The sequence below is a fragment of the Chryseobacterium tagetis genome (assembly GCF_016735585.2).
In the GTDB taxonomy this organism is placed as follows: domain Bacteria; phylum Bacteroidota; class Bacteroidia; order Flavobacteriales; family Weeksellaceae; genus Chryseobacterium; species Chryseobacterium tagetis.
The window spans coordinates 518,003-748,688 of record NZ_JAERSE020000002.1 but is presented as its reverse complement, the minus strand read 5'-3'; the positions used below and the strand labels follow the sequence as shown (position 1 = coordinate 748,688).

Genomic DNA, 230,686 nt, shown 5'->3' with positions numbered 1-230,686 from the left:
TACTCCACTTTCGGATCAAAGTATGCAGCAATCGATATTTCTACACAGCCACAATGGCAAAATCTCGGAAACTGGTATCTTCATCAATACACCAATGCAGATACATTTCCTGTTGTAATGGGAAGTTTCTGGTATCTTAAAGTCTATTTTATATTAACCGTTTTCGGGGTTTTAATTTTAAAATTTTTCCCAAAACATATCAATTGGTCTATCGGAATCTGTATTGCACTGACCTTACTTTTCAATATCTTCCCGGAATATTATCCGTCCGGACAGGTAGGATACGTGGCTTTTTATATGACCGTTTTTCTGATCGCCCATCAGATGAGAGGTAAAAAAATCCCGACCAAACTGATTCCTGTACTCTATAGTGTCGTTGCTTTAGCTTTAGTATGGCTGTTTTCTTATTACGGAAAAGACGTTTTCTACAAGATCAATAAAAATAAATTTCCACCTACTACTATTTATATTATTTGGACGTTATTCTCTCTTACCACATTATTTGTTTTTTACAACAGACTTAAAATTTCAAAAGAAAGCTTCATTACTCACATCGGTAAAAATGCTATATTCTTTTATTTTGCCCAAGGAATCAGCTCTTCTTTGGTCTATTTCTTAGTCGTTCCGCTAAAAGAGAATATGCCATGGTGGGTTTTAATGATCCTTATTTATGTCGTAAATGTCATTTTAGCATTCATTATTGCAGCTGGATTAAAGAAATTTGACAGTTTCGGATGGAAAATACTGGAGTTTTTGAGAAAGAAAACCGCTTCTACATCTGCATAAAAGCCAATTTGAAATAAAATAATATTCTTATTGCAAATTATTTTAATTTTACAAAAATTTTTCAAGTCATGTTTAAGCTGAAACTTCCTACCGACCCAAGGTGGGCAAATATTGCAGAAGGAAACCTTCAGGAAATTTTAACCGATCATGCCTGGTGCGAGCAAAAAGCAGCAACCAACGCGATCGGGCTTATTACTATGCTTCCGGAATATCCGGAAATTGTAACGGAACTTTTGGCAATTGCTCAGGAAGAGCTGGATCATTTTAATCAGGTTCATGAGATCATAAAAAAACGTGGCTATACTTTCGGGCGTACCAGAAAAGACGATTACGTGAATGAACTTGTTAATTTCATTCAGAAAGGAGGCAACAGAGACGATTTGATCGTTGATAAAATGCTTTTTGCAGCTATGATTGAAGCAAGAAGTTGTGAAAGATTTAAAGTCTTAACAGAAAACATCAAAGACGAAGAACTGAAAACATTCTATAAAGAATTAATGATTTCGGAAGCCAATCATTACACCACTTTTATCGGATTTGCAAGACAGCTTGGCGATCCTGAAAAAGTAAACCAGCGTTGGGAAGAATGGCTGGAATATGAAGCTAAAATCATTCAGTCGTATGGAAACAAAGAAAGCATCCACGGATAAAAATATACATTTTGAAAAAACCGGCTTTTGAAAATATTATGAGTTACTTCCTGAAGAATTTTTTTCAGGGTTTACTTATTATCGGTCCAATTGGTCTTACGGTTTTTGTCATCTGGTATATTGTCACTTCCATAGATAATATCATTCCTTCGATTTCTAAAGAAGCTCCGGGAATAGTTTTCGTTTCCTTATTATTGGGTACCGCATTGCTCGGCTACCTGGGAAACAAATTTGTAGTGGGAAGATTTTTTGTTGATGCGATCGATCGACTTTTAGAAAAAACTCCGGGTATAAAACATATTTATTCCCCTACAAAAGACGTAATGTCTTCGTTTGTGGGAGACACCAAAAAATTCAACGATCCGGTTTGGGTAAAGACCAACGAAAATCCTGAAATATGGAGAATCGGTTTTTTAACACAGAAAGAAATGTCAGATGTGGGTAAAGACAACTATATTGCGGTCTATCTTCCCCATTCTTATGCGATTTCCGGTTGGGTCATCGTCACTGAAGAGAAAAATATAAAGCCTGTAGTAGGTATGACGGCTGCTTCTGCAATGAAATTTGCGGTAAGTGGTGGTGTTGCAGGATTCCATTCTGACGATAATATTTTCAAAGCACCGGAATAATCTTTTCTATTTAAATAATATCACATCAGATATTATACAATTTTCACGATTCAATTTTTCAACCACAAAAGAGACAAAAGCAGACTTTACATCTTTAAAGTTTCTCATTTTGAAAATAAAAGTTCACAAACGAATGGGTACTTATCCATTTGAGTTATGAATTTTAAATTCATACATCTTAAACACTTTTGTGTCTTCTTGGTTAAAAATTACCGATTTTTACAAATAAAAACTAACAATACGATTTAAATTAATAGGATGAGCAAAGTTGCAATCATAGGCGCCGGAGTTTCCGGATTGAGTATGGCCAATTATTTGGAAAAAAATAATATTGACTACCACATCTATGAAAGAAGAACCCCAAACGACCTGAAAGGACACGGTTTTATTCTTCCAAAAGAGGGAATAGAGCATCTTTCAAGCATTATTAATATTGACGATCTTTATACAAAAGGAAGTTTTCTGAAAAAATACCTTCATTACAGCCAGGACGGAGAATTGATCTCACAAAAAGATCTTGATGATGTATTTGTGGTTTCCAGAAGTGCATTGATAGAAATTCTGGCAAAAGGAATCCCTGCAGAAAAGATTTCTTACGAAACAACAGTTGCCCTAAACGGATTTTCCAATGGAAAAGCAGATATTACCCTTGATGAAACAACTCCACTGGAAGCTGACATTGTAGTAGCTTCTGACGGATCAAGAAGCAGAATCAGAAGAACCATTTTCGAGCACGAAACGATGAAAGCCGTTCTTGAAAATGAGGTGGTAAACATTATCGAAAACGAAGAACTAGCCAGTCAAATTGAAAGCAACTTCCTGAAATTCCATCATGAAAACGGAGGTCTTACTTTTGGAGTTTTAAAACTTTCTCCTTCAAAAATCCTTTGGTATTGCCAGTTTGATATCAGCAAATTCTTTATCAATGAAGATTATACTCCGGATTGCATTAAACAATTCATGCAGGATCATTTCGGAGACTGGAATCCGTTGATTTCATCTATTATTGAAGGTTCCAGCTATGAAAACGCTCACATTTGGAGAGTCTATGAATTGGAAGAATTAAATCCTTTCTATCATGAAAATGTAGTGTTCATTGGCGATTCTGCACATCCATTGATTCCTTTTACAAGCCAGGGCGTAACTTCTGCTTTAAAAGATTCTTACACATTGACTCAACTTTTACTGGAAGAAAACGATCTTCAGGAAACATTCAAAAAGTATGAAGAAGAAAGAAAGCCTGAAATTGAGATCCACATCAAAAACGGAAGAGCATTGTTGAATCAATTCCTTTTACCGCTAAGCGAACAACCTAAAAATACATTACCCATTTCATATAAATAATATGTTTACAAACAACGATATTAATTTCGAAGCCCTGAAAAGAAAAGCCTATAACGGAAGATGGGCAACACTAGAAGACGGAATCATTCCTCTTACAGCAGCAGATCCGGATTTCAGAATGTCAAAGGAAATCGAAAACGGAATTATTGAATACATCAAAGACGGCTACCTTAGCTACGGTCCTTTTTCAGGAATTCCTGAGTTCAAAAAAAGCGTTGCAGAACATTTTAATACCGGAAAAAACGGGAACTTTACCTCAGAAAATGTTTTAGCGGTAAACAGCGCTGCCATGGGAATGTTTATGGTAGCTAAATATGTTCTTAATCCCGGAGATGAAGCCATTATTTTTGATCCGGTTGATTTCTTATTCAAAAAAACAGTGGATGCTGTTGGCGGAAATATCAAACTATGTGCTGTTGATTCCAAAACAGGAGATATCGACTTTGAAATGCTGGTTTCTTTAATCGGTCCGAAAACAAAACTTATCAGTATTTGTAACCCGCACAATCCGGTGGGAAGAGTTTATTCCAAAGAAGTTTTAAAGAAAATTTCTGAGATTGCCGCTGCTCATGATCTTTGGGTAATGAGTGATGAAATCTGGAGTGATATTGTGTATGATAAAAGAGAGTTTAATACCTACTCTTCAGTCTCTGAAGAAGCTAAAAAGAAAAGTTTTACGGTATTCGGGTTCTCAAAGTCTTTTGGGATTGCTGGATTAAGAATTGGAGCTGTTTTGTGTAATGATCAAGATCTTTTGGATGATTTTACAGAAAAATCAAACTTTAATTCTACCATTGAAGGGGTTTCTACGCTTTCACAAATTGCAGCCAGTGTAGCCATCGACAAAGCAAAACCTTGGTTCAATGATTTTCTGACGCATTTACAGCACAACAGAGATCTTGCACACAGTATGCTAAGCAATTCAGGAATTTTAACGCCTAATTTACCTGAAGCAACATTCGTAATTTTCCCTAAGATTGAAAACGGAATGTCGAGTGAAGCATTCGCACAGCATGTTTTACAGCAAGGAAAAGTGGCTATTGTTCCCGGTTCGGAAAGATGGTTTGGGAAAGGAGCGGAAGGACACGTTAGAATCTGCTTCTCAACGTCTCAGGAAATTCTTACGGAAGGATTGAATAGATTGATTAATAGTTTCTAAATATATTTTCCCACAGATTTCACGAATTGCACAGATTTTTAATTTGTATAGTTTACAAAGTCTGTGGGAAATTTTCATCATTATTTTTTCGAAATTTTATATAATTTTCCGCTGTCGGTTACTGCGTACAGATTTCCATCCATTCCGTTCAATACATCCCGGAATCTTTCTTTCTGATCTGAAAGCAATCGCTCTTCACCTACGACTTTATTATTATTCATCACAATCCTGTTAATATGTTCCCCACTCAAACAGCCGATGAATAAATTGTTTTTCCATTCTTCAATATTACCTGTATAGAACGTGATTCCACTTGGTGATACGACAGGATCCCAATAGTAAACAGGTTGTTCCGTTCCTGCTTTCTGAGTTGTTCCGCCATTTATTTTTTCACCAGAGTATTCAATTCCGTACGTGACATCACCCCAACCATAATTTTTTCCGGGTTGAATTAAATTAATTTCATCTCCACCTCTCGGTCCCATTTCCACATCCCAAAGATTTCCGTTTGGATCTATTGCTAAGCCTTGCGGATTTCTGATTCCATAAGCATAAATTTCAGGTTTATATCCTGCTTTACCAATGAATGGATTTCCGGGTGCAGGTTTGCCGTCTTTCGTTATTTTTAAAACTTTTCCTAAATAATTATCTGTTTTCTGAGCATACACTCTTGTTTGCTTATCTGATCGTTCTCCAGTACTTACAAACAGATTTCCATCCTTATCAAAAACTAGTCTGCTTCCGTAATGTTTATCACCATCATACGAAGGTTCTGCACGGAAAATCACCTGTGTTTCAGAAATAGACTTCAAATCCTGAGATAGTTTTCCTTTGGCAACAGAAGTTAGATTTCCCTTACCAAAAGGCTCTGAAAAGCTGAAATAAATAATATTATTTGATTGGAAATCGGGATCAAGCGCAACATCCAGCATTCCGCCCTGTCCTTTTGAATCCACTTTAGGAAAACCTTCAATTTTTGAAATCTGCTTTCCGTCTGTAGAAACCACATTCATAAACCCTGTTTTTTCGGTAATTAAAAATCTTCCATCGGGTAAATTAATAATTCCCCACGGTCTACCTAAACCTTTAGTTAAGACCTCAACTTTATATGGGGTTTTAGTTTTTACAGCCTTAATTCTTGTTTGTCCCACAAAAGCGGGTTTGTAAGAAGTATTGGGTTCGAGGGTTTCAGCACTTCCGTCAGACCGTGTTTGCTGAGCCGTTGTCTTTTTGCACGAGGAGAAAAAAATGACAATACAAAGGATTCCTGAAAGATAATTGTGGATTTTCATAATTGATATTTAAGTGGTTATAAAGATGAGAGGAAAAATAATGCCATAAAAAATTTGCGTAATTAAAATTTAATTCTACATTTGTAGAGCTAAATATCAAAACGTAGAAACATGAAAGAAATAAAACTTACAGCTTCTGAAAAAATACTCATGGAAATCTTATGGGAAAAAGAAAAGGTTTTCATGAAAGAGATCTTAGAGTCTTACTCCGAACCAAAACCCGCTCCTACTACAGTGGCTACGTTACTGAAACGCATGCAGAATAAAGATTTAATAGGTTTTACCCTTTACGGCAATTCCCGTGAGTATTATCCTAAAGTGGCAAAAGGAGAATATTTCAAAGAAGAAATGACCTCGATGATCGACCGCTTTTTTAACAGCTCGGTTACACAGTTTGCTTCGTTCTTTACGTCAAATTCAAAACTGACCCAGAAAGAGCTTAAAGAACTCCGTGATATTATAGATCAACAGATAAAAGAATAAAAATGGAAACGATTGTTTTAAAAATCATTATCTGTTCAGGAATTCTGCTGGGATGTTATCATCTGTTTCTGGCAAAGGAAAAAACATTTGTGTTTAACCGGTTTTTCCTGATATTCGCTCTTGTATTTTCTTATGGTGTTCCTTTTATAACAATAAAAACACAACAAAAAGCACCTGCAGAAAAAATATTTTTTCAAAACGAGGAAGCTCTTCAGACGGTTTCTTATTCACAGATTCCTGCATCACAGGAAGCGTTTGACTATACTTCTTTAATTCTTCCGATCTATCTTTTAGTAGCCGGAATTTTACTCTGCAAGCTTCTGTTTTCAATCTATAAGATCAAAAGCCTGAAAGGTAAAAAAATTACCTACAAAAGCAGAACAATTAAGATCCTTGAAGACAATACCCCTCCTTTTAGTTTTATGAATACGATTTATATTTCTAAGGATTATTTTAAAGAAGGCAGTATAGAAAACAGTATTTTTCTTCACGAAGAGATTCATGTAAAGCAAAAACATACTGCAGATGTTTTAGTTACAGAAATTCTGAAAATATTAGTTTGGTTTAATCCGTTTGTGTACTTCTACAAAAAAGCAATCGTTACCAATCACGAATTCATTGCTGATGAAGAAGTTATTCATGTGAATAAAAACATCAAAAATTATCAGGAACTTATTTTACAAGAAATTCTTAAGCAGCAGAATTTAAGCCTGATTCACCAATTCAATTTTAACAACACCAAAAAACGATTTATTATGATGACAAGAAAAAATTCAAAATTCGCGAAAGCAAAAAAGTATCTTACAATCCCTGCGTTTGCAGCTTTAGCTGTATTTTTTGTTGACAAAGCGTATGCAAAAGAAAATTCAGAAAATTTGATGCAGGAAAATAAAAATACTTTTTCTGCAACTCCTTCAAACGATCCTTATTCAGATTTCAAACTGATCCTGGAGAAATATTCTGATCTTTTAAATAAAAAAGAATATGCAAAATTTGAAAGGGAAATTTCTTCATCTGACAGAAAAAAACTGACGGAGCTTTATAACGAACTGACGGATCAGCAAAAAAAAGAAACTTTTATTGTATTTATCAATCCCAAAAAGTTTGAAAAGAATCCGCCATCAGCTAAAGATTTACAGGATTTTACCAATCAGAATAAATATGGATTATGGATTGATGGAAAGAAAACAAATAATCAGGATTTAAAAAATTACACTCCAACGGACTTTTCCCATAAATTCATCAGTAAAAGATATCCGAACGCTATCAGCAAAAAAAATCCTCAGCCTTATCAAGTCGATCTAATGACAAATGAATATTTTAAAAAATATCAACAGGAGGACAGTAAAATCATAATGGGTTTTAAAGCGGAAATCAATTCGGTAAAAAAAGATACAACTACTCCTAAGACAAAAATAAGTGCAAAACTTGAAAAAATTAAAAATACAAATGATGATAATACAGTCACAGATTTAGCAATTGCACCACCGCCTCCCCCTCCAGCTCCTGCTGAGAATTTAGTTCAAGCAGAATTCCCGGGAGGTATTCATGAGCTAAGAAAACAGTTTGCCAACAAATTTGACACTTCTGCTTTCGGAAAAGATGAAAAAGGAATGATGAAAGCAGATATTTATATATCCATAGACGAAAACGGAAAAGCGACCAATATAAAAGCTGATGGAAAAACACCCAGCTTCAATTCTGAAGCGACACGTGCCATAAAAGAAGTCCTTGCCAATAAAACCTGGACACCCGCAACAGCAGATGGGAAACCTATTCAAACGGTTTTCAAATTACCTCTTACCCTGAATTTTCAATAAATACAAATGATGATGATTAAAAACCGTTCTGAAGTTTCAGAACGGTTTTATTTTGTAATTTTGTTAGATGCAATTCAAACTTCAGTCAGAATATCAGCCAACCGGAGATCAGCCAAAAGCGATTGAAAAGCTTACCGGCGGAATAGAAATCGGTGAGAAATATCAAACGTTGTTAGGGGTAACCGGATCCGGGAAAACCTTTACCATTGCCAATGTCGTGAACAATGTTCAAAGACCTACTCTGGTTTTAGCGCATAATAAAACTTTGGCAGCCCAGCTTTTTATGGAGTTCAAAGAATTTTTCCCTGAAAATGCTGTGGAATATTTTGTAAGTTATTACGATTATTATCAGCCTGAAGCTTATATTGCCAGTTCAGGAACTTATATTGAAAAAGATCTAAGCATTAACGAGGAAGTAGAAAAGCTCCGTCTGTCTGCAACTGCAAGCTTGCTTTCCGGGAGAAGAGATGTTTTGATTGTTGCTTCCGTTTCCTGTATTTATGGTATCGGAAACCCAAATGAATTTCACAAATCGCTTATTTCTCTTGAATTAGGAGAAAAAACAACAAGAACTGCATTACTTCACTCACTTGTTAATGCATTATACGCAAGAACTTTAAGTGAGTTTCAAAGAGGAACATTCCGTGTAAAAGGGGATGTGGTTGATGTATTCCCGGCTTATGCAGATAACGCCATCAGAATTCAGTTTTTCGGGGATGAGATTGAAAAAATACAAAGTTTTGATCCCGTTTCCGGAAATGTAACGGCCAATTTTGAGCAGATACAAATTTATCCTGCCAATTTATTCGTAACTTCAAAGGAAACCCTGAATGGAGCCATCCGGGAAATTCAGGATGATATGGTAAAACAGGTTGATTTCTTTAATTCTGTTGAAAAACCTTTGGAAGCTAAAAGGCTACAGGAAAGAACAGAGCTTGATTTAGAAATGATCAAAGAACTTGGGTATTGCTCAGGAATTGAGAATTATTCGAGATATTTAGATGGAAGAGAACCGGGAACCCGACCTTTCTGTCTGATTGATTATTTCCCGAAAGATTTTTTAATGGTGATTGATGAAAGCCACGTTACCGTTCCACAGGTTCATGCGATGTACGGAGGAGACCGAAGCAGAAAAGAATCTTTGGTGGAATACGGTTTCAGACTTCCTGCAGCAATGGATAACCGTCCGTTAAAATTTCAGGAGTTCGAAACGATGCAAAATCAGGTGATCTATGTTTCTGCAACACCAGCAGATTATGAACTTGAAAAAACAGGTGGGGAATATATTGAGCAAATCATTCGTCCCACAGGACTTCTAGATCCCATTATCGAAGTAAGGCCTTCATTAAATCAAATTGATGATTTGATGGAAGAAATTCAGAAAAGAGCAGATGTTGATGAAAGAGTTTTGGTCACGACGTTGACTAAAAAAATGGCGGAAGAGCTCACTAAATATTTTACAAAATTCGGAATACGAACAAGATATATTCATTCTGACGTAGAAACATTAGAGCGTATTCAGATTATGCATGATTTACGTATTGGTCTTTTTGATGTTTTAATTGGGGTAAATTTACTTCGAGAAGGGTTAGATTTACCCGAAGTTTCATTGGTTGCTATTCTTGATGCTGATAAGGAGGGAATGTTACGAAGCAGAAGATCTATGATTCAAACTGTAGGTCGTGCCGCAAGAAACGTCAATGGAAAAGCCATTATGTATGCTGATAAAATTACAAAATCGATGCAGGCAACTCTTGATGAAACTGAATATCGTCGTGCCAAACAAATACAATATAACGAAGAACACGGAAAAGTACCGCAAGCTCTAAACAAAAAAATATCTGAAAATTTAGTCGGTCGAAGCAAGGATTTCCCTGACGAAAAATATACCCAAAAGGAAATTTTACAAAAAGTTGCGGAAACAAAAGCTTCTTATACTTCTGAAGATGTAGAAAAAATTATCGTTCAAAAGCAAAAAGAAATGGAAGCTGCAGCAAAAAGCCTTGATTTTATAAAAGCTGCGAAATTAAGAGATGAAATTGCGGCTTTACGGGATTAAAAGAACCTTATTTAAAGATTTCGGCGGCATCTTCGATGCCGCCGAAACTTATTTTTAAAATTTAAACGTTTTTGGATTTAGTTTTTGATAGTTTACAGATCCTCCACGAAGGGGAATTAACAGATCCATCAAACCATTCAATTTAATTTCATAAATCGTTGAGAGCTGCATTCCCAACTTTCCTTTTGGCATTCCTTTACGGTAAAACCATTCGAGATAACTTATGGGCAAATCTGCCAGAATTGTTCCTTCGTATTTTCCGAAAGGCATTTTAACGACACAGATCTCTTTTAATATTTCAGGGTTTATTCCTTCCACTTTTATACTATTATATCAATTTTATTATCTTTTTCCTCATCATCACCCGGAAGTTTGAGTTCGGGAATACCTTCCTCTGAAAATTCGTCTCTGTATACCTGAATTAAAAGTAATGTTAAAGAGATTAAAATGGGTCCAAAAATAAGCCCCATAAAGCCAAATAGGTTCATCCCCATAATAATTCCGAAAACGGTATTTAAAGGATGAATATCTTCCAGTTTTTTTAATAATGTAAATCTCAGGAGATTGTCTGTTAATCCAACCACCACAATACAGTAAATAGCCAGTCCGATTCCCGGTCCTGTATTTCCTTCAGCGATCATAAAGATACAAATCGGGACGTACACAATGGCGGCTCCGACAACCGGAATCATGGATGCTGCCGCAGTAAGGGCAAAAAGCAGAACAGGACTTGGAGCTCCAAAGATGAAATATCCCACCAAAGCAACAAGACCTTGTCCCATTGCAACTACAGGAATTCCAATGGCATTGGCGATAATGAGTTTTCTCATTTTTTCTCCGATCAATGAGACATTTGCCTTTTTAAGAGGCGCCGAAGAAGATATGATCCTTTCGAAAAACCTCGGTCTTTCAAGCATGAAATAAAGAATAAAATACATGGACATGATCACTGTAAGCGTATTGAAAGTCCCGCTCAACGCTTTTGTTGAAAACTGACCTACATTACTCTTCAGCTTATCCATATTTTCTTTGCTTAAAATATCAAAACCTGTTTTTGAATAAATATAGGTATGTATCTTTTCCAGAAACACATTAAACTTATCCATATAAGCTTGTGCGTTTCCTAATTTCTGGATCAAAAGATCGGCGATAAAATAGACCGGAAGAATAAGAATAATTAAACTCGCAAGCATTAAAACAAATGAAGAAAGCCACGGTTTCCATTTTTTCTCTTCCTGAAGATAGAAATTGTACTTCCTGCAAACTACATAGATCGTAATCGCTCCCAAAACAGAAGGAATAAACAAAGAAAGATTAAAACAGACCAACCCCGTTAAAATTAAAATAATAGCCAGCAAAGAAACTTGCTTAATGGCAACGCTGCTGATTTGTTTATCTTTATTCATCATTATTTATTATATGTTATTTGCCTTGGTTTTCCTAAATAAGCACAGTACGTGGAATACATTACCGTGGTCATAAACGCTCCCGTTAAAAGCACTCCGATGCAACAGGCAAGAAGTCCACAAAAGCTCAATATTAATCCTAAAAGTGACACAACAAAGAACGTTCCGTAATTGTCTTTTGCAATATTATATGCTTTTCCCATGGCTTCTGTAGCCGTAGCATTTTCGAAAAGTAAAATAGGATACCCCAGCAAAAAGAAAGGAAAAACCAGGAAGAAAGGAATTCCGCACATTGCCAATGCAATTCTTAATACAACATGAGTAATAAGACTGTAAATAAGGATATTGACAAAGTTTTGTCTGTAGCCGATAAACAAATCCGAAAATTCTATAGCCCCTTTATTATTATACTTATTCGTCATGTAAATCAATCCCACATATATTGGAGACAATAAGGCCCCTAAAACTCCGGAAAAAGAATAATACAGAGAAAATCCCGGCGAATAATGGTAGCTGTAATTAGAAAAATCCCCATCGGTATCTCTAATAGTTTCTCCAAAGCTCCAAAGATTAAATCCTACAATAGATTCCAGAATTGAATCTGCGATCACATAAATAATCATGCTTACAATGGCATAGAGAAAAATGCCTTTATACATTTCAAAAGCATGGGAAATAATAGATCCGGTATCCCGATTAGGTACGGAGCCTTGTTGGTCAAATTCGTTAAATTCAGACATGGTTAATATTTTATGGTTTATCAAATTTAAATTTTTTTTGATAAAACAAATGGTAAGTATCTGGAAATTTAACTTTTATCCGAAAAAACTGCTTTATAAAGTGAATAGATCATTGCATTCCAGAATGGAAATGTAAAAAGACCTCCGACAAGGAATACTGCAAAACCGACATATTTAAAGAGAAAAGCCACAAGAACGCACACTAAAATTTCTACGAAATGACTTTTCAGCACTTTGAAATTTAAAGATATAGCTTCAAAACTTCTTCTGTTGTTAAAGAACATAAGCGGTGCTACAAGAACCGTTATTAATACCCATATAAACGGCAAAATAATAGTTTGGGCGATCATAAAATAGATTAAGACCCAAAATAAAAAATAGCCTACATATTTAAAGAAATTAAGCCCATTGTACCCTATGAATAAATCGGAAATCTCTATCTTCTCTTTCAAATCTATTTTTCCGAAAATCTGGAAGAAACCAATATTTAAAGGATACAAAAAAACAAGAGTCCCTAAAAACGCATAGCTGAAATATCTGGAATTCTCTGTAGCTCCCAATTCTGCTGCTTTTTGAATATATGCTTCCGTACTTATTTTAAAAGCATCCATCAATTCTTTTTGTTGATCCCAAATTCCGTATTTGGAAGCAAAGAAAAAAAGCGACGTAAAAAAAACGGCAAAATAAATAATTGAAAACATCAGCTGGAAAACCAATGTCTTGTTCCAATAGAAAAAAGCCTGCTTCAAGATAAAATCAATTCCCGGTTTCTGTGGATATTTGTTCTGCATCAAAAAAATTTTGTGCAAAAGTAAACATCAATAATTACTTTTGTCGAATGTTTTCAATGAATCATCAAAAATTTATGGAAATGGATGAACTTTCTCTTCAGAAGGTTCCCTATTTCTTCATCGTCGATTTTCTTGGAGAGAATGTGGAAGTCTTCAAAGAAAGCGACATCAAAGAATCAGGCTTACTTATTGATTTTCAAAATTTTTCAAACACCGAAAGCTCTTCAGAATTAAATAAAAAAGTAGAATGGACTTCTTTTCCGGAAACGCAGGAAAGCTTTGAAAAAGGATTTAATGAAGTTCAGAAAAATATTCGTTTCGGAAACTCATATCTTGTTAATTATACAAGAAAAACCAAGATTGAAACAAATTTAACACTGGAAGAGATTTTTTATCATTCAACTGCAAAATACAAGGTTTTTTATAAAGATTTTTTCGTATTTTTTTCTCCTGAAACTTTCGTAAAGATTGTTGATGGCAAAATTCTGACTTACCCCATGAAAGGAACTATTGATGCTTCTTTGGATAATGCTGCAGAAATTTTAAAGAATGATAAAAAAGAAAAGGCAGAACATTATACAGTAGTCGATTTGCTTAGAAATGATCTGAGCATGGTAGCAGATGATGTAAAAGTAGACAAGTTCCAATACATCGATTTTATAAAAACACAACAAAAAGATTTATTTGCGATGAGCTCTGAGATTTCAGGATCTTTAAAACCTGAATTCGATGGAAAAGTAGGCAGCATTATGAAAAAACTGCTTCCTGCCGGTTCTATTTTAGGGGCTCCAAAACCTAAGACACTTGAAATCATCCTTAATGCGGAAGGATACGAAAGAGGATATTACACAGGAGTTTGCGGTTGGTTTGACGGTGAAAATCTGGACAGCTGTGTAATGATACGTTTTATAGAAAAAGAAGGAGAAGACCTTTATTTCAAAAGCGGAGGCGGAATAACGCATATGAGTAAATTAGAAGACGAATATCAGGAAATGAAAAACAAAATATATGTCCCAATTCATTGAGAGCATTAAAGTAGAGGATCAGAAAGTTTTCCTTTTGGAACTTCACCAAAAACGGATCAATCAGACTTTTTCACATTTTGGAAAAGAAGGTTCTATTGACTTAAAAAAAATATATGAAAAACTGGAACATGATGAAGACGGTCTTTTCAAGCTTAGACTCGTGTATGATCTTGATAAAAAAGTGCGTACCCAGATGATTCCTTATGCTATTCCAGAAATAGCCGATTTTCAGTTAGTAGAAAACAACAGCTTCGATTATTCTTTTAAGTTTGAAGACCGAAAAGAGCTTGATAAAATGAAGATGAAAGCGAAGACCGAGGAAATCATTATTGTAAAAAACAATCATATTACAGATACTTCTTTCTCCAATCTTTTATTTCTAAAAGGGAAAGACTGGTTTACCCCCTCTACGTATCTTCTAGACGGAGTACAAAGGCAAAATCTGTTGAAGCAGAAAAAAATTAAAGAAACAGAAATCACTTTGCAAAACATTAAACAGTTTTCACACTTTCAGTTGATTAATGCTTTAAATGATTTTGATGATATGTTTATTTATCCAATTGACAGAATTATCAACCTTCCGGATAATGAAGAATATTTAGATATCTAGCTAAAAGCAATTTATAATATAATAAAAAAGCATCCATATTTTAAAATACGGATGCTTTTTGTGTATCAATGGAATTTTAATTTTCTTTCATGAAATCAAAATAAGCTTTCAGAACATCTGCACTGTTTTTTCCATATGTATTTACTTCTAAAATTTTCGGCTGTGTATCTGCCTTGAAGAAATTCTCCATTACTCTGTCCAATGTTGGTTCATCCTCAACTTTTATGTAAGAAAAGCCAAAGTGTTTTGCCAGATGCTCCGCATTCTTATGATGTTTTGTAGCAATAAATTCATCTAATGTATTCGGATTCGCATTTCCTGGTCCCGGAATAATTTTGAAAATATTTCCTTCTCCATTATTAAAAATAATCACCCTTACAAATGGCGGAATATATTGATTCCAAAGTCCGTTGATATCGTAGAAGAAACTCAGATCTCCGGTAATTAACAAAGTCGGATTCGCATTTTTAATAGCAAATCCCATTGCCGTAGAAGTAGAACCATCTATTCCGCTTGTTCCTCTGTTACAGTAAATCTTACTTTTTCCAAAATCAAATAACTGTGCATATCTGATCGCCGAACTGTTACTGAAATGAATATTATAATTCTCAGGAATGGTCTGAGAAGCTTTATTGAAGAAATAAAAATCTGAAAAATCAATCTTGTTCAGGAACGATTCATGTTTCGCATCTTTTTTATCTCTTAAAACATCCCAAAGATTGAAATAAGGCTTAGGCTCGAGATTGATAAATTTCAACAGCTTGGCAAAGAAAACTTCCGGTTTTACTTCAACTTTCTCTGTTAACGAAAAATAGGTATCTGGTTGCCAAACCTCATCCAGATGCCAATGTTGCTTTGGATGCGCTTTTCTTAAAAACTGTTTTACTTTTTTTGATACTACATTCTGGCCTACCGTAATCAATAAATCCGGAGCGTAAGTTTTATAATCTTCTTCCGTGAAATTATAAATATAACGGTCAATATGTTTAAAGAATTTTTCGTGGTGTAGATTGGAGTTCGCCTCACTCAATACCACTACAGAATGATTTTTTACCAGTTGTGTAAGCTGGCTTTCCAATTCCGGACTATAATCTCTTGTTCCTACCAAAAGCAGAATTCTTTGAGAAGTATTCCAGTCTGCAATCAGATTAGACGGAATTTCATAGTCTTTTTGCTTGATGGTCTTTTCCACCGTCGGGAAAGTCGGAAGCTCGGAAACCAATTCATATAAAGGTTCTTCCAATGGAATATTGATATGAACCGGACCTTGCTTTTCAAAACAAAGCTCAATGGCTTTTTTAATAGTTTCAAAATTCAGATCTTCTGCATTTTCTTTACTGTCTTCCAAAAGCTGGAAATCTCCGTAAGAATGCTGATGAAAAACATTATTCTGTCTGATTGTCTGTCCGTCAAAAAGATCTACAAAATCCGTAGGTCTGTCTGCTGTTAAGATCAACAAAGGAATATTCTGATAAAAAGCTTCTGCAATTGCCGGATAATAATTTAACGCAGCAGATCCGCTTGTACACGTAATAGCAACCGGTTTTTTCTCACTTCTTGCCATTCCCATTCCTACAAAAGCTGCACTTCTCTCATCTACAATGCTATAGCAATGAAAATTATCTATTTCTGAAAAATGAATTGCCAAGGGAGCATTTCTTGATCCCGGTGAAATAACAATGTCCGAAATTCCGTACTGTTGAAGAAGATGTGCGAGTATCTGAATACTTCTTTTAGAAGAATATTTTTTCATAATACAAATTTAATTTATAAATGTTTAACTCTAAAAAGATTAATTTAAAAAATGTAATTTAGCACCACGAAAAATTTCTAAAATGGATAAAATACCTAGTGTAGACCTGCGTGATTTCCTTTCGGGTGAACCGGAACGCAAACAGAAATTTGTAAATGAAATCGGAAAAGCTTATGAAGAAATCGGATTTGTTGCTTTAAAAGGACATTTCTTGGATGATAAGCTTGTGAGTGAATTGTATGGAGAGGTAAAAAACTTTTTTGAATTACCAACGGAAACGAAACAGAAGTATGAAATTCCGGGAATTGGTGGACAAAGAGGCTATGTAGGATTCGGTAAGGAGACTGCAAAAGGCTTCAAAAAAGGAGACTTGAAAGAATTTTGGCATTTTGGACAGTATGTGTCTGATGATTCAAAATACAAAAGCGAGTATCCCGACAATGTAATCGTTGATGAACTTCCGGAATTCAACGAGGTAGGTAAGGAAGCTTACCAAATGCTTGAAAAAACAGGACAGTATGTTCTGAGAGCACTGGCTCTGTATCTTGGTCTTGATGAATTTTATTTTGATGATAAAATTGCAGAAGGAAACTCTATTCTAAGACCTATTCATTATCCACCTATCACAGAAGAACCAAATGATGCAGTAAGAGCTGCAGCACACGGAGACATCAACTTGATTACTCTTTTAATGGGTTCTCAGGGGAAAGGTCTTCAGGTTCAGAATCACAATGGAGACTGGATTGATGCGATTGCAGAACCGGACGAATTGATGATTAATGTTGGAGATATGTTATCGAGACATACCAACAACAAATTGAAATCTACGATTCACAGAGTGGTAAACCCACCTAGAGAATTGTGGGGAACTTCAAGATATTCTATTCCTTTCTTTATGCATCCTGTAAGCGGAATGTCTTTAAATGCTCTTGAAAATTGTGTAGACGAAAACAATCCTAAATTGTATGAAGATACAACCGCAGGAGAATTTTTACATGAAAGATTAATTGAATTAGGCTTAATAAAGAAATAAAAACAATGAAACCGGGTATTTTTACCCGGTTTTTTATTTGAATTGAAGTTTTATGTAATTTTTTTCCCTTAACATATTTTGTATTTTTCAGCTCTTCCCAGCTCTTTTTTAATTATTGAACTAAATTTAATTATAAAAATATTCCACATAGGTTTGAGTTATTAGTTTTTTGATTATCTTTACGTTAGTATCAAATTTCAAAACTAAAACAACATGAAAAATTTAAAAAAACTAAACAAAAGCCAATTAAAAACTATTACTGGAGCAGGAGGAGTAAAACCACTTCCAGAACCTGAGCTTTGCATGTATGCATGTCCAGATGGAACAATTGTTTGCGCAACATGTAGTGACGACTTCAAATGTCCGGACAATTCAATCTAATTGAAATTCAATACGCTTCATAAAAGAAACCGCTCCCAAAGGAACGGTTTCTTTTATTTAATGTTTCGTCCTGAAAAAGTATGACTAGCTTTTATCGTTCGGTAGTCTCCCTTTTTCAAGACTAGTCGGATCTACTTTTTAGCTTTGATAGCCTAATAATTTTCTTATCTGATAGAATACTCTTTCGATTAATCTTAAATCTTTCGTTACGATTTCAGCATTCCCTCTTAATTCTTTATCAAATTTTAAGGTTTTGTTGTATGAGGTTTTTAGCCCTTTAGAAAGAATAACATCTACATAATAATTTCCCTGTGAATCAGGAATAAGTGAAATATTCTGGACTTTTCCTTCAATAATACCAAATTCCTGATAAGGATAATTATCCAGCTTTATTAAAACTTTTTCTCCTGTTATAATTTTCCCTGAATTCACTGTTGGTACAGACATTCTTCCTACCACAGCTTCCTTTTCATCCGGTAAAATAGAAACAATAGGATCTCCCGCTTTTACAAACTGATTAACACCAAAAAACTGCTGAAAGCTTGCCACACCATCAGTAGATGAAGAAATAATATAGGTTTGTTCCCATTGCTTTAATGACTTTCTAAGCTGTTCAAATAATTGTAATGTCTGTGAAGAATAATTTATTTTGTCTTTTTCAGTATTAATAGCTGTTCCGCTCTTTGTCTTAGTCAGGTTAGAAATACTTTCCTCCATTTGCGATAAGGAAATATTGATGTTTTCTAAGTTTTGCTGAGCCTGAAGGTATTTTATTTTTTCATTTTCCAACTCTACAGCAGCAATAACACCCTGTGCAAATAATTTTTGAGATCTCTGATAATTTTTCTTGGTAAGTGTATATTTTAAAGCTTCTAAGTTTTTTTGCTGTTTTAAAGTCGAAATTCGTCCTCTATATTCTGCAAGACTTTGGTTTGCCGCCAAATTTTCCGGAGCATACGGCTGAAGCTTGGTAAATAAATGCTCATCCTGAAGCGCTTTTGCAAAACTGTTATAATCTCCCTGAAGTTCCCCTAACTTAAAGTAAGAGCTTTCATGCACCGGAAAAGACGATAAATGGTTGGATGCAATTGTATCAACAATTTTTTTAAGCTTTAAAACATCCTCATAATTTCCTGCTGATTGCAATACCATAAGAACATCTCCATTTTTAACTTTCTGATGATCTCTGATAAATATTTTCTCAATTTTTGAATTATTTCTTGCTTCAATTTTTTCCGGAGGATTTTGAGAGGTCACAATAATAGGAGCCGGTACAAATTCCGGATATTTGACCATATAGCTCATTAATACGATCATTATCAATATAATGAGAAACATCGTATTTCCCCAACGGATCATCCAATGAGGAGGTTGGGTAAGAATATCCTGAACGCTTTCTGAGCGTAGTTCTATGTTATCTAAAACGTCTTGTGCTGGCATCTTTATCATAAATTAAATCCCCATATAAGGGGATTTAACAGTATTTAATTTAAATAAATTTTCCTTTTAATAGAAACTTAAAGGGTTCCAACACATGTATCTTCGTCATACATATTTTCCCAGATACAAGATCCTTTATTTGGACACCACATTAAGTTACAAGGACAAGCATACCCTCCACCATCTTCAGGGATTTGATCTCCAGGAATGATTTGTGCAAAACAATCATCTCCAATTCCACCTCCTTTAATTGACTTAAGATCATTTCTTGAGATTTTTTTTAGATTTTTCATAATAAATTTAGATTAATTTGTTTCCTACTCTATTAGCTTTTCGGATTCCGCTTTATTTGGATTTTAAATTTAAAAAATAATTCTTACTTATTTGATTTATTTTTTAAATTTAATTTCCTAATTCCAGCTGGTTCTTTACAAGCCTGTAATATTCTCCTTTTAAAGTTACCAGTTCGGCATGATTTCCTTCTTCCACTACTTTTCCTTTATCTAATACAATAATTTTATCGGCATGCTTCACCGTAGATAATCTATGAGCAATAACAACCGCAGTTTTTCCTTCGAAAAATCGTTCAAGGTTTTCCATGATTATCTTCTCATTATTTGCATCCAGGGCGCTTGTAGCTTCATCAAAGAAAATATATTCCGGAGATTTGTAGACCGCTCTGGCAATAAATAATCGCTGTCTTTGTCCACCGCTAACTCCGATTCCTTCGTTTCCTATCTTTGTATTATAGCTTAGTGGCAATCCTTCAATAAATTCTTTAATATTCGCAATTTCAACTGCTTTTCTCAACTTTGCTTTGTCCACATAATCTTCACCAACTGCAATATTATTGGAAATTGTATCATTAAAGACATATCCTTCCTGCATTACCACTCCACACTGATCTCTCCAAAATCTCGGAGAAATACTTTTCATTTGGGTATTCCCTATTTTTATTTCTCCTTCATTAGGTTCATAGAACTTCATTAATAATTTTAACAGAGTGGTTTTACCACTTCCACTTGCTCCAACAATAGCTGTCGTTTTCCGGTAGGGAATTGAAAGATTTAAATTTTCAAAAACATTCTGTTCTGTCCCAATATACCTGAATGACATATCAGTGATCTCAATATCCTGATGAGGAATATCCGTTACATATTGCTCATCTTTGCTTTCTTCATCATCTTTATCATGAATTTCTCCCAATCTTTCAAGTGAAATTTTGGCATCCTGTGTTTGTCTGATAAAATCGATCAGCTGCATTAGAGGACTGTTAAGTTGCCCTATAATATATTGTACGGAAAGCATCATCCCCAATGTAAGATTTCCGGTTAATACCAGCTTGGCAGATAAAAAACTGATCAGAATATCTTTCATCTGATTGATAAAATTACCTCCCACAGATTGCCATTGTTCTAATGATAAAGATTTTATCCTTAGCTTAAATAGCTTTACCTGCAAAAATTCCCAATCCCAGCGTTTTTGCTTTTCAGCATTATGCATTTTTATCTCCTGCATTCCGTTGATAAGCTCAATCACCTTACTTTGCTCCTGAGAAACCTGAGAAAACCTTTTATAATCAAGTTCTTTCCTTTTTTTCAGGAAGAACGTTATCCAGCCTACATAAAGTGCCGCTCCAATAAAGTATACAATAAACAGTCTGTAATCATAGAATAGCAGGACTATACTGAAGATGATAAGATTGACCAATGAAAACAATGTATTCAGCGAAGAACTCGTAAGAAGCTGCTCAATTCTGTGATGATCATTGATTCTCTGCATGATATCCCCTGTCATTCTGGTATCAAAGAAACTGATTGGAAGTTTCATTAATTTGATAAAGAAATCTGAAATGATGGAAATATTTATTCTTGTTGAAAGATGAAGCAAAATCCAACTCCTGATAATCTCAATACCCATTCTTCCCAGGAAAAGCATGATCTGGGCTAAAAGTATAATGTAAATGAAATTCAAATCCTGATTCTGAATCCCAACATCTACAATACTCTGGGTAAGGAACGGAAGAATAAGAGAAAGTAAACTTCCCGCCAAGAGCCCCATCGCCAATTGTATAATAAGCGATTTATATTTCAGAAGATATTTTGAAAGAAATGAAAAACTGGCCTTACTTTCCTCATCATCAAATTCGGTTTGAAAAAAAGCAGGTGTTGTTTCAAGAATAAGCGCTATCCCTTCTTCTGTTTTTTCATTCGCATTTTCTCCGATCCAGCGTCTGATAAACTCATCCTTTGTATAAGAAATAAGTCCATAACTGGGATCAGAAATATAAACCTGATTGTTTTTATCAATTTTATAAACAACTACAAAATGGTTTTTATTCCAGTGAACAATACAGGGAAACGGAACTTCTACAGCAAGTGTTTCAAAATCAACCTGAACTCCTAAAGATCGGTATCCCATATCTTCAGCAGCATCACTTAATCCTAATAAACTACTGCCATCTCGTGTTGTTTCTGATAAATTACGGATCTGTTGCAAAGAAATACTTTTGCCGTAATGCTTACTAATAATTCTGAGACAGGTCGGACCGCAATCTTTAGAATCCGGTTGAAGGTAAAAAGGAAATTTTTTCATTATCCGTTAAAATTAGAGACTGTTATTAACAGTCTCTTAAATAAAGTTTTTCTTAGCAGCCTGCCGGAGCTGGTATTATAGCACTCCACCCACATACTCTTATATTAGTAGCTCCTTCAGGAACATTATAATCATAGTGATTTATAGGAACACCGATCCCATTAACATCATTTGGCATGCTATAGCAGTATCCAACATTATAGCATTGAACCCATTCTGGATTATTAGGATTTCGGTACCCTCCTGCAATTTTAGACAAATCTGCTCTAGAAATTTTCTTTAAATTTTTCATAAAAATATTGATTTAATCTCCTACTCTATCAGCTTTTCAGATTCCGCTATTAATTTTCCTAATGTAGTGAATTTTATATAACGGATACTATTTGATTATAAATTTCTTCATCTTCTATCAATTCACCAATAAAATAGTGAATATCTTCACGATCATATTTATTCGGAAACTGATACCCATTGATTAAAATGATAGGTGTAAAATTAATTCCCGCATTTTTATTTTCTATCGACATATTGACAACCGGAGTAAGATTTTCATCGCTAGAAGTAATTCCTACTTTTTGCCTTACTTTGCTTTCATCTCTTGTTTCAAACCAATACTCCACAAGATTGACAAACTCTTTCTCAGGTTTATTTTTGTATACGTGCATGAAATCGGAAATCAACTGAGTATATTTTTCATTTTGCTGCTCCGGAGAATAATTAAACCTCATCTGAACAGAAATATCGTTAGGATATTGATGCAATAAATTTTCTACTATTTCATGAGCTCCTTTACAAAATCCGCAATAAGGATTGGAAACAACAGAAAGATGAAGCTTAGCCTCTTTATTTCCAACGAAAAAAGTATTCTCATCTGAAAATTCAACTTTTTCCTTATCTAAAAGTTCTCTTTTGAAAAGATCATAGTTTCTTTTAAACCTAAGATTTTTAGCATTCGATTTCTTAAGTTCTTCTTTTTGATTCAACAAATTATTGAAAAAAGCAGTCGTAAAAAACAATGACGCAAATACAATAGTACTTACAAAAACAATGGCCAAAGAAGCCCCCCAACTAAAATACACCGTACTTATTGCAATCTGGGACAATAAAATAAATATGATCAGAAAACAAACCCTACAGAAAGATTTTTCAACAAAAAACTGAACATATAAAGAATACAAAATGACCACCGAAGAAGTCAAAGCCGTAATTCGTAAGACAAACTGAGCATCAGGGAAAATAAGTCCCAAAAAGGTAATTCCTAAAAAGTAGATCAAACTAAAGTCTGATAATTTAAGTCCCAAAACATTGGTTTTATCAGAAGAAAAGATCTTTGAACAAGAACTTTGGGTAGCATTATTTGTTCCTACTCCACAAATATTATTAACAACAGTAGAAACCTGCCCAAATTTCTGATTAAAAAGCTCTAAAGAAATATAAACTCCGGCTAAAGACAATATATTAAAAACGCTTTCATACCAGCTAAACTGAAGCAAAGAATATAGAATAATTAATCCGAAAATTGCATAAATAACCGGCTTAAAATTGAAAGAAGAAGCTGTTTTTGTCCCTTCAATCTTTTCAAAAAGAAGCACAAATTCACTTGATTTCTGATAAAGCTCTTCTTTCGTTACATTTTTTACTTTATCCGAATACACCGTAAACTGATCTCCCTTTTTTTTCACCAAAGAAAAAGAATTGTCAACTACAGCAATATATTCTTCCGGAAGTTCATCCCAATATTCCTTATCCAATTCATAAGCATCATTTCTTAGTCCTAAAAAATTGAGGGTGTCACTGAAAGCCAAAGCAGATGGATAATTAGGATGAGAACTAAACTGGAAATAAAACTCCTGCTTATCAAGCTTAAAATAGTCTATTAGTTTTTCAAAATTCATAAATAATTCTGTGATTTCATGATGGTATACTATTACTTCTGTTTCATATCTTTTCAAAAGTAAGTCGGATAAATATACTGCTTTCATTCAGAATATTTCTAATATACAGGAATTATTATGTATTAATTTTAAGAAATTTAAGTAAATTATTGATTTAGAATAAATTTCAGAATAATCTCACCTGCTGCTCCTTTGTTCCCGTAAAGTTTTCAGTAGACAATTTGGGGAACTCTTTTCCGTCGAAAAATTTCTTTCTTCCTATTTTAAAGGTGTTGTGAATCATTTCGGCAATATTTCCATCACCTTTTTGCCTGTCAAAATATCTTTTTTCGCCCAGATTCCCTCCTCTCATCGAGCGAATCAGGTTTAAAACTTTCTGTGCGCGGTCCGGAAAACAGGTTTCGATCCAGCGTACAAAAACGGGTTCTACAGTATCATTTAATCTTACTAAAGTGTAACCAAAACTTTGTGCTCCTGCCTCCGAAATAGCTTTTAAAATATTTAAAGGCTCATCACTATTCAACCCCGGAATAATCGGAGCCACCATTACATTTACAGGAATATGGTTTTCAGAAAGAATTTCTATCGCTTTCAGTTTATTTTTTGAAGAGCTCGTTCTGGGTTCCATTTTTCTGCGCAAGTCTTCATTTATTGTGGGAATGCTCAATGAAACGGAAACCAGGTTTTGTTGAGCCAAAGGCTTTAGAATGTCCAGATCTCTTAAGACCAGAGCATTTTTTGTCAGAATATTTACAGGATGTCTGTAATCCAAACATACCTGCAGCATTTTTCTTGTAATCTCAAATTGTCTTTCCGCAGGCTGATAACAATCTGTATTTCCAGAAAGCAGAATAGGTGCGGGTTGGTAACCTCTTTTCCGGAAAAATTTTTCTAATAATTCCGGAGCATTTTTTTTCACCATGATCTTTCTTTCAAAATCAATTCCGGCGCTATATCCCCAATATTCATGAGTCGGTCTTGCAAAACAGTAAGAACAGCCATGCTCACAACCCTGATAAGGATTCATAGAATATTCCATCGGCAAATCTTCACTTTTCACCTGATTGACAATGGTTTTCGGAAACACTTCGGTAAAAGAAGTCTTTACCGTTTCAAAATCCTCATCATCTGGCTCAAAAGTATATCTGTCGAAACGGTTAATAACATTTCGTTGCGCACCCTGACCTTTTATATTATTTTCGTTCTGCATTTCAGATGCAAAATTAGAATGGAACTTTTTGAAAATAATGAGTTTTAACACTAAAGTTTTCCACAAAAAAACCGATCCTTTCAAAAGGACCGGTTTTAAACATAATTTAAATATATTTTTTTACTACTTCAGTGCATAAAATTCTACTCCGTGATGATCTTCATCGTGGTTTTTTCCATCAAAATGTCTGTGATAATCTGAGTAGATATCATTGTATTTTTTATCCTTTTTAGTCAATATTTTTTTAATTCCTATAAAACTTAATACCGCCAAGAAACCAACTCCTCCTGCCAGTAATACTCCAACTTCTTTTTTCATGTTTTGTTTATTTTATTTCTAGTAATTCTTACAAAAAGCATACCTATTCGTATTTTATAAATTATAAATTTTGTTAACATTGGTTTTCTCTTAAAATATACTTTACTAATATTTTACAGAACCAAATGGTTTAATTATTGTAGTAAGTAAACAGAGATAATTGTGAAAAAATAAAAGTATATGAGCCAAATGACAACATTAAGCCAAGTAATGGAAACGTTAAGAGAAAGAGGAATAGATCAGGAACTCAGAATGAATGAACAGGGGGAAATGAGATTTGAAAATTCTGACAAGATTTATTTACCCTCAGAACTGATAATACTAAAAACCTATCGTTTTGAAGGCGACAGTAGTCCCGATGACAATGTGGCACTGTATGTCATAAAAGACAGCATCGGAAATCGCGGAATGATTATAGATTCTTACGGAGCCGAAAGTAACTATCCCGGTGATCAATTTGACACTTTCCTAAGAGATATTCCTGTAGAAGAAATTGATGATGATAGTTTTTAAAATATAAAAACTCCCGAACTTATTCTGTTTCGGGAGTTTCTTTTTTCTTAAATATATTCTTTAAAAATCCTTTTTTCTTCTCTTTGGGCGGAGTGTTTTCCTGTTGTTTTTGCTCTTTTGTATTTTTAACTTCCTGTTTTAATTCATTTACAGAACTTTTCATATCCTTAACCGCAGAAACTGCCTTCTTTACTTTTGTTTCTGTTTTATCAGCGTTTACTCCTATTAAAGTTTTCTTCAGCCCGTTTTCAATTCCTTTCCAGAAAAGATTAAAGAATGATTTCGTAGGATCCCGTTCTATATTTTCTACAGTCACTTCTTCAGGAAACTTTCCGGAGTCGGACTTTATAAATAAATTGGCAACCGCTGTAAGAACTCCTTTTTTCTCATGGTTCTTTTTATCTAAAATAGCAATCTTAAGATCTTTATGTTTTAAATTGAAAGTTCCGCTTAATCCTTTAGGATTTCCTTTGAAATTAAATAACATCTCCTGAATCGTTCCCGAAGTTGCGGTTACGTGCAGATAAGGTCTTATGAAAGGATTTATTCCCTGAACAGGAAGATTGGTCGTTCTTCCGGAAATAGCAAAAGCATCATTCGAATTCGCCACATCAAAATTCCAGTTTACCGCCAATGGAGAAAGATTCATAAATGAACAGTTGATCTTAATATCTACTCTTGTCGGTTTTCCTTTTAATTTTGCAGAATTCAGGTTTTTAGTATTCATATTAAAATTACTGAACGTCAGTTTTCCTGGCCCCGCACTTTCAGGAGTATCCTCTTCATATACCAGCACTGAGTTTTTCACATCCAGATTATGTATCTGAAACGGAAATTTTATACTTCGGAGCATTTTGGAATATAATGCCTTTTCTTTTGGATCGTCTTTTGGTATTTTGCTTCGGAAAATATTGGCATCCGCAGACTGAATGGTCACATTAGAAGCATTGACAGATTTATTACGAGAAAATAAATCCCAGCTTCCTACAGCAGTAATCTGTTTTGCGGTGATATCATACAAGTCTCTCTCAACCGGAATCATTTTAATAAACTGAGCTCTGGAAACAAGTGGCTTCATGGCAAAATGATCTATTTTAACTTTATCATTTCCAAATTCAATATTCGCTACAGACATATTATAAAATTTGGTTTTGTAGGTAAAGTTTTTAGTTGAAAACAAATAATTTTTCACATCAAATCCTAATCCTGTTCCGTCAGACTTTTGTTTGATCTCCAAATGGTTTAAAGATGCATTTAAATCATTGAACTTTAAAGGCTGATTTCCTTTTTCGTACACAATATTTGAATTTTTCACCGTCACTTTTCTGATCACAAGAGGAAACTGAATTCCTTTTATTTGCACCTTTTTAGGAGGATCTATTTTATTTTTTTCCTCAGTTTTAAAGATACCATTTACACGGTCAACCAAAATCTCATTGATTTCAAGATTGAGTTTTTTATCTATAGTTTCCCACTTATTTACTGTAAAGGCAAGTTGATTTAATTTCAAATCTGTAGCCGTTCGAGAAGAGGTGATGGCAATATTTCTGAATTCTCCTTTTTTAGGATTTAATCCAAAACTTTCACAAACAATATTTTCAGCATTAGAATAAGCAATATCTCTTCCTGTAATACTAAAATCCTTATATCGCACAGGAATCATTTCGTCTGAAGTTTCTTTACTGAATTCTAATTCATTGATATTCAGATTTAGCTCTTTGGCAGAAAAAAGCTTATTGCCATCCGGTTTTATAATCTGAACGGTTGCCTTATCCATTTTAATTCCATTTAGATTAATTTCAAAATTGGCAGCCTTTTTATTATTTTTTTTAACCGCCTGAGTGGTATAAACAGTCAGATTAGGCTGATGAAAAAAAGCTTGGGTAAGCGAAATTCTATTATTTTTAAAAATAACATCTTTAAAGTCCATTCTCGGAATACTGAACTGGAAGAGTTGTTTTTTTTGCGGATACTTTTGCTTAAACTGATCAAAGGTAACAAGCGGATCTAACCTGAAATTATCTACAGACATTTGTCCGTTCGAAGTTGTTATTTTATCAATTTTCAGGGCATAGATATCATCCGGCTGAAAGAAAAAATTCATTCCTTTGATACGATAGCTGTCAAATACTACCGGAAGTTTGTCTTCAACAGACTCTTCTGTCATCTGCAAATTTTCAACGTACAGATCCAGCTGTTCTATTTTCAGAAACATCTGCTTTGTATATTTGAAAATCGTAATTTCCCCTTTATTAATTCTGATATTCTCAAACATTACCGGATTTTTCTTTTTTCCGGTCTTTTCATCAACGGGTTTAGCAAGAACAATATTCAGATTAGGTTTGCTCAGTAGAAGATCTGTAGAGCTTATCCTTTTATTAAGTAGTGCATCAAAAATTCCGAAGCGACTTATTTTTAACGTATCAACAGTTCCCTGAAGTCCAATAACTTCAGTATTTTGAGGATTTTTATTGTTAATTGTAATTCCGGTTACAAGAATATTTCCGGTCGTAAGATCTACATCTAATATTTTATACGAAATTTTGTAAGCCGTATTTTTTTTAATGAAATCGGGAAGTTTGTTTTTAAGCCAAAAATTAAACCCGAAATTACCCAACAAAACAATCCCAAGCAAAATTGCAGTTGCGATCAGAAACTTTTTTACCCAGGATTTTTTCATAGTTGTGATTTGGTTACTTTCTTTTAAATTAACTTCAATTCCTCACGCTCAATTCTATTACATACCCTTCATGACCTCTTACATTAATAAAATTCCCACCTTCAAAGCCAAGATACTGACCTTTAATTCCGGTTAATTTTCCCGTAAATTCAGGCTTTTTATCTAATGTGAATGAACTTACTTTTTCAGGTTTTTCAAAAGGATAATCAAATTTCCACATATTCTCTCCTTCACTATAGAACTGTTGAAAATCTTCAGGGAAATACTCTTTAATCTTTTGCTGAAAATCGGCTAGATCTATCTCATCCTCAAAATCATCCTGAAGCATTTTTCTCCAGTTGGTTTTGTCCGGAAGATGTTCTTTCAATGCGACCTCAATCATTCCTGCTTCATAGCGATTTTCCGTTCTTGCAATAGGCAATGCAAAAGTCGCACCCTGATCAATCCATCGGGTAGGAATTTGAGTATTTCGGGTTACCCCTACTTTCACATCGCCTGTATACGCCAAATATACAGTGTGCGGTTGCAGCTGGATTTCTTTTTCAATTTCCAAATCGCGCTCTGCAATTCCTAAATGCGCGGTAGAAAGCTCTGGTCGAATGATCGTATCACTTGCGTAAGGACTTTCAAAAAAACAGCTTTTACAAAACCCCATTCTGTAGATTGGCTTATTCTCACCACAATTAACACACTGAAAACCGACATGCTTTATCGTTAATTCTTTACCAAACAATTCGTTCATATGAATTAAATCTCCGGAAAGATTAAGATAGTATTGAATCGGCTCATCATTGAAGCTCGTCATTTTTAAAATTTGCCCTTTAAACTGCATAATATTTAATAGTATTACTTTTTTAAGTAAATTTAATGAATTAAAAATTGAAAACTTAATTTTATAGTTTTTGTAAAAGTAAAAAACGCAGATGAATTATCTTGTTACAGGAGGAAGTGGATTTATTGGTTCACATTTGGTTGAACAATTATTGAAAAATGGACATTCTGTCATAAACATTGACAACTTCGATGATTTTTATGATTATAAAATAAAAATCAGGAATACTTTAGAATCTATTGGTAATAATTCTGATTTTGAATTTTCAGAAAAAGAAGGTGATTTAACAAAACTTTTATCCATTACCCAATCCTCAAACTACAAATTATACACTGAAGATATCCGGGACAAAAACGCCTTAAAAACCATATTTGAGAAGCATTCTGCTGATGTTGTGATTCATTTAGCTGCTTTGGCAGGTGTTCGTCCTTCAATAGAAAGACCTTTAGAGTATGAAGAAGTAAATATAAAAGGGACTATGAACCTTTGGGAACTCTGTAAAGAATTTCATATTAAAAAATTCATTAATGCGTCCTCATCAAGTGTTTATGGAAACAATGAAAAAATACCTTTTTCCGAAACCGACAATGTAGACCAGCCTATTTCTCCTTATGCTGCTACCAAAAGATGTGTAGAGGTTCTTGGACATGTCTATCATACTTTGTACAATATAGATAGTATTCACCTCCGGTTTTTTACAGTGTACGGACCAAGACAAAGACCTGATCTTGCCATTCATAAATTTACAAAACTCATCACGGAAGAAAAGGAAATACCATTTTATGGAGAAGGAAATACTTCCAGAGATTATACTTATATAGACGATATTGTTGACGGAATTATTAAATCTATTATTTATTTAGAAAGCAATTCGGGGGTATATGAGATTATCAATCTTGGCGAAAGTGAAGTTGTCAGTTTAAATGAAATGCTTTCGTATTTAGAGGCTGCTTTAAAAAAATCTGCCACTAAAAAAAATCTGCCAATGCAGCCCGGAGATGTCCTTAAAACCAACGCCGATATTACAAAAGCCAAGACATTAATTGGCTATAAACCTGCCACCAACTTCCAAAATGGCATAAAAAAATTTGTGGAATGGTTTTTGAGAAATGACATTCAGAATCCTCAATAACGATTGTAAAGCAGTCTGTACAAAGGAAAATGAACAAAAATTAATAAAAAGAGTTGAAAATCAAGTATAAAAAAGCATATAATATAAGCTATTTTTATACTTTTGCAAAAAATTAGAAAATTATGTACTGGACATTAGAATTAGCTTCTTACTTAAGTGACGCACCTTGGCCGATGACAAAGGCAGAGCTTATCGACTACGCAATCAGAACTGGTGCACCGATGGAAGTAGTGGAAAATCTTCAAGCGATCGAAGATGAAGGAGAAATTTATGACGCAATCGACGAGATCTGGAGTGATTATCCTACAGACGAGGATTATCTTTGGAACGAAGACGAATATTAATTAAAGCATTAAGCTTTAAGCGATAGCTTAGAGCTTTTTTGCCCTTTTTAAATATCAATTTTGCACGATAAGTGTTATTAAAAACGCTTAAAGTATATCGCTTTAGGCATAAAGTAAAAAATTTATGAGTTTTTTAAACAAAGTTCTTAAGGGGTTTTTGGGAGACAAGAAAGCGCAGGACCTAAAAGAAGTAAAAAAAGTTGTAACAAAAATCAAAGCTGTTGAGCCAGGAATTCAGCAATTGTCTGATGATGGTTTAAGAGAGAAAACTGCTGAGTTTAAAGAAAATATTAAATCTGCAACCAGCAACATCACAGCTCAAATAGAACAGATTCAAGAGCAGATAAAAAATTCAACAAACGTTGACGAAAAAGAAGCTCTTTTTTCAAAGATTGAGACTCTAAAGAAAGAATCATACGAAATTGAAGAAAAAGTTCTAGGCCAAATTCTTCCTGAAGTTTTCGCTTTGGTAAAAGAAACTGCAAGGAGATGGGCTCAGAATGGAGAAATCCGTGTAACAGCTTCTGACTGGGACAGACAGTTGGCTGCTATGGGAAAAGATTTCGTAGAAATTCAGGGAGATCAAGCTGTTTGGAAAAACTCATGGGATGCTGCCGGAACACCTGTAAACTGGGATATGGTACATTACGATGTTCAGTTTATCGGAGGGGTTATTCTTCACAGTGGTAAAATTGCCGAAATGGCAACCGGTGAAGGTAAAACGTTGGTAGGTACGCTTCCTATTTTCTTAAATGCACTTCCTGCAAGAGGAGTTCACGTGGTAACAGTGAACGACTATCTTGCCAAAAGAGACTCGGCGTGGATGGGACCATTGTACCAATTCCACGGAATGAGCATCGATTGTATCGATAACCACCAACCGAACTCAGACGGAAGAAGAAAAGCATACAATTCTGATATCACTTACGGAACCAATAACGAATTCGGTTTCGATTATTTGAGAGATAACATGGTAACTTCACCTTCAGAACTGGTACAAAGAGAATTAAACTTTGCTATCGTGGATGAGGTTGACTCTGTATTGGTAGATGATGCAAGAACACCGTTAATTATTTCAGGTCCGGTTCCTCAAGGAGACAGACAGGAATTTGATGTTCTGAAACCTTCTATCGACAGAATCGTTGAAGTTCAGAAAAAAACGGTTTCTACCATCTTTAATGAAGCGAAAAAATTAATCGCTGCAGGAAAAACAAAAGAAGGAGGATTCAAATTGCTTCAGGCATACAGGGGTCTTCCTAAAAACAGACAATTAATTAAATTCTTATCGGAAAGCGGAAACCGTGCATTGCTTCAGAAAGTTGAGGCTCAGTATATGCAGGACAACAACCGTGATATGCCGATCGTAGATAAAGATCTTTACTTCGTAATCGAAGAAAAGAACAATCAGGTTGACTTGACAGACAAAGGTGTTGAATACATGTCTCAAGGAAACTCTGATCCCAACTTCTTCGTTCTTCCGGATATCGGAACTGAAATTGCCGAAGTGGAAGCTAAAAATTTATCTAAAGAAGATGAATTTGAAGCTAAAGAAAGACTTTTCTCTGATTTTGCTGAAAAATCTGAAAGAGTTCACACCATGAGCCAATTATTGAAAGCCTATACATTATTCGAAAAGGATGATGAGTATGTAGTCATTGATGGTGAAGTAAAAATCGTTGACGAGCAGACCGGTCGTATCATGGAAGGAAGACGTTATTCTGACGGTCTTCACCAAGCGATCGAAGCTAAAGAAAACGTAAAAATCGAAGCAGCAACCCAAACTTTTGCAACCGTTACCCTTCAGAACTATTTCCGTATGTACAACAAACTTGCGGGGATGACTGGTACTGCTGAAACGGAAGCGGGTGAGCTTTGGGAAATCTATAAATTAGACGTTGTGGTAATTCCTACCAACCGTCCGATTTTAAGACATGACAGACAGGATTTAGTTTTCAAAACTAACAGAGAAAAATATAACGCTGTAATTGAAGAAATCGAAAGATTAACAGCTGCAAAAAGACCTGTATTGGTAGGTACAACTTCGGTTGAAATCTCTCAATTACTTTCTAAAGCGCTTCAATTAAGAAAAATTCCTCATCAGGTTCTTAACGCGAAACTTCACAAAAAAGAAGCGGAAATCGTTGCAGGAGCAGGTCAACCGGGAGTTGTGACAATTGCAACGAACATGGCGGGTCGTGGTACCGACATTAAGCTTTCTAAAGAAGTAAAAGAAGCCGGAGGTTTGGCAATTATCGGTACTGAAAGACACGACTCAAGACGTGTTGACAGACAGCTGAGAGGTAGAGCTGGACGTCAGGGAGATCCGGGAAGTTCACAGTTCTATGTGTCTTTGGAAGACAACTTGATGCGTCTATTCGGTTCTGAAAGAATTGCTAAAATGATGGACAGAATGGGTCACAAAGATGGTGAAGTTATTCAGCATTCTATGATCTCTAAATCTATTGAAAGAGCTCAGAAAAAAGTAGAGGAAAATAACTTCGGAACAAGAAAAAGACTTCTTGAGTATGATGACGTGATGAACAAACAACGTGACGTTATCTACAAGAGAAGAAAGAATGCTCTATTCGGGGATCACTTAAAGTATGATATCACCAATATGATTTTCGATGTTGCTAATTCTATCGTTGCGAAAGGAAAGGCTACAGGAAATTATAAAGATTTCGAATATGAAATCATCAAAACGTTCACCATGGAATCTCCTGTTTCTGAGAATGATTTCAAGAATAAAAATGTTCAGGATTTAACGAATATTTTATTCAAAGCAGCTCAGGAAGATTATCAAATGAAACTGAACTTATTGAAAGAGAAATCATTCCCTATTATTGAGAATGTGTACCAAAATCAAGGTTCTATGTTCAAAATGATTCAGGTTCCATTTACAGACGGTCACAAAACCATGACCATCGTTGCAGATCTTAAAGAAGCTTACGATACTCACTGTGAAAGTTTAGTGAATGATTTTGAAAAGAATATTACTTTATCTATCATTGATGAAAACTGGAAACTTCACCTTCGTGAAATGGATGATTTAAGAAGATCTTCTCAAGGTGCTGTTTACGAGCAGAAAGATCCGTTGGTAATTTACAAACAAGAATCTTTCCACTTATTCAGTGAAATGATTGACAAATTGAACAAAGAAATTATTTCATTCTTGTACAAAGGAGAAATTCCTGCATAAGAAAAATAATTAATTCATCATATAAAACCCGCATCAATAAATATTGTTGCGGGTTTTTGTTATTCACTGTATAATATTTTTATGATAAATATCAATGTGATCTCTTATTTAGAATAATTAAAAACAATATCTTTGCAAAAATTTTTGTTTCATGAAAAATGTACTGATCTGTGCCTCATTGTTGGGTTCTGTGCTAAGTTTTGCCCAGGAAAAAAAAGATTCTACAAATACTAAAAAAATAGAAGAAGTAATTGTAAATGCCATTCTGAAAAAAGATTCAGAATACACCAACAAAATGCCCTTAAAGGCTATTGAAAATCCGCAGCTATTTTCTACAGTTGACAAGATATTTTTCGAAAATCAAATGATTTATTCAGTAGATGATGCGTACAGAAATGTAACAGGGATTCAAAAAATGTGGAGTGCTACAAACAGAGCCGGAGATGGAGGAGCTTATATTGCCTTAAGAGGTTTTGTATCTAATAATTCTTTAAGAGATGGTATGGTTGCTCCGGTTACAACATCAATTGATGCAGTAAACGTAGAAAAGCTTGAAGTCTTGAAAGGTCCTTCTGCAACTTTATATGGGAGTAATGTCACATCTTATGGAGGGGCGGTTAACAGAATTACGAAAAAGCCCTATGATACATTTGGTGGAAATGTTTCTTTGATTGGAGGAAGTTATAATTATTATAGAGCACAGGCAGACATTAATGCACCTCTTACCAAAAATAATAAACTCATGTTCCGTGTAAATACAGCATATACGAACACCGGAACTTTTCAAAAAACAGATGCAAAAAATACTTACACAGCATTTACGCCATCATTACTATATAAGGTAAATGATAAATTAAGTTTAAGCTTAGAGTATGAAATGTTCGATACAAAAGCAACCCCTGAACAGTCATTTTTCTATTTATCAAAAGCCACAACAGGAGTTGATAATGCCAAAGACCTGGAAAAATTAGGATTGGATTACAAACAATCTTACTATGGCGATGGAATGTACACGACGGCTAGAGTGAGAAACCTTTTTGGACAGGTTAATTACAAGATTAATAACAATATCCGTTCAACGACTAATGTAAGTTCTGCCTATACTTTTTCAAATGGATATAATCCGTACTTCACGGCATACTTAAATCCGGCAGATAATCAATTATATGTAAGCAGAGCCGACCAATCCACCGATCACAGTAAAAAAACATATTTCCAGGTTCAGCAGAATTTCAATTTTGATTATAAATTTGGAAACGGTATGCGTAACAGAACTGTTGTTGGATTCGATTTCCAGAACATCAAGAATACTTTACGCTACAAATATCTTACACAAGGATTTATCACGCCTGATGTTCCGGCAAACGGTTATGATTATGCTGGTACTTTTAATTCTGAAACATTAGCAGCAGCTTATCAAAATCTGCCTGTAAGTACATACGATCAATTAGATGAACAAAATACTTACAGCGGATATATTGCCAACGTATTTACCCCAGTTACTGGGCTTAATATTATGGCAGCAGTACGATATGAAAGCAACGAATTTAAAGGGGGAACTTTATGGATCAACGAAGTGAAACCTTTTAATCAATCTGCTTTTTCTCCAAAATTCGGGGTAGTCTATGAGATTATTAAAGATAAGTTCTCTGTTTTTGGAAATTATCAAAATAGTTTCAAGAGTTATGGCTATTATTTCACCGATGCAGCAGCAAATACTGCATTATCAGATCCTGAAAGAGCCAATCAGTTCGAAGGAGGTTTCAAAGGAAGCTTATTGAGAGGAAAAGTAAATGCAACTTTAAGTTATTATAACATTAAAGTGAAAAACTCATTATACACATTAGGATATATCCCAGGAACATTCAATGCGTATCAAAACCCAGCTGGAAAAGTAGAAAGTAAAGGAGTAGAATTAGAAGTTAATGCTTATTTAGTAAAAGGATTATCTTTAGTTGGAGGCGTAAGTTATAATGACTCTAAATATATCTCTTCCGATCCTGTAACACAAGGAAGAAGACCCGGTACAGCTGGTTCACCATGGTTAGCAAGTTTATATGCAAGTTATCAGATTCTTGATGGTAACTTAAAAGGGTTAGGCTTCGGGATTGGCGGAAACTACGCCAACGATCATAGAGAAATTAACAATAATATTTTAGATTCAAATAACAATGTTATTGGCGAAAGTATCTTCATTCTTCCAAAATATCTTGTGTTAAATGCCAGTGCATTCTACGATACAAAGAAATTCAGAATTGGTGTAAAAGTTGACAACTTTACCAATCAGCATTATTGGGTAGGTTTCACCACTGCAAATCCACAGCAATTGATAAACGCCTTAGGAAGCATTACTTATAAATTTTAATCTTTAAAATACAATGACTATTCCTGAGCTTTCAGGAATAGTTTTCTTTTAAATGAAAAAGAAACATCATCATAAGAAGAATCCTTCGCTGATAAAAAAATGGTCTGCCAAACTGCATTTGTGGTTTGGCTTATCCGTTGGCCTCATTGTTTTTATTGTTTCTCTAACGGGTACAATGTATGTTTTCAAAGACGAAATACAGGGTGTTCTCAGAAAAGACGTTATATACGTTAAACCGGAAACTGTTACTCAGAAACCGATGCCCATTGAACTTCTTAAAGAAAAGATCTCTTTGGAAGTCAATGAAAAATATCCTGTCAGTTCGGTGGAGATTCCTTTAGATAAAAACAAATCTTACGAATTTCTCATTTACGAAAAAAATAAGAAGGGCTGGAATTATTTTAATGAAGTAAAGATCAACAAACTAATTTACGTCAATCAGTATACAGGAGAAATCTTGGGAATTTACGACGAAAAATATGACCTCTTCCCTATTCTGAAATCGATCCACTGGAGTTTACTTCTGAAATCTGATTGGGGAGCATATGTAGTAGGAATTCCGGTCGTATTGTTCATTATCATGCTGATTACGGGAATTATTCTTTGGTGGCCTAAAAATAAAAAAGCAAGAAAAAGCCGTCTTTCATTTGACTGGAAAAACGTAAAAACATGGAAGCGAAAAAATTATGACCTTCACAATGTTTTAGGTTTCTATGTATCATTCATTGCTTTACTCATAAGTCTTACCGGAATCTATTTTTCCTATCCTTGGGTCAAAAATGTATTTAATCTTACTTTGTCAGGTGCTTTGGAACTTCCAAAAGAAAGAGAGATCAAATCACAGGATTCCCTATTAGCAAAAAACAGTTCAGTATATGATTTAGCTGTACAGCAGACAAAACAATTATATCCCGAATCATCAAGCTTCAGAATTCCGCTAAACGGAAAGAACAAAAAAGGGAAAAAATTAAAAAGCATCCCTGTCACGGTTTATCAGAAAGACGGAAGATTCAGTGAAAGAAGCTTTATTGCTTTTGATAAATATTCGGGAAAACTATTATCAAATAAACCTCATCAAAAACTGTCGAACGCCGAAAAATATTCCAATGCCAATTATGACATTCATACAGGTTCATATTTTGGATTGTTTGGAAAGATCATTTGGTTTCTGGCTGGATTGATCTGCACCTCATTACCTGCTACAGGATTTTTGATCTGGTGGGGGAAATATAAAAAACAAGGAAAGAAAACATCATGAAAAAGGCTCTTTTGTCAGTTGCTTGCTTAGGATCTGTCACTATTTTTGCACAGAAAACAGACAGTTTAAAAACCTCTAATGTAGAAGAAGTGGTACTTACCGCTTCAAGAAAAAAAGAGAATATCAAAGAAATACCGAGTTCTGTTACCATTGTCAATCAAAAGCTGATTCAGTCACAACTGACCGTAAACTCAGATATTACAAGTATTTTACAATATACCGTTCCCAGTTTGGCAACAAGCTCAGGACAGACTTCCAATACCGGACAAACATTGAGAGGGCGCCAGGTTTTAGTCCTAATTGATGGAATTCCACAATCGACACCTCTTCGAAACGGAGCCAGAGATTTAAGATCAATCGACCCTTCTGTTATTGAAAGAATTGAAGTCATTAAAGGAGCCTCATCAATCTACGGAAACGGTGCAGACGGAGGGATCATCAATTATATTACAAGAAAAAGCAGTTCTGATAAAAAGATTTCGGGAATTTCTCAGGTTGGTATTACAGGACAGCCTTATGGCGGAACACTAGGTTACAGAGCGAGCCAACTGCTCACAGGAAGCTTTGCCAAAAAGTTTGATTATGTTGCTTCATTCGCTTATGAAAGAACAGGTTACATGAAAGATGCCGATGGTGTGAATTTAAGCCCGACGTACAGCCCTGCAAAAATGAACAACTACAACGGAATGTTGAAGTTAGGCTACAACATCGATGATAATCAAAGAATTGAAGCCTCTTATATTGGATATGCTTCAAAATCTGACTTAAATTTAGGCTTAAAGACCGGAAAATACGGCATCACTCCGACTATTGGTGAAGGAGAAGGCAAAAATCTGGAAACCACTCCACAAGGAACGCCCAGAAACCACAACCTTAAACTAAGCTACGACAATAAAAACATATGGAAAGGAACTTCTTTGAACGTAAACCTTTACATGCAGGATTTCAGAACTGTGTATGGGTACAGTGATACCTTCTTAAATGGCGGACAGTCTAACGTTATTTCCAAAAAATACGGAGCAAGAGCCAATTTTGATACGCAACTTTGGAATGCACAGAATTCCCAGGCAGAAGTTATTTATGGAGTTGATATCCTGAACGATCAGACCGTTCAGAAACTGGAAGACGGCCGTTACTGGACTCCAGACATGAACATGACAAACATTGCCCCTTTTGCTTTGGTTAAAATAGATTTATTAAAGAAAATTACAATCAAAGGAGGGCTTAGATATGAAAATATGAAAGTGAAAGTTGGAGATTTCAGCACCCTTTCAACTGTAAAATCAGACGGAACTTTCACAAAAAGTATTTTCGTAACCGGAGGTAACCTTGAGTACAATGCATTGGTTGGAAACATCGGAATCCGTTACAACATCAATCCAATGATTAATGTTTTCGGAAGTTTTTCTCAGGCCTATTCCATCAACGAATTAGGAAGAATTTTGAGAACTTCAACTGCAGATACGATCACCAATCTTGAAACCAAGCCTATTATCGTTAATAATTACGAATTGGGAGCCACCGGACAAATTACAAAATGGCTGAATTATGAAGTTACTTCTTATGTAAGTACTTCAAAATTGGGAGCATCTTTTATTCAAAGTCCGGACAGAGCCTTGACCATTCAGAGAGCTCCGGAAGTTGTGTATGGAGTTGAAGGTTTCTTACATTTCAATCCTACCGGCTGGATCAATTTCGGAGGAAGCTACAGCTGGATGGAAGGGATTACTTCCCCTAAAGATGATGGAGATTATTCAACAAAAATTAATAACAGCAGAATATCTGCTCCTAAAGTTTTAGCGTATGCACAGGTAAAGCCATTGCAGAAACTTTCTGTCGGATTAGATATGCTTCATGCTTTCGGACAAGACAGATTTGAACCTAATGCAAAAACAGGTTTATATGTATATGGGGAAGGAAAAGTTCCTGAATACACCGTGTTCAACTTTAAATCAAGCTATGATGTCAATAAAAGCTGGAAAGTTTCTTTAGGAATCGAAAACGTATTCAATAAAATGTATCAGCCTGCTATTGCATGGTGGAGTGCAAGAGATGCCGATTTCACCAACTCTTTAGGAATGAGAGGGACTTTCATGGTTGAATATAGATTTTAATGAAATCGAAAGACTTGCAATTTATAAGCATTCTAAATAAAAATTAAAAGACTTATCTTTACCGAACTTAAGGAAAATATGCAGAAAAAACATCATCATAAAAAAAAGCCTAGCTTATTTAAAAAATGGACAGGAAAACTGCATTTGTGGCTGGGTCTTGGAGTTGGATTTCTAATCTTTATTATCTCTATTACAGGAGCTTTATATGTTTTTAAAGATGAGATTGAAAACTTTACCCGTAAAGATGTCATCTATCATAACGAACAAAATATAGAGCATAAACAAGTTCTTCCGATCCGGGTGCTGGAACGCGCAGTGGTAGATCAGGTGAAAGAAAAATATCCTGTTCACTGGGTGAATATTCCGATCGATAAAAAGATGTCTTATCTTTTTTACTGGTATGAACACAATCCGAAAGGCTGGAATTATTTTGATGAATTTCCCATCTATAAAGCAGCTTATGTAAACCCATACAACGGAAAAGTTTTAAGAACATACGACGAGAAAAACGGATTCTTCCAGATCGTAAAAATGATCCACTGGAGCTATCTTTTGAAACAGGAATGGGGAACTTATCTTGTAGGAATTCCGGTGATTATTTTCGTAATCATGCTGATTTCCGGGATTATCCTTTGGTGGCCCAAAAATAAAGCTGCCAGAAAACAGCGTTTCTCTTTCAAATGGCAGAATGTGAAAAGTTGGAAAAGGAAAAACTATGACCTTCATAATATTCTAGGATTTTATGCTTCTATTTTTGCTTTAATTTTTTCATTAACCGGACTATTCTATGCATTTTTTGTCGTTCAGGCTGCATTTTACTTCATCTTTTCAGGAGGAAAAACGACTTACCCGGACTTTTCATCCATTAAAACGAAAGCTCCGATTGAATTAAGAACAGAAGGAACTTTAGATAAAATCAGCAATACCGTTAAAGCAAAATATCCGGATTCTTACGGCTTTTCAATTGATCTTGGCCATGAGCACATGGATGATCATGAACATCCGAATTTCGAGGTGTATGTGAAACATTTATCCTACTCTTATCATAAAAGCAGCAGCTTAATTTTTGATGAAAACTCAGGAGAATTGCTTCACACTCACGACATGAAAGACAAAAATTTCGGTGAAAAAACAGTTGGAGCGAACTATGATATCCACGTCGGATCGATTTTAGGACTTCCCACAAAGATCGTTGCTTTCATTGTAAGTTTGATATGTGCCTCATTACCAGTTACCGGCTTCATGATCTGGTGGGGAAGAAGAAAAAAGAAAACACCCAAAACCGTTTAAATATTTTTTTAAATAAATATGCGGTTAATCGTCTAATAACTAAGATCTTTTTTATAATTTTAGCCTTTTAGAATTTTAAGCATAGAAATGTCATTAGTAGATTTGTCAAAACACGTTGCGCTGGGAATTGATATTGGCGGAACAAACACAAAATTTGGAGTGGTCAACCACCGAGGTGAAGTTCTTGAAAAAGGAAATATCCGAACGGATGCCTACGCTACTGTAGAAGAATATATTGACGCTTTATACGAAGCTGTTCATCCCATGATTGACAGCCACGGAAAAGAGAAAAATTTTGATGGAATAGGAGTAGGTGCTCCAAATGCCAACTACTATACAGGAACAATAGAACAGGCTCCCAATTTACCATGGAAAGGGATCATTCCTTTTGCAGAATTAATGAAAGCTAAGTTTGGGTTGCCTTGTACAATTACCAATGATGCGAACGCCGCAGCCATAGGAGAAATGCTTTTCGGAGCAGCCAGAGGAATGAAAGATTTTATCATGATTACCCTAGGAACAGGTGTCGGAAGCGGAATCATTGCAGGAGGTAAGTTAATTTACGGCCACGATGGATTTGCTGGAGAATTGGGGCACACCATCGTAAAACCAGGCGGAAGAAAACACTGGAGTACAGGTTCTGAAGGAAGCCTTGAAGCGTATGCTTCTGCAACAGGTATTTCTATTACGGCAAAGAAAATGAGAGCTGAATTCCCTGAATCTATCCTCAACCAATATCCTGAAGAAGCCATTAATTCTAAAACAGTACATGAATGTGCTTTGAAAGGAGATCCAATCTCTATTGAAGTTTTCAGGTATACAGGACAGAAATTAGGTGAAGCATTAGCCAACTTTGTGATGTTCTCTTCTCCAGAAGCGATTCTTTTATTTGGAGGGGTAATCAAAGCAGGTGATTTTATTCTAAAGCCTACCAAACTTCATATGGAAAGAAATCTTCTTCCTATTTTCAGAAATAAAGTAAAATTGGTTTTCAGTGAACTGGACGAAGCGGATGCTGCCATTTTGGGAGCAAGTGCTTTGGTTTGGGAAAAGTAATGAAAAGCTATTTTAAAGAATATTGAGCATCCTTTTTAGGGTGCTTTTTGTTTTTATATAAATTGTGTAAAGATTTGTTGTTTAATTTTAAACACAAAGATTTCTGTTATTATCGTTTTAACTTTTAGACGGCAAAGGCAAATAAATTCACACGCGAAGCTACTGTTTGTTACTGCTTCATCCAATCAACCTGTTGATTCTTCTTTGCTCACTTGAAATACTACAGTTTTAAAGTAAACTCTTTGTGTTAAAAATTTCATCTCGCTGATTATGCAGATCAAGCAGATAGTTGTATTCCATTTTTATTCAAAAACAATTTGCCACATCTATGATTACAATTCATTTTTAGAAAATAGAAGTAAGCATACATTGGAAAAGTTTTTCATATTTTTGATCTGCTTTTCTCCACAAATTCAATTTATAAAAGAGAAAAAATTTAATACAATAATCAACATAAAATGGATAACAATAATTTAGAGCAAATCACTTTTGGCGGCGGGTGTTTCTGGTGTGTGGAAAGCTGCTTTAATATGCTGAAAGGAGTAAAATCTGCTATTTCCGGATATTCCGGAGGACATAAAGACAAGCCGACTTATCAGGAAGTCTGCACCGGAGAAACGGGACATGCGGAAGTTGTGCAGATCACTTATGATCCGACGATTATTTCTTATGAGCAATTGATGGATGTCTTCTTTTTCCTTCACGATCCCACCCAACTAAACAGACAAGGGAATGATATCGGAACGCAGTACCGTTCTGTAATCTATTATAAAGACGATGCTGAAAAAGCAAAAGCCGAAGAAGCCATTAAAGTCTCTATAGAATCCGGAAGATGGGCAGGAACGTATGTAACAGAGTTAACGAAATTCGATAAATTCTGGCCTGCTGAACAATATCATCAAGGGTATTACAACGAAAATCCAACTCAGCCATACTGCAGTGCTGTAGTCGGACCAAAAATTCAGAAATTCAAAAAGCATTTCGGTGAACTGGGAATGCTGAATGCAGAATAGAAACCAAACAAAATTTTAAAGAAAATGATCCAATTTATTTTAATGCTACTAGGACTAGCATTCGGAAGTCATCATGCAAATACAACAACGTATGGCAATAATCAAACAACAGTATTAATACAAAAAGAATCTACTCCTAATACAGGAATAAGCCCTGGAGATGGTGGACCTGGAAGTGGAGGTGGAACAACTGGAGACACAGGACAAACTCCTCCTCCTTTTACAAATCCTTAAATAAAAAGGACAGATATTTACGATCTGTCCTTTTTAGTGTTTTGAAAATAAATCATTCCACATATTGTGTGTCAAGTTTCTTCTTGTCGGCATTACTTCCTGCATACTTTTTTATCATATGTTCTGTGGCATCTTTTAAGCTTTTTCCATTATTCGGGTTTATACCATCCATTGTAAAAAACTCCACTTTATTATCAGATTTTGTACACCAGGAATTTCCTAATCCGTTTTCTATAGTTAAAGTATCTGGTCTGGTAATCTTCTTAAAGTATTTCAATTTTACAGTATCAACTGGTATTAATTGATGCTTAGGGTTTTTATCATTACAAGACGTTATTTTATATTCATTTCCATCCCAGTACATACATTTTGATTTATTAAATATTTCAGAATTACCTCCATATGCCAATCCTGCAACTAATGTCAACACTAAAGCCCCTATACCCATTCCGTTTTTTGCCATTTGGGGAATATTAAAAACAGGACTATTTGTCACTGTTATAATTACTTGATTAATCTTATCAGATATCATATCACCAAAGCCTAGTTTAAATGTTGTTGACCCATCTCCTCCTTCTACACTTACATTATTACAGAAATCATTAAAGTTATTATATCCAATGTATTTACTTAAATAATCTAAAGCAAGATCATCAATATTATAGTCTGTATTGTCTTCTACTAAATTTTTATAATATCTTACATAAGCTCTCTCTTCTCTTTCAAAACCGTATCGATCTTCAAAAAGTGAACTTAGATATGACCCAATTGAGCTTTTGTTTCCGCGAGGAATTTCATTTTTTGCTGTTTCAAACGCTGTTTTCACTAAAAATCTTTTCTTCTCATACATAATTTTCAGGTATTAAATATTCGCTGTCCAAATTAGACAAAAACAGGACAAATAAATTACGGTTTACCGTAAAAACCAAACATTTACAACCCTTCAACTGTCCATCGTCTGTCCATAGATTCTAGCATATCTATACGATATTTGTAAAAGAAATCAAGATCAAAAATAAAATCTAAAATCAAAGACCTGATTTCAAAAATTGCCAGATAGAACGGAAGAAAACTCCGGGTTGGGAAGCAGATGTTTCTCTTCCGTTTTTGATGGTTCACTTCCCAAAAAATTTAAGAAGCGCTTCGAAATTTTAATCGTGTACAGCTCGGGATACATATTCCGAGAGGAAGAAAAACAATTTCAACTTCAAAATTTTTAAACAATGTTACAATTAATATTGATGCTATTGGGAATGGCATTCGGACACAATAATACAAATACAACAACATGTGATGACAATCAAACACCAATAACAGTGCAAAGTGACACCGATCCGGGCACAGGAATAAATCCTGGAGATACAGGAGGAGAAACAGGGCCAACGCTACCTCCAAAAAAATAATAAAAATAAAGACCATTCTTTTTAGAATGGTTTTTTTTAATTTAGTAAAATGATAAAATATTTATTCCTTTTTCTTGTTTTCTTTATTTCTTGTGAGGAAAAAACACAAAATATCTCAGATATTCCTAATGGAGATAAACTTTATGACGAAGGTATTGCTCTTCTTCAAAAAAATGATCTTGAAGCATATAAAAAGTTCCAACTTGCAATTAGTTATTATAGTAAACAAAAAGATTACTCCAATATTTCAAAGAGCTTAATTTGCCAAGCTATTGCACAGCAAGGAAGAGGAGATATTTTTGGGGCAGAAGCAACTTTAGTTGAGGCTTTAAAAATAATGAAAGATAATGATGAAAGTCTTTTTTCCATATATGATACGATGGCAAATTTAAAATTAGACCAAAAAGAATATACTAAAGCTATTGAATGGTACAATAAGGCTCTATCTCAAAAAATAGAATCAGAAGAATCAAGAATAAGTATCTTGAACAACAAGTCTGTAGCTACATTTAAGTTAGGTAAATATTCTGAAGCATTAAATATTCTACAAAAAATTGATTTAACTAAAGTACTAGACATCAAACTAAACAATAGAATAAAAGAAAATATTGAATTTGTCAGATGGCTAAAGAATAAGAACTATCCAGCACAAGGAAAGCTCGAGGAACTAGCAAAATTAAAGTTGAAAAATTTTGATTTTTGGGGACTTAATTCAAGTTTTGCACACTTATCAGATATTAATAAAGCTTCAGACACTCAAAAATCTTTATATTTTGCAAAGAAGATGCTTGAAATTGCTAGAAAAAATAAAAGTCCTGAAGATAGATTAGAAGCTATTGAACGAATCATTTTGGTTGACAATCCTACGAACTCCAAAGATTACTTCAATCAATATAAAATTCTTGCCGATAGTATTCAATCCAGTAGAAATGATTATAGAGCAAGGTTTGCTTACATTAAATATGACACCGAGAAAAAAGATGCCGAAAATCAAAGTTTAAAACTCAAAGACGCCGAAAACAAAATTGATATATTATATAGAAACATCGGTATTACAGCTTTAGTATTAGCGTTATTCGGCGGAAGTTTTTACTACGTCAAAAGAAAAAATCGCCTTCAACAAGAAAAAGAAATAGAAGTAAAAAACACACAGCTTAAGATGTCAAAAAAAGTTCATGATGTCGTTGCCAATGGACTTTATCATATGATGATTGATGTTCAGAATAATCCTGAAATGGATAAAACAAGAATTCTTAATGATATTGAAAAAATGTATGAAGAATCCAGAGATATTTCTCATGAAAATATTGCAGAGAAAGATTTCGCACTACGTTTTATCAATATGATTACTTCTTATTCTTCCGATACACAAAAAGTTTTACCGGTAGGATATAAAGAAAATATCTGGGAAAATATTTCGTATAATACACAACTTGAAATTTACTATATCTTGAGAGAGATTCTTGTGAATATGCGAAAACACAGCCACGCAAAATTAGCTTCAGTAAAATTTGAAAAAGACAGTAATAAGCTTAAAATCAGATATACAGATAACGGCATAGGAATTAATGATTTAGATCAGCAAAGAGGAACCGGGATCCATAATACGGAAAACCGTATTGAGAATATAGGAGGACATATTACTTTTGAAAAAAATCCTTCAGGAGGATTAATCATTCTAATAACTATTCCAATATAATCAAAATATGTTTAAAAAAGTCCTTATAGCCGAAGATCACGAAGTCAGAAATTTGGGAGTTATAAATGCTCTTTCAGAATTGCAGATTCAGAATTATGATTTTGTAAGTTATTGCGATGATGCATTGCAAAAAATAAAAACAACACCCAAAAATACACCTTACGACCTATTAATCACTGATTTATCATTTGACAAAGATCATATAGTTCAAAAAATAAATTCAGGGCAGGAACTCATAACAGAAGTTAAAAAGATCTATCCTAATTTAAAAGTCATTGCTTTTTCTATTGAAAAAAGGCCAAAAGAGATTGATGATCTTTTTAAAGTTCAAGAGATTAATGGCTTTGTGAGTAAAGGAAGAAATGACGGCAAAGAGCTTAGGAATACCATAAAAAAAGTTTTTTCAGGTGAAACGGTAATTCCACAAGAGATTTTAAACTCTATCAGAAATACATCTTTCCAGTTCACAGACTATGATGAAACCCTTATTGAACTCCTTGCAAAAGGCTGGAAACAAAGTGAAATCGAGAAACATTTCAAAGAAAAGAAAATAACACCTGACAGCAGAAGCGCAATAGAGAAAAGGCTTAATGATCTTCGTTTTGAGCTTGGCGCCAAGAACAACATTGAATTGATTGTTATGTGTAAAGATATTGGTATTATATAATTTATTTTCCTACAAAGAATAAAACCTTTCAGTATTACTGGAAGGTTTTTTTATTAAATACTTCTCATTTATGGTTTTCCGTAATGTATCAAAATCTAATGCTCATATTTTTGGAGTGTTAAATAAAAAACAATTATGGGAAAATTTATTATCACTCAAAGAATTAATAATGAGTATCAATTCAATCTGAAAGCCGGAAATGGCGAAATTATTTTAACCAGTGAAGGATATGTTCAGAAAGCCTCTTGCCAAAAAGGAATTGAATCTGTAAGGATCAACTCTCAGGATGATTCCAAGTATGACAGAAGAGTGGCTGTAAACGGAAAGGAATATTTTGTATTAAAAGCAAGAAACGGTGAAATCATTGGAAAAAGCCAATTATACAGCTCAAAACCCGGAATGGAAAGCGGGATTGCTTCTGTAAAATCGAATGCTCCGACTGCTGAAGTTATTGATGAAACTTTAAAAAACTAACCGCATGGATCTTAAAATCAAACTAGAACAGCTTCATCAAAAAGTAGCCGGATTAAAGGAACAGATCGGAACAGAAGAAGCCACAAAAAATGCTTTTGTAATGCCTTTTATACAGATCCTGGGATATGACATTTTCAATCCTACAGAAGTTGTTCCGGAACACGTTTGTGACATCGGAACGAAAAAAGGAGAAAAAGTAGATTATGTCATTAAAAACAATGATGAGCCGATTTTTATTATAGAATGCAAACACTGGAAAGAAAATGCGGATGCTCACAATTCTCAGCTTCACCGCTATTATCACGTTTCCAAAACACGATTCGGAATTCTTACCAATGGGATCATCTATAATTTTTATACTGATCTTGAAAAAACCAATATTATGGACGAGAAACCTTTTCTTACCATCAATCTTGAAGACCTGAAAGACAGCTCAATAAAAATTCTGGAAAGCTTTACCAAAACAGGCTATAATCTGGAAAACATTTTAGATTCTGCAGAAGCCTTAAAATACATTAAAGCTATTCGAAAAGAATTTGAAAAAGAAATAGAAAATCCTTCTGATCAGCTTATCAAGCTTTTAGTAAGCCGTTTTTTTGACAAACCGATCAATGCCAACAGACTGGTTTATTTTAAAGAATATACTAAAAAAGCATTGACCACATCCATCAACGAATCCATTAGTTTTAGATTAAAATCTGCTTTGAGCATCAATGAGCAAATCGAAAAACATGATGATAAAAACATAAAACCTGTTGATGAAAATAATGAATCTCCAAAATTCATTACGACTGAAGAAGAATCCGAAGGTTTTCAAATTGTAAAAGCAATTTTGAGAGAAAAAATCTCCTCAGAAAGAATTGCACCACGAGATACTCAATCTTATTTTGGGGTTTTATTGGATGACAACAACAGAAAACCTCTCTGCAGATTACATTTTAATACCACCAATAAATATTTGGAGCTATTTCACAACGGAAAAGATTCCGGCGAAAAAATGCAATTAGGCACTCTCGATGAGATTTATAATTACCGGAATGAGCTTCATAAAACATTGGAAATTTATAATTAACCCAAACTAATAACCATGAAAACTTTCCTATTTATTCTGAAAATTCTCCGATGGAGTTTGGGAATTCTGTTTCTTTTTGTTTCATTTGGTTTATTAATAGAACAGCGTTTTGAGTTGGTAGCTGTCGTGTTGGTACTTATCTTATTTTTAATTCCGTTAACTGGTGATTTTATTATAGATAAAATAATGAAAATTAGTCTCGATGGAACTCATCAAATACTACGGAAAATCAATTATTCCGATCTTCAGACCATCTTACCCACCTATCAACAAAATGTATTGAACCACAAAAAAGCATTAACTGACAAACAAAAAATAAAGCTTGGAAAAAAAGTGTACTATAATACTTTATGCAATGTCATTTCAGATTTTAATCTAACTCAGGATAAAATACTTAAACTGAATGAAATCAAAGTATATTTCAATCTCTCTGATCAGCAGGTATTCCTTGAGAAAAATAAAATCTCGGAAAAGATCGTAAAAAATTTAGTTCAGAAATGTTATGTAGATCAAGTATTAACCGACTCAGAGAATCAACAGATAATAAATATTGCTACTTTCCTTCAGTTTCCATTAGATAAAACCGATGTGATCAAAAACAAAATCGCTTTTTCATTATTCAATACAATACTTGAAGAAAAAATATCCGATAAACGTCTTTCTCCAATGGAGGAAACAGAGCTGAAGCAGGCAACAAGGAATCTTAAAATCGACCATCAGAATATAAAAACATTTATCTCTGATCGGAAAATTAAAACCTTACAACACGCTAAGTTTTTATGGAATCTGGATCATGGTATTTTCCCACTCATTTATAACCCTCCTATCACGTTAAACAGAGATGAGCAATGCTATCTGAATATGAATGCTAAGCTTATTGAGAACAAGCTGGTTCACACAGGCTATTCTCGTACAAGTTCCAGCGTTTCTTTCAAGGTTATGAAAGGAGTGAATGCAAGAGTTGGCGGCGGAAGATATCGCCCCGTAAAAGAAAACGTAACACAGATGCATCCCGGAACTTTATTTCTAACAAATGCAAGAATCGTTTTCAATGCAGGAGGAAAAAGCTTTCAAATTCCTTTCTCCAAATTGATTTCTCATGATTTAACGGGAGGTAATTTTGAATTAGTCGTTCAGAACAAAAGCTATTCATTACGTTTAAACCGTAATGAAACCGAAATATTGTCTCTCGGATTATCCAGCTCTATCAGACAATATAGAAATGCCAATGATCACATAAAAATACAGGCAATGAGAGAAATATCTATGAATGAAGTTTTTGTATGATGATCGCAAATACGAATCAATAACTATATACTATTTAAAACATGAAAAAATTAATCCTCTTCATTATAACTTCTTTCAGTTTGTTTCTTTTAAATTCTTGTTTTAAGGCCAACGATAATGTAGGACACGACGGAAGATGTACAGGCTCTGAGTATTGTACCGCTTGTTCAAATTGTTCCCGATGTGGCCATTGCAGCGGAGGCGGAACCTGTGGCGTTTGTCGTGGAAGTTCTTCATCCGGCAATTCCACCAATAAGGCTAAAACTAAAAAAAACACAACTTCAGACTTTCATAAATCATCGAAAAACAAATCCAATAAACCTTCTAAAGTAGTTATTGATAAGATCAATATCAACCTCAATTCCAACAACAGATATATTGCCGGGATTGCAACTACTTCTATTTATGAAAAGCCTTCGAGGACATCTAAAATAATAGCGAAGGTTTCCAAAGACACCAAACTGATTCAACTTTCTAAAGAAGGAGACTGGTACAAAGTACAGGTTAAATCAAGTGCAAAAAAAGGATATGTTTATTATAAAGATGTAAAATAAATTAAAAAATGAAACCATTTCTCACCTTCTGTGCGCTATGTTGTTTCATCGGTATTTTCAGACTTCCCATAGAATATTATACTTTTCTCAGAATTCTGATATCTATTGGAGCTTTATTGGTATTATACAACACCATAAGCTTCCGACAACATTATTTCAGTATAATTTTTCTTGTCATTCTTATTCTTTTCAATCCGGTTTTTCCGATTTATCTCTATCGAAAAAGTGTTTGGATTCCGCTTGATATTATAACAGGAATTTTATTTCTGCTGATCAATTTCATAGAAAGGTCAGAGCAGAAAAAGGAAGAAGAAATTACCGAAGAAACTTCAGAGCATTTACCCTCTATACATCAAAGAACTGTTTCCAGAGACAGAATTATTAATCCTAAAAAACCAAAAGAAGAAAACCACAATGGAAAGTAACCTAATAACCGAAAATCTCAAGGCTCATTTCTTAAGGTTATATCAAATGGCTGTCTGTGACGATGATTTCAGCACCTTAGAATTGAAAATGCTTTATAAATGCGCGGAGGAAAGAGGGATCTCATCTAAAAACCTGGATGAAATTCTTATGAAACCTATTAATTTCAAAACATTAGTTCCGGAAACAATTGATGAAAAAATAGATTATCTGTATGATCTTACCGTGATGATTTGGGCAGACGGAATTGTTTCTCCCAACGAATATTCCGCTTTACAGAAATATGTCCGGATGTTCGGGTTTTTAGAAGAAAACGAAACTGCCATTGCTGATTATTTGATTGAAGCTGTGAAAACCGGAAAGAATAAAAGAGAAATTTTATACGAATTAAAAAACTAACCTACCATGGATACCACAAGCATAAAAAACTTATTTAAATTAAAAACGATTCCTATAGAGCCCAAACAGGAGCAGCTTCCCAAAACAGAGATAGATTCAGCCGACGAATCTCTTGAAGAAAATCGAAAGAGAAGTTATCACGAATTAGGATACAGAGACAGTTCGCGAACTAGCGGAAACCATTCTACCCTATTCATTTGCCTCGACAGTGTTTATTCGAAATTTCAGAATGAAGAAAAAGAAATGGTTGAAAAACAAAAAAAGCTTAAGGAATCTTATGTCAATGAGCAAAAAAACAGGGAAGCAGAAATCAAAGCTTTGACCGTCTCACAGGAAACTAAGGAAGAGCTTCTTAAAAAGAAGAACTCAGAAATTGAAAGCCATCAGCACACTATTGATACTTTGACAGGAGAGATTCTAGACCTTCCGAGAAATCCAGAGAAATACAATGTGAAAGCAACACGGGGAGCATCTGCAAAATTCGTGATTGGTTTAATTCTTTTAATTCCTATCACTTTATATTTAGGAACATTTTATATTTCGACTTCTTATTCGGCATTTTTTAAAAGTTTTGACGCCAAAAGTACTGTCATCCAAAGTGTTTTAGACGCCAATGCCTGGATAAAAGCATGGAATGACGGTTTCATTGAAGCTGCTTTTGTTACCCTGATTCCTTTTGTATTTCTTGGATTAGGCTTTCTGATTCATATGTTTGGAGAAAATAAAACAAAAGCCAATTACGTAAAACTTGGTTTATTGTTCATCATTACTTTTATCTTCGACTGTATTTTAGCGTATGAAATTGAATCGAAATTATATGACTTAAACCGTACTTTTGATTCCCCTCCATTTAACCTGACAATAGCTTTTACCAAAATTCAGTTTTGGGGAATTATTTTCGCAGGATTCATTGTTTATATCATTTGGGGGCTTGTTTTTGACTTTGTCATGAAAGAGCATCGGGAAAAAGACAAGATCAGAAGTGAACAGGAAATCAGACAGAAAAAGGTAATCTCTCTTTCAGAAAAAATCAATGCTTTGAAAAAAGAAATTGAAGAAATCACTGCCAATATCGGCAATTCAAAGGAACTGATTATCAAAACATACGGTAGAATTGAAGAACTCCAGAACATTATTGACGGAGTCATAATTCCCACCAAAGATTATAAATCTTATGCTTCAGAATATGTTCAGGGCTGGATAACTTTTATCGGAGAAAAAATAGCCGTTTCAAGAACAGAGAAACAAACCATGATTGATAGCTGTATTGAAGTCTACAACACAAATCTTGAAACTGTAGGTGCCAATTCTGACAATCAAAATTTAGTTTATTTATCCTCTTTATAATCACAATTATGAAAAATTTATTCTATTTATTAATGATTATTTCTTTGGTTTCTTGTTGCAAAGAAAAAATAGGAACTAAAAATGACAGAAAGGAAGACTCAGTCATAGTTGACCCCAACAACATCAATATCAGCATATTAATTGATTTATCCGACAGAATCGATCCATCAACCAATCCCAATCCTACAATGCAATATTTCCAACGGGATACAGAATACATCAAAGCTATTGAAAAAGGATTTCTCAATCATATTAAATCAAAAAAGATTATTACTTATGATGATCAGATGCAGGTTTTCTTCAATCCGGAACCTTCAGATCCGAAAATGAATGAATTCACAAAAGAATTAAAAGTTTCTTTCAATAGAGATACTCCAAGAAATTATTTTGATACTGTTGATAAAAAATACTCTGAATTACCATTAAATATTTATCAATCAGCCATTCATGATGGTAACTATGTTGGTTCAGATATCTGGGAGTTTTTTAAAAATAAAGTAAAAGATTATTGTATAAAAAACGATCGTAGAAATATTCTCTTCATTTTGACAGACGGATATATGTACCATCAAAACACACAATTTGCAGAAGAAAATAAAACATCTTATCTAACAAGTAAATTGATCAAAGCCAATAATCTCACCACTTCAGATTTTAAGAATGTTATCGAAAAAAATAAATATGGCTTTGTAAAAGCAAATGACAACCTGAGCAATCTTGAAGTTATCGTTCTTGGTATTAATCCCGAAAAAGGAAACCCTTTTGAAGAAGCCGTAATCAAAGAATACTGGGAAAACTGGTTCAAAGAAATGAAAATCAAAAACTATCAGATCAAATCTGCCGATCTTCCTTCCAACCTTGAACCGATTATTTTAAAAGCTATTGCAGGCAAATAAAAACACTCCATATATATTTAACTATCAAAAGAAAAGCGAGGAATTTGATTTCCCCGCTTTTTTATTTTCTCAGCATTTCCGTATGCGGAATATCGTCTTCCAAATACTTTTTTCCTGTATCTACAAATCCGAATTCGGAATAGAATTTCAATAGATAATCCTGTGCCGAAATCCTTACCTCAGAAGTATGAAAACGGTTTTCAATAGTTTCTAATGCGTATTTTATCAACTGCCTCCCTAAGTTTTTCCCTCTTGCTTTTTCAGTTGTCAACACTCTTCCGATCGAAGTTTCATCATACTTTATTCCTTTGTCGAAGATTCTGCAATTCGCTAAAACCTCTCCATCTTCTTCTGCCCAAATATGAACTGCTTTTTGATCGTAATCATCCAGATCAGGATAAGGACAATTCTGTTCAATGACAAAAACATTTATTCTTGCTTTTAAAACCGCATACAGCTCAGGAACGGTAAACTCATCAAAAGTTTTAATTTTCCAGATAATATTACTCATCGAAACTTACATTATTATTCGCCAAAAATTCATTAGTTTTCTGAATGAAACTTAAGATTTCATCACCTCCGGTTTTCTTTTCCGCAGAAGTCACATACAACTCAGGAAGATCCTCCCAGGTTTTATGAAGTTCCGCTTTATAATCCTCTACATTTTTAATGGCAATATTAGGCTTTAGCTTATCCACTTTTGTGAATACAATTGAGAATGGCACTCCACTTTCTCCACACCATTGGATAAATTCCAAATCAATGACTTGAGGTTTATGTCTGGAATCTACCAACACAAAAAGATTCACTAAATTTTTTCTGTTCAGGATATAATTCGTAATCAGCTTTTCAAAATCTTTTCTGATTGACTTTGAAACTTTTGCATATCCATACCCCGGCAAATCGGTTAAATACCAGTTTTCATTAACTAAAAAATGATTGATAAGCTGTGTTTTTCCTGGTGTTCCGGAAGTTTTTGCCAAATCTTTGTGATTCATCATTGCATTAATGAGCGATGACTTTCCAACATTAGACCTTCCGATAAATGCATACTCGGGAATGGTAGGTTCAGGACAATCTTGCCATTTTCCACTACTTTTTACAAACGTTGCTGTTTTAATAACCATTTTATAGAATATTTTAGAAAAACAAACCATTAAGAAAAAGCTCTTAATGGTCATTTTTTATTTTAATTTTAAACTTTATCTTTTATCCAGCTGTAAAGAATTTCATTGAATTCATCTGGTTTTTCCATCATCGCCGCATGACCGCATTTATCAATCCAGAAAAGGTCTGAATTTGGGATGAACTTGTGCATATCCTCTGCAACTTCAGGAGGCGTTACATTGTCCTGTTTTCCCCAGATCAGACACGTTGGTGTCAGAATCTTAGGTAAATCATTCAACATATTATGTTTGATGGCGCTTCTTGCCAGCATTACAGTTTTGATGCCCTTCATCCTGTCATTTACTACCCCGAAAACCTCATCTACCAAGTCTTCTGTAGCCACTGTAGGATCATAAAAAACCTCCTCTGTTTTTTTTCTGATATAAGAACGGTCGTTTTTTCTTGGAAAGCTGTCACCGAAAGTTCTTTCATATAAGCCGGAGCTTCCCGTAAGAACAAGATTTTTAACCAAATCTGGTCTTGCTAATGTTAAAATTAACCCAACATGACCTCCCATCGAGTTTCCGACAATGGTTACCGGACCTTCAATGTGGCTTTCAATAAATTTTATAATATATTTTGCTAAAGTCGTAAGATTGGTATTGAGTACCGGCAAATCGTAGATCGGTAACTGAGGAACATATACTTTGAAACCTCTGTTTGAAAAAAAATCTACCATCTTATCGAAATTACTCAAACCACCCATCAAACCGTGTAACAACACCAATGGATGTCCTTCCCCCGCTTCTACAAAGGTATATTTCTTTTCTTTTTTTGTACTAAATATCATATAATGCCTGTAATAAAGCCTTGCAAAAATACAAATTAAACCTCAAAAAAATTTTGATTACTCTAATTTAAAATAAAAATAACATAATAATCCTTTTTTTAGCTATTTTTTTGAAAATCTCTTTATTATGGCATAAATAGTAGCAATCACAATCTTCTTCATATCAAACAATTACATACTAAAATCTAAATCTTTAATAAAACTTATTAACATTAAGGGAAAAAGTGGGAAAAAGTGGGAAGTTTTGGAAATTATTATATAAATTTGCTCCAAATGAAAAGTTTCATTGGGACATATGAGTGTAAAATTGACGACAAAGGCCGCTTAAAAGTTCCTTCATCTTTGATTAAACAGATGGAAAACTTCGACGATAAGGCGTTTGTAGTCAAAAGATCTGTGTTCCAACCTTGTCTGGAAGTTTACCCTATGAATGCATGGGATAAATTGATGGACAAAATTAATAAACTTAACAGATTCATTAAAAAGAATGCTGATTTCATTAGAATGTTTACGGCAGGAGTAAAAACAGTTGAGCTGGACAACGCAGGAAGATTACAGATTTCCAAAGATCTGACTCATTTTGCAAATCTTCAGAAAGATATTGTGATTACAAGCGCTGGAGAATTGTTTGAAATTTGGGATAAAGAAGCCTACGAAAAGGTGATTTCTACCAATGAAGCCGATTTTGCCAGTCTTGCCGAAGATGTAATGGGCTCTTTAGATGAAGAATAATCACGCTGATTAATAAAAGCGATAAAAACACAACTTAAGTATGTATCATAACCCCGTTTTGTTGAAGCAGAGTGTAGATGATTTGGTAACGAATCCAGACGGAATATATGTAGACTGTACTTTTGGAGGAGGCGGTCATTCCAGAGAAATATTGAGCAGACTTTCAGAAAAAGGAAGATTGTTCAGTTTTGATCAGGATTTAGATGCTCTTAAAAATACAATAGACGATCCTAGATTTACATTAATCAATCAGAATTTCAGATTTCTGGAAAACTCTTTATTAATGTATGGGATTTCTCAGATAGATGGTGTTTTGGCTGACCTGGGAGTTTCTTCTCACCAGTTCGATGAAGCAGAAAGAGGTTTCTCAACAAGAAGCAACGCTCCATTGGATATGAGAATGAATGTTATGCAGGGACTTGATGCCAAAAGAGTCATCAATGACTATGAAGAAGAACAGCTTGCCGATATTTTTTATTATTATGGTGAACTGAGAGAAGCCAGAAAATTGGCCAGAGATATCGTTCATCACAGAAAAACGAAAAGCATTGAAACTACCGAAGATCTGAAAAAGCTATTCAGTTATCTTCCACCTCACAAAGTGAACAAGTTTTACGCTCAGTTATTTCAGGCAATAAGAATTGAAGTAAACCAAGAGCTTGAAGTTTTAAAAGAAATGCTTGTTCAGTCATATAATGTTTTGAAACCAGAAGGAAGACTGGTTGTCATTTCTTACCACTCTCTGGAAGACAGGCTGGTAAAAAGATTTTTGAAAAACGGAATGTTTGAAGGAGAACCTGAAAGAGACATTTACGGAAACTATAAAAAAGCATTTGAACTGGTAAAAAGTAAAGCGATCATTCCGGACGACCAGGAGATCGAAGAAAACTCAAGAGCCAGAAGTGCTAAAATGAGAACAGGAATAAAAGTATAAATGATCAACCATAAGTGATAAATGATTTCAAGCATCAATTATCATTTATTAATAATCAATTATAAAAAAGTGGCAAAAAGAACAACAAATCGCCCTCAGAAAAAATTAACTTTTATAGACATTATAAAAGGGAATTTCCTGAATCGTGATGAGATCAAAATACACTATAAGTATTTTCTCCTGTTGTTTATCCTGATGATGGCTATGATTTACAGTAACCATCTCGTCAACAAAAAGATAAAGATTGTTAATACCCTAAAAGAAGAAACTGAAGAGTATAAATCACGAAACGCTTACGCCCAAAGTAAGCTGATAAAAGTAAAAATGGAATCGGAGTTGGGGAAAGAGGTTGCACGGGATTCTTTGATGACCCTGGAAAACCATCCTCATAAACTGCTAATAAAACTGGACAGCACAGATGCAAAAGCCAAATGAATACGACAACAAACGTAAAAAAACGTTAAGATGGGGCTACCTCTTCACAGGGGTGGCTTTGTGCGTGTTTGTAATGTTTTTGACAAGAATAATCATCTTACAAAACACTAATGTTCAGGAAATTAAAGACGATTACATTAATAAAAACTATCGCGAAGCCACTCTGAAAGCAGCCCGCGGAAATCTATTCGCTTCCGACGGTTCAATTCTCGCTACCACAGTGATGCGGTACGATATCTATCTGGATTTCAAAACCATGAAAGATACCGTTTACACCAATAATATCGGTTCTCTAACGGATTCTTTAAGCAGAATGTTCGGAAAATCCAGAGGTGAATTCAGAAAAAAATTTGACGAACAGAGAAAAAAGAAAAACCAGTATTACACCCTTGCAAAAGGTCTTGATTTTGACCAATACGACAGAATCCGAAAATTCCCTATCTTCAAGAAAGGTAAAAACAAAGGAGGGTTCATTGTAGACAGAAATTACAAGAGAGAACTTGCAACCTCAGAAATCGGAGCCGGAACGATCGGAATGGATGAAGGAGAACACAAAGCCGGTCTTGAAGGAGCTTTTTCAAAATACCTGAAAGGAACGGACGGAAAAAGATTGGAGCAGAGAATCAACTCATCCCAATGGAAACCCATCGATTTCTGGAAAGTTCAGGAACCTGTGGACGGAGAAGATGTTTATACAACATTAGATCTTAGAATTCAGGATATTGCACACTCTGCACTTCAAAAACAGCTGATCAACTTCGAAGCAAAGCACGGAACCGTCATTGTAATGGAAGTAGAAACCGGAAAAGTTCGTGCAATGGTTAATTTAAGAAGAGATGATGACGGAGAATATGTTGATTCTTATAATTATGCCATCAAAGATAATATCGAACCTGGTTCCACTTTTAAAACGATTTCACTATTAGCAGCAATGGACGATGGTTTCATTGATGAAAATACAACAGTAGATGTCGGTAATGGAGTTTGGGTATACGCAAAACAAAGAATTTCTGACGGCCATGGTGGCGGAATTTATGATATCAGTGATGTTTTAGCAAAATCAAGTAACGTAGGTTCAGCAAAACTAATCACAAAGTACTACTCCGATAATCCACAGATTTTTCTGAATCACCTAAAACGCTGGAAACTTTTCGATAAAATGAACATCGAACTTCCGGGAATCACCAAACCTAGATTTGTAACTCCGGAAAACAAAAGATGGAATCCTGCAGCTTTAGCCTCATTGGCTTACGGATATGCTTCCAATATCAACCTTTTACAATTAGCAACTTTCTATAACGGAGTTGCTAATGGCGGCAAAATGCTAAAGCCTTTATTCATCGATAAAATCATGAAAGACGGAAAGGTGATGTACAGTGCTAAACCTGAAGTAATGGTAGATAAAATGGCTTCTGAAAAAGCCATTAAAATGATGACTCACGCTTTAACCAAAGCCGTAGAGAAAGGAACAGGAAAAAGTATTTTCACGCCTAACTTAAAAATGGCAGGAAAAACAGGAACCGCAAGATTTGAATATTGGTTGCCTGGTCCGATGAAGTACCGTGCATCATTTGCAGGCTTTTATCCCGCTGATAATCCGAAATATACATGTTATGTGATGATCAGCGAGCCAAATACGGCAAAAGGATTTTACGGAGGAACAGTTTCAGCACCAGTGTTTAAAGAAATTGCAGGAAAGACTTTCTTAAAAACACCTCAGAATATTGAAAAAGAAATGCTGGTAAACAATAAGGTAGACCTTAACAAAATGGTGGAACCTAATGTGAAAGTAGCAGTTAACAATAAACAAATGCCCAATGTAGTAGGATTGATCGGTAAAAATGTGATCCCGCAATTGGAGAATTTAGGATACCGTGTCGATTACAAAGGTGTTGGTAGAATTACTCAGCAATTCCCGTTGGAAGGCACATCAATAAGTAAAAACCAGAGAATTTATTTGTCTCTGCAGAATTAAAATATAAAGCATCAAAGAAATGCAATTAATTGAATTATTAAAAAGAATTCCAGTATTAGAAATTCACGGTGATGATATCCGTGAGGTTTCAGAATTGGTATTCGATAGCAGAAAGGTTACGGAAAACTCTTTGTATATCGCAATAAGAGGAACGGTTGTTGATGGGCATTCATTTATTGCATCTTCTGTTGAAAAGGGTGCAAAAGCAATTGTTTGCGAAGAATTTCCAGAAAGTTTAAACGAAAATGTTACCTACGTAAAAGTAAAAGATTCGTCAAAAGCTTTGGGGCAATTGGCTTCCAATTTCTACGGAAACCCTTCTGAAAAATTAAAATTAATCGGAGTTACGGGAACTAACGGAAAAACTTCTGTTTCTACTCTCCTTTTTGATGTTTTCAAAAACTTAGGATACGATTCTGCTTTACTTTCTACGGTTGAGATCAGAATTGGAGAACAGATTATTCCGGCAACTCACACAACTCCGGATGTCATCACTATCAATAAAATTCTGGCTCAGGCTGTAGAAGAAGGTTGCGAATTTGCTTTCATGGAAGTAAGCTCTCACGGAATTGCTCAAAACAGAATTGAAGGATTACATTTTAAAATAGCAGGATTTACCAATCTTACCCACGATCATTTAGATTATCATAAAACATTTGATGAATATCTAAAGACCAAGAAAAGATTCTTCGATCAGCTGGAAAGTACCGCCGTTGCAATCACTAATGTGGATGATAAAAACGGAAATGTGATGCTTCAAAACACAAAGGCAACCAAAAGAACCTATGCTTTGAAAACCATGGCAGATTTTCACGGAAAGCTTTTAGAAGTTGACTTCAACGGAATGTTACTGAATTTCAACGGAAAAGAATTCTGGACAACACTGACAGGAAAATTCAATGTTTACAATTTGCTGTTGGTTTTCGGAATTGCTATTGAGCTTGGTTTTGAGCAGGAAGAAATTCTTCAGGCAATCAGTCAGCTGAAAAGAGTTTCGGGAAGATTTGAAACTTTTAAATCAGATGGCGGAATTTTCTTCATCGTAGATTATGCCCACACTCCGGATGCTTTAGAAAACATTTTGGATAGCATTAATGATATCAGAACAAAAAACGAAAGATTAATTACAGTTTTCGGTTGCGGAGGCGACAGAGATCACTCAAAAAGACCTGAAATGGGAAATATTGCCACCAAAAAATCAACATTGGCGATCATCACTTCAGACAACCCGAGAACAGAAGATCCGACAGCAATTATAAAAGAGATTGAAGCAGGCGTTGAACCTCAGAATTTCAGCAAATACACTTCAATTCCGGATAGAAAAGAAGCCATAAAAATGGCAATAAAGTTTGCAGAACCTAAAGATATTGTTCTCGTAGCAGGAAAAGGCCACGAAACTTATCAGGAGATTAATGGTGTAAAACATCATTTTGACGACAAAGAGACAATTAATGAGCTTTGGAAATTAATGAGTAAGTAAAAATTTATAATCGATAATTGATCAATGTTAATTGATTTTATCATTCATCAATAATCACTTATCATTTATAAAAAAATAAAAGAATGTTATACTACTTATACGAATATCTAACCAACCACGGAATTCATGTTCCCGGATTAGGAATGTTGAAATACATCTCCTTCCGGGCAGGAATGGCTGTTTTACTTTCCTTGATCATTGCTCTTATATACGGAAAAAGAATCATCAACTATTTGAGATCAAAACAAATGGGTGAGTTGGTTCGTGATCTTGGATTAGACGGTCAAAAGCAAAAAGAAGGAACTCCTACGATGGGAGGTCTTATCATTATCATCGCTACCATTATTCCGGTGTTGTTATTTACCAGAATTACAAACATTTACATTGTTCTTCTGTTAATTTCAATGCTTTGGATGGGCGCTATTGGGTTTCTGGATGATTATTTAAAGAAAATAAAGAAAAACAAAGACGGGTTAAGCGGTAAATTTAAGATTGTAGGACAGGTTGGTTTAGGGTTAATTATTGGAGTTACCATGTATTTCCACCCAGACATTACCGTTAAAAGAAAATATGCAGATGCAAAAGTGGTGAACAGAAACAATGTAGAGCAAAACTTTATGCCTACCGAAAAAATTGCGGTTTCTACTGTTCCCTTTGCTAAAAATAATGAATTCGACTACAGTGGAATTTTGTTCTGGATGAATGACAAAGACGCTCATGAATGGGCATGGATCGTTTTCATTCCGATCGTGATTTTCATTGTAACAGCAGTTTCCAACGGAGCGAATATCACCGATGGAATCGACGGTCTTGCAGCAGGAACCAGTGCAGTCATCCTTTTAGTTTTAGCACTTTTTGCCTACCTATCAGGAAACATCATTTTTGCAGACTATCTCAATATCATGTTCCTTCCGAATATGGGTGAAACCACCATTTTTGCTGTGGCAATGGTAGGTGCGGTTATCGGATTCTTCTGGTATAATACCTATCCTGCGCAGGTTTTTATGGGAGATACAGGAAGTTTGATGTTAGGAGGAGTTATCGCTGTTTTAGCCATTATTTTAAGAAAAGAATTGTTGATTCCTGTATTATGCGGAATCTTCTTAATCGAAAACCTGTCTGTAATGCTTCAGGTAGTTGTTTTCAAATATAGAAAGAAAAAATTCGGGTTGGAATATGCCCAGAATAACAGATTATTTAGAATGTCACCATTGCACCATCATTATCAGAAAGGCGGTTTCCACGAAAGTAAGATCGTTAACAGAATGATCATCATAGGGGTAATTTTGGCGATTGTATGTCTAATCACATTAAAAATGAGATAAATTTTGTAAAAAGTAAAAGGTACTCAATATAAAAAACACCAAAAAGACTGTACGTTTTACATTTTACACTTTACAAAAAAATAAATATGAAAATAGTTGTTTTAGGAGGAGGAGAAAGCGGTTGCGGCGCTGCTTATTTGGCTAAAAAAAAGGGTTTGGAAGTTTTTCTTTCAGACAAAGGGGCCATTAAGGATAATTATAAGCAGTTCCTTACAGAGAATGAAATTGAGTTTGAAGAAGAAAACCACGATGAAGAAAGAATATTAAATGCAGACTGGATTGTAAAAAGCCCGGGAATTCCGAAAAAAGCAGAAATCATTCACAAGATTCATGAGAAAGGAATCAGACTTTCTTCTGAAATTGAATTTGCTTCGGAGTTCACAGATGCAAAAATCATCGCGATCACAGGAAGTAACGGAAAAACAACAACAACCTCTTTAATCTATTATATTTTAAAAAATGACGGATTGAATGTAGGCTTAGGTGGAAACATCGGATACAGCTTTGCAAAGCAGGTTGCCGATGAAAACCATGAATATTATGTGCTGGAAGTAAGCTCTTTCCAATTGGATGATATTCAGAATTTCAGACCTTATATTTCGTTATTATTGAACTTGTCAAAGGATCATTTGGATCAGTACAATTACAATTATGAAGAATATGCTCTGGCAAAATTCAGAATTACTGAAAATCAGGAGAATGATAATTTCTTCATCTACAACAAAGATGATGAAATGAGTAAAAATCTTCTTGAAAAATTAGAGATAAAAGCCAAAATGATTCCTTTTTCAACAAAAGAAAAATTGTCTGAAGGAGGATTTATTAACGGAGAAAATATTGAAGTGGATTTTCAGGATAAATTCTCAATGAAAATTGAAGAATTATCATTGCTGGGAAATCATAATGTTGCCAACAGCTTAGCAGCTTCAATTGCCGGTAAAATATTGCAGATCAATAATGAAAGTATCAGAAATTCATTAATGACTTTTCAGGCGGTTGAACACAGACTCGAACTTGTTACTGAAATTGAAGGAGTAAAATATATCAATGACAGTAAGGCAACCAACGTTAATGCAACCTATTATGCATTAGAAAGCATGAAAAATCCAACAGTCTGGATTGTTGGAGGATTAGATAAAGGAAATGACTATACCGAAATTGAGGATTTAGTCAAAAGAAAAGTAAAAGCAATTGTATGCTTAGGAATTGATAACGAAAAGATTATAAACTTCTTTAAAGATAAGAAAGAATTAATCTACGACACTTCAAGCATGGTAGAGGCTGTAAAAATCTCAAAATCTCTGGCTAAAAAAGGAGATACGGTTTTACTATCTCCATGCTGTGCTAGTTTTGATTTATTCAAAAGCTATGAAGACAGAGGGCATCAGTTTAAAGAGCAGGTATTAAAATAATTGTAAAAAGTAGCAATGTATTAACGTATTAATGATCGTTTTATCATGAATACATTGTACATCAATACATGAATACAAAAATATGAACGAACAAGATACAGACAACAAATTTGAATTTCTAAAGGGCGATAAAGTGCTTTGGATGGTCATTCTTGTGATCTCCATTTTCTCTATTTTCCCTGTATACTCTGCAAGTTCAAATCTGGAATATATCGTAAATAACGGGACTACAACAGGTCACGTTATCAAGCATATGTTCTTTGTGGTCTTAGGTCTGGGAATCATGAGAGTCGTTGGAATGGTGAAATACGAATATATCGGAAAGCTCAGCAGTATTCTACTTGGGTTAATGATTGTTCTCTTAATTGTCACCATGTTTACCGGACAGACTATTGACGGAGCAAGTGCTTCCAGATGGCTGAAAATTCCGGGAACCCCGATTTCATTCCAGCCGTCGTCGTTTGCCTTTTTAATGCTTATCATTTATCTGTGCAGATATTTAACCAAGAAAATCACCAGAGAAAGGCTTCCGATTGAGAATATCATGTATATTTTCGGTCCTATCCTATTGGTTTTTGTATTGGTTGCAAAAGATAACGGTTCTACCGCATTAATGATTTTAATGGTTTCTGTGATTGTTCTGATCATTGGTCAATTACACTGGAAATACATTGCAGGATTTATTTCCTCATCATTTATTGCGATTGTTCTCTTCTTATTAGTGGCTTTGAATACCAACCTCATCGGAGGAAACCGTGTTCATACATGGATGAGCCGTATCGAAACATTTACCTCGAGCAAAGCCAAAACAGCCGATGTAGATGATGAAAGTGTAAAAGCTAAAAACTATCAGGTAATGATGGCAAAAGCAGCCATCGTTCATGGTGGGGTTACAGGAATGGGACCGGGAAAAAGCGCTTTAAAACAAATGCTTCCGCAGTCTGCTTCCGACTTTATTTTCGCAGTTATTGTAGAAGAATACGGAGTAATTGGCGCTGCTTTTTTAATTAGTTTATATTTAATTATGATGATTCGTATCGTAATGATAGCCAGCAAGATGCCTGCATTTTTCGGGTCTCTGCTCGTTCTCAGTCTCGGTGTGATGATTTTCATACAACTCTCTGTAAATATTGCAGTTGCGGTAAATTTAATCCCTGTAACAGGGCAACCTCTTCCATTAATAAGTTACGGAGGTACTTCAATGTTGGTAACGTATTTGCAGTTGGGAATTATCTTAAATATCAGCTCCAGAATTCAGATCTACGATGAAGAAGGAATGGGCAAAAAACAAAGCATTGCAGAAATTAACGATATAGCATAAAGATGAGCAAAAAACTAAAAGTATTATTATCCGGCGGCGGAACAGGAGGTCACATCTTCCCTGCCATTGCTATTGCAGACGAAATCAAGAAAAGATTTCCTGATACAGAGTTTTTGTTTATCGGAGCCAACGGAAAAATGGAAATGGAAAAAGTTCCGCAGGCGGGCTATAAGATTGAAGGAATTGATATTGCCGGAATCGACAGAGGAAATATGCTTTCAAATTTAGGGTTGCCTTTTAAGATTTTAAAAAGCTTATCCAAATCAAAGAAGATCATTAAAAACTTCGCTCCGGATTTTGCAGTGGGAACAGGAGGTTTCGCAAGCGGTCCTGCTCTGTATGAAGCAAGCAAACTCGGAATTCCGATTTTTATTCAAGAGCAGAATGCACATGCAGGCGTGACGAATAAGATTTTAAGTAAAAAAGCAAAAGCCGTGTTTACAGCCTACCCTAAAGTAGAAGGTTTTCCGGCCGAAAAAATAAAATTTCTGGGAAATCCGATTCGTGAGAATATCGTTTCAGGAATGCAGGAAAAAACTCAGGCAAAAGAAAAAATGGGCCTAGACAAAGATAAACTGACGATTTTATCGGTTGGTGGATCTTTAGGGTCAAGAACATTAAACAACGGTTGGAAAGACAATCTAGAAAACCTGAAAGAAAAAGGCTATCAGTTGATCTGGCAAACCGGAAAACTGGATTATAAAGAAATTGTTGATAGTTGTCAGTTGACAGTTGATGGAAATAACCAACAACCATCAACCAACAACCAGATACAAATTAAGGAATTCATCAAAGACATGGAAACCGCCTATTCTGCAGCAGATGTGATTGTTTCCAGAGCAGGAGCAATTGCCATTTCAGAGTTGGCAGTAGCGCAGAAGCCGGTTTTATTGGTGCCCTTCCCTTTTGCAGCGGAAGACCATCAAACCATAAACGCCATGAATCTGGTTGAAAAAAATGCAGCCAGAATGGTAAAAGACTCTGAAATGCAGGAAAAATTCTGGAATACCCTTTCAGAAATCTGCGAAAATGAGAATGTGAGAAAAGAAATGTCTGAAAATCTGAAATATTTTGCCAAGCCCAATGCCGCAAAAGAGATTGTAGACGAAATTTTTAAAGTGATACAATAAGATAATTTGAATTAATTTTTAATCATTTACTCTTTAAATATTTTAATTAAATAATGAAAGTTTTAGAAACATATCAAAATTTTTACTTCGTTGGAATCGGAGGCATAGGAATGAGTGCATTGGCTCGTTATTTCCATGCTTCGGGTAAAAAAGTTTTGGGCTACGATAAAACCAACACCAAATTGACGACGGCTTTGATGAGCGAAGGAATTGATATTGTTTTTGAAGATGTCATTGATGAAAAAATCACTTCACTTCAGAAAGAAGATACATTAGTAATTTATACTCCTGCGATCAAGGTATTGGGGATTTTAGATTATTTTAATGAAAATCAGTTTGAAGTATTAAAGCGCGCAAAAGTTTTAGGTTTAATTACAGAAAATACAGATTGTATTGCTGTTGCAGGAACGCATGGTAAAACAACAACTTCTACCCTGGTTTCGCACCTTTGTAAAGAAGCAGACTTACCATTCTCATGTTTCTTGGGCGGAATTTCGGAGAATTTTAAATCAAACTTCCTGTACAACGGTTCACAATATTCCGTAGTGGAGGCAGACGAATATGACAGAAGTTTCCTGAACCTTTCTCCGGATTGGGCAGTGATCACTTCTACAGATGCGGATCATTTGGATATTTATGGTGATAAAAGCCATATTGAAGAAGGTTTCAGACAATTTGCTGCTTTGGTTCCGAATGACAGACAGCTTTTTGTAAGAAAAGGAATTGAAATCGGAAGACCTTCTCTGACGTATGCGGTAAATGAAGTAGCCGATTATTACTCAGATAATCTTAGAATGGAAGGAGATAAAAATTATTTTGATTTCCATACTCCAACAGAGACTATTAAAGATTTCATCTGGGAAATTCCCGGTATTCACAATGTTGAAAATGCAACCGTTGCGTTGGCGATTTTAAACAATTTGGGCGTTGATTTCGAAACCTTGAAAAAAGCGATTGCCAATTTTAAAGGAATTAAAAGAAGATATACCAAACACAGATACGAAAACGGGAAAATTTATATTGACGATTACGCGCACCATCCGACAGAAATCAATGCGGTGATGAGCTCAATCCGAACATTTTACCCGGAAAAGAAATTATTGGTAGCCTTTCAGCCGCATCTTTTCAGCAGAACAAGAGATTTTGCAGACGGATTTGCGGAAAGCTTAAGCCAGTCAGATGAATTGATTTTGCTTGATATTTATCCGGCAAGAGAGCTTCAGGAAAACTTTGAAGGCATTACTTCAAGCTGGCTGTTGGATAAAGTGACATTAGAAAAAAAGGAAGTATCTACGTTAAGTGATGCTTTCAATACCATAAAAGAAAAAGATTTTGACATCCTTCTTACAGTAGGCGCAGGAAATATTGATACCCTGTACGATCCTATCTGTGAGTGGCTAAGTAAAAAATAAAAACTCGGAACAGAAAACCCGAAACCCGGAACTCATTTATGAAAAATAAATACAGAATATTAAAAATTGCCATCACAGTAATCATTCTAGGATTTCTGTTGAGTTTCTCTTTGAGAAAATTCAGCGGACAGAAGATTACGGATGATAAGATTTCTGTAAAAATGAGTAACGGTAAAACACTGGTGTATTTCATTGATGAAAAAGACATCCGTGAGATCGTAAAAAAAGAAAATCCTTCCGGAAAAGTCGGGGACCTGAATATTCCGGCTCTGGAAAAGAAGATCAATAATCTTCCGGCTGTTGACAGTGCGAACGTTTATTTGAACTTAAATGGAAAATTAAACTTAGACATCAAACAGAGAGTCCCTATTTTCAGACTGAACAAAGATGGAAGAGACTTTTATGTAGACGAAAAAGGAACCGAGTTTCCTATTTCAAAAACCTATTCACATCCCTGTATGCTGGTAACCGGAGATGTACAGAAAGATGAATATCAACAACTGGCTGAATTGGTTGAAAAAATTGATAAAGATGATTTCAGTAAAAAATACTTTATCGGAATATCCAAAGACCGTAAAGGAAATTACAATCTTCTGACCAGTGAAGGGAATTATAAAGTAGAAATCGGAGACTTAGACAATATTGAATTTAAAGTAAAAGGGTTTAAAGCCTTCGTAGAAAAATATTTGGTCTATCAGGATCCTCAGAAATACAACAAGGTTTCTGTAAAATATCAGAATCAGATTGTCACCACTTTGAACCCTTATTTTAAAGAAAACGACAGTATTCTGAACGTAGGAAACAAAGAACTGGCAAAAGCTTCCACTACGCCACCCGCAGTCAGGAAAACAGTGGAAGTTCTTCCCAAAGCGGCGACAGTAAAGAAACCGAGCTCAACATCTTCAAAACCCAAAGCACCAACCAAGCCCAAGGAAACGAAGAAAACAGAGAAAAAAGCAACGGCCACCAAACCGAAAGCAAAAATTAAAATAGAATAAAAAATCAAATCGATATATACAAAATGGAAAATCAAGAGTATTCAGTAGGTCTGGACATTGGGACAACAAAGATTGTCGCCATTGTCGGAAGGAGGAATGCACACGGGAAAATAGAAGTTCTCGGTGTAGGGAAGGCAAAGAGTCTTGGTGTTCACAAAGGTATTGTGAATAATATTTCGCAAACCATTAATTCAATCAAAGCTGCTGTTTCTGAAGCACAGTCCAGCGCTGGAGTTCCTATCCGTAAAGTAACGGTGGGGATTGCAGGAAAACACATCCGTTCTCTGCAGCACTCCGATTATATTATGCGTGAACATCCGGATAAATTTATTACAGATGACGACATTGAAGCATTAAAAGATCAGGTGAAGAAACTGGTAATGCTTCCTGGAGAAGAAATTATCCATGTACTTCCCCAAGAATATAAAGTAGATTCCGAAGGTGAAATTCAAGAACCTGTCGGAATGCACGGGAAACGTTTAGAAGCCAATTTCCACGTAGTGGTCGGGCAAATGGGAAGCATCCGAAATATTGCGAGATGCGTCCGTGAAGCCGGATTAGAAATGGAAGCCCTTACTTTGGAGCCTTTAGCATCCTCAGAAGCTGTTCTTACAAAAGAAGAAAAAGAAGCAGGAGTAGCGATTGTAGATATTGGTGGTGGTACTACAGATATTGCGATCTTTAAAGACAATATTATCCGTCACACCTGCGTCATTCCTTATGGAGGAGGTATCATTACAGAAGACATAAAAGAAGGCTGTTCAATTATTGAAAAGCATGCCGAGCAATTAAAGGTTAAGTTCGGTTCTGCAGTTCCTGAGTTGGAAAAAGACAGTACCTACGTTACCATTCCCGGACTTCACGGAAGACCGGATAAAGAAATTTCATTAAAAACTCTGGCACAGATCATCAATGCAAGAGTGGAAGAAATTTTGGAAATGGTAAATACAGAGCTAAAAGCTTACGGTGCTTTCGAACAAAAGAAAAAACTGATTGCAGGAATTGTTCTGACAGGTGGTGGTTCAAATCTGAAACATCTTCGTCAATTAGCCAACTACACAACAGGTTTCGATAGCAGAATAGGTTTTGCAAACGAATACATTGCGAACGATAAAAATCAATATCTTAAAGGACCTGAATTTGCAACTTCTATCGGATTATTGATGGAAAGTTTAAAAATCAGAGATAAAAAGATTAATATTGCTGAAGAAGAGCCTGTTTTAGAGCAACCACAGCCGAAAGCAGAACCTGTAGCGGCTCAAACGGAAACAGTACAGCAACCTGTACAGCCCATTGAAGCCGTTCAGAAGCAAGAAGTTGTAACAGAGCAAAACGAAAACAAAAGAGCGGCAAAGCTGACTTTCGGACAGTCGCTTATGGAAAAAGTAAAAAAATTCTTCGAAGAAGTAGAATAAAAATATAAATGGTAGGTGATAAAAAGTAATGATTTATCTATAGTTATCACTCATCAATTATCAACTATTAAAAAAACAGTTATGGAAAATATAGGTACACAAGGATTTTCATTTGATTTACCAAAAGGAAATTCATCGATCATCAAAGTAATCGGTGTAGGAGGCGGTGGAAACAACGCGCTGAAACACATGTACGAGAAAGGAATTCACGGAGTAGATTTCGTGATATGTAATACAGATGCTCAGACATTAGACAATAACCCGGTTGCCAACAAAGTACAGTTGGGAACAACCATTACAGAAGGTCTTGGCGCAGGTGCAGATCCTGAAGTAGGAGAAAAATCGGCTATCGAAAGCATTGAAGACATCAAAGCATCAATGGGACAAAATACCAAAATGGTATTCATCACTGCCGGAATGGGCGGTGGAACCGGAACCGGAGCAGCCCCCGTTATTGCCAAAGTAGCAAAAGACATGGGAATCCTTACCGTAGGAATCGTTACAGTTCCTTTCAGCTTTGAAGGTAAAAGAAGATTAGAACAAGCCGAAAACGGCCTAGATAAATTAAGAAATAATGTTGACTCTTTAATTGTCATCAACAACGATAAATTAAGACAGCAGTTCGGAAACCTTGGATTCAAGCAGGGGTTCTCAAAAGCTGATGAAGTTCTAACAAACGCTGCAAAAGGAATGGCAGAAGTTATTACTGGATACTTTGATGTAAACATTGACTTTAGAGATGCTAAATCTGTGCTTCAAAATTCCGGTACGGCATTGATGTCTACAGGAACCGCTTCAGGCGAAAATAAAGCAGAAGAAGCCGTAAGAAAAGCCCTTGATTCTCCATTGTTGAACGACAACAAAATTACCGGTGCTAAAAATGTACTATTGTTGATCAGAAGTGGTGCAGAAGAAGTAACTATGGACGAGATCGGTATCATCATGGATCATATCCAGAAAGAGGCAGGTCATACTGCTGATATTATTTTCGGGGTTGGAGCTGATGAAGAATTAGGAGATGCGGTAAGCGTTCTTGTGATTGCAACAGGTTTCTCAAACGATGATAAAAAATTTGCAGGACCTACAGAGAAAATCAAAATTAGCTTAAATGACAGTTTTGATACTCCAAAAGAATCACCTTTTAAAACAAGAGAAGAAAGAAAATCTACTCCGGAACAGGATTATAACTTCGGTGGCAAAAATCTTTTCAGATTAGATGACGAAGACAGCAATACTCCACAGTTCGGATCTGCATATCCTGAAAAAAAAATGATTATTGAAGAAGAGGAGACAAGAACTGAAATAAAATTCTCTGATAGAGAAGAAGATACAGTAAATACGCCTACTCAATCTTGGAGAAACGAAGAATTGCAGCAAGAAGAATCATTCAGCCTGTTCTCTTCTGATGAGGAAGAAGGAGAAGATCCGAATGACCTGGAAATTCGGTCATTTTCTTTTGACTTTGAGAAAAAAGATGAGCCTGCAAAAGATTCAATCAGCAACTCTTATTCAGAAGCAAAACCTGTTGAGTTCAGTTTCTTTGTAAACGAATCTGCAAATGAGCCTAAAATCGATTTTGGACAGCCAAAAACAGATTTCCAGACTCCAACCAATGTTGTAGTAGAAGAAACAGCTCCGAAAGTTGAGACATTCTATTTGCCAAAAGAAGAAATTAAAACAACTTTTGAAAATAAAACAGAGGTTGAAGCTCCAAAACCAGCAGAAGAAGAGTTCACGTTTGTGAATAAAGCAATTGATCAGGATAGAATCATTGAAAGAAGAAATAAACTAAAAGAATTCAACTCCCGCTATCAGAGCTTTGACAGCTCAAGCGAGTTTGAATCTGTTCCTGCTTTCAAGAGAAAAAATATCTCTATTGATGGAACCAATGCTTCTGACCAGAACATCAATACTTATCTTTCCGATAATAACGGAAATATGCAGATCAGAGAAAACAGATTTTTAAATAAAGATGTAGACTAAATTTAATTTGAGAATGTGATAATTTGAGAACTTTAAAATTATCAGTTCAGTAGTATTTATTGCATTTTCAAATTATTCCATTTTTAAATTTTCAAATGAATAACATGAGTTTAGAAAATACAATAAACGAAGCTATAAAAACAGCAATGAGAGCCAAAGACAAAGTTGCCTTGGATTCTCTTCGTGCCGTAAAATCTCAGATTCTTCTTTTAAAAACAGAAGCAAGAGGTGCTGAAGTTTCTGCTGAGCAGGAAATTGCTATTCTTCAGAGAATGGTAAAGCAACGTAAAGATTCTTACGATCAGTTTACTGCACAGGGAAGAAATGACCTTGCAGAAGTAGAAGAAGCTCAAAGTAAAATAATTGAGCAGTTTTTACCAAAACAACTTTCCGCAGAAGAACTGGAAGCGGAAATCAAAAAAATTATCGCTGAAACCGGCGCTGAATCTGGAAAAGATTTAGGAAAGGTAATGGGAGTAGCATCAAAAGCATTAGCTGGAAAATCTGACGGAAAAAGTATTTCCGAGATGGCTAAAAAGTTACTTTCATAAAGCATGATTGATACATTATAACCGTGTTTGATCACTATGCATCAGTTATAATGTATTGACTATATTTTTAGGATATTCAACCTTTGCATATCGATTTGATTAAAGAAGCCCGGAACCTAGGTTCTGGGCTTCATTTTGTATTTATAGAAATTATTTCTTTATAAACGGATAACTGTATATTCCTTTAGAATTTTCAATTTTTAAAATATACTTTCCTGTATTGTATTTACCTACGTTAATTTTAACTGAATTAACCTCTTCCGCAGCAATTGTCTCCAATAATTTTCCAGAGATGTCGAATATCGTTAATTTACCCAATTTCTCTTTAGAATCGATCGCTAAAACATCCGTAACAGGATTAGGATAGATTTTAATCTGTTTTTCAAGATTCAGGTCGTTGGTTCCTAAATTAGAATTTACTGTAATGGCAGTGGCAACACTTGTACATCCGTTTACCGTCTGTGTTACATAATAGGTTGTTCCACTTACCACCAAAGTAGTTGCCGGAAGCTGCGTTGTTAAAGCAGAAGAAGAATACCATACAAGATTTTGTCCGCTCACCACAAGATCAGCAAGTGTTGATGTTGACGTTACGGTTTGATTTCCGGCTGCAACTGGAGCTGGAGTTAGAGTTGCCACTGTTACCGTAGTTTGTACCTTACCACTTGCGCAGACTCCTAAAATCGGAGAAACCTTCCAGTTATAGAAAAAATAATAAACAGTGCTGTTATTTGTAGGAGAACTCGCGATCGTTCCTCCTGTAATAGTCCCTAAAGTTCCTATACTGTACGGAAATGTGTTACTTCCCGAATCTCTTCGCATAGAAGGAGAAGATCTTGCCACCAGTTTGTAAGAATTACCTCCTGCTACAGAAAATCCCACAGGAACGGTTACCTGAATAGGTGTCGTTGTAGTTCCACCCGCTGGGATCGTTACGCTTGTCTGTGCTATTTTTACAAAATTGGCATCCAAAAGCTCTAAAGCCAATGTTCCGCCAGCCGAAGCAAAAACATCTACAGACTCTATTAAAAAGTCTGAATTTGTTGTGAAAGCCAATCCCCAAGGAGTACTGGCTGTGGCTACAGCCGCAGAACCTGTACCCGGAGTTGTCTTTCCGCCAATGATCTGTGCTCCCTTCTCGTAATTATAGGCTTCAGTCCAATAAGATGTTGTAGAAGCTAATGTCGGAGTTGTATATGCATTTCCGGCTAATAAAGGCACCGTAGCCGTTGCAGAATCATACCATTTAACTTCAGTTGCCGTAGTATTGGCAACAAGACTGGCTGACGTTGCTGCACATGTTGAAACAGGTGAAACAGTCACAGTGGGTGTTGTACAATTCTGTCCGGAATAAAAAGCTGAAATTAAAACAGGAATCAGATAAGAGAGTTTTTTCATGTAATGAATATAAATTATCTGCAAAATTAATAATTTATAAATAAACCCCCATCAATAAAGGGTTCCGGAAAGCTTCCTTTATATAAAAAAGCCTATAACAAAATGTTACAGACTCTTATTTTATTCCTTTATTAAAATCCGATGTTAATTCTAAAAACATATATACGGATCAAATAAAAGTGAGGGAATTACACTATCAATCAGATTTTTACCTGATAATAATTCTTATATTGTAATTATAAGTTTTTTTTCATGGAAGGTCGTTTTTAGAATCTGTTTCAAAATTAATAAATATTTTCCAATATTAACATATATAAATCAAACATTAATGAAATTTATTATTGTTTTTATACACCCTAATTTTGTTTAATAAATTGAATGATAGTTATTATAAATTAATGAAACATTTAGAAATGTTGTAAATTTGCATAGAATTATAAAAAATAAAAAATGTATCCAACAGATTTAGTAATGCCTATGAAGGCTGAACTTACAGATAAAGGCTTCCAAGATTTGACAACACCAACTCAGGTGGAAGAAGCATTAAAACAATCCGGAACAACTCTATTGGTCATCAATTCCGTTTGCGGATGTGCTGCAGGAGCTGCAAGACCGGGAGTTGTATATTCTTTGACAGGAGATAAAAAGCCTGATCATTTAACAACTGTTTTTGCAGGTTTCGATACCGAAGCTGTAGTAGAAGCAAGAAAACATTTGGCACCATTCCCTCCAAGCTCTCCTTGTGTAGCTTTATTTAAAGACGGAGAATTGGTTCACATGCTGGAAAGACACCACATTGAAGGAAACCCTGCAGGAGCAATCGCTGCCAACCTTCAGGCTGCTTATGATGAGTATTGCTAAGAAACAATAAACTTACCTATCAAACCGTTACAAAATTTGTAGCGGTTTTTTTATTTATCGTCTTAAAAAATTCTTAGGAAATCCAAATATCATTATATTTGTTGAAATGGCAACAAAAGCATTATTCAATACTGTGGTCAACTGGTTCATTCGTCAAAGGATGGATCAGATTCAGAATTTTATGAATCATCCTATTGAGACTCAGAAAGGGATCCTTTTCTCTCAGTTGTTTCATGCAGAAGATACGGAATATGGCAAAAAATATGGGTTCAATTCCATATCAAGCTATCAGGATTTTAAAAATAAAGTCCCGATTGTCACGTATGAAGATTTTGAACCTTATATTGAAAAAGCAAGGCAGGGACAAAAAGATGTAAGCTGGCCGGGATATATTAAATATTTTGCCAAATCATCCGGAACGACCAATGCCAGAAGTAAATTCATTCCTATTTCCGATGAAAGCTTAGAATACTGCCATATGAAGGCGGGAAAAGATATGGTTTCCATTTATGCCAATAACCATCCGGAAAATCAGCTTTTCAACTATAAAAACTTACGATTAGGAGGAAGCTCAGAATTATACGCTGACTTTAACACAAAATTTGGCGATCTGTCTGCTATTTTAATCGATAACCTTCCGTTTTGGGTAGAAATCACCACCACTCCAAGTAAAAAGGTTTCTTTGATGGGCGAATGGGAAAGTAAACTTAAAGCCATTACTTCTGAGGTTAAAAATGAAGATGTAGGAAGTATCTTAGGAGTTCCGAGCTGGATGATGGTTCTTTTACAAAGAGTAGTAAAGGAAACAGATGTTAAAAGCATATCCGAATTATGGCCGAATCTGGAGGTTTTTTTTCACGGAGGAATCAGTTTTAAACCTTATAAAGAGCAGTTCAAACAAATTATAGGCAAAGACATCAACTATTACGAAATATATAATGCCTCTGAAGGCTTTTTCGGCATCCAGGATAAGCCCAATAGTGATGAAATGCTGCTTATGCTTGATTATGGTATTTTCTATGAATTTATCCCTATGGATGAGTTTCATTTTTCGAATCCGAAAGTCGTAAGTCTTGAAGACGTAGAAGTAGGAAAAAACTACGCTATGGTCATTACCACCAATGGGGGACTCTGGAGATACCTCATTGGAGATACCGTTGTATTTACTTCGGTCAATCCTTTCAGGATAAAAATTACAGGAAGAACAAAACATTATATCAATGCTTTTGGAGAAGAGCTCATGATCACCAATGTGGAATCTGCACTTACTAAAGCCTGCGAACTTACTCATGCTAAGATCACCGAATTTACAGGAGCCCCCGTTTTTATGAAAAACAATGAAAGCGGTGCCCACGAATGGATCTTTGAATTCTGCCAGCAACCGGAAAATCTGGAACAGTTTATTGATATTTTTGATAAGCATTTAAAATCAATAAATTCTGACTACGAGGCAAAAAGGTATAATAATATGACCTTAAAAAGACCTATCGTACATATTGCAAAAGAAAACTTATTCTACAACTGGCTGGAATCAAAAGGGAAACTTGGTGGCCAGAATAAAGTCCCAAGATTAAGCAACGACAGAGAATATATCGATCCTTTGCTGGCGATGAATCAATAAAAAAACCGCAGTCATTCTGCGGTTTTTAATTTATTTCTTTAAATCTTCTTTTAGCTTTTTGGCTCCGGATTCTACTTTTTCAGCGCCTTTTGCTGCGGCATCTTTTACATCTTTTCCAACTTCCTGAGCTCCTTGTTTGATATCTTTTCCTACATTATGAATACCTTCTTTAGCTTTCTGAGCTGTATTATCCAGTTTTTCACTGGTTTCTTCTACTTTTTCGTGTACTTCTTTTTTCGTCTCATTGATCTTTGTAGAATCTACCCCTGTAGGAGTTTCAGTAACAGAAGTTGTAGTAGTGGTCACAGATCCGTCCGGATTTTCTACCTGTTCTGTTTTGGTTGTAGATTTAGTACAAGAAACTACTAAAATAGAGATCACGAATGCAGATAAAATTTGTTTTTTCATATATATAATTTTTAGTTTTGTTTTACTTCTGAAGATTCCGGTGCTTTATTTTGTTTCTCTTCATTGGCTTTCTTCTTTTCCTCTTCCTGTTTCTTCTTATTTTCTTTCTCCAGCTCCTCTGCAATACGTTTTTCCTCTGCTTTTAGCTTTAAAGCTTCTTTTATGGAGTCCTGATATTTCTGTGAAGACATTTTTATTTTCATAATCACGGCTTCAGATGTAGCTCCCGCAGAAAAAGAATCTATTGCTGTGGTATCATAGCTAGGTTTCAAGTCCTGTGAATTGTCAACAGATACTGGTTCCTTATTTGAACAGGCACTGAAAATTAATATCAAAAGTATTGCTGAGAAAATATTTTTCATGGAACTAATTTAATAGAAATTCTGCAATTACCGGATAATGATCTGATAATTTCACCGAATGATCTACTTTATAGCTCAATGGAATAATTGATTTTGAACTAAATATATAGTCCAGTCGAAGCGGAACCTTATAATCATGAAAGCTGGTAGAAATACCGTTTCCTGCACTTAGATAGGCATCCTGAAGATCTTTTCCCAAATTGTAATATTCATAAGAATTAGGTACAGAATTGAAATCGCCCGCCAAAATTACGGGATAAGGAGACAAATCAACAACCTTTCTGATTTTTTTGATCTGATTTTCGTGCGCCTGAAACGTAGGAATCATATGGGAAAGAAGCGTATTGAATTTGTTTTCTTTTCCGATATCTGCAAAATTGAACATCCCTTTATTCAGCCTAAATGGTTCCAGATACACATTGACCACACGAATAATTTTCCCGTTGATATCTATATCCGCATAAAAGGAATTTCCTCTCGATTTATCGGTAATAAGCTCTTCCTGTCTTACGATTCTGTGCTTGGTTTTTAAGATCACCGTAGGATATTTCACCATATCTTTTCGTAAGGCTCTATTGGTATCTTTTTCCTGAACCAGAATAATATCCGCATTTTGGGCTCTTATATATTTTTTCACTTTATCCCAGCCAAAATCTCCGTATTTCACATTAAAAGTCAGAACTTTAATATCTCTTATACTTCTGACATTGTCTGTTTTAGGAGAAAAATTGATCCATCTTCGGATCGGATTTAGAAAAACAAGAGTTCCTAAAGCGAACACTAAAGCCAATTTTTTTCTTTTAAAAATCCAGACGATGGTAAATATAATGTAGATTACAATAAGATAGGGAAATGCCAGAGAAAGCAGATTTAAGTTGCCTAGCAAATTAGGCGCAATCCAAGCGTTTCCTAAAGTACATAACAATAGAATAGCTACAAGGATATGGGAAAACAACAATATCTGGTTCGGCTTCATTAAAACGGTGTAATCTATTTGTTTCAACAAAAACCCTACCAATTGAGTTTATTTAACGTTTTTTATGATTTTTAATCTAATTTAAAAGTGGCAATTACAGGGAAGTGATCTGAAATTTGTACTTCATGATCTACTTTGTAAGTTACGGGTTGTATAGATTTAGAGGTAAACATGTAATCAATACGCAGCGGGAATTTAAAGTCATGAAAACTTGTGCCGCTTCCTCTCCCCACTTCTACAAAGACATCCTTAAGACCATCTAAAACATTGTAATATTCATAAGAATTTGGAACGGAGTTAAAATCTCCAGCTACGAATACAGGATAGGGAGACTCTTCTATTTCTTTTTTAATAAGATCGATCTGATCCTGATGGTTTTTAAAATTAATGATCAGCTTTCTCAGAATATTCTTGGTTTTCGCTTCGTCCTCAGATTTATTTCCATTAAGCTTTACCATATCTTTTACAATCCCAAAAGATTCTAAATGCACATTGATGCATCGGTAAATTTTTCCTCGAATATCAATATCAATTGCTTCACATTGTGCCGTGATATCTTTATTCTCTAATCCTTCAAAAAGATTTTTACGATTTACAATTTTATATTTTGAATAAAAAGCGATAACAGGAAACGTATTTTCTCCGGAAAGATTTTTCAAATTAAGTTCCTGATAGCCGTTCTCTTGCAGAAACACCAAATCGGCATTTTGCTCATCCATGTAATTTTGAATTTTATCTATTCCAAATTGCCCCGCTTTCATATTTAAGGTGACAATTTTCAAATTTGATTCTTTTTCTTTTTCCGATGAAAAGTTCACCCATCTTATCACAGGTTTAAAAAACAACAATCCCAATAGCAGAAATACAAAAGCCCGTTTTTTCCAGCTTATCATCCAGAAAAAAGTAAGCAGAATATATATGGTAATTAAAATGGGAAAACCTAATGAAAGTAAATTGAACCACGGAAATACCTTAGGTGGAACCAAGCTGTTCATCAATACTCCCAATAAGAGAATGAATATTCCTAAATGCAGGATGAAAAGAATGAGACGAAAAACTTTCACAGACTGGTTTTAATTAAATCTATACAAATGTTTCCTCCAGATTCTAGCTAAAATCCAACCAACTAAAGCACCACCAACATGAGCAAAATGTGCAATTCCTCCTCCATTCCCCGAAGCTCCTAAATAAATAGAAATAACGATTACGATTGGCAATACATATTTTACTTTCATAGGAATCGGAATAAACATAATTCCAATTTTTGCTTCAGGATATAACGTTGCAAAAGCGGCAATAACCCCGAAAATTGCACCGGAAGCTCCGACCATTCTTCCAAAATAAATTCCAGCTAAATTCTCTTCTGCTTGATTATGAGTCAATGCCGTTTCCGGATTGCTTATTAAAGTATTCAGAAAATCTTTCGCATCAATATTCATTGCCTGAAGTTGTGAAACTAATTGCTGAACTTCAATAAAATTCCAAATATTGTATAAGAAAAAAGCGCCTAATCCACTCAAAAAATACAAAATCAAATACCTCCTTTCTCCTAAACTTTGTTCTAAAATAGGCCCAAAGCTGAACAAAGTCATCATATTAAATAAAATATGCATTAGATTACCATGCATAAACATGTGGGTAATAACCTGCCATGATTTAAAATTAGGAGAAAAAGGATAATATGCTGAAAGAAAATAATCCAGCTGAGGCACAAAATATGCTGCAATAAATACTATAATATTTATAATAATAATATTTCTGGTAATTGGTGGTATGCTATTAAACATCTTTAAAATTTGTTTTTAAAATCATTGAACGGAACTTCATAGAAACATCTTTTTCCGTTAGGAAGAAACTCCGGGAAGCCCAATGCTGTAAAATCTTTGATAAGCTGTTCCGCATCTTTTTTATAAATAAAATCAAAACGGGATTTGGACTGCATTTTATTCCATTGATTCTGATAAGAGTGCATAAATTCTTCTTCTGTTCTATATTCCAGAATATCAAAAAGATTTTCCAGAAACTTCATCACCTGAGTTTCTTTCAATCCTTCAGGAACGGCATCTATTCGCAAAACATTTTCATGAGCAATACTCGTTTCAAACCCAAGCTCGGGAAGGAATTTTTTGATGGATTTATATTTATTTTTCTCAATTTCATTCATATGATATTCTAAAGAGAAAAGTAATGAGTGGCCAGCAGAAGATCCTCTTTTTTCAGATTTATTATGCTCTGAAACCGTTAATCTATGCATTCTTCCCAAATCCAGCATCAATGTTCTATCTCCTTTGTTGAACAGCCAGTATCCGTTCGGCAACCTCATCAGATCTTCGTCAAAGTCTTCATCTTCAAACAGATTGATTTTTGAAGGTTCTGCAGCGATATTCTGATGGTACATTTCTGCCAGATTCTGGATTTCAGCCTGCTTCATCATCACTCCTCTTTCTTCCAAAAACGGATTGTAATCTTTGTCTACAATAATCTCCGGCATTTTAATAAACCCGCTTCCTCCTATATTGTTACTTTTACTTGGAAAAGTTTTTTGCAGTATTTCATCAAGTTGCGGATCTTTCTCAAAATCAAGACTTGGAGCTACATTATAAATACCCAGTGATCTTTTAATGGTTGAACGCAATAAAGCGAAGATAAGATGTTCATCTTCAAATTTCACCTCTGTTTTCTGAGGGTGGATATTAACATCTATTTTCTCCGGATCAAGTTCTAAAAAGAGGAAAAATGTAGGAACATATCCTGGTAAAAGCAATCCGTCAAATGCTTCCTGAACCGCTTTATTGAAATATGGACTTTTAAAGTATCTTCCGTTGACAAAAAGAAATTGTTCACCCCTTGTTTTTTTAGCGCCTTCCGGTTTTGCAACAAAGCCGTGAAGTTTGCACCAGATAATATCTTCTTTAATTGGAATTAATTGTGGCTGCAGCTTTCTTCCGAAAATATCCACAATACGCTGCATCTGGCTTCCTTTTCTCAGTCTGAAAACGGCTTCATCATCGTGGAATAAAGAGAATTCCAACCCTTCATGAGCCAAAGCAACTCTTTGAAATTCGTCGATGACGTGTCTGAATTCAATATTATTGTTTTTCAGGAACTTTCTTCTTGCCGGAACGTTGTAAAATAAGTTTTTAACTAAAAAATTAGACCCATCCGCAGTTTGTATAGGATCCTGAAACTGGAAAACACCTCCTTCAATGTAAATATTTGTTCCGATGGTTGCATCTTTCTGCTTGGTTCTTAATTCAACCTGAGAAACGGCTGCAATGGAAGCCAAAGCTTCACCTCTGAAACCTTTGGTGGCAATTTTAAAAATATCTTCCGTTCCTTTAATCTTTGAGGTGGCATGTCTTTCAAAAGCCATTCTTGCATCGGTTTCAGACATCCCTTTTCCGTCATCAACCACCTGAATTAGGTTTTTTCCTGCATCTCTTATAATCAATTCTACTTTAGTGGAGTCTGCATCTATCGCGTTTTCCAAAAGTTCTTTCACAATAGACGCCGGTCGCTGCACGACTTCTCCTGCTGCAATCTGATTGGCTACATGATCCGGTAAAAGCTGAATAATATCTGACATAAAAAACGTAAAATCAACTTACAAAAATAAGTAATGAAAACGGGAATAAAAACTTTCTCCCCACGAATTAATTTTTAATTATTAACATATCAACAACCTAGCCATCTTCACACCTTGGTCAAAATGGCAATAGCACTACGTTTTTCTTAAAAAACACAATCCCCTAATCGCATATACAATTAGAGGATTGATTCACAGCTAGTTTACACAAATTAATACTGAAGTATTTTTATTTTTATCGCTAATCTTCAAATACAAGTTTCCTTTTTTCTTTTCTTTTCGGAATTCCGTGTATTTTATCATATAAGTAGGCTAAAAGATTAGGTCTTTTATAGATTTTTGAATATCTGTATTTTGTATTAAAATGTCTTATATGGATTTTATAAGCATCATACCCAATCACAAAAAGGAGGCATAAACTTATCACATAAAACACTCTAAATTCCAGATAATAATACGTAAGTCCGGAAAATACAGCCCCTAGAACATACGCCAGCATAATACTCATCAATAGTTTAGCCCTTGCAATTAATTCCGCATTCTTTCTGTATTTTTTCTGGGTAAACATCGAGAACAAAATACCAAGGTCAGTCGTTGTTCCGGTAAGGTGGGTTGTTTTTACGGAGAAATTGGAAATACTTGCCGTTAAACCATTCTGAAGCCCGGTCGCAAAAAGCATTAAAGCAACCAAATATTCTGTTTCTGCCAATGTTTTCTGATAAAAAAGTTGGCCGTAGATTCCTACAAACAGTAAACATATTATTTCTAAAATAATTGGCATTGAGTGAGCAAAATATTTATTCTTTTTATTAAAATTAATAACAATAAAGTTAGACAGAAAGCTTCCAAAGAAAAACAGAAAGATCCATCCTCCAACTGCTGCTACCTGCGTCCAGTTTCCTTTACTTATTTCTGCTGCCAAAATAGCATAGTGCCCCGTCACATTCGAGGTAAATGAGAGAAATATCAATAGAGAAGCTATGTTTATAGTTCCCGCCGTAAAGGCAGTCAGCGTTCCCAGTCTTATGTTATCTCCCAACGTTCTGCTGTTACTATAATTTCTTAACATTTTTTATTTTTTTAGAGAATTAGAGTTATGCGAAAATCTCAGCGAGTCTTCCTCTTTCGGGAAGTCTTTCGTGGATTTCAATTTCAACTTCATGAGACTGAATATTTTTACATTTTTTGATATAAGGAACAAGATCAAATTTTCCTTTTCCTTTGCTTTTTATTGATGTGCTATAGTAAGCTTCTTCAATATGTTCTGCTTTTATATAATTATCGAAGGTTCTCTGGAAACTTCCGGTAAAAACGTCACAGATGATCTTTTCTATCAGATGCGGATATTTATTTTTGATGATCTCGTAAGCATAATTAAACTCTTGTGGTTTAATTTTATTAAAAATAGTGCTTTTTGTAGTAAAGAGAAGATCACGAATAGAATCACCCATATCATACCCAGAAACCAAGAAAACAGTATACTGGTTCGGATCTTCAGAAGCGTTTTTTTCTTTAAGAACTTCCTTTAATATATTTAGAGACTCAAGAGAATAATCTGTCGCTATTAAAATTGTTTTAGTCATATCTTAAGATTTAGTGTTGTATTATCTTATTTTGATGATACAAAACTAGAATGACCAAATTAGAAGCTCTTTGGAATAGAATTAAAATGTCATTAAAGAGATTAGAATGAGATTAGAAAATTGTTAAGGCTTATTAATATTGGTAATCTTAGGCCTGCTTTTCTTCAGCAAGAACGCTGTAAAAATTAGGAAAACGAAGCTGCACTGTAGTTCCCTGGTTCTCGTGCGAGCTTACAATCAGCTCACCATTGTGCATTCTTACGATGTTTCTCGCCAAAGGAAGCCCGATTCCGTATCCCTCGTAGTTTTTTGTATTGGAGGCACGGAAAAAAGGATCGTAAATTTTATTCATTTCTTCTTCAGGAATACCTATCCCATTGTCTTTTACAATGATATAAACATCAGCATCTGTTGCTCCTAAAGAGACTTTAACCTGCTGAAAATTAGAATATTTACAACCATTCTGAATAATATTCGTAACAGCAAGATGAAGCAACTGTTCATTCCCCTGAACTTTCAGTTTTTTCGGATTATCCGGCAACATACTGATATCCAGAAAAATATTGTTTCTCGAATCAATTCTTCGCAAAGTTTCAATCACATCCCAAAGTAACTGATCAATTCTTACCTTATCCATCTTTTGAACCTTTCCATCAAAACCGGTTTGGGCAATCATCAGCAAAGCTTTGATTTTTTTATCCAATTTTTCAGCTTCATCTAAAATAATTCCTAACGTTTCTTTGTATTCCTCATTGGTTCTGGAAATAGAAAGCGCAACATCGGCTTCTCCCATAATGGAGGTTAAAGGTGTTCTCAGCTCGTGGGAAACATTTCCAATCAGGTGATTTTGAGTTTCGAAAGAAGTTTCGATACGGTTGAGCATATCATTAAAAGTATCGACCAACTCATTCAATTCTTTATTGTCAGGCTGAGATTCAAGACGTAAATGAAGATTTTCTGAACTTATTTCTTTTACTTTTCCTGTAATTTTTAAAATTGGCCTGAACAAGGTTTTTGATAGATAAAAAGAGAAAATCATACTGAAAAATAATGACAGCACAACACATGTGATCAAGGTTCGTTTCAGGAATCCTAAATAATAAACGACATAATGATTTTTGGCAGAAGCTATCGCAATATAATCTTTATCATCGTGTCTAAAGGATTTCCCAATATAATAAAATTCTTTATCATTATAATTGGATTCCCCGTTTTTCGCAATATTCTTGAAAAAATAATCGGGAATATGAACTTCATGAGATATTTTTTTAAAGTTGGAATCCGTAGGAATCGCAAAAACATAATCACGCTCCATTGGAAGCTCTTCATCATTCATGCTATTTAAAACATAATTTTCAGGAAGATCGAGATCATCTTTACCTTTTTCAATCTGAACAATGGTTGTTGCCCGGATCTTTAGCAATTCATAAAACCTCTGATGGGAAAAGTTGACAATCGAAAAATAAACCAATCCACTGAACAGCAATATGATGGCGGTAAAAACCAACATCAAAAGCACCATCGTTTTAGTCTGATTTGTAACAACTTTATTAAACTCCATTATGCTTTTTTCAATACGTAGCCCATTCCTATCACCGTATGAATCAATTTATTTTCTTCCTGATTATCTAATTTTTTTCTTAAATAATTCACGTAAACATCCACAACATTAGTTCCCAGTTCATAATTAACGCCCCAAACAGCTTCCAGTACTTCTGTTCTTGAGATAACCTTTTCAGGATTCCGTAAGAAATACATCAATAATTTATACTCCGTTGAAGTAAGTGAAATTTCCTCTCCTCCACGCATCACTTTCTTTGTATAGTCATTCAAAATCAAATCTGAAAACTGGAAAACATGTTCATTATCAACTTCAGGCTCTATAATTTCTTGTGTACTCCCATTATTACTTCGTCTCAGCAGAGACTTCACACGAGCCACTAACTCAATGAATTTAAATGGTTTAACTAAATAATCATCTCCTCCACTTTCCAGCCCAAGAACTATATTTTCAGAAGTTCCCAATGCCGTCAGAAATAAAATAGGAACATGCTGATTCGTTTTTCTGATTTCCTTACAAACATCCAACCCGTTCATTTCTGGCAACATAATATCAAGAACCACCAGATCGAAATCGTTTGCCTGCACCAATTGTACACCGGTACGCCCGTCAAAAGCCACAGAAACTTCATACCCGTTTTCCTGCAATCCCTTTTTTATAAAGGAGACCACACTCGTTTCATCTTCGATCAGGATTATTTTTTTCATTGAAATAAGGAATTAGACAAAAATAGAAAATTTATTTGGGAGTGAGAGGAAGTAGGAAGATGGGCGATGGAGGTTTACAATTATTGCGCAAAAGGTTTATTTATAAATTCGCTTCATTGTTTTTTCTGCCAACAATAATTTTTAATGAATTGATTTTAATATTTGTAAAAACATTGAGAATAATACTACATTTGTCTTTCATAAAAATGATGATAAATAATTTCAGGTTAAATTGTAAATACTATGAATGATTTTTTAATAGGTATCGGAAAAAGATTAAAAGACATTAGAAAAAAAAATAATTTAACCATCAACGAACTGGCTTTCAGAGCTAATGTAAGCAACGGGCTTGTTTCCAGAATTGAAAACGGAAGAACCATTCCTTCTCTTCCTGTCTTACTGGAGCTGATTCAGTCTTTGGATATTGATGCAAGTTTCTTTTTTGAAGGCGTTGAAAAAAAATCCAATTCCAAATTCATTCATTTGCCTAAAGAAAATCAACAGGTTATCGAAAAAGAAGTAGAAGCTGAAGGCTTCAAATATATGCATATTTTCAGTAAAAGCTTGCACTCACTGGGATTTGAAGCGGTTTTATTAACTCTTGAACCGAATTCAAAAAGGGAAAAAGTAATTACTGACGCCTGGGAATTCAAATATATTCTAAAAGGAGAAGTAAAATATATTATTGATAATGAAGAAGTGATCCTAAAAGAAGGTGATTCTTTATATTTTAACGGAAAATTCCCACACGTTCCGGTAAGCATCAGCAACGAAAGCTGTGTGATGTTGGTTCTTTATTTTTATACAGCATAAATTTATCCTAAGTAAACTTTTCGCCCTTTTTTATCTCTTTTTTTCATGAGATTAAACCTTCATTTTTTATATTTTAACTTCAAAAGTTTACAAATATTCAACTTTTGCTTTTTTTAAATTGATTAAAATTAACACAGATTTAATCAACAATTGCTCTATTTCATCAAAATATTTTCCAGGAAGCCATTCTGGATCATACTCCTAAAACCTTATCCAACAAGCATTAAAGCCACATTTACAGCATTCTTTTATAAAAATTAAAATATTTTGAAAGTTAAAAACAGTTCATAAATCCCATTAATTTCTTAATTAATACTTAACACAGAAATATTACATATATTAAAATTATTAAGTTGATTTGCATAAAAATTTTAATATTTGTAAAAATGAAAACAAATTTAGAGAATTTACTTATTCTTGTTTTTGTCTGTTGCATCACATTTATTTCAGCACAGAAGCAATCTATTATAGGAACTGTACTTGACGACAGCCAACCTCTTCCGGGAGCCTCCATTAAAATCAAAGAAACTTCCAGAAATACCACCACAGATATTGATGGAAAATTTACCATTAATGATATCAAAGAAGGCCAATACAATCTACAGATCAATTATATCGGATATGAACCAACCAATATTGAGGTAGATGTAAAATCCGGACAGACTATCGATTTAGGAATTTTAAAATTATCTCAAAAGCAAAAGAACATCGACGAAGTTGTTGTAACAGGAACATTGAGAAATACTGAGGCAAAAGCTTTAAATCTTCAAAAAAATGCTATCAATATCTCCAATGTCATCGCTTCAGACGGAATTGGAAAATTACCTGACAGAAATGCAGCAGAAACAGTACAGAGAGTTCAGGGTGTTTCCATAGAAAGAGACCAGGGAGAAGGAAGATTCGTTTCTTTAAGAGGACTTCCTCCATTCTGGGCATCAACAACGATCAACGGAAACCGACTTCCAACGGCAGAAGAGGAAACCACTTCCAGAGCAACTGCATTCGACTTTTTCCCGACAGAACTTATCTCTTATGTTCATGTCAACAAATCCTTTACTCCCGATATGGAAGCTGATGGAATCGGTGGTGGCGTGAATTTTATCACGAAAACTCCACCTATGAAAACGGAATTTAAAGCAACCTTAGGAAGCGGCTATAATGCCAAAGCCGACAAAGGAGTCTACAATATCGGATTATTATATGGAGGAAGAACTAAAGATAAGAAGTTCGGCTACTTATTCAATTTTGCTCATTTCATCAGAAACTGGTCAACAGATAATTTCGAGGCAAGAAGAAGTGGAGACGAAGGAGTTTTCAGACTAGAGTTACGCGATTATAACGGGGTTAGGAAAACAACAGGAATCAATACTGCTTTTGAATATGTTTTGTCACCGAAGAGTACATTGTATCTAAAAGGAATGTACGGAACGCTTTCTGACGATGAAACTCATTATAAACACAGAATCAGATTCGATAAATTCAGTTCAGCAAACAACACAGCAAGAGTTGAATTACAAAACATTCACAATCTTTTGATTACAGAGTTAACTTCTGTTTCATTAGGAGGAATCCATAATTTAAATAAAGGAAAAATCGACTGGGATCTCTCCTACTATGACAACCGGTTCAAATATGGGAATATTCCTGATAAAGCGAACAATTCCTATTATGTAATTAAATACACACAATCCGGAGTTGGAATCAATCCTGATTATATTTCAGACAGAGGAAACGGACCAAGAGCTTATTGGGCAGCAGACGGAGGGAAGTTAGATTATAAAAATGCAGATCAGTTATTTGGTTTTTATAGTGATCCGAACTTCAAAATGGACGCTTCACAGATGAGATTTACCGATCTTGAGTTTTATAAAGTTTTCGTAGAAGAAAAAGATAAGATCGTTGCAGCATTCAATCATGAAATTAACGCTTCGGACAAACTGACTTTAAAATATGGTTTTAAATACCGTGATAAAGAAAGAAACGCAAGATTTTCAGATATTTTCTACACCTGGGCAAATGGAACCGCTCCTCTTTTATCGGACATGTCACAATACATCACAACTCAGGCAAACGGACCAAAATATCTGAGTGAAATGAATGCCCATATCGGAAATACATTCGGACCGGTTTTATCAACAGGAGGAATGGATCAATTCTGGTTTCAAAACAATGGAAGCTTAAAGATAAACACTGCCGATTCTGAAGCTCTGGAATACAACAAAGCATTGGGAAGAAACTTTGATGTTTTCGAAAAACATGCCGACGCATACGGAATGGGAACATATAAACTGAATGACAAAATTACGGTTTTAGGAGGGATCAGATTATCAAACACACATACCAATGTGAAAGGCTATAATGTCATTGATGATGTTCTGACACCTGTTGAAAATACTAAAAACTACCTTGCCGTTTTACCGATGATTCATGTAAAATATGCATTAAATGATAAAACAAATTTACGTTTTGCAGCTACGAGAACATTCTCAAGACCTAATTTCGGAGATTTAACTCCTGGTGGAACTTACATAGAAGCAGATAATGAATTCAAAGGAGGAAATCCTAATCTGAACCCAACCTATTCTTTAAACTTTGATCTGATGGGAGAATATTATTTCTCAAACGTCGGGATTTTAAGTGGCGGTGTTTTCTATAAATCGATTACAGATCCGATTTTCCAGGATTCTTTTATCGGGAATTATAATGGAATGAGCGGAGTGCAATTTACCGCTCCAAACAACGGAAAAGCAGCTTGGCTAGGCGGTTTAGAACTAGGAATCAACAGAAGATTTGACTTTTTACCGGGTTTCCTGCAATACTTCGGAACGCAGCTGAATGCCACTTTCATGGATTCTAAAATGGAAAAACCCAGCGGAAGAACCGTTAAACTTCCTTACCAGGCGAAAGAATTATACAACATCCAGCTTTTCTTCGAGAAAAAAGGATTTAATGCAAGATTGGCCTACAACTACAAAGGGAAATATGCAATCGAATATGCTGAAGAAGACTTAAATGATTCATACTATGGAAAATACGCGAGTCTGGATTTCGGAGGTTCTTATCAGTTCACCAAACATTTAATGCTGTATACCGATGTAAATAACATCCTGAACAAACCTTTGATCTATCATTTCGGAAAAGATGGAACACGCCCGGAACAGGTTGAATATTATGGAGTACGATGCAACCTTGGAATTAAATTTAACTTCTAAAAATGGCACAATCCATCAACAAAAAAACATTAGTAACACTGAAGGCGGCATTCGCTGCTTTTGGTGTCTACTTTTGCATGTATGGTTTCAGAAAGCCTTTTACAGTGTCTTCTTTTGAAAACCTCTCCTATTTCGGAGTTGATTATAAAATTTTAATCATTATTGCTCAGGCGGTAGGATATTTTATTTCAAAATTTATCGGAATAAAGTTTATTTCAGAACTGAAACCGGAAAAAAGAATTTTCTATTTATTCACTTTTATTGTAATAGCAGAATTAGCTTTATTAGGATTTGCAATCGTTCCTGCTCCTTACAATATTGCTTTTATGTTTATTAATGGTATTCCTTTGGGAATGATCTGGGGAATTGTTTTCTCCTATATTGAAGGCAGAAAAACCACAGAAATCATCGGACTATTCTTGTGCTCCAGTTTTGTTGTTTCTTCAGGATTCACAAAATCTGTCGGGAAATTTTTAATGGACACTTTCAATATTTCAGAATTCTGGATGCCTTTTTCAGCCGGATTAGTTTTTATTGTCCCTTTATTACTTTTCGGATTTTTACTGGAAAGAATTCCTAAACCCTCGGAAGAAGATATTTTACTGAAGAATAAAAGACAGCCTTTGAATAAAAGCGAAAGAAAAGAATTGATCAAACAATTCTTTATTCCGATCCTTTGTATTGTTTTATTGTATGTAAGCTTAACAATTTTAAGAGATTTCAGAGATAATTTCAACCGGGAAATCTGGGACGGTTTACATTACCAATTTGATTCTTCTATTTTCACGTTAACAGAAATCCCGATTGCAGTGATGGTTCTGCTGATTTTAAGCGGCATGGTAAAAGTCAAAAACAATAAAAAAGCTTTTAAATACTACCATTACATTCTTTTCGCAGGAATTCTTACGGTTGGCTTTTCAACCTATTTATTCCAAAATGGAGTAATTTCTCCGTTTTTTTGGATGGTCTTGTCCGGTTTCGGGATGTATATATGCTATATTCCTTTCAACGGAATTTATTTTGACCGGATGATTGCCGCTTTTGAAATCAAAGGAAATGTAGGATTTTTGATTTACGTAGTCGATTCATTCGGGTATTTAGGAAGTGTTTTAATTCTTCTTTATAAAAACTTCGGCTCAGCAAAAACCTCATGGCTCAATTTTTATATCCATCTGAATTACATCATCGTAGCCATTGTTTTAATTACTTCGGTTATTGCTTTTTTATCTTTCAGGAAAAGAGCAAGGCCGAACTCTAATATCAATTCAGAATCTAATCAGTACATCAATTTCGATACGTCGAAAATTTAAATTTATAGTAAATGACAACAAAATTTGATTTAATCGTTGTGGGAGGCGGAATTCTTGGGACATTCCATGCTTATCATGCGTTGAAGAAAAATCTAAAAGTAGCTTTGCTGGAAAGAAATTCTGTTCCACAGGGCGCGACAGTGAGAAATTTCGGGCAGGTCGTTCCTTCCGGAATGGATTTAAAATGGCAGAATTTCGGACGAGAAAGTCTGGAAATATATAATGATCTACATACTCAGGCAGATTTAACCATAAGAAAAAACGGTTCCGTATATATCGCTTCCAACGATGAAGAACTGCAGTTGATTGAAGAACTTTCTGAAATCAATAAAAATAACGGTTACGAATCAATTCTTTTATCCAAAAGCGAATGTATTCAAAAATATGACGGGCTTCGCTCAGAATATTGCAAAGGCGGTCTATTCTTTCCCCAAGAATTATCTGTGGATTCTGCAGACATGATTGTAAAGCTTCACCAACTCTTACAGGATAAATTTGGATTACAGATTTTCTATAATACAACAGTTGTTGAAACCAATGAGGATGATAAAAAATGTATCGCAGTCTCCTCAGAAGGAACGGAATTTCATGCTTCAAAACTGATTATCTGTGGAGGACATGAATTCAAAACTCTATATCCTAAAGTTTTCAATGAAAGTGATCTGGAAGTAAGTAAACTGCAGATGCTTCAGACAAAGCCACAGGGAATTTATTCTTTACAGGGAAATATCTTAACGGGACTTTCCATCAGAAGATACGAATCGTTCAGCGAATGTGCTTCCTTCCAGAAAATCAAAGAACTGGAAGATAAAAATTCATTTGAAAAAAAATTCGGAATTCATATTTTATTCAAACAGGCTTTAGATGGTTCTGTTATTTTGGGAGATTCCCACGAATATGCAGATGCCAGAAACGCCGATGATTTAGGCTTTGATCTGAACATGGAAATCGATGAGTTCATGATTAATGAAGCAAAAAAAATCATTGATCTGCCTACTTATGAAATTCAAAGACGTTGGTTTGGCGTGTATTCTCAATGCAAATCGAAGGATATTTTCGAACACAATCCTTCCCCGAATATCCACATTATTACAGGAATCGGAGGAAAAGGAATGACGGGAAGCGGAGGCTTTTCAAAATTTAATATCGATAAAATCTACGCATAAAATTAGAATGAAGAATATAGAATTATTAGTTCTGGATATGGCCGGAACTACGATAGATGAAGACAATATGGTATACAAAACAGTGATGAACTCTGTGAATGATTACGGCTACAACGTTACTTTAGACAAGGTTTTATCAGTCTGCGCAGGAATGGAGAAACTGGAAGCCATCACAACTTTATTAAAGGAAATCGGAGGAAATAAAGAAGATGCCCCAACAATTTTTGAACATTTTTCCGGTCAGTTAAAAGAAGCTTATCAAAATCTGGACGTGAAGCCCATCAATGGAGTAGAAAACTTCCTTTTACAGATGAGATCCAAAAATAAAAAGGTGGTTTTAAACACAGGGTACACTTCTGAAATTGCACAGCAGCTTTTAGATAAATTAAACTGGAAGGAAAACATTCATTTTGATGCTTTAATTACTGCCGATGATGTTTCTGAAAGCCGGCCAAGTCCGGAAATGATTCTGCTGGCAATGAAAAAGTTTAATATTAGTAAACCTGAAGTTGTTTTAAAAGCAGGAGATTCCGTTATCGATATTGAAGAAGGAAAAAATGCAGGATGTGGTTTGACGATTGCCGTTTTATCCGGTGCTCAAAGCCAGTCTGAGCTCAAAAAATCTCATCCCGATTATATTTTCAACAGTATTTCTGAGGCTGAAGCTATTATTTACTAATTCTTTCAAATCCAGCAGCTTATTCAGCCTCACTTTTCTTATTGTTAAATTATTCATTAATTAACTTTAAGTTCAAACAAGTTTACAAATAGTAAATTAATTTTACAAATGTTAAAAATAATATTACTAATTGTAAACTTTTTCTTTTCTCAAACTATTTATTTTTATGAAAACAAAACTATTTTCAATCGCTGTACTGGTGAGCTGTTCATTCATTGCTCAGACCAAAAAAGTTCTTTTTATCGGTATTGATGGCTGCAGACAGGAGGTAATGATGTCTTCCAATACTCCAAACATCCACAACCTGATTAACCAATCTATTTATTCTCTGGACGGACTTTGTGCCGCAACAACCTGGAGCGGAAATGGCTGGAGCACAATGTTAACAGGAACATGGCACACCAAGCACAATGTGCAGGACAATAATTTTACAAGCCCCAACTTTACAAGTTATCCAGACTTTATGTCAAGAGCGGAAGCCTACAATCCAAACTTAAAAACCATTTCTCTGGTACATTGGTCTCCGATTAATGATATTATTGTTCAGAATGCCGATGTTCAGACAAATTTCGGAACAGATTTAGCCGTAAAAAATGCAGCAGTAAATGCTTTACAAAATGACAATCCGGATATCCTGTTTGTAGATTTTGATGATGTGGATCATGCAGGACATTCTTATGGTTTTAATTCCAATACTTCTCAATATGTTTCTGCCATGGAAACTACGGATAATTATATCGGGCAGATTGTTGCCGCCATGAAAAACAGACCTACTTATAACAATGAAAACTGGCTGGTTGTCTTAACAACAGATCACGGCGCGACAGATACTTCTCATGGTGGCGGAAATCTTTCAGAGAGAAATATATTCACTGTTTATTCAAATCCTACTTTTACGCCTCAACAGATCAGTAAAACGACATTAGAATTGAATAAAACGTTCAATCAATTGAACTTTCCGGCAGGAACTTACGCAAAACCGGCTAATCAGAATGCATTCAATTTCGGAGCAACTCAGGATTTTACAATTGAATTTTGGGTAAAGCCCAATGCCAATTATTCCAGCGATCCTGTGATGATCAGTAATAAAAACTGGGCAAACGGTAAAAATAAAGGATTTCTGATCTCAGGATATTCCGGACAGACTTATAAGATGAATATTGGAGACGGAACCAACAGAATTGATCTGGTAGGAGGAAAGGCCGAAACAGGAAAATGGAAACATATTGCGGTAAGCTTCGACAGAGACGGGCTTGTAACAATGTACGAAGATGGAGTTCCTGTTACTTTTGCAAAAATGAATACCATTGGAGACATTAATTCTTCACTTCCTTTCACAATCAATCAGGACGGAACAAATGTCTACGGACAAAATCTTGCAGCGTCCTACAGAGACATCAGAGTCTGGAAATCTGCACTTCCGAATGATGTGATTGTTAACTGGGCCAATCAGGATATTACCTCTTCCCATCCTTTTTACAGTCAGTTGGTCGCCAACTGGAAATGCGATGAAGCTTCTGGAAATATATTAACAGATTCCAGCCCGAATGCAAACAATGTTACCATTACAGGAAGCCCTACCCGAGATCTGAATATGGTAAATACCTTTAAAATATTAAATTACCTTTCAACAACAAGGGAAACAGATCACTTCCCGACTGTTTTGAACTGGATGTGTATTCCCGTTCCTTCAGCTTGGGGAATTGACGGAGTAAACAGAATTCCGGTTTGTAATGATGCTGTTTTATCTGCAAAAGAAAACGAAACTTCCACCAACGATTTCAAAGTATATCCCAATCCGGCGAGTCAGGAAATTACGATTCAGCTGCACTCTGAAGAAAAAGAATTGAAAATGGATGTTTTTGATGCTAAAGGATCTGTTGTTTTATCTAAAAAGATCAACCCCGGAAGTGGAAATTACAACGAAAAAATCAATATTGAAAACCTTACCAATGGTGTTTACTTTATGAAAATCAGCGGAAGTAAAAAGTCTTTAACTAAAGCTTTCATTAAAAAATAATTACTGCATAGCTTTAATTATAACACGTACTTAGATTTAAATTTGATATTAGAACAAAGCTTAACTGCGGCGTTCTAATATCTTTTTTATAAAAAAAAGACTATAATTAATTTTTAAATTACAAATAAAACCAAATATGTTTTTAGAATTATTTTTTGTGACGCAAAGAATTTATTTTAAAACTATATTATTTAAAGTGAGCAAAGACTAATCAACAAGTTGATTTGATGAAGCTGTATTTTCAGGTTTTGCGAAGCAAATTTATTTGCCTTTGTCTTCTAGAAAGTATAAATGGGTAATAAAATCTTTGCGTTAAAACAACATCCACGATACTTTCACAGTTCAATTTATTAATTAAAAACAAAAAGCACACTGAAAAAATCAGCATGCTTCCTCTTTAACAAAATTGAAATATATCTAAAAATCAAGTTTCAACAACATTTTTGTATCAGCTCTCTCATAAGGAGAATCTATTACCGGAATATGTTGAAAACCTAACTTTTCATAGAGTCTGATCGCCGGAACAAGCGAAGAATTGGTTTCAAGAAAAACTTCTTTCGCCTTGAGTTCTTTTGCTTTATCAATCAGTTCCTGACCGATTAGATAACCAATCTTTTTTCCTTGTGATTTCGGACTTACCGCCATTTTTGCCAATTCGAAAATCAGTGGTTCAGCAGAAGTTTTTATCAGCGCACAGGTTCCTACTACCTCATCATTTAGAAGCGCAAACACAATGTGCCCGCCTTTATTGATGATATAATCTTCCGGATTGTCAAGCATTTTGTAGTCGCTTGCTTCCATTTTAAAAAACTTACTGATCCATTCTTCATTTAAATCTCTGAAACTTTGCTGATATTTCGGTTCATAATCAACAATTTTCACTTCATTATTATTATCGTTCATCGCTTTATATGTATTTTAAATTCTGTTTTTAATCATTTTTCCCAGTTTTTCCAGATCACTTTCCACACGATCTGTCCATTCCAAAGCATAATTTAAACGAAGACAGTTCTGATACTGATTGTACTGCGAAAACATTCTTCCGGGTGCAAAGTTGATCTTCTGACTAAAGGCTTCATCATACAGATCTTCCGTACAGATTCTTTTATCCAACTCAAGCCATAGCATAAATCCTCCTTTAGGATCAGAAACCTTCGTATTATCCGGAAAATACGCCGCAACCGATTTCTGGATCTGAAGATAATTAGAATACAATTTCTTCCTGAACATTCTCAAATGGTGATCGTAACGGCCATGTTCCAGAAAATCTGCAATCACATCGGAATACAAAGACGGGCTACAAACAGTCTGTACCAGCTTCTGACGAATAATTTTATCTTTGAATTTTCCGGGAGCAACCCATCCAATCCTGTAACCAGGAGCTAAAACTTTGGTCACAGAGCCAATCCACATCACCAAGCCGGCTTCATCATAATATTTGCACGGTTTAGGCCTTTCTGCTCCAAAATAAACGTTTCCGTAGATATCATCTTCAATCAAAGGAACATTGTATTCTGTAATTAGTCTTACCAGTTCTTTTTTACTTTCATCCGGCATCTGAAAACCTAAAGGATTATTGAAATTGGTAACAAAACAACAGGCAGATAATTTAGGAAGTGCTTTCTTCAATTCATCCAGATCAACTCCATGAATAGGGTGCGTAGGAATTTCAACAGCTTTTAATCCCAATAGTTCTATCGCCTGCAAAATCCCGAAATATACAGGACTTTCTACCGCCACTGAATCTCCGGGTTTTGTTACTGCCATAAGGCAATTATATACAGCATTCATCGCTCCAGATGTTATGACTAAATCATCTTCCGTAATTTTCCCTTCTAAAACGATTGCCCATTTCGCAATTTCACGGCGAAGATGCTCACTTCCTTGAACCGGTTCATAATCTGTTCCACTGTCATTTTTACGTTTGATGACATTGACCATCGACTTTTTCAGTTTAGCCAATGGGAGAAAACTTTTTCCCGGAATTCCTAAAGCAAACTGGGTAACATCTGTTCCAGCAATCGTTCCGAAAACCTTATCGATAAGATCTTCTGGAGCTTTTTGTGTTTCCGAAACCTTCATCTTTGCAATGGAAGGAAGTGCCAGTTTTCTTTGTGAAGTCTGACTTACAAAATAACCGTATTTCGGGCGCGATTCTACCAGAGAATGACTTTCAAGCTCCATATAGGCCTGTTTTACGGTATTCAGGCTTACATTATATAATTTTTGGGCACTCCTCAAAGAAGGAAGCCTATCTCCAAACTGTAATGTCTCACTTGTAATCTGCTCTGTAACAGATTTTGCGATTTTAAGGTATAGAGCATCTTTAGCCATACAAATCCATTTGAGTAAATTTACGATTTTAAGAAGTTCCTTTAACCATTCAGCCAATCAACCATCCTTTGAATATTATATTTCAATTCTTCCGGATCTGTAAAATTTTCTGAGTTATTCCTTTTACAATAATTTTTAGCTTTTGTCTTAAAATCGTCTTTTTCATTCATTGTCATATCTGAATTTTCGTAAATCTTAAAGTCAATCTGATTCTCTTTATTAATAACGAGACTAGCAAATGCTACAATTCCCTTTCCTTTCTTAACCAAAAGAAAAGGAATTCCAAAATTTTCATTAACTGCATTCAAATTGAATTTCTGAAGAAAAAGGTTTTTCAGTTCTAAAATATCCGAGGCATAGACTTCAGCATAGTGAAGCCGATCCTGATGTTGAAGAGTCGTTTCCATACTACTTGCTTTACTTCAGCAAAGTTATAGAGTATTCGGAATGAGATACAGATACAGAAGTTTGTATTTTTATGGGTACAGATTGTTGTAAAGAGGTAAAAAAGAGTGAAACCCGATTGAGAAGAATTGAGATTGAAAAGGTATAAAAACAAAAAACCCTCCGTAAAAAATACAGAGGGTTTTAGTACCCCGGGCGGGACTTGAACCCGCACGCCAAAAGAGGCACAGGATTTTAAGTCCTGCGTGTCTACCAGTTCCACCACCAGGGCATGGCGTGGAGCGAAAAACGGGATTCGAACCCGCGACCCCAACCTTGGCAAGGTTGTGCTCTACCAGCTGAGCTATTTTCGCAAAACTGTGCGGATGAAGGGACTCGAACCCCCACGCCTCTCGGCACCAGATCCTAAGTCTGGCGTGGCTACCAATTACACCACATCCGCGTTGTTTATTAATGAAAACTTATTTGTAAAGAACTTGTTTCGTTTTTCCGTTTTCAGTGGTGCAAAGATAGGATAAATTCTTTTATCTCCAAACTTTTCACGAAAAAAAATTAAAATTTTTACATTTTTTTTCTCCTGTACCCTTTATTACGATTGATTTTCTTACTTTTACCGTGTTAATAATTACGATATGGAATTACAAGGAACGGTAAAGAAAATATTTGACGCTCAGACATTTGCAAGCGGCTTCCAAAAGAGAGAAATGGTTATTTTAACTCAGGAACAGTACCCGCAGCCAATAAACATAGAATTTTTGTCTGATAAGATCGGTTTATTGGATAATCTGAAAGAAGGAGAGAATGTAAAGGTGGGAATCAACATCAGAGGAAGAGAATGGGTTTCACCTCAAGGAGAAACAAAATACTTCAACTCTATTACAGGCTGGAGAGTAGAAAAAGTTTTTGATAATGGTTCTGAACCTACACAAGCTGCACCTTCACAATCTGCATCTCCTGTTTCTAACGAAAATCCTTTCGCCGGAGACGATGATGATGATTTACCTTTTTAATTAGAAGATAATACTGAAAAATATTAATCCTGCTTTTTAAGTGGGATTTTTTTTCCTGAATATGATTCGATTAGACGAAAATGAGATTTCTTTTCCCGACCCTGAAATCTATGATGGGCATGAGGGGATTATTGCTTTCGGTGGCGATTTGTCAATAGAACGGATCTGGTTTGCTTATCAGCTGGGTATTTTTCCTTGGTATAATCCGGAGGAAGAAATTCTTTGGTGGTGTCCTGATCCGAGATTTGTTTTGTTTCCTGATGAACTGAAGGTTTCAAAATCCATGAGAAAAATATTGAGCCGGGAGGTTTTTACATTTTCAGAAAATCAGAATTTCAGAGAAGTTATCAAAAATTGCCAGGAAGTCAGCCGAAGAGGACAAACCGGAACATGGCTTTCGGATGAACTGATGGAAACTTTTATTCAACTGCATGAATATGGACTGGCAAAAAGTATTGAAGTCTGGCAAAACAGTGAATTAGTCGGTGGATTTTACGGTCTTCAAATTGGGAATGTTTTCTGTGGCGAAAGTATGTTTGCTAAAGTAAGCAATGCTTCCAAAGCCGGATTTATTCATTTTATCGAAACCAATAAAAATTTAGAACTAATTGATTGTCAATCCCACACCGAACATCTTGAAAGTCTGGGCGCGAAAATGATTCCTAAAAAAGAGTTTTTAAAAATTTTACACCAAAACAATGAACGCAGATAAAGAAAAATGGATCCTTCTGGGTGTACTCAGTATTATCTGGGGATCTTCTTTTATTTTGATCAAAAAATCTTTAGAACATTTCAGCCCGTATCAAGTCGGAGCTTTAAGGGTTTTGATAGCCGGAATTATTTTAATGCCTATTGCAATCTCAAAATATAAGCTGTTCCCGAAAAAACATTTAAAATGGCTGATTCTGGCTGCCTTTACAGGAAATTTCATCCCCATGTTTTTATTTCCTATTGCAGAGACAGAAGTAAGCAGCAGTATTGCAGGAATCATTAATTCTATGATGCCTATTTTCGTGATTATTGTCGGAGCTCTGGTCTGGAAATTTGAAACTACCAAGCAACAGATTTTTGGAACTTTAATTAGCTTTACAGGTGTCTGTTTACTGGCTTTTGGCGGAGACGGTGAAGGAGGAAAATTTAAGCTGATTCCCATTTTACTGTTATTACTGGCGACTTTATGCTATGCCATGAGTACCACAACGGTAAAATCTAAACTTATGGAAGTTTCTTCCACGGTTTTATCTGCTTTTGTATTCTCTTTTGTATTGTTTTTCCCATCCATTATTGCCTTGACTTTTACAGGGTTCTTTTCAACCTTTAGCTTTGACGAAAACAATTTAACGGGATTGATGTTCGTAAGTTTATTATCCATCTTCGGAACCGGGTTGGCCATGATGATGAATTACCGCCTTTTGAAAGTATCTACCCCATTATTTGCCTCTACGGTTACCTTACTGATGCCGATTGTGGCGATTATCTGGGGATTTTTAGATGGCGAAAAATTAAGTGTAATGCAATTTGTGGGCGCTGGAATTATTATCGCCGGATTGATCTTTTTAAGGACAAAACCAAACCTTATAAAAAAATAAATCCTGCATCTCTGCAGGATTTTTTATTTGGTCTGTCATTTCAATAAAAGAAAAATCTCTAAAATAGATTCTTCACTTCATTCCATTTCGTTCAAAATGAAAAGTTGTTAGATTCATTTCTAGCCTTCAGAATTTTTCTTCTTCTTCACTTTAGCCTTAGCTTTTTTCACTTCATCTTTAATGAACGGATATTTTTTCTGCATATCTGTCACCAAAGACGGATCCAGCTCAAGTGCATCCTGAAGAGATATACTTCCTTTTTCAGGATCTTTAAGATTGAAATAACAGTTGCTTAACTGATAATACAATTCTGCTCTATGGTGCGCTTTCAATGCCTTGTTCAAAACAACGATCGCTTCTTCATATTCACCCAAAAGCATTAATACTTCTGAATAGGCATACCAATTGTAAAATCTTGAAGGCTCTGCATCTACCAGTTTTTTCAGGCAGTAAAGACTTTCTTCAAACTTCCCGGAATCGATAAATAAAAATGCCAGTCTTTTCTGATAGTCAAGATTATTTTCATTCAGATGGGTTGCCTCTTTTGCGAAATACAATGCTTCAGTCATTCCGCCCATTTCTTCATACAAATAAGACTGCTCCATCATAGCAAGATAGAACTGCGGATCTTCTCTCAATGATTTCTGGAAAGAATTCAGCGCCATTATCGGCTGCTTCATCGCTTTGTAGCAAAGTCCTATTTTATAGAATGTAAATGCTTTTGTATATTCCAACTCCAACATTTCTTCATAGACTTCTATGGCTTTTTTGTATTGTCCTAAAGCTTCATAACAAGCCGCTTTATTGGCATAGACTCCAACAGAACTTGAATTGATCGCCAATAAATAATCATACCCTTTTATGGCTTCTTCATAGTTTTTTCTGTTGAAGTAAAACTGTCCGTACTCGAACCAAGCAACTTCTGAATAGGCAAATTCATCCAGATATTCATTCAGGAAAGCGATTGCTTCTTCATTCTTATTCAAATCGGCAAAGCAGACCATACAGTTTTCTAATGAATATTCATCTGTAGGATCTTCTTTAAGAGCCTTTCTGTAATGTTTAAGGGCGTTAAAAGGATCACCTAGATTCACATATTCATCTGCAATAAAGTTGTGAAGGAAGTTTTCTTCTTCTTTCAGTTCCAATGCTTTTTTACAAATATCAATAGATCTTCTAGGGTTTCCTAAATTCGAATAATACTTGGCATAGCAAACCAAAAAGTCTGTGTTTTCCATAGAAGATCCCTTCAACTCATCAATAAGCTCCTTTGCCGTATTATATTCTTCCCATTCCAATAGAATCTCAAGTTTTTTGATCTTGATATCTAAAGAATTAGGGTGAAGCTTCAACCCATAATTCACTGCTGTATCTGCATAATTAAAGTCTCCAAGCTCCAAATAGTAAACAATAATATCTTCTAACTCTTCTGTATCAAAGTAGAATTCATCATTGTTTTCCATCATTTCCTCGAACTTTTTTACAAGTTCATTTCCAAAATATTCTTCCAATACTCCTGTCATTAGTCGGCCAATGTTTGAATATTCTTACAAACCTCGACAAACTTTTTAAATTAATATTACTTCTGAAATTTAAAATTCAAAATGTATGCAAAATTGCGAAATTTTTTCGACATTCATCTTTCGTAAATTTCTATCTTAAAGATAGTGAAAAGAATATTACTATAAAAGAATTGTGGATAAAAAAGTGGAGTTATTATTAAATTAATACAATTAATCGCTTTCTGTTAGTAATTTCACGTTTCCATACCTCTTCAATATCCTGCAGTTGAACGGTTTCTGTATTTATCTTTAATTTTCCGTTAACGGCAGCCTGAAACATTTCAGGAATGATCTCAGAAAGAAGGAGTTTCATTTCTTCCTTTGTCCAGCTTCCCAATCCCGAACCGGAAATCTGGATATCTGTTCCTCTTAAAATTTGAGAAGACAATTGAATCGTGTCCCCACTCATTCCCCCTACAGAAACCAAACGTGTTTTATGAGAAAAATTACCATCCCCTTTTAAAGCAGATAAAATATTTTCCACCGAATGCCCCCAAATATAATCGAGCACTACATCAATAGGAGTTTCACGGTGAATGTCTTTTATTTTTTGCTGAAAGCCTTCATCACTTAGATTCAAAGAAACCACCTCATCGGCACCCAATTCCAGTAAAGACTGTAAGGCTTCTTCATTTCTTCCGGTAACAATCACTTTTTTGGCTCCGTATAATTTTGCGATTTGAACAGCCACTTTTCCGGTAATTCCTGTTGCTCCGTTTACGAGAACAGTTTCCCCTTCTTTTAAATGGGTTTTAAATTTAAGTCCCATCGCAGAACCCATCACAGCATTAGGTAAAGCCGCTGCAATCGAGAAATCCAGTTCTTCGGGGATAGGGACGATCATATTTTTATCGGCAACTGCTTTTTCGGCAACCGTTCCTTTTTTACTGAAAAAATAGACTTTGGATCCATTTTCCAGAAAACCTACTCCATCGCTGCCAACAATAGTCGGTTGATGTTCTTTATTTTCAGTAGAATAATGTTTTCCACTCGCTCTTGCTCTGTCGAGATGCTTGATAGAAGCTGCTTTTACGAATACTAAAGCTTCATTTTCATTAATAACAACCGGATCAGGAAAATCTGCATATTGAGGAATTCCTCCTTTTTCGAATACAACTGCTGCTTTCATTTGTTTTAAATTTTAATGCAAAATTATTTTGAAAGTGCTTTAGAGTGCAATAACATTTGTTATCGATTGGGCGAAGTTAAGAGAAAAGATAGGAGATCTGTTTAATTTTTTTTAACGCAAAGATTATATTGCATATCGTATTATTTTTAGAGGGCAAAGGCAAATAAAATTTGCTTCGCGAAGCTTGAAAACACATCGCTTCATCAAATCAACCTGTTGATTCTTCTTTGCTTACTTGAGAGCATACAATTTTAAAATAAAGCTTTGCGTTAAAAAATGAACCTTTGTTTTTTAATATTTTTAATCAAATCTGAACAAAATCTAATTAAAAAGATCTTGTATACATTTCAGAATCATATACGAACACAAAGAAACCTCCGTCTTCCTGCATCAATCTTCCGCTTTTCAGAGTCTTTCTTTTAAAATCTTACTTTTAATTCTACTCAGATGAACGGTTGTAATTCCTAAGTAAGAAGCAATATAATGTTGCGGAACTCTTTTGACAATGTTTGGTTTTTCTTTACAGAGATTGAGATAGCGTTCTTGCGGACTGTCTTTAATAAAGGAGAAAAAATGTTTCATATAATCGAAAACCCTTTCAAACACAGAATCCATGAATTCACTTCTCATTTTGGGATCTTCATAGACTTCTTCTAAAATTTTGTCTGCTGTAGGTTTATCGATCTGCCACAGAATACAAGGCTCTATGGTTTCAAAAGACACCATACTCGGCAATCCTTTACGGAAGCTTTCTAGGGAAGAAAACATGGTATTTTCCATAAAGAACTGAAAGGTCACGTCTTTTCCGTCCTTGTTGTACAAGGCTCTTACAATTCCTTTTTCAATAAAGTAAGCATTTAATGAAGTTTCTCCTTCTTTTAAAAGAATAGCTTTAGCAGGAACTTCCAATCGTGTAAAGTTCTTTCTGTATTTCCCCCATGTTTCTTTTGGAAAAGTGAATCTGTTTTGCAGGTGTTCAAACATGTTGTGTAAAAAAGAACGAGACCCAAAAAGCCTCGTTCATAGTATTTTAATTAAATCAAAGTTTTGATTTTTGCGATGATATCGTCTCCTAGTTTATCTGCTTCTTCCTGAGATTTAGCTTCTGTATAAATTCTGATAATCGGCTCTGTATTAGATTTTCTAAGGTGTACCCAGTTATTTTCAAAATCTATTTTCACTCCGTCTACGGTAGAAACTTCTTCATCCTGATATTCTTTTTCCATTTTAGATAGAATATCATCTACATTGATCTCCGGAGTGAGCTCAATTTTCTTTTTCCCCATGAAGTAACTCGGATATCCTGCTCTCATTTCGGAAACCGTTTTATTTTCTTTGGCCAGATGAGTTAAAAATAAAGCTACCCCCACTAAAGAATCTCTTCCATAATGTAAATCAGGATAGATAATTCCTCCGTTTCCTTCTCCTCCAATTACGGCATTTTTCTCTTTCATTAAAGTTACCACATTCACTTCTCCTACAGCGCTTGCAAAATACTCTGAGTTATGAGTGTGCGCAACATCTCTCAAAGCGCGACTTGAAGAAAGGTTAGAAACCGCCACTCCATTTTTATTTTTCAGCAAATAGTCTGCAACAGCCACCAATGTATATTCTTCTCCAAACATTTCGCCTTTTTCATCGATCAGGGCTAATCTGTCAACATCCGGATCCACAACGATTCCCAAATCTGCTCCTTCTTTTTTCACCAATTCGCAGATATCTCCCAAGTGCTCTTTCAACGGTTCAGGATTGTGCGGGAAATGACCTGTAGGCTCACAATATAATTTCACGGTTTCACAACCCAGTTTATCCAAAAGCATCGGAATAGCAATACCTCCTGTAGAATTTACCGCATCTAGAACTACTTTGAATTTTTTAAATTTAATAGCTTCAGCATCTACCATTGGTAAATCAAGGATCTGCTGAATATGGATATCAAAAGCATCATCTCTTGTTTCATATTTTCCCAAATCATCCACTTCTGCATAGTTGAAATCTTCACTTTCAGCCAGTGCTAAAACTTCCGCTCCGTTTTCTCCGGTAATGAATTCTCCTTTTTCATTTAATAATTTCAGAGCATTCCATTGTTTTGGATTGTGAGAAGCGGTTAAGATAATTCCACCATCTGCTTTCAGTTCAGGAACCATTATTTCTACGGTAGGAGTTGTAGAAAGTCCCAAATCAACTACATTGATTCCCAGTCCTTGTAATGTTGCCGTCACCAAAGAAGAAACCATCTGCCCGGAAATTCTGGCGTCTCTTCCAATGATTAATGTTAAATCTTTTTTATTTTTATTATTCTGTAACCAAGTTCCGAAAGCCGAAGCAAATTTTACCACATCAAGCGGAGTCAAGTTATCATTTACTCTTCCTCCAATGGTTCCCCGGATTCCCGAAATACTTTTTATTAATGACATTTTTTCAAAAATTTTAAACAAAAATACAAAATAAATAGCTCAATTAATTCTCCAAAAAAATGAGAGGTAAAATATTATCCTCCTTAGTTTTATTAATCAATACAAACAGAACATTTACACTAATAAATAATAACTATTTGCATACGATGATTGATTTACTTCCGTCGATATTCTGTTGGTGAAATTCCTTCTAATCGTTTGAAGTATTTCCCAAAAAACGACTGAGAAGGAAAATGCAGTTCTTCACTGATCTGTTCAATGGTCATATTGGTTGATTTTAAAAGTGCTTTTGCTTCCAAGATCACAAAACTGTCAATCCATTCCGCTGCAGAACGTCCACTGTTTGATTTGATCAGACTTGAAAAATATTTGGGAGTAAGGCAAAGCTTTTCGGCATAGAACCCCACGCTTCTTTCCTGTTTATGGTAATTACGGACAAGCATAAGAAAATCATCAAGTACTACTTTATTTTTAGACTTTTCCTCGTGTGCTAACATTTTGTGGCGTTTATAGCTAATTCCGTAGAAAAATGCCCGTGTCAGATTCAAAACGGTTTCCATACGGAAGGGATTATCTACGTTTTTTACGGCTTCTTTTAGTAAATTATAATAGGTTACCATAGAATTCAATTCACTTTCTGAGAGTGAAAGCACCGGATTTTCATTCACTGAAGCAAAAAGCGAAGAGCCGATCTGAATATTCAAATTACGGATAAACTGTTTGGAAGTCACGATCAAAAGAGCCGAAAAATCCTCACTAGTTTCCTTATGCTGTAGGATCTGATCTGGCATAAAAACCGTAAGACTAGAAGCAGAAGAAACCTGAGGACTTAGGTTTATAAAGCCTTCACTTTTTCCGGAAAGACAGATAATAGCCGTGAAAACATCGCTTTTAAAAGGATAGGAAAACCCCGGCCGAATAACCGGTTTTTCAAGTAAAATAATATCATTTCCTATGGAATTTTCTTCATTTATTCCCAAATCCAAAAGTTCCGATTGCAGGTTAAAAATATGAATGTTTTTTTTCAAGGGATTAAATTTTAGTTAAAATTAGCCTTTTTTACCTAAAAATTCATAAAATCCGACTTATCATCCAAAATCACCTCCTTTTCAACCTTACCCATCGAAAATTTCGTCTCTACTTTTGTCACAGAATTTTGAAGGAAACCAGCTTTAAAATTCAAAAATAAGATCGTATCAAAATTTTTTAAATAATTAACAAAAAAAACAAATTTTATGAAGAAATCAGCAGTAATAGTGGCACTATTTTTTATGGGTTTTATCTCCGTAAACGCTCAGGGATTAATGGGTTATCTTAAATCACATCTTGAACTTGGCGTGAAGGGAGAGGCAAATTATTCGGGGTTTTTACTTAAAGATATGGAGGGGGTAAAGAGCGAAATGGGTGTTGGAGGTAATGTAGGAACATTTATTAAGTTAAATATTTCCGAACATTTTGCCATTCAGGAAGACATTCTGTTTTCGTACCAATCGTCCAAAATAAAACAAAATGGTTGGGAAGACACGTATCAGTATTTTGGAACTGAAGTTCCGATCTACCTGATGGGCCAGTGGAATGTATCCGGCGGTAGATTTTATGCAGGAGCCGGACCTTACTTCAGTTTGGGTTTAAGCGCTAAAATGAAAGATGCAGATATTGATCTCTATAAAAAAGTAGACGATGAGCGACCGATGAAACGTCTTTCTAATGGACTTGCTGCTCAAATCGGTTATGAATTCAGCAATAAAATCCAGCTTAATGCAAGCTATAAAATCGGTTTGGGAAATACTCTGGATGCTAATGAAGATCTTTACAAAATGGTTCCACATTCGGTTTCTTTAGGAATCGGTTATCGATTTTAAACTCTTTTTATATTAAACCTTCAAGATTTCTAATATCTTGAAGGTTTAATATAATTCATGAAAAGTGAATTAAAGATCTTTATTATTTTCTAATTAAAAAAAAACACTTAGTAACCCAAGTGTTAAAAAATAATATTATTGTTTATTTTATTTTTCTATACTATACTTATGATATTTTATAGAGCTTGTGAAATAGAGCAACTAACCAGTTTTTTAGCTTTGCAAAATTCAAAATACAACTTTCCCCTATATTTACGAACAAACAAAAAAATGGTTAGCCAAAATATGATCAGTTACTCATCTCTCACTATATTTACATTTGGTTTTTTCTTTAAAAAATCTACTCATATCAATGGATAAAACAATAAGCGTTTTGGGAACAATCGTTACAACTGCGGAATCTTTATATTCCGCCGTATGTAACAATCTTTTTATTATTTTGTTAATATGAAAGTCTTTGAAATTTAGTATACTTCAAATTGATAAGTGATATATATCAAATCTGTATACAATGATCATTAGTATATCCTTGCAATTCTGCAATACCATCTTCTTACGTTATCCGCATCATTTGTGTTATCCATATTGTCAACAGAAAAAGACATTTCTACTTTATACCATTTTCCGTCAAAAAGAAAATCAAAATTATATCCTTCTGCATTTTGTGCCTCATCTAAAGCTGTACCAGGAGTTCCTCCGGTAGTCATATTTTTACCATAACCCAAATACATTCCATTATCCAAGTTCTGATAACCACCTGGCGCAAGAACAACGTTGCCATCTCCTCGTCCTTCTATTGAGGTCATACCTTGCCACCAATATTTTTTTGAAGAACTGGAAATATTATAAACTCTTGGTCTAATTGATATAGGATTTACACCATTAGATGAGGACATTGCATAAACATCAAGTCTAAAGGTATTTTCTATGGTTGGCATTGTATCTACAGAACTGAACAATACGCCTGATGCACTTGCCAATACACCTCCACCTTGAAAATACGCGTATTCTCCACGCGCTAATGAATTAGAACCCACAGCCGCAGAACAAGACTGGCTACCAAAGTTGATTGCAAAAGTTGCCAGTTCCGGACTTGACTGAGAAGGAGTTCCTGTAACATTATACACTAATTGTCCTGTCCCATACTCCAGATCTCCTTGCTGTAAGGTTGCAGTAAGCCCTGTAACTCCGGTAGAAGCAATGGCTGTCCCAGCACTATAAGATCCTCCGTTTCCTCCTGTATATGGCACAACAAGTGTTCCAGTATATGGTACCCCTGCCGTATATGATTTGGGACTCAAGTATGCAGTAGTACATTGTAATTCACCAACAGTAGGTGAAACACTTGACCTTGTAGAAAATTTAATCCACTCTGCGCCGTTCCAATACATATATCCTTCGGTAGCAAGGCCTGCTGTCCCAAGATTATATACCAATAATCCGGTAGCCGGAGAGGCAATAGTAGTAATATCTGTATTGGAAGTCAATGCCACTTTGGGCCCTAAAAACCCTTTTTTACTGCCATTTGCCACGTTAAGTTCTAAGATAGCAGAGGCATTAGGCGAAGATGTTCCTATCCCAACACTTCCAGAAGAAGTTACTACAAAGTCATCAGAACCTTGTATCGCTGTGGGTGTTCCCGTTGTAGGATTGGTTGTAGCTGTAGAAGATTTTCCGTCTACATGCAAAACTCCTTGTGGATTCGTTGTATTAACGCCAACTTGCGAGAACAGCAAGGACGAACCTAATAAAGAGGTAAATAAAAATAAATTCTTTCTCATATTTTTAAAATTATTTATTAACTTCATATCTTACAATGAAAAGGTAATCTGTGAAAATATTATTTGCTTTTGTTCTGCAAATTTATTAGGTTCTCATTGCAAATAAAAAGGTTGAAAAGGTCTGCTTAAATCAAAAATGAAAAACGATTTAAATTCGCGAATTCGGATGTAGTCAAATTTGAAATATGGCTTAAAAAACACTTTAAAAATCAACATGTTAACTACAGAATTAAGAAAAGAAAAAATATTAGAGATTAAGAAAAAGCTAATGTCATATTATGTCTGTTTAATCTGTACTATTTTTATTTTATACTCATTTGTCTTTGCTTTTTATATGATAGATTATACAATGGTATACTATCTCATGGGAGGAACCGTAAGTTTATGTTTTCTTTGGTTTGCCTTAAAAAATCGCTATTCTATTGATACACTTGTCCGTTTATATTTTATCGTGGCTCCTCTTTATAATTTTTTTGTGATGCTGAAATTTTGGAATTTATCTGTCGCAAGTTTTGTATGGCTTGTTCCTCTTCCTCTGGGAGCCTATATATTTTTATCGGCAAAGGAAGTTTTTTTGTATACATTTTATTCAATTATTACCATTGTTATCGGGGTGATTCTGGCCAGTACTATTGAATTCAATTTTATACAGCATACAAGAGAGCAGGTAAGAGCAACCGATATTTTCTTGTTTGCATCCAATATTTCTGTGGTTACATTGCTTGTTTATTATAAAGACAAGATAAGAAGGCTTGAAATCCTTACGGAAATAGAGGAAAAGGAAAAAATAATCCTTCCCGTCACTTTAGATAACAAGAATAGTGAAATGGCTGAATCTATTTTTCAGCAGATAGAGCAAAAAATGACGGAGGAAAGCCTTTTTAAAGACGAGAACTTTAATATCTCCGTTCTGAGCACCATATTAATGGTTAATAATAACTATATCTCAAAAGCAATCAGATCCAAAGGATTTTCCAATTTTAACAGTTATATTAATTCACTCAGAATAAAGTATGTAAAACAGTTAATGAACGAAAAAGATCTGGAAAAAGTAACCTTAATGTATATTTATACTGAAGCAGGTTTTACCAGCCAGTCTACCTTTAACAGAGCTTTTAAACAGGAAGAAGGCGTTACTCCATCCGAGTATCTTCAAAGTCTGAAAATACCTATGGAAAGTAATTCTTAGGAAAGTTATGAGCAACCGCAGTCTTTGTCGCAGTTTGTTCTTTTTGAACTGAATTTTTTCGGTGCAAAGTTTTTCTTGAGTAGTTTAAAGAGAGAGTAACAAGCAATTGCAACGATCAGTAAAACAATTACATATTGTAAGATTAATGATGAGTCCATTATTTCAAAATCTGATATACTATCATCGACACAAAGTATGCCAAACCGGTCATCATAGTTACCTGTAAGCCAGTCCATTTCCAGCTTTTAGTTTCTCTGAAGACTACTGCAAGTGTAGAAACACACTGCATTGCAAATGCATAAAATAAGAGCACCGAAACGCCTGTTGCGAAACTGAATACTTTTTCGCCATTAGGTTTTACATCACGCCTCATTTTATCGATTACTTTCACTTCCGGAGCATCATCTTCCAGACTATACAACGTAGACATTGTCCCTACGAAAACTTCTCTTGCTACGAAACTTGTTAAAATCCCTACCCCCATTTTCCAATCGTAACCAAGCGGAGCAATTACAGGTTCTATTCCTTTACCCATTTTTGCAAGATAAGAATGATCCAGATGAACATTCGTGGCAACGAACTGATCCGGCTTTTGTTTTGGTCCGAAATAGCTTAAGAACCAGATGATGATACTTACAATGAAAATAATTTTACCCGCTCCTGTAATGAAGTCCCAGACTTTCCCTAAAACCATTTTGAAATCGTATCCGAAAAGCGGTTTTTTGTATGTCGGTAAATCCATTACCAAGTAGGTTTTTCCTTTATTTTTAATAAATCTTTTAAGAATGGATGCAGAAAATAATGCGACTAAAAAGCCCAGCAAATACATTCCCATCAACACCAAAGCTTTGTATTTTATTCCTAAAAATGTCCCGTCTGAAATAATCAGTCCGATAATGATACTGTATACTGGAAGCCTTGCTGAACACGTCATAAAAGGCGTTACCAAGATCGTAAGCAATCTTTCTTTTACATTTTCAATATTTCTGGTTGAAATCACTGCCGGAATGGCACATGCTGTTCCAGAAACCAAAGGAACAATACTTTTCCCGTTTAATCCGAAAGGGCGTAGAAGTCTGTCCATCAGGAAAACAACTCTCGCCATATATCCTGAATCTTCCAGTAAGTAAAGGAAATATAATAATATTCCGATCTGCGGGGCAAAAACTACAATGCCACCGATTCCCGGGACAATTCCGTTTGAAATCAATGAATTGATCGGTCCTTCCGGCAAATGCTCTGCTGTAAACGCTGTTAACCAAGAAAAAAGATCATCAATCCAGTTCATCGGATATTCTGCCAGAAAGAAAACACTTTGGAAGATAATTAATAAAATGGCAAGGAAAACAACATATCCCCAGAATTTATGCACTAAAACCCTGTCTAATTTTTCCGTTAAAAGTTCTTTGAACTGAGGTTTTTTAGAAATTACATCAGACAAGATCTTATCAACGTTCTGGTATCTTCTTACGGTTTCCTGAACCTGTAATCTTTTCGGGACCAAGCTTTTAGATTCTGGCTCGTTGATCAATTCCATTACCGATTCAATCTTTCCTAAATCTTTCCCTACAGAAAGGCTTATCCAGGCTTTATAATCGTTATCAAAACCTTTATGATCAACTAATTTTTGAATAAAATCTTTATGTTCTCCCGGTATTTCGAATGAAGCTGTATTTATTTTTACAAACTGATTGTTTAAAACCGCTTCTTTAATCTCATCAATTCCTACATTTTCTTTGGCATTGGTCTGAATAATCTTAATGCCTATAGCTTCCGAAAATTTTTGAATATCAATGGTAATTCCTCTTCTTTCTGCCTGATCAATCTGATTCACGACCAAAATCATAGGAATTCCCAGATCCTGAATCTGCTGGAACAAAAGAAGTCCTCTTTTCAGGCTTAATGCTTCAAGGATATAAACAACGCCTGCATAGTTTTGCTGCTCATCAATCAGAAATTTGGAAAAAATAGCTTCATCTTCAGAACTCGGATATACACTGTATGAACCCGGTAAATCGATCACCTCAACTTCCTCATTCTTATATTCATAATTTCCTGAATGGCTTGCAACAGTAACCCCTGCATAATTTCCGGTCTTCTGCTTCTTATTACAAAGCGCATTGAAAACCGTTGATTTCCCTACATTCGGATTTCCAACTAAAAGTATCTGTTTTTTCTGAGTATCCTGCATTAATTCAATTCTTCAACAATGATATAATCTCCTTCTTCTTCACGCAGAGCAATACGACTTTTTTCGTCCCCAAACTCCACATACATCGGTCCGTTGAAAGGAGCCTGATACAAAATCCTGAATGAAGTTTCCGGAAGAAGGCCCATTTCAATGATTTTATTGGGCATTTTCAGATGGTCATTATCATATCCGACAATCTTCCCCTTTTTGTTTTTGGGAAATCCACTCATTTTACGTAAATCCGTCTGTTTCAAAGCCAATTTTTTGTGATTACAAATATACGTTATTTAAATTTAATCTAAATAACCTGTATCTATGAAAAAAATCAACCCAAACACGATTTGCATTTGGGTTGACTCACAATATAATTTAGTTGATATAGAAACCTGCTTAATTTTCTTTACCTACCTTTTCTACTTTACCTACTTTTAATTTTTCGTAAGGCGGCTCGATGGGGTTATCGTTCGCATTAAAAAAGTCTTTGTACATTTTCTCCTGCTTTTTCATCATATCACCAATGGTACCCTCCATTCCAGGAATTGTTTTAGACATAATTTCCTGTGTCATCATTGGTCTTGCCGTTGCAAAAGGATCTTTTTTGAAATCATTGAATGTTTTTTCAAACTTTTCTCTTGGCATTTCGGTTACTTTTAAACCTACATTTGAGATCTTCTCCATATAGGTCAACTCTTCCCAGTTCGGAACTTTTTTGTTTCCCTGAAGTACCCAAGAATAGTTTTTTCCTTCGTCTTCAATCTTTACAATTAGCCCAGGCAGACCAGAGAATTTATAGGGTCCATCCTGGAAGGGCAGTTCTGAACTGAACCAAGCTGTCCATTTTTTTCCTCCAAATTCTGTCGTTGCTTTCTGCGCATTGTAAGCTCCGATTTTTGCTTTTTCATTAGAAATTTTCCAGTCAAACTTTACGGTTTCATTGTATCCGATATTCATTGGGCTAAATCCGTTTGCAATTCTTTCGATATACTGCATCTTCATATCTGGATATGTTTTCACGATTTTTTCAGAGAACTTCGGCATTTTGAAAGACTTGGATATATCTTTGAAAACTCCTGCTTTTTGCATCTCTTCCATCTGAATTTTAAGAATAGAGTCTTGTGCAATTGCTGTAAAGTCTCTGTAAATAGATCTGTTTTTAACAATATCAAGAGCCATTATTACTTTTTCAAGTTTTACAGAGTCTTTTCTTGGCTTAAAAGTCAACTCATAAAAAAATCGGTTGGCTGTTTCTTTAGAATCATTACCCTGAGCGCTTACAAAAGCAAAAAGAGCAAAAAAGAATATTGAAAATAGCTTTTTCATGTTTTCTAATGTTTTTATAATTAGTTAACTGTTGTCAATTTTTGTTACAGTTTTTTTGAGTTTTATTTTTCCTGAGATAAAATTTATGATTTCGTTAAAACAGTTTTCTGAGTAAAAATTTTAACTTTAACCTACTAAAAAACAAAACGATATGGATACTTTATCACAGCTGAAAAATGAGCTTCAGCACGAATATCAGACGACCAAAAAGTTTTTTGAAATTTATCCTGAAGCCAAAAATGATTACGCTCCTCATGAGAAAAGCATGAAGATGATGCCTCTTGCCACTCATATTGCAGAAGTTTTTGAATGGCCCCATACGATTTTCAAAACCTCAGAGCTGGATTTTGCCAATAATGATTACCAGCCAAAAAAATTCACCACAAAAGAGGAACTGCTAAAAGCCCTCGATGAAAACTACAGACAGGGAATTGATGCCTTAGAAAATGCCAATGAAGAAAATCTGAATGAAATGTGGGCGCTAAAGCATAATGGTCAAGAACTTGCAAAATGGACCAAATACGGATCGATACGTCACGGTCTGAATCAGATTACCCATCACCGAGCACAGCTTGGCGTGTATTACAGACTGAACGATATTGCTCTTCCAGGAAGTTATGGTCCTTCCGCAGATGATCCGAACTTTTAACCCCATTTTAAATATATCTCAAACAAAAAACCAATCTCGCTGAGATTGGTTTTTATATATGTGAGTCTACTTTTTATTTAAAGTTGAATTTTACTGTAAACATCACTTGACTTGGGCGGAGTTGGATTCTTGTAAAAGAAGTCCCCTGAGAATTAATTTCATAATTTTCGAATACTTTTTTATTCGCGATATTCATCCATTTTAACTCAAAATCAATATTCTTTTTAGACCATGTAAACTGATACGAAAGATCGTAGAATCCGTTATGGTATTTTTGATCGGTAGCTGTTACAGTTGAATTCACCTGATCCCAATTGAATCCAATGGTGTGATTTTCGATTGGATAAAAGAATACTCCAAGATTATGCTTGAATCCAGTAGTTTTAGCAGCTGAATTAACATCTCCTACACTGGTCTGATTCGTTCTTGTAAGGCTTGCGTTATAATCAATACTCATCCAGCTGAAATATGTATTATTGAATTTCACACCAAGCGACTGGCTATTGTTATCATTTGTGAAAGACTTATTATCCAAATAAGAATCAGATTTAGATGTACTATTGCTGTAGCTTAAAGAAGCATTTGTTTTAAATTTCGGGAAATATTTTCCTGCTTCTGCACTGTATGCATTAGTCAATACATTATTATCCTGAACGATATAACTCATTGCTGTATACCCGTTTACGATTGTCGGGTTAGAAATCAAGTTTCTTTTGGCATCTGAATATCTGTAATTGATATTAAAAAATAAATTATTCAGTGGGTTTCTGTATTCTAATCTTGTTCCTGCTGACTTGTTATTGTTCTGAGGGATCGGGTTTGTCGGATCCATAACATTAATCCCCGACGGTGAAGTCATTAAGAACCCTGAATAGGCAGTATTAATTTCACCAAAGTTGTTATTGATATTCGCATTTACCGAAGCTTTCCAGAAAGAAGCAAAAGTGTATTGCGCAAAAACACTCGGTTCAAAAGTAACCTTATTCAATTCTCTTGAAACCAATCTTAAAGGGTCTTCTGCTTTAATGTTATTAGAATTTACAGGGAAGTTAGCATATAACATCCAAGAATCGTTCTTGTAATTTACTCCCAGACTTCCATAAGGTGTCGCGGTTGTATAGCTAAGATCATTACTGTATTGTGTCGCTGGAGGTGGGGTTGTAGCAGTCGATTTTATATTGAATAAATCTGAAACCAAATCTGTAGATTTAAAATTAAATCCGACCTCCGGAGTAAATGTCCATCCTTTTGTAGAGAATCCAATATTTGCAGAATGATTCGCTTCAAAAGTTTTTAATCTTAAATTCTGACGGACAAAGTCTGAAGATGTCGTAGTATATCCCGGAATAGCAAAATAAGAGGAAGGTGAAACATCCAAAGTCTGCTTATCTGTCTGATAACTTATAAAAGACAACACATTCACCATTTTTTCCTTCCAAGGAATGATCGTACTCAATGAGTTTTGGAAAGAGGTTGTAGGAGACTCCAGTGCTTGTGCTCCATTTCTTTCTGTCAGAGTATTGTTATTGATTCTATTTGCATCTGCTCGATCTGCATTCCAGTATTGAGAGAAACTAGTTGTATTTTTAAAGAATCCTTTTTTAGCATTTTTTGTAAAAATAAGCTCCCCCTTTGCTTTATCCGTATAAAAATTATTATGAATATTGATCGTATTGGATTCTCCATTAAAATAATTCTGTACAACATTGGATTCTCTTTCTACCGAATTATTCGTATAGTTTGCGTTGGCTTTAAGCTCCCACTCCTTTTTCTTATCAATATTGGTCAGATAATTCGCTGATAAGTAATGAACATTATTCATCAAATATCTTTTTACCGGAAGATTTGGCGTACTTGCATTTTCTACATTCAGCCAGTCATTTTGCGAAGCATTGATTCTTTTTCCTTCAAACCTGTTTCCGAAAGCCAGAATATTTCCTTCGTTTTCAACCTGATCTCCCATATTGTTGGTCTTATAATTAGCCACCCACTGACTTTTCTTACTAAAGAACATAGGCGTTAATTTCACATTCCAAAGCCAAGGATCTCCAAAACCGGTTCCTACTTCTCCACGACCGGTCATGGTTACCGATTTTTTAAGCTTGATATTGATGGCTGCCTGATCAGAAGGTACTTTATTCTGAAGGATTTTTACAGGTTGGTGATTTTCCAGTACTTCAACCTTTGCTACAGCATCTTTTGGAAGAGAGTTGCTGATCGTTCCGTATCCTCCTTCCATCAGGTCTTTTCCTTCAACGTAGAATTTGTTGATCGCATTTCCCTGATAGAGAATAGTTCCGTCTGCATTCACTTCAATTCCCGGCATTTTCTTAAGAACGTCTGCAAGACTTCGGTCATTTTTACTGTCAAAAGCTTTAAGATCGTAAGAAATGGTGTCTCCTCTTGCTGTTACCATTTTGGTTTTCAGCTGTACTTCTTTTATTTCAGTAGCTTCGGACTCCATTTTAAAGGTTAAGCTCTGATCGCTGTTGCTGATTTGTTTTGTGATCGGTTTCTGATTAAAAGCTTTTACTTTCAGATCTACATTAGATTCTCCTGTAGTAAAAGTTACTTTGTACTCCCCTTTCGAATTGGTAATTCCGTATGCGAGAATGGCATCTTTTCCCGGTTCTTCTACAGTTACACTGGCACTTGGAATGCCTACACCATCTTCATCAGTAATTTTTCCTGAAACTGTTTTCTGTGCAAAAGACAAAACGGAAAAAAATAACATCAGAAATAAGGAAATATTTTTTTTCATAATTATTATTTGTGTAATTAGTTAATGATTACAAGTTTTTGTTACACTTTTATAAAGATGTAATTTAATTTAAAAGGTTAAATTCATTTTATCACTACAAACATAGTTATATTTTTTTTTCTTATTTCGTTTTATTCCGGAATTTTCTATCTTTTGCTATTTATTTTTTATCTAATTGTATAAATTTGTAAAAAACAATCTTATCATGGGAGTAGGAACCAACATTAAAAGACTGAGAAATAAAACAAAATTTTCTCATCAGGAAATTGCCGATATGCTGGGAATTGACAGAAATACCTATGCAAACTGGGAAAATGAAGCGACCGATATCAAGTCTCAATTTATTCCCAAACTGGCAGAAATTTTTGGTGTTAGTATTCAGGACCTTTTTGAATCAGGAGAAAAAGGATCTGTAACTAATTCACAGGATAATTTTCAATTACACGATAGTTCTATTGGTCAAAAAGATTTCCAGCAAGGAATTATTATTAATATCACAGATTCTGAAGCAGCAAAAATCCTCAGTTCTCAATTGGAAGAATTGATCAAAAACCTAAGAAAATAATATTGGATATTCTTAAGGATATTCCTATTAAATTCTATTCCCCATAATTTGTATTTTAGAACTTACTTCCCAACCTTTTGATACATCCATCATTCAAAAGGTTTTAATTCTAGAGGATTATTATACATTATTTTCTTTCTGTCATACGCATTTTGCAACTCTTTTCTCAGTTCTTCTCCCATATCAGCAGGATAACCTGCAAGAGTGAATTCCATATTATATTTGGCTTTCAGGTATTTATCTTTTGAATAGTTCTTATATTCATTCAAATTAAATCTGAATTCTTCTGAGAAACTTTCAACATTTGCTAAGGTAAAATGGTAGTCATCTCTTGTATCATATAGTTCAAACACAAGTCCCGGTAACCCGTTAAACTTATAGGGACCTAAAGATTGCGGATAGTCTTTTGAAAAATAAGCAAACCATCGCCTTCCAAATTTATTCGTCGTGGCTAATTGACACTTTATTCCTCCTATTACTTTTGTAGTACTATATAAAACCCATTTTAACGGCTCTGATTCTTCATATCGCAGTTTAGAATCAATTATAGTCGTAAAAACAGTTGTCTTATTATTAAATCTGATTACCCTTTCTTGGAAATAATCACTGATAGATTTTGTATCTATTCCTTTAATTTCATATTGTCCTGTATCATTTAAATAATTTTGAGCAGCGGCAAAATAATAAGCTTGTGAATTACCAATTAAGACGAATTTTTGAGTGTGATGATATTTTTCACCTAATTGGAGTGTAGCATCATAAATTACTTTTACTGTTGGTTTAAAACTAATTTTTTGACCAAAAGATATAATAGATATTAGGCAGGCAAAGTATATATAAATTTTTTTCATAAATATCTAATGTTAAAATAGCGGAGTCATTGACTCCGCTTTAAAATTAAGGATGAATAGTAACATCTGGGGTTACCCCACATTCAGCTTGATTGATTTGAGCAATCGCATTAGCCATTTGGCTATAAGTCCAAGTATCAGAAAATGTTGTATAGTGCTTTATACCACAAGTAGAAACCCAAACTGCTTGTACTGTTTTCGCAAACGCCATAATAGAAATGCCCATCATAGCGCAAAATAAAATTTTCTTTTTCATAAAAATTTGTTTTAAAATGATTAAAAAATTAATTTTCCCAATCCGAAAAACCTCGTCTAGAATAGGTTTACGGATCAGATGATGCATCATTTTACGACATTGGGAGAAAAAAAACAATGCGACAGGCCGTCGCAAAGGTTGCGCGAATTTTCTCATTTGTGTCATGTACAAACATAAGAACTTTTTCAAAACGAAACACTAAGAAAACCAGCAAATTACGCCGTATTTTCTAGAACATGATTTTCTTACAGAAATGAATTTTTCCATACATGGATTTCTGACGAAATATTTTATTTTTTAAGAATGTAACTCTTTTAAATAATCTTTTGTCTTATCAATACACAAAAATTATTTTTTATCCTGATTTTTTAATATTTTTATTTAGTCTAAGTATTTAAAATAATGATTTGAATCATAGATTAAAAAAAAATTAAAGCGTACTCCGTATATTTTTATTTAATAATTTTGTAACATAAATTTATTAGAATGGGAATCAATTTAAAGCCTATAGATATTGTAGATGACATTACACAAGAAGAATTCATTGAAAAATATCTAAAGCCGAGGAAGCCTGTTGTCATCAAGAACATGGCAAAAAAATGGCCTGCTTACCAAAAATGGACAATGGAATATGTGAAAGAGGTTGTAGGAGACGTTGAAGTTCCTTTGTATGACAGTTCAAAAGCTGATCCTGCAGCTCCCATCAATGCTCCAACTGCAAAAATGAAGTTTGCAGATTATATAGACCTTATCCAGAGAGAGCCTACAGATTTAAGAATCTTCTTTTTTGATCCTATAAAACATGCAAAAAGCCTGCTTCAGGATTATATTTCTCCAAAAGAACTTATGGGAGGCTTTTTAGATAAATATCCATCGATGTTTTTCGGAGGAAAAGGTTCTGTAACCTTCCTTCATTATGATATTGATTTAGCGCATATTTTCCATACTCATTTTAACGGAAGAAAGCACGTTTTGCTTTTCGAATATAAATGGAGAGAAAGATTGTACAAACTTCCTTACGCAACCTATGCGCTGGAAGATTACGATATTGAAAATCCTGATTTCACCAAATTCCCAGCTTTGGATGGCGTAGAAGGTATTGAATGCTTCCTGGAACATGGAGATACGCTATTCATGCCGACAGGATGGTGGCACTGGATGAAATATCTAGACGGAAGTTTCTCTATTTCTTTAAGAGCGTGGGACAAATCCTGGGCTGTAAAAGCAAATTCTTTATGGAACCTTACCGTACAGCGTAAGTTTGACGATATCATGAAGAAGAACTTCAAGAAAAAGTATATGGACTGGAAAGAAAAAATAGCCGTAAAACGAGCAGAAATGGCTTATAAAAGAGGCCTTCCAAAATAAAATAAAAAGACGTTTCAAGCAGAAACGTCTTTTGTTTTATTATTTCTTAATGATCTTATGCGTTTTTTCAGTTTTTGCATCGACAATTTTTACAAGATAATTCCCTTTCATTAAATGAGAAACATTCAATTCGGCTTTATTTGAATGTACCGGAACTTTCTGCTGCAGTTTTCCAGACATATCATAAATACTAATTTCTGAAATCTTATTTTCACTTTCAACATACAATATATCTTCTACCGGATTAGGATAAATTTTAGCCTCTTCCCTCTTTACCTCTGAAACCGAAAGAGAATTTCCAGAGACAACAAAATCATCAATCCCAACAAACCAAATATCTGTAGTAGAAGAATAAAATCCTATATAAATGGTCTGCCCAATGTAAGCTGAAAGATCATAAGTGTACTGAGTCCACACAGTAGGAGGTTTTAAAGCTGCAACAACCGTATTGGTAAGTCCGGCTGCAGTCGGTACTGTTGTAGAAATTTTAACATCAAACTGCTCTACTAAACCTGCTCCTCGATTTCTTGCCCAAAACGTAAGTTTATCGGAAACTCCCGCAGTAACAGGAATTGCAGGACTGATAGCATAATCGCTATGAGCTGTACTTCCATATTCTAATCCTAAAAAGTGAGAACCTGAATGAGAAGCATTAAAAGTACTGTCATAAGAAGTCCAGGTTTTCCATGTTCCGGTATCTCCCCCGTTAATAACAGTCCAATCTGAAGGCATCGTTGCCGAATCAAAACTTTGAGAATACTGTGCAAAAAATGCAATAGGTAACATCCCAAAAATGATTGTTAATTTGTAAATATTCTTCATAATTAATTGTTTTACACTAATTTACAAATTATTAATGATATACAAATAAATATAATCTACAAATTTTAAATATTCAAAAGTAATTCTTCCATATTTCTGGTAATCTCATTGCAGGAAAAACAGGCATCATTTCCGTCTTGGGAAAACCACCGGCATTGAGAACGGATGGGACAGAAAGATAACGCTGTATTTTTGATCGTACTCAGATGCTGAACTTTCTTAGATAAAGAACATTTAGATTCTTGATTATTCCATTGCGCACAGCCTTTCTCGACACATTTCCCCGTAAAACGGAATCTTTGCTCAAGATGATCATTCTGCTGAATAAATTCTTCCGTGACAGTAAGAGGCGTTATAAACTGTACTTTACCATCTCTGTTGACCACTCCAAAAAGCTGTGCCCCAACTTTTCCTACATAACTGGGGCACATCTTCTTTGAAGAGTGAAAATCAGCCTCCATAGCCTTTTATCTGAGTCTGAATGTCTTTGATCTGGCTCTGAACATCAATACCGTGTTTGAAGATAATGATCCCCCAAGGAAACCAGTCTTTCACTCGAAGGGGTTTCAGTAATCCTTTAAAATCTCTGTAAGCTCCGAAAGCCTGCGTATTGTCAATTTTCGAAAGCTCAGAAAGAACCACATTCTGAATTCCTCTGTCAATGTTTTTCAGCTGCTCGTCTGAAAGGTCAACGCCTTCCAATGAAACGAAAAATTGCTTTTTAGTTGCCATAATTGTAGTTTTTATTGGTTTTTACAAAGCAAATTTCGGGAGATAAAAAACAAATCGTATCAGTATAATCAACAATTCCGAATGTGAAATATACGGAATTTACACACTGATTATCAATAAATTAAATCGAATTTTAAAATTTATAAGATTCTATAAATCGGATATTGTCGGAATGTTTTTTCTTCAAAATAAGGCGAGTTTTTATAAACCCAGTCCAGCTGAGCCATTCCGTCGTCTGCAAAAGTTTTATCTGATGCTTTTTTGGCTTCAAATTTTTGTTTCAGGTCTTTATCTTTCTTTAATAATTCTGCCGCGGTATCTTCAAAAATATACGCTGAATAATATTCTTTCTGTGCTAAAATTCCGTCAAAGAAATTCCAGTTGAAGAATGAATCCAATGCTTCCGGCTCTAAGGTTTCAATGATATACTTTACGCCTTCCTGATCGGTCGGAACAACATAATCTCCTGTCATAAAAACTAAATTTTTAGTTGATACATCAACGGTCGTTTCAAAATGCAGATAATGACCTTCATAAGGATTTTTAACGGTCTTAAAATCATTAATTTTATAAGACTCTACCTCAATGGTACTGTCTTTCTGCATCGGCTTCATCTGAATCCCGTTTCTTTTAAATTCTTCAATCACGTGATATTGAGACTGAGGAATTATATAATATTTCGGGATCGTGACATACCCCGTCGGAACAGCCGTCGTGAAGAGCTTTATCTTTTTGGTAAACGGTTTGTTCCGGTCATAATACAGCCTTGGTTTCCCGGAAATTTCGCTCGGTTTGTATTTTCCTTCAAATCCTTTGAAATCCATCGTAGAATATTTTGTAGAATCTATTTTCCAGCGAATTCCGTATTGCTTTCCGGCTTGGTATTGTTTTAAGTTTTCAATTCGAAGCTGCTTGATCTTTTTGTAGTCTTTATCCAGATTCTGAAGGTTGACAAGCATGTATTTGTAAGTCGCATCTACTCTTTTGTCATAAGGTTTCAGCATATGGGTCTCAGGAACGGTTCCCAGAGAATTGAACAATGTCGTATAACCCGTAGAATATCTCGGAGAGTCTTCAAAGGAAGCAAATCCCACTTCGGGAACATCGCCATGAATATTGACATAAGGAGTACTTTCGTAACCCAGCTTTTCCAGGTCTTTGAGATTCTTTGCCTGATAATTATTGTAAAAATATTCTCCCAATACATTTCCCAAACGTTCCTTAAAAGTCGAAATATAGGTAAAGGTATATTGATAATCTGCTCCGTTGCTGACGTGATTATCGATAAAAACATCAGGCTTCAGCCACTGATAGATCTCCTGAAAGCTTCTTGCATTTTTTGTATCTGCTTTAATGAAATCTCTGTTCAGATCATAATTCCTTGCATTTCCTCTGAAACCATACTGTTCCGGACCATTCTGATTGGCTCTGGAAAACGATCCGCGATTCAGCATTCCACTTACATTATAAGATGAAATAGCTGCAATGATAAAGTTTTGAGGGGTTTTAATTTTCTTTGTGGCAAGATCCCGTATCAACATCATGGTGGCATCAATTCCGTCCGGTTCTCCGGGATGAATTCCGTTATTAACAAAAAGAATCGCCTTATCTTTTCTCAGCTGCTCTAAGTTTTTCTCAGGAAAAGGATTGTAAATAACGACATAAATCGGTTTTCCATTATCATCTTCCCCTTTTTTCAGATATTGAATCGTGTTGAAATTTTGAGCCAGATTCTGATAATAAGTATTCATTTCGGTATAGGTAACCGTCTGATTTCCGTTTCCTTTTTCAAAAGGTGTCTGGAAATTGTTTTGGCTAAAGAGAAGAGAGGAAGCAAAAGACAAGAAAAGATATTTCAGTTTCATTGAGGTGATATTTCGAGTTTTAAAATTACTTCGTTTTTGTAAGACTGCGAAATTGATGTTGTTTGATATTGTCTTAACGCTAAGGTCGCAAAGATTTTATTTGAAATTATTCTGTTTATTTTTTTGTTCGCAAAGGCGCTTCGCTCAGGAAAGGAAATTTTATAGCTATGTCATTCTGAATGTAACGAAGTGAAATGAAGAATCTCTAAAATTAAAGCAGAGATTCTTCCTACGTCAGAATGACAAATGGGATGGGTAGTTTTTAAACCCACAGATTGCACTGATCTTCACAGAATAATAAAGATCTGCTTAATTTGCAAAATCTGCGGGAGTATTTTATTTAATAGTATTATTGTTTCTTCCTTTTTCATCAGGATACAAGCTCGGAAGCGGATCACTTTGCCAGAATTCTTTGGTATCAATATCCATAATCGTCAACGATCCGGTAAAAGCTGCTCCGGTATCTACATTCCAAATATTCGCTTTATTGACCGGTTCTTTAATTCCTAAATGCAAAGTCGGCGTATGACCAATAAAAATCTCCTTGTACGAAAGGAGTCTTTTCGGATATAATTCTGAGTTTTTGGACAGCTTTTTATCCATAGCAACAGCTGTTTCCCAAAGGGTTCTGTCCCAGCGATAATTACTGGAATACACTTCTTTTTCAGGACCATGCATAGAAGAATATCCCGCATGAATAAACAGACGGTTTTCTTCGTCGATGTAGTAATTTTTCATTCGTTGAAAAAATTCAAGATGAACTTCCAGATCTTCCAAAGAATACTCAAAATAGCTGTCAACTGTGCTTTGTCCACCGTTGAAAAGCCAAACATCGGGAGCTGTTCCAAAAGAAAGCCAATCTTCCGTCCATGCATCATGATTTCCTTTGATAAAAATACATTCCTGATGATTGGAAAGTTCTATTAAAAACTGGATGGTTTGAGAAGACTCACTCCATCCATCAACATAATCTCCTAAAAAATTAAGGTGTCTTTTTCAGTAACATCTGCTTTTTCCAAAACCTGCTTCAAAGCTCTGAATCCTCCGTGAATGTCTCCTATTACTAATGTTCTTTTCATTTAATTTGAAATATATTTTGCATCCACAAAATCCGTCAGCCAAACATTATTTTCAGAAAGGTAAAATTCTATTCCGTCATTAAACATTTCTTGCGTTTTAATGATTAAAATAGTCGGTTTTCCGTGGCGCATTCCCACTTTAGTAGCCGTTTCCTTATCCTGACTTAGATGAACGTGTTGCCGGCTTCTTTTTTCAATTCCTTTTTCTAAAATGGAATCGATATTACTTTGAGCTGTTCCGTGATACAAAAACTCTGGCGGCTGCTGTGGTTTCAGTGCCAGATCAATATCTACCGAATGCCCTTGATTGGCTCTGATCTTCGTTTTATCTTCATTAAAAATAAAACGCTTCTTATCATTGGTTTCTACAATTTCATTAAGTTCTTCAAAGGTAAATCCCTCATGAGAATCTCTTTTTGATTTTGTGATTAATTCGTCAACATCTGTCCAGCCGTTTTCATCTAGCTTTAAATTAATGACTTCAGGTTTATGTCTTAGCACTAAACTTATAAATTTGCTTATTTTTTTCTTTTGTTGTTCATTCATTGTTTGTGTTTTTTATTTCATTAATTGAGTTTCTAATTTATTACATAAGTTTTCAATATCCTCTTTCCTCGCCAATACATCAATCCATTCTTCCGGAATATTTTCAAAACCGTAATAAATTCCTGCAATTCCTCCAGTGATTGCTCCCGTTGTGTCGGTATCTTCTCCTAAATTGACAGCTTTCAAAACAGCTTCGGAATAGCTTTCAGAATTCAGAAAACACCATAAAGAAGCTTCTAAACTTGAGAGTACGTAACCTGATGAACTTATCTCTTCTTCCTCCAAAGTATATAACGGCGCTAAATCATATTCGCCAACTTTTAATTCTAAAATTCTATGGAATTTATCCATTTCTTCTTGTGAACAAATAGGATTACAATCCAAAAACTCTTTAATCGTTTCCTGCATTATTTTGTAAGCTTCCCATTTATCTTTTCCTTTAAAAATTTCTAAAATAAATTCTAAGTAAATGAAACAAGCTAATACAGAGCGTATATGGCCATGTGTGATGCTTGAAACACTTTTTGTAATATCAAAACGTCTTTTAATTGGAAAATCTTTAATGTAAAATAATAATGGTAAAATTCTCATTAAAGAACCGTTCCCATTATCAAATTCGCTTGTTCCACCACATAAAGTAGGGGAAACTCCTTTACTGATTCTACGAATGGCTTGTGAAGTGGCTATTCCAATATCGAAAACTCTTCCGTGTGGTGTCCAGATCTCTGCATTGTACCACTGTAAAAACTTTAAAGCTATATCTTCCAAATCATATCCTTTGAAAAGACTATCTGCAAGACAAAGCATTAAAGAACTGTCATCACTCCAAGTTCCAATTGGTTGACGATGAGTCCCAAAAGCCCTCATTGTCGTAACTGGGGAACGTTTCAATTGGTCACGACTTCGAAATTCCACCGGAACCCCCAAAGCATCACCAACACAAACACCGAATATTCCTGCTTTTACAAGATTTTCCATCAGGCAAGATCTAAGAGTTTATCGTACAATAATTTCATTCCTTTGGTTGCGGTTTCTTTCATGACAACGGCTCTTTGCCCATATCCGACACCTGTTTCATTAGGATTGATTACAATTAAAAGACAGTCATCTTTAATATCATGAAGCAACCCTGCAGCAGGATACACCTGCAGCGATGTTCCGATTACCAGAAAAATATCTGCTTCTTTCGCCAATTTTGTAGCTTCTTTCATCAAAGGAACATCTTCTCCAAACCAAACGATAAAAGGTCTTAATTGGGCTCCATCCTCCGCTTTGTCACCGATATTGATGTCTTCTTTTTGATCATACACCAGATTTTTGTTGTTGCAGGAGCATGATTTGAACAATTCTCCGTGCAAATGGATAATATTACTTGAACCCGCTCTTTCATGCAAATCATCAATATTTTGAGTAATAATCTGAACATCGAAATGTTTTTCTAAGTCAGCAATTAGTCTATGAGCATCATTAGGCTCCACTTCATGAAGTTGTCGACGTCTCTGATTGTAAAATTCCAATACCAACGCTCTGTCTTTTCTCCATCCTTGAGGACTTGCCACATCCGTTATACTATGATTTTCCCAAAGACCGTCTCCGTCTCTGAAAGTTTTTATTCCGCTTTCGGCACTTATTCCTGCGCCGGTTAATATGGTTAGTTTTTTCATTTGTTTTTGTTTTTATAATTCATAAACTATTTGAATAGTTGATTTATTATATTCAATATGTTGATCCTCATTCATCGGATAAGTATCCAATAAAGACACAACCTCTTTGTTGTTAAAAATGTATAAAGTGCTCTTTTTAAAACAATACATTTCTTTAAAAGCTTGAACAAATTCTTTTATTTCATTTGGGTCATTGCTATTTCCTTTATAATGAACTTCAAAAATTTGCTCCCATCTATTTTCTCTGGGTTCTCTAAGGAATTCAAAGTTGAACTTATTGATTTTATATTTTAGACTTCTTTTTGTTTCGTAAATTAATTTTCTTTCTAATCTAAAATTTGAAGGAAAAACCTCGTAAAACTTTACATCATTATTCTTAAAAAGATCATAAAAAGATTCTTTTATAACTTGCTCTGTTCTAAATCCAAAATAAATGCCTGTAATCGCTGAAGAATGAATTTTTTTTAATCCATTATTATTAAAAATCAATCTAATTTCATCTTCATGTTTCCATGTTGATTTTTTGATTGCATATATTTTTTTAATAAAGCTCTCTGTATTCTTAATATCATCAATACCAATGGTAGGAATATCATCTTCATAATGAATCTCTAATTGACATTCAAAATCCGGATTTTGGCTTTTATCAGTTAATTTATTCAAGTCATATTCTATACAATAACCAAAATAAGAACTTGCATAATATGCCCAAAGTTGCTCATTTAAAAAGTCTTTGCTTAAACAATAAATGCCAACTCTTTCCTTAAAATCTAAGGTTTTCCTAAGTTCATTTTCAAAATTTGATATGCTATTATCCGGAAATATTGCTCTTAGAGTTTTTATTACTGGCGTAATTTGTTCATTAAAATAAATATCGAATGGATCATTTAAATGAGCATAATTAGGAGCGAAAAAACAATTTTCTCTTAATGTTTTAAAATCTCTTTCAAATGCTTTTTCATCAATGCTTCTGTATTTGTAAACTTTCATGGTAATTGATTAAAGTTTATAAAATAATTTCTTCAAACGGCTCTATCATTTCTTCTTTCTTGGAGAGAATCGCAAAAACCACTCTTTTAAATTTATTTTTATATTTTCCGTGAAGATACTTTTTAAACAATTCTGCAATCTCTTTCGGATCGTTTCTAAAAACTCCGCATCCCCAAGCTCCTAAAATCAAGGTTTCATTTCCCTGATGTAAAGCCAACGTCAGCATTTTATCTGTTCTTACCTCCATCGCTCCGAAAATTTCGTGAGTTCTTTCCGGTTCCTGACGTTTGACAACTCCCGCATTCACAGCCGGACACGTAATGAAATTACACAAAACTGGTTTGGACAACAATTCGCCTTTATCCTTTCTGAAAACAGGAACTTTTGGGCTGTAAATCATCATATCGGTGTAGAAACAAGATTCCATTTCGCGATGAATTTTGTAATAATCCCACCCTTGAAGCAAGCTTTCATACAATCCTGAAGTTCTTGCCAGACTTTCTTCCTGAGCTTCTGCCCCATTAATGAAACCACCACCCGGATTTTTTGCTGATGCAAAATTCAGGCACATCATTTTTTCCTGATTTGCTTCTTCGGCTAACTTTAAAATTGCTTTTAATGAACTGCATCTCCAAACTTCAAACTGTGTTTCAAAATTGGTTTCAGGAAGTTCATTATTTGCGAGTTCTGAAAGTTTTTCAGGATAAAACAAAACCGTTTCTTTGGTAGAAATTTCCAGTTCGTTTTCTATATTTATTTTTTCGTTGTGTTCGTTTATATAATATTTCCTGGCAAGGATTTCCAATGTATCTTTTGCCATTCCTTTATTGGTCATCGTTAGTTTTTTTATGTTTACTAATAAATTTTCTACATCAGTATTTGCAGGTTCTTTAAAATCTTTCCCCATAAATACTTTTGTCACTTTGATATTTCCTACAATTGCCTGATTAAAAGTATCCATTTCTTCTGACGGAACCCATAATTCGTTGTGATTTCTGGCTCCGACATTTTGTGCAGGATATTTATTCACTTCATCTTCCAACACTTCAAATTGAGTAATAAACCCAAGATAATTTCCCGCCTCATCTCTGGTGTTCCATTTTTCTGCAATTTCTGAAGCATAATCTTCATCCAAAACAGGATAGAAAATCGGCTGCCATTCTAATCTTGGAGGAAATTTTTTGAAATTGCTTTCGATAATTAAGATCATTTCTTTTTCTCCGACGGGTCTGTAAAGTGTTTTTGTTTTCATTGTTGTGCTTTTATATTCTAAATCTTTTTAACGCAAAGGCTGCAAAGTTTTTATTTTACTACTAAATGTTTTTAAGTTCGCAAAGGCGTTTCACTTAGCTAAGCTCTCAAAGATTTTTTTTATTATCAAACTTCGAGTAATTGTTTTATTCAAAATCATATACATATACTTCTGCATTATTTTTTAGTAAAGTTTTTTCGATAATTAGTTCGATTTCTTCCCATTTTCCTCCGGCTAAACCACAACCAATTCTCGGCATGTGAATACTTGCATTTAATTTTAAGGCTTCGTCTGCTAATTTTTCAAGACACTTTTCAACTGCTTCATAACGAATCGGCGGAATTCCTTTTGAATTGGAAATTATTTTATGCTGACCAATCATATTGCATACCCAAAGATTTTTCTCAACCTGAACGATTTGGATTTCTCCAAGTTTAAAATTTTCACCATTTTTAAACCACATTCTGTACTCATTTTCAGGTATCCTCCATCGGCTTGATATTGCTAAAACAAAACCTTTTCCCCAACCACCAATATCATTGCAGATATGGGCTATGATCTTATTTCCTTCTGTCTGTGGATTTGTAGCGTCTCCTTTTATATATATTATCTTTTTCATCATTGTGTTTTTCATTATTAATCAATTCTTCGAAAATCCTTTGAAAATGGAGAATACGATCCAAAAACTGCATCAAATTTCACTTTAAGATTTTCTATTTTAAATGGTTTATCCAACTGATCCAAGCAAGTTACCACCAGATTTTTCTTTTGGGCAACAACATAGGCTTCATCTACTTTCAAAGCATAATTCAACAGCTCATCATCCAGTTCTCCGAAACGCAAATCTTTTTGAAATTCATTAAAAGTACATGTTTCTTCTTCATTATTTTTCAAGGGTAATGATTTTTCATTGCTCATCCATCCGCTTCCGTGACGGGTAGAATAATTTCTTGTCACGTAAAACATTTCAATATTTTCAATTTCCAACAGTTTACAGATTTCGTAAGCATTTTTTGAAGTCGTATTAGCGTAGGTCACATTTGGAAAAACACCGTGATCCATATCGAGTAAAATCCCCTGACTGCCTTCAAAAATAAGATGATTGAATGATTTTAAATAGTCATAGCCTTCTATTTTCCAGTCAATCTTATCAATAGCTTCTAAAAAAACGTGCAATGCATTATTGATTTCTTCATCTTCTTCAAAACCGTAATAATTGGCAATTCCTTTTAATTTTTCAATCAGCATCGTTCTCGGAGCAATTAAATCAACAGCAAATAATTTAAACGGGCTTTCATTTCTTTTCATCGTTGCACCCACTCCTTTTCCACAGGTTCCGTGTTCTAAATTTTTGATATTTTTTCTGTTGTATAAAACATCAAAAGGGGTAGTCACTTTTGCCAACGGATGAATATGTAACTCAACATTTCCGTTTTTCTGAATTAATTCTTCCTTTTCATTGAACAAATAAGTAGGATGAATCGTACAATGTTCCGTAAAATAGGAAGGCAAACCACGCAGCGCACCACTCGCAAAGCTGGAATGAACGTGCTTTTCATCATCAATCATCACCGTATGTGCCGCCTGTTGACCTCCAGAAAACCGAATAACTACAGACTCAGGATGTTGTTGAGCCAGAAAATCGGTGGTTATCCCTTTACCTTCGTCACCAAATCCTAAGCCTATAATTATCTGTGCTGTTTTCATTTTTTTAATACATTTGAATATTATCTAATCCTAAATTCTCGGTTGCTTTCGTAAAACTATCTTTAAATTTACTACAAACCACCTCTTTAATTACTTTCGGAACATCTCTGTAATCTTCGATGGATAAACAGTTTTGCCCCAATAAATCTTTCCATCCTTTATCTGCATTTACAGCTTGTCCTGAATGCAAAACACTGATGTGAAAAACTTCATATTTCTTCTGAGCTTCCGCCAATAACTCTGTATGTTTGAAGGTCTGTTGTCCCGTTCCCATAATCTCTCTGATCGCAGAAGCAGGAAGGGTTTTCAGACAAGGTTCGTCGCCAACAGTGAACAATAATCCTTTCTGATCTCTCTTTTCAAAAGCATCTGTTCTTGTATGAAAAGCGGCAAAATACCAAGCCAATAAATAACTTTCACCTGCGTTTCCTCCACCTCCTGACTCAATATAAGTTCTTGTTAACCACATATCAAGCTCTTCATCTCCCGATTCAAACTGGCCAACCTGCAAAGGATAACCGTCACATTCGTGATCCCCGATTCCCAAGAATAAAAGTGCCGGATCGGGAACTCCGCCCTGAATAATTCCGCCCATTAATTTGGGAAGTCCTTCCTGAATCAGATCATAAGGAATATGTCCCATACTTCCGGTCACATCCAATCCTAAAATAATAGGAACTGAATTCGGATGAACCGCAGAATCTCTTGATTCCCTGAAAGAAATACCGTGTGGATTCATCGATTCGTGTGCTTTTCTTTTTGCATTCTGCGTGAAAATTTCACTTGCAGATTTTGATGCATACCCTGCTTTCTTTGCTCGGTCAAAACGAGCGTCCATATCGTATCTTGTACCTCCCATAACTTAAAATTTTTTTCCAAATAAATATTCAAATCTTGTTCTTGTTAATTCCAGCTGAATATTTAAATTTCTGATGATTAATGATAATTCTATATCTCTCTGAACGAATGCTTCCGGCTGAAAATCAGCGAACGTTAAACTGTTTTTGTCTAATGGACTGATATCGATCAGGCCTTCCTGTTCTCTTTCCAGTCTTTTGATTTTCAGTTCAATATCTTCTACTCTCCGCCTGTAAATCAGCTCTGCATCTTCTCCGATAATTCGGGCACGGTCTTCTCTGATCTGGTCATTATTTCTTTGTAATGACTCGATGAATCTGGGTTTTAGGTTTTCTTCCATAATTCATTTTTTATTTGTGTTAATTTTACACTAATTTAAAAGTGCATGGTTTTGCCTTTCTTCTTTTCGAATTATTTTTTAGAGTACATCACATCTGTCCTCAAAACATATTTCAAACCACTGATTAAAGTTTTTCCTTCGTGTCTTAAAGGATGGTAAAAAACCAATGCAGAACCTTTCTTCGGTGTTATGGTGAACAGGTTTTCAAATTCAGTTTCTCCACCTTCAAAATCATCATTCAGATAGATTAAAAAGGTGTAAAAGCTTACTTCATCTTCATTTCTTACATAACTTCCGTCTCTGTGCATTCTGAAAAGCTGTCCCGGCAAGTATTTATAAACCCTGAACATTTCATTAAAACCGGACAGATTATATATTCCCGCTTCTTCCGGCAAAAGGTCTTTTGCTCTTTGAAAAAGATCTTCAGCCATATTTTCATCAAATATCATAAGCCTTTCATTATTTCTGATTCCTTTGCTCATGACCTGCCTTCCGTGCATATTTATTTTTGCTTCTTCAAAAGTTTCCTGTTCAGCTTTTTTTATATATTCACTGCATTCTTCAGCGGTTAGAAAATTCTCAATAATAAAAATTTCAGGGTGTAATTCTTTCTTTTTCATATTTAATAATTTGTGTGGTTGGTGGTTGTGTTTTTACCTTCTTAATTCGTCTCTTACTTCCATTAAAGCAAAGCCTAAAAGATTTTCACCATTCCATTGTGATGGGTTTTCAGCTCTCGGATCAGTTTCCAGCATTCCAATGCCCCAGATTGTATCATAAGGACTTGCTTCTACCAAAATCTTATCATTTGTTGAAAGCAAAAATTCTTTAAACTTTTCATTTTGGGAGAATTTCAATAGATTTCCCTGTTCTACGATTTCGTATTTGTGCTCATCCCAGATTTTCGGATCAAAATTCTTTACTTTTCTTCCTAAACTTTTAACATCATTTGGTGTCTCAGCTTTTAAAATCTGCTCTAAAATTTCATGATCATTAAATAATTTCGCTTTACCGGCCATCATATAATGTTCAGCAGTTTTATAACTAATTCCATTTTCCTGAAACTCCAAAGGAAACCACTGGCTGAAACAGGCTTTTGTAATTTCATCTTTCACGGTATGTCCCCAAAAGAATAGAAAGTCTAACTTTTCTTTATTCTGAAATTTCTCAATGATATTTTCTAATGTGTATTTCATTATTGCGTTATTATTACACAAATGTAAAATATTACATCTTTACAATCCAAATTAATTTGTGTTAGTTTCACACTAAATAATTTAATTAATTGATTTTCAGTAATTAAAATTTAACTTACCTGAATACAAATTCCATAAATTTTACTTACAAATGAAATGAATTTTACTCTTTACTGATAAAAATAAAAACAGCTACAGTTTGTCCTACTGACGAAGGAAGAATCTCGATCACAATTTATCGATACTTCGCATTACTCCATTCAGAACGACAATGTGGAATAAATTTGTGTAAAAATTAGGGATATTTATGTTTAAATTTATTTGATTTCAAAATAAAATCCTTCTTCTTCCAACTCTTTATACTTCTCCTGATTGAAGGTAAATAGTTTTCCTGGTCTGCCACTTCCTTCCTTTTTTAAAGTATTGGTATCATTAAGCAATCCGTAGCTCATAATTTTTTTACGGAAATTCCGACGGTCAATTTCTTTACCAATAATGGTTTTGTAAAGGTTTTCAAGATCTGAAAAAGCAAACTCGTCATTAAGAAGATTAAAACCGATCGGCTGATACTGAATTTTTGTACGAAGTCTTTTTAACGCAATATCAATAATACTTTGATGATCAAAAGCGAGTTTCGGAAGTTGGTTCACACTAAACCATTGTGCATCATCCGCATCAGAGTCGGCAAAGAGTTCATGATAAGAAGGATTTACAAGCCCCAAATAAGCTATCGAAACGACTCTGTTTCTCGGATCGCGACCCACATTCCCAAAAGTATAGAGTTGTTCCAAAAAATCGGGCTTTATGCCTGCCTCTTCGTTCAATTCTCTTTTTACGGCATCATCCAGATTTTCATCATCCAAAACCAATCCGCCCGGAAGCGCCCAACCTCCTTTGAAAGGTTCGATATTCCTTTTAATCAACAAAAGTTGAAGGTCTTTTTTATCAAAATATCCGAAAATAACGGCGTCTACAGCAACTTTTATATCCTGTAATTTTTTTGGAGATTCCATTGTATTGATTTGCGTTATGAATACACAAAGCTAAGCTTTAGAACAATCAATATCAAATTTAAAATAAAAAACTTTGCTTTATTATTTTCTTTAAATTTATAATCAACTTAAAACTAAACGATTATGAAAAATTTATTCTTTGCAGTCTGCACTGCATTTCTATTTATTACCTGCGATAAAGTAAAAATGGATGTAAAAACTGAGAAAACCGAAGAATGGAAACCCGTAGATTCTGCGACAGCGAATAAAGCCTGGATGGGATACGCAACTCCGGGAGACATGCATAAAATGCTGGCAAAATCTGACGGAATGTGGAACGGGGCCAACACAACCTGGATGGAAAACGGAGGAAAACCAATGACAAGCACCTCTGAAGCTACCAATAAAATGATCTTCGAAGGACGTTATCAGGTAAGTGAACACAAAGGAAACTTTATGGGAATACCTTTTGAAGGAATGAGTATCACGGGTTATGACAATGCTAAAAAGAAATTTGTAAGCTCCTGGATCGACAATATGGGAACAGGAATTATGAATATGGAAGGTGAATGGAACGCATCAACAAAATCCATTGAATTTAAAGGCAAAATGACCGATCCCGCAAGACCAGGAAAAGATTGTGATATAAGGGAAGTTTATACTTTCGTAGATGATAATACCCAAAAACTGGAAATGTACGGTCCTGATTCTAAGACCGGAAAAGAATTTAAGACCATGGAAATACTATTCACTCGTAAGAAATAAATAAAAAACCGCTTCAAATGAAGCGGTTTTTTGTAGATTTAAAATTCTTAGAAAAAATTCGAATGAATAAATCTCTTTTAGTCTTAATCGTATTATTAATAAGTTGCAAAAAGAAAAAGACTTTTGCTGATAATATTGCTTTGAGTTTTCCGAAAGACAACAATATATCCATCCAAAAATTTAATGAAGATACCAATGAAATGGGATCTAATTTATTATACAAAGGCGAAATTCTTCCCAAAATAGAGGTAAAATATTTTAAAGATATATTTCCTGAGCCTCCTCCACCTCCAAGATCTAATGAAAGTGAAAAAGATTATGCTGAGAGAATAAAAAGGTTGAATGATTCAATAAATCATGTTATAGATCCATATTTCAGAAGTGAAGAACTCAAAATTTTAGATACGGAAGAATATCTAATTGACTCTTTATCAAATAAAAATCTTTCAATTATTGTAAAAGAAAAAGATACAATTCCTCTTTATAAAATGGATTATGACACTAGAGAAATAAAAATTCATAAGGCTTATCCTGTCTATATTAAAAATATTTCTTCCAAAGTTTTGAAAATTCCAATTGAAGCAAGTCATGTAGAGCAATATGTTTTTAACAATAAAGAATTTCAATATATTAGAAACAGTAATAATATGATTTGCGGAACAACATTAGGTCCAAAACACTACTTTCAGTTAATCCCAAATGAAATTATGATTTATGCAGTTCCTTATTTCAAAAAGGGCAGCAAAAGAAAAGCAAAAATTGTCTTTTTCAAAGCATATTCAAAAGAATTTGAAATTCCTGTTGATGAAAAAATTATTCAGAATCAAAGAAGTACCCGTTATCTTAAATAAAAAAACCGCTTCAAATGAAGCGGTTTTCCTTTTATCTTTTGCCTTTTTATTCGGCTCTTTTAATTAATCATTAAGCTTTAATACAGCCATGAATGCCGATTGTGGTACTTCTACTCTACCAATCTGCTTCATTTTCTTCTTTCCTTCTTTCTGCTTTTCCAAAAGTTTTCTCTTTCTGGAAATATCTCCTCCGTAACATTTTGCAGTAACGTCTTTTCTTAATGCTTTAATGGTTTCTCTTGCAATAACTTTCGCTCCCAATGCTGCCTGAACTGCAATATCAAACTGCTGTCTAGGAATTAATTCACGAAGCTTTTCACACATTCTTTTACCGATGTAATATGCATTAGAATCGTGAATCAAAGAAGATAAAGCATCTACCATGTCTCCGTTGATCAGAATATCCATTTTTACCAGCTTAGAAGCTCTGAATCCAATCGGGTGATAGTCAAATGATGCATATCCTTTAGAAATAGATTTCAATCTGTCATAGAAGTCAAAAACAACTTCTGCCAAAGGCATATTGAAAACCAATTCCACTCTTTCTGAAGTTAAATAACTCTGGTTAACAATTTCTCCTCTTTTCTCGATACAAAGTGTCATTACAGCACCTACGAAATCAGATTTTGTGATAATAGAAGCTTTGATGAAAGGCTCTTCCACTCTATCCATCGTTGAAGGATCCATCATTTCAGACGGGTTATTGATCAAAATCGGAACTTCCGGTTCTTTTTTAGTATATCCGAAGTAAGAAACGTTGGGTACCGTTGTGATTACGTTCATATTGAACTCTCTATCAAGACGTTCCTGAACAATTTCCATGTGAAGCATTCCAAGGAATCCGCAACGGAAACCGAAACCAAGAGCGGCAGAACTTTCCGGTTCGAAAACCAAAGAAGCATCATTTAGCCTTAATTTTTCAAGAGAAAATCTTAATTCTTCAAAATCTTCAGACTCAATTGGATAAATCCCGGCAAAAACCATTGGTTTTACTTCTTCAAAACCATCAATTGGTCCTGCAGCAGGATTTTCAAATGAAGTAATGGTATCACCTACTTTTACTTCTCTTGCATCCTTAATACCAGAAATCAAATATCCTACATCACCACATCCAATTGTTTTCTTCGGAACCTGCTTCAGTTTCAAAGTACCTACTTCATCCGCTCCGTATTCTTTTCCTGTAGCGAAGAATTTGATTTTCTCGTTTTTAGAAATACTCCCGTTTACTACTTTGAAATAGGCTTCAATTCCTCTGAAAGGATTATAAACTGAGTCAAAAACTAAAGCCTGAAGCGGTGCATCCGGATCTCCAACCGGAGCCGGAATCCTCTCTACAATTTGCTCTAATAAATTATGAACACCTTCTCCTGTTTTCCCTGAAACTCTTAATACGTCTTCATATTCGCAACCAATCAAATTCATGATTTCATCAGTTACTTCTTCAGGATTTGCAGAAGGAAGGTCAATTTTATTCAAAATCGGAATGATCATTAAATCATTTTCCAACGCTAAGTACAAATTACTAATTGTCTGCGCCTGAATACTTTGAGCAGCATCCACAATAAGAAGCGCTCCTTCACAGGCAGCAATTGAACGGGAAACTTCATAAGAAAAGTCTACGTGTCCCGGTGTATCAATTAGATTTAAAATAAATTTTTCGCCTTTATATTCATAATCCATCTGGATTGCGTGAGACTTGATCGTAATCCCACGTTCTTTCTCCAAATCCATATCGTCCAGCGTCTGAGACTGTAGTTCTCTTTGGGTTACCGTATTGGTATATTCCAAAAGACGATCCGCCAAAGTACTTTTACCGTGGTCAATATGAGCGATTATGCAAAAATTTCGTATGTTTTTCATTTAAGAACTATGTAATTTGCAAAGATAAAAAAAAGCAGGACAATTCCTTATCCTTAATTTTATAGAGAGAAAATTTAATTTTCAATTATTAATTACAGCTTAAATTTTTTAGAATTTAGTCTAGTTTATAGATTACTAAATTGATGACATTAATTTCCAAAATTCACAAAATGCGGGATGTCTGTAGCAAAACTGTTCATTGGCAACAAATTATTTCGGTTGCTATTGAAATCAAAAACAGAATTATTATCAAACGGTACACGAGGATAATAAGTGAAAGAAACCTGGATCCTGTTGAACACTAGAAACGGATTATTGATCAAAACTCCTACTCCTATTTTGGTATTGGCGGTTGTTTTCAATAGTTTCTCATCCGGCATTCCCAACCAGCCGACTGCCGCCGTTAGGTAAGGACTGAAGTGAAAATTCTTCCACGTTTTATTGACAAAAAGTTGAAGCTGGTATCTTAACACCAGTTTTTTTGTCCCGATATAATCTGCATTATAAACCGGAAATTCGTCTGTTGCAGAAAGATTGATCCTGTCTCTATAAGAAAAGTTATGCTGCGGATTTCCCAGTGCTAAGGTCGGAGAAAAGAAATGTCTTGCTTTGACAAATTTCCAGTCCATAAGATTGGTAAAATAAGTTCCTTCCAAACGGAAAGACTCTCTATTTTGTTTATCCTCGTTAAAGAATCTACCAAACTGAGCTTTCACATTAAAGTATCCTAACCTTGCAAAAGTACCATAAGATGCAGAAATTCCTGCATAGGGCATCACCTCATTACTTCTTGATAAAGCTCCGGCTGTAACATTCACAGAAGTACCATAAGCAACGTCTTCCGGTAAATCGTACTGAAAAATATTTTTCTGAATTGAAAACTTTCTTTGAATATATCCGACAGACATCAGGAAACTACTGTAAGAACTGAAATATTGATATTGGTCGATTTCGGGACTGTCTTTATACTGATAATTCTGAAATCTTCCTATCAATGCAATATTACTCGAAACTTTTTCCCCTGGATCAGAGGAAACAGGAATCTGATATCCTCCCCATAAATCCTGACTGTATACCTTAATTTGAACTTCTGGAAAAGTATCTCCAGATTCTACAGGAAGTAAAACATTCCGCATAAAATATTCAAAAGTAAAACCTCCTGCCCATTTCGTCAAAGGAGAGAAAAAAGGCCTTGTTACGTTCAGATTGATTCTTTCATTCTTTGAAAAATCACGTTCTCCCAAAATCTGGGCATTGATAAAAGAACCAAAAAGATTGTACGCTGTATAGCTTCCCAAAAGATAATTCTGCTTTTCTTTGAAATCATTTCTATATAGAAAATCGAATTCGTGTCCCAATCCCAATACATTTTCTTCGGTAACTCCCAATCCGATTTTACTTCCTGAATAGCTCAGTCTAGGCTTTAAACTCCAGGAATCAAGCACTTTTACAACAACATCAATGGAATCATTGGTAGAAGTACTGTCGGATACACTGATGTTTACCCTGTTTATAAAAGGCATCGTTCTCAGCAAACGTTCGGATTCGTAAATCTTTTGGGCATTGTATTCCTCTCCTTTTTGAAAAAGCAAATAATTATTGACCGTAGATACTCTTGTATTGGAATGAAGATGATTGGTAAACCAGTCATACCATTTCGATTTTTCTTTTTTATCCTGAGAACCATATCCAAACGGGTCAATGGTTTCAATACGGATGTTTCTGATATGTTTTCCGTTATAGGTCTCCTGTGAAAGTTTTTCTGTGGTCGTCCTTACAGAAGCCGAATCCGCTTCCCTACGGAATATAAAACGATGAATGAATTTGGTAACTTTTCTTTTGTCTGAAAACTTCTCTATTTTATAATAAAGCGAATCTTTTTTTTCCTGTGCATTTAAACAGGAAAAACAGCTTAAGAAGAAAACTAAAATTACAATTGATTTATTCATCAAGGATCAAAAAAACACAGTAATCTTTTAGCATCAATTTATAAGCCAAGATAAAGAAGTGTTTAGTTCTCTTCATTATATTCGGGGCAATATGTTTAATTATACGTTAAATCTGCTATCATTCCTGAGAAAATCTTTACCTTTCCCATTCAAAATATTAAAAAATTCAACCATTTTTTAACAATGAAAAAAATTCTTTTATTCCTTTTCATACTTCCTTTCAGTCAGCTGCAATCGCAATGGATTGAAAATGCCATACAAAACCCTGAAGAATTTGTGAACCCTTTGATTGGCTCTCTTTCAAAACCTTCCCTTTCCAACGGAAATACTTATCCCGCAGTTGCAGTTCCACATGGAATGAATTTGTGGACACCCCAAACCGGAAAAAACGGAAACGGATGGCAATATACTTACGATGCCGATAAAATCCGCGGAATCAAACAAACCCATCAACCTTCTCCCTGGATGAATGACTACGGAATGTTTTCAATCATGCCAGTAACCGGAGCAATGCGTTTTAATGAAGATGAAAGAGCAAGCCGGTTCTCGCACAAATCAGAAGTTTCAAAACCATATTATTACAGTGTTTATTTGGCAGATCACAATGTAACGGCAGAAATTACTCCAACAGAAAGAGCTGCGCAGTTTCGTTTAACATATCCCGATTCTGAAAATTCATGGTTTGTGGTGGATGCTTTTGATAAAGGCTCAAGCATTACTATCATTCCTTCCCAAAATAAAATTATCGGGTATTCTACAAGATATTCAAGGGGAAAACTGACAGGCTTTAAAAATTATTTCGTCATTTATTCTGATAAACCTTTCTCAAAATATTCTGCATGGAAGGACAAGGATTTTGTAAAAGATTCTTTGGAAATTACAGGAAATCATTGTGGAGCTGTAGTAGGTTTTGCAACCAAAAAAGGCGAAAAAGTGACATTAAGAATAGCTTCATCATTCATTAGTCCGGAACAGGCAGAATTAAATTTACAGAGAGAATTAAATAAAGATTCATTTGACGATACTTTCAAAAAGGCAAAACTGGCCTGGAATGAAAAATTAAAAAGAGTTGAAGTTGCAGGCGGAACCATAGATCAAATGAGAACATTTTACTCTTCTTTATACAGAATGCTTTGTTTCCCTCATAAAATGTATGAGATCAATAAAGCCGGAGAAATCGTTCATTACAGTCCGTATTCAGGGAAAACTGAAGCTGGATATCGCTTTGCAGGAACAGGTTTCTGGGATACTTTCAGAGCACTCTACCCTTTCTTAAATTTGGTTTACCCAAGCATCAATATTGAAATGCAAAAAGGATTGATTAACGATTACAAAGAAGGGGGTTGGCTTCCCGAATGGTCGAGCCCATCCTATTCTGATATTATGATTGGAAATAATTCCGCTTCTGTGGTTGCAGATGCCTATTTGAAAGGATTAAGAGGATATGATATTGAAACTTTGTATCAGGCTTTACTTCATGGAGCAAATAACGAAGGGCCACAGGCAACAGGAAGACTGGGAATTGAATATTATAAAAAACTAGGCTACGTTCCTTATGATGTCAAAATCAATGAAAATGCAGCCAGAACACTAGAATACGCTTATGACGATTTTGCAATTGCACAATTGGGAAAAGCATTGGGAAAACCCGAATCTGAATGGGGAGAATATTACAGACATTCTCAAAATTTTCAGAAAATAATTGATCCGGAGACAAAATTGGCCCGTGGAAGAAATCAGGACGGCAGCTTTCAAAGCCCTTTTAATCCGTTCAAATGGGGAGATGCTTTTACCGAAGGAAACTCGTGGCATTATACATGGTCTGTTTTTCAGGACATTGAAGGATTGGCAAAATTGATGGGCGGAAAAAAAGAATTCTCTAAAAAACTCGATCAGGTTTTTGAATTACCTCCCATTTATGATGACTCATATTATGGATCAACCATCCACGAAATTCAGGAAATGGTGAATGCCAATATGGGACAGTATGCGCATGGAAACCAGCCGGCTCAACATATTATTTATTTATATAATTATTCCGGAGAACCCTGGAAAACACAATATTGGGTTCGCGAAACAATGAACCGTTTGTATCAGCCGACTCCTGATGGATATTGTGGGGATGAAGATAACGGACAAACTTCAGCCTGGTATATTTTCTCTGCTCTTGGTTTTTATCCCGTAACTCCGGCAACAGATCAGTATGTTTTAGGAGCTCCTTTATTTAAAAAGGCGATCATTCATCTAGAAAACGGAAAAAATATCGAAATAAAAGCAGACAGTAACAGTGATGAAAACCGATATGTAAAATCACTGAATATGAACGGAAAAAGTTATTCTAAAAACTGGCTGAGCCATGCAGAATTAATGAAAGGCGTTACTCTACAGTTCAATATGGATAACAAGCCCAATAAAGACCGCGGAACAAATGAAAAAGACTTTCCTTACTCCTATTCTACTGAAAAAAAATAAAAAAAGAGAGACTTTTGGGTCTCTCTTTTTTTATCCTATTAAATTTCAGAATCCTGAAAATCATATTCTCCTGTCAAAGAATCTATATGCACTTCTTCCTTGTCCTGTTTTTGCATTTTCTTTTGCCTCGAGTTTTCTTCAATTGCTCCGGCAATACCGCCAATCAGACCAAACATTCCGTAGGTGCTATTCGACTGAACCGGAAAAAGCGATCCTTTATTGCTTATGATATAAAAGCCTTTTTCATTTCTGTTTAATTCTACAAAACCTGACATCGTTTTTTTATATGCCTTTCCATTTTCAACATAAGCGAAGATTTTAAAAGCAGAAATTTTGTTCTTTTTACCGTTTTCTTCTTTAATTGCCTTAGTCACTTCCCCTTTATCATTTCTTTCAAGAACGTAATTTCCCTGCTCCGGAACCTGATTGAAAAAAGATTGATGATCCAGATAAATACCATCTTTCAGCTGATCTCCTTTAAAAACCTCGTAATTATTTTTTGCAAAAGTTTCATAATCCTTCAGATCAGCAAACACAACTGATTTTTCTGTAGGCTTTATCTCATATGATTTTTTAATAAAAATGGAATAAATTGTAGGTATATTTTTGACCATAAATTCTGAAACCTCTTTATTACTAAAAGAAAATACCGTGTCTTTTTTGTATAAAAAATGATACTGATCTCCATCTTTTAAAAATGTTTGAGCAGAAAAATCCATTTTTCCTTCCGTATTTTTTCCCACAGTCTCTCCAACGGATAATTTCAGTCTTTTTAAAATCAGGATAAATTCGAATCCTCCTCCCTGATAATTCGATTTTGTGTACCAGCTTCCGAAATCATTAGAAGGTGTCGTAGGAAAAACAACTTCCTTCATTTCTTTAGTCTCTCCAAATGGTAATGTCCCGATTGATTTATCTTCCCTCTGATCAAGAACAGTAAGAAATTTATAAGCACTCCCTTCGCTGTTATTCGTTATATTCCCTCTGAATTTGATTACTTCTTTGTTTTGGGCAAACGAAATGATCACAAAACAAGTCATAAAAGCCTGCAAAAATTTTTTCATAGTTTAAATTTTCCGCAAAACTAAGCATTCCATTAAAAATTAAACGACCCTCACAAATAAATTATGAGGGTCGTCCAACATTAAAAAAATAAACTATTATGGAGTTTGTCTAGGTTTTGAATTATTATCGTTTCCATGAGGCTTTCTTTCATTCATTTTATCTCTCATCATGCCTTCAGACTGAAACAATTTCAAAACTTTCTGACAAGGAATTACTTGTTGCATCTTGTCTGCATATCTTTTTCTGTTATCCAATAGCTTCTGCCCTACTTCAAAACTTTGCTGCAGTTTAGCTTTAGCTTCTTCATCAGATAAAGTCTCAGGATTAAAATTAGAATTAAACTGGCTTTTTATCTGTCTCTGGCTATCCAGATATTCATTATAAATTGCAGTAAATTCAGTTTTATCACTTGGGTCAATATTTAAATTATCCATCACCATATTGTTCCTGAACTTTGTAAGAAGCTCTTTTCGTTCTTCAGGAGAAAGATTGTTGATCACCTCTTTCCTCTGTTTAGGATCCATTTTTTTCCAGTCATAGTCTGTCCTTTGTGCATTTAAACCAAGACCATAAATGATAAAAAGGGTAAATAATATCTTTTTCATCTTTTTTAATTATATAAATCCAAATAAACATCCTGATTTGAATTACTTGCTAATTCTGAAATTTCAGAATTTGTAAATGATTCCAAATATTCGTTCATTTGTTTTTCATTATGTTTTGAAGCAGCTTTCACAGTTTGAGGTTTTGTTTTTTCCTCTCCGCTATCCTGAACATAAGTTTCTTTGCTACTCTGATTTACAACAGTTTGATTATTATTTTCAACAGAAGTTAAATCAGATTTTAAGGTTTCATAAGCTATTTCGCTTTCTGTCTTTGGCTCTTGATTATTGATGGCATAGGCAGCCTGAGAATTTTCTTTTCCTTTTGAATCATCACTATTAAAAACAAAAGTCACTCCAAAAATCAAAGCTAATGAAGCTGCAGCTGCATACGCCCAATTCATTTTGAAAATAGGTGCTTTTTTAGCAGACAATACGCTATTCAGTACATTTTCCTGAATATTCTCAAATAATTTTTCAGGAACTGTGTAAATATTTTTACGTTCTATTTTTTCCAGATCAAAATTATTGATGCCGCTCAACACCTCTTTCTGAATATTTTCAAACAAATTTTCAGGAACTTTATAGATGTTTTCGCGTTTTAATTTTTCCAGATCAAAGTCTTTCATGTCGTTGTTTCTCAAAAATTATCTTCGTAATTCTCTTTGATATATTCTTCTATTTTTTGTTTGGCGTAATGATAATTTGTTTTTAGTGTTCCTACCGACATATCTACAATTTTAGATATTTCTTCATAAGGCAAATCATCATAATACCGCATCATAAATACCAGTTTCTGCTTTTCGGGCAGGCTTTGTATGGCATTCTGTAGTAGTATTTGTATTTCTTCTGCATCTCCTGCAGTATTGTAGGCAATAAGATTCTGCATATGATATTCAGGATCTTCATCAGATTTCTGCATTTTCTTCATCTTATTTACTTGCTGTAATGCTTCGTTGGTAGCGATTCTGTACAGCCATGTGTACAATTGGCTATCGTTTTTGAACTGGTGAAAATTCTGATAAGCTTTAATAAAAGTATCCTGCAAAGTATCCTGAGCAAGATCTCCGTCCACAATAATTCTTCTTATGTGCCAATACAATCTACTCTGATAAGCATCCATCAATGCGCGAACTCCTTTTTCCTGAGTTCGTGGGTCTTGCATCAACGAAATAATTTCCGCGTCCTTAATCTTCATAAGATGCTTTCATTGTTTTGGATTACAAAAATATCTAAAAGTTAAATTACTTATTCAATTTTTAGTCCAATATATCAAAAATAATATCAGATCGTTATGTTTATTGTCTTTATAGGGAGAAAATAATTCTGTAACGTTCTTATTTTATAAAACTAAACCTAAAACCTTATCTTTGTTTTATGCAAATTGTAATCATTGGTTCCGGAAATGTGGCCTATCATATGGCAAAAGCTTTTGTACTGAATAGTATTCCATTAGCTCAGATTTTTGGCAGGAACGAGACTGAATTGAAAAAAATTTCTGAAGAATTGAAAGTTCCTTTTTCAACAGAAAACCTGAAAGATGCAGATGTATATATCATTTGTGTGAGTGATAATTCGATAGAAGCTGTTTCTAAGATCATTACCAAAAAAGATTGTCTGGTTACCCATACTTCAGGATCATTATCCAAAGAAATTTTAGCAGGGGAGTACAGAAAATCAAGTCTTTATCCCTTACAGACCTTTTCAAAGTCAAAAGAACTGGACTATTCGAATATCCCGTTTTTTGTAGAGGCAGATAATGAAGAAGACAAAAAAATATTGTTTGAATTGGCATCTAAGATCTCCAAAAGGGTAATGGAAAGTACTCATGAAAAAAGAAAATACATTCATTTGACTGCAGTTTTTGCCTGTAATTTTGTGAATCATCTTTTTTCAAGGGCTAAAGAAATTTCAGATTCTCAGGAGATTCCATTTGATTATTTTTTACCATTAATTAATGAAACGGTAGAGAAAATTTATGAAATAGAGCCAAAATCTGCACAGACAGGACCGGCGGTAAGAAACGATAAAAGAATTCTGGAACTGCATGAACAATTGCTAAAGGATGAAAGTCTTCAGATTTATAAAACAATGAATCATTCTATTCAAAAAATGTATAATTTATAGAAATGTTAACCGCTTGAGATTCTAAGTTGGTAAATTAACATCTCAACAACTTAAAATAAAATGAGTTATAAAGAGAAACTAAAAGATATTAAAGCATTTGTTTTCGATGTAGATGGTGTTTTCACAGACGGAAGTGTTTATCTGATGCCTGGAGGAAATATGTCCAGAGTAATGAATGTTCTGGATGGATATGCAGTCGTTAAAGCTTTAAAAAACAATTATTTAATTGGAGTTATTACCGGAGGAAATGACGATATGGTAAAACATAGAATCAATTATCTCGGAATAGAAGATTATTATCCAAAATCTCATAATAAATTGGTTGATTTTGAAGATTTTAAAAAGAGATATAATCTTAAGAACGAGGAAATTCTAACGATGGGAGATGATTTACCGGATATTCATATGATGGAAAATTCTGCCATTGCAGCCTGTCCTGAAAATGCAGTTCCGGAAGTAAAAGCCGTTTCAGATTATATTTCTACGATAAAAGGAGGGAGTGGAGCAGTACGCGATGTGATTGAGCAGGTAATGAAAGTTCAGGGAAAATGGCACGATGATAATACCCAATCTATTTAATTGCAGAAAATGAAGATATTATTAGCGTCACAATCTCCGAGAAGAAAAGAACTCTTATCAAGTTTAGGCTTCGATTTTGAAGTGGTAAAAATTGATTGTGAAGAAATTGTTCCTGAGCATATAAAAGTAGGAGAGGCAGCAGGTTATCTCTCTGAATTAAAGGCAAGTGCGTTCCGGAAACTGGAAGAAAATGAAATTTTATTGACTGCAGATACGGTTGTAGCCATTGATAATCAATTCCTTGGAAAACCACAAGATGAAGAGGATGCCAGAAAAATGCTGCAGTTACTTTCCGGAAAAACACATCAGGTTTATACCGGAATTACCATAAAAACTTTAGATAAAACAATTACAGAAACTGATGTTGCTGATGTTGAATTTGAAGAATTAAAAACTGATGAAATAGAATATTATATTAAAAACTATAAACCTTTCGATAAAGCAGGAAGCTACGGAATCCAGGAATGGCTTGGAATGGCTAAAATTAGAAAAATACATGGTAGTTTTTATACTATTATGGGACTTCCTACTCATTTGGTTTACAAAATTTTGAAAGAAATATAAAGAGTTTCAATATAAAATTTTATTATTTTTACAAAATCATCGAATCTGCTGATAATAAAATGCAGATTAGCGAGTTATATTGAATAATGAAAAAGAAAATTTTATTCCTTTTAACATCCTGTATCCTAATTTCTTGCGGAATGAAAGTCAAGAAGCCGGAACAACGATCTAAATTTTTAAAAGGTTTTTCCACATATTACAATACTCTTTTTAATGCTAAAGATGCATTAAATACAGAGTTTGAGACCCGTGACAAGGCGTATAAAGATAATTTTTATGCTCCTTATATTCCTATTCTTACCTATGAAGATCAGCCTTTGGGAAGTGATTTGGGGCAATCTGCTGCTTTTGCTGAAAATTCCATGAAGATGGGAGGAGTAAATAATAGAGGAGAAGGTGGGAGAACGGCTCCTAACCAACCTCAGGGAGCTCCGGGAATGTCCGGAATACCTGGAAATCCACAAGATCCTAATCAGGCTATTCCAAAAGGAGCTACTGCATTACAGATTTCTGAGGCAAAAGCTTTAAAAGCAATTAAAAAATATTCGGTAATTAAAAATGGTGAGGAAAAGAACAAAACCATTTTTGATGCTTATATGATTCTTGCACAGTCCCGAATTTATCAGAATAAACCGCTTGAAGCATTGGATGCTTTAAACTATGTTTTTTCTAATATGAAAGGGGATAAGAGAATTCCTCTGGCTTATATTTATCAGGGGCTGGCTTATTCTCAAATGAAAAATTATAATAAAGCTCATGAGATTTTTGCCAGACTTAAGGATGAGAAAATCAATAAAGATTATAAAAAACTTCTGACCATCTTCCATGCAGAATCTTTGCTTGATGCCGGAAGAAAGGAAGAAGCAATTACAGAACTAGACCTTGCTTATGAAGTAAATACCAACAGAAAACTAAAGAGCAGAATTGCTTATTTGAGAGGGCAGGTTTTAGAAAATCTCGGACAGAATGAAAAAGCCAGAGAAAGCTTTTTAGCCGCTTATAAATATGCCAATGATTTTGAATTTGAAGTAAAGTCCCAGATCGCAGTCGCAAAAACTTTCAATGGGAAAGGAGATTATAGCGGTGCAAGAAAATATCTTGAAAATATCAGTAAAAAAGGAACTTACGGTTCCCGAAAAAATGAGTTTTACTATGCTTTAGGTTTAATGGCCAACAAAGCAGGAAAAACAGATGAAGCTCAGCAGTTTTTCAGAAAATCTTTGAAAGAAAAAGTATCAGATCAACAACTTCGTGGCTTGACTTATTATGAGATAGGAAAGGGGTATTTAGACAAAAACGATTATATTGGTGCGGGAATTTATTATGATTCTGCACTTGCTGTAATGACTTATCAGCCTTCTAAAATTCTTTTGCAGGATCAATCATCTTATATCAAGAAAATCTCTAAAAACTACTATCTGATCAAGAAAAATGACAGTATTATTTCTTTAGCTAAAATGAGCCCTGAGCAAAAAACTGATTTTTTCACTAAGTATATTGCTAAGATCAAGGCAAAAGAAGAGAAAGAAGAACTGGAAAGAAGACGTGCAGAAAGAAATAAAGGTTTTGATACGGGAGATTACAATTCTACTTCTATTTTCGCCAACAGTTCCAATTCTTTTGAAGATTTCGGTGTTGCCACCAAAGGTTTTTATTTTTCCAATACAGGAACTGTAAGCAAAGGAACATCTTCGTTTAGACAAACCTGGGGAGACAGATCTCTTGCCGACAACTGGCGTTATTCCAAGAAAATGGCGACTCTTGAAGATATGAAAAATGAAGCGTTGGGAACGACTTCTGTCCCTAATCCAAGACGTTTTGAAACCGCTTATTATATTGAGCAGATTCCAAGTGATATAAGCCAGTTAAAAAAGGATAGAGACACAGCTTCTCTGGGATTGGGAATCATGTATCAGAACTATTTCACCAATACCCCTTTGGCGACAAAAACATTGTATGATCTGATAGATGTAAAACCTGAAGAAAAAGTAATGCTTCAAGCCCTGTACGAAATTTTCGCCATGAATTATGAGAAAAATCCGCAGGTAGCCGAAAGAGCAAAACAAATCCTTTTGAAAGATTATCCATATACTTCTTATGCTGAATTCGTAAGAAATCCGAAGAGCAATACTTTCGTAAAATCATCTGAAGATGTAGAAAATACTTATAAACAGGCTTATGCATTATATGAAGCCGAAAAATTTACAGAAAGTAAGGCCATTTTAGATCAGGCTATCCAGCAATATCCGAAAGATGCCTTAGTTCCCAAGCTTTATCTTTTAAATGCCTTTAATTCAGGAAAAGCGAATGGGAAAGAGGTGATGATTCTCCAGCTGGAACAAATTGCCTTAAACTATACCAAAACGCCTGAAGGGATAAAAGCAAAGGAAATGCTTAATTACTTAAAAAGTGATGTCAAGTTTCAGCCTACAGATAATAAAGGGAATACGGTTCCCCAAAATAAAATGAATAATAATGTTGCTCCTCAGCAACCAAACAATGCTCCTCAACAAATAGGAACATTAAATGAAAGCAACAGCAACAAACCGCCAAAGAAACCGAACAATAATCCTCCGGGAATGCAGGTTCCAAACGCAAATCCAGTTCCTGCGAAACCTCAATAAAATAAAAAAGCGAAGAGTAATTTCTTCGCTTTTTTATGCATAATCTGCTTGTTCTGTTATATAGAATCTTCCGATTTCTTTTTCTTTACTCCATGAAAATCTTTAAGGTAAAAAGGTTCAAAGTAAGCTATATCTTCAAACTCTTTTCTTTCTATTTTTTCAAGGCTTTTTTTAATTAAATACTGAGCAGAAGGGTAGATGTCTTCATGATAATCAGCATTGGGAAGCTGTAAAATTTCCTTTGCTTTTTTAGATCCGTCTCCTACAAATACTATTTTTTTGTCTTTAAATTCTTCAAAAGAATGCTCATCTAAAATTTTGGCTTCCGTTTCAGAAATCTCTTTACCTGTTTTTCCATCATAAACGGCTGTATAAACCTCCATTCGTCTTGCATCGATCAAAGGGATCACAAAGTCATAGTTTTTGTCTAAAAAAGGCTCTATCATGCTTTCTAAAGAGTTAACCGCAACCAATGGAATTTTCAATCCATAGCAAAAGCCTTTTGCTGAAGAAGCACCAATTCTTAATCCAGTATAAGAACCCGGACCTTTTCCTAAAGAAACCGCTTCAATATCTTTCATTGAAATTCCGGCTCCTTCCAAAGCCCATTCAACAAATGTGTGAAGACTTTCAGACTGTTTATAATTATCGGAAACCTCCTCTGTAAGGCACAAAAGTTTTTCATTATCTGAGATCGCCACCGAACAGTTCTTTGAAGAAGTTTCTAGATATAAAATTTTCATTTTCTCAATATATAATTTAATGACTTAGCAATCAAAAATGCTAAATATTTCTGCAAATTTAAACCATTATTTTGAGACTATTTTCTGTAAATCGTTCTCGGTTCTGCCTGAGCGGTCGGGTAGATTGTCATATCCGAAATACAAACATGTTTCGGGGCATTTACACAATACGCAATGGAATCGGCAATATCTTCGGCTTTTAAAGGTTCATATCCTGCATATACCGTTGCTGCTTTATCGCTGTCTCCTTTAAATCTTACCATAGAAAAATCAGTTTCTACAGCTCCGGGTTGAATATTGGTTACTTTAATTCCGAATTCCGTTAATTCAATTCTCATTCCTTCAGAAATTACATCAACCGCTTTTTTAGTGGCACAATACACAACTCCATTAGCATACGTTTGCCTTGCTGCAACAGAACTGATATTTACTATATGTCCTGAATTTCTTTCTTTCATTCCCGGAATAATCATTTTAGAAACATATAAAAGTCCTTTCACATTTCCATCGATCATTGAATCCCAGTCATCTGTTTTTCCTGCTGAAAGAGGATCTAAACCATGGGCATTTCCGGCATTATTAATCAAAACATCAATATTTTTCCATGCTGCAGGAAGTGAATTGATCGCCGTTTCGACTTCTTCTAAATTTCTTATATCAAATTTTAAACTAAATATTTCGGTGAATTCCGATAATTCAGTTTTTACTGATTCTAATACGTCAGATCTTCTTCCACAAATGATAATTCTTTTTCCCTGTTTAGCAAGCAGTTCTGCTGTAGATTTTCCTATTCCGGAAGTTGCTCCGGTCACTAATATTGTTTTCATTTTATTGTAAAATGTATAGTTATAGATGGTAAAAATTTTTCCCCTTTATATTTTTAGTTAGCATCGAATGCTTCAAAAGCATTTTCAATATGTTCTATAGTCAAATTCCTTTTTTCATCGGGAAGAACAGCAATAATATCAAATCTCACTTCCTGATTTTTTTTAAATTCTTCCAGATAACGATTCGCTGCGGAAACGATCAATTTTATTTTGGTCTTAGTTACTGCTTCTTGAGGTAACATAAAAGCATCCGTTGAACGGGCTTTCACTTCCACAACAACAATCAGATTATCTTTTTCTGCAATAATATCGATCTCAGCTTTTTGAAAACGAAAGTTTCTCACTAAAATTTTATAGCTGTTTTTCTGTAAATATTCAACTGCTAAATCTTCCGCTTTTTTTCCAAGATCGTTGTGAGTTGCCATATTTGATAATTTAAAAGGTTATTAAAACTCAATCTTTACCTTATCTGCAACTTTCATTTGGAGATTACTTCCGATAATCAAAGGACGATTGTCCTTGATATGACCGTTTGGAAAGCCAAAAACTACCGGAAAATCATACTTTGAAATTCTTTCAGAGATTAATTGATACGCAAATTCATCAAAGCTTTCTTCATATTGTTTATTCTCCTTTTCATCACCCATATTGGTCATTCCTCCCACAATCAATCCTGAAATTTGATTAAATACTCCAGCGAGCTCAAGACTCATGATCATTCTGTCAAGTGCATAGAAGTTTTCTCCGATATCTTCAATGAATAAAATTTTATCTTTAAAGTCAAAAGAATATTTGGTTCCTAAAAGAGCGTAAATCAGGGCTAAATTTCCTCCAACTAATTCTCCCTCAGTAGTTCCTTCCTTATTAAATTGATGCGATTTAAGACTATATTTTGGAGTTTTTCCTTTTAAAATATCAAAAATCAGTTCATAGCTTTCTTCAGTCACTCCAAAACTCGATGTTTTAATAGTTTGCCCATGAATGGAAGCAAATCCTTTCTTCAATAAATAACTTTGGATTACTGTATTATCAGAATATCCGATATACCATTTCGGATTTTTCGTAAAGTTTTTAAGATCTAAATCCTGAATAAGATGCTGACATCCATATCCTCCTCTTGAAGCCCAGATTGCACTTATTTCAGTATTATTTAAAGCCCAGTTGATATCTTTTGTTCTTTCCTGTTCCGTTCCGGCGTAATTATATCCGTTTGAAAATTTGGTATAAAGATGTTCCCCCAAAACAGGTTCATATCCTTTACTTTTAATCATTTCAATTCCTTGTTCCAACTGAGAAGCTTCTACAGCTCCTGCAGGAGAAATTACAGCTATTTTATCACCTTTTGAAAGGGGTTTTGGAAAGATTATTTTTGTCATTTGGCTTTTTGATATTTTACTTCAGTCTTCTCTGCTTCTTCTAAGCGTTTATCAAACTGATTGAACATTTTGAAACTCTGTAAAAAGATAAAGAAACTGAATACAATAAGGATTACGCCTACAATTCTTCTGATTTTATTTGCCAGTTTCTGGGTCAGTTTATCATGGAATTGTTTAGCTAAAAATATTTTGATAAGGTCTATGAACAGGTAAGTACCGATCACAATCCCGATGTATAAAATAAAATTGCCGGTATCCGGATATTGATTTCTCACCGAAATCACCGTTACCAGCCAAAAAAGGATTACTCCTACATTTAAAAGATTGAAGAAAAAACCATTAATAAAAGTCTTGAAATAATTTTGATTAATGATTTTTTCTTCACCGGGCATATGCATTTTGGTTTTCGTGACCATCATTACAATTCCATATACAAAGATAAGAATGGATGTAATTCTGTAAAAACCGGGATGTTTATCAATTAAAGTTACAATATCTGCACTCGCATAATAAGCTGCTAAAATACACAACAGGTCTGCAGAGATAACTCCTAAATCCAAAGCCAGAGCATGTTTCGGACCTCTGGAAAAACTGGTTTCTATTAAAAGGAAAAAAATAGGTCCTATAAAAACCAGACTCAACATGAATCCTAATACAACAGCAGATAATATAAGTTCAAACATTCAGTATTTTTTTAAAATGGAAACTTACATTGCCATTTCATTTTATACAAATTTAAACTTTATGATTTAATTATTCAACAATCTTAAAGTCCAACTGCTTTTGAATTAAGTTTGCTTTCACCACTTTTATCTGAACATTATCTCCTAACTGATATTTTTTACCGTGTTTCATTCCGTATACTGCGTGAGTTTTTGCATCATACATGTAGGAATCATCTACTAAATCTCTCAATTTAATTAAACCTTCTGCGCCATTTTCAGGAATTTCTACCCAGAAACCGAACTCTGCAACACCGGAAATTACTCCATTGAAAGTTTCTCCCAAATGTTTTTCCATGAATTTCACCTGCATGAATTTGATGGAATCTCTTTCTGCATCAGCAGCCAATCTTTCCATAGAACTGCAGTGTTTTGCTTTTTCTTCAAGCTCCGGTCTGTTTGGAGATTTTCCGCCATCCAGATAATGCTGAAGCAATCTATGGGCAATCAAATCCGGATAACGACGGATAGGAGAGGTGAAGTGACTGTAATAATCAAAACCAAGACCGTAATGACCAATCGGTTCTGTAGAATACACCGCTTTGCTCATACTTCGCATCGCTAACGTTTCGATCATATTTTCTTCGCCCTTCCCTTTTACATCATGTAATAATCTGTTTAAGGATTCAGCGACTTTTTTAGTATTGGCAAGATCCATTTTATATCCGAAAGTGGAAACAAAATCTCTTAAAGATTCTAATTTTGCCGGATCTGGATCGTCGTGAACTCTGTAAATAAAGGTATTCTGAGTGACATCTCCTTTTTTATTTAAGGAAACAAATTCAGATACTTTTTTATTGGCCAACAACATGAATTCTTCAATTAAATGGTTGGAATCTTTGCTTATTTTAAAGTAAACCCCAATTGGTTCATTGTTTTCATCCAAATTAAACCGAACTTCACTTCTGTCAAAAGTAATCGCCCCATTTTTAATTCTCTGCTGACGCATAATTTTCGCCAGCTTATCTAAAACAAGAATTTCTTCTTTAAAATCTCCGTCTTTCCCTTCAATTCTTTCCTGTGCTTCTTCATAGGTAAATCTTCTGTCAGAATGAATTACGGTTCTTCCAAACCACTGTTTCTTGATTTCTGCACTATCATTTAATTCAAAAACCGCAGAGAAGGTAAACTTGTCTTCATGCGGACGAAGTGAGCACACATCGTTACTCAACACTTCCGGAAGCATCGGTACAACACGATCTACCAAGTATACAGACGTTGCTCTTTGATACGCTTCATCATCCAGAATCGTTCCCGGAACTACATAATGAGATACGTCGGCAATATGAACTCCGATTTCCCAGTTTCCGTTTTCTAATTTTCTGATGGACAACGCATCATCAAAATCTTTTGCATCTTTCGGGTCAATCGTGAACGTTGTAATTCCACGCATATCCCAACGTTTTGCTACTTCTTCATCATTGATGCTTCTGTCAATTTTATCGGCATCTCTTTCAACCTCTTCAGGGAATTCATAAGGCAAACCATATTCTGCAAGAATAGAGTGGATCTCCGTTTCATGTTCTCCCGGAGCTCCTAAAACCTGGATAATTTCACCTTCAGGGTTTTTATCTCCCGGTTTCCATTCTGTCATTTTTACGATCACTTTATCGCCGTCTTCAGCACCACCGAATTTTCCTTTTGGTATAAAAATATCTGTATTGATCGATTTTTTATCGCAAACCACAAATCCGAAATCTTTATGAGGAACTACCTGTAAAGTTCCTACAAATTCAGTTCTTGTTCTTTCCAATACTTCCAGTACAGAGCCTTCCAGTTTTTTTCCTTTGTAAGTATAAGTTACAATCAAAACCTTGTCGCCCTGTAATGCATCTTTCACGTTTTTGGAATGGATAAAGATATCATCCTCCAATCCTTCAACTTTCACGTAGGCATTTCCGGATTGATTGAAATCGATAATTCCGGTTAATGTCCCTTTTATATTCAGGTTAATAATATATTTTCCTTTTTCAGTTTCTTTAATTCTTTCGGAAGCCTGAAGTTTATGTAAAGCCTGAATGACAAGCTCTCTTTGTCTTGGATTTTTATAATCTATTCCATCCGAAATCTGTTTGTAATTATAGATCTTCGTAGAATCTTCATTCATGAAACGTAAGATTAATCTTCCGATTTCCATGAGTTTATGGTCATTTTTTTGACTTATATATTTTCTTTTTTTTGGCATATTAATTTTCTTATTAATTCGTTATAGTCCTAATTTTATTTAAGACTATTTTAAAATTATCATTACAATTCTGATAATTCTAGTATTCCATTTTTTAACTTTATTTTGTAATTCTACATCATCAATTTTCTTTCCAACTAATTTATAATGGATGCTAGACTTTGTATAAAATTACTACAAAAATGGAGAAGAGAGGAGAAAACCTTCTATTAAATATTTTTAAAATATAAAAAGGATTCTATTGGAAATAATAGACTGGTAAAATCTATTGGACAGCGCAAAGATATAAAATAAAAAATAAATAAGGCTTGTAATATGATTTACAAGCCTTTATCATTTTTAGCAAACTGCAATTTTATCAACTCTGTTTTGGTGTCTTCCCCCTTCAAAATCTGTAGAAAGAAATTTGTTCGCAATTTCTATAGCTACTTCTTTTGCAATGAATCTTGCCGGGATCGAGATCATATTCGCATCATTGTGCTGTCTCGCCAATTCTGCAATTTCCGGCATCCAGCAAAGTGCACAACGGATTTTCTGATGTTTGTTGGCTGTGATCTGAACTCCGTTTCCGCTTCCGCAGATTAAGATTCCAAGTTCGTTTTCTCCATTTTCTACTGAGGTCGCTGCAGGATGTACGAAATCCGGATAATCAACACTGTCTGTAGAAAAAGTTCCGAAATCCTGAACTTCAAAATTTTCTTCCAAATGTTTGATAAGGATCTGCTTGTATTCAAAACCCGCGTGATCTCCTGCAATAGCAATTTTTCTTTTCATTTTTACTTTTATTTTATATCTACTGTAATTAAATCTTTCGGCAAAGTTACGTTAAATCCGAATTTAATTTTCTTTGTTTCATTAGGTTTTATATTAAAATTCCAAACAATTGAACCCGACTGGCTATCATAGGTTGCATTATCAGTATTGATCAGTTCAATTTTTGTATGTTCAGATGTAGAAAGCGGAATCTGATCTTTCAATTCAAGGTTTACAGCAGTTTCTTTATTATTCTTAACCGTTATCTCATATGCATAACTTTCTAACTTTTCTACTTCACCTAAACTTTTAGTTTGTTTGCTAATCAATTCTCTTTTAGTAAGAATATTAGAATCACTTCCAAGACTGATCAACATTTCACTGGTCAGCTGATTGGTATCAATTCCTACCCCTCCAATTAGCATATCATCCATAAAAATATCTGCATTTCCCGGAAGAAAATTATATTTTGAATAATCTTTTATGTAAGCGAGTAGGAAGGTTTTATTTTCTAGTTTCGGTGTTGCAAAATATTTATAGCCTGTCGTTACTTCAAATTCATTAATATCTTCAGTTACTTCAATATTACTTGGAATAACTGCATCTTTATCTAAGCTTATCTCGGTCTTCATCGTTTTTTGAGAGATTCTTGAATTGCCGGTAGCTGCAACTTCCATCATTAATGCAGATGATTTGGTAGTGCTTTTTTCTCTTTGGAATGCCTGATTGGAAACATAATAATCTCTTTCCGTTCTTAAAAACCATCGATCGAGTTCATAAGGTTTATCTTCAGAACTGAAGCTTCCGTTGATCAGTTTTATAGGAACATTTTTAAGTTCAAGGCCTGTATTTTGCTGAATTTTAGCTTTATATGAAATTTTTAAAGGCGATTGAATTCCATTTGATTTAATTACATAATAAGCTCTCCAGCTTGCATCCTGGATATTTTGATTCACCTCAAAATTCACATGTTGCTTTTTATCACTTGTTACCTGAAGCACAAGAATATTGGAAAGCCCTGAATTTGTGGAAGATGAGTTTTTTTTGTTTTCCCAAATAGAAATTTTAGTCTGATACGCATTTTGTTTCATACTTAAAGAACTGTCTTGATTATACAACTCTTTAAGTGTTTTCTGATTGAACTCTATCATTTTCAGTATATCAGCAGAATTAGGATTTTGTAAAGCCTGATTCTTCTGAATGATTCCTATAGAATTTCTTGTTAAAGACAGCTCCTGCTCAACCTTTTTATAAGCTTTTCTGTAAAATTCTATACTGTCATTGATGGCATCAGTACCGTTATTTTTCCCAAGTTTGTCAGAATACAGATAAGAATTGTCATTATAAGATTCATATCGTATCAGATTAATCTTTTTATCAGGTTTAAAGGCAGAAATGTTTATTCCCGAATTCTTTCCAAATTCTTTAATAATGATATAATTCTTCCCGGGAAGGACATCTGCAGAGAAGGATTGTTTTAACATTCCGCCACTGTAATAGATTTTTGCTTCCTTTATTTTCGAAGTCGTTACCGTATAATTTTCCTGTCCAAAACACCTGAAAACAACCAATAAAAGAACCAATACACTGATTTTCATCATATTTATATTTTAAAAGTTTAAAAATCTGAACTTATTCACAATTTGTTAGTTAAATTCTTATTAACTGTTGAAAGCATTGTGAATAACTGTTGATAACTTCGTTAAAAATAATATTTTTTTTGTTAGATAAAATTTGTAATGAAAATCTCTCCAAAAAAATCGGCTACAAATTTTTAAAAACTTTTTTCCAAGTAATCTTTAGTTTTTCCATAAATCGGTTATTAATAATCAGGATTGGGGAAAAGTTATCAATAATTGTTAGTAACGAAATGAAAAATCACATTTTCAGGAAATTATAATGTAAATAAAATGTGAATTAAAGAAAAATTTCATGTTATCAAGTTTTAGCTAAAAAGTTATCCCCTAAATTCACAACACTCAACAACACTAGCGTATTCTTTTTTTTAAAAGAAAAAAAATTGTTGGTTAATAAGTGTTGTGCTTGCGGGAAACTTTTCTGAAAACTTTTTTCGGGTTGCGGCTTTTCAAGAATTTTAAAATCTTACATTTGTGAAAAGAAAATTCAACGTTATTTATGAAATCGGCTCTACAGAATTTCCCGTATAGGGAGGTTCCTGTAATGCAGGTATCATGACTATACAAAATAAACAGGATTATATGAAAACAATCAATGATTTCAATTTTAATGGTAAAAAAGCTCTGGTAAGAGTAGATTTTAATGTTCCTCAGGATGATCAGTTGAAAGTAACAGACAATACAAGAATAGTAGCTGTAAAACCTACAGTTGATAAAATTCTTAAAGATGGAGGATCTGTAATTTTAATGGCTCACTTAGGAAGACCAAAAGGTGAAGTAAAAGATGAGTTTTCATTAAGACATATTGTAGAAGAAGTTTCTAATGTATTAGGACAGGAAGTTAAATTTGTAGACGAGTGTGTAGGAGAGAAAGCGGAAAAAGCTGCAGCTGAACTTCAGGCTGGTGAAATCCTTTTATTAGAAAATCTACGTTTTCATAATGAAGAAGAAAAAGGTGATGAAGCATTTGCTGAGCAACTTTCAAAATTGGCAGATGCTTATGTAAATGATGCTTTCGGAACCGCGCACAGAGCACATGCTTCAACCGCTGTTATTGCAAAATTTTTTCCATCAACTAAATTCTTCGGTTTATTAATGGCTAAAGAACTTCAGGCGATCGATAAAGTTTTGAAAAGTGGTGAACGTCCTGTAACAGCGATACTTGGTGGATCTAAAGTTTCAACTAAAATCACAATTATAGAAAATGTTTTACCGGCAGTAGATAATTTAATTATTGGTGGCGGAATGGCATTTACATTTATTAAAGCTCTTGGAGGTAAGATTGGAACTTCTTTGGTAGAGGAAGACAAATTGCCTTTGGCTCTAGAAATTTTAGGAAAAGCTAAAGAACACAATGTAAAAGTATATCTTCCTTCGGATACTATCATCGCGGAAAGTTTCAGTAATGATGCTGAAAGAAAAGAAGTAGATATTTATGCTATTCCTGAAGGATGGATGGGATTGGATGCTGGTCCGAGATCCAGAGATCAGTTCAATGATGTTCTTTTAAATTCAAGAACAATTCTTTGGAATGGCCCGATCGGAGTTTTTGAAATGTCAAACTTTGCTGCAGGTACTGTTGCTTTGGGTGAAAGTATTGCTGAAGCAACCAGACAAGGTGCTTTTTCTCTAGTTGGAGGAGGGGATAGTGTTGCTTTTGTAAAACAATTCGGTTACGGAGACAAAGTAAGTTATGTTTCTACCGGTGGTGGAGCAATGCTTGAAAGTCTGGAAGGTCTTGAACTTCCCGGAGTTGCTGCAATAAACAACTAAACTTAAAAATATTTTAAAGTCTGCTATATAATAGCAGACTTTTGTTTTAAATTACCCAAATTTCTTTGGTCTGTATTTATTTCAGGCTATTTTCTTTGTATAAAGATGATATTTTTGAAAATTTTCATGTTTTCTCCCTTCGTTATACTGTATTATTATCAATATAAAAAAATCTAGGCGATTCTCAGAGGGTTTGTTTGAAGTTCCGGAAAGCTTATATTTCTAAAATTGCATGATCTTTTCAAAAAAAAGTAAAATATAAATTTTATGTATTTTCTTTTTTTTGATTGTTGCTATTTTGTTTCTTCTGTACTGAACAATTACTAATTAAAAAAAATCTATGGCATTCTCAGAGGCTTAGTTTGAAATTTTTGATGCAGCTATATTTTATGCATCGATTAATTCTTTCAAGAAATATAATATTTAAAATTATTCAGCTTTCATTCTTTTCAATTTGTACTATTTTGTTTCTTCTGTACTGAACAATTACTAATTAAAAAAAATCTATGGCATTCTCAGAGGCTTAGTTTGAAATTTTTGATGCAGCTATATTTTATGCATCGATTAATTCTTTCAAGAAATATAATATTTAAAATTATTCAGCTTTCATTCTTTTCAATTTGTACTATTTTGTTTCTTCTGTACTGAACAATTACTAAATGAAAAAAATATACGCGATTCTCAGGCTGTTTGTTTTAGATGTAAAATGTTTTCTTTTTCGTCTAATTAAATTACTTACTAACATTTTATTCATATTTAAAAAAATAATCATTCGATTTTTTAGAATTCTAACTTTTAGAAAAAAATATTAACTAGAATATAGAATAAGGGAGTAACTGAACAGGATAAAAAAAGCCCGAGATAATGTCTCGAGCTTTTAATTTTTTATAAAAATAGTGAAAATTGACCTTTAGAAATGGCTTTAAAATCGATTTTCTATTTTTTTTCGATAATGTATATCAAACTAGAATATTCGTTGGAAAAAAGGGCTTTTACGTTAGAAATTGTTCCGTAGATGGTTGCTTTTAGCCAAAATAGAGGTGATTTCTTGTATTTTTCGCTCAACATAGAGATGTAATAGGAGTCAAGAACCAATGGTTTTATTTTTCTCATTTTCCAGTTTGATTTTTTTGCAATTAAATTTTCCATTCCGTTTTTTGAGAAATGATAGATATGTCTTGGTACATCATAAGCTGCCCAATATTCTTTATAATGTTTTGCATCGTAAGAAGTAGGGTTAGGAACTGCGATGATTAAAAGTCCTTTTTCTTTTAATTTGCTATTAAAAATTTCAAGCATTTCATCCTGATTTTCCACGTGCTCGAATACATGCCAAAGTGTGATTGCATCTAAAGTTTGATCTTCAACCGTATTGATATTATCCAAAATAGTTGCTTTTGATATTTTGTTTTTTGCAGCTTTTCTGGCATCAGAATCTGGTTCAAAACCAAAAGTTTCGAAATCATTTTCTATATATTTTACAAATTCTCCTGCACCGCATCCGTAATCCAGTACTCTTGAACCCTTCTTAATTCTGTCTAAAAGAATTGTTTTTTTATACTGTAAATTGAAGGATTGTAAAAATTTGTAAAGTTTTTCTTTTAAACTTCCTGAATCCTGATGATGGGAAATGTAATCTTCACTTTCATAGTATCTGGAAATATTAGATGGAATAGGGGAGGTCTTAAAAACTCCTTTTATTTCCGTTTCTTTAATTTCAAATATTTCCTGTGAAAGAAAATGATCTTTTATTTTCATTGAGGTTATTTCTTTAAATCATAAAAATTAAGATATTCAGAGATTGAAATAAGCTCATAAATACCTTAATTTTTGGTTTTATTTTATCTATGTTTCACGTGAAACATTTTTAATTTAACGTCCTAAATAGACCAGTAAAACGTTGATATCGGCAGGTGAAACCCCACTGATTCTTCCAGCTTGAGCGATCGTTTTTGGTCTTACATTTGACATCTTTTGTTTCGCTTCTGCTGACAAACTTGAGATTTTAGTATAATCAAAGTCTTCAGGAATCTTGATGTTTTCTAAACGATTCAGTTTTGCTACGTTCTCTTTTTCCTTTTCTATATAGCCTCTGTATTTAATATTTACTTCAGCCTGTTCTCTTACTTCATCATCATATGTAGAAGAAACTTCATTAATAAAGTCGATTCCATCTAGTTTTTCTAATGTCATATTAGGCCTTGTAAGGATTTGAGCTGCTCTGTAAGCCTGATCTACAGGATTACTTTCTATACTTTCAAGGATAGGATTAATGACTCCGGGCTTTAAAGAAGTTTCTCGAAGGAAGTTCTCAAGTTCCTCACTTTTAGTTACTTTCTCGTTTACTCTTTGTAATCTATCTTCTTTTGCTAACCCTAAGTCAAAAGCCTTCTGAGTTAGTCTGATATCTGCATTATCCTGTCTTAAAAGAAGTCTGTATTCTGCTCTTGAAGTGAACATTCTATATGGTTCTTCTGTGCCTTTTGTAATAAGATCATCAATTAAAACTCCGATATAAGCTTCATCTCTATTTAAGATAAATTCGTTTTTTTCTTTTACTTTATTGTGAGCATTGATCCCTGCAATAAGGCCTTGTCCGGCTGCTTCTTCATATCCTGTTGTCCCATTAATTTGTCCAGCAAAGTATAAATTATCGATCAATTTTGTCTCTAAAGTATGCTTTAATTGGGTAGGAGGGAAGTAGTCATATTCAATAGCATAGCCCGGACGGAATACTTTCACGTTCTCAAATCCCGGTATATGTTTCATTGCTTTGATCTGAACATCTTCGGGTAGGGAAGAACTGAATCCATTTACATAGATCTCTACGGTTTTCCAGCCTTCTGGTTCTACGAATAATTGGTGTCTGTTTCGTTCTGCAAAACGGTTGATTTTATCTTCAATACTTGGACAGTATCTTGGTCCCAAACTCTGAATTGTACCATTAAACATAGGACTTCTATCGAATCCTTCACGTAAAATGTCGTGTACTGTTTCGTTGGTATAAACGATGTGACAACTTAATTGTTTGGTTAACTTAGGGGTATCTAAATAGCTGAATTTTTGAGGATTTTTATCTCCTTTCTGTTCTTCCATTTTGGAATAATCCAAGCTTCTTCCATCTACTCTCGGTGGAGTACCTGTCTTCATTCTTCCTGCTTCAAAACCTAAAGAAACAAGCTGTTCTGTAATTCCAAAAGCTCTTGGTTCACCCATTCTTCCACCTCCTAATTGTTTATCTCCAACATGGATTAAACCATTCAGGAATGTACCGTTTGTAAGAACTACAGAACGTCCTTTTATCTCAATTCCCAATGAAGTAACAACTCCTACTACCTTGTTATTCTCAACGATAAGCTGTTTTACCATATCCTGGAAAAAATCCAGATTTGGTGTATTTTCTAATGCTAATCGCCATTCTTCTGCGAAAAGCATTCTGTCATTCTGTGTTCTTGGTGACCACATTGCAGGACCTTTGGAAAGGTTTAACATTTTAAACTGTATAGCTGATTTGTCTGCTATAATTCCTGAATATCCTCCCATTGCATCGATTTCCCGTACAATTTGTCCTTTCGCGATTCCACCCATCGCAGGATTGCAGCTCATCTGTCCGATCGTCTGCATATTCATTGTGATAAGCAGGGTTTTTGAACCGAGGTTTGCTGCTGCGGCTGCTGCTTCACATCCTGCGTGACCGGCACCAACTACGATTACATCATATATTTCTGAAATCATCTTTTTATTGCTTGTTTTAAGCCTTAAATTTTATTTTTTTTTACAAATGTTTCACGTGAAACATTATTTTAAAATACGTGCTAATATAGCTTGTATTGCGGTTTGTTTAGCTTGTTATTTAATTGTATTTTGCTAAATAATGATCTTCTTTTCCCCGCATTTCTTTTTCTTCTTCTTCGGTTTTATCCTTGTATCCGCATAGGTGAAGAATACCGTGAGCCAAAACTCTTCTCAGTTCTTCTTCATTATTTTTGGATAGGGTAGAAGCGTTATCTGAAATGCGCTGCAAAGATACGAAAATCTCTCCGCTTATAGTTTTGCCTTTCACATAGTCGAAAGTGATGATGTCTGTATAGTAATCATGTTGTAAATAATCCTGATTGACTTTCAATAAATATTCGTCGTCGCAGAAGATATAATTGATTTCACCAAGCTTTTTTCCTTCTGAAAGAATAATGTCTTTCAGCCAAGCTGTGTACTCTGTATTTACAGATTCGGGTAGGTTTTCGTAGAAGAATTGTATCATTGTTTTAAAACCAGTGTCCTAAAATAACACTGAATATGCCTTTTTGATTATTTTTAAGTGAATGACTGAAATTAAGTTTTATTTGTCCGAAAGGAGATTTATAGCCTGCTGTAATTCCCAGAGAACTATAATTTAACTTTACGGCATCTTCAAAACTAATATCATCTGATAGATTTGCAAAGGAGAAATTTCCGCTGACAAAATAATTTTTATTAAACTTAAATTGAACATCGTTGGAAATTAAAATTACATTATTAGAATTCAGCTGGGCAAAATTAAATCCTGCAAAGCTTCTAAAATTGACTACGTTTTGTTCGAAAATTCCTCCCAATCTGTACTGATAGAATTGTGGAAGATTTTCTCCGATTGTAATTCCTCCGTAAAGATTGAGACGATAGCTGAAATATTTTGTCAAAGGAATATTAATTCTGATATCTGCCTTTACCTGAACCAGTCTTTTTTCAACCTCTGATTTTAATAAATCTATAACTTTTCCTTCTGCGTTGATGTAAATTCCGCGAGTAGGGAAGTCTTTGTCATTTTGGGTATCACTTTTCAAAAAGACGTAGGGATTCATAAATCGGTTATATCTTTTGTTTGTGCCATTAGATTCTGCTTCAAAATAATCATAACTTAATCCTCCTCCAATCGCAAATTTATCTTTCCAGATCGATTGAATATAAAGTTCGTTTCTAAGCCATTCCCATTTGTCTATATCGTAATTATTAATATCTCTAAGAGTAAAGCTCATTCCTGATGAATAAATTCCCAATCCGGGAATATAGCCATTATCGATAAAATAGTTTAAGTAATATCTTGGCTGATCTCCTACAACAACATCTAATGAGAGGTTTGTATTTTTAAATAGAAGACGTTTTGCTGAATAATTTAAAAGTAATCCTGTTTTGAAAATTTCATCATAATGTAATCCGAATTTCAAAAAATGACGGGTTTCATCTTCAGTTACATATAGCTTGAGGTAATTAGCATCGTTTTCAGGAACGATATCGTAATTGATAAAGCGATAATTATTGGTGGCAACCAGCTTGTCTATTTTTTTGTTGATGCTTCCATAGGTTTCAAGAGAGGGGAGACGTAGTCCCATTTTTCCGAGAACATAGTTTTTACCGTATATTTTGCCTCCGTCTATGGAAATACTGTCAATCTTATAAACGTTGGAATAAATGGGGTTTATTTGCTGTCTTAGACGGTCAAACGGACGCTTTGGTAATTGATCGAGAATGTCTACATATTTTAAGCCTTCGACAAATCCGCTGTCGAGAATTTTTTTCTTTTCATCGTAGCTTGTTGCGGTCATCCCTTTCAGGTTCGGCTTAATATTGATGTCGGTGTATTTATACTGTCTTCTGGTATCTTTTTTAATTCCGAAATCAATAACTTGGTTTAAAATCGCTATAATATTGTTTAAATCCTCTCTTTTCGATAGATCCTGATTAAGGTCCACACCGATCACAATATCGATTCCTTTGTCCTTTAATGGCTTTGAAGGATAGTTAACCGTCATCGCTCCGTCAATGTAAATACTGTCACCTATTTTTACAGGATCCATTAATGAAGGAAATGCTGAACTTGCCATAATAGACTGTACCAAATCTCCTTTTTCAAAAATTTGCATATCGCCGCTTTCCAGATTGGTGGCAACGCACATGAAGGGAATAGGAAGTTTGGAGAAATCATCTATATTGGAAACATTCTTAAAGAGTTCTTTAAGCAAGTAAACATTTTTTTGTCCTGTACTGATAGAAGATGGGAGAGTAATTTTTCCGTTTTTTAAAGGAATTGATAAAAGGTATTTATCGACGGATTTATTATAGAAAGAAGTTTCCTGGCGTTTTGCTTTAGGATCCATGATTAACGAATAGAAATCTGTATCCATTACAATCTTTTCTATTTCCTTTCCGGAATACCCTGAAGCATATAAACCTCCTACAATGGCACCCATGCTGGTTCCGGAGATATAGTCTACTTTTACTCCCAAGGAATCCAATACTTTAAGTACTCCTACGTGAGAAAATCCTTTAGCTCCACCACCGGCAAGTGAAAGTCCGATTCTGGGATTTTTTGGAATCACCAGATCTTTCTTTACCTGAGACTGGATCAGAAGCAGCTGAAATGCAAATAAAATGATCAGGAATTTTCTCATAGGCTTAATCTTTTATATAGATCCGTTTTACTCTTGGTGAGATGGAGGTTAATACTTCATAGGTTATGGTTTTGCAGTAGGCTGCAAATTCTTTAAGGCTTGGGTAGGCATTAAATATGGTTACAGTATCTCCTTCTTTTACATTGGCAATATGATCTATATTAATCATCATCATGTCCATGCAGATACTTCCTACAATCGGCGCTAACGTTTTATTTATCCCAACATTTCCTATTTGGTTTCCAATTAACCTTGGAATTCCATCTGCGTATCCTACAGGAATTGTAGCTATTTTTGTTGTATGATCGGTTTTAAATCTTCTGTTATAGCCTACAGATTCACCGCTTTCTACTGTAGATATTTGTGAAATCACTGTTTTAAAACTGACTACAGAACGTAACTGTTTTTGTATTTCACTATTTGGTGATTCCCCTAACATTCCTATTCCAATTCTTACCATATCATATTGGTGGTCTGTATAACTTGTTATACCTGAGGAATTTAATGTATGTCGGATAGGAGTGTAGCCCAATTTTTCAATCAAATATCCTGAATTTTTTTCAAAGGCTTCCAGCTGATGCATAGTGAATTCCCTCTCTTCAGGTACATCTGAAGACGAAAGATGGCTGAAAATACTTTGAACTTTTAAATTTTTATGATGTAAAGTTTCGCTTAATTGATCTAATTCATTGTCTTTAAAACCAAGACGATGCATTCCGGTTTCAAGTTTGATATGGATCGGATATTTTTTATCATAGCCGGATTTCTGAACCGCTTCATAAAATAATTCCAAAACTCTAAAACTATAGATTTCCGGCTCCAGATTATATTCTATTACCGTTTCATAACTATGCTGCTCCGGATTCATCACAACAATTGGAACGGTGATTCCTTTTTTACGGAGTTCCACACCTTCGTCTACGAAAGCAACTCCCAAGTAATCAATGTGATGGTGTTGTAAAAATTCTGAAATTTCGTAACTTCCTAAACCGTAAGCATTTGCTTTTACCATGGCCATCATTTTGGTTGCAGGTTTCAGCAAAGACTTATGATAGTTGATGTTATGTAGAATAGCATTTAAATTGATCTCTAAAACCGTATCATGCTTTCTCAGTTCTAGAATATCTTTAAGCTTTTCAATTTCAAATTTTCTGGCTCCTTTTAAAAGAATAAGCTGATTTTCAATTTCTGTAATGTGTTTACTTTCAATTAATTCTTTAGTATTGATGAAAGTGAACGTTTTAGTTTTGAATAATTCACTGAATTTTGATATTTCGTTTCCTATTAAGAAAACAGAATCAAATTTTTGTTCGTTTACCAAATCAGAAACTTCTTCATAGAGTTCCTGTGAATTTGAATTGACGCCAACAATATCGGTGAGTACCAAAGACTTCTTTGGTTTATTGTATTCATTTAAAAATTGAAGGGCGGTTTTCAAAGAATCCAAATCAAGATTGAAAGAATCATTAATGATAATATTTCCTTTAATTCCTTCGATGGCTTCAAGTCTCATTTCAACGGCCTTCAGAGCGTTGATTTTTTCGACGATCTTTTGAGTTTCGACTTCTAACTCCTTTAAGACGGTTACAAGCGCTAAAGCATTGGTTAATGTAGCTTCGTCTCTTTGATGAACAGGAAAAGAGATTTCTTCACTGAAATATCGAACAACAACATTTTCGTCTTTTGAAATATTGCTTTTAAAAGAGATCTGATTGTTTTCCTTAAAACCGTAAGAAATTAATTTTTTACTTGAATAGAGTTCCTTTATTTTTTTGTCAACCAATAAATTGTCACCATTGTAAATAATGACTTCAGAATTTCTGAAAAGTTTAATTTTTTCATCAATAAGTTCCTCCTCCGATTTGAAATTGGCAAGGTGAGCAGTTCCAATATGCGTCAGTAAACCGATCTGAGGATGGAAAATATGCTCCAGCTTATCCATTTCATCTGGTTGGGAAATCCCGACTTCAAAAATTCCCAGTTCATGAGAAGTATTGATTTGAAGCAGAGAAAGAGGAAGTCCGATCTGTGAATTGAAACTTTTTGGGCTTTTAACTGTAGGAAATTCATTCCAGAGACATTGATACAGCCATTCTTTTAAAATGGTTTTTCCATTACTTCCGGTAATTCCGATAGATTTTAAATGGGCATTTTCAAAATGAAATTTTGCCAGTTTTTGAAGAAACTCTACAGAATTCTCTACAATAATCCAGGTTACATTCTCAAACTGAGGATATTGGTGTTCGGAAATAATGACATTTATACCTCTGTCAATAGCAGATTCAATGAATTTTTCACCCGAATTCGTGTGCGTATTGATGGCAATAAATGCGGTGTTTTTTGTGGAATAGATGATCCTGCTATCAAAAGCGATGTTTTTGATCATTAATTCACTGTCTCCAATTACTTTTGAATTGGTGATGTCTGCAATTTGATGTACTGTATAGTTCATTGGTGCCCTTTCTGCTGCTGTTTTGTGTTTGTTGTTTTTGAATTTGTCAATCACAGAGGCGCAAAAATTATTTAAAACAAATATTGTAACTGAATTTGCGTCGGTATGTTCGACAAAATATATTCTTACGTCTAATTTAAATATTTTTCTTCTTCAAAAGTACTTCATCAATAAAAACACGACGGCTTACTGCTTCGTAACTTTCTGTTTCACCCAGTTCCACCAAATTATCACCCTGAGAAATCCTCATGGAATAGTTGGCAAGATTTCCTGTTCTTTTACAAATAGCATGCACTTTTGTAACGTATTCTGCCGTTGCCATCAAATTAGGCATAGGTCCGAACGGACGTCCCAAAAAATCCATATCTAGTCCGGCAATAACGACTCTTATTCCGCTATTGGCCAACTGATTGGCTACCTCTACAATCCCTTCGTCGAAAAACTGGGCTTCATCTATTCCGATCACATCGCAATTGGAAGCCAGCAAAAGAATTTCGTTGGGATTTTCTACAGGTGTGCTTCTTATTTTATTCTGATTATGAGAAATAACGTCCTCTTCAGAATACCGAGTATCCAGTTTTGGTTTAAAAATTTCCACATTTTGCCCCGCCATTTCTGCTCTCCTAAGCCTTCGGATCAACTCTTCGGTTTTTCCGGAAAACATTGAGCCACAAATAACTTCCATCCAACCGCTTTGTTTGGAGTGATTAATTGTATTTTCTAAAAACATTTGTTAAATTAGCCGTATATTTTTAAGATCAAAAGTAAGCAATTTTAATAAGATTCTTAATATGCAGAACATCCAAGATTTAAAGGAAAAGATTTTTTTTGAATCCAAGAATATCATTGATATTTTGGATAAAATAAATAACGTAGACGAATTGCTTTCTAAGCAGGATCTTGTGGATGAGCTTGCTAACAGAATTTCGTTTTTAAGATTGCTTGAAAAGAATATGGAGTATTTCATTACTGAAAATACCTCTCCTATTTCGGAAAAAAATGAGCTTAATAGTAATGAAATTATTGAAGAAGAAGCAATTTTCAATAACGAATTTAACGAAATAGATGAAAAAGAAACGATCTTTGCAGAAAATTCTGAGGAAGAAGAAGTTATTTTTAATAATCAGCTCAATGAAATTACTGAAAATGAGTATCACGAAAATATAGTGAGTTTTGTAGGCGAAAACCTTGAACCTCAATATACTGAAAGTGAATCTTCAAGTTCTACATATGATCAAAAAACAGCGGAAGAAGTTGTTTATAATGAACAATTGAAAGAAATAGAGGAAAACAGTCTTTCAGAATATCATGAAAGTGCGCTGGATTTTGTAGATGAAGAAAGAATTCTTGCTGAAGCAAAGCCTGATGATATAAATGATATTTCAGAAGAAATGTTTGATCAGAAAGTTACGGAGGAAGAAGCTATTTTTAATAATCAGCTGAACGAAATAGATGAAGTTGAAAATAAAAATGAAGAAGAAACAATAGATATAGTTGAGAAACAAGAGAACGCAAGAATTAATGAATCTTCTGAAATAAGGGAAACTATTCCAAGTATTTTTGATACGGAGATGTATGAAGAAGAAGCTATTTTGATTGAGGAGGATGAAGATCAGTTTTTGATTTCAAATGTTGCTATAGAGCAGGGTGAAATGATCATGGAAACTTCCAATGTGGAAGATATTCTGACAGAGATAAAGCACGATGATTCAGTAGGGGAAGAACAGAAGCAAGAGGTAATCGCTGAAGAAGACAACAGAAGAGGTAAAATAGTAGATTTTGAAACTTCTTCTCCTGAAACAGAAAAAGAGAAACTTGCATCTGATGAAAGTTTTGAAAATCTTGAAAAATATCATCAGGACAAAAAAATAAGGTTGGCCAATATCAGAGGATTGAAGGCGGTGCAAACGCTTTTTGATGATGATCATTTGGAAACACCTGAAAATCTTGAGGAAAGACCTAGAGAAATACAAAAAGAAGATACAGGAAGTCTGTTGAAAACAAATATTTCAACAGAATATATGGAGAAAGAAAAAGAGAAAGCAAAACCTGAATTTAAACTGGATTTAAATGACAGAATCGCTTTTTCAAAAATGCTATTCGGAGGAAGTCAGTCAGAAATGAATGAAGTAGTAGCAGATTTGAACCGCTTCAAAAATCTGGAAGAGGCAAAAGAATATCTGAGCGACCTTTATTATGACAGAAAATGGGATAAGGTAGATGAATACGCTCAGAGATTATGGGTATTGGTAGAAAATAAATTTTTATAATTTTGAGTGGGATTCTTTATTTTGTTCCGACACCGGTCGGAAATTTAGAAGATATGACTTTCAGAGCAGTAAACGTGCTGAAAGAAGTTGATTATATTTTATGTGAAGACACGAGAACTTCCGGAATTTTATTAAAACATTTCGAGATTTCTAAGCCTTTAAAGTCTTATCATTTGCATAATGAACATCAGGCAACCGAAAAAGTGATTACAGATCTGAAAAACGGTCAGAATATCGCAATTATTACGGATGCAGGAACTCCAGGAATTTCAGATCCTGGATATTTATTGGCAAAAGCAGGAGCAGATCATAATATTGAAATGATCTGTCTTCCGGGAGCAACGGCTTTCGTACCTGCTTTGGTGGTTTCAGGACTTCCCAATAATGAATTTTTATTTGCTGGGTTTTTGCCGCAGAAAAAAGGAAGACAAACCAAGCTTAAACAGCTTGCAGAAGAAAAAAAGACCATCGTTTTATACGAAAGTCCGCATAAGATAAACACTACTTTGGAACAAATAAAAGAGTTCTTCGGAGAAGAGACCAAAGTAAGTTTAAGCCGGGAAATTTCGAAAAAATTCGAAGAAACTAAAAGAGGGACAATCAATGAACTAATTGAGTTCTCCAAAACAAAAACTTTAAAAGGAGAAATTGTTCTTATTGTAAATAATGCTATTTAATTTTAATTGAAAACACTAGTTTTTGTATTGCTATCAACTTTTTGTACAGCGCAGAAAACTGATCAATACACTCAAATACTTCTTTCAAAAAAGCTTGGCAAAGAAGTCAAATTTTACTCCAACGGATATGGCATTGCCATCAATGCGGCATCCACAGAATATGGTATTGTAGACTCTACAGGAGTGATTACCTATACTGCTCCGGCTAAAAACGAAATATCACATCTCTATAAAGACCGATTTTTTATCAAAATAAAAGATAAAGACCCGAAGAAAGAGAAAATGGCATTGACGGATGAGAAAGGAAAGCTTTTAATCCCTTTTGATACGCATAAAATAGGTCCTTCCTGGAGTATTAAAAACAGACTTATCTTGTCCAAAGACGGAAAAGAAGGAATATATGATTACCAAGGAAAAGAAATCATTCCTTATACTGATAAAATAAAATTTGCAGGAGAGAACAGGTTTTTCGTAAAAAAAGATAATAATTGGCAGATTTATGATGCTGAAGGAAAATTAAAAAGCAACAGAGAATTTAAAGAAAACCTTCATTTTTATAAGAACAGGGTTTATATTCCCACCGGAGAAAAACAAGGTGAAATCGTCGATAATGACGGTGTTACCCTGAATGTAATCTCCAATAATAATATAGATAACATCGGAGGATATCCTTTTCTGGTTACGAAAAATCCTGCTACCAATAAATTCGGAATTGTAGATACTCAGGAAAATCGTCTTGCTGATGAAATCTATGATGAAGTGTTTTTGGGAACGCGATATATTTATTTCATTAAAAACGAAAAAATAAGCATCTTTTCAAAAGAAGCAAAGAAGATCTATTCTACGGATTTCGACTATGTAAAATCATTGTTTAATGATCTATTCAGTACCCAAAAGAGCCTTAAAAATCCTAAAATGGCGGTAATACGCATTGACGGAGAGATTGTGGTTCCGAAAGAGTATGACAATATTGAAGGAATTAAAGTTGCCGGGAATAACTTTATTTATCTGATAAAAGATAATTATCAAAGGCTTTTGGATAAAGACTTAAATGATGTTTTAGAATCTGGCTATCAGATTGAAAAAATTTTTCCTAACAGCTTAATAGTCAGAAAAGAAGGGGTGTTTTATAAGTTTTCAGTAACGGATAAAAAATATGAAGAGCTTAAAAAAGTGGCTTCGATAAAAGAAAATGGGATCTTTTATTATCCTCAAAATATGTTTCCTGCAATGGTTTGCAAGAATTATGATAATTTGTACGGAGTCGTAGATGAAAACGGGAAAGAAATTCTTCCTTTTATTTATGATAATATTAATGCTTTTCTTCCTGATAATGAAATTGTTGTGCAGAAAGAAAATAAGTATGGAGTTACCAATTATCAGAACGAACCTTTGAAAGAGGTTGTATATGACAAGTTTTCAGTAGATAAAGACGGGATAAAACTTACAAAAGATAAAGCAACCGAATATCTGTATTTTACCGATTCTGAAACGGGTAATAACCTATAATAAAGTTATTTAATCATAAAAAAGACTTAAAATTTCTATAATTTGACGAGATAAAATGTATTGAATAACAAATTATAATATCTTTGCGGTCATTTAAATTTTATCTCTATAAAATAATTACCTCTTGGTCTGCTTTAAAAAATAAGGACTGATAAGTTATAATAAAGAAATAATTGTCAATAAATATGAAACTATTAGAAGGAAAAGTAGCGCTAATTACCGGAGCTACAAGAGGAATCGGAAGAGGAATCGCTGAAATGTTTGCTCAACAGGGGGCAAAAGTTGCATTCACATACGCCGGTTCTGTAGACAAAGCGAAAGAATTAGAAGAAACTTTAAGTTCTGTAACTCAAATTAAGGGGTATCAGTCAGATGCATCAGATTTTGATGCAGCTCAAACATTAGTAGATGAAGTAATGGCTGAGTTCGGACAGATTGATATTCTGATCAACAACGCAGGTATTACCAGAGATAACTTGTTATTAAGAATGTCTAAAGACGATTGGGATACCATTATCAAAGTAAACTTAGACTCTGTTTTCAACCTTACAAAAGCGGTGATTAAGCCAATGATGAAGGCAAAATCAGGATCTATTATCAATATGACGTCTGTAGTAGGAATCAGCGGAAATGCAGGACAGGCAAACTATGCAGCTTCTAAAGCAGGAGTAATAGGATTTACTAAATCAGTTGCATTAGAATTAGGTTCAAGAAATATTCGTTGTAATGCGATTGCTCCGGGATTTATTGCTACTGAAATGACAGCTGCTTTAGATGAAAAAGCAACTCATAAGTGGAACGAAGCAATTCCTATGAAAAAGCTTGGAAAACCTGCAGATATTGCAAATGCTTGTGTTTTCTTAGGAAGTGATATGTCTACTTACATTACAGGACAAACTTTAAATGTTGACGGAGGACTGTTAACTTAATATAAAATATACCTAAAAAGACAATTTTATGTCTTTTTTTACAAAAAAATACCTCAAATGAGGTATTTTTTTGTGTTTATGATAGAGTTACCTTTGTCGTAAACTAAAGCCAAAAAAACTAATATCATGAGAATCTTTTTTATTTATTATCCGACACTCTTAGAAAGGTCTTAAATAAATTACTTTCATTTTTAAGGCTTAATTAAAAACTTGATTCTCTTGTTCCTGTACCCGGATGAAAGTTGTTCTTTTAGACAGTTCTTTTAAAGTAGATGCCCCTACATACGTACAAGTAGAACGAACCCCTCCCAAAATATCTTTTACCGTCTCAGAAACCGGACCTTTATAAGCTACTTTTACCGTTTTTCCTTCCGAAGCACGATATTCTGCAACACCACCAGAATGCTTGTCCATGGCAGTTTTAGAACTCATTCCGTAGAATAATCTGAATTTTTTTCCATTTTCTTCCACGATTTCGCCGCCACTTTCATCGTGTCCGGCAAACATTCCTCCGAGCATTACAAAATCTGCTCCGCCACCGAATGCTTTGGAAACATCTCCGGGAACTTTACAGCCTCCGTCTGCAATGATATGACCTTTTAAACCATGTGCTGCATCTGAACATTCTATAATAGCTGAAAGCTGAGGATAACCGACTCCCGTTTTTACACGGGTCGTACATACAGAACCGGGACCAATTCCTACTTTTATAATATCTGCTCCTGCCAATAGCAGCTCTTCCACCATTTCTCCGGTTACTACGTTTCCTGCCATTATGATTTTATCAGGAAAATTAGCTCTTGCTTTCTTCACAAATTCCACAAAATACTCAGAATAACCATTGGCTACATCTATGCAGAGAAACTCGATTTTTGGATGCTTTTCGAGGATCGTTTTTATTTTTTCTTCATCTGCTTTTCCGGTTCCTGTACTTAGTGCAATATATTGATAGATTTCTTCAGGCTGGCTATTCAAAAACTGAGTCCATTCTTCGGGAGTGTAGTGCTTATGAATAGCAGTAACAATCTTGTCTTTTGCCAGTTCCACCGCCATTTCAAAAGTTCCCACCGTATCCATATTGGCAGCAATAACGGGAGTTCCTTTCCATTTCTTTTTTGTATGTCTGAAGGTAAATTCTCTTTCTAAGTTAACTTCTGATCTGGATTTAAGCGTAGAACGTTTCGGACGGAACATTACGTCTTTAAAACCCAGCTTTATATCATATTCTATTCTCATAATTTGGAAAATTATTTTACTTAAAATTAGGAAAAAGATTGATTTGAAATTTGATTTAGAAAGATTTTATAAATAATTTATGAGTTAATTTTCTTTTGTCTTGAAACAAAAGAAACAAAAGTTCAAGACTTGGAAACTTCCGCTAAAAATTAATTCTGTTCTCTAAAAATTCTAAAACTCGAGCGAATTCAGTATTTGTTCTTCGATTCAAATTTTTAACGTTCACAGAATTAATTTTCTTAACGCTCCATTTTCCTAAGTCATTTTCGCGTTAAGATTTACAGAATTATCTGTGAAGATTTGTGAAAATCTGTGGGAAATAAAAGAAGAATTGACAATAGAAAAAAGTATTAAAGTTTTAATTTAAAAACAATATTTTTGAAACCATGGATTTTCCTGTTACCTTTCACATTTTCGGTAAAACAATTCTTGCGCATCCTGTGTTTGAAACACTGGGTATTTTCATCGGAATGCGGTTTTACTTCTATTTAAAGCGAAAATCAAAAGAAAAAGTATCATTCAATACTTCCGCAGCGGTGCTTATTGGTGCAACAGCAGGAGCTTTGTTGGGTTCAAAACTGATAGGAAATCTTGAAAATCCCTATAAACTCTTCGAACATTTTGATGTTAAAACATTCTGGACCAATAATACGATTGTAGGAGGGCTTGCTTTTGGTTTAATGGGTGTAGAGATGGCTAAAAAAATTGTCGGACACAAAGAAAGTACAGGTGATTTGATTGTTTTTCCTTTGATGTTGGCCATGATTATCGGAAGAATTGGTTGTTTTCTGACAGGAATTCATGAAGAAACCTACGGATTACCAACAGATTCTATTTTCGGAATGCATCTTGGAGATTCCTATTTAAGACATCCAGTTGCATTGTATGAAATTGCTTTTTTAATTGTTCTCTGGATTGTTTTAAAAAAGATTCAGAGAAAAGAAAAATATCCTTCAGGTTTTGTTTTTCAACTGTTTATGCTGAGTTATTTCACGTTCAGGTTTTTGCTGGATTTTATTAAACCGAGGTTGGAACTTATAGGAAACTTAGGAACGATTCAGCTGGTATGTATAAGTGTAATTATTTATTATATTTTTAAAATCAGAAAAACAAAAACCGTAATTTCACATTAAAATTCACAATATGAAAAGTTTAACACTACTGGAGGTTGGAAATCTGGGCGGTCTGGTTGCAATGATTATTGGTATTATCATTCTTGTGGCGCTCTTTATTTCGTTTATTATCACCACTTTTGTGAAGCTGATCTATGAATCAAAGAATGACAGAAAGTTTTCAAAAAAACAATATTGGCAGACCATGCTTATTTGTCTGCTTCTTTGTGGTTTGGTGAGTGGTGCAATTTGTGGTGGTGGACTTTAATTCAATATTATGCCGGTAAGAAACTATACGTATTACGATTATACAATCAGTCTTTGTCCTGAGTGCCTGAAAAGGGTAGGCGCAAAGATTATCATTGAAGATGAAGCGGTTTTCATGACGAAAAGATGTCCTGATCACGGTTTTTTCAAGACTAAAATTGCTTCCGATGTTCATTATTATAAAAACATCAGAAACTACAATAAAGCCTCTGAAATGCCTGTACATTTCGGAACAGATGTAGAATATGGATGTCCTTATGACTGCGGTTTGTGCGTAGATCATGAACAGCACAGCTGTCTTTCTATTGTAGAAGTGACAGATCGATGCAATCTCACCTGTCCGACCTGTTATGCGATGTCTTCGCCTCATTATGGAAGTCACAGAAGTCTGGAAGAGATTGAAGCGATGTTTGATATCATTGTGAAAAATGAAGGTGAACCGGATGTGGTACAGATCAGTGGAGGAGAACCTACGATTCATCCTGAGTTTTTCAAAATAATGGATATTGCCAAGTCAAAACCCATCAAACATTTGATGTTGAACACAAATGGGGTACGAATTGCCAACGATCCGGGTTTTGCTGAAAAACTGGCTACATATGCTCCCGAATTTGAAATTTATCTTCAGTTTGATTCTTTTAAACCTGAAGTATTACAGGATTTCAGAGGAAAAGATTTGACAGATGTAAGAATGAAAGCGTTGGAAAAATTAAATGCATTAAACCTTTCGACAACACTCGTTATTGTTCTTCAGAAAGATAAAAATATTGATGAAATAGGTAAGATCATTGAGTTTGCTTTAAAACAGAAATGCGTTCGCGGAATTACTTTTCAGCCTGTTGAAATTGCAGGAAGAAACAGAGAAGATGCTGCTCACGAAAAAATTACACTCACAGAGGTAAGACAGGAAATCCTGAACCAGTTTCCTTTGCTGAATTCAGATGATATTATTCCGGTTCCCTGTAATCCGGATGCTTTGGCAATGGGGTATATTTTAAAATTGGGAGGTGAAACGATTCCTTTAACGAGATACATCAATCCTGCTGATCTGCTGAATAATGAAACCCGAAATACTATTGTCTACGAGCAGGATACAGGATTGCAGATGCAGCTTTTAGACATTTTCAGTACAGGAATTTCCGTAGATAAAGTTCAGCCTAAAGTGAATCAGTTATTGTGTTGTCTTCCTGATGTTTCCGCTCCGAATCTGGATTATGATAATCTGTTCAGGATCATTATTATGAACTTTATGGATGCTCATGATTTTGATGTGCGCGCAGTGAAGAAATCCTGTGTTCATATTGTAAATAAAGATTTAAAATTAATTCCTTTTGAAACGATGAATCTTTTCTACAGGGATGATAAAAGTAAATATTTGGAAGAATTGAGGAAAGAGGATAAAGTTTTATTTTAAATAAAAAAGGGCATAAAATTACTTTTTTATGCCCCATAAATTTATTTTACCTCTCAGTTTAAAACCAAGTTTTTCATAAAGTTTTTTAGCACCTATATTACTTTCTGCAACATGCAGAAATGGAGTTTTATTATCTTCAAAGATTTTACCGGAAACAAAAGCTACCAATTGTTTGGCATAGCCTTTTCCAAGATAATCTGTGTTTGTAATAACGGCACTTACTTCAGTTAAATCATTCATCTGCATCCTTTCACCGGTAACTGCAACGAGCTTTCCATCTTTAAAAATTCCAAAATAACGACCCATCTCTGGTGTTCTTTTTTTGAAATAATAGGGATAAAATGCTTGAATAAATTGAAGCAATTCTTCATTATGCTCTTTCTGAAGCTGAATAATTTCTTCATTAAAATCTAATTCAATTTTATCTTCCAAGATATACTGGTCGCAGACAAGCTGAGACAATTCTGTTTTGGAATTACCAATATCAGGTTTAGTTCCGAAAATCAGAAAATCATCACATATTTTTGCATATTCTGTGATTTCATTTTCTTTTGAAATACTTGATGAACCTCCGAAAGCTGCTATTTCAGGATTATAGAATTTTGTCTCTCCAAATTGAAAGCAAAACTTTTGGTGAAATTCATTAAGTGAATAATAAACAGGATTATCTAACTTATTGTACATTAATCAAAATTCATTACCTCATTCAGCGTATTCATATATTCGTAAGCGGTTAAATCAAATTTTACCGGAACAATAGAAATATATCCGTTGGCTAAAGCCGTTTCATCTGCATCCGAAGATTCATCCATATTGTTGAAATATCCTGTTAACCAGTAATATTTTTTACCATGCGGATTAATTCTTTCATCGAAACTTTCTTCCCATTTTGCATGAGCCTGTTTACAGACTTTTACACCTTTTATTTCCTCTTTTAAAAGTTTCGGGATGTTTACATTTAAAACAATTCCTTTCGGCATTGGGTTTTCCAATGTTTTTCTGACGATATTCTGAATATATTCTTTTGCCTGTGTAAAATCAGCTTCCCAACTGAAATCCAGTAAGGAGAATCCTATTGCAGGAAGGTTTTCTACACCCGCTTCAACCGCTGCAGACATCGTTCCGGAATAGATAACATTAATTGAAGAATTGGCTCCGTGATTGATTCCTGAGACCACAATATCCGGTCTTCTTGGCAAGATCTTATCAAGTGCCATTTTTACACAGTCTACAGGAGTTCCGCTGCACGAAAAATCCTTTTGAGGACCTTCCAGCTGTACTTCTTCGTAACTAAGCGTAGAATTGATCGTGATCGCGTGACCTTTACCGCTTTGTGGAGAATTGGGTGCTACAACAACTACTTCTCCGATTTCGTTCATAAAGCTTACAAGATTTCTGATACCAGGTGCTGTAATTCCATCATCATTAGTAACCAGAATAAGTGGTCTTTCCATAAAAAAATATAATTTTAACAAAAATACTTAAAAGTATTCGATATTTGTAAATAAGGTACTAAATTTGATAGTTTGTAACAGAAATTTAATTGTTACTACTAATTAACTATTCTATTTTAAAAAAATTAATAAAAACAGACAGTTTATGTGGAAAAATTTTAAGCTGAATAAATTTTTACTCCTCATTCCATTGACAAGTCTAATGTTTTGCTTCAATTCGCCTAAAAATGATGATGAGAAAATGCAGACGATAATGGTGAGTGTAAAAAACACCCTATCTTACTTACATTACAGTCCAAAACCTATCAATGATGCTTATGCTAAAGATGTATACAAGCATTATTTTGAAATGATTGACCCGGCGAAAAGATACTTTTTGCAGTCGGATATGGATGAGTTCAGTAAGCATGAAACTAAATTAGATGATTATCTTAATCAGGGAGATTTGACGTTTTATAAACTTACGATCGACAGATTGTATCAAAGAGTAGATGAGATTGATAAGATCACTCAGGATATTTTCAGTAAACCCATCAATCTGGAAGAAGACGAAACGCTTACTCTTGAGCCAAAATTAAAGAAAGTACCTTCTAATAAGCAAGAACAGTATAATGAGTGGAAAAAATTCATCAAATACAATATCCTTCAGGAAGTTGAGTCGATGAACAGCAAAGAAGAAGCTCAGAAAGAGAAAAAAGATTCTGTTCAGAAATACAATCTGAAAGATACCATCAAATACAAGCCTCTTTCTCCGGATATGAAAATAAAGCAGGCTACAGATGAGGTAAAAGATCTTGTGAAAGAAACCTTTACGAGATTCAAAAAGAGAAAGAAAATGGACTGGTTCTCTGTATATATGAACGCTTATACAGAAGTTTTCGATCCGCATACCAACTATTATTCTCCAAAAGATAAAGAAGATTTTGATACCAACTTCACAGGAAAAGTGATCGGTATTGGAGCGATTATTCAGGAGAAAAAAGGAAATCTTTATTTAGGCGCTCTTACCATTGGAGCTCCGGCATGGAAATCTAAACAGCTTTCGGAAGGAGATAAGATCCTAAAAGTAAAATCTAAACCGAAAGAAGATGCAGTAAATGTGGTAGGAATGCTTTCTGATGAAGCGGTAAGACTGATCAGAGGTGAAAAAGGAACTCCGGTTACTTTAACGGTTCAGAAGAAAGACGGAACGACAAAGGATGTAACGATGATTCGTGAAGAAGTAGCTATTGAAGATACTTTTGCAAGAAGTATCGTAGTTAATGCTCCGAATGGGAAAAAGTATGGTTTCATCAACTTGCCAAGCTTCAACGCTGATTTTGAAAACGACAAAGGAAGAAATGCTTCTGATGATATCAAAAACGAAATTATCAAACTTAAGGAGCAAAACATCGAAGGAATTGTTTTAGACTTAAGAAATAACGGAGGAGGATCGTTAACGGAAGTAGGAGATATTATGGGACTGTTTATGAATGCAGGTCCTTATGTTCAGGTAAAAGACGGAAACGGGAAAATCCAGACGCTGAAAAACAAAAATGAAACTCCAATCTGGACAGGATCATTAGTGATCATGCAGAACGAGCTTTCTGCTTCAGCTTCAGAAATCCTTGCGGGCGTGATGCAGGATAACGGAAGAGCTTTAGTAATCGGATCTCCACAATCATTTGGAAAAGGAACTGTTCAGACCTTTGTTGACCTAAACAGATTCTTAAATACAGAAGATGATTTCGGATCTTTAAAGTTGACGATTCAAAAGTTCTATAGAATTACAGGAGAATCAACACAAAGAAAAGGAGTGGTTTCAGATATTCAGATGAAAGACTTCTTTACTTATGCAGAAATAGGAGAGCGATATGACGATTATGCTTTAGCTTGGGATAAAATTCCTGCTACGAAATTCGAAAAACTGAATTATTTCAATATTCAGGCATTGGAAAAAGCAAGCTCAGCAAGAATGGCAAAAAATTCAAACTATCAATTGTTGGTTGAATCTGCACAATGGAGAGAAAAATTGGATAAAGAAGAAACAATTACATTGAATATCAATAAGTTTAATGAACTGATGAAGCAAAGAAAAGCTCAGATAGAGAAATTCAAAGTGCTTACGAAATTCGATAACGGACTTAAATTTTCAATGTTCCCTGCAGAACTTGAAAGAGAGAAAAAAGATGAAGCCTTCAAGAAGAAATCTGAACTATGGGTGAAGAACCTTAGAAAAGATACTTACCTTCAGGAAGCGATGAACATTCTCGCAGATATGACTGCAAAACAATAAATAAAAATAACCGCTAAGAAATTAGCGGTTATTTTTTGTACTTATCGTACAGATGATTATTTAATCTCTACACATCCCACTCTTCCTCCTGCATTTCCTGTAGGCTGAGTATGGAAATCATCAGCTGCGGCATGGATGATAAGACCTTTACCAATGATGTTTTTAGACTCATCAGTACATCCAAGACACCACTTTTCAGTTTTGAAAGTAAGCGTAGCCACTCCGTCCTGATTAGCCGTCAAATTTCCGATATCTCCCATGTGGAAGTGTTCTGCTCCCCATTTACCGTGATCGTTCTTTGAAGGGTTCCAATGTCCTCCTGTAGAAGTTCCGTCAGCTGCAGAGCAGTCTCCTTTTTCATGAATGTGTACGGCGTGTATTCCCGGTGTAAGGTTTTTTACATCAAGTTTCATCACCACTTCATTTTTTTTCTGGGTAAACTTTGCAGTCCCGTCGGTCTGTGTTCCACTTTTAGGGTTTATCGTGTATGTTTTTGTAGTACAGCAAGAAGCCGCCAAAAATGCACTCCCTATCAATAATGACATTGTTTGTATTTTCATTGTAAATGATTTTGTGATAAAATTAAAAAAGATTTATCAAAGCAATCTATGATTACAGTTCTTTTTTACCATTCGGAAACGAAATTTAACAACTCGGTAAGAAAAAAACAGAACAAGAGAATTTTGATATTATTTTTGAACCGTAAATAAAAAACATGAAAACCCAAATTAAAAAAATAATTCTTCTGACAGCTTTCCTTTCATTTGTGCTGCATTTTTCCCAGATAAAAATATCAGGAAAGGTAAGCTTTAAAAATAAAGGAATTAAAGAAGTAAATGTCACCTTAAAGGATACATACGATGGGGCAACAACCGATGCAGAAGGTAATTTCTCTTTCGAAACTTCAGAAAAAGGAGATCATATTTTGAGTTTTACCCATCCAAAATACATTGAAGTAAGCAGGAATATCACGATTGGAGATCAGAATGTAGTGATGAATGCAGATCTAAAAGAGCAGATCAACGAAATAGATGCCGTTGTGGTTTCTGCAGGATCTATTGAGGCAAGTGATAAAAAAAGAGCAACGGCGCTTTTAACTCCGATAGATATTTATACCACTGCAGGAGCAGACGGACAGATTTCTTCAGCGTTAAACTATCTTCCGGGAGTGCAAAAAGTAGGAGAATCGGAAGGATTATTTATTCGCGGAGGAACAGGAACGGAGTCAAAAATTTTTATGGATGGAAGCTTGATTAATAATTATTTCTCCAATTCAATTCCGGGAATTGCAGGAAGAGATCAGTTTAATACTTCACTTTTTAAAGGAAATGTATTTTCCAGCGGAGGATATTCTGCGTTGTACGGACAGGCTCTTTCAGGGGCATTAATGCTGGAAAGTGTGGATCTTCCGGATCAGAGTTCTTATGATTTCGGAGTTTCACCGATATTTTTGAATGCCGGTTTCCAAAAGCTAGATGATAAAAAGACCTATTCTTATGGCGCAAGTGCAGGATATTCTTTATTAAGTTTAATGCAGAAAGTCTTTGATTTTAATACCGATTTTATTGATGCACCACAAGGTTTCAACGGAGATGCCAAATTCAGAATTAAAACCAAATCCGGCGGACTTTTCAAATATTACGGAATGTACAATACCAATAAAATGGGGGTAAAAACAGAAAGTCTTGAACCTGAATATGATTTTGCGCTGGTTCGCCTAAAAGGAAAAAATACCTATCACAATTTATCTTTCAAACAAAAATTCGGAAAATATCTGTTGAACGTAGGAACTTCCTATTCATTTAACAGGTCGGATCTTAATTTTTCAACAGAAACAAACAGTCTTGAATCAGAAAAAACACAGGTTTTAAATGATGGAAATTATATTAATCTCAAAGCTGTTTTGGATAGAAAAATTAATAAAATAAGTGCAATAAGAGGAGGTTTTGAGCTGAATAATGCCAGTGAACAGCTGAATTTTCAGGAGATTCAAAAAAATTATAAAGATCTGATCTCTGCTGCTTTTTTAGAAACAGATTTGGGATTCAGCAACTCGCTTTCTGCAAAAATCGGGGTAAGAGGAGAGTATTCTTCTTTTCTGGGAAAAGCCAATATAGCTCCGCGTTTTGCAATCGCTTACCGTTTGGCAAAAGACTGGACCACTTCGCTCGCTTATGGGTTATTTTATCAGAATCCGGAAAGTAAATACATCAATTCACCGTCACATCTTGATTTTCAGCAGTCACAGCATTATATTTTCCAGATTCAGAGAGCGTCAGAAGGAAGAAGCTTAAGACTGGAAGCTTTTTACAAAAAATATGACGAACTGGTTAAAGTACAGAATATCGGAGAAATCAACGGACAATATCAACCTGTGCAAACCGCTGTAAACAATGACGGATATGGTTTTGCAAAAGGATTGGAACTTTTCTGGAGAGATAAAAAGACATTCAAAAACATAGACTATTGGATAAGCTATTCTTATCTGGATTCAAAAAGAGATTTTATGAATTATCCGATGAGCCTGAAACCTAATTTTGCTTCAGAACATACTCTTTCAGTCGTAGCGAAGCGGTTTTTCCCAGAACTGAAATTTGGAACCAATCTTTCTTACAGCTATTCAAAAGGGAGACCTTATTACGATATTGCTACAAAAACAGTAAATGGAGATGAGGTTAATTTTATCAGAAATGAAGGAAGGTTAAAAGATTACAGTGCTTTAAATTTCAGCTTTAATTATCTTCCGAACCTGGGTAAAAAAGATGCAAAAGCATTTACCGTTCTTGTATTGAGTGTTTCAAATGTGTTAGGATCAAAAAATATCTATGGATATAACTTTTCCCGAAACGGAAACCAGAGTTCGGCAGTCGTGCCTCCGGTGAATACATTTGTTTTTATCGGTGCATTCATTAGCTTCGGAGTAGACAGAACACAGGATGCAATTAACAATAATCTGTAAAAAACAACTACATTTAAATAAAAAATAACCTTCAAAAAAATTTAGAAACTATGAAAAAATACATTTTAACGGCTGCTTTAAGCTGTGTTAGCTTAATCACTTTTGCTCAGGCCGGTTATGAAAAAATTATGACAGAGAAAATCGCTAAAATTGAAACCTGCAAAACGGTTGAAGACTTTCAAACACTGGCAAATGATTTTCAAAGAATTGGTGACAAAGAAAAAGGGAAATGGCTTCCCAATTACTATACTGCATTTTCTTACATTCAGAAAGGGAGAGTTTTGATGAGAGACGGAAAAATGGACAGTCTGGATGAAGTGGCAGATCAGGCACAGAAATATGTAGATGCTGCAGAAAGCACAGAAAAAAATAACTCTGAGATCCATTTGCTGCAAAAAATGGTCTTTTCTCTGAAAATGATGGTGAATCCACAACAAAGATATATGACTTACGGAATGCAGGCTGCAGAAGAGCTGAAAAAAGCGGAAAGTTTTGATGCATCCAATCCGAGAGTGGCTTTAATAAAAGCAGAAGATGTATATTTCACTCCGGAGCAATATGGCGGAAGTAAAACAAAAGGACTTGAACTTTTTAAAGCGGCTTTAGAAAAATTCAATGCATTTAAGCCCAAAACGTCTTTGGATCCTAATTGGGGAAAATCTGAAGCAGAATATTTTTTGAGTATGGGAGATAAAAAATAAGGTAATTATATACAATTTTACATTAATCCTGCTATCTTAATTATTATGACTCTGTCATTCTGAATGTAACGTAGTGAAATGAAGAATCTATGCTGTAGTGAGATTCTTCCTTCGTCAGAATGACAATGATGTAAAATTCTATATAGTCGCCAAAAATAATATGCTGGTCTTCCTTTTTTGGAAGGCCGGTCTTTATAAAAAACTGATTTTTTATCAGGCAAATTCTGGATATGAAACGTAAAAACATCATAACGTTATTTTGGGTATCATTGGCAACTTCAATGTTCTTCTTTTTTGTGTTTACAGACGAGAAAAATATTGAAAATTTTATTCATACCATTCTTATTTCCTTTATCTATTCATTTGTTTTGGGAGTAGGAAACTGGGGAATTAACGATTTTCTCAATAAAAAATTTCCATGGTCTGAAGCCACTACGAAAAGGGCATTTATCAGTGTTATTTCGATTCTGATTGCCAATATTATTCTGGTATATTTCTGTAACTATTTAAACTTTGTGGTCATTCAGAAAGCGGCTACAGTAGAAGAATACTTTTCCGGGAAATATAATTTCATCAATTGGTTTACCATCAATGTTGCTCTTTTGATCTCTGCTTTTCTCCATGCGAGAAGCTTTATGGAAGAGCTGAAAAAAACTTCAAAAAAGGAAGTGGTAGAACAAAAACTGATTGCCAAGTCTGCAAATGCGCAGTTTGAAAGTCTTAAAAATCAGTTAGATCCACATTTTTTATTCAATTCTCTAAATGTTTTAAGCTCTTTGATTGACGAAAACCCGAAACAGGCTCAGAAATTTACCGCTTCAATGTCAAAGATCTACAGATATGTTTTGGAGCAGAAAGACAAAGAATTAGTCACGGTAGAAGACGAAATCGAATTTGCAAAAACCTATTGTGATCTTTTAAAAACAAGATTTGAAGACAGTGTAGATTTTGAATTTAATATTAAAAATGAAGACCTAAAACGATTGGTCGTTCCGCTTTCATTACAGCTGCTTTTGGAAAACTGTATCAAGCACAATTTTGCCACTTCCTCAAAGCCATTAATTATAAAAGTCTTTTCTGAAAATGATACCCTTTGTATCGAAAACAATCTTCAGATAAGGGAACAGATGAAGGAAAGCGCGGGAATCGGACTGGCCAATATTGTTCAGCGGTATTCTCTGCTGACGAAACGGAATGTTTTTATCGAAAAATCTGATGATTATTTTAAAGTTAAACTTCCTATGTTATCCAGTAAGCCTAATGTAGTCAGCGTAAAAAGCGAATCTGAAGACAAAGCGTATGAAAAAGCACAGAAACGCGTAAAAGAGATTAAAAGCTTCTACGGAAACTTTTTCTCTTACATCATTGTAATCACGTTCTTGGCAATTCTTAACCTGATTACTTCACCTAAACACTTATGGTTTTACTGGCCGATGTTAGGATGGGGAATAGGGATTGCTGCGCATGCAATAAGTGTTTTCTCGATCGGCAGAACCTGGGAAGAGAAAAAAATACGGGAAATATTAGAAAAACAAGATCAACACAAAAACAGATAAAGATGACTCCTATAAACGAAAGTGATATCCGCTACAAAGAAGCAGAGAAACGGGTAAAAAAGATCAAAGGATTTTATGTCCACCTCATGGTATATTGTTTTACGAATCTTCTGGTCATTGCCCTTCAGTTTTTTGATACCGATGATAAAGAGCAATGGGGCTGGAATATGCTTCAGTTGCCTGTCTTTTGGGGAATTGGCCTTGCCGCACACGGATTAAGCGTTTTTTTACCGCCATTTGTGCTGGGAAAACGCTGGGAAGAGAAAAAGATTAAAGAACTCATGGATAAAGAAAAGTAATATGAAAGAGCTTACCATTGTATTTTATATTTCGATGGCAGTTTGGTTTCTGAGTGAGCTGTATTACAAAAGAATCTTTACCTCGGGTCAGAATGCCCAGAAGAAAGACAAATCAACCTTAAATATTTTGTGGGTGGTGATCGTTCCGTCGATTTTTTTGGCTGTTTTTATTTCTAATATGTTCAAATGTCCTATCAGTAAAAGAGATTGGATCTTTTTTCTCGGTGAAAGTTGTATTGTGATCGGAGTTCTTTTCAGATGGATTATTATCAGGTCTTTGGGTAAATATTTTACGGTAGATGTGAGCATCAGAGAAGATCATAAGATTAAAAAAGAAGGCTTTTACAAATATATGAGACACCCTTCATATACGTTTGCATTACTAACATTTGTAGGATTAGGTTTGTTCCTGAATAACTGGGTTTCATTTGCTATTGCTTTTATTCCTCCATTTCTGGCGTTCAATTACAGGATTAAAGTAGAAGAACAAGCTTTGGTTGAGCAGTTTGGAGATGAATATATTCAATACAGAAAAGAAACAAAAAGGCTGATTCCCTTTATCTATTAAAGTAAAATAAATCTAAAACAGACAATAATTAAAATCCCGATTCTCCGTTGAGTCGGGATTTTTACAATTCAGGAACCATTTTCTACGGTTCGGTAATATAAAATTGATTTGAGGGGGTTGGCTGACCTACATTTGTATCAACAAAAACAAACAGTTAAACATTTTAAAAATTATAATCATGGAAAATTTATCTTACCAAAAAGAAGTTTTAGCTTACGAAAAAGCATCAAAAAGAGTAAAAGACCTTAAAAGTTTCTACGGAAATCTTAGTTCTTACTGTCTTGTGATTCCTTTCCTGTTTATTTTAAACATTATCACTTCACCTGAACATTTATGGTTTTACTGGCCGATGTTAGGTTGGGGACTCGGACTCCTGGCTCATGCAGTAAGTACTTTCGGAATCGGAAAAGATTGGGAAGAAAAGAAAATCAAGCAATTGATGGAAGAAGAAAAAAGCAGAACAAAATCACTTTAATTAAAAAATAATAACCATTTAAAAATGAATACAATGAACTACAATCAGGCACAACAGAGAGTACACGACTTAAAAAGATTCTACAAAAATTTGTTATGGTTCGGAATCGTTGCTTTTATAATTTACTTTGATGATATTTTCGAAAAAGGAATCTTCAATATTTCACAATGGAACGGATCAGTTATTTTGACGATTTGGGGAATTATTTTAACCGTAAAAGCAGTAAAACTATTTTTATTGGATTCTCAGTGGGAAAGAAATGTGATCGAAAAAGAGATGAGAAAATCAAAAGAGCCAATTAAATTTTAAAAACGGATAATTTTTGAGTATTTTTATTTCGAAAAAGTAAACTAAAATCGGGAACTCAATGATCAAAACAGTCATTATCGAAGACGAAAAACCGGCTTCAAGGAAATTGGAAAGAATGCTTAATGAATTTCCTGAAATAGAATTGGTTGGGAAAATAGAATCCGTAGAAGAAGGAGTACAGTGGTTTTCAGAAAATGAACATCCGCAGCTGATATTTTCAGATATTGTTTTAGGAGACGGTTTATCGTTTGATATTTTTGAGAAAGTTCCTACAAAAGGCTTTATTATTTATACCACGGCTTTTGATCAGTATACCTTAAAAGCGTTCAAATTAAACAGCATTGATTATCTTCTGAAGCCTATTCTTGATGAAGATCTTGCCGGAGCAATTGAGAAATATAAATCATTTATTCCTTCAGATAACTCTGTCAATTCGCAAGAAATTAAGCAGTTAATAAAAAAAGAAAAGACAACGCTTTCCAGGATTTTAGTGAAAATAGGATACAACCTGAAAATTGTTCAGACCCACGAAATAAGCTGTTTTTTCAGTGAAAATAAAATCGTTTATCTCCAGACTCAGGAGCGGTCTTTCCCGTCAGATTTTACGTTGGATGAACTGGAAGATACTCTTGATGAGAAAAAATTCTTTCGGGTAAATCGACAGTTTATTATCAATTCCGATTACATTAAAAATATTCATACCTCTCCGAATTACAAAGTAGAACTGGAATTTCAGCCACAGGAAGAAATTACAGTCAGCCGCGATCGTGTAAAAGACTTTAAAGATTGGCTGGTAAGCTGATAAAGAATGAATAGCGTGTAAATAACTATTTGTAATCTATTCGGTTAGCTTCTGTATCTTCAAGCTGTTTTATAATTGATTTCGGGATTTCATCGCTGTCAATAGGAAAGCTTATGGAATCGGATATGAGGTTTTTTCTGTCTGCTTTCTGAATTATTTCAAACAGGTCAATATCTACTGATTAAAACTAATACTTGTTACTTATAAAATGCAACCCATGGAACTTATATTCTGGATTCTTCGACTTTTCATTGCTATCTTTTATCCTTGAAATTTAAAAATTATTTCAAAAAGAAAAACCCGAAACATCTTGTTCCGGGCTTATTATTTAGTTAACTTTTTATCTTCTGAAAGGTTTTGTCATTGCGATATTTCTGTCTTTGTGAAAATCACCTCTCTGATACTGTGCATACTGTTCTTTAGAAAGAATTCTTCTCAGTTTTAAATCATATTCTCTTGCTGTAAGTCTTTGTTTTGACAGAGCGTAGACTTCTTTTTTCTGATGAGGAGACAATCTTAATCCTCCGAAATCTTTCTGGTTTTGATGATATTCTACTTTAGTATCTCTGAAACCTTCATTTCTCTGTTGTGCGTTTGTAGTGAATGCTATAAACAATCCTGCTACTAAAACTAACTTTTTCATAATAATCAAATTTTAAAATTAATATTCTGTTTTTCTTACTTAAGAATAAACAATAGATATGCCTGAAATAGGCACAAATAAAGGCTTATAGAAGTATAAGCCTTTTTTATAGATGAATGATAAAATTTTATAGATGAATGAAAAATATTCTTTTTTTATGAAATAACTCCGCTTCCTAAAAGTTCTTCTCCATCGTACCATGCAGCGAACTGTCCTTCTGCTATGGCAGACTGTGGTTCTTCAAATTCCACATAGAGAGCATCTTCAAACTGATATAAAGTGGCTTTTTGCAGAGACTGTCTGTATCGGAATCTTGCCATTACTTCCATGGATTCGCCATTTTTTAGTTTTAAATCTTCACGAACCCAATGCAATTCAGTATGATCAACTTTCAGTGCTTTTTTATGCAAACCAGGGAAACTGTGACCTTCTCCAACGAAAATAATATTGTTTTCCATATCTCTAGAGAGGATAAAACAGCTTTCTTTATGTCCGCCGATTCCTAATCCCTTACTTTGTCCGATCGTGAAAAATTGAGCCCCTTGATGCTTTCCGATCACTTTTCCGTCAGCTTTTTTATAATTGATTTTTTGACTTAAATATTCAAGTTCTTCCTGTTTTGAAGAAAAAGCAGGAGCTTCCTGAGCAAAAAGAGGAGAATCTTTGAAAATTTCAACAATTTCACCTTCTTTCGGAACCAATTGCTGTTGTAAAAACTGAGGTAAACTCACTTTTCCGATAAAACACAATCCCTGAGAATCTTTTTTATCTGCTGTTACCAATCCGATTTCCTTAGCGATTTCTCTTACCTGAGGTTTGGTAAGCTCTCCGATCGGAAACAACGCTTTGGATAATTGATCCTGGCTCAATTGGCATAAGAAGTAAGACTGATCTTTATTATTGTCTTTTCCAGCCAAAAGATGGAAAATCTCCTTACCGTTTTCGTCAATTGTTGAATCTACTCTTGCATAATGTCCGGTTGCTACTTTATCTGCGCCCAAAGACATTGCTGTTTTCATAAAAACATCAAATTTTACCTCTCTGTTGCACAAAACATCAGGATTCGGAGTTCTTCCTTTCTGATATTCATCGAACATATAATCAACGATTCTTTCCTTGTAAAGCTCGCTCATATCGATCACCTGAAAAGGAATTCCAAGCTTTTGAGCGACCATTAAGGCATCATTACTGTCTTCAATCCACGGACATTCGTCTTCCAACGTTACCGAAGCATCATTCCAGTTTCTCATAAACAAAGCCACTACTTCATGACCTTGCTGTTGCAGCAGATATGCTGTCACACTTGAGTCTACGCCTCCGGAAAGGCCTACTACTACTTTCATTGTATTTCAATTTTACGAAACTCTTAACGGGAGTTCTTAGTTTGACGCCGCAAAAATACAACTAAAAAATTCGTAAAAAAACCATAATTTTAAACATCGACAAAAACAATATTAATATGAAAAAGTTTATTATTCCTTTATTTCTTGCAATTTCAGGTGCTGCATGTTCTCAGGTTGCTGTAGGTACTTCTTCCGGAAATGAGAACAGATGGACATTTGGCGGAGGGATTGGTGTAGGTTTTGGAAGTCAGAGTGCTTTTTATCTTCAGGCCTCTCCGAGAGTAGGATACAGATTGACCAATGATTTGGAAGCGGGAGTCGTGGGAAGTATTTCGTGGCAGACATCAGATTATTATCGTTCAACCATGTTGGGTGTTGGTCCGTTTTTGAATTATTATATTGCTCGAACTTTTTATTTAAGTGCTAATTATCAGCATTATTTTATCAATTATAAAGATAAATATTACGATTATAAAATGAATGAGGAAGAGGATGCATTATATCTTGGTGGAGGCTATATGCAAAGAATAGGCAATAATTCCTTTATGCAGATTGGTTTGATGTATAATGTGCTTTGGAAAGAAAATTCTAGTATTTTCTCAAGCGGCTTAATTCCGAATATAGGTTTTGTAGTTGGGCTTTAAATACAGCTGAAAGATTAATTTTAATCATATATCATAAAATATCCCGAAAGCAGATTTCGGGATATTTATTTAATTGCATTTGTGTTGAGGTTAATAGACCACAATCCATGTTGCGCCGCCTGCGGTAAAAAATGCACCACCAGACATATTTGAAGGAACTACATTTCCTGTTAAATCTGAAACTACGGTTGAACTTCCGCAATATTGCCCCATAAAATAATATCCTCCTGTATTAACTCCTGACTGATCCTGTATTCCGAATTTAATTCCAGCCCAAGTAGTGGCCATACTAAAGGTAGTAAGAGGTCCTGCAGAAGCTGTAAATGGAGCTGCAAAATTCGAATTTAGAATCCATCTTCCAATTTGAGGAGTGGTAGGAACGGCAGGATTAATTGCAAAAGTATAGTTGACATTCCCATCATAATTGGCATCCGTTGATACTGACGGATTATTAGTAAATCCGAGTCTTAATAAATTATTGGTGGCATCTCTTGATTCCAGATTGGGGCTGCATCCTCCTCCCGGATTTCCTAAATTAGCTTTATAAACGGTAAACTCAACATAATTGGGTGTATAGTTTTGTATATAAACAGGAGGGTATGATTGTGCAGATAAACAAAAAGATACAAAAACTGCTGCTAGTAAAATTAGTTTTTTCATGGTTTTAATTTGCTGATTTGTAATTTTGATTAATTTGCTTATTGTATTCACCATAGACTTCTACAGCCCATTTTAAAATCTTTTCTCTGTCATTTTCTGTTCTTTTTTCAATTTCAGAATAAGTGACTCCTGTACTTGCTATAAGATCTTTGGCTGCAGGAATTAGCATGTCTTTCTTATAATCACTAAGCTCAGCCGAAGTTTTTGGTCTTTCAGAAGCAGGTTCTTTTTCCATGGCTACTTTTTTGATCGCCAGATTGAATTTTTGAACGGCTTCAGGTTTAGAAATTTCCGGGAGTGCAGCAGTAGCTGCATTTTCGTTGGCACAGGATAAAAAGGTAAGTAGTGAAATACTTAACAGTAAAAATGTTTTTTTCATGATATTATTTTTTGAAATGGTGAATGATTTATTATTAATGAATGTAAAGACAATATTGATGACGAACTGATGAATAGACCTTTGATCTATAATTTCAATGTCATCCTATTTGGATTAATTAAAAAGGACATACCAATCTGCTCCACCAAATTGGAAATAGCTTCCTTGAATTACTCCTGAAAAAGAGGTGTTAGGTGCTGTTGATCCACAATTAAGACCTAAAGAATAATAGCCTCCTATATTATTTCCAAAGTGGTCCTGTACACCAAGTTTTATACCTCCCCATTGTGATCCTGTAATATAGGCTGCAGGAACTGGGTTTGACGGAAGAGTATATGGAGTAGAATAATTATTGTCATACGTCCATGAATCAATTAAAGGTGTGGATGGATAACTTGGATTAAATGAATTGGACGTATTTATGTCCGCATAATAATAAGCTTCAGCAGGAACTGTATTGGTTACCGGAGCATAAGTTAAAGTTGACATTCCTCCAGAGCTCGCGGATTGAAGATTCGGACTGCAGTTTCCCGCAACATTTGAAGGATTTAGTCTCCAAATAACGAATTGAATAACTGTATCTGTGTAATTTTGAATGTAAAGATCTTGCGCTGAAAGGCAAAACGAAGAGAAAAATGTGGCAAGTAAAATTAGTTTTTTCATGGTTTTAATTTTGTGATTGGTAGTTTTTATTAATTTGCTTATTGTATTCACCATAGACCTGTACAGCCCATTTTAGAATCTTTTCTCTGTCGTTTTCCGTTCTTTTTTCAATTTCAGAATAGGTGACCCCTGTGGAAGCAATAAGGTCTTTTGCAGCGGGTAATAACATGTCTTTCTTATAATCACTAAGCTCAGCGGAGGTTTTTGGTCTTTCAGGAGCAGGCTCTTTTTCCATGGCTACCTTTTTGATCGCCAGATTGAATTTTTGAACAGCTTCAGGTTTAGAAATTTCTGGTAGGGCAGAAGTGGCAATATTTTCGTTAGCACAGGATAAAATGCTAAGTAATGGAATACTTAACAGTAAAAATGTTTTTCTCATTTTCATATTAATTAATATTTTGGTTCAATAAAAGTAATGAATTTTGTCAATTAATCATTGTTGAGTGAAAAAATAAATTAATTATGTTGTTGAAAATGGAAAAGCTCCGATATTATTCGGAGCTTTTTTATAGTTATTTTTTTATAATTAATTTAAAGCTTTTTATAAATTGTTGATTGGAATTTTTTAAGGATAGAATATAATTTCCGTTGGATAAAATGTCTTCCAAATCAAAATTCACAGATTTATTGTTTTCAATTCTTTTAGAATAGATCAATCTTCCGGTCATATCATTTATGCATACAAAATGAGGCTCTTTCGTAAGAATATTTCCTGTCAAAACAAATGAGCCTTTGTTAGGATTATCATATAATTTCAAATTCTCACCAAGATCAGCTTCTGAAACAGATAAATTTGTAGGACTAAATTTTGCAATGTATCCAGCTCCTCCTTCATTCATTCCTGGCGGAAATGTCAAGGTTTGCTGGTGACCGTTACTGGTCGTATAACCGGAAAGTGAAGATGCAGATCCGTAAAGGAAAAAAGCATTTGAATTTGCAGAGAATTTGCAATTGATTACAGATAGCAAATTAGCTCCTGAACTTCCTGATGGAGGTGTTACAGGCCCTCCATAATAAGAAGTAAATAAATGTACACCAGATGTATTGAACATGGAAAAAAAGATGTCGAATACACCATTAGCGCTCGGCTTTACATCTTGAAAAGCCCCTGGAGTTGCAATGTTTTGATTTCCAGTGGTGCTTCCTGATACGATAATTTTATCATCCTTAACATCAAGATTATGATTGCTATTCAAAATCAATTCTATACCTGCTGTGTTTAAATAGGTTGTCCAGGTCCTATTTCCTGAATCATTAAATTTTGTAATAAACAAATCCCATCCATCCAAGCTACTCGCTAAATGTGCCCCTTCTTCTCCATAATATGTTCCGGGAGTTGTAGTGGTTCCTAAAATATAAACTCCTGTTTCTGTTACTCTTATGTTTTTAATCGTACCATGGGTAATATTGTTGGGTACACCATAGTAAGTTCCCCAGATTCGATTGCCGGTGTTTCCGTTTAATTTTATAATAGAATTCACGGCTTTAGCTTGTTGGAAAGTACCTGATGTTGCTAATGTAGAAACAGAAGTATTAATATCCTCTCCTGTAGCAATATATAGGTTGTTGTCAAATAGATCAATATCACTAATTGTTTTTGAAGGAATATAGGTAGCCCATATTTTTTGACCTTGAGAATTAAGCTTTACGACATAAGAATTGGAAAGAGGGCCTCCCTGTGGTGACGAAACATAGGTAAAAGAGGGGTCATATGTTCCGGGATCTCCTAAATTTTGCCATTTTGTAGTTCCTGCAATATAAATATTGTCCGTATTATCTGTTTTAATGAAAAAATCGGAATCTAAATTTTCAGGGACATATGTTTGCCATACTAAATTTCCGTTGGAATCATATTTTGAAAGTATAGAATCATCATTGGTGACATTAGAAGTTTGCCAACTCATGTTTGATAATGTAGGATAGTTGATAAGATCTGATTCCAAGTCATATCTATTTCCAGACTCGTCTCTGTGAGCGGGGATAATTTTGTCTGAATAAGCATTTTTATAGAGATTGTATTCTGCTAATAATATCCCCCCGGAAGTTGAAAAAATTCCTCTGAAATTATTTTTAGAATCAGTATTTCCAGGAGTAAAATAGTTGTTACTGGCAAATACAAATTGGTTATAATACGTTGTCGGAACGATTGTGGTATTATTATATGGATATGAGCTTATCCCGTCAACATATATATCTGAGGTATTTTTCTCGTAGATTTTTTGCACACCAGTAGATGTACCTCCAAAATACGTACCCCAATTTCTTTCATAATAGAAGGATGATTGGGAGAATAGAGAAGTGGAGAGCAAGATAAAAGATAAAAAATTTAATTTCATATTATATTTTTCAAAAATGAGTGATTTAATTGTAGTAAATATAAATAAAATAAATTACAGTTATTATTATAACAAAAAAGCATCGGAAATCTCCGATGCTTTTAATATAATTAAATTACGTATTTACGATTGAGAAGACTTTTCAGCCGATGATTTTTTCGCTTTTGGTGCTTTTCCTATCAAACCGTCTTTTGCCTCGTTAAGATCAAGAATTACAGTTTCTCCTTCACTTAATTGCTTATTTACAAGCATTTCTGCCAATAAATCTTCAATGTATTTCTGGATAGCTCGTTTCAATGGTCTTGCTCCAAAATCTTTATCCCAGCCTTTTTCAGAAATAAAGTCTTTTGCTTCATCAGTTAATTCAACTTTATATCCTAATTTTTCAAGTCTGCTGTACAATTTACCAAGTTCAAGATCAATGATTTTCTTGATATCAGTTTGTTCAAGAGAGTTGAAAATCACAATGTCGTCAATTCTGTTTAAGAATTCCGGAGCAAATGCTTTTTTAAGAGCATTTTCGATCGTGCTTCTCGCTCTCGTATCAGAACTTGTTTTCTTAGCAGATGTTCCGAATCCTACACCATCTCCGAAATCTTTAAGATCTCTTGTTCCGATGTTTGAAGTAAGAATGATAATAGTATTTCTAAAATCAATTTTTCTGCCCAAACTGTCAGTAACATGACCTTCATCTAAGATCTGTAACAAGATATTGAATACATCCGGGTGAGCTTTTTCGATCTCATCCAAAAGAACCACAGCATAAGGTTTTCTTCTTACAGCTTCAGTTAATTGTCCGCCTTCTTCGTATCCAACGTATCCCGGAGGCGCACCAACCAATCTTGAAACCGCGAATTTTTCCATGTACTCACTCATATCGATTCTGATCAAAGATTCATCAGATTCGAATAATTCTCTTGCCATTACTTTGGCCAACTCAGTTTTACCAACTCCTGTTGTTCCTAAGAAAATGAATGTACCAATAGGACGGTTCGGATCTTTAAGACCGGCTCTGTTTCTTTGAATAGCTTTCACTACTTTTTTCACAGCATCTTCCTGTCCGATTACTTTTCCGTTCAGTTTATCATCCATCTGAGCTAATTTATCAAGCTCATTTTTACCAACCTTGGTTACAGGAACTCCACTCATCATAGAAACCACTTCTGCAACATTTTCTTCTGTTACGGTTTCTTTTTTCTCCTTCACGTCTTTGTCCCATTTATCCTGAGCTGCATTCAGTTCCATCTGAAGTCTTTCCTCTTCATCCTTCAACTTTCTTGCTTCAAGATAATCCTGAGCTTTTACCGCTTTTTGCTTCATTTCCTTGATATCCTCGATTTTCTTTTCAAAATCAATGATTTCAGTAGGAACTTTCATGTTTTTAATATAAACACGAGATCCGGCTTCGTCCATCGCATCAATTGCTTTGTCCGGTAAGAAACGGTCTGTAATATATCTTGATGTCAAATTGACACACGCGGCAATTGCTTCCGGTGTATAAATTACATTGTGATGTTCTTCATACTTGTCTTTGATCTGATTCAAAATCTGAATGGTTTCATCAATAGAAGTAGGCTCTACCATTACTTTCTGGAATCTTCTTTCTAAAGCACCATCTTTTTCAATGTACTGACGGTATTCATCCAAAGTAGTCGCCCCGATGCATTGAATTTCTCCTCTTGCCAAAGCCGGTTTAAACATATTCGATGCATCTAAACTTCCTGTTGAACTTCCCGCACCTACAATAGTGTGAAGCTCATCAATAAATAAGATGACATCTCTGTTTTTCTCCAGCTCGGTCATAATAGCCTTCATTCTTTCTTCAAACTGACCACGGTATTTAGTTCCGGCAACCAAACTTGCCAGATCCAAAGTGATCACTCGTTTTCCGTAAAGAACTCTGGATACTTTTTTCTGTTGAATTCTTAATGCCAAACCTTCCGCAATCGCAGATTTACCAACTCCAGGCTCCCCGATAAGAAGCGGATTGTTTTTCTTTCTACGTGATAAGATCTGAGAAACTCTCTCAATTTCTTTCTCACGCCCGATTACAGGATCCAGTTTACCATCTCTTGCCAAAGAAGTCAGGTCTCTACCAAAGTTATCCAAAGTAGGAGTTTTACTTTTAGCAGAACCTAAATTTCCTGTAGGCTTTCTCATTTGCTCAAATTCCTCTCTTTCATCATCGTCGTCGTAAGCACTCATTTGCGGTGCCTGTCCGGAATTTTTAAGCATTGTTTGATATTCTCTTGAAACGCCTTCATAGTCGATATCATAAGCTCCTAAAATATTTGAAGTAGGGTCTTCATATTTATAAAGAATGCCTAAAAGCAAATGAACGGTATTAATTTCATTGCTCTTATATTGTCTGCATTCTAACTCCGCACGTTTAATAGCATGATCTGCCATTTTGGTGAAAGAAATATTGGTAACCTCTTCAGAAATAGGATTAAGACTTGCTGTATTTAGAGTTTCAATTTTTCTTCTGATTTGTGTTAAATCCGCATTAAGGTTTTGAAGGATTTCTTTTGCAGAGTTTTCCGTTTTTATAATACCTAAAAGTAGATGTTCTGTATTAAGAAATTCACTTTTCAGCCGTTTAGCTTCGCTTTTGCTTTGTTTGAACACTTGGCTCAAACCTTGTGAAAACTTATAATCCATAATATATCTCATTAGAATAAAAGCAACATTGCCATTTATTCATTATCTAAATTACAAATATTTTACCAAAAATCAATAAATGACGATATGGCAGAAAAAATTTTATTATCTTATTGAAAATGATTAAGTTTGTTATCCTCAAAAATTTTCTCATGATTCCCGAAATTGCTACTTATGTCGGATATTCCGCTTCACTTTTTATCGTGCTGAGCTTCATATTGAAAGATATAAGAAAAATCAGGATTGTAAATATGATAGGCTGTATCTGTTTTGTCATTTATGGCATTTTCAGCGGAATGCTTTGGCCTGTAATTATTCCCAACGGATTAATTTGCTTTATACAAATTTACCACCTTTTGGTAGATAAAAAGAAGTAATGGGCAGGAGAAAAATTATTACTTCAGCATTCAGTAACTTATATACGGATCAGCGTATAGAAAAGGTTTGCAGAACTTTATATGAAAACGGATATGATATTGAACTGATCGGAAATGATTGGAACGGAGCAGAAGAAATGTCTCGACCGTATCCATTTTCCAGAATAGAGTTAACATCAAAAAGTTTAAAAACAGCATATTTTGAATTTAACTGGAAATTATACCATCAATTAAAGCAAAAAGCAGATAAAGATACCATTCTTCATGCCAATGATTTAGATGCCTTGCTTCCGAATTATCTGATGGCTAAAAAACTGAATATTCCGTTAATTTTTGACAGTCATGAAATTTTTTCCGAAATGCCTGCGATTCAGGGCAAAATGTCACAAAAATTGTGGAGATCTCTGGAAAAGACAATTATTCCGAAGATCAAATTGATGATTACAGCGAGTTCAGGATATGCCAATTGGTTCAAAAATCGATACGGAATCGATCCCGTTGTGGTTCAGAATGCTCCAAGAAAATTTAATTTTCATCAGAAAATTCCGGATAACAATCCTAAAGTTCTTTTATACCAAGGAGCGATCAATCCTTTCCGCGGAATCGAGAAAGCAATTTTGGCAATGCATCATGTAGAAAATGTTGTTTTTCAAATTGCAGGAGACGGACCAAAAAAAAAGGAATATGAAGAATTGGTGATGAAAGAAAATCTTCAGCATAAGGTTCAGTTTTTGGGAAAATTACATCCTGATGATTTAAGAGAAATTACACTGACGGTAGATTGCGGAATGAGCATCGAAGAAAATGGGGGAGAGAGTTATTATTATTCTTTACCAAATAAGGTTCTGGATTGCATTCAGGCGAGGGTTCCTTTAATTTTATCTGGTCTTCCCGAAATGCAAAAAATTAAAAATCAGTTTGATGTAGGAGAGATCATTAAAAACCATGAACCTTCTACAATTGCTGAAGCACTAAAAATAGTTTTTGATAGAGGACGTCAAAATTATCAAACTGAACTTGAAAAAGCGGCGAATGTCCTTTGCTGGGAAAATGAAGAAGTAAAATTATTACAAGTCTTTGAAAAGGCTTCTCAAAGTTTTTAGTTTCTATTATACATTAAAAATCACCATAATTTAGACTAATTTCGCTCTCTGAGTTATACTTCTGGCTGTTCAGTCTAAATTTAACATAAAATTAAAAAACTGTAAAATTTAGTATCTTTGCAGAAAGAAAGTACAGAACATGACCATTAAGGAAAAACAGCAGGAAATTATTGACGAATTTGCGTTTCTTGACGATTGGGAGCAGAAATATGAATACATCATTGATCTTGGGAAGGAACTGAAAGGGCTTTCTGAGGATAAAAAAACTGATGAAAACCTGATCAAGGGCTGCCAAAGTAAAGTATGGATCGATGCAGAATTCAAAGACGGAAAATTGTTTTTTGATGCTGATTCTGACGGTATTTTGCCAAAAGGTATTGTTTCTCTTTTAGTGAGCATTTACAGTGGTCATTCTACACAGGAAATTTTGGATTCTGATTTCGAATTTATTGCTGAAATCGGTTTGCAGGAATTTCTTTCTCCTTCCAGAGCCAATGGCTTAATGGCAATGACAAAGCAAATTAAATTTTACGCAGTTGCTTATCAGTTGAAATCGTAATTGTGACAAGAGTTTTAGCATATCGTTTTTCGGCTTTTGGTGATGTTGCAATGACAGCTCCTGTTTTCCGCGAGTTTTTAGAGCAAAATCCGGATGTGGAAATTGTGATGGTTTCCCGAAAGAATTTTGAGAGTTTATTTGCAGATATTCCGAATGTTATATTCAAAGGAATCAATCTGGATGATTATAAAGGTTTCTTTGGATTGAACAGATTAGCCAATGAGCTTATAAAGGAATTTAAACCTGATCTGATTGCCAATCTTCATGATGTGATCAGAACAAAAATTTTGGATAAAATATACAGGAGAAAAGGTTTAAAAGTTTTTAAAATCAATAAGGGAAAAGAAGAAAAGGAACGATTAACGGATATCTGGAACCTGAATAAAGTTCAGTTGAAAAAAACGGTTGAGCGTTATGCAGATGTTTTTCGGGAAATGGGTTTTGAAGTGAATCTTTCACATCAATTAAGACCAACCTCAAATAACAAATCAGGTATTGGTTTTGCGCCTTTTGCTCAACATCAGGGGAAAATGCTTCCGTTGGAAAAATCTTACGAATTAGCAAGGATTCTGGCCCAGAAACAGAAGGTGTACTTTTTTGGTGGAGGAAAGAAAGAGACTGAGACCTTAGAAAGGTGGGAGAGGGAAATACCCAATACCTATAGTTTATCAGGGAAATTGAGCCTTGCGGAAGAATTAAATAAAATTTCTGAACTGGAGCTGATGATTTCTATGGATTCTGCCAATATGCATCTGGCTAGTTTAATGGGAACAAGATGTATTTCTATTTGGGGGTCGACTCATCCTTATGCGGGTTTTTTAGGTTTTGGACAGAGTGAAGATGATGTTGTTCAGATAGAGGACCTAACCTGCAGACCGTGTTCTGTTTTTGGAGATAAAGAATGTTATCGAGGAGACTGGGCGTGTCTGGAAGAACTTGATATACAAAAGATTGTCGAAAAAATTTAATCTAATGAAGCTTTCTATCTGTATTCCCGTTTATAATTTTGATGTAAGAGAGTTGGTTCTTGATTTAAAAAAAGAAATTGAAGACAATGAAATAGATGCTGAAATTATTCTTATTGATGATGCATCGGAAGAAAATTTTAAAATAATTAATTCCAATCTTCAAAGCGAGGTACAAAAATTCATTTTTCTAGAAAATAATATTGGCAGATCAAAGATCAGAAACCTTTTTCTTGATTATACAAAAGGAGATTATTTACTTTTTCTAGATTGTGATGTGAAAATTGATAATACTAATTTTCTTCTAAACTATTTAAATGAAATTGAGAAAAACTTCTGGGTGGAGTTAATTTACGGGAATTTTAAAATAGATACTCTATATTCAAAAAGCTTAAGAAACAGATATTCTGTGGAAAGAGAGATTTTTTATGAAGAAAGATCTTCAGATTTTTCTTTGTTTAAAACCGTGAACTTTATTATTAAAAGAAAAATTTTTGAAAGTTTTTTATTTGATGAAAGGCTTAGAAATTATGGTTATGAAGACTTTGTTTTTGCTAAGCTTCTTGAAAGTAATCAGATAAAGTACTTTGCATTTAATAATCCTGTTATTCATTTTGATGATACATCTAATTCTGCGTTTCTAAAGAAAGTAGACATTGGGATAGATTCTTTATGTAAATTGAGTAAAGATGAAAAAAGCAAGAATTTTATAAAGGATATAAAGGTTTATGATACAGCTGTAAAATTAAGAAAAATAGGGGTAGATTCTTTGGTTCTTTTCTTATATAATTTTCTGAATAAAATAATTAAAAATAATCTGCTTTCGGAAAATCCAAGTATTAAATATCTAGATATATATAAACTGAACTTATTATTAAAAAAAATGAAGGCTATTAGTTAGGTTTTTTATGTTTTTAATGGGAATAGATGATATATTATTATAATCGTATGATTTTATGTGAGCCTATTAGAAGTGTTTTTGTGGAAGAATTAAAAATAGGGAGTAATGATTTTATTAGAATTATTCTTAACGTCCTTCATAGGGATAAGGTATAATGCAAATTATCGTTAAAAGTAAAAGTTTCTAAATCAGCAAAACTATATGTGCTAGGTTACAATAGATAATTATTAAAGTCAGACATAAAATAGAGCTGCTATGGGGAATGATTAATGATGTATGATGATACTGTAAATGCTTAAATAGGGTAAATAATAGTTGGAAAGGATTAATCCTTGAATAGAAATCTATAAAAAACAAAATAAAAATCTCCCTTAAAAAAGAGAGATTTCTGTGGGTCCTGAGGGATTCGAATTCTTTTAGTTTACATTTTGATATGTAATGTCTTACAAGTTTTTCTTAATGAGGGTACGCCTAAAAGTATGCCTTTTTACTCTATAAGTATTCTTAAATATGGAAATGTATCAGAGAAGTAAATCAGTCTAATTTCTCTCCTAGCAGGAAAATAGATATTCCAATAAATTACCTTCCTAGTTATAAACTTGTGTATAATCATGCCATCAGGCAGGATATCAAGATTTACTCTTGTTACTCTATCTGATAGAACCTTATTAATTCTGTTGTAGTATTGTTCTGACTTCTTATCAAATTCCAGTATTACAACTTCCAATATATCCCAATAGAATATTAGTTCTGTCCTATGTGGTGTAAAATTTAAAAACTTCTTTATTTCATGTCCCATCCATAAATAGCTACAATAAGCATTATCAGGTATATTGTCTGCAATACTAATTAGGTTTAATTCCCAGTTGTCATACTGATATCCAATTCTAAATGGTATTCTTGGTTTCATAGATTTATAAATAAAAAACCACCTGAAATAGGTGGTTTAAAAGGTTTATTGGTACTTAATAATTTTAATCCTTTCTGAATTATAAGATTTAATTATTTCTACAACACCTATTATTTTTCCTTCTTTAAAATAAATTTGAAAGCCACGATACCCATAGCTTTTAAATATGGTATTATCATAGTTTACTGGTGTTATATCAGGCTCTAGTGTCACAACAAAAGGTTCTTCACTATCTTTTATATCTCTTAATCTCAAAGGATAATTGTGAATACTTAACCCATTATTGTGAAAAACAATAGGAGGTTTTCCTAAATCAAGAACTATTTCAGTAGAAGTATTATATACTTGTCCATCTAATTGATAATGAGTTGAATTAAAAGTGTGTTGTGCTTTTAATGCTAGTGGAAATAGTAAAACTAAAATAAGGGTTAGGATTTTCATGTTTGTTAGTTTAATATTTATGGAAGTTCAGTTTTAGGGATTTTATATGAGTTTAGGAATTCTATTATATCATCTGCATTAGCTTCTGTAAGTCCTACTTTATCATCTATTTGAAAGAAGTGCTTTTCTTGGATATCCAGTATATCATCTTCATCATCTATGATAACATAGTTTTCTAAACCTCCTTTTAATGTCTTGTGATAATCTCTAATCCATTTAAGAATTTCCAGACCTCTCGGAGCTAGTTCAAACGTGTCTTTATAATGAAGTGATTCTGTAATACTAATTATCTCAACATTTAAATTAACTTCTTTAAATAACTCATTGATTTCCTCTAAGCTTCTTACAAGTCTCCAAGCAGAAGACAGAACTACTTTAGCATCGGTACTACTTATTATCCTGTTTAGAACAGTAACATTTCTTGGATCAAAGTGAGAGTTCTCTTTATGATGGGAATGTAGGCTCTTATTCTTGTAATACTCTGCATTATTTAAGACACCATCGATGTCAAGATATATGATTTTCATTTCTTTTTGTTTTTAAGTTTGAATATCAAGAAGAGAAACCCTATTACTCCTAGACTGATTAATCCCCATTTAATAGCTTTTTTAGTTTCATATTCCTTCTTCATCTCTTGAAGAGTTATCTCATTAGGCATTTCATAAGGGCTAAGCCCATTAGCTTCTGCCATTTCCCCATATTCTTTAGAAAAGGTCTTTTTACTTTGAGAAGCACTACCATAAAGCCCAGATTCATCTTCTCCATATGTATTAGGAGCTTCTGGTTTATGTATATTTTCCTGACTCTCAGGTTCAGAAAATAAACTTTTTAATTTATCTTCTGATTTAGTACTTGCTGACTTATTTTGACTTATACCTCCAATTCTTAATATTCCATTGTAATTACTAAAACCTCTTATCTTACCATTCTTAAAAGTAATAGTAGCTATACCAGCTTCTCCATATCTCCAAATCTCCTCATCAATTGTTTCATAAGATTCTATACTGAAAGGCTCACCTTGTACTTTCTTTACTTCCTGTTTAGTAGAACCTATATTGATATATTGTGCATACAGAGTATTTAAGCTTGATAATACAAGAATAAATAAGGGTACGATTAAGATCTTTTTCATTGTTGAGTTTATTTGGTTCTTAATTTATCTTTTAATATTCCTTATGCCTTACGGAAATCCATAAAACAATGTTGTCATATATGGCATTAAACTCAACAAACTTAACTCATTCCTTTGATATTGCCAAATATGTCAAGTATGGAGAAATCAGAATTATTAAAATCTGTGGGTAAAAGAATACAGGAAATAAGGAATAATAAGGGTTTAACTCAAGTTGAGCTAGTAGGAAAAATTGATGGGGAAATTGATACTACTAATATTTCAAGAATAGAAGCAGGAAGAACTAACCCAACCATATTTACTCTTTACAGAATATCAGAAGCCTTGGAAATAAAATTATCTGATTTAGTAGATATTGACTTAGTTGAAGAAGAATAGTCCTTTTCAAAATTTGGCTATTATATTATATCTTGTAAAAGATGAGACTTATTTGTATGATATTTACAGGGAATTAAAATCACCTTTGCGTTTGCTTTGAGATATTTTACATATATGCTCCTTATAGAACAATAGAATATATCAGAGAATTCTCTGTTAATTTTAAAACGTAAATATTTTAAGATTAATATTTATAGTAGTCCTTCATCAGCAAAACTGTAATAAGATTCCTTATTGATAATTAAATGGTCAAGTAATTTGATTTCTAAAAATTCACATGCTGTTTTTAATTTACTTGTAATATCCATATCAGCTTTGCTTGGTTTCAGATTTGTGCTTGGATGATTGTGAATTAATATAATATGAGTTGAAATAGACTTTAATGCAATAGAAAGAATTAACCTTATATCTACTACACTAGAAGATATACCTCCTTTTGATAAGCTATAAATACCTATAACTTTAAGTGCATTATTAAGAAACATGATTTTGGCTTCTTCAAACATTTCAATTGTATCTAAATTCCAATAGGTGAGAGCTACTCTGTATGAAGACTCACTGGTAGAGACAATAGTATCTATTATGTTAGGAGAATAAGAAACCTGTATTTCTGATACCTGATGATTTTGCATAAATAAAAAGGATTAAGTGGGGAATTATAGAATAAAAACTTCCAATCTCGTATTTACAATATATAGCATACAATACGAAACTGGAAGTTTTTATGTAATAAAGCTCTATTTGAACTCTAAGATTAATCTGCTAGAACATGGTCATATTTTCCATTAGTAGAAAAAGTTTCCAAATCTGCTTCAAATCTATCAGATGAAACTCTATTAGACTTTATTGAGCTAGAAGGAACACTACTTTCCAAAACATAAACAAATCTGTGTTGCATAATAATGGATTCCCCTGTTTCTTTGATAACATACTCATAAGGCTCACATTCTTCTTTCAGAACACTACCCTGAAGCTCTGTACCAATCAAAGCCTTACAGGTTTCTTCATCAAATGTAGATGAAATGAAAGTCTTTTTTGCAGTAGCATAATATTGATTGGTCTTTTGGCTTAATACCATTTCAATACCTCCTTGAACTTCTAGAGCACAAAATGTTGTACCATCCTCTCTTTGTCTTGATTTGTAACTGATAATTCTTACCATTGTTTTAAGTTTTTTGAGTTAGATTTTCACCTTTCCTAAGAAATATGTTCAGATTCAACTATAGCTCTAGAAGAAATTTATAGTCTGCCTGAAATTTTATTTTCTAATAGAAAAGGTACGGGGGAATCCCGTTGTCCAACATAAGTGGGGGCATTTTGTATGAGGAAGATTGTGTGAAAATAAACTCTAAAAAAATATTTTAAATTTTTTAGTATTAAGCATGGAGAATTATGATAAATAAAAAAGCTGCCTTATGGCAGCCAAAATTGAGTTTAGTCTTTACACCAAACAATCTGAGATTTAATAATCCAAAAGTGACTCTTGCATTTTATTTTTCTTCTAATGGAAGGATGAAAAGAAAAATGACTGCTATTTGAATCTAAATTTAAATTCCACGAAGGTGGAGTGTCATTCATTAAGTTTAATGTCAAAATATCACCACATCCACAAGGACAGAAAAATTTAGAGTACCAATAATCACCATTTTTAATATCACCTTCAATATAGATTGTTTTATCCTTTAATTTTTTTGGGAACTCGTTTAAAAAAACTATTTTAAATCTCTTTTCAAAAGTAAAAAAATTGCTTAGCCAATTAATAATTTTTCTCATCAAGGGATTTGTATTAATGGTTGCTTATTTCCTATACCCAAAGTGTTATCGCTGAAAAATCTTGATTTTGATTCAGAAACAGAAATGGAAGAAATATCCCAATCACATAGGTTAATATGTGTTGAATCAAATTTGCGATTCTCATTATATCTATAAGGGTGAATTCTACTTAACATTTCGCATACTGCTAGTGAAGAATGTAGAGTATTAATGCTTATAACAGCAGGGCTAGCAACATTAATATTATCAAAATATACCTGTCTCTTTTTAAACTCTTCAGGATCTGTTCTTTTCACTTCTTCATCAGCTAATCTTTTAGAAGAATAAACATTTCTTTCAAGCAAAGAAGCACTACCCGGATATACATAATGGATATTTCCATTGATGGAATCTATACCACCTCTTCCATCTGCACATAGTTTAACTCCAATATCAATTAGTGGTATTAAGTAATAATGAGAGATTAAGTTTAAATAGTGCCTTCCTTCTGCTGAATCAACACATCCAAATATAAGATCACAACTTGCTAATTCATTTACTACTAATTGCTTTTCTTGAACTAAAAAAGGAAGTGTAGTTACTTTAGTTCCTAATCCAATAGAATCAATATGTTTTTTTATGGCATTAACTTTTAATTCATGGGTATTTACATCATCCATTTTTAATCCATAAATCCTATTCATATTTGCGAGCTCTCCTTTGTCATTATCAACTAAAACCAACTCTCCAACTCCAAGTCTCACCAGCTGTTCTATAGTAGGGCTTCCAGTTCCAGAGCAGCCAACAACACCTATTTTTAATGATTTAAGAATTTTAGTTGTTTTGTCACCAAAAGCTTGAGTATTCCTATCAGTAAATTCAAGGAAATCCGCAGCTAAAATGCTTTCAGAATAGAGTGTCTTACTTATATTTTCTCCCACTATGTTTGTACTATATAATGGATAAAACTCTCTTGCTTTATCAATTATTCTCCCTTTAAAAGAACCGTCAGGGTACATGATCATACTAGCATGGGGTAATTCACTATCAGTCCACCCATAAACACATTCAAAAAAACTTTTATCTGATATGTCATCTAATTTTGAAAAATCAGAATCTTTAATTCCGTGTGAGTGAAATTTTATAATAGCATAATCATTTGCTAATGCTTTTTCCAAGAGGTGCTCTACGCTATCTATCTTCCACTTTACAAAGTCTTCAGCCCTTTCACATTCATTGTAGGGTAATAAATACAATTCATGAAGTAAAAGAACATTCGTTTTATCTGTATTTAACCTGCCGCACAATCCGAACGCAACAGCTTCAAGCCCATCTCCTGGATGGAGATGGATTTGAAGTTTGTTGTGTTGATATTCAGTTAACTTAAAATTCACTTTCATGATTAACGCTTTTTAAATTCACTTTTTAAACAGTTAATCATTAAATCATAATGAGAAGCAATACTATCTGTTTCGGGATCCCATATATTATTACCAGTTCTATGTCTTGACCAACGTTGATAATCTTTTCCTTCAATTGCTTGTAGGGTAAGTGCTCCTATTGGCAATCCATCTGCTCTAAATAGAGGAGGGTAAAAATAAAACATATCCAGCGCTGCTGCTGGATATTGTTTAGGAATCATAAATGCTACATCTGCATTTTTCACATTGTAACCATCGGGTAGAGTGCATGAACGTAAGATTAACCAATCAGAACTACCATTATTAATATTATTTACGGTTCTAAATTTCTCTAAAAAAGATAAATCTTCTTCAAGTAGTTGTAAGGGCAAATCAGTTCTTATAAAACCTTCAGTACAGTCAAGAGGTTCTATAACAAATCTTTCTACTCCACAAACAGTTAAATCAACTACTTCTTGCAGTCCTATTAGTACTTTTCCTCCCTTGCTAAACATTTTTACACGGTGATTATCAGGGTCTTTTCCAACAATATTAAGTATCTCAAGACCAGTAATCTTCTCTTGATTTACCTCGTATTTATCACCATTTATTTTAATAAGGTATTTATAGGTAATATATGGAGTGGATCCCGAACAGTAGCATTCGTGAATGTCAAGAGTTTGCTGTTCATAAGGGAGTATTGTGAATCTCTCAATTCCACATTCAGTTAGGTTTACCTGAACTTGAGGACCAATCAGTGTTTTATTAGCACGGGTTTTCATGCTTATAAAATGTGTTGTGGGATTAGTTTGTGCTAATTCATGCAGCTCAAGCCCAGTGATTATTTGTTTTTTGGTTTTATGAGGCTGCTCATTAATGTAGAATTCGTATTCATAAGCTATTTCTGGTTTAACGCCTGAGTGATAACACTCTCTTAAATCTGTTTTATTATTATTCATTGTATTAATTTTTTTGTTGGAATTAGGTTCCATAGTAGTAAATATTTAGAATTATTCTTTTTGCTCATTAGCTTTCTGAAGGCTTTTGTTAACAGAAAAGAAGTCCCATTTTTTACGTTGGAGCATAATACCATAAAAAAAATTTGACAGATTTATTACAGAAGTGTAACTGTAATCAAAAGAAAATGCTTAAGTTTGTGGTGCCAACCTACAAATTTATCATCTAAATTTGTTACAAATTACGAAGTCTGGTAGTAAGACTGCCGGGCTTCTATTTTATATTTCTTTTATTCTTATATCAAAAAATTCTTAATTAGATAATTGCCATTCAGACTTTAGAAAAGTCTCAGGTACAAATTTATAAAATTTTTTAATACGACAAACAAAATGTTAAAAAAAAAATAAAAAAAATAATGTCAAGTATTCCCAACATTCTATTGTTTTATTAAAAAAAAAATTATAACTTTGCAGTATGAAATCAAGAAACTTTTAAAGTAAATCAAATATGAACACAATCAGTAAAGAAAAGTTTTATACTACGATTGGTTCCTCTATTGTCACTAAAAGAAAAGAACTTGGCTTAACGCAGACAGAGTTAGCTAACAAAACAGGAATGAGCAGAACTTCGATTGTCAACATAGAAAAAGGAAAACAATATCCTCCTGTTCATTTGTTGTGGATTATTAGTTGTGCTTTAGATGCAACACCTGCAGATTTTTTTCCTGAAAACAATAGTGGAATATATGTTATAGAGGAGAATATTCCTCTAAAAAATGTAATTCTTAAGAAGGCTAAAAAAGAAGATATAACTGAAGAATCTATTTCTAAAATTAAATCTTTTGTTCTTGGGATGTAATTATTTTATTATATTGTTTAGCTATTGACCCCCTCCTGAATGTTAAAAAATCAAATCGAAAAGAAAGCACTTGAAGTGCTTAATAGTTTAGAAACACTTGAAGCTCCAATTCCCATAAAGAGCATAATTAAAAGCTTTGGAATTAAACTAAGTCCATACGATTTAGGTGAAGATGTTTCAGGTGTATTAGTAATTGATAATGATAATTGCAAAATAGGCTATAATTCTACTGAATCTTATTCAAGACAAAGATTTACATTAGCACATGAATTAGGTCATTATATACTTCATAAAAACAAACAGCAAGAGGTTTTTGTGGATAATATTACCTATATGTTCAGAAAAACAAGCTCAAAGAACAAAGATTATAAAATTGAAATGGAAGCCAATCAGTTTGCTGCTGCTATTTTGATGCCTAAGAGCTTGATAGAGAAAGAGCTAGAAAAATTAGACGATGGGTTTGTTAATGACCATAATTTAATTTCTGAATTGTCTAAGAAGTTTAAAGTTAGTCAAATTGCAATGACTTATAGACTTAATAATCTAGGGTACTTTTATGATTTTTAAGTAATATAAAATATAAGATAGAGCTCCAGTCTAAAAACTGGAGCTTTTTATTTTAGCTCAAAAACCCATGATAATCAGAACTAGTATTAGGTGTCTTCTGAATGCCTTTTGAGAACTCAAAAGCATTTCAAGTTCCTGTCTAAGAAGGTATCAATATAACGGCTCTTGTTTGCCTGTGTAATACTTCTACCTACAAGCTGAGCAAGTTGATTTTCTGAAAGATAATCCTGTGTGAGTTCTTTCATTTCTATGAGGTGTTGTAGTTCTGCATTATAACTCTGCATAGTTTCTAAAGCTTGAGAATATAAATCATTTGCACTTGTCAATTCCATTCATTCTACTTGGGTAGGATATTTCTGTATCTTCAAAATTCTCATTATCACCTAGGAAAATGTTTCTGATATTCTTCCTAACTAAATTCCTTAATTCTAAACCATCGGCACTTTCCCTATTATGTTATTAGAATTTTAAATGTTAAAGGCTTCTTCTAAAGCAGTGGGTTTAATGTTGTTTTGAGTGTCTATTTTGTGAAAAGTTATTTGGGTTAGCTAAATGAATAAGTATTAATTTCCTTGCTTCAAAATCTGGTTTTAAAGAGTTATGGTATTGAGGAAACTGTTTGTATAATGCTAGGAGTTCAGCTACAGAGTTACAACTTTGAATCGCATTATAGACCTCTTCTTCAGTAACTTCTATCAGGTTAGGAGATTGTTGTTGAGTAGAATTGTCACTAGGTTTACTTCCTGTATTACACCATTCTAAAATCATTTTACCTGTTTCAGGGGTAATAAGAAATTCTGATCTATTCATAAATAATCCTGTCCTGTCTTTAGAAGCTTTAGCAAGATGATTTTCATTAATAAGCTCGAAGTTTATAGTTAGCTCATACTCAAAGCCATCTCTAGTGATTTCCTTAGTTCCATGTTTCACAACTTGGGTTTTACCATTACTACCTATATCAAGGGAATAATCTATTTTCCTTCTAGTAGTTGTAATGATATGGCAACTTGATTGTAATATCTTATTTATAAAGGCTTGGTGACGAGGACTCACGTTTGCCCAATCTTGGAATCTACCACCTAACTTTTCATGTATTTCTAAGCATCCTCCTGTGCCATTCCATTCATGGCTGGCTGAGTCTACAATAATAACTTCAATTCCTGATTTCTCACATAGTTCAATAGCCTGAATATATCTTTCAGGGCCATAAGGAGCTTGTAAATCCAATACATTATAATTACCCAAAGCTGAATACAGAGATGCAGAAGAATTTTCTGTGTCTATAACAGCTACTTTGCTCCAATCATTTGTAATTCCATATGCTAATTGTAAAGCAGAATAAGTTTTTCCGAAACCTGATGCTCCAGATATGCCAAGTCTTAATTTGACCTGCTGTCTTTGTGATTGTTTTAATTGCATAATAAATAGTTTGTAAAAAAAATATAGAGCCAAAACACAATTTGGCTATTAGCTTCAAACATGCTCTGGTGGGGCTAAAATACTTGAAATTGTCATTTTAAAATTGTAACTTTGTGTACCAAAGGTTTTGGAACAAAAACTTACAACAGAGTTGTCCTCCTCTGAATTCGTGCGTTGTTAAATCAAAGATTTTCAGGATGGGGGAGATTTAAAAAGAACCCCCTATGTCTTAACCTGTAAATTGAAAGTTCCTTCTGGAACTATAGAATATACATATAATGAAAATGTCCACTTTCCGTATTGTATAATACTACTCCTACGGAAAGTGGACATTTTTTAGAATAAATCTTCTAGATTGGAATATACTTTTAAAGTATCTAAGTTAATATAATCCTGAGTTTCTACAAAGTTTAATCTAGCTTTAAAAGGGATTAGCTTTATGGATCTTACAGGCTTAACATTCCTCCTCTTACCAAGACAGTTTATTTTAGGGTCAACAGTTCTTTCTTCTGTGTCAAGAAAGTCCTCTCTTAAGAGGGAATACAATGTTTTTAATTTACTTTTTAATACATTGCTTTCCTCAAACCTCCTTCTGAATTCAAAAACACCAATTTCTAGTAGCTTATCATTCCTATATAAGTTTAGTAATCTTCTAATTTTTGTAATGTCTTCTGTTGTGAAGAATCCGTCATAATAACTAGAAGGAATAAAATGATAAGAATCATCCCCTCTTCTATACTCATTAAGGGATGCTATCATCTTTTCTCTGAAATAATTGAGTATTTGATAGAACTCAACTCTTTTTTTATAAGAAACATCATCTATAGAGTCAATATCTATGTTTTTAGTGTGAGCTATTGCATCACTAAAGTAATCACCTCTTGAATAGTCCTCATCATATAGAGATTTTAATTTACCTTCTTTCAGCTTACTAGTAAAAAGTAAAAGTTGTAGTTCAAACTTCTTTGCTTGTGGTGTTCCTTCAATAATATTTTCAAAAGAATCTCCCCCTGCTTTCTTATAGAGTAGCTGATAATCCTTAAATAAGGATGTTTTAAAGTCATTATAAAAGAGTGAAAAATTAGAAAATGAAGCTAATGAATAGAAATAGTCTTCCCCATAAAACTGATTGAGTACTGTTTTTAACACCTCTTGAACTCTACCTTCCTCAAATTTGATAACAGGTCTAAAACTTATTTCTTGTAACTTACAATTAATAAACTGATTAGTTAATGCACTATAAGTTACATACGAGCTTATATCTCCTCCAAAGAAAGGAACTTCATTAGCAAGGAAATCTTCTCCCGTTTCCAATTTAAACTCCTGAAAGGATGGGAAAAGGAGCCTTGGCAAAGTGGTACTTCTAGATAAGGAATCTATTGCTGTAATCTCATCTTTTACATTTCCTTTTAGCTTATTCTCATAGAAATCTCTTAAAAGAAAATCTTGTCTGTTTAGTTTGATATATTTTACCCTGCTATCAGGAGCTTTGTAATGTTGAACTAGATTATAATACTGTTCAAAAACTTCCTTCTGTTCTGGTGTCATGCCAGAATAAACCAAACTATCATAGTGAAAATGGTCTGGCTTAGGTAAAACAATATGTATTTCCCCCTTAGTTCTTTGTCTTGCTAATGCTTGGATTACAGAGTTAACACCTCCCGAAAAGATCCCGTATTTATTTCTAAAAGGTAATCTGGTACTTCTAGAAGGTAATATTATTACAAATGCATGATTGTCTTTTTTTATACTAACACCCGTTTTGAAGTTAGTTCCAACATTGCATTTCTCATTATCATATTGATTAGTAGGACCAGCATTTTCTTCTCTTTGATTAGTATTCAGCTCAGAAGTACAATCTTTTATCTCTCCATAAGTATCTAGAAGTAACTTTCCAATCTCATCCTTTGGATTGATTAAGCTTTTAGCTAGGTTTTTAGAATAACATAGTATGTCAACATTTTTCTTACGGGTTATCAAGCTTTTAATTAAACTATCTATCTCTATGGTTTTAGAAGTAAAATTGTAAGCAGAAGAGTAGTATAAATGTAAAGTACTCTGCTTATCAACAAATCTCACTCTTTCAGATTCAATAATCTGAATTTTATAGTCTGTAAGCTCAGCTAAATATTCTATTACAACCTTAGAAGCTTCATTGTAAGTAGCACTTAGTATAAAATTCTTTTGAATCACACTTCTCCATTTCCATAAGTTGAATATATATTCTTGTTGAAAGTTATGATAGGAGTCATGTATTTCATCATAAATGAAAACAACCTTTATTCCTTCTCTTTCACAATGGGTTACAAGAGTATTTATATACTCTCTTTTAATATCAGAGTTTTTAAATCCATCTTCTCCTGGATTTCCTAATAAAGTGTTTGCTGTAACAACCTGAATTTCTCTTTTAGTATAATCAATACCAGTGCTTCTTCCCAAGTTATCATAACTATAAATCTGATCAGCAGGAACCCCTGATTCCTCAATATCATTACAATATTGTTTAACTAAACTTACAAAAGGAGAAACTACAAAAACTAAATACTTTTCATTTGAGTCAAAGTACCTTTTTACAGTTTGAATTATAGCATATGATTTACCTTGCCCAACAGGAGCATTGATTACTACAGTGTTTTTATGTGCAAGTTTTAAATGGGTTTGTAAGGTATCATTTATATAGCCATTAGGATCAGGAGATATTAATATTTTGTCCCCTCCATTTTCAATTTCAAAATCAGTTCTTGGAACTCTTGTTCCCGAAGCATCTAAAGTAAACATGAAATCTTCAGGATTAATCTCTTTAAATTCTATAGGGAATGAATCAAATTGACTCAGCTTGGCATCTAGTAACATAAATTGAAAATTAACTCTCTGTAAAAATACAAAGAGTTAATAATACATAATGCTCACTTAAGCTTAGAATTTAATTTACTCATCTGCTCACCAATTTTCTTCTTAACCACCTTGGCATAATGCTGCTGAGTAATCCCGATCTCTGAATGACCTAAAAGCTCACTCACAATTTCCATAGGAACATCATTATACAGTAGGATAGTAGAGGCAAAAGTCTTCCTTCCAATATGATGAGTTAAGGTTTTAGTGATACCTACAATATCAGCTATTTCCTTTAGATAAGAATTAAACTTTTGATTTGTAATAACAGGGAGAAGCCTAGTTTCAGTTCTATACTTGTTTAAAATACTTTCAGCTTTAGATAACAAAGGAATATCATAATCCCTTTTAGTCTTCTGTCTGTGAATATGAATCCACTTGTTACTGTCATAGCCTGTCTGAATATCACTTACTTTAAGATTTGCCATTTCTGTATATGCTAATCCTGTGTAGCAACAGAAAATAAACATATCAGCTACTTGTTGTAATCTTTCAGAAGCAAACTGATGTGTCTCTAATGTTTCCAATTCTTCTTTAGATAAGAATACCACCTGTTTCTTAGGTTTCCTGTTCTTGTAGAGTAGGAAAGGATCTTTAGTTAAGTGATCCAATCCTACAGCTAACTTCACTATCTGTTTAAGCCTCTGTATGGTCTTATGAACTGTATTTTGTTTAAATTGTTTTTCAGCTTTGAGATAAAATTCAAATTCTGTAATGAATGCCATAGTCATGTCTTTCAGGAGATAGTCTGATTTATTGTATTTGTATTTTATAAAGGATTTTACATGAACCTGAGTTTGGTAGAACTTAGCTACAGATACTTTGGTAGTAGAAATACCAATCAATTTTTCCTGTTTAGTGATATGCAGGTGAAATACTTCCATAATGGATTTTTCATGCTTGATATTTTCTCCTTTATATTGTCTGTAAATATCATCTACATCAAAGTCCTTTTCCTGAACTTGAAGGAATAAAAAAGCCTGATTAATTTCTTGTTTAATCAGGCTGAGTTGAGTATTGATCTGTGTATTTTCTTTATTGGGAGGATGTGCTTTCTGTTTTGAAGCATTCCAATAATCTGGGTTCATAAATATACCTGTTGAAAACTCTTTTCTTTGGCATTCATTTGTGATCCTACAGGTTAAAGGACATAGGTTATTTGCATTTACTTTTGCTCTTCTTATATAGAATAGTATTTTCATTTTTGTATTATTTATAGGGGTTTAAGATGGGACACCAGAACTTTTTTGGGACACCAGAAGGGACACCAGAAAGTAAGGAGGATTGTAAAAATTAAAGAAATAAAAATCTCAAATTGAATTAGGATTTTTAAGTTCTAAATTGGAAAGGACACCTGAGAGAAAATAGGGACACCTAAAACTCTGCCTTAAAATTGAAAAATATTGAGATTTAAAAAACTTAGGATTTAAATAAGAAATGCTGTAAACTCCCATGAGTAGGAGAGAAGTGGTATAAATAAAAAAATCTCCCAGAAATCTGAGAGATTTTTGTGGGTCCTGAGGGATTCGAACCCCCGACCCTCTGGGTGTAAACCAGATGCTCTGAACCAACTGAGCTAAGAACCCGAATTTTTTTGAAAGGTTTCGTTTCCTTTTCTGTGGGTCCTGAGGGATTCGAACCCCCGACCCTCTGGGTGTAAACCAGATGCTCTGAACCAACTGAGCTAAGAACCCTCTTTATCATTGTTTCCTCGATTAGAGTGGTGCAAATATACGACTTATTTGGAAACCTCCAAATTTTTTTCTAAAAATTCTCCCACTACAAAGTTACTTCCACCGATAAAAATCATTTCTTCGTTTGTACATTGTTCTTTTGCAGATAGATAGGCTTCCTGTACGGAATTAAAAATTTTATAAGAAATTTTTGCCTCAATCAGCAAATCTTCATAATCTTCGGGGTGTCTTCCTCTGTTAATGGCAGGTTTGGCGAAATAGAACTTAGAATTCTCGGGCAAAATTTTAGTGACTTCGTCGATTTTTTTGTCATTAACGAATCCCAAAATGATATGTTTGTGCTTGTCTATAGAATTTAACTGATCAAAAACATATTCTAATCCGGCCTGATTGTGTCCCGTGTCACAAATTGTCAACGGAGTTTTAGAAAACTCGAACCAGCGGCCGATGAAATTGGTGTTTAGATGAACGTGTAAAAGACCATTTTCAATATTTTTATCGGAAACAGATACATTTAATTTTTTCAGTTCTTCAATTAAAGCCAGGACGACTTTAATATTTTTAGTCTGATAATTACCTTTTAGATCTGAGGTAAGTTCCGTTTTTAATAAAGTGGCGTCAATAAATGGAGCATTCTCCTGATTCGCTTTATTCTGAATGATACTTTTTACATTAGTATTTTCATCACCTGAAATAATAGGGGTCTGGTTTTTAATAATTCCTGCTTTTTCTGTTGCGATTTCTTCAATGGTGTCGCCTAAAATATTTTGATGATCCAGCTGAACATTCGTGATGGCTGCAACCAATGGCTTTATAATATTCGTTGAATCCAGTCTTCCACCCAATCCAACTTCAATAATGGCAAAGTCAACATTCTGCTGATAAAAATATTCAAAAGCCATGACCGTAGTAAACTCAAAAAACGAAGGTTTAATATCTTCCGGAAGATTCTTCAGCTTTTGAATAAAATCAAAGACAAATCTTTTATCACAGTTTTTACCGTTTACTTTAATACGTTCTGTAAAATCGATCAGATGTGGTGAATTGTAAAGTCCGATTTTATAACCTGCTTCCTGAAGTACAGAAGCAAGCATATTGCTTGAAGATCCTTTTCCGTTTGTTCCTCCAATATGGATACATTTTATTTTTTCCTGAGGATTTCCAAAGAAATTGCAAAGCCTGGTTATATTTTGTAAGCCGGGTTTATATGCTTTCTGACCGTCGATTTGATAATTGGGAGCCTGTACGAAAAGCCATTCTACGGCTTCTTGGTATTGTTCATTTGTCATGATACAAAATTCTCAAAAGTTTTTTAAAAAGGGACATTAATTTTTTTTAATTGTAACTTTTTTTACATCTTCGCGTCTAATGTGAAAAAAGCTGAATTATGAAAAAAGTTTTGGTAATTATTTTAGGATTAAGTTGCTTGGGCCTAAAGTCTCAAAAAAGGTGGTCACTGAGAGAGTGTGTGGATTATGCCGTAAAAAATAATCTGCAGGTAATACAAAATGAATACTCAAAACAAACTCAGGAAGCCAACCTAAAAATTGCCAAAAAAAATTATCTTCCTACCGTTTCCGGAAGTATAGGAAATACCGTTAGTTTCGGACAGACTTCTTTCGGAACCGGAAGTTTAAGAAATGACGTTTTTAGAAACAGCGCAAACCTAGGAGCTGAAGTTTTGGTATACAACAATGGAAGGCTTGATAAAACGGTCAGAAAAACTCAATATGATCTGGAAGCAAGTTTATATGATGTAGAAACCATTAAGAATGATATTTCATTACAAATTGCACAGCAGTATTTAACTACTTTATTGAATAAGGAGATTGTGAAAATTTCCGAAAGTACAGTTGCAAATGCTAAAAAGCAGTATGATAAGGCGAAAATAACAACATCGGTAGGAACAACTGCACAAACTGTTTTAGCCGAAGCGGAAGCTGCATTAGCAAGAGAAAAACAAAACTTAAAAACAGCAGAAATTAATGTAGGACGAAGCTTATTTGCTTTGGTACAACTTTTACAATTATCTGATTATAAAAACTTCGATGTTGAAGACGTAAGTGTTCCTGATCAGCTGACTCCTGAGTTAACATCAGTTGATGAGGTTTTAACAACGGCTTATACTTCTCAGCCTCAGATAAAAGCAGCAGAAAGCAGAATAAGATCTGCAGAGGCTCAGACAGAAGTCTCAAAAACGGCTTTCTGGCCTACAGTAACGGCAAGTGCAGGAATAGGATCTTTCTATAACAACCTTCTTAATACTGATATTACGAGTTATGATCTTTTACAAAACCCTATATATGAAAGAAATTTATTTGGGCAGTATAAAGACAATTTTGGGCAGCAGGCCGCTTTATCAGTTAATATCCCGATTTTTAATAAAGGAATTACGAAACTTCAGGTAGAGCAGTCTAAGATTAACGAAAGTGTTGCAAAAAACTCATTGGAGCAACAAAAACAGACGGTAAGACAAAGTGTTCAGAAAGCACAGTTTGATGTTGATGCTAACTACGAAGCCTATTTGTCGGCTGTAGAAGCTGAAAAAAGTTCTAAGCTTTCTATGGATTTTGCTGAAAAAAGCTACGCTGCGGGAAGAACAACTATTTTCGATCTGAATGTGGCCAGAAACAATTATGCGAATGCGCAAGGTTCTGTAGCTCAGGCAAAATATAATTATCTGTTCAGCTTAAAATTATTGAATTTCTATGCAGGAATTCCACTAAGTTTGTAGAATGTCAATTCAGTCATTAGAAAAATATTTACCTCAAAATACACGGGTTTATTTGAAGAAATGGTTCTCGGAGTATTATATTCATATAAAAATTACCAGAGAACGGAATTCAAAATTAGGAGATTACCGGAAATTGCCGGATCACTCCCATGAAATAACAATAAATTCAACATTATCGCCGCAGCTTTTTTTCTTTGTGCTTACTCATGAGTTGGCACATCTTATTGCTTTTGAGAAGTTTGGAAGAAGAATATCACCTCATGGAAATGAATGGAAAGTCACTTTCAGAGAAATGCTTTTGGAAAGTATTGAGGTATACGAAGATGAGCTAAAACCGATCATTATCAAGTTTTCAAAATCGCCCAAAGCTAATTTTATGGCGAGTCCGGACCTGGTAAAGTATTTTCATGCCGGAAGCACGGATGATAATTCTTGTTATATCGAAGAAATAGACAAAGGCAGCTTTTTTGTGTATCAGAATCAAAAATATCTGCAGGAAGGACTTATTAAAAAAAACTATCTTTGTAAGAATCTGGTTACCGGCAGAAAATATTCTTTCAGACCTTTGGCCAGGGTAGAAAAATGTATGTGAACATGTTACAGTCAGATAAATACTGTGTGATAATGGCAGGAGGAATCGGAAGCAGATTTTGGCCGTTAAGTACACAAAAATTCCCCAAACAGTTTCAGGATATTCTGGGAACGGGAAGAACGATGATTCAGCAGACGTATGACAGAATCAGTAAAATCATTCCTGTTGAGAATATATTTGTAATTACGAATAAAGAATATGTAGGATTATCTCATCAGCAACTGCCCGAGATTCCCGAAGAAAATATTGTAGGAGAGCCGTTGATGAAGAATACAGCAGCTTGTAATCTTTATATGGCGAATAAAATAGCGGAAAGAAATCCTGATGCTACGATGGTGGTTTTGCCAGCCGATCATTTGATTCTTAAAGAAGATGTTTTTTTACAAAAACTGGAACTGGCTTTTAATCTGGCCGCCGAAAATGAATATTTAGTGACGCTGGGAATCACGCCTACAAGACCAGATACAGGATACGGATATATTCAGTTTGTAGAAAAGAAAAACGCTGAATATTTCAAGGTAAAAACATTTACTGAAAAACCAATTTTGGAAATTGCACAGAGCTTTTTAGATAGCGGTGATTTCCTTTGGAACGCAGGAATTTTTATTTGGAATGTTAAAAGTATTCATCATGCTTTTGAAGAGTACCTTCCTGAAATGACACAGCATTTTATGGCGTGTGATTATAATGCGGGAAATGAAGAGAATTGTATAGAGCTTATTTATCCAAAAGTTCAGAAAATATCGATTGATAACGGGATTCTGGAGAAAGCGAAAAATGTCTATGTAATTCCTGCGGATTTGGGATGGAGTGATCTGGGTACATGGACTTCGGTCTACGAAAATACAGAGAAAGATAAGAATCAAAATTCTGTAAATCAAAAACATCTTTTAACGTATAATGCAGAAGGAAATATTATTCATACTAAGAATAATAAAGTGGTGGTCATAGACGGATTAAAAGATTATATCGTTGTAGATACAGATAAAGTTCTTCTTATCTGCCCGAGAGATCATGACCAGTTGATAAAAGATTACGTTCTGGATCTTAAAAACTTCAAAAAAGGAGAACGTTTTATGTAATGAAAATGGCATGCTTTGTGTCTAATATTTTGGCTATGATAAAAGCAATTTTAAAATTTGGTATATTTTCTTTTCTGTTGTTGGGGATAAACGCTTATTCTCAGGAGAAAAAACATTTTACAGGCTACTCGAATATTTTACAGGGTATTATTCCTAATCAGAAAACAGATTTCTGGATTTTAGTTCATAATAATTATGGTAAAAATCAGGAAGTTAGAGTCGTTGGAACGAAAAAGGATTACATACCACAATCTTCGGGTTTTAATTTATTTCCCGATGAAAACGGATTCTTTTATGTTGTTTCTTCTTCAGCAGGTAAAATAGAATATATAACAGATCTTCCTGCACTTAGGAAATTTGTAGGTAAAATAGACAATGTAGACGAGGCGGCAATTATGCTTACAGATGAAGGATACTTTGTAGATGAAGAGTTTAATGATTTGGCAGGAAATTATGCGGAAGACAGCAAAAACTATTATCTGGAAGTTGGTAAACTTACTTCAAAAGAATGTCCTTATCAGAAAAAACATTTTACGATTGCAGTAAATAAAGCGACAGGTGAAATAGGAACTGTAAAAGATGACGGAACCTATATAGAACTTTATAATAAGAAATGTACCAATAATCCAAGGCTTTTAAAAATAGAGAAAAAAGAACCCCCGAAAGATGAGCCTAAAAAAACAAACTCCACTACAAAACGCAGATAATTTCTACGAAACAGAACGCCTGATCATTCGTCCAATGTCTTTGGATGATGCTGCCTTTATTTTAGATCTTTACAACAGACCTAAATTTATTCAGTTCATTGGAGATCGAAATATAAAAACGCTTGCTGATGCAGAAAACTATATTAAAAACCGCTTTCTTCCACAGTTTGAAAAGCTGGGATATGGAAATTATTCGATCCAGACAAAAGAAGGAAATCATAAAGTAGGAGGGATAGGAATTTTCGAACGAGAAGGATTGGAAATTGTCGATATAGGATTTTCTCTTTTAGACGAGTACGAAGGAAAAGGTTACGCTTATGAAGCTGCTTTAAAGGTGAAATCTATCGGAATGAATGATTTCGGGCTTAAAAAGATCTCTGCAATTACTTCAAAGGAGAATTTTTCTTCTCAGAAATTAATCGAGAAGCTGGGGCTGAAATTTCAGAAATATGTAACGCTTCCCGGAGAAGAGGAGGAGCTAAATTATTACGAAACAGAATAAAGAATTTAAATTAGTTCAATAATTCTTGCAAAGAATCATAATCTGTAAAATTCATCAGTAATTCTGAGTTATTCTCAGGAGTGATGATTTGATTTGAATAACAGGACGTACAAATTTTAATTATTTTTGAAATCTTATTATTCTGATCTTTGTAAATTAAAATATCCCTGTAAGTTTGTAAACAAGCGGTTTCGTAATTGTTTTTTCCTTCTTTCAAAGAATTGATTTTTTCAAAAACCTGATGTTTCTTTTGATTATCAACTTTTATATAACCGAATCGTACTAAATCTTTTTCAAAGTTATTGTGAAGCCTTTCGGATTTTGAATTGCCGTGAATAGTCTGGTATTTTAAGCCTTTCGTTTGGTGTAGTTTTTTTTCAGATTTCAATTTATAAATAACAAAATTCTCATCATTAATTTTTTGCGAACTGAAATAGCTGCAAAAGAAGATTGATAAAAGAATGATGAGATTTTTGCTGTACATCTAATAAGTAGAATTTTTGCTTACACTATCCTTTCAAAATCTGTGCAGCGTGTTCTTTGGTTTTTACCTTTTCAATAACTTCAGTGCAGATCCCGTTTTCATCAAAAATAAAAGTGGTGCGAACAATTCCCATAAATTCTCTCCCCATAAATTTTTTGAGTTGCCAAACACCGAATTTTTCAATGATCTCACGGTTTTCATCCGCAATTAAATCATATTCGAAATTATATTTTTCTTGAAATTTCTTTTGTTTCGCGACAGAGTCTGCAGAAATGCCCAACACTTGAAAACCTTGTTTTTTTAAATATTCATAGTTTTCGTTGAGGTTACAGGCTTCTGCTGTACAGCCTGGTGTCATTGCTTTTGGATAAAAGAAAACTACAAGTTTTTTTCCGATTAATTTTTCCGATGTTACCGTTTCTCCATCCTGATTTGTTCCTTCAAATTGTGGTAATTTGTCTCCTACTTTCAGCATAATGATTTAATTTTGTTCAAATTTAATAGTTAAATGACAAAAAAGCAAAGAGCCGAACTTGTTCAGACCGAATTAGAAAAACTATATCCGGTAGTTCCCATTCCGTTGGATCATACCGATCCCTATACTTTGATGGTTGCCGTAGCATTGTCTGCCCAGACTACAGATAAAAAAGTGAATCAGGTGACACCCGATCTTTTTGCGGTGGCAGGAACACCACAAAGAATGGCAAAACTGGAAGTATTTGAAATCAAAGAACTGATCAAAGAAATCGGATTAGCCAATACAAAAGCCAAAAATCTGAAAAGAATGGCAGAACTTCTCTTGGAAAGACATGATGGAGTAGTCCCTCAGACATACGAGGAACTGGAAGCGCTTCCCGGAGTGGGTCATAAAACGGCTTCTGTGGTCATGAGTCAGGCCTTTAATTTTCCTGCTTTTCCGGTCGATACACACATTCACAGACTGATGACACAGTGGAAGCTCACTTCAGGAAAAAACGTCGTAGAAACGGAAAAAGACGCAAAAAAAATATGGAAGGAAGAAGTCTGGAATAAACTGCACCTTCAGATCATTTTTTACGGAAGAGAATATTCTCCGGCGAGAGGAAAAGGAGAGAAGGATTTTATCACCCAAATGATGTTTAAAGAAAAAGAAAAATAAACATACCGCCACAACATTCCCCTCCTTTGGAGGGGTGGCGAAAATTCAGAGAATTTTTGACGGGGTGGTTGAATTAAATATCCAGCAATCTTCTGTGGTAGTTAATTTGTCCCAAGTGATAATCCAAATGTGCTACCAAATGAATCAGAAAATATTCTGTCGTCATCGGGTAACCTAAAGGCTCAAGAGGATATTCTTTCTTTACTTCTTCTTCAGACAATTTTTCCAATGAAGAATTTACAACCTCAATTGTTTTTTCAATCTGTTGGATCAGCTCCGTTCTAGGAATATCTTTTAATGAAAATTCAAGCTCACGATTTCTTACATAACCTGAGTTTCCTAAAGTAGCTCCAATAAAATGGTTAATGTTCCCTACCAAATGCAGCGTTAAATTTCCTGCAGAATTTAAAATATTTTTATCAATTTTCCAGATGGTCTCTTCGTTTTGATACGATTCGATTTCTGATTTTAGTTTGTTTAAATCTCTTGTGAAAAGGGATTTTATACTTTCTGTTATCATTTCTATTTAATTAAAGCTTTAAAATATCCTCTGAATGTTTTATTAAATGAATCTACTTTGGTTTTATAATCTATAAACCCATAAATACTGTCATTTTTCTTAAAATTGCTTTTGTTTACTATCAATTTCTGATGAAGAGGCATTGTTTTTACAAATTTTACTTCGCCATGTAAGGTTTTTGGATCAATATCGTTAATCAAAAAACTATTTTCAAAAACTTTGATCGAGATCCCGTTTCCAAAATAACCGTTGTTATTATTCAGTAAAATTTGCAAGGTGTCATTTTTCAAAGAAGCACTGCATTTATAATTATCCATTGGAAGAATACCCGCATGCTGAACAATATAAGCTGTTCTGGTTTTGCTCTCTATTTTTTCATTACTGAATAATTTTATTTCAGGATATTTTGAAAGGAGTTTAATCGTATCATTTTGAGAAAGATTTTTATCAATGCTAAATTTTTCAAAGTTCTTTTCATCCGCCTTACAACTTAAAACAGATAATGCTAAAACAAAAACCAGATTGAAATATACTGTTTTTACCATACTCAGGTTTAAAGTATAAATCTAAACAAAAAAGCCACAAAAATTAATTTGTGACTTTACTATTTTTAATGGGGAATTACTTCAAGCAAAATTTCGTTTCCCGCTTTATCGTAATAGGTACAGGTGAATTTTTCGAGGTCTGCAATCCATTTTTCGATTCCTGTTTTTGCACAATCCTGACAAAACATCATATAATCTGTTTCACCTTTTTGATGGCTTTTCAGATATTGGCTGAATTTTTCTTTATCAGCTTCATCAACGATGATTAAATCAGAGTATTGCGGTTCAGATCTCGTGAAGAAATCATTTTCTCCGTAATATTCGGTATGGCTGTCTTTTACCCAGGTCTCAAAAGATTTTACGCCCAGTTTTTTGATCTCCTGAATATATTTCGGGAAATCTGCGCCGGATTTTACCTTGCTGTGTGCGTTTTCTATTTGCTCTAGCGTAAACATTTGTATTTTGAGTTTAATTATTTCTGCTTTTTTGCCCAAAGTTCCATTTTTCTGTTCAGAACATCCAATGGAAGACATCCTTGGCTTAAAACTTCATCATGGAAGCTTGCCAAATTGAATTTTGTACCCAATTCTTTCTGGTATTTCTCTCTCAATTCACGGATTCTCAGAGAACCTATCTTATACCCTAAAGCCTGTCCCGGCATAGCCATATATCTTTCTACTTCGGCTGTTGCCCCTGCTTCATCATAAGAAATATTGCTTAGGAAATACTTAATCGCTTCTTCTCTTGTCATTTTTCCTGTGTGTAAACTGGTATCTACAACCAATCTTACCGCTCTCAGCATCTGATCGCTCAGATATCCCATTTTTTGATAAGGATCTGTGTACAACCCGAATTCAGGGCCTAAAGTTTCGCAATAATGCGCCCATCCTTCACCATACGCTCCAAACCATCCGAATCTCATGAATTTAGGAAGTTTGGTATTTTCCTGCTGCAAAGAAACCTGATAATGGTGTCCCGGAATCGCTTCGTGTAAGAACAATGATTCCATTCCTGAAGTTACATTGAATTTGGAAGGATCCGGCAGCGGAACATAGAAAATTCCCGGTCTTTTTCCGTCAGGAGTTCCCTGAATATATTCTGCACTTGCACTAGCTTCTCTGAATTTTTCGGTCTGTCTGATCTCAAATTTAGTTTTGGGAGTTACAGAAAACATTGTTTTCAGTTTTGGAGTGATTTTCGTCAGAATTCCATTAAATGCAGCCAATACTTCTTTTGAGGTTTTGTATGGCATTGCTTTAGGATCTGTTTTTACGAAATTGATAAACTCTTCCAGTGTTCCGGTAAAACCTACTTGCTGTTTTACTTTTTCCATTTCAGCACGAAGCATGGCAACCTGTTGAAGACCGATTTTATTGATTTCCTCAGGAGATTTATTGGTAGTCGTCCAGCTTTTCGCGTAATACTGATAAATTTCCTTTCCGTTTGGTAAACTATTGTAGCCATCGGTTTCTCTCGCTTTCGGAAGGTATTCTTTTTCCAGGAAATCACCCATTTTTGCATAAGCAGGAATTATTTTCTTTAAGATGGCCTCTTTGTAAAGTCCTGAAAATTTATCTTTTTGAGCCTGAGAAAAATCTTTCGGGAAGTTTTTGACAGGTCCGTAAAAAATATTTTTATCTAAATCTGTAGTAATGATCTCTTCCGCTCTCATTTGCGGGATCATTTTAACAACCAGTTTTTTAGGCAAAACCATTTTGTTGTTGATTCCTTCTCGGAAATTATCCGTTGCGGCATTCATCCAGTCCGGAAACTTTTCCATTCTTTTCAGCCAGTCGCTGTAATCTTTTTCTGTTTTGAAAGGCTGACTTCCCTGTCCGCTTCCATAAAGAGGAAAGCTTAAAGGTAAACCTCCAAATTGGGTAAACGGAATATATTCAGGGTGATACGCATATCCTTCAATTCTGTCTTTCAGCATGAAATCAAGCACATCATATACAACCTTGTCTTCATCAGAAAGACTTTTGTAATCAACACTTTCTAATTGTTTCTGTACTGAATTGTAAAAAGAAACTTCTCCGGAAATAAAATCTTTATCTATGTTGATCGGCAACTGGTCGTTGTATCGTAGATCTCCCTGCGAAGTGGCATCAAGAGGGTAAAGTTTCAGATATTGTTCATAATAGTTTGATGCGATAGAATCTAAGTTACTTGGAGTTACCTTTGTTAAAGGCGAATCCGACTTCTTGCAGGAAGCGACACTCATAAGTAATCCCAAACCGATGATACTTTTTAATAGGATGTTTTTCATTTTCAGAATCTTTGAAAAACAAAAGTAATTAATGCATCACAAAAACAGATATTTTAATGAAGGATTTTACAAAAATATTTTTCAAAATATTTTTCACATTCAATCTATTTTTTATCTTTGCTGAAAACGTTTAACAATCATACTATTACAGTTCTTTTTTAAGAAATCATGAAAGGGATTTTAAAAATTTACCATCCGGACGAAACGCTAAAATACAATATCAGAAACACTTATTGCAAAGCGGTCTATAGCAACCAGCAACATTTTTTAGAGGTTGAAGTTATTACGGATGACAGTTTGGATCACGTTGATGATGATTCTCTACAGTACAATTTTCCACAACTTTCGCTTGGGGTTTTCGATTTTCCTATCGAATCGACGGAAATAGAAGGAAAAATGATTCAAATTAATGATTCTGATGAAGACAGCTACACCGAAGTAGATCTTTTTGACGATGAAGAAGCTTTTATTTATGATAATGAGCTTCAGTTTGAAAAAAATGAAGAAGGAGAGCTTCAGGTGATCTGGAAAGGAACCATTGACGATTTTTACACCGGTTCAGATACTCCTATACCTTTCAGGCTTAAATGCGAATTTAAACAAGATGATATTGAGGTAGACGAGGATTAATATTCCTCAATCTTAATATTTTTCATACTAAAAATTCTTTTCAATGTTTTTTGGAGAGAATTTTGCTGTTTGTAAAAAGCAACTTAATTTTAAGTTGTTTTTTTAAGCATTTTTTAAGACATCAATTAATAATATTCTATTATTTTTGTCGTTTAAAACCATTATAAAACTACATATTAATGCTGTTAACGGAACTTACTCAGATTTTATTTGCACAAATTGCCACACCGGCAGTGAACCCAGAAGATTTAGAATTTTCATTTTGGAAGATCATGTTTCACGGAGGAGCTTTCGCTAAGATAGTGATGGTAACCGTATTAGCACTTGGTGTATTTTCGGTTTATCTGTTTTTTGAACGTTTTTTCTTTATTAAAAGGCTGGCTTCAAAAACAGATTCCAATTTTATGGATAATATTGAAGACTTTATCAAAGAAGGAAAAATAGAATCTGCTTCAGACTACTGCAAAAGACAAAACTCTCCGGAAGGAAGAATCTTAGAAAAAGGAATTTCCAGATTGGGGCGCCCGGTTTCTGATATTGTAAGCGCAATGGAATCTCAGGCTCAGGTTGAAGTAGCAAATATGGAGAAAAACCTGAATCTTTTGGCGGTGGTTCCGAGTATTGCTCCTATGTTGGGACTTTTAGGAACGGTAATCGGGATGATTATTGCGTTCTTTAATCTTTCTCATGCAACGGGTTCTTTCTCTCCGAAAACACTCTCCGAAGGTATTTATACTGCATTGGGACAAACTGCGGTGGGGCTTGCGGTGGCAATTCCGGCTAACTTTTTCTACAATATATTGTTAACAAGAATCGATAAGTTTGTATTGAAAGCTCAGAATATGTCTGGTGAATTTTTAGATCTTATCAATAAACCTTTATAATCTTTCAAGATGAAAATTCAGAGAAGAAATAAAGCGAACCCCGAGTTCAGTTTGGCAGCGATGACGGATGTTATCTTGCTGATGCTGATCTTTTTTATGATAACCTCTTCTGCGGCTAATCAAAGTGCAATTGATGTGAAATTACCAAAAGCAGGAGTCGTTGATGATAATATTCCGAATCCTTTAACGGTAAGTATAAAACCTGACGGTTCTTATTTCGTAGACGATAGTCCTGTAAACAAAGACCAGCTGGAACAAATAATTGTTGATAAACTTGCCAACCAGACCAACAAATCTTTTACAATAAGAGCAGACGAAAATACGATGCATAAAGATGTGGTTTTTGCGATGGAAATTGCAGAAAAGCACAAGTTTAATATCGCAATTGCAACCGTAAAGGATAAATAATCACGAAAAAAGATTATTTCACAATGAAGACTTACACTATAAATAAACAGGAAGAAAACAGAGATAGAATAAAAAGCGCATTGCTTTCTGTTCTTATCTGGTCTGCGATTTTGCTGTTTGTTTTTTTATATAAATTAAAACCCGAACTGGATCCCGAACCGGAAGTTGTTACCACAATGTTGGTCAATTTCGGGGACAACAGAAATGGGAATGGGGCAGAAGAACCTGCAGATCAGCCGGGAAGCTTAGCTGCTGCCACAGAAGAAGTTACTCCGGAACCTGTAGAAACAGCGGTTCCTGAAACTAAAACTATTATAAAGCCGGAGCCACAACCTGAAACCAAAAAATCAGAAGCTAAAGAGAAAATTATCACGGGTAATAACTCAAAAGTAACTGTTCCGAAAAAAGAGGAATCAAAAGCAGACAATAAAAAAGCAGCAACAAGTACAAGCTCTTCTAAAAATACTAAAAGCTCGGGAGCTGTTACTGCCAATTCAAAAACAGGAAATGGGGACGGAAAAGGAACGGCAGCTATCGGAAATCTGATCAGAGGAAGAGGGACAAAAGCAGGAAGCCAAGGTGACGGAGACGGGATCGGAAATGCGGGAGATCCTTTGGGAGGTGACGGAAATGGAGACAGTAAAGTAGGAATCGACAGAAAACTGGTTGGATATATTCCCGGAACAATGGGAAGAGGAGGAGCACAGCCTTCTCACAGCTGTACGGCAAGCGGATCTATTACCGTTGCCTATACTGTAGATAAAGCAGGAAATGTAGTTTCTGCAAGAAGAGCAGGAGGAGTTTCAGATCCTTGCGTGGCTTCTACTTCAGTTGCCTGGGTAAAAAAATATGTGAAGGCCGAAAAAGCCAATGTTTCTTCCACAGGTACGTATAAGATTACCTTCTAAGAAAATAAATAATTTAATTTTTATATTACCGTGTTAAAGTTTAACGACTTTGCCACGGTTTTTTATTTGAAAGAAACCGGGAGAGTACTTATATTTGCTTTTAACCTCAAACAAAATACAACAGAAATATGAAAATAAACGCTCTGATTCTCTTATTATTGCTTTGTCCATTTTCCTTTAAAGCAACCGTAATCCCTTTTGAATTGATAGA

The 230,686-nt window shown here is 34.4% G+C and carries 222 protein-coding genes, 5 tRNA genes and 1 pseudogene (2 of these 228 cut by a window edge); 109 read left to right on the top strand and 119 right to left on the bottom strand.

What is annotated here, in order from left to right; all coding sequences use genetic code 11:
- From JI747_RS08890 to JI747_RS08870, 5 genes are all read left to right on the top strand, one after another.
- A protein-coding gene (locus JI747_RS08890) for an acyltransferase family protein (RefSeq protein WP_225687853.1) crosses the window boundary here: on the top strand, positions 1-786 show its 3' portion. 312 nt of this gene lie to the left of the window's left edge; only the last 786 of its 1,098 coding nucleotides appear in the window; the start codon falls outside the window, past its left edge; its stop codon occupies positions 784-786.
- Between the two features lie 68 nt (positions 787-854).
- Positions 855-1,436 carry a tRNA-(ms[2]io[6]A)-hydroxylase gene (gene miaE / locus JI747_RS08885; protein WP_039371991.1) on the top strand — a complete coding sequence of 194 codons (582 nt, stop codon included), beginning with the start codon at positions 855-857 and terminating at the stop codon, positions 1,434-1,436.
- Positions 1,437-1,447: 11 nt separating this feature from the next.
- Positions 1,448-2,065 (top strand): DUF502 domain-containing protein, encoded by a 618-nt coding sequence (locus tag JI747_RS08880; RefSeq protein WP_225687851.1) that lies wholly within the window; start codon positions 1,448-1,450, stop codon positions 2,063-2,065.
- A gap of 258 nt (positions 2,066-2,323) precedes the next feature.
- On the top strand, positions 2,324-3,409 hold the full coding sequence (locus tag JI747_RS08875; RefSeq protein ID WP_225687849.1) for an FAD-dependent oxidoreductase: 1,086 nt from the start codon (positions 2,324-2,326) through the stop codon (positions 3,407-3,409).
- A gap of 1 nt (position 3,410) precedes the next feature.
- Positions 3,411-4,568 (top strand): pyridoxal phosphate-dependent aminotransferase, encoded by a 1,158-nt coding sequence (locus JI747_RS08870; protein ID WP_225687848.1) that lies wholly within the window; start codon positions 3,411-3,413, stop codon positions 4,566-4,568.
- Between the two features lie 80 nt (positions 4,569-4,648).
- On the opposite strand, the gene JI747_RS08865 is transcribed toward JI747_RS08870, so the two are convergent.
- The gene (locus JI747_RS08865; RefSeq protein ID WP_225687847.1) at positions 4,649-5,860 is read right to left on the bottom strand and encodes a PQQ-dependent sugar dehydrogenase; all 1,212 of its coding nucleotides are present in this window, start codon (positions 5,858-5,860) and stop codon (positions 4,649-4,651) included.
- 111 nt (positions 5,861-5,971) lie between these two features.
- Here JI747_RS08865 and JI747_RS08860 point away from each other — a divergent pair, with 111 nt between their 5' ends.
- From JI747_RS08860 to uvrB, 3 genes are all read left to right on the top strand, one after another.
- A complete protein-coding gene (locus JI747_RS08860; RefSeq protein WP_225687846.1) occupies positions 5,972-6,343 on the top strand; it encodes a BlaI/MecI/CopY family transcriptional regulator in 372 nt (123 codons plus the stop codon).
- Between the two features lie 2 nt (positions 6,344-6,345).
- A complete protein-coding gene (locus JI747_RS08855; protein ID WP_225687845.1) occupies positions 6,346-8,163 on the top strand; it encodes a M56 family metallopeptidase in 1,818 nt (605 codons plus the stop codon).
- Positions 8,164-8,230: 67 nt separating this feature from the next.
- On the top strand, positions 8,231-10,222 hold the full coding sequence (gene uvrB, locus JI747_RS08850; protein ID WP_225687844.1) for an excinuclease ABC subunit UvrB: 1,992 nt from the start codon (positions 8,231-8,233) through the stop codon (positions 10,220-10,222).
- Between the two features lie 54 nt (positions 10,223-10,276).
- Here uvrB and JI747_RS08845 read toward each other — a convergent pair whose 3' ends face one another.
- From JI747_RS08845 to JI747_RS08830, 4 genes are all read right to left on the bottom strand, one after another.
- Complete coding sequence (locus JI747_RS08845) at positions 10,277-10,531, bottom strand: DUF3820 family protein (RefSeq protein WP_225688242.1); 255 nt, start codon at positions 10,529-10,531, stop codon at positions 10,277-10,279.
- Positions 10,532-10,542: 11 nt separating this feature from the next.
- The gene (locus tag JI747_RS08840; protein ID WP_225687843.1) at positions 10,543-11,631 is read right to left on the bottom strand and encodes an AI-2E family transporter; all 1,089 of its coding nucleotides are present in this window, start codon (positions 11,629-11,631) and stop codon (positions 10,543-10,545) included.
- Positions 11,631-12,368 (bottom strand): beta-carotene 15,15'-monooxygenase, encoded by a 738-nt coding sequence (locus tag JI747_RS08835; RefSeq protein ID WP_225687842.1) that lies wholly within the window; start codon positions 12,366-12,368, stop codon positions 11,631-11,633. Before JI747_RS08835 ends, JI747_RS08840 begins: the two co-directional genes overlap by 1 nt.
- Positions 12,369-12,436: 68 nt before the next feature.
- Complete coding sequence (locus tag JI747_RS08830; protein ID WP_225687841.1) at positions 12,437-13,159, bottom strand: hypothetical protein; 723 nt, start codon at positions 13,157-13,159, stop codon at positions 12,437-12,439.
- Positions 13,160-13,206: 47 nt separating this feature from the next.
- Here JI747_RS08830 and JI747_RS08825 point away from each other — a divergent pair, with 47 nt between their 5' ends.
- Entirely contained in the window at positions 13,207-14,184 is a 978-nt protein-coding gene (locus JI747_RS08825; protein ID WP_225687839.1) for an aminodeoxychorismate synthase component I, read from the top strand.
- Entirely contained in the window at positions 14,168-14,794 is a 627-nt protein-coding gene (locus tag JI747_RS08820) for an aminotransferase class IV (RefSeq protein ID WP_225687837.1), read from the top strand. The genes JI747_RS08825 and JI747_RS08820 overlap by 17 nt, the downstream gene beginning before the upstream one ends.
- 76 nt (positions 14,795-14,870) lie before the next feature.
- Here the strand turns inward: JI747_RS08820 and menD are convergent, their stop codons facing one another.
- Positions 14,871-16,547 carry a 2-succinyl-5-enolpyruvyl-6-hydroxy-3-cyclohexene-1-carboxylic-acid synthase gene (gene menD / locus JI747_RS08815; protein WP_225687835.1) on the bottom strand — a complete coding sequence of 559 codons (1,677 nt, stop codon included), beginning with the start codon at positions 16,545-16,547 and terminating at the stop codon, positions 14,871-14,873.
- Positions 16,548-16,629: 82 nt separating this feature from the next.
- On the opposite strand from menD, the gene JI747_RS08810 reads away from it, so the two are divergent.
- Positions 16,630-17,580, top strand: a complete 951-nt coding sequence (locus tag JI747_RS08810) for an isopenicillin N synthase family dioxygenase (protein ID WP_225687833.1) — start codon at positions 16,630-16,632, stop codon at positions 17,578-17,580.
- Between the two features lie 213 nt (positions 17,581-17,793).
- A complete protein-coding gene (locus JI747_RS08805; RefSeq protein WP_225687831.1) occupies positions 17,794-17,961 on the top strand; it encodes a bacteriocin-like protein in 168 nt (55 codons plus the stop codon).
- 138 nt (positions 17,962-18,099) lie between these two features.
- Here JI747_RS08805 and JI747_RS08800 read toward each other — a convergent pair whose 3' ends face one another.
- From JI747_RS08800 to JI747_RS08770, 7 genes are all read right to left on the bottom strand, one after another.
- Complete coding sequence (locus JI747_RS08800; protein ID WP_225687829.1) at positions 18,100-19,401, bottom strand: HlyD family secretion protein; 1,302 nt, start codon at positions 19,399-19,401, stop codon at positions 18,100-18,102.
- A 77-nt stretch (positions 19,402-19,478) separates the two neighbouring features.
- The gene (locus JI747_RS08795; protein WP_225687827.1) at positions 19,479-19,694 is read right to left on the bottom strand and encodes a bacteriocin-like protein; all 216 of its coding nucleotides are present in this window, start codon (positions 19,692-19,694) and stop codon (positions 19,479-19,481) included.
- A 109-nt stretch (positions 19,695-19,803) separates the two neighbouring features.
- Positions 19,804-21,996 (bottom strand): peptidase domain-containing ABC transporter, encoded by a 2,193-nt coding sequence (locus tag JI747_RS08790; protein WP_225687825.1) that lies wholly within the window; start codon positions 21,994-21,996, stop codon positions 19,804-19,806.
- 52 nt (positions 21,997-22,048) lie between these two features.
- The gene (locus tag JI747_RS08785; protein ID WP_225687823.1) at positions 22,049-22,288 is read right to left on the bottom strand and encodes a bacteriocin-like protein; all 240 of its coding nucleotides are present in this window, start codon (positions 22,286-22,288) and stop codon (positions 22,049-22,051) included.
- Between the two features lie 73 nt (positions 22,289-22,361).
- Positions 22,362-23,978, bottom strand: coding sequence for a vitamin K epoxide reductase family protein (locus JI747_RS08780; protein WP_225687821.1), 1,617 nt, complete (start codon positions 23,976-23,978; stop codon positions 22,362-22,364).
- A 79-nt stretch (positions 23,979-24,057) separates the two neighbouring features.
- Positions 24,058-25,101: a PA0069 family radical SAM protein gene (locus JI747_RS08775; protein ID WP_225687819.1), complete on the bottom strand. Its 1,044-nt coding sequence runs from the start codon at positions 25,099-25,101 to the stop codon at positions 24,058-24,060.
- Between the two features lie 123 nt (positions 25,102-25,224).
- On the bottom strand, positions 25,225-25,419 hold the full coding sequence (locus JI747_RS08770; protein ID WP_225687817.1) for a hypothetical protein: 195 nt from the start codon (positions 25,417-25,419) through the stop codon (positions 25,225-25,227).
- 180 nt (positions 25,420-25,599) lie between these two features.
- Between JI747_RS08770 and JI747_RS08765 the strand changes: the two genes are divergently transcribed.
- On the top strand, positions 25,600-25,932 hold the full coding sequence (locus tag JI747_RS08765) for a hypothetical protein (protein ID WP_225687815.1): 333 nt from the start codon (positions 25,600-25,602) through the stop codon (positions 25,930-25,932).
- Positions 25,933-25,951: 19 nt separating this feature from the next.
- On the opposite strand, the gene JI747_RS08760 is transcribed toward JI747_RS08765, so the two are convergent.
- Together JI747_RS08760 and JI747_RS08755 are read right to left on the bottom strand one after the other, a co-directional pair.
- Entirely contained in the window at positions 25,952-28,612 is a 2,661-nt protein-coding gene (locus JI747_RS08760) for a DUF748 domain-containing protein (RefSeq protein WP_225687813.1), read from the bottom strand.
- Between the two features lie 34 nt (positions 28,613-28,646).
- Positions 28,647-29,444: a DUF2797 domain-containing protein gene (locus JI747_RS08755; RefSeq protein WP_225687811.1), complete on the bottom strand. Its 798-nt coding sequence runs from the start codon at positions 29,442-29,444 to the stop codon at positions 28,647-28,649.
- 91 nt (positions 29,445-29,535) lie between these two features.
- Here JI747_RS08755 and JI747_RS08750 point away from each other — a divergent pair, with 91 nt between their 5' ends.
- The 10 genes from JI747_RS08750 (at position 29,536) to JI747_RS08705 (ending at position 43,449) form a co-directional block, all read left to right on the top strand.
- Entirely contained in the window at positions 29,536-30,576 is a 1,041-nt protein-coding gene (locus JI747_RS08750) for a GDP-mannose 4,6-dehydratase (RefSeq protein WP_225687809.1), read from the top strand.
- Positions 30,577-30,698: 122 nt separating this feature from the next.
- Complete coding sequence (locus tag JI747_RS08745; protein ID WP_027382805.1) at positions 30,699-30,920, top strand: DUF2795 domain-containing protein; 222 nt, start codon at positions 30,699-30,701, stop codon at positions 30,918-30,920.
- Positions 30,921-31,044: 124 nt separating this feature from the next.
- Complete coding sequence (secA, locus tag JI747_RS08740) at positions 31,045-34,119, top strand: preprotein translocase subunit SecA (protein WP_225687806.1); 3,075 nt, start codon at positions 31,045-31,047, stop codon at positions 34,117-34,119.
- A 151-nt stretch (positions 34,120-34,270) separates the two neighbouring features.
- Entirely contained in the window at positions 34,271-36,484 is a 2,214-nt protein-coding gene (locus JI747_RS08735; RefSeq protein ID WP_225687804.1) for a TonB-dependent siderophore receptor, read from the top strand.
- A 52-nt stretch (positions 36,485-36,536) separates the two neighbouring features.
- Positions 36,537-37,742 (top strand): PepSY-associated TM helix domain-containing protein, encoded by a 1,206-nt coding sequence (locus tag JI747_RS08730; protein ID WP_225687802.1) that lies wholly within the window; start codon positions 36,537-36,539, stop codon positions 37,740-37,742.
- A complete protein-coding gene (locus tag JI747_RS08725) occupies positions 37,739-39,856 on the top strand; it encodes a TonB-dependent receptor (RefSeq protein WP_225687800.1) in 2,118 nt (705 codons plus the stop codon). The genes JI747_RS08730 and JI747_RS08725 overlap by 4 nt, the downstream gene beginning before the upstream one ends.
- A gap of 78 nt (positions 39,857-39,934) precedes the next feature.
- Positions 39,935-41,146 (top strand): PepSY-associated TM helix domain-containing protein, encoded by a 1,212-nt coding sequence (locus JI747_RS08720; protein WP_225687798.1) that lies wholly within the window; start codon positions 39,935-39,937, stop codon positions 41,144-41,146.
- Between the two features lie 87 nt (positions 41,147-41,233).
- Complete coding sequence (locus JI747_RS08715; RefSeq protein WP_225687797.1) at positions 41,234-42,202, top strand: ROK family protein; 969 nt, start codon at positions 41,234-41,236, stop codon at positions 42,200-42,202.
- Between the two features lie 458 nt (positions 42,203-42,660).
- Positions 42,661-43,215 (top strand): peptide-methionine (S)-S-oxide reductase MsrA, encoded by a 555-nt coding sequence (gene msrA / locus JI747_RS08710; protein ID WP_225687796.1) that lies wholly within the window; start codon positions 42,661-42,663, stop codon positions 43,213-43,215.
- A 42-nt stretch (positions 43,216-43,257) separates the two neighbouring features.
- Positions 43,258-43,449 (top strand): hypothetical protein, encoded by a 192-nt coding sequence (locus JI747_RS08705; protein ID WP_225687795.1) that lies wholly within the window; start codon positions 43,258-43,260, stop codon positions 43,447-43,449.
- Positions 43,450-43,501: 52 nt separating this feature from the next.
- Here the strand turns inward: JI747_RS08705 and JI747_RS08700 are convergent, their stop codons facing one another.
- On the bottom strand, positions 43,502-44,275 hold the full coding sequence (locus tag JI747_RS08700; protein WP_225687794.1) for a hypothetical protein: 774 nt from the start codon (positions 44,273-44,275) through the stop codon (positions 43,502-43,504).
- A gap of 397 nt (positions 44,276-44,672) precedes the next feature.
- Here JI747_RS08700 and JI747_RS08695 point away from each other — a divergent pair, with 397 nt between their 5' ends.
- The 11 genes from JI747_RS08695 (at position 44,673) to JI747_RS08645 (ending at position 53,670) form a co-directional block, all read left to right on the top strand.
- A complete protein-coding gene (locus JI747_RS08695) occupies positions 44,673-44,852 on the top strand; it encodes a hypothetical protein (RefSeq protein WP_225687793.1) in 180 nt (59 codons plus the stop codon).
- A 49-nt stretch (positions 44,853-44,901) separates the two neighbouring features.
- Positions 44,902-46,551: a tetratricopeptide repeat-containing sensor histidine kinase gene (locus JI747_RS08690; protein ID WP_225687792.1), complete on the top strand. Its 1,650-nt coding sequence runs from the start codon at positions 44,902-44,904 to the stop codon at positions 46,549-46,551.
- Positions 46,552-46,558: 7 nt separating this feature from the next.
- Positions 46,559-47,218, top strand: coding sequence for a response regulator (locus JI747_RS08685; RefSeq protein WP_225687791.1), 660 nt, complete (start codon positions 46,559-46,561; stop codon positions 47,216-47,218).
- 135 nt (positions 47,219-47,353) lie between these two features.
- Positions 47,354-47,692, top strand: a complete 339-nt coding sequence (locus JI747_RS08680) for a YegP family protein (protein ID WP_225687790.1) — start codon at positions 47,354-47,356, stop codon at positions 47,690-47,692.
- Positions 47,693-47,696: 4 nt separating this feature from the next.
- The gene (locus JI747_RS08675; RefSeq protein WP_225687789.1) at positions 47,697-48,764 is read left to right on the top strand and encodes a type I restriction endonuclease; all 1,068 of its coding nucleotides are present in this window, start codon (positions 47,697-47,699) and stop codon (positions 48,762-48,764) included.
- Between the two features lie 15 nt (positions 48,765-48,779).
- Complete coding sequence (locus JI747_RS08670) at positions 48,780-50,051, top strand: hypothetical protein (protein ID WP_225687788.1); 1,272 nt, start codon at positions 48,780-48,782, stop codon at positions 50,049-50,051.
- A gap of 41 nt (positions 50,052-50,092) precedes the next feature.
- A complete protein-coding gene (locus tag JI747_RS08665; RefSeq protein ID WP_225687787.1) occupies positions 50,093-50,605 on the top strand; it encodes an SH3 domain-containing protein in 513 nt (170 codons plus the stop codon).
- Positions 50,606-50,613: 8 nt separating this feature from the next.
- Complete coding sequence (locus JI747_RS08660; protein WP_225687786.1) at positions 50,614-51,030, top strand: DUF6804 family protein; 417 nt, start codon at positions 50,614-50,616, stop codon at positions 51,028-51,030.
- Positions 51,020-51,427 (top strand): hypothetical protein, encoded by a 408-nt coding sequence (locus tag JI747_RS08655; protein ID WP_225687785.1) that lies wholly within the window; start codon positions 51,020-51,022, stop codon positions 51,425-51,427. Before JI747_RS08660 ends, JI747_RS08655 begins: the two co-directional genes overlap by 11 nt.
- A 6-nt stretch (positions 51,428-51,433) precedes the next feature.
- Positions 51,434-52,774 (top strand): beta-carotene 15,15'-monooxygenase, encoded by a 1,341-nt coding sequence (locus tag JI747_RS08650; protein ID WP_225687784.1) that lies wholly within the window; start codon positions 51,434-51,436, stop codon positions 52,772-52,774.
- An 8-nt stretch (positions 52,775-52,782) separates the two neighbouring features.
- Positions 52,783-53,670 carry a hypothetical protein gene (locus tag JI747_RS08645; RefSeq protein WP_225687782.1) on the top strand — a complete coding sequence of 296 codons (888 nt, stop codon included), beginning with the start codon at positions 52,783-52,785 and terminating at the stop codon, positions 53,668-53,670.
- Positions 53,671-53,731: 61 nt separating this feature from the next.
- On the opposite strand, the gene JI747_RS08640 is transcribed toward JI747_RS08645, so the two are convergent.
- The 3 genes from JI747_RS08640 to JI747_RS08630 form a co-directional block, all read right to left on the bottom strand.
- On the bottom strand, positions 53,732-54,181 hold the full coding sequence (locus tag JI747_RS08640; RefSeq protein WP_225687780.1) for a GNAT family N-acetyltransferase: 450 nt from the start codon (positions 54,179-54,181) through the stop codon (positions 53,732-53,734).
- On the bottom strand, positions 54,174-54,797 hold the full coding sequence (gene yihA, locus JI747_RS08635; RefSeq protein WP_225687778.1) for a ribosome biogenesis GTP-binding protein YihA/YsxC: 624 nt from the start codon (positions 54,795-54,797) through the stop codon (positions 54,174-54,176). Before yihA ends, JI747_RS08640 begins: the two co-directional genes overlap by 8 nt.
- Before the next feature lie 68 nt (positions 54,798-54,865).
- Positions 54,866-55,627, bottom strand: coding sequence for an alpha/beta fold hydrolase (locus tag JI747_RS08630; RefSeq protein ID WP_225687777.1), 762 nt, complete (start codon positions 55,625-55,627; stop codon positions 54,866-54,868).
- A 273-nt stretch (positions 55,628-55,900) separates the two neighbouring features.
- Between JI747_RS08630 and mraZ the strand changes: the two genes are divergently transcribed.
- From mraZ to JI747_RS08560, 14 genes are all read left to right on the top strand, one after another.
- Positions 55,901-56,359 (top strand): division/cell wall cluster transcriptional repressor MraZ, encoded by a 459-nt coding sequence (gene mraZ, locus JI747_RS08625; RefSeq protein WP_225687775.1) that lies wholly within the window; start codon positions 55,901-55,903, stop codon positions 56,357-56,359.
- A 40-nt stretch (positions 56,360-56,399) separates the two neighbouring features.
- Positions 56,400-57,293 carry a 16S rRNA (cytosine(1402)-N(4))-methyltransferase RsmH gene (gene rsmH, locus JI747_RS08620; RefSeq protein ID WP_225687773.1) on the top strand — a complete coding sequence of 298 codons (894 nt, stop codon included), beginning with the start codon at positions 56,400-56,402 and terminating at the stop codon, positions 57,291-57,293.
- Between the two features lie 69 nt (positions 57,294-57,362).
- Positions 57,363-57,728: an FtsL-like putative cell division protein gene (locus tag JI747_RS08615; RefSeq protein WP_225687771.1), complete on the top strand. Its 366-nt coding sequence runs from the start codon at positions 57,363-57,365 to the stop codon at positions 57,726-57,728.
- Entirely contained in the window at positions 57,712-59,703 is a 1,992-nt protein-coding gene (locus JI747_RS08610) for a penicillin-binding transpeptidase domain-containing protein (protein WP_225687769.1), read from the top strand. Before JI747_RS08615 ends, JI747_RS08610 begins: the two co-directional genes overlap by 17 nt.
- Positions 59,704-59,722: 19 nt before the next feature.
- Positions 59,723-61,183, top strand: coding sequence for a UDP-N-acetylmuramoyl-L-alanyl-D-glutamate--2,6-diaminopimelate ligase (locus JI747_RS08605; RefSeq protein ID WP_225687767.1), 1,461 nt, complete (start codon positions 59,723-59,725; stop codon positions 61,181-61,183).
- 83 nt (positions 61,184-61,266) lie between these two features.
- Positions 61,267-62,508, top strand: coding sequence for a phospho-N-acetylmuramoyl-pentapeptide-transferase (mraY, locus tag JI747_RS08600; RefSeq protein ID WP_225687765.1), 1,242 nt, complete (start codon positions 61,267-61,269; stop codon positions 62,506-62,508).
- Between the two features lie 86 nt (positions 62,509-62,594).
- Positions 62,595-63,920, top strand: a complete 1,326-nt coding sequence (murD, locus tag JI747_RS08595) for a UDP-N-acetylmuramoyl-L-alanine--D-glutamate ligase (RefSeq protein ID WP_225687763.1) — start codon at positions 62,595-62,597, stop codon at positions 63,918-63,920.
- An 82-nt stretch (positions 63,921-64,002) separates the two neighbouring features.
- A complete protein-coding gene (locus JI747_RS08590; protein WP_225687761.1) occupies positions 64,003-65,241 on the top strand; it encodes an FtsW/RodA/SpoVE family cell cycle protein in 1,239 nt (412 codons plus the stop codon).
- 2 nt (positions 65,242-65,243) lie between these two features.
- Positions 65,244-66,371: an undecaprenyldiphospho-muramoylpentapeptide beta-N-acetylglucosaminyltransferase gene (gene murG / locus JI747_RS08585; protein WP_225687759.1), complete on the top strand. Its 1,128-nt coding sequence runs from the start codon at positions 65,244-65,246 to the stop codon at positions 66,369-66,371.
- A 53-nt stretch (positions 66,372-66,424) separates the two neighbouring features.
- Positions 66,425-67,783, top strand: a complete 1,359-nt coding sequence (gene murC, locus JI747_RS08580) for a UDP-N-acetylmuramate--L-alanine ligase (protein WP_225687758.1) — start codon at positions 66,425-66,427, stop codon at positions 67,781-67,783.
- 38 nt (positions 67,784-67,821) lie between these two features.
- The gene (locus tag JI747_RS08575) at positions 67,822-68,781 is read left to right on the top strand and encodes a cell division protein FtsQ/DivIB (protein ID WP_225687757.1); all 960 of its coding nucleotides are present in this window, start codon (positions 67,822-67,824) and stop codon (positions 68,779-68,781) included.
- A 23-nt stretch (positions 68,782-68,804) separates the two neighbouring features.
- Complete coding sequence (gene ftsA / locus JI747_RS08570) at positions 68,805-70,196, top strand: cell division protein FtsA (RefSeq protein WP_225687756.1); 1,392 nt, start codon at positions 68,805-68,807, stop codon at positions 70,194-70,196.
- Positions 70,197-70,277: 81 nt separating this feature from the next.
- Positions 70,278-72,179 carry a cell division protein FtsZ gene (gene ftsZ / locus JI747_RS08565; RefSeq protein WP_225687755.1) on the top strand — a complete coding sequence of 634 codons (1,902 nt, stop codon included), beginning with the start codon at positions 70,278-70,280 and terminating at the stop codon, positions 72,177-72,179.
- Positions 72,180-72,283: 104 nt separating this feature from the next.
- On the top strand, positions 72,284-72,730 hold the full coding sequence (locus JI747_RS08560; RefSeq protein WP_225687754.1) for a GatB/YqeY domain-containing protein: 447 nt from the start codon (positions 72,284-72,286) through the stop codon (positions 72,728-72,730).
- 150 nt (positions 72,731-72,880) lie between these two features.
- On the opposite strand, the gene JI747_RS08555 is transcribed toward JI747_RS08560, so the two are convergent.
- Complete coding sequence (locus tag JI747_RS08555; protein WP_225687753.1) at positions 72,881-74,128, bottom strand: T9SS type A sorting domain-containing protein; 1,248 nt, start codon at positions 74,126-74,128, stop codon at positions 72,881-72,883.
- 450 nt (positions 74,129-74,578) lie between these two features.
- Between JI747_RS08555 and JI747_RS08550 the strand changes: the two genes are divergently transcribed.
- Entirely contained in the window at positions 74,579-74,989 is a 411-nt protein-coding gene (locus JI747_RS08550) for a BrxA/BrxB family bacilliredoxin (protein WP_105702246.1), read from the top strand.
- 106 nt (positions 74,990-75,095) lie between these two features.
- Positions 75,096-76,610, top strand: a complete 1,515-nt coding sequence (locus tag JI747_RS08545; RefSeq protein ID WP_225687751.1) for a GH3 auxin-responsive promoter family protein — start codon at positions 75,096-75,098, stop codon at positions 76,608-76,610.
- 30 nt (positions 76,611-76,640) lie between these two features.
- On the opposite strand, the gene JI747_RS08540 is transcribed toward JI747_RS08545, so the two are convergent.
- The 4 genes from JI747_RS08540 to JI747_RS08525 form a co-directional block, all read right to left on the bottom strand.
- Positions 76,641-77,018 carry a hypothetical protein gene (locus JI747_RS08540; protein WP_225687749.1) on the bottom strand — a complete coding sequence of 126 codons (378 nt, stop codon included), beginning with the start codon at positions 77,016-77,018 and terminating at the stop codon, positions 76,641-76,643.
- An 11-nt stretch (positions 77,019-77,029) separates the two neighbouring features.
- Complete coding sequence (locus tag JI747_RS08535) at positions 77,030-77,380, bottom strand: hypothetical protein (RefSeq protein WP_225687747.1); 351 nt, start codon at positions 77,378-77,380, stop codon at positions 77,030-77,032.
- A gap of 4 nt (positions 77,381-77,384) precedes the next feature.
- Positions 77,385-78,356, bottom strand: coding sequence for an endonuclease/exonuclease/phosphatase family protein (locus JI747_RS08530; RefSeq protein WP_225687745.1), 972 nt, complete (start codon positions 78,354-78,356; stop codon positions 77,385-77,387).
- Positions 78,357-78,427: 71 nt separating this feature from the next.
- A complete protein-coding gene (locus tag JI747_RS08525; protein ID WP_225687743.1) occupies positions 78,428-79,117 on the bottom strand; it encodes an endonuclease/exonuclease/phosphatase family protein in 690 nt (229 codons plus the stop codon).
- A gap of 7 nt (positions 79,118-79,124) precedes the next feature.
- Here JI747_RS08525 and JI747_RS08520 point away from each other — a divergent pair, with 7 nt between their 5' ends.
- A complete protein-coding gene (locus JI747_RS08520) occupies positions 79,125-79,433 on the top strand; it encodes a hypothetical protein (RefSeq protein ID WP_225687741.1) in 309 nt (102 codons plus the stop codon).
- On the opposite strand, the gene JI747_RS08515 is transcribed toward JI747_RS08520, so the two are convergent.
- The 6 genes from JI747_RS08515 to JI747_RS08490 all read right to left on the bottom strand — a co-directional run bounded on the left by JI747_RS08515 (position 79,430) and on the right by JI747_RS08490 (position 85,793).
- Positions 79,430-80,143, bottom strand: coding sequence for a rhomboid family intramembrane serine protease (locus JI747_RS08515; protein WP_225687739.1), 714 nt, complete (start codon positions 80,141-80,143; stop codon positions 79,430-79,432). The genes JI747_RS08520 and JI747_RS08515 overlap by 4 nt on opposite strands.
- 2 nt (positions 80,144-80,145) lie before the next feature.
- Positions 80,146-81,942, bottom strand: a complete 1,797-nt coding sequence (mutL, locus tag JI747_RS08510) for a DNA mismatch repair endonuclease MutL (RefSeq protein ID WP_225687737.1) — start codon at positions 81,940-81,942, stop codon at positions 80,146-80,148.
- 241 nt (positions 81,943-82,183) lie between these two features.
- Complete coding sequence (locus JI747_RS08505; RefSeq protein WP_225687735.1) at positions 82,184-83,011, bottom strand: YoaK family protein; 828 nt, start codon at positions 83,009-83,011, stop codon at positions 82,184-82,186.
- 25 nt (positions 83,012-83,036) lie between these two features.
- Positions 83,037-83,525 (bottom strand): hypothetical protein, encoded by a 489-nt coding sequence (locus tag JI747_RS08500; RefSeq protein ID WP_225687733.1) that lies wholly within the window; start codon positions 83,523-83,525, stop codon positions 83,037-83,039.
- A 148-nt stretch (positions 83,526-83,673) separates the two neighbouring features.
- Positions 83,674-85,086, bottom strand: a complete 1,413-nt coding sequence (locus JI747_RS08495; RefSeq protein WP_225687731.1) for a sensor histidine kinase — start codon at positions 85,084-85,086, stop codon at positions 83,674-83,676.
- Positions 85,086-85,793, bottom strand: coding sequence for a response regulator transcription factor (locus tag JI747_RS08490; RefSeq protein WP_225687729.1), 708 nt, complete (start codon positions 85,791-85,793; stop codon positions 85,086-85,088). Before JI747_RS08490 ends, JI747_RS08495 begins: the two co-directional genes overlap by 1 nt.
- Before the next feature lie 243 nt (positions 85,794-86,036).
- Between JI747_RS08490 and JI747_RS08485 the strand changes: the two genes are divergently transcribed.
- The 6 genes from JI747_RS08485 (at position 86,037) to JI747_RS08460 (ending at position 94,993) form a co-directional block, all read left to right on the top strand.
- The gene (locus JI747_RS08485; protein WP_225687727.1) at positions 86,037-86,606 is read left to right on the top strand and encodes a helix-turn-helix domain-containing protein; all 570 of its coding nucleotides are present in this window, start codon (positions 86,037-86,039) and stop codon (positions 86,604-86,606) included.
- A gap of 386 nt (positions 86,607-86,992) precedes the next feature.
- On the top strand, positions 86,993-89,818 hold the full coding sequence (locus JI747_RS08480; protein ID WP_225687725.1) for a TonB-dependent receptor: 2,826 nt from the start codon (positions 86,993-86,995) through the stop codon (positions 89,816-89,818).
- Between the two features lie 2 nt (positions 89,819-89,820).
- Entirely contained in the window at positions 89,821-91,128 is a 1,308-nt protein-coding gene (locus tag JI747_RS08475; RefSeq protein WP_225687723.1) for a DUF5690 family protein, read from the top strand.
- Between the two features lie 11 nt (positions 91,129-91,139).
- Positions 91,140-92,294, top strand: coding sequence for a TIGR03364 family FAD-dependent oxidoreductase (locus JI747_RS08470; RefSeq protein WP_225687721.1), 1,155 nt, complete (start codon positions 91,140-91,142; stop codon positions 92,292-92,294).
- Between the two features lie 7 nt (positions 92,295-92,301).
- Positions 92,302-92,973 carry an HAD-IA family hydrolase gene (locus JI747_RS08465; protein ID WP_225687720.1) on the top strand — a complete coding sequence of 224 codons (672 nt, stop codon included), beginning with the start codon at positions 92,302-92,304 and terminating at the stop codon, positions 92,971-92,973.
- A gap of 166 nt (positions 92,974-93,139) precedes the next feature.
- A complete protein-coding gene (locus tag JI747_RS08460) occupies positions 93,140-94,993 on the top strand; it encodes an alkaline phosphatase family protein (RefSeq protein WP_225687719.1) in 1,854 nt (617 codons plus the stop codon).
- 417 nt (positions 94,994-95,410) lie between these two features.
- Here the strand turns inward: JI747_RS08460 and JI747_RS08455 are convergent, their stop codons facing one another.
- The 6 genes from JI747_RS08455 to JI747_RS08430 all read right to left on the bottom strand — a co-directional run bounded on the left by JI747_RS08455 (position 95,411) and on the right by JI747_RS08430 (position 98,174).
- On the bottom strand, positions 95,411-95,896 hold the full coding sequence (locus tag JI747_RS08455; RefSeq protein ID WP_225687718.1) for a GNAT family N-acetyltransferase: 486 nt from the start codon (positions 95,894-95,896) through the stop codon (positions 95,411-95,413).
- Between the two features lie 15 nt (positions 95,897-95,911).
- Positions 95,912-97,327: an aminotransferase-like domain-containing protein gene (locus tag JI747_RS08450; RefSeq protein ID WP_225687717.1), complete on the bottom strand. Its 1,416-nt coding sequence runs from the start codon at positions 97,325-97,327 to the stop codon at positions 95,912-95,914.
- A gap of 41 nt (positions 97,328-97,368) precedes the next feature.
- The gene (locus tag JI747_RS08445) at positions 97,369-97,734 is read right to left on the bottom strand and encodes a hypothetical protein (RefSeq protein WP_225687716.1); all 366 of its coding nucleotides are present in this window, start codon (positions 97,732-97,734) and stop codon (positions 97,369-97,371) included.
- A 185-nt stretch (positions 97,735-97,919) separates the two neighbouring features.
- Positions 97,920-98,003 (bottom strand) — tRNA-Leu (locus tag JI747_RS08440).
- Positions 98,004-98,009: 6 nt separating this feature from the next.
- Positions 98,010-98,085: transfer RNA gene (locus JI747_RS08435), tRNA-Gly, on the bottom strand.
- A 7-nt stretch (positions 98,086-98,092) separates the two neighbouring features.
- Positions 98,093-98,174, bottom strand: a tRNA-Leu gene (locus tag JI747_RS08430).
- Positions 98,175-98,364: 190 nt separating this feature from the next.
- Here JI747_RS08430 and JI747_RS08425 point away from each other — a divergent pair.
- The 3 genes from JI747_RS08425 (at position 98,365) to JI747_RS08415 (ending at position 100,331) form a co-directional block, all read left to right on the top strand.
- The gene (locus tag JI747_RS08425) at positions 98,365-98,742 is read left to right on the top strand and encodes a DUF3127 domain-containing protein (protein WP_225687715.1); all 378 of its coding nucleotides are present in this window, start codon (positions 98,365-98,367) and stop codon (positions 98,740-98,742) included.
- 61 nt (positions 98,743-98,803) lie between these two features.
- Positions 98,804-99,454, top strand: a complete 651-nt coding sequence (aat, locus tag JI747_RS08420) for a leucyl/phenylalanyl-tRNA--protein transferase (protein ID WP_225687714.1) — start codon at positions 98,804-98,806, stop codon at positions 99,452-99,454.
- Entirely contained in the window at positions 99,441-100,331 is an 891-nt protein-coding gene (locus JI747_RS08415) for a DMT family transporter (RefSeq protein ID WP_225687712.1), read from the top strand. Before aat ends, JI747_RS08415 begins: the two co-directional genes overlap by 14 nt.
- A gap of 119 nt (positions 100,332-100,450) precedes the next feature.
- On the opposite strand, the gene JI747_RS08410 is transcribed toward JI747_RS08415, so the two are convergent.
- The 5 genes from JI747_RS08410 to JI747_RS08390 form a co-directional block, all read right to left on the bottom strand.
- Positions 100,451-101,842 carry a tetratricopeptide repeat protein gene (locus tag JI747_RS08410; RefSeq protein ID WP_225688241.1) on the bottom strand — a complete coding sequence of 464 codons (1,392 nt, stop codon included), beginning with the start codon at positions 101,840-101,842 and terminating at the stop codon, positions 100,451-100,453.
- Positions 101,843-102,050: 208 nt separating this feature from the next.
- Positions 102,051-103,022, bottom strand: coding sequence for a quinone oxidoreductase family protein (locus tag JI747_RS08405; protein WP_225687710.1), 972 nt, complete (start codon positions 103,020-103,022; stop codon positions 102,051-102,053).
- Between the two features lie 405 nt (positions 103,023-103,427).
- Positions 103,428-104,006 (bottom strand): Crp/Fnr family transcriptional regulator, encoded by a 579-nt coding sequence (locus JI747_RS08400; RefSeq protein ID WP_225687708.1) that lies wholly within the window; start codon positions 104,004-104,006, stop codon positions 103,428-103,430.
- Between the two features lie 50 nt (positions 104,007-104,056).
- On the bottom strand, positions 104,057-105,439 hold the full coding sequence (gene glmM, locus JI747_RS08395; RefSeq protein WP_225687706.1) for a phosphoglucosamine mutase: 1,383 nt from the start codon (positions 105,437-105,439) through the stop codon (positions 104,057-104,059).
- Positions 105,440-105,594: 155 nt separating this feature from the next.
- Positions 105,595-106,467, bottom strand: coding sequence for a helix-turn-helix domain-containing protein (locus JI747_RS08390; RefSeq protein ID WP_225687704.1), 873 nt, complete (start codon positions 106,465-106,467; stop codon positions 105,595-105,597).
- A 207-nt stretch (positions 106,468-106,674) separates the two neighbouring features.
- Here JI747_RS08390 and JI747_RS08385 point away from each other — a divergent pair, with 207 nt between their 5' ends.
- Positions 106,675-107,301, top strand: coding sequence for a porin family protein (locus JI747_RS08385; RefSeq protein WP_225687703.1), 627 nt, complete (start codon positions 106,675-106,677; stop codon positions 107,299-107,301).
- A gap of 518 nt (positions 107,302-107,819) precedes the next feature.
- Here the strand turns inward: JI747_RS08385 and JI747_RS08380 are convergent.
- Complete coding sequence (locus tag JI747_RS08380; RefSeq protein ID WP_225687701.1) at positions 107,820-109,082, bottom strand: hypothetical protein; 1,263 nt, start codon at positions 109,080-109,082, stop codon at positions 107,820-107,822.
- A gap of 349 nt (positions 109,083-109,431) precedes the next feature.
- Between JI747_RS08380 and JI747_RS08375 the strand changes: the two genes are divergently transcribed.
- The gene (locus JI747_RS08375) at positions 109,432-110,271 is read left to right on the top strand and encodes a helix-turn-helix domain-containing protein (protein ID WP_225687699.1); all 840 of its coding nucleotides are present in this window, start codon (positions 109,432-109,434) and stop codon (positions 110,269-110,271) included.
- A 157-nt stretch (positions 110,272-110,428) separates the two neighbouring features.
- Here JI747_RS08375 and feoB read toward each other — a convergent pair whose 3' ends face one another.
- The 3 genes from feoB to JI747_RS08360 all read right to left on the bottom strand — a co-directional run bounded on the left by feoB (position 110,429) and on the right by JI747_RS08360 (position 113,782).
- Positions 110,429-112,462 carry a ferrous iron transport protein B gene (gene feoB / locus JI747_RS08370; RefSeq protein WP_225687697.1) on the bottom strand — a complete coding sequence of 678 codons (2,034 nt, stop codon included), beginning with the start codon at positions 112,460-112,462 and terminating at the stop codon, positions 110,429-110,431.
- Complete coding sequence (locus JI747_RS08365; RefSeq protein ID WP_225688239.1) at positions 112,462-112,692, bottom strand: FeoA family protein; 231 nt, start codon at positions 112,690-112,692, stop codon at positions 112,462-112,464. Before JI747_RS08365 ends, feoB begins: the two co-directional genes overlap by 1 nt.
- 160 nt (positions 112,693-112,852) lie before the next feature.
- Positions 112,853-113,782 carry a GLPGLI family protein gene (locus tag JI747_RS08360; RefSeq protein ID WP_225687695.1) on the bottom strand — a complete coding sequence of 310 codons (930 nt, stop codon included), beginning with the start codon at positions 113,780-113,782 and terminating at the stop codon, positions 112,853-112,855.
- Between the two features lie 151 nt (positions 113,783-113,933).
- Here JI747_RS08360 and JI747_RS08355 point away from each other — a divergent pair, with 151 nt between their 5' ends.
- A complete protein-coding gene (locus tag JI747_RS08355) occupies positions 113,934-114,431 on the top strand; it encodes a DinB family protein (RefSeq protein ID WP_225687693.1) in 498 nt (165 codons plus the stop codon).
- 73 nt (positions 114,432-114,504) lie between these two features.
- Here JI747_RS08355 and JI747_RS08350 read toward each other — a convergent pair whose 3' ends face one another.
- The gene (locus JI747_RS08350) at positions 114,505-117,192 is read right to left on the bottom strand and encodes a carboxypeptidase-like regulatory domain-containing protein (RefSeq protein WP_225687691.1); all 2,688 of its coding nucleotides are present in this window, start codon (positions 117,190-117,192) and stop codon (positions 114,505-114,507) included.
- A 205-nt stretch (positions 117,193-117,397) separates the two neighbouring features.
- Between JI747_RS08350 and JI747_RS08345 the strand changes: the two genes are divergently transcribed.
- On the top strand, positions 117,398-117,757 hold the full coding sequence (locus JI747_RS08345) for a helix-turn-helix transcriptional regulator (protein ID WP_225687690.1): 360 nt from the start codon (positions 117,398-117,400) through the stop codon (positions 117,755-117,757).
- A gap of 89 nt (positions 117,758-117,846) precedes the next feature.
- On the opposite strand, the gene JI747_RS08340 is transcribed toward JI747_RS08345, so the two are convergent.
- Both JI747_RS08340 and JI747_RS08335 read right to left on the bottom strand, forming a co-directional pair.
- A complete protein-coding gene (locus tag JI747_RS08340; RefSeq protein ID WP_225687689.1) occupies positions 117,847-118,608 on the bottom strand; it encodes a GLPGLI family protein in 762 nt (253 codons plus the stop codon).
- 46 nt (positions 118,609-118,654) lie between these two features.
- Positions 118,655-118,864 carry a hypothetical protein gene (locus JI747_RS08335; protein WP_225687688.1) on the bottom strand — a complete coding sequence of 70 codons (210 nt, stop codon included), beginning with the start codon at positions 118,862-118,864 and terminating at the stop codon, positions 118,655-118,657.
- Between the two features lie 486 nt (positions 118,865-119,350).
- Between JI747_RS08335 and JI747_RS08330 the strand changes: the two genes are divergently transcribed.
- Complete coding sequence (locus JI747_RS08330; protein ID WP_225687687.1) at positions 119,351-120,232, top strand: cupin-like domain-containing protein; 882 nt, start codon at positions 119,351-119,353, stop codon at positions 120,230-120,232.
- Positions 120,233-120,271: 39 nt separating this feature from the next.
- On the opposite strand, the gene JI747_RS08325 is transcribed toward JI747_RS08330, so the two are convergent.
- From JI747_RS08325 to JI747_RS08245, 17 genes and pseudogenes are all read right to left on the bottom strand, one after another.
- The gene (locus JI747_RS08325; protein ID WP_225687686.1) at positions 120,272-121,054 is read right to left on the bottom strand and encodes a T9SS-dependent choice-of-anchor J family protein; all 783 of its coding nucleotides are present in this window, start codon (positions 121,052-121,054) and stop codon (positions 120,272-120,274) included.
- Between the two features lie 65 nt (positions 121,055-121,119).
- The gene (locus tag JI747_RS08320) at positions 121,120-121,485 is read right to left on the bottom strand and encodes a hypothetical protein (protein WP_225687685.1); all 366 of its coding nucleotides are present in this window, start codon (positions 121,483-121,485) and stop codon (positions 121,120-121,122) included.
- 19 nt (positions 121,486-121,504) lie between these two features.
- Positions 121,505-121,786, bottom strand: a complete 282-nt coding sequence (locus JI747_RS08315) for a hypothetical protein (RefSeq protein ID WP_225687684.1) — start codon at positions 121,784-121,786, stop codon at positions 121,505-121,507.
- A gap of 140 nt (positions 121,787-121,926) precedes the next feature.
- Entirely contained in the window at positions 121,927-123,651 is a 1,725-nt protein-coding gene (locus tag JI747_RS08310; RefSeq protein WP_225687662.1) for a M14 family metallopeptidase, read from the bottom strand.
- Positions 123,652-123,987: 336 nt separating this feature from the next.
- Positions 123,988-124,730: pseudogene (locus JI747_RS08305) on the bottom strand (metallophosphoesterase family protein).
- Positions 124,731-125,276, bottom strand: a complete 546-nt coding sequence (locus JI747_RS08300; protein WP_225687660.1) for an RNA 2'-phosphotransferase — start codon at positions 125,274-125,276, stop codon at positions 124,731-124,733. It lies immediately after the preceding pseudogene.
- A gap of 12 nt (positions 125,277-125,288) precedes the next feature.
- A complete protein-coding gene (locus tag JI747_RS08295; RefSeq protein WP_225687658.1) occupies positions 125,289-126,254 on the bottom strand; it encodes an ADP-ribosylglycohydrolase family protein in 966 nt (321 codons plus the stop codon).
- Positions 126,254-126,940: an SIR2 family NAD-dependent protein deacylase gene (locus tag JI747_RS08290; RefSeq protein ID WP_225687656.1), complete on the bottom strand. Its 687-nt coding sequence runs from the start codon at positions 126,938-126,940 to the stop codon at positions 126,254-126,256. The genes JI747_RS08295 and JI747_RS08290 overlap by 1 nt, the downstream gene beginning before the upstream one ends.
- 12 nt (positions 126,941-126,952) lie before the next feature.
- Complete coding sequence (locus JI747_RS08285; protein WP_225687654.1) at positions 126,953-127,930, bottom strand: DUF2971 domain-containing protein; 978 nt, start codon at positions 127,928-127,930, stop codon at positions 126,953-126,955.
- A gap of 16 nt (positions 127,931-127,946) precedes the next feature.
- The gene (locus JI747_RS08280; RefSeq protein ID WP_225687652.1) at positions 127,947-129,182 is read right to left on the bottom strand and encodes a TIGR02452 family protein; all 1,236 of its coding nucleotides are present in this window, start codon (positions 129,180-129,182) and stop codon (positions 127,947-127,949) included.
- A gap of 145 nt (positions 129,183-129,327) precedes the next feature.
- Complete coding sequence (locus tag JI747_RS08275) at positions 129,328-129,801, bottom strand: macro domain-containing protein (RefSeq protein WP_225687650.1); 474 nt, start codon at positions 129,799-129,801, stop codon at positions 129,328-129,330.
- Between the two features lie 17 nt (positions 129,802-129,818).
- Positions 129,819-130,889, bottom strand: a complete 1,071-nt coding sequence (locus JI747_RS08270; RefSeq protein ID WP_225687648.1) for an adenylosuccinate synthetase — start codon at positions 130,887-130,889, stop codon at positions 129,819-129,821.
- A gap of 4 nt (positions 130,890-130,893) precedes the next feature.
- Positions 130,894-131,748: a hypothetical protein gene (locus tag JI747_RS08265; protein WP_225687646.1), complete on the bottom strand. Its 855-nt coding sequence runs from the start codon at positions 131,746-131,748 to the stop codon at positions 130,894-130,896.
- Between the two features lie 3 nt (positions 131,749-131,751).
- The gene (locus tag JI747_RS08260) at positions 131,752-132,087 is read right to left on the bottom strand and encodes a hypothetical protein (RefSeq protein ID WP_225687644.1); all 336 of its coding nucleotides are present in this window, start codon (positions 132,085-132,087) and stop codon (positions 131,752-131,754) included.
- A 71-nt stretch (positions 132,088-132,158) separates the two neighbouring features.
- Positions 132,159-132,707, bottom strand: a complete 549-nt coding sequence (locus JI747_RS08255) for a prolyl hydroxylase family protein (protein ID WP_225687642.1) — start codon at positions 132,705-132,707, stop codon at positions 132,159-132,161.
- 33 nt (positions 132,708-132,740) lie between these two features.
- The gene (locus JI747_RS08250; RefSeq protein ID WP_225687640.1) at positions 132,741-133,283 is read right to left on the bottom strand and encodes an NADAR family protein; all 543 of its coding nucleotides are present in this window, start codon (positions 133,281-133,283) and stop codon (positions 132,741-132,743) included.
- Positions 133,284-133,600: 317 nt separating this feature from the next.
- Positions 133,601-134,296 (bottom strand): NUDIX hydrolase, encoded by a 696-nt coding sequence (locus JI747_RS08245; protein ID WP_225687638.1) that lies wholly within the window; start codon positions 134,294-134,296, stop codon positions 133,601-133,603.
- A gap of 123 nt (positions 134,297-134,419) precedes the next feature.
- Here JI747_RS08245 and JI747_RS08240 point away from each other — a divergent pair, with 123 nt between their 5' ends.
- Positions 134,420-135,040, top strand: coding sequence for a DUF1579 domain-containing protein (locus JI747_RS08240; RefSeq protein ID WP_225687636.1), 621 nt, complete (start codon positions 134,420-134,422; stop codon positions 135,038-135,040).
- Positions 135,041-135,057: 17 nt separating this feature from the next.
- Positions 135,058-135,891: a hypothetical protein gene (locus tag JI747_RS08235; RefSeq protein WP_225687633.1), complete on the top strand. Its 834-nt coding sequence runs from the start codon at positions 135,058-135,060 to the stop codon at positions 135,889-135,891.
- 63 nt (positions 135,892-135,954) lie between these two features.
- On the opposite strand, the gene lepA is transcribed toward JI747_RS08235, so the two are convergent.
- The gene (lepA, locus tag JI747_RS08230) at positions 135,955-137,751 is read right to left on the bottom strand and encodes a translation elongation factor 4 (RefSeq protein ID WP_225687630.1); all 1,797 of its coding nucleotides are present in this window, start codon (positions 137,749-137,751) and stop codon (positions 135,955-135,957) included.
- A gap of 149 nt (positions 137,752-137,900) precedes the next feature.
- Entirely contained in the window at positions 137,901-139,700 is a 1,800-nt protein-coding gene (locus JI747_RS08225; protein ID WP_225687628.1) for a BamA/TamA family outer membrane protein, read from the bottom strand.
- Positions 139,701-139,883: 183 nt separating this feature from the next.
- Here JI747_RS08225 and JI747_RS08220 point away from each other — a divergent pair, with 183 nt between their 5' ends.
- Positions 139,884-142,172, top strand: coding sequence for a GH92 family glycosyl hydrolase (locus JI747_RS08220; protein WP_225687625.1), 2,289 nt, complete (start codon positions 139,884-139,886; stop codon positions 142,170-142,172).
- 38 nt (positions 142,173-142,210) lie between these two features.
- On the opposite strand, the gene JI747_RS08215 is transcribed toward JI747_RS08220, so the two are convergent.
- The 4 genes from JI747_RS08215 to JI747_RS08200 all read right to left on the bottom strand — a co-directional run bounded on the left by JI747_RS08215 (position 142,211) and on the right by JI747_RS08200 (position 145,037).
- The gene (locus tag JI747_RS08215; RefSeq protein ID WP_225687623.1) at positions 142,211-143,236 is read right to left on the bottom strand and encodes a hypothetical protein; all 1,026 of its coding nucleotides are present in this window, start codon (positions 143,234-143,236) and stop codon (positions 142,211-142,213) included.
- 96 nt (positions 143,237-143,332) lie between these two features.
- Positions 143,333-143,842: a hypothetical protein gene (locus JI747_RS08210; RefSeq protein WP_225687621.1), complete on the bottom strand. Its 510-nt coding sequence runs from the start codon at positions 143,840-143,842 to the stop codon at positions 143,333-143,335.
- 5 nt (positions 143,843-143,847) lie between these two features.
- Positions 143,848-144,483, bottom strand: a complete 636-nt coding sequence (locus tag JI747_RS08205) for a hypothetical protein (protein WP_225687619.1) — start codon at positions 144,481-144,483, stop codon at positions 143,848-143,850.
- The gene (locus JI747_RS08200; protein ID WP_225687618.1) at positions 144,480-145,037 is read right to left on the bottom strand and encodes an RNA polymerase sigma factor; all 558 of its coding nucleotides are present in this window, start codon (positions 145,035-145,037) and stop codon (positions 144,480-144,482) included. Before JI747_RS08200 ends, JI747_RS08205 begins: the two co-directional genes overlap by 4 nt.
- Positions 145,038-145,216: 179 nt before the next feature.
- On the opposite strand from JI747_RS08200, the gene JI747_RS08195 reads away from it, so the two are divergent.
- The 4 genes from JI747_RS08195 to porW all read left to right on the top strand — a co-directional run bounded on the left by JI747_RS08195 (position 145,217) and on the right by porW (position 149,733).
- Positions 145,217-145,966: a Rossmann-like and DUF2520 domain-containing protein gene (locus JI747_RS08195; protein WP_225687616.1), complete on the top strand. Its 750-nt coding sequence runs from the start codon at positions 145,217-145,219 to the stop codon at positions 145,964-145,966.
- A gap of 60 nt (positions 145,967-146,026) precedes the next feature.
- Complete coding sequence (locus JI747_RS08190; RefSeq protein ID WP_225687613.1) at positions 146,027-146,545, top strand: KdsC family phosphatase; 519 nt, start codon at positions 146,027-146,029, stop codon at positions 146,543-146,545.
- 9 nt (positions 146,546-146,554) lie between these two features.
- Positions 146,555-147,109 carry a Maf family nucleotide pyrophosphatase gene (locus JI747_RS08185; protein WP_225687611.1) on the top strand — a complete coding sequence of 185 codons (555 nt, stop codon included), beginning with the start codon at positions 146,555-146,557 and terminating at the stop codon, positions 147,107-147,109.
- A gap of 86 nt (positions 147,110-147,195) precedes the next feature.
- Positions 147,196-149,733, top strand: a complete 2,538-nt coding sequence (porW, locus tag JI747_RS08180; RefSeq protein ID WP_449508536.1) for a type IX secretion system periplasmic lipoprotein PorW/SprE — start codon at positions 147,196-147,198, stop codon at positions 149,731-149,733.
- A 56-nt stretch (positions 149,734-149,789) separates the two neighbouring features.
- Here porW and tsaB read toward each other — a convergent pair whose 3' ends face one another.
- The 8 genes from tsaB to JI747_RS08140 form a co-directional block, all read right to left on the bottom strand.
- Complete coding sequence (tsaB, locus tag JI747_RS08175) at positions 149,790-150,476, bottom strand: tRNA (adenosine(37)-N6)-threonylcarbamoyltransferase complex dimerization subunit type 1 TsaB (protein WP_225687607.1); 687 nt, start codon at positions 150,474-150,476, stop codon at positions 149,790-149,792.
- Between the two features lie 77 nt (positions 150,477-150,553).
- Positions 150,554-151,303 carry an SDR family NAD(P)-dependent oxidoreductase gene (locus tag JI747_RS08170; protein WP_225687604.1) on the bottom strand — a complete coding sequence of 250 codons (750 nt, stop codon included), beginning with the start codon at positions 151,301-151,303 and terminating at the stop codon, positions 150,554-150,556.
- 53 nt (positions 151,304-151,356) lie between these two features.
- Positions 151,357-151,728, bottom strand: a complete 372-nt coding sequence (locus JI747_RS08165; RefSeq protein WP_225687602.1) for a YraN family protein — start codon at positions 151,726-151,728, stop codon at positions 151,357-151,359.
- Between the two features lie 21 nt (positions 151,729-151,749).
- A complete protein-coding gene (locus JI747_RS08160) occupies positions 151,750-152,679 on the bottom strand; it encodes a S66 peptidase family protein (RefSeq protein WP_225687600.1) in 930 nt (309 codons plus the stop codon).
- Positions 152,676-153,362, bottom strand: coding sequence for a LysE family translocator (locus JI747_RS08155; RefSeq protein WP_225687598.1), 687 nt, complete (start codon positions 153,360-153,362; stop codon positions 152,676-152,678). The genes JI747_RS08160 and JI747_RS08155 overlap by 4 nt, the downstream gene beginning before the upstream one ends.
- A 70-nt stretch (positions 153,363-153,432) precedes the next feature.
- A complete protein-coding gene (gene rnr / locus JI747_RS08150) occupies positions 153,433-155,586 on the bottom strand; it encodes a ribonuclease R (RefSeq protein WP_225687596.1) in 2,154 nt (717 codons plus the stop codon).
- Between the two features lie 339 nt (positions 155,587-155,925).
- The gene (gene rpiB, locus JI747_RS08145; RefSeq protein ID WP_047441105.1) at positions 155,926-156,360 is read right to left on the bottom strand and encodes a ribose 5-phosphate isomerase B; all 435 of its coding nucleotides are present in this window, start codon (positions 156,358-156,360) and stop codon (positions 155,926-155,928) included.
- An 8-nt stretch (positions 156,361-156,368) separates the two neighbouring features.
- Complete coding sequence (locus JI747_RS08140) at positions 156,369-157,940, bottom strand: DUF4139 domain-containing protein (protein ID WP_225687595.1); 1,572 nt, start codon at positions 157,938-157,940, stop codon at positions 156,369-156,371.
- A gap of 618 nt (positions 157,941-158,558) precedes the next feature.
- On the opposite strand from JI747_RS08140, the gene JI747_RS08135 reads away from it, so the two are divergent.
- Positions 158,559-159,749, top strand: coding sequence for a phosphoglycerate kinase (locus tag JI747_RS08135; RefSeq protein WP_225687594.1), 1,191 nt, complete (start codon positions 158,559-158,561; stop codon positions 159,747-159,749).
- Positions 159,750-160,685: 936 nt separating this feature from the next.
- Here the strand turns inward: JI747_RS08135 and JI747_RS08130 are convergent.
- From JI747_RS08130 to JI747_RS08105, 6 genes are all read right to left on the bottom strand, one after another.
- Positions 160,686-161,507: a class I SAM-dependent methyltransferase gene (locus JI747_RS08130; RefSeq protein WP_225687593.1), complete on the bottom strand. Its 822-nt coding sequence runs from the start codon at positions 161,505-161,507 to the stop codon at positions 160,686-160,688.
- A gap of 114 nt (positions 161,508-161,621) precedes the next feature.
- Entirely contained in the window at positions 161,622-163,484 is a 1,863-nt protein-coding gene (gene mnmG, locus JI747_RS08125; RefSeq protein WP_225687592.1) for a tRNA uridine-5-carboxymethylaminomethyl(34) synthesis enzyme MnmG, read from the bottom strand.
- 118 nt (positions 163,485-163,602) lie between these two features.
- Positions 163,603-164,010 (bottom strand): rRNA maturation RNase YbeY, encoded by a 408-nt coding sequence (gene ybeY / locus JI747_RS08120; RefSeq protein ID WP_225687591.1) that lies wholly within the window; start codon positions 164,008-164,010, stop codon positions 163,603-163,605.
- Positions 164,011-164,014: 4 nt separating this feature from the next.
- On the bottom strand, positions 164,015-166,174 hold the full coding sequence (locus JI747_RS08115) for a patatin-like phospholipase family protein (RefSeq protein WP_225687590.1): 2,160 nt from the start codon (positions 166,172-166,174) through the stop codon (positions 164,015-164,017).
- Between the two features lie 4 nt (positions 166,175-166,178).
- Positions 166,179-168,626: a bifunctional UDP-N-acetylmuramoyl-tripeptide:D-alanyl-D-alanine ligase/alanine racemase gene (locus JI747_RS08110; protein ID WP_225687589.1), complete on the bottom strand. Its 2,448-nt coding sequence runs from the start codon at positions 168,624-168,626 to the stop codon at positions 166,179-166,181.
- A gap of 136 nt (positions 168,627-168,762) precedes the next feature.
- Positions 168,763-169,356, bottom strand: coding sequence for a thymidine kinase (locus tag JI747_RS08105; protein ID WP_225687587.1), 594 nt, complete (start codon positions 169,354-169,356; stop codon positions 168,763-168,765).
- 61 nt (positions 169,357-169,417) lie between these two features.
- On the opposite strand from JI747_RS08105, the gene JI747_RS08100 reads away from it, so the two are divergent.
- The 4 genes from JI747_RS08100 to fabG all read left to right on the top strand — a co-directional run bounded on the left by JI747_RS08100 (position 169,418) and on the right by fabG (position 174,011).
- Positions 169,418-170,896: a hypothetical protein gene (locus JI747_RS08100; protein WP_225687585.1), complete on the top strand. Its 1,479-nt coding sequence runs from the start codon at positions 169,418-169,420 to the stop codon at positions 170,894-170,896.
- A gap of 2 nt (positions 170,897-170,898) precedes the next feature.
- Positions 170,899-171,573, top strand: coding sequence for a 16S rRNA (cytidine(1402)-2'-O)-methyltransferase (gene rsmI / locus JI747_RS08095; protein ID WP_225687583.1), 675 nt, complete (start codon positions 170,899-170,901; stop codon positions 171,571-171,573).
- 6 nt (positions 171,574-171,579) lie between these two features.
- Positions 171,580-173,082 carry a WG repeat-containing protein gene (locus JI747_RS08090; protein WP_225687581.1) on the top strand — a complete coding sequence of 501 codons (1,503 nt, stop codon included), beginning with the start codon at positions 171,580-171,582 and terminating at the stop codon, positions 173,080-173,082.
- A gap of 185 nt (positions 173,083-173,267) precedes the next feature.
- A complete protein-coding gene (fabG, locus tag JI747_RS08085; protein WP_225687579.1) occupies positions 173,268-174,011 on the top strand; it encodes a 3-oxoacyl-[acyl-carrier-protein] reductase in 744 nt (247 codons plus the stop codon).
- Between the two features lie 198 nt (positions 174,012-174,209).
- Here fabG and JI747_RS08080 read toward each other — a convergent pair whose 3' ends face one another.
- Positions 174,210-175,247, bottom strand: a complete 1,038-nt coding sequence (locus JI747_RS08080; protein WP_225687577.1) for a GMP reductase — start codon at positions 175,245-175,247, stop codon at positions 174,210-174,212.
- Positions 175,248-175,633: 386 nt separating this feature from the next.
- Here JI747_RS08080 and JI747_RS08075 point away from each other — a divergent pair, with 386 nt between their 5' ends.
- Genes JI747_RS08075 through JI747_RS08065 form a run of 3 tightly spaced genes read left to right on the top strand, consistent with a single transcriptional unit; the run spans position 175,634 to position 178,040 of the window.
- On the top strand, positions 175,634-176,380 hold the full coding sequence (locus tag JI747_RS08075; RefSeq protein ID WP_225687575.1) for a prolipoprotein diacylglyceryl transferase: 747 nt from the start codon (positions 175,634-175,636) through the stop codon (positions 176,378-176,380).
- 10 nt (positions 176,381-176,390) lie between these two features.
- Positions 176,391-176,627 (top strand): hypothetical protein, encoded by a 237-nt coding sequence (locus JI747_RS08070; protein WP_225687573.1) that lies wholly within the window; start codon positions 176,391-176,393, stop codon positions 176,625-176,627.
- A 9-nt stretch (positions 176,628-176,636) separates the two neighbouring features.
- On the top strand, positions 176,637-178,040 hold the full coding sequence (locus JI747_RS08065; protein ID WP_225687571.1) for a radical SAM protein: 1,404 nt from the start codon (positions 176,637-176,639) through the stop codon (positions 178,038-178,040).
- 18 nt (positions 178,041-178,058) lie between these two features.
- Here JI747_RS08065 and JI747_RS08060 read toward each other — a convergent pair whose 3' ends face one another.
- Together JI747_RS08060 and surE are read right to left on the bottom strand one after the other, a co-directional pair.
- On the bottom strand, positions 178,059-178,724 hold the full coding sequence (locus JI747_RS08060) for a GNAT family N-acetyltransferase (protein ID WP_225687569.1): 666 nt from the start codon (positions 178,722-178,724) through the stop codon (positions 178,059-178,061).
- A complete protein-coding gene (surE, locus tag JI747_RS08055) occupies positions 178,724-179,494 on the bottom strand; it encodes a 5'/3'-nucleotidase SurE (RefSeq protein ID WP_225687567.1) in 771 nt (256 codons plus the stop codon). Before surE ends, JI747_RS08060 begins: the two co-directional genes overlap by 1 nt.
- A gap of 145 nt (positions 179,495-179,639) precedes the next feature.
- Here surE and JI747_RS08050 point away from each other — a divergent pair, with 145 nt between their 5' ends.
- Positions 179,640-181,769: a carboxy terminal-processing peptidase gene (locus tag JI747_RS08050; protein WP_225687565.1), complete on the top strand. Its 2,130-nt coding sequence runs from the start codon at positions 179,640-179,642 to the stop codon at positions 181,767-181,769.
- Between the two features lie 56 nt (positions 181,770-181,825).
- Here JI747_RS08050 and JI747_RS08045 read toward each other — a convergent pair whose 3' ends face one another.
- Entirely contained in the window at positions 181,826-182,329 is a 504-nt protein-coding gene (locus JI747_RS08045) for a superoxide dismutase family protein (RefSeq protein ID WP_225687563.1), read from the bottom strand.
- A gap of 155 nt (positions 182,330-182,484) precedes the next feature.
- Between JI747_RS08045 and JI747_RS08040 the strand changes: the two genes are divergently transcribed.
- The 8 genes from JI747_RS08040 (at position 182,485) to JI747_RS08005 (ending at position 189,438) form a co-directional block, all read left to right on the top strand.
- Positions 182,485-184,728 carry a TonB-dependent receptor gene (locus JI747_RS08040; protein WP_225687562.1) on the top strand — a complete coding sequence of 748 codons (2,244 nt, stop codon included), beginning with the start codon at positions 182,485-182,487 and terminating at the stop codon, positions 184,726-184,728.
- Between the two features lie 50 nt (positions 184,729-184,778).
- Entirely contained in the window at positions 184,779-185,429 is a 651-nt protein-coding gene (locus tag JI747_RS08035) for a hypothetical protein (protein ID WP_225687561.1), read from the top strand.
- A 230-nt stretch (positions 185,430-185,659) separates the two neighbouring features.
- Positions 185,660-186,985 (top strand): 2TM domain-containing protein, encoded by a 1,326-nt coding sequence (locus JI747_RS08030; RefSeq protein WP_225687560.1) that lies wholly within the window; start codon positions 185,660-185,662, stop codon positions 186,983-186,985.
- A gap of 2 nt (positions 186,986-186,987) precedes the next feature.
- Positions 186,988-187,284 (top strand): 2TM domain-containing protein, encoded by a 297-nt coding sequence (locus JI747_RS08025; RefSeq protein WP_225687559.1) that lies wholly within the window; start codon positions 186,988-186,990, stop codon positions 187,282-187,284.
- 1 nt (position 187,285) lies between these two features.
- Positions 187,286-187,852 carry a methyltransferase family protein gene (locus JI747_RS08020; protein WP_225687558.1) on the top strand — a complete coding sequence of 189 codons (567 nt, stop codon included), beginning with the start codon at positions 187,286-187,288 and terminating at the stop codon, positions 187,850-187,852.
- Between the two features lie 178 nt (positions 187,853-188,030).
- The gene (locus JI747_RS08015) at positions 188,031-188,327 is read left to right on the top strand and encodes a 2TM domain-containing protein (RefSeq protein ID WP_225687557.1); all 297 of its coding nucleotides are present in this window, start codon (positions 188,031-188,033) and stop codon (positions 188,325-188,327) included.
- A 33-nt stretch (positions 188,328-188,360) separates the two neighbouring features.
- Positions 188,361-188,636, top strand: a complete 276-nt coding sequence (locus JI747_RS08010; RefSeq protein WP_225687556.1) for a 2TM domain-containing protein — start codon at positions 188,361-188,363, stop codon at positions 188,634-188,636.
- 58 nt (positions 188,637-188,694) lie between these two features.
- Positions 188,695-189,438 carry a LytR/AlgR family response regulator transcription factor gene (locus tag JI747_RS08005; RefSeq protein WP_225687554.1) on the top strand — a complete coding sequence of 248 codons (744 nt, stop codon included), beginning with the start codon at positions 188,695-188,697 and terminating at the stop codon, positions 189,436-189,438.
- Positions 189,439-189,778: 340 nt separating this feature from the next.
- Here the strand turns inward: JI747_RS08005 and JI747_RS08000 are convergent, their stop codons facing one another.
- Entirely contained in the window at positions 189,779-190,081 is a 303-nt protein-coding gene (locus JI747_RS08000) for a hypothetical protein (protein WP_225687552.1), read from the bottom strand.
- A 155-nt stretch (positions 190,082-190,236) separates the two neighbouring features.
- Complete coding sequence (gene mnmA, locus JI747_RS07995) at positions 190,237-191,424, bottom strand: tRNA 2-thiouridine(34) synthase MnmA (protein WP_225687551.1); 1,188 nt, start codon at positions 191,422-191,424, stop codon at positions 190,237-190,239.
- Between the two features lie 116 nt (positions 191,425-191,540).
- Here mnmA and JI747_RS07990 point away from each other — a divergent pair, with 116 nt between their 5' ends.
- Positions 191,541-192,068 carry a hypothetical protein gene (locus JI747_RS07990; protein ID WP_225687550.1) on the top strand — a complete coding sequence of 176 codons (528 nt, stop codon included), beginning with the start codon at positions 191,541-191,543 and terminating at the stop codon, positions 192,066-192,068.
- 90 nt (positions 192,069-192,158) lie between these two features.
- On the opposite strand, the gene JI747_RS07985 is transcribed toward JI747_RS07990, so the two are convergent.
- From JI747_RS07985 to JI747_RS07960, 6 genes are all read right to left on the bottom strand, one after another.
- Positions 192,159-192,728 (bottom strand): hypothetical protein, encoded by a 570-nt coding sequence (locus JI747_RS07985; RefSeq protein ID WP_225687549.1) that lies wholly within the window; start codon positions 192,726-192,728, stop codon positions 192,159-192,161.
- Positions 192,729-192,732: 4 nt separating this feature from the next.
- The gene (locus tag JI747_RS07980; RefSeq protein ID WP_225687548.1) at positions 192,733-193,107 is read right to left on the bottom strand and encodes a hypothetical protein; all 375 of its coding nucleotides are present in this window, start codon (positions 193,105-193,107) and stop codon (positions 192,733-192,735) included.
- 114 nt (positions 193,108-193,221) lie between these two features.
- Positions 193,222-193,770, bottom strand: a complete 549-nt coding sequence (locus JI747_RS07975) for a hypothetical protein (protein ID WP_225687547.1) — start codon at positions 193,768-193,770, stop codon at positions 193,222-193,224.
- 4 nt (positions 193,771-193,774) lie between these two features.
- Positions 193,775-194,155 carry a hypothetical protein gene (locus tag JI747_RS07970; protein WP_225687546.1) on the bottom strand — a complete coding sequence of 127 codons (381 nt, stop codon included), beginning with the start codon at positions 194,153-194,155 and terminating at the stop codon, positions 193,775-193,777.
- A gap of 127 nt (positions 194,156-194,282) precedes the next feature.
- Complete coding sequence (locus JI747_RS07965; RefSeq protein WP_225687545.1) at positions 194,283-196,106, bottom strand: T9SS type A sorting domain-containing protein; 1,824 nt, start codon at positions 196,104-196,106, stop codon at positions 194,283-194,285.
- A 123-nt stretch (positions 196,107-196,229) separates the two neighbouring features.
- A complete protein-coding gene (locus JI747_RS07960; protein ID WP_225687544.1) occupies positions 196,230-198,767 on the bottom strand; it encodes an ATP-dependent Clp protease ATP-binding subunit in 2,538 nt (845 codons plus the stop codon).
- Positions 198,768-198,919: 152 nt separating this feature from the next.
- Between JI747_RS07960 and JI747_RS07955 the strand changes: the two genes are divergently transcribed.
- From JI747_RS07955 to JI747_RS07935, 5 genes are all read left to right on the top strand, one after another.
- On the top strand, positions 198,920-199,144 hold the full coding sequence (locus JI747_RS07955) for a uroporphyrinogen decarboxylase (RefSeq protein WP_225687543.1): 225 nt from the start codon (positions 198,920-198,922) through the stop codon (positions 199,142-199,144).
- Entirely contained in the window at positions 199,144-200,247 is a 1,104-nt protein-coding gene (locus JI747_RS07950) for a glycosyltransferase (RefSeq protein ID WP_225687541.1), read from the top strand. The genes JI747_RS07955 and JI747_RS07950 overlap by 1 nt, the downstream gene beginning before the upstream one ends.
- A 139-nt stretch (positions 200,248-200,386) precedes the next feature.
- Positions 200,387-200,806 carry a SufE family protein gene (locus tag JI747_RS07945; protein ID WP_225687539.1) on the top strand — a complete coding sequence of 140 codons (420 nt, stop codon included), beginning with the start codon at positions 200,387-200,389 and terminating at the stop codon, positions 200,804-200,806.
- 2 nt (positions 200,807-200,808) lie between these two features.
- Complete coding sequence (locus JI747_RS07940; RefSeq protein ID WP_225687537.1) at positions 200,809-201,774, top strand: glycosyltransferase family 9 protein; 966 nt, start codon at positions 200,809-200,811, stop codon at positions 201,772-201,774.
- 4 nt (positions 201,775-201,778) lie between these two features.
- Positions 201,779-202,672 (top strand): glycosyltransferase family 2 protein, encoded by an 894-nt coding sequence (locus tag JI747_RS07935; RefSeq protein ID WP_225687535.1) that lies wholly within the window; start codon positions 201,779-201,781, stop codon positions 202,670-202,672.
- 487 nt (positions 202,673-203,159) lie between these two features.
- Here JI747_RS07935 and JI747_RS07930 read toward each other — a convergent pair whose 3' ends face one another.
- From JI747_RS07930 to JI747_RS07915, 4 genes are read right to left on the bottom strand one after another with little or no spacing between them, the layout of a single operon-like run.
- Positions 203,160-203,582 carry a hypothetical protein gene (locus tag JI747_RS07930; RefSeq protein WP_225687533.1) on the bottom strand — a complete coding sequence of 141 codons (423 nt, stop codon included), beginning with the start codon at positions 203,580-203,582 and terminating at the stop codon, positions 203,160-203,162.
- A gap of 45 nt (positions 203,583-203,627) precedes the next feature.
- Complete coding sequence (locus JI747_RS07925; RefSeq protein WP_225687531.1) at positions 203,628-204,023, bottom strand: hypothetical protein; 396 nt, start codon at positions 204,021-204,023, stop codon at positions 203,628-203,630.
- A gap of 17 nt (positions 204,024-204,040) precedes the next feature.
- Positions 204,041-204,550, bottom strand: coding sequence for an HAD domain-containing protein (locus JI747_RS07920; RefSeq protein WP_225687528.1), 510 nt, complete (start codon positions 204,548-204,550; stop codon positions 204,041-204,043).
- Positions 204,547-205,155 carry a hypothetical protein gene (locus JI747_RS07915; RefSeq protein ID WP_225687526.1) on the bottom strand — a complete coding sequence of 203 codons (609 nt, stop codon included), beginning with the start codon at positions 205,153-205,155 and terminating at the stop codon, positions 204,547-204,549. Before JI747_RS07915 ends, JI747_RS07920 begins: the two co-directional genes overlap by 4 nt.
- Before the next feature lie 138 nt (positions 205,156-205,293).
- On the opposite strand from JI747_RS07915, the gene JI747_RS07910 reads away from it, so the two are divergent.
- Positions 205,294-205,533: a helix-turn-helix domain-containing protein gene (locus JI747_RS07910; RefSeq protein WP_225687524.1), complete on the top strand. Its 240-nt coding sequence runs from the start codon at positions 205,294-205,296 to the stop codon at positions 205,531-205,533.
- 191 nt (positions 205,534-205,724) lie between these two features.
- On the opposite strand, the gene JI747_RS07905 is transcribed toward JI747_RS07910, so the two are convergent.
- The 5 genes from JI747_RS07905 to JI747_RS07885 all read right to left on the bottom strand — a co-directional run bounded on the left by JI747_RS07905 (position 205,725) and on the right by JI747_RS07885 (position 209,677).
- A complete protein-coding gene (locus tag JI747_RS07905) occupies positions 205,725-206,165 on the bottom strand; it encodes a JAB domain-containing protein (RefSeq protein WP_225687522.1) in 441 nt (146 codons plus the stop codon).
- A gap of 122 nt (positions 206,166-206,287) precedes the next feature.
- Complete coding sequence (locus tag JI747_RS07900; RefSeq protein ID WP_225687520.1) at positions 206,288-206,695, bottom strand: hypothetical protein; 408 nt, start codon at positions 206,693-206,695, stop codon at positions 206,288-206,290.
- 272 nt (positions 206,696-206,967) lie between these two features.
- Positions 206,968-207,306, bottom strand: a complete 339-nt coding sequence (locus JI747_RS07895; RefSeq protein ID WP_225687518.1) for a DUF6527 family protein — start codon at positions 207,304-207,306, stop codon at positions 206,968-206,970.
- The gene (locus tag JI747_RS07890; protein WP_225687516.1) at positions 207,306-208,685 is read right to left on the bottom strand and encodes a ThiF family adenylyltransferase; all 1,380 of its coding nucleotides are present in this window, start codon (positions 208,683-208,685) and stop codon (positions 207,306-207,308) included. The genes JI747_RS07895 and JI747_RS07890 overlap by 1 nt, the downstream gene beginning before the upstream one ends.
- Positions 208,686-208,687: 2 nt before the next feature.
- Positions 208,688-209,677 (bottom strand): multiubiquitin domain-containing protein, encoded by a 990-nt coding sequence (locus JI747_RS07885; RefSeq protein WP_225687514.1) that lies wholly within the window; start codon positions 209,675-209,677, stop codon positions 208,688-208,690.
- Between the two features lie 472 nt (positions 209,678-210,149).
- Between JI747_RS07885 and JI747_RS07880 the strand changes: the two genes are divergently transcribed.
- Together JI747_RS07880 and JI747_RS07875 are read left to right on the top strand one after the other, a co-directional pair.
- Positions 210,150-210,500, top strand: a complete 351-nt coding sequence (locus JI747_RS07880; RefSeq protein ID WP_225687512.1) for a helix-turn-helix domain-containing protein — start codon at positions 210,150-210,152, stop codon at positions 210,498-210,500.
- 39 nt (positions 210,501-210,539) lie between these two features.
- Positions 210,540-211,067, top strand: coding sequence for an ImmA/IrrE family metallo-endopeptidase (locus JI747_RS07875; RefSeq protein WP_225687509.1), 528 nt, complete (start codon positions 210,540-210,542; stop codon positions 211,065-211,067).
- A 116-nt stretch (positions 211,068-211,183) separates the two neighbouring features.
- Here the strand turns inward: JI747_RS07875 and JI747_RS07870 are convergent, their stop codons facing one another.
- The 7 genes from JI747_RS07870 to JI747_RS07840 form a co-directional block, all read right to left on the bottom strand.
- Complete coding sequence (locus tag JI747_RS07870) at positions 211,184-211,399, bottom strand: DUF3871 family protein (RefSeq protein WP_225687507.1); 216 nt, start codon at positions 211,397-211,399, stop codon at positions 211,184-211,186.
- Between the two features lie 169 nt (positions 211,400-211,568).
- A complete protein-coding gene (locus tag JI747_RS07865) occupies positions 211,569-212,486 on the bottom strand; it encodes an AAA family ATPase (RefSeq protein WP_225687505.1) in 918 nt (305 codons plus the stop codon).
- A gap of 336 nt (positions 212,487-212,822) precedes the next feature.
- On the bottom strand, positions 212,823-215,339 hold the full coding sequence (locus tag JI747_RS07860; protein WP_225687503.1) for a DEAD/DEAH box helicase family protein: 2,517 nt from the start codon (positions 215,337-215,339) through the stop codon (positions 212,823-212,825).
- A gap of 53 nt (positions 215,340-215,392) precedes the next feature.
- Positions 215,393-216,580: a site-specific integrase gene (locus JI747_RS07855; RefSeq protein ID WP_225687501.1), complete on the bottom strand. Its 1,188-nt coding sequence runs from the start codon at positions 216,578-216,580 to the stop codon at positions 215,393-215,395.
- Positions 216,581-216,889: 309 nt separating this feature from the next.
- Positions 216,890-216,964: transfer RNA gene (locus JI747_RS07850), tRNA-Val, on the bottom strand.
- Between the two features lie 33 nt (positions 216,965-216,997).
- A tRNA-Val gene (locus JI747_RS07845) sits at positions 216,998-217,072 on the bottom strand.
- Positions 217,073-217,116: 44 nt separating this feature from the next.
- Positions 217,117-218,361: a bifunctional folylpolyglutamate synthase/dihydrofolate synthase gene (locus tag JI747_RS07840; RefSeq protein ID WP_225687499.1), complete on the bottom strand. Its 1,245-nt coding sequence runs from the start codon at positions 218,359-218,361 to the stop codon at positions 217,117-217,119.
- Positions 218,362-218,459: 98 nt separating this feature from the next.
- Here JI747_RS07840 and JI747_RS07835 point away from each other — a divergent pair, with 98 nt between their 5' ends.
- The 5 genes from JI747_RS07835 to JI747_RS07815 are packed head-to-tail and all read left to right on the top strand — an operon-like array spanning position 218,460 to position 222,689.
- Positions 218,460-219,806: a TolC family protein gene (locus tag JI747_RS07835; protein WP_225687497.1), complete on the top strand. Its 1,347-nt coding sequence runs from the start codon at positions 218,460-218,462 to the stop codon at positions 219,804-219,806.
- Position 219,807: 1 nt separating this feature from the next.
- On the top strand, positions 219,808-220,398 hold the full coding sequence (locus JI747_RS07830) for a SprT-like domain-containing protein (protein ID WP_225687495.1): 591 nt from the start codon (positions 219,808-219,810) through the stop codon (positions 220,396-220,398).
- Positions 220,399-220,400: 2 nt separating this feature from the next.
- Positions 220,401-221,480: a mannose-1-phosphate guanylyltransferase gene (locus JI747_RS07825; RefSeq protein ID WP_225687493.1), complete on the top strand. Its 1,080-nt coding sequence runs from the start codon at positions 220,401-220,403 to the stop codon at positions 221,478-221,480.
- A 35-nt stretch (positions 221,481-221,515) separates the two neighbouring features.
- A complete protein-coding gene (locus JI747_RS07820; RefSeq protein WP_225687491.1) occupies positions 221,516-222,187 on the top strand; it encodes a hypothetical protein in 672 nt (223 codons plus the stop codon).
- Positions 222,147-222,689 carry a GNAT family N-acetyltransferase gene (locus JI747_RS07815; RefSeq protein ID WP_225687489.1) on the top strand — a complete coding sequence of 181 codons (543 nt, stop codon included), beginning with the start codon at positions 222,147-222,149 and terminating at the stop codon, positions 222,687-222,689. Before JI747_RS07820 ends, JI747_RS07815 begins: the two co-directional genes overlap by 41 nt.
- Positions 222,690-222,699: 10 nt before the next feature.
- Here the strand turns inward: JI747_RS07815 and JI747_RS07810 are convergent, their stop codons facing one another.
- Entirely contained in the window at positions 222,700-223,173 is a 474-nt protein-coding gene (locus tag JI747_RS07810) for a hypothetical protein (RefSeq protein ID WP_225687487.1), read from the bottom strand.
- 25 nt (positions 223,174-223,198) lie between these two features.
- Positions 223,199-223,648, bottom strand: a complete 450-nt coding sequence (gene bcp / locus JI747_RS07805; protein ID WP_225687485.1) for a thioredoxin-dependent thiol peroxidase — start codon at positions 223,646-223,648, stop codon at positions 223,199-223,201.
- 33 nt (positions 223,649-223,681) lie between these two features.
- On the opposite strand from bcp, the gene JI747_RS07800 reads away from it, so the two are divergent.
- Positions 223,682-224,311, top strand: coding sequence for an endonuclease III domain-containing protein (locus JI747_RS07800; protein ID WP_225687483.1), 630 nt, complete (start codon positions 223,682-223,684; stop codon positions 224,309-224,311).
- Between the two features lie 73 nt (positions 224,312-224,384).
- Here the strand turns inward: JI747_RS07800 and JI747_RS07795 are convergent, their stop codons facing one another.
- From JI747_RS07795 to JI747_RS07780, 4 genes are all read right to left on the bottom strand, one after another.
- Entirely contained in the window at positions 224,385-224,831 is a 447-nt protein-coding gene (locus tag JI747_RS07795) for a DinB family protein (RefSeq protein WP_225687481.1), read from the bottom strand.
- A 2-nt stretch (positions 224,832-224,833) separates the two neighbouring features.
- The gene (locus JI747_RS07790) at positions 224,834-225,376 is read right to left on the bottom strand and encodes a hypothetical protein (RefSeq protein ID WP_225687479.1); all 543 of its coding nucleotides are present in this window, start codon (positions 225,374-225,376) and stop codon (positions 224,834-224,836) included.
- 65 nt (positions 225,377-225,441) lie between these two features.
- Positions 225,442-225,831 carry a DUF1398 domain-containing protein gene (locus JI747_RS07785; protein ID WP_225687477.1) on the bottom strand — a complete coding sequence of 130 codons (390 nt, stop codon included), beginning with the start codon at positions 225,829-225,831 and terminating at the stop codon, positions 225,442-225,444.
- A 17-nt stretch (positions 225,832-225,848) separates the two neighbouring features.
- Positions 225,849-227,645 carry a DUF885 domain-containing protein gene (locus tag JI747_RS07780; protein WP_225687475.1) on the bottom strand — a complete coding sequence of 599 codons (1,797 nt, stop codon included), beginning with the start codon at positions 227,643-227,645 and terminating at the stop codon, positions 225,849-225,851.
- 168 nt (positions 227,646-227,813) lie between these two features.
- On the opposite strand from JI747_RS07780, the gene JI747_RS07775 reads away from it, so the two are divergent.
- The 5 genes from JI747_RS07775 to JI747_RS07755 all read left to right on the top strand — a co-directional run.
- Positions 227,814-228,275, top strand: coding sequence for a hypothetical protein (locus JI747_RS07775; RefSeq protein WP_225687473.1), 462 nt, complete (start codon positions 227,814-227,816; stop codon positions 228,273-228,275).
- A 179-nt stretch (positions 228,276-228,454) separates the two neighbouring features.
- Positions 228,455-229,159: a MotA/TolQ/ExbB proton channel family protein gene (locus JI747_RS07770; protein ID WP_225687471.1), complete on the top strand. Its 705-nt coding sequence runs from the start codon at positions 228,455-228,457 to the stop codon at positions 229,157-229,159.
- Positions 229,160-229,168: 9 nt separating this feature from the next.
- On the top strand, positions 229,169-229,567 hold the full coding sequence (locus tag JI747_RS07765) for an ExbD/TolR family protein (RefSeq protein ID WP_225687469.1): 399 nt from the start codon (positions 229,169-229,171) through the stop codon (positions 229,565-229,567).
- Between the two features lie 23 nt (positions 229,568-229,590).
- Entirely contained in the window at positions 229,591-230,475 is an 885-nt protein-coding gene (locus JI747_RS07760) for an energy transducer TonB (protein ID WP_225687467.1), read from the top strand.
- Positions 230,476-230,603: 128 nt separating this feature from the next.
- A protein-coding gene (locus tag JI747_RS07755; RefSeq protein WP_225687465.1) for a retropepsin-like aspartic protease crosses the window boundary here: on the top strand, positions 230,604-230,686 show its beginning. Its footprint extends 1,033 nt past the window's final position; 83 of the gene's 1,116 nt are visible here — the first part of the coding sequence; it begins with the start codon at positions 230,604-230,606; its stop codon lies beyond the right edge, outside the window.

Bases quoted from the DNA above. Each gene is read 5' to 3' on its own strand.
- JI747_RS08605 (WP_225687767.1), top strand. From the start codon at position 59,723: ATGCAATTAATTGAATTATTAAAAAGAATTCCAGTATTAGAAATTCAC.
- JI747_RS08340 (WP_225687689.1), bottom strand. From the start codon at position 118,608: ATGAAAAAAATTTATATATACTTTGCCTGCCTAATATCTATTATATCT.
- JI747_RS07835 (WP_225687497.1), top strand. From the start codon at position 218,460: ATGAAAAAAGTTTTGGTAATTATTTTAGGATTAAGTTGCTTGGGCCTA.
- JI747_RS07790 (WP_225687479.1), bottom strand. From the start codon at position 225,376: ATGGTAAAAACAGTATATTTCAATCTGGTTTTTGTTTTAGCATTATCT.
- JI747_RS08415 (WP_225687712.1), top strand. From the start codon at position 99,441: ATGAACGCAGATAAAGAAAAATGGATCCTTCTGGGTGTACTCAGTATT.
- JI747_RS08385 (WP_225687703.1), top strand. From the start codon at position 106,675: ATGAAGAAATCAGCAGTAATAGTGGCACTATTTTTTATGGGTTTTATC.
- mutL (WP_225687737.1), bottom strand. From the start codon at position 81,942: ATGTCAGATATTATTCAGCTTTTACCGGATCATGTAGCCAATCAGATT.
- JI747_RS08360 (WP_225687695.1), bottom strand. From the start codon at position 113,782: ATGAAAAAGCTATTTTCAATATTCTTTTTTGCTCTTTTTGCTTTTGTA.
- JI747_RS07810 (WP_225687487.1), bottom strand. From the start codon at position 223,173: ATGTACAGCAAAAATCTCATCATTCTTTTATCAATCTTCTTTTGCAGC.
- JI747_RS08465 (WP_225687720.1), top strand. From the start codon at position 92,302: ATGAAGAATATAGAATTATTAGTTCTGGATATGGCCGGAACTACGATA.
- JI747_RS08500 (WP_225687733.1), bottom strand. From the start codon at position 83,525: ATGACTAAAACAATTTTAATAGCGACAGATTATTCTCTTGAGTCTCTA.
- secA (WP_225687806.1), top strand. From the start codon at position 31,045: ATGAGTTTTTTAAACAAAGTTCTTAAGGGGTTTTTGGGAGACAAGAAA.
- JI747_RS08350 (WP_225687691.1), bottom strand. From the start codon at position 117,192: ATGAAAAAAAATATTTCCTTATTTCTGATGTTATTTTTTTCCGTTTTG.
- JI747_RS08060 (WP_225687569.1), bottom strand. From the start codon at position 178,724: ATGTACAATAAGTTAGATAATCCTGTTTATTATTCACTTAATGAATTT.
- JI747_RS08155 (WP_225687598.1), bottom strand. From the start codon at position 153,362: ATGTTTGAACTTATATTATCTGCTGTTGTATTAGGATTCATGTTGAGT.
- JI747_RS07870 (WP_225687507.1), bottom strand. From the start codon at position 211,399: ATGGAATTGACAAGTGCAAATGATTTATATTCTCAAGCTTTAGAAACT.
- JI747_RS08240 (WP_225687636.1), top strand. From the start codon at position 134,420: ATGAAAAATTTATTCTTTGCAGTCTGCACTGCATTTCTATTTATTACC.
- JI747_RS07815 (WP_225687489.1), top strand. From the start codon at position 222,147: ATGAGCCTAAAAAAACAAACTCCACTACAAAACGCAGATAATTTCTAC.
- JI747_RS07945 (WP_225687539.1), top strand. From the start codon at position 200,387: ATGACCATTAAGGAAAAACAGCAGGAAATTATTGACGAATTTGCGTTT.
- rpiB (WP_047441105.1), bottom strand. From the start codon at position 156,360: ATGAAAAGAAAAATTGCTATTGCAGGAGATCACGCGGGTTTTGAATAC.
- JI747_RS08050 (WP_225687565.1), top strand. From the start codon at position 179,640: ATGTGGAAAAATTTTAAGCTGAATAAATTTTTACTCCTCATTCCATTG.
- JI747_RS08860 (WP_225687846.1), top strand. From the start codon at position 5,972: ATGAAAGAAATAAAACTTACAGCTTCTGAAAAAATACTCATGGAAATC.
- menD (WP_225687835.1), bottom strand. From the start codon at position 16,547: ATGAAAAAATATTCTTCTAAAAGAAGTATTCAGATACTCGCACATCTT.
- JI747_RS08765 (WP_225687815.1), top strand. From the start codon at position 25,600: ATGAGCCAAATGACAACATTAAGCCAAGTAATGGAAACGTTAAGAGAA.
- porW (WP_449508536.1), top strand. From the start codon at position 147,196: ATGAAAAAGAAAATTTTATTCCTTTTAACATCCTGTATCCTAATTTCT.
- JI747_RS08190 (WP_225687613.1), top strand. From the start codon at position 146,027: ATGAGTTATAAAGAGAAACTAAAAGATATTAAAGCATTTGTTTTCGAT.
- JI747_RS08070 (WP_225687573.1), top strand. From the start codon at position 176,391: ATGAAAAGTTTAACACTACTGGAGGTTGGAAATCTGGGCGGTCTGGTT.
- JI747_RS08285 (WP_225687654.1), bottom strand. From the start codon at position 127,930: ATGAAAGTTTACAAATACAGAAGCATTGATGAAAAAGCATTTGAAAGA.
- JI747_RS08495 (WP_225687731.1), bottom strand. From the start codon at position 85,086: ATGGAGTTTAATAAAGTTGTTACAAATCAGACTAAAACGATGGTGCTT.
- JI747_RS08020 (WP_225687558.1), top strand. From the start codon at position 187,286: ATGAAAGAGCTTACCATTGTATTTTATATTTCGATGGCAGTTTGGTTT.
- JI747_RS08225 (WP_225687628.1), bottom strand. From the start codon at position 139,700: ATGAATAAATCAATTGTAATTTTAGTTTTCTTCTTAAGCTGTTTTTCC.
- JI747_RS08810 (WP_225687833.1), top strand. From the start codon at position 16,630: ATGGATAAAATACCTAGTGTAGACCTGCGTGATTTCCTTTCGGGTGAA.
- surE (WP_225687567.1), bottom strand. From the start codon at position 179,494: ATGGAAAGACCACTTATTCTGGTTACTAATGATGATGGAATTACAGCA.
- JI747_RS07830 (WP_225687495.1), top strand. From the start codon at position 219,808: ATGTCAATTCAGTCATTAGAAAAATATTTACCTCAAAATACACGGGTT.
- JI747_RS08550 (WP_105702246.1), top strand. From the start codon at position 74,579: ATGTATCCAACAGATTTAGTAATGCCTATGAAGGCTGAACTTACAGAT.
- JI747_RS08690 (WP_225687792.1), top strand. From the start codon at position 44,902: ATGATAAAATATTTATTCCTTTTTCTTGTTTTCTTTATTTCTTGTGAG.
- mnmG (WP_225687592.1), bottom strand. From the start codon at position 163,484: ATGATTTCAGAAATATATGATGTAATCGTAGTTGGTGCCGGTCACGCA.
- JI747_RS08820 (WP_225687837.1), top strand. From the start codon at position 14,168: ATGTCCCAATTCATTGAGAGCATTAAAGTAGAGGATCAGAAAGTTTTC.
- JI747_RS07935 (WP_225687535.1), top strand. From the start codon at position 201,779: ATGAAGCTTTCTATCTGTATTCCCGTTTATAATTTTGATGTAAGAGAG.
- JI747_RS08575 (WP_225687757.1), top strand. From the start codon at position 67,822: ATGAAAAATAAATACAGAATATTAAAAATTGCCATCACAGTAATCATT.
- JI747_RS08790 (WP_225687825.1), bottom strand. From the start codon at position 21,996: ATGAAAAAATTTCCTTTTTACCTTCAACCGGATTCTAAAGATTGCGGT.
- mraZ (WP_225687775.1), top strand. From the start codon at position 55,901: ATGAAAAGTTTCATTGGGACATATGAGTGTAAAATTGACGACAAAGGC.
- JI747_RS08805 (WP_225687831.1), top strand. From the start codon at position 17,794: ATGAAAAATTTAAAAAAACTAAACAAAAGCCAATTAAAAACTATTACT.
- JI747_RS08135 (WP_225687594.1), top strand. From the start codon at position 158,559: ATGAAAACAATCAATGATTTCAATTTTAATGGTAAAAAAGCTCTGGTA.
- JI747_RS07825 (WP_225687493.1), top strand. From the start codon at position 220,401: ATGTTACAGTCAGATAAATACTGTGTGATAATGGCAGGAGGAATCGGA.
- aat (WP_225687714.1), top strand. From the start codon at position 98,804: ATGATTCGATTAGACGAAAATGAGATTTCTTTTCCCGACCCTGAAATC.
- tsaB (WP_225687607.1), bottom strand. From the start codon at position 150,476: ATGAAAATTTTATATCTAGAAACTTCTTCAAAGAACTGTTCGGTGGCG.
- JI747_RS08530 (WP_225687745.1), bottom strand. From the start codon at position 78,356: ATGAAGCCGAACCAGATATTGTTGTTTTCCCATATCCTTGTAGCTATT.
- JI747_RS08075 (WP_225687575.1), top strand. From the start codon at position 175,634: ATGGATTTTCCTGTTACCTTTCACATTTTCGGTAAAACAATTCTTGCG.
- JI747_RS08330 (WP_225687687.1), top strand. From the start codon at position 119,351: ATGGGAATCAATTTAAAGCCTATAGATATTGTAGATGACATTACACAA.
- JI747_RS08610 (WP_225687769.1), top strand. From the start codon at position 57,712: ATGCAAAAGCCAAATGAATACGACAACAAACGTAAAAAAACGTTAAGA.
- JI747_RS08485 (WP_225687727.1), top strand. From the start codon at position 86,037: ATGAATGATTTTTTAATAGGTATCGGAAAAAGATTAAAAGACATTAGA.
- JI747_RS08425 (WP_225687715.1), top strand. From the start codon at position 98,365: ATGGAATTACAAGGAACGGTAAAGAAAATATTTGACGCTCAGACATTT.
- JI747_RS08685 (WP_225687791.1), top strand. From the start codon at position 46,559: ATGTTTAAAAAAGTCCTTATAGCCGAAGATCACGAAGTCAGAAATTTG.
- JI747_RS08755 (WP_225687811.1), bottom strand. From the start codon at position 29,444: ATGCAGTTTAAAGGGCAAATTTTAAAAATGACGAGCTTCAATGATGAG.
- JI747_RS08660 (WP_225687786.1), top strand. From the start codon at position 50,614: ATGAAACCATTTCTCACCTTCTGTGCGCTATGTTGTTTCATCGGTATT.
- JI747_RS07875 (WP_225687509.1), top strand. From the start codon at position 210,540: ATGTTAAAAAATCAAATCGAAAAGAAAGCACTTGAAGTGCTTAATAGT.
- glmM (WP_225687706.1), bottom strand. From the start codon at position 105,439: ATGTCATTAATAAAAAGTATTTCGGGAATCCGGGGAACCATTGGAGGA.
- JI747_RS08080 (WP_225687577.1), bottom strand. From the start codon at position 175,247: ATGAGAATAGAATATGATATAAAGCTGGGTTTTAAAGACGTAATGTTC.
- JI747_RS08865 (WP_225687847.1), bottom strand. From the start codon at position 5,860: ATGAAAATCCACAATTATCTTTCAGGAATCCTTTGTATTGTCATTTTT.
- JI747_RS07910 (WP_225687524.1), top strand. From the start codon at position 205,294: ATGGAGAAATCAGAATTATTAAAATCTGTGGGTAAAAGAATACAGGAA.
- JI747_RS08130 (WP_225687593.1), bottom strand. From the start codon at position 161,507: ATGAAAATAAAAGATCATTTTCTTTCACAGGAAATATTTGAAATTAAA.
- JI747_RS08665 (WP_225687787.1), top strand. From the start codon at position 50,093: ATGAAAAAATTAATCCTCTTCATTATAACTTCTTTCAGTTTGTTTCTT.
- JI747_RS07960 (WP_225687544.1), bottom strand. From the start codon at position 198,767: ATGGATTATAAGTTTTCACAAGGTTTGAGCCAAGTGTTCAAACAAAGC.
- lepA (WP_225687630.1), bottom strand. From the start codon at position 137,751: ATGAAAAACATACGAAATTTTTGCATAATCGCTCATATTGACCACGGT.
- JI747_RS07855 (WP_225687501.1), bottom strand. From the start codon at position 216,580: ATGAAAATACTATTCTATATAAGAAGAGCAAAAGTAAATGCAAATAAC.
- rsmH (WP_225687773.1), top strand. From the start codon at position 56,400: ATGTATCATAACCCCGTTTTGTTGAAGCAGAGTGTAGATGATTTGGTA.
- rnr (WP_225687596.1), bottom strand. From the start codon at position 155,586: ATGCCAAAAAAAAGAAAATATATAAGTCAAAAAAATGACCATAAACTC.
- murC (WP_225687758.1), top strand. From the start codon at position 66,425: ATGAAAGTTTTAGAAACATATCAAAATTTTTACTTCGTTGGAATCGGA.
- JI747_RS07865 (WP_225687505.1), bottom strand. From the start codon at position 212,486: ATGCAATTAAAACAATCACAAAGACAGCAGGTCAAATTAAGACTTGGC.
- JI747_RS08670 (WP_225687788.1), top strand. From the start codon at position 48,780: ATGAAAACTTTCCTATTTATTCTGAAAATTCTCCGATGGAGTTTGGGA.
- msrA (WP_225687796.1), top strand. From the start codon at position 42,661: ATGGATAACAATAATTTAGAGCAAATCACTTTTGGCGGCGGGTGTTTC.
- JI747_RS08725 (WP_225687800.1), top strand. From the start codon at position 37,739: ATGAAAAAGGCTCTTTTGTCAGTTGCTTGCTTAGGATCTGTCACTATT.
- JI747_RS08695 (WP_225687793.1), top strand. From the start codon at position 44,673: ATGTTACAATTAATATTGATGCTATTGGGAATGGCATTCGGACACAAT.
- JI747_RS08630 (WP_225687777.1), bottom strand. From the start codon at position 55,627: ATGATATTTAGTACAAAAAAAGAAAAGAAATATACCTTTGTAGAAGCG.
- JI747_RS08260 (WP_225687644.1), bottom strand. From the start codon at position 132,087: ATGGAAGAAAACCTAAAACCCAGATTCATCGAGTCATTACAAAGAAAT.
- JI747_RS08170 (WP_225687604.1), bottom strand. From the start codon at position 151,303: ATGAAAACAATATTAGTGACCGGAGCAACTTCCGGAATAGGAAAATCT.
- JI747_RS07760 (WP_225687467.1), top strand. From the start codon at position 229,591: ATGAAGACTTACACTATAAATAAACAGGAAGAAAACAGAGATAGAATA.
- murG (WP_225687759.1), top strand. From the start codon at position 65,244: ATGAGCAAAAAACTAAAAGTATTATTATCCGGCGGCGGAACAGGAGGT.
- JI747_RS07880 (WP_225687512.1), top strand. From the start codon at position 210,150: ATGAACACAATCAGTAAAGAAAAGTTTTATACTACGATTGGTTCCTCT.
- JI747_RS08825 (WP_225687839.1), top strand. From the start codon at position 13,207: ATGTTTTCAATGAATCATCAAAAATTTATGGAAATGGATGAACTTTCT.
- JI747_RS07895 (WP_225687518.1), bottom strand. From the start codon at position 207,306: ATGAGAAAAATTATTAATTGGCTAAGCAATTTTTTTACTTTTGAAAAG.
- JI747_RS07900 (WP_225687520.1), bottom strand. From the start codon at position 206,695: ATGGTAAGAATTATCAGTTACAAATCAAGACAAAGAGAGGATGGTACA.
- JI747_RS08650 (WP_225687784.1), top strand. From the start codon at position 51,434: ATGGATACCACAAGCATAAAAAACTTATTTAAATTAAAAACGATTCCT.
- JI747_RS08705 (WP_225687795.1), top strand. From the start codon at position 43,258: ATGCTACTAGGACTAGCATTCGGAAGTCATCATGCAAATACAACAACG.
- JI747_RS08040 (WP_225687562.1), top strand. From the start codon at position 182,485: ATGAAAACCCAAATTAAAAAAATAATTCTTCTGACAGCTTTCCTTTCA.
- JI747_RS08560 (WP_225687754.1), top strand. From the start codon at position 72,284: ATGAGTTTAGAAAATACAATAAACGAAGCTATAAAAACAGCAATGAGA.
- JI747_RS08640 (WP_225687780.1), bottom strand. From the start codon at position 54,181: ATGAGTAATATTATCTGGAAAATTAAAACTTTTGATGAGTTTACCGTT.
- JI747_RS08800 (WP_225687829.1), bottom strand. From the start codon at position 19,401: ATGCCAGCACAAGACGTTTTAGATAACATAGAACTACGCTCAGAAAGC.
- JI747_RS07785 (WP_225687477.1), bottom strand. From the start codon at position 225,831: ATGTTTACGCTAGAGCAAATAGAAAACGCACACAGCAAGGTAAAATCC.
- JI747_RS08795 (WP_225687827.1), bottom strand. From the start codon at position 19,694: ATGAAAAATCTAAAAAAAATCTCAAGAAATGATCTTAAGTCAATTAAA.
- JI747_RS08185 (WP_225687611.1), top strand. From the start codon at position 146,555: ATGAAGATATTATTAGCGTCACAATCTCCGAGAAGAAAAGAACTCTTA.
- JI747_RS08445 (WP_225687716.1), bottom strand. From the start codon at position 97,734: ATGGAAACGACTCTTCAACATCAGGATCGGCTTCACTATGCTGAAGTC.
- JI747_RS07885 (WP_225687514.1), bottom strand. From the start codon at position 209,677: ATGGAACCTAATTCCAACAAAAAAATTAATACAATGAATAATAATAAA.
- ftsA (WP_225687756.1), top strand. From the start codon at position 68,805: ATGGAAAATCAAGAGTATTCAGTAGGTCTGGACATTGGGACAACAAAG.
- JI747_RS08505 (WP_225687735.1), bottom strand. From the start codon at position 83,011: ATGTTAAGAAATTATAGTAACAGCAGAACGTTGGGAGATAACATAAGA.
- JI747_RS08720 (WP_225687798.1), top strand. From the start codon at position 39,935: ATGCAGAAAAAACATCATCATAAAAAAAAGCCTAGCTTATTTAAAAAA.
- miaE (WP_039371991.1), top strand. From the start codon at position 855: ATGTTTAAGCTGAAACTTCCTACCGACCCAAGGTGGGCAAATATTGCA.
- JI747_RS08290 (WP_225687656.1), bottom strand. From the start codon at position 126,940: ATGAAAAAACTAACCATATTAACCGGCGCAGGAATAAGTGCCGAAAGC.
- JI747_RS07965 (WP_225687545.1), bottom strand. From the start codon at position 196,106: ATGAAATTAAATTTTTTATCTTTTATCTTGCTCTCCACTTCTCTATTC.
- mnmA (WP_225687551.1), bottom strand. From the start codon at position 191,424: ATGAAAGTAGTAGTAGGCCTTTCCGGAGGCGTAGACTCAAGTGTGACA.
- JI747_RS08545 (WP_225687751.1), top strand. From the start codon at position 75,096: ATGGCAACAAAAGCATTATTCAATACTGTGGTCAACTGGTTCATTCGT.
- JI747_RS07860 (WP_225687503.1), bottom strand. From the start codon at position 215,339: ATGTTACTAGATGCCAAGCTGAGTCAATTTGATTCATTCCCTATAGAA.
- JI747_RS08735 (WP_225687804.1), top strand. From the start codon at position 34,271: ATGAAAAATGTACTGATCTGTGCCTCATTGTTGGGTTCTGTGCTAAGT.
- feoB (WP_225687697.1), bottom strand. From the start codon at position 112,462: ATGCAGGATACTCAGAAAAAACAGATACTTTTAGTTGGAAATCCGAAT.
- fabG (WP_225687579.1), top strand. From the start codon at position 173,268: ATGAAACTATTAGAAGGAAAAGTAGCGCTAATTACCGGAGCTACAAGA.
- JI747_RS07890 (WP_225687516.1), bottom strand. From the start codon at position 208,685: ATGAAAGTGAATTTTAAGTTAACTGAATATCAACACAACAAACTTCAA.
- JI747_RS08310 (WP_225687662.1), bottom strand. From the start codon at position 123,651: ATGAAACTGAAATATCTTTTCTTGTCTTTTGCTTCCTCTCTTCTCTTT.
- JI747_RS08245 (WP_225687638.1), bottom strand. From the start codon at position 134,296: ATGGAATCTCCAAAAAAATTACAGGATATAAAAGTTGCTGTAGACGCC.
- JI747_RS08300 (WP_225687660.1), bottom strand. From the start codon at position 125,276: ATGAATGAACAACAAAAGAAAAAAATAAGCAAATTTATAAGTTTAGTG.
- JI747_RS08470 (WP_225687721.1), top strand. From the start codon at position 91,140: ATGACAACAAAATTTGATTTAATCGTTGTGGGAGGCGGAATTCTTGGG.
- JI747_RS08775 (WP_225687819.1), bottom strand. From the start codon at position 25,101: ATGCAGAACGAAAATAATATAAAAGGTCAGGGTGCGCAACGAAATGTT.
- JI747_RS08335 (WP_225687688.1), bottom strand. From the start codon at position 118,864: ATGAAAAAGAAAATTTTATTTTGCGCTATGATGGGCATTTCTATTATG.
- JI747_RS08680 (WP_225687790.1), top strand. From the start codon at position 47,354: ATGGGAAAATTTATTATCACTCAAAGAATTAATAATGAGTATCAATTC.
- JI747_RS08745 (WP_027382805.1), top strand. From the start codon at position 30,699: ATGTACTGGACATTAGAATTAGCTTCTTACTTAAGTGACGCACCTTGG.
- JI747_RS08400 (WP_225687708.1), bottom strand. From the start codon at position 104,006: ATGTTTGAACACCTGCAAAACAGATTCACTTTTCCAAAAGAAACATGG.
- JI747_RS07820 (WP_225687491.1), top strand. From the start codon at position 221,516: ATGATAAAAGCAATTTTAAAATTTGGTATATTTTCTTTTCTGTTGTTG.
- JI747_RS07930 (WP_225687533.1), bottom strand. From the start codon at position 203,582: ATGAAACCAAGAATACCATTTAGAATTGGATATCAGTATGACAACTGG.
- mraY (WP_225687765.1), top strand. From the start codon at position 61,267: ATGTTATACTACTTATACGAATATCTAACCAACCACGGAATTCATGTT.
- JI747_RS08760 (WP_225687813.1), bottom strand. From the start codon at position 28,612: ATGAAAAAATCCTGGGTAAAAAAGTTTCTGATCGCAACTGCAATTTTG.
- JI747_RS07925 (WP_225687531.1), bottom strand. From the start codon at position 204,023: ATGAAAATCCTAACCCTTATTTTAGTTTTACTATTTCCACTAGCATTA.
- JI747_RS08210 (WP_225687621.1), bottom strand. From the start codon at position 143,842: ATGAAAAAGATATTATTTACCCTTTTTATCATTTATGGTCTTGGTTTA.
- JI747_RS08770 (WP_225687817.1), bottom strand. From the start codon at position 25,419: ATGAAAAAAGAAGTTGGAGTATTACTGGCAGGAGGAGTTGGTTTCTTG.
- JI747_RS08140 (WP_225687595.1), bottom strand. From the start codon at position 157,940: ATGATGAAAATCAGTGTATTGGTTCTTTTATTGGTTGTTTTCAGGTGT.
- JI747_RS08280 (WP_225687652.1), bottom strand. From the start codon at position 129,182: ATGAAAACAAAAACACTTTACAGACCCGTCGGAGAAAAAGAAATGATC.
- JI747_RS08195 (WP_225687616.1), top strand. From the start codon at position 145,217: ATGCAAATTGTAATCATTGGTTCCGGAAATGTGGCCTATCATATGGCA.
- JI747_RS08645 (WP_225687782.1), top strand. From the start codon at position 52,783: ATGAAAAATTTATTCTATTTATTAATGATTATTTCTTTGGTTTCTTGT.
- JI747_RS08455 (WP_225687718.1), bottom strand. From the start codon at position 95,896: ATGAACGATAATAATAATGAAGTGAAAATTGTTGATTATGAACCGAAA.
- JI747_RS08405 (WP_225687710.1), bottom strand. From the start codon at position 103,022: ATGAAAGCAGCAGTTGTATTCGAAAAAGGAGGAATTCCTCAATATGCA.
- JI747_RS08355 (WP_225687693.1), top strand. From the start codon at position 113,934: ATGGATACTTTATCACAGCTGAAAAATGAGCTTCAGCACGAATATCAG.
- ybeY (WP_225687591.1), bottom strand. From the start codon at position 164,010: ATGATACAATTCTTCTACGAAAACCTACCCGAATCTGTAAATACAGAG.
- JI747_RS07955 (WP_225687543.1), top strand. From the start codon at position 198,920: ATGATTCCCGAAATTGCTACTTATGTCGGATATTCCGCTTCACTTTTT.
- JI747_RS08010 (WP_225687556.1), top strand. From the start codon at position 188,361: ATGAACTACAATCAGGCACAACAGAGAGTACACGACTTAAAAAGATTC.
- uvrB (WP_225687844.1), top strand. From the start codon at position 8,231: ATGCAATTCAAACTTCAGTCAGAATATCAGCCAACCGGAGATCAGCCA.
- JI747_RS07970 (WP_225687546.1), bottom strand. From the start codon at position 194,155: ATGAAAATGAGAAAAACATTTTTACTGTTAAGTATTCCATTACTTAGC.
- JI747_RS08315 (WP_225687684.1), bottom strand. From the start codon at position 121,786: ATGGCAACTAAAAAGCAATTTTTCGTTTCATTGGAAGGCGTTGACCTT.
- JI747_RS08115 (WP_225687590.1), bottom strand. From the start codon at position 166,174: ATGAGAAAATTCCTGATCATTTTATTTGCATTTCAGCTGCTTCTGATC.
- JI747_RS07975 (WP_225687547.1), bottom strand. From the start codon at position 193,770: ATGAAAAAACTAATTTTACTTGCCACATTTTTCTCTTCGTTTTGCCTT.
- JI747_RS08275 (WP_225687650.1), bottom strand. From the start codon at position 129,801: ATGAAAAAGATAATATATATAAAAGGAGACGCTACAAATCCACAGACA.
- JI747_RS08235 (WP_225687633.1), top strand. From the start codon at position 135,058: ATGAAGCGGTTTTTTGTAGATTTAAAATTCTTAGAAAAAATTCGAATG.
- yihA (WP_225687778.1), bottom strand. From the start codon at position 54,797: ATGGTTATTAAAACAGCAACGTTTGTAAAAAGTAGTGGAAAATGGCAA.
- JI747_RS08255 (WP_225687642.1), bottom strand. From the start codon at position 132,707: ATGAAAAAGAAAGAATTACACCCTGAAATTTTTATTATTGAGAATTTT.
- JI747_RS08540 (WP_225687749.1), bottom strand. From the start codon at position 77,018: ATGAAAAAACAAATTTTATCTGCATTCGTGATCTCTATTTTAGTAGTT.
- JI747_RS07780 (WP_225687475.1), bottom strand. From the start codon at position 227,645: ATGAAAAACATCCTATTAAAAAGTATCATCGGTTTGGGATTACTTATG.
- JI747_RS07765 (WP_225687469.1), top strand. From the start codon at position 229,169: ATGAAAATTCAGAGAAGAAATAAAGCGAACCCCGAGTTCAGTTTGGCA.
- JI747_RS07775 (WP_225687473.1), top strand. From the start codon at position 227,814: ATGAAAGGGATTTTAAAAATTTACCATCCGGACGAAACGCTAAAATAC.
- JI747_RS07985 (WP_225687549.1), bottom strand. From the start codon at position 192,728: ATGAAAAAACTAATTTTACTAGCAGCAGTTTTTGTATCTTTTTGTTTA.
- JI747_RS08250 (WP_225687640.1), bottom strand. From the start codon at position 133,283: ATGAAATACACATTAGAAAATATCATTGAGAAATTTCAGAATAAAGAA.
- JI747_RS08105 (WP_225687587.1), bottom strand. From the start codon at position 169,356: ATGTTTTTAGAAAATACAATTAATCACTCCAAACAAAGCGGTTGGATG.
- JI747_RS08035 (WP_225687561.1), top strand. From the start codon at position 184,779: ATGAAAAAATACATTTTAACGGCTGCTTTAAGCTGTGTTAGCTTAATC.
- JI747_RS08295 (WP_225687658.1), bottom strand. From the start codon at position 126,254: ATGGAAAATCTTGTAAAAGCAGGAATATTCGGTGTTTGTGTTGGTGAT.
- JI747_RS07840 (WP_225687499.1), bottom strand. From the start codon at position 218,361: ATGACAAATGAACAATACCAAGAAGCCGTAGAATGGCTTTTCGTACAG.
- JI747_RS08655 (WP_225687785.1), top strand. From the start codon at position 51,020: ATGGAAAGTAACCTAATAACCGAAAATCTCAAGGCTCATTTCTTAAGG.
- JI747_RS08675 (WP_225687789.1), top strand. From the start codon at position 47,697: ATGGATCTTAAAATCAAACTAGAACAGCTTCATCAAAAAGTAGCCGGA.
- JI747_RS07770 (WP_225687471.1), top strand. From the start codon at position 228,455: ATGCTGTTAACGGAACTTACTCAGATTTTATTTGCACAAATTGCCACA.
- JI747_RS08000 (WP_225687552.1), bottom strand. From the start codon at position 190,081: ATGAAAAAGTTAGTTTTAGTAGCAGGATTGTTTATAGCATTCACTACA.
- JI747_RS08525 (WP_225687743.1), bottom strand. From the start codon at position 79,117: ATGAAAGCGGGGCAATTTGGAATAGATAAAATTCAAAATTACATGGAT.
- bcp (WP_225687485.1), bottom strand. From the start codon at position 223,648: ATGCTGAAAGTAGGAGACAAATTACCACAATTTGAAGGAACAAATCAG.
- JI747_RS07795 (WP_225687481.1), bottom strand. From the start codon at position 224,831: ATGATAACAGAAAGTATAAAATCCCTTTTCACAAGAGATTTAAACAAA.
- JI747_RS08730 (WP_225687802.1), top strand. From the start codon at position 36,537: ATGAAAAAGAAACATCATCATAAGAAGAATCCTTCGCTGATAAAAAAA.
- JI747_RS07950 (WP_225687541.1), top strand. From the start codon at position 199,144: ATGGGCAGGAGAAAAATTATTACTTCAGCATTCAGTAACTTATATACG.
- JI747_RS08835 (WP_225687842.1), bottom strand. From the start codon at position 12,368: ATGTCTGAATTTAACGAATTTGACCAACAAGGCTCCGTACCTAATCGG.
- JI747_RS08715 (WP_225687797.1), top strand. From the start codon at position 41,234: ATGTCATTAGTAGATTTGTCAAAACACGTTGCGCTGGGAATTGATATT.
- JI747_RS08780 (WP_225687821.1), bottom strand. From the start codon at position 23,978: ATGAAAGCAGTATATTTATCCGACTTACTTTTGAAAAGATATGAAACA.
- JI747_RS08160 (WP_225687600.1), bottom strand. From the start codon at position 152,679: ATGACAAAAATAATCTTTCCAAAACCCCTTTCAAAAGGTGATAAAATA.
- JI747_RS08265 (WP_225687646.1), bottom strand. From the start codon at position 131,748: ATGGGAGGTACAAGATACGATATGGACGCTCGTTTTGACCGAGCAAAG.
- JI747_RS07905 (WP_225687522.1), bottom strand. From the start codon at position 206,165: ATGCAAAATCATCAGGTATCAGAAATACAGGTTTCTTATTCTCCTAAC.
- JI747_RS07920 (WP_225687528.1), bottom strand. From the start codon at position 204,550: ATGAAAATCATATATCTTGACATCGATGGTGTCTTAAATAATGCAGAG.
- JI747_RS08065 (WP_225687571.1), top strand. From the start codon at position 176,637: ATGCCGGTAAGAAACTATACGTATTACGATTATACAATCAGTCTTTGT.
- JI747_RS08005 (WP_225687554.1), top strand. From the start codon at position 188,695: ATGATCAAAACAGTCATTATCGAAGACGAAAAACCGGCTTCAAGGAAA.
- JI747_RS08165 (WP_225687602.1), bottom strand. From the start codon at position 151,728: ATGGCAACTCACAACGATCTTGGAAAAAAAGCGGAAGATTTAGCAGTT.
- JI747_RS08830 (WP_225687841.1), bottom strand. From the start codon at position 13,159: ATGCAGAACAAATATCCACAGAAACCGGGAATTGATTTTATCTTGAAG.
- JI747_RS08325 (WP_225687686.1), bottom strand. From the start codon at position 121,054: ATGAAGAATATTTACAAATTAACAATCATTTTTGGGATGTTACCTATT.
- JI747_RS08875 (WP_225687849.1), top strand. From the start codon at position 2,324: ATGAGCAAAGTTGCAATCATAGGCGCCGGAGTTTCCGGATTGAGTATG.
- JI747_RS08320 (WP_225687685.1), bottom strand. From the start codon at position 121,485: ATGTGCCCCAGTTATGTAGGAAAAGTTGGGGCACAGCTTTTTGGAGTG.
- JI747_RS08270 (WP_225687648.1), bottom strand. From the start codon at position 130,889: ATGAAAACAGCACAGATAATTATAGGCTTAGGATTTGGTGACGAAGGT.
- JI747_RS08750 (WP_225687809.1), top strand. From the start codon at position 29,536: ATGAATTATCTTGTTACAGGAGGAAGTGGATTTATTGGTTCACATTTG.
- JI747_RS08840 (WP_225687843.1), bottom strand. From the start codon at position 11,631: ATGATGAATAAAGATAAACAAATCAGCAGCGTTGCCATTAAGCAAGTT.
- JI747_RS08100 (WP_225687585.1), top strand. From the start codon at position 169,418: ATGCAGAACATCCAAGATTTAAAGGAAAAGATTTTTTTTGAATCCAAG.
- JI747_RS08345 (WP_225687690.1), top strand. From the start codon at position 117,398: ATGGGAGTAGGAACCAACATTAAAAGACTGAGAAATAAAACAAAATTT.
- JI747_RS08200 (WP_225687618.1), bottom strand. From the start codon at position 145,037: ATGAAGATTAAGGACGCGGAAATTATTTCGTTGATGCAAGACCCACGA.
- JI747_RS08490 (WP_225687729.1), bottom strand. From the start codon at position 85,793: ATGAAAAAAATAATCCTGATCGAAGATGAAACGAGTGTGGTCTCCTTT.
- JI747_RS08220 (WP_225687625.1), top strand. From the start codon at position 139,884: ATGAAAAAAATTCTTTTATTCCTTTTCATACTTCCTTTCAGTCAGCTG.
- JI747_RS08110 (WP_225687589.1), bottom strand. From the start codon at position 168,626: ATGAACTATACAGTACATCAAATTGCAGACATCACCAATTCAAAAGTA.
- JI747_RS08555 (WP_225687753.1), bottom strand. From the start codon at position 74,128: ATGAAAAAACTCTCTTATCTGATTCCTGTTTTAATTTCAGCTTTTTAT.
- JI747_RS08590 (WP_225687761.1), top strand. From the start codon at position 64,003: ATGAACGAACAAGATACAGACAACAAATTTGAATTTCTAAAGGGCGAT.
- JI747_RS08215 (WP_225687623.1), bottom strand. From the start codon at position 143,236: ATGAAAAAATTTTTGCAGGCTTTTATGACTTGTTTTGTGATCATTTCG.
- JI747_RS07915 (WP_225687526.1), bottom strand. From the start codon at position 205,155: ATGAAAAAGATCTTAATCGTACCCTTATTTATTCTTGTATTATCAAGC.
- JI747_RS08450 (WP_225687717.1), bottom strand. From the start codon at position 97,327: ATGGCTAAAGATGCTCTATACCTTAAAATCGCAAAATCTGTTACAGAG.
- JI747_RS08460 (WP_225687719.1), top strand. From the start codon at position 93,140: ATGAAAACAAAACTATTTTCAATCGCTGTACTGGTGAGCTGTTCATTC.
- JI747_RS08030 (WP_225687560.1), top strand. From the start codon at position 185,660: ATGAAACGTAAAAACATCATAACGTTATTTTGGGTATCATTGGCAACT.
- JI747_RS08375 (WP_225687699.1), top strand. From the start codon at position 109,432: ATGGTATACTATCTCATGGGAGGAACCGTAAGTTTATGTTTTCTTTGG.
- JI747_RS08365 (WP_225688239.1), bottom strand. From the start codon at position 112,692: ATGAGTGGATTTCCCAAAAACAAAAAGGGGAAGATTGTCGGATATGAT.
- JI747_RS07800 (WP_225687483.1), top strand. From the start codon at position 223,682: ATGACAAAAAAGCAAAGAGCCGAACTTGTTCAGACCGAATTAGAAAAA.
- JI747_RS08870 (WP_225687848.1), top strand. From the start codon at position 3,411: ATGTTTACAAACAACGATATTAATTTCGAAGCCCTGAAAAGAAAAGCC.
- JI747_RS08045 (WP_225687563.1), bottom strand. From the start codon at position 182,329: ATGAAAATACAAACAATGTCATTATTGATAGGGAGTGCATTTTTGGCG.
- JI747_RS08015 (WP_225687557.1), top strand. From the start codon at position 188,031: ATGGAAAATTTATCTTACCAAAAAGAAGTTTTAGCTTACGAAAAAGCA.
- murD (WP_225687763.1), top strand. From the start codon at position 62,595: ATGAAAATAGTTGTTTTAGGAGGAGGAGAAAGCGGTTGCGGCGCTGCT.
- ftsZ (WP_225687755.1), top strand. From the start codon at position 70,278: ATGGAAAATATAGGTACACAAGGATTTTCATTTGATTTACCAAAAGGA.
- JI747_RS07990 (WP_225687550.1), top strand. From the start codon at position 191,541: ATGAAAAAGTTTATTATTCCTTTATTTCTTGCAATTTCAGGTGCTGCA.
- JI747_RS08535 (WP_225687747.1), bottom strand. From the start codon at position 77,380: ATGAAAAATATTTTCTCAGCAATACTTTTGATATTAATTTTCAGTGCC.
- JI747_RS08855 (WP_225687845.1), top strand. From the start codon at position 6,346: ATGGAAACGATTGTTTTAAAAATCATTATCTGTTCAGGAATTCTGCTG.
- JI747_RS08480 (WP_225687725.1), top strand. From the start codon at position 86,993: ATGAAAACAAATTTAGAGAATTTACTTATTCTTGTTTTTGTCTGTTGC.
- JI747_RS08515 (WP_225687739.1), bottom strand. From the start codon at position 80,143: ATGTTTAATAGCATACCACCAATTACCAGAAATATTATTATTATAAAT.
- JI747_RS08380 (WP_225687701.1), bottom strand. From the start codon at position 109,082: ATGAGAAAGAATTTATTTTTATTTACCTCTTTATTAGGTTCGTCCTTG.
- JI747_RS08475 (WP_225687723.1), top strand. From the start codon at position 89,821: ATGGCACAATCCATCAACAAAAAAACATTAGTAACACTGAAGGCGGCA.
- JI747_RS08785 (WP_225687823.1), bottom strand. From the start codon at position 22,288: ATGAAAAATTTAAAGAAAATTTCTAGAGCAGATTTGTCTAAAATTGCA.
- JI747_RS07980 (WP_225687548.1), bottom strand. From the start codon at position 193,107: ATGAAAAAAACATTTTTACTGTTAAGTATTTCACTACTTACCTTTTTA.
- JI747_RS08025 (WP_225687559.1), top strand. From the start codon at position 186,988: ATGACTCCTATAAACGAAAGTGATATCCGCTACAAAGAAGCAGAGAAA.